Here is a 230,686-nt window from a genome sequence, read left to right as displayed (position 1 = left end):
GCGGGTTTACATCCCTTTACACAACAACAGATTATGCTAGAGCTACAACGGTTAGCTGTGCGTAATGATTTACAAATTATCGTTACATCGCATAGCCCCGTTGTTTTGGAAAGTGTGCCATTAGAAGCGCGTATTTTCTTAGAACGAATCGCTGATAATGTATCGGCAGTGCCTGCTTATAAAAATATTTTTCAAAAAGCCTTTTATGGGCAATCGTTAGAAAAAATGAGTATTTTATGTGAGGATGATATTGCGGAGGCTTTTCTATTAGGTGTACTAGATGAGATTAATCCGCGATTAGGTTTAACCCCTGATGATATTTATGTCGGACGTGATACAGGAAAAGAACTATTTCCCCAACATATAGAAGCAATTGCCAAATTCAAACAATTAGACAGTTTTATTTTTGTCTTAGATGGTGATGCAAAAACATTAGATGCCAAATTACGCGAAACAGGTAGCCGTTTTGGGCACAGTATTACGCCTTTATATTTACCGCAAGAAATTCCTGAAGCGTGGGCATGGCAAATATTAAAGCAACATAGTCCTTATCATGCGCAAGCCTTAGGTATTCAAGAAAAAGACCTGCTTGATTTAATTGAACGGCAAGATAAGTTATTTGATAACGCAACGGATAAGCCCACGAATAAATTAAAAAATAAGTTTTATACTTTTTGTGAATCGCTTAAACGTTCTACAGCAGAAGTAATGCGTCAAATAGCACGATTAGAAGCCCGACAACTGGAGGAAGGCGGAGAGATGCAACTCTTTATAAATGATTTCACTGAGCAATTGCGTCGTTGGCAGGCAAGACAATAAAAGGTCTGAATCAGGATTTTCAGAATTTAAAACCCGCAAACCAAAAAGTCAGGTGAATCACGCTTTTTAATCCTGAAAATCCTGATTCAGACAAAAAAAAGACCTGCTAGGTTTTGAAAACCTAGTAGGTCTCTGTTTTACTTTATAATACTCGCAAAACTGGGATTATTGTTGTGCGGGTGTTTGTGGCGGTAAAGCGGGCATATTGGGCATTGGATGACCTGTTGGCGGCATTCCTTGCATCCCTTGTGGCAGTTGTTGTCCACCTTGGCGCAATTGTTCCATTTGTTTGCGGATATTGCCTTGTATGCTTTGTACCATTTCTTGTTCAGTCATGGTTTTGAAATCTGTGGGTAATGCAAAGGTTTCATCGGTAGTTGGTATGTCAATTTTTATACTCAGAATTTCATGACGCACTTCGCCATCTGTGCCTACGCTTTTCATGGGCATACCCATTGTGCTGGCATCAGGTTCTAATGTCGCCTGTGCTTTTGCACATACATCATTCATGGGAAACATACTCATCATTTTTTTGCGAGATTTTGACATCTCTTGCATGGTTTTTAAGAACACGTCGACATAAGGGATTTTGTAGGCATCTGTAGAAAAATAATCATCTGAACAAGTTTTTCCATTAGCTACAACTTGATAATGCATGGTCTTATAGCCAGCAACGTCGCTACCTGCCTCTTTTTTCACTAATTCAGCGTTAACAGGGGCTTGTTTAGGCATTTCTACGCCTTTAGGGAGGTTAGGTTCTACCGCTTTATCCATTGAGATGGTTACAATGGTTTTTTGTTTAATATCTACGGCATACATTAAACGGGATTTGAAATCAACGAGCATATATTGACTGGGGTTATGTTCGTTATTCATCCGTGCATGTTCGTCGTTGATAATGACTTGTTGAATTTGTCCTTGTGCATTTTTATGTTCAATGACGGTAGCAGACCAAACAGGTAATGCGCTGAGACTACTAAGCCCTAAGAGTAGGCAGGAAATGGATTTTTTCATGTTAAATGTAAATTCCTCATCAGATTGATTGTGAGTTTTATGGGGAGATGAATTAAACGCATCTGTTTTAATTGGTAAACATTACGCGCTAATAAAGAGGGACACAACTTAAGATTTCTTAATCAAATTAATCAATTTATTGAATTGTTTTTAATCTGATTATTTTTTATTAATTGTGCTTTACGTGCTACTTTTTGGATAAAGTAAGCTAACGTCTAAAACACCTTGACAACCCCCTGTTAGGGCTTTATCCACGAGGGTATCGAGGGTAGCATCAGGAAATGTAAAGACATGGCTCATGATTTTAACCAGCATGGGAAAATTTAATCCTGCAACAATTTTTACATGATAGTGATTTAACAGGCTGATAGCGATATTACAAGGGGTTGCACCGAATAAGTCGGTTAAAACCAGTACGCCGTCGCCTTCTTCTAAACTGGCATATATTTCTTCTGCGTAGTAGCAAAAAGCCAGCGGGTCGCTGTTATGATGCACAGGTAATGCTTTAATATTTAAGGGCAATTTATTGGCAAACATTTGTTGCAGGCTATCGATAAGGCTGATACCAATGTCATCATGGGTGATAAGAAAAACGCCAACGCTCATACGTAGTGTGTAAGGTAGTTGTAGGTCATCAATGGCATAAAGACGCGCAAAATCGCGTCTTTATAGTGAATAGTGGTTTTATTCTGTAATGGTAACATCAATCGTTTTTTCGTTACTGATGACCGTTCCATCATTTAAACGGTAGCCAAAACTGATGTTTAACATGCCTGTGGCAACAAATTGTCCTGCATATAGGCTCACATCCAGTAGTTCGCTGTTTAAGGTAACAGCTGGTTTAAACGCGGCTAATTGGCTGTTATCTTGATTCCAAACATGAACATTTACGCCGTTGTCGAGCATGAAATAAACAGGTTGGAATTCAGGCATTTCGGGCACGCTGAAACGGGCATAAATGACAATATCGGCAATTTGTCCGACATGTTCAGGGGCAACTTTAATTTGTCCGTCAACACGCACTTTGTCGCTTAAGTGTTGGCTAACACTGATAACAGGGTCAGCCTCATTAACAGCAATCCCACCGAAAAAGCGGGCATTGCTTGCACCACTGCCTAACTCTGGAAATTTACTGGTAATTTCGGCAGTTTTTTCATCCCACATAAATACGCCAACGTTGGTATTAGCATATAAACGGCTGGATTTGCTGGGGTCTATGGCTAGGCGTTTAACTCCAATTTCTTTATCAGCGGGAAAACCGTCGTTCATGGCTGTCCATGTCATTCCGCCGTCGGTGGTTTTATACACACCTTGTCCTGTGTTGCCTGCCCAAACACTGCGAGAAATCCCTGCATAAAGGGTGTCTGGGGTTTGTGGGTCGGCAACAAGGGTTTGTACAGAATAGTTGTTTAAATCAATGCCTGCTGTGGTTAAATAATGAGAAAACTCAACCCAATTTGCCCCGCCATCTGTGGATTTATATAAATGTCCTTTTCCGCCGAGCATGTCTTCATCTTTGGAGATGTAAAGCGTATCGGTTTGATGTGGGTCAATTAGCCACGTGGCATGTGCCGTTTTATCCCAAATGCGTTGCCATGTTGTCCCGCCATCAGTACTTTTAAATACGCCCCAGACTGCATTGCTACTACTACCGAGTTTGCCACTGGTCACAGGAATTTGTCGCCCGCTCGCGTATAAAACTTGTGGCTTTTTCGGGTCTATGAGCAGACCAAATTTATTAATAACGTCTAAGCCTTGCTGTAAAAGTGTCCATGTTGTGCCTGCATCTGTACTTTTATATAAGCTGGAATTGGCTTTGCTATAAATAATATTGGGGTTACTGGGGTCTATGGCAATAACGGTTTGTGTTAATGTTGCCCATGTTGCGCCACTGTCAGTACTTTTATAAGCCCTACCTAAATCGCTAAGTCCTGAAGAGTGACTGCTACCGTATAAAATGCTGGGGGTTTGTGGGTTGAGGGCGAAAACAAAAACGGGTTGGCGATTAAAGCGTACTGTTTCCCATGTTTTTCCGCTATCGTCGCTTTTATAAATATCGACATAGAGTTGGGCAGGATTTTGGGGATTAATCAGTAAATTAGAAAATTCATCGATGGTGCTGACATCGCGGTTGATGGGAAGGGCTTGCCATTCGGTTGCGAAAGCATTAACCGCAGTGCAGAAACTGCAAGAGACAACTATTTGTAAAATAAATTTAGCAAGTTTGCTGTTTTTCAACATAATTTAATATCCTTGTCATTATTATTACTGCATGGCGATGGTGGTAAGCAGGGCAATGCTGGATGCTATGATAGGTCATCCAGCTTGTTAAGGAAAAGTGTAATATTCAGGTAGTTTTAGAACCTGTGAGGGTTTGCACACAAGACAACGCGGTTGTGCATGGGCAAAACAAGTGAAATTGTGGAGAAATTCTTATTTTTTCACATATTGTGTATAGAGTTTTTTCGCTTCTTTCTGTCCGTCAGTAATTTGCTGTTTAGACAGTTTTTCCATGACTTCATTACGCGCTTTTGCGGCATCTTGTCGACCACTGGTCGCAGCGAGTGAAAACCAGATGTAAGATTGTTGAAAATCTTGTGTCACGCCATAGCCATAATAGTACATCGTACCGAGTTTAAAAAACGCATCACTATTGCCTTGCTCTGCTGCTTTTTTATACCATTCAGCGGCTTGTTTAAAGTCTTGAACCGCGCCACTGCCTTCATAAAAGCGATTACCTTTTTCGTATTCTGACGCGCCATTAATCGACGGTGCTTGTATGGCACTGCTGGCTTCTTCCGCAGAAACAATACTGGCTTTATCACTATTATTATTGCCTAAGCCTTGGATAATACTTTGCGCGATATTGCGGGCTTTCTGACTACCTTGCCCTGATAAATCGGTAATAATAACAACGCGCAACATGCCATAACGTCCAAGACAACTGACTAGGGCTTTAAATTGATAATCAGCCGTTTTGCGATAAGCGGCTAAGATTTCCCCGTTGCTATTGGCATTAACCCGTTGAAAACCATCTTTAACTAAGACATTTTGACCGACAGAAACACATTTAGCGGTGTCAAACGTAAGACCTTCACGATTTTCATAGGCAATATAAGGCGGTTGAGGATTTTCTTTAGACTCAGTTGCTTGTGCATATAAGGATAAGCAACACATTGCCAATGGTAAATATTTAAGGCTGTTCAGTAACATAGTTAATCCCTCAAATCTGGTGACACTTATGATAAGCTAAACAAACAAAATATTGTTTGTGCGGTTGGTGCAAAAAGAGGCACATGGGTTAAGATTACGCTGACACTGTGCCAGCGATTAAAAAACACTTTGCAAAAAGATTCAAGCACTTTGAAAGTGATTTAACAATTAGCCACTCAGTTTTATAACGGACTTTTTTTAGTCAATCCATTAATACTACAACGTTTTAAACACGCACGATATTTTCAACGCAACGAGTTCTATATCAATCATTTTGGGTGAATTCATATGCTTCATTTATTGGGTATTCGTCATCATGGCGCGGGGTCTGCGCGGAGTTTATTAGCCGCTTTAGGAGAAATAAAACCCACTGCAATCGTTATTGAAGCCCCCAGCGATGGTGAAACAGCGTTGCCGTTAGTCACTGATAAAGAAATGTCTCCGCCTGTTGCCTTGTTATTTTACGACATGGATGCATTGGAACATGCCGTATTTTATCCCTTTGCTGAATTTTCCCCCGAATGGCAAGCGATTCAATATGCAATGAAACATGATGTCGAAATCTTTTTCATGGATTTACCGCAAACACATCAAATTGCTATCAATAAAGCCCGTGCTTTAGCACTGCAACAAGCCATTGAAAAAGCACAAGCAGAAGCGACCAGCTTAGAAAAAACAGAAGAAACATCTACAGACACAAGCACAGTAGAAACACAGGAAACACCGCCCGCCGATATTTCTAACGACACACCCAATACAGAAGACACTCACGTTAAAACCCCGCTTAATTATTTAGACCCGTTAGACCTACTCGCCGAAGCAGCAGGCTTTAAAGATGGCGAACGCTGGTGGGAATACATGGTCGAACAACGTTCAGACGTTGGCAGTTTAGCCTTATTTAAAGGCATTGAAGAAGCAATGACTGCCTTACGCGAGACCATAGGCAATGCCTTATATGGCGATAATGAAGAACGTCAACAGCACGAAGTTTTGCGTGAAGCATGGATGCGTAAAACTTTACGCCAAGTTAAAAAAGCAGGACATGAACAAATTGCCGTCGTTTGCGGTGCGTGGCATGTCCCCGCTTTAGCGCAAGAAGTTCCCGCAAAAACCGATGATGCCGTTTTAAAAGGTTTACCAAAAGCCAAAGTACAAGCCACATGGGTCCCTTGGAGCTATGAACGCTTAACTTATGCAAGCGGATACGGCGCAGGCATTCATGCCCCAGGTTGGTATCAACATTTGTGGGAATCGCACACCAAGCCCGAACAACGCGCCCACCACATCAGCACCCGCTGGCTTGCAAAAGTTGCTAAACACTTACGCAATCAGGTAGGCATAGATGCACCGACATCTAATGTTATCGATGCCATTCGCTTGGCAGAATCGCTCGCTGCCTTGCGAGAAAAACCTGTTCCTGATTTAGAAGAGTTAAACGATGCCGTTTTAGCCAGTTTATGCTTTGGCAGTGAAACCCCACTCACCGTGATTTATGACGGTTTAATGATTAATAACCGTTTGGGAAAAGTCCCCAGCACCGCGCCAACAGTGCCTTTACGCCAAGATTTAACGCGCTTACAAAAAAAATTACGTTTGGAAGAATCGCCTGATAACAAAGAATTAAAACTAGATTTACGCAAAGACACTGATTTAACCAAATCACAACTGTTTCACCGTTTACGTTTACTCGATATTCCGTGGGGAAAATTCCTGTCCGCAGGGTCAAGCAAAGGCACATTTGCTGAAGAATGGCGATTACAATGGCAACCCGAATTTTCCATTCGCATTATTGAAGCCAGCATTTGGGGCGGGACAGTGCTTGAAGCGAGCACGCGCTTTGTTTGTGACAAACTGGAAAAAGCCGACGATTTAGCCGTTATCAGTCAACTACTCGATAACGTTTTAAAAGCGGAATTACCGAAAGCGATTCAAGTCGCAATGCGCTGTTTAGAAGCAAAAACCGCATTAGCGCATGATGTGACTCAATTGATGGAAGCCTTACCCGCCTTAATTGAAGTGCTACGTTATGGTTCTGTACGCCGTTTTAAAACCGACTCTATTGAACATGTCGTAACAACTTTAACCACAAGGGTTTGCATCGGCTTGCCTAATGCTTGCAGTACTTTAGACGACGATGCAGCACGCGCCATGTATCAACACATTGTTAAAATGAACAGTGCCATTAACCTGTTACAAAATGACAATTTAAGCGGTGACTGGCAAGCAACTTTATTAAAACTGGTTCACCAAATTGGCTTACATGGTTTAGTGGGCGGTGGTTGTTGCCGTCTGTTATCCAATGCTCATGTGATAGACAGTGAAAGCGTTGCAACCCTGTTAAGTCTTGCCCTTTCCCCTGCCAATGACCCAAACTATGCCAGCTCATGGCTCAGTGGCTTTTTACAAAATAGTGGCGCAATTCTACTGCACGACGACGCATTATTTCAGCTCTTAGACCAATGGTTAAGCCAACTTACCGCTGACACCTTTATACACCTGCTCCCCTTATTACGACGGACATTTAGCAATTTTGCCCACAGCGAACGGGTACGCATTGGTGAGCGTGCCGCACAAGGAGCGCAATCTGTCAGTCTGACACAGATGATAACGACCCAATTAGCTGATAATAACGTTGATAATATTAAAAATGTTCTACCGTTATTAGCAAAAATGTTAGGACTAAACTATCCGACTGTTACCGAAGGATAATTTGTGATGAATTCCCATGAACTTTTAACCTTTTTACTGGTTTCCGTTCTACTGTTTGGTTCTACTGCCTATATGATGGGACAAGCCGTTGCAGGACAATGGCAATCCCACTATTTATTAATTGGATACAGTCTATTACTCACGCTTTTTGAACGCTTTATATTATTTGCCCTCTTTAAACAAGACTTACTATCGATAACAGGCTATTTACTAGATTTTCTACTTATTTACGCTTTTTCACGCTTAGGCTACCGTTTAACCCAAGTGCATAAAATGGTGACACAATACCCTTGGTTATATGAAAAAGTTACTCCGTTTAACTGGCGGGAAAAATCCCCCGTATAAGTTTCTGTCCTATTAATTATGAATAAAATTCGTATTGCAACCCGTAAAAGTCCCTTAGCATTATGGCAAGCCTACCATGTCCGCGACACCCTACAAGGCATTTACCCACAATTAAGCCTTGAAATCGTCGAAATGACGACAAAAGGCGACAAAATACTCGATGCACCGCTCGCTAAAATTGGCGGTAAAGGCTTATTTGTTAAAGAATTAGAACAAGGGTTGTTAGAAAACAGTGTTGATATTGCCGTCCACTCCATGAAAGATGTACCGATAGAATTTCCTGACGGCTTACATTTACCCGTTATCATGCGACGTGAAGACCCTTTCGACGCATTTGTTTCCAACACTTACGCCCATTTTTCAGACTTACCACAAGGCGCGATTGTTGGCACTTCTAGCTTACGTCGTCAATGCCAACTGCTCGCCCTGCGCCCTGATTTACAAATTCGTACGCTACGGGGCAATGTCGGAACTCGCTTAAGTAAATTAGATAATGGCGAATATCAAGCCATTGTTTTAGCTGTCAGTGGGTTAAAACGTTTAGGCTTAGAAAATCGGATTCGTTATGCATTTAACGCAGATGAATTACTCCCCGCGATTGGACAAGGTGCATTAGGGATTGAATGCCGTGCGGATGATGTGGAAACTAATCAATTAATTGCGGTATTGAATGACCCAGAAACCCATCAACGGGTGATTGCGGAGCGGATGATTAACACCCGTTTAGGCGGGAGTTGCCAAGTACCGATTGGCGGTTTTGCCGAAATTATCGGGGATGAAATGAGCGTGCGTGGCTTAGTCGCAGATGTTGCAGGTCAGCAAATACTCCGTGCGCAAGCTATTGGAGATATTGATAAAGCCAGCTTATTGGGTGAGTTGGTTGCGCAACAGTTATTAACCCAAGGGGCAAAACAATTGTTGCAGGCGTTGACAGAGACTTAAAGCTTAAAGAAAGGACTGGCAGTCCTCACAGGACTGCCAGTCCTCTGCATTGTTTTATAGTACGTTTACTATATTACGGCATATCCGCCACTCGTGTATTGCCTAAACTATCGGCAACATTGGGTAAACTCCAAACTAACGTATGTAATTTTAACAAAGTGCTACGGCTGGTTAATAACTTACGCTTTTCATCCAAACTTAAACTGTGGATGCCATCCTCTAACAACTTATAAATAATCCCTTGTAGTTCATGTTGATAACGTTTTGCTATTTCATACGGTTGCATCTCTGGCAATAGTGCAGTGTGTAGTGCGTTGACATAAGGGTCGACTAAGACTTGCACAAAACGACTGGGGTAATTGGTTTCAAGGGGGTCGGGTAAATGTTCATTGACTTGCAGACGTTGTACGACATATGGCGGGTTGGTTTCTTCTGGGGTTAAAAATAAGCCATAACGACGGGCTAAACGTCCTAAAGAAACATGACTTAGTAACATCGACAGTGGAATTGAGAGCACTAAACCCGCTAAAACAGGGGTAAACCACCAGAAAAATGCTTCCACGTAATGATAAGAGACCCAACCCGCTATAAAACCAATCACAGTATGGCTTGCATGGGCAGACAGTGCTTCTAAAAAGTTGGTGTGATGGTCATCGCGTTTTTGTGTCATCCATGAAATATTACTGCGCAATAAAATCGCCAGCACAAAACGCGATTGAAATAACATCATAATCGGTGCAAGTAAGGTCGAGAAAAAGGTTTCAATCACGACACTGAGGCTAAGTTTTAATAAACCGCCATAGTGTCTTAACATTCCCTTGCGTGTCGCAATAATCACTAAACTTAATATCTTTGGTAAAAATAGAAAGGTTAAGGTAAACGCCAAAACGGTCGCCATTTCTACCGTGTAAGAAACAGGCCAAACGGGAAATAAGGTGTCGCCAAAAAAATAGACAGGTTCAGTTTGCGCACGGAAATAGGCATCGATACCTGTCACGATTAAAAACAGTAACCACAAAGGCGAGGCGAGATAAGACATAATCCCCATTAACAAGTGTAAACGGTTAATTGGGTGCAAGCCTTTGGCAAATAAAATGCGGGTATGTTGCAAATTGCCCTGACACCAACGACGGTCACGCTTGGCGTAATCAATTAAAGTCGGGGGAATTTCTTCATAACTGCCACCAATATCATACGCTAGCCAGACATCCCAGCCCGCACGGCGTAACATGGCAGCTTCGATAAAATCGTGGCTAAAAATATCCCCGCCAAAAGGTTCTTTACCAGGTAAGCGTGGCAAACCGCAGTGATCCATAAAGGCTTTAACCCGCAAAATAGAATTATGTCCCCAATAATTCCCTTCATTTAATTGCCAAAAATTTAAACCCGCCGTAAAAATGGGATTATAGACATTACTGGCAAATTGCTGAATTCGCGCAAATAAGGATTCTTTATTAATCGGCAGGGGAGATACTTGTAATAAAGCAACGTGTTGATTTTTTTCCATCAACCGCACCATTTTTACCAGCGTTTCGCCTGACATGATGCTATCTGCATCCAGAATAATCATAAACAGGTAATGTGCGCCCCAACGTTGGCAAAAGTCTTTAATATTCCCAACCTTACGCTCGCTGTTTTTCTCCCGATTGCGGTAGTAAACGTTGATTTTTCCTTGCATGGCTTGTTGCAATAACTGCCAGCGCATTTCTTCTTCAATCCAAATATCAGGATCGCGGGTATCGCTGATGATGAAAATATCAAAACAGCTATGTTTCCCTGTACTAATCAATGATTCACAAATCGACGTTAACCCTGCAAAAACCCGACGCGGGTCTTCATTATAAATCGGCATAATAATCGCCGTTTTACTGCTGGGCGGAATGGCATCATCAGCGGGTAAACTGGCGGAAATCGCAAAGCGGTCACGACGAAACAGGCAGATAATAAAACCGAAAAACGCTGTCCAAAATGAAAAGCAAATCCATGTAAACAAAATTGAGTATAAAATCAACATGGTTAATTCTAAAACGGTAATCCCATCTTTTTGAAAAACCATGGTTAATAAACCTAACGCAAATAAGGTGGTAATCCCTACCAGCGAAAAGAGCAAAAAGCGGCGGAATCCTTCGGATTGTGTAACCGCTTCAAAAGTGTTCATAACGTAGCCTCGTCGACGAAAGGTAAAGTTGTTTTTAGGGAGACATTCCAGTAAAACTGGCTATTTTAGTCTGCTCAATTCTGCATGAATAGAGAGGAATCTTGCGATGCAACAATTTTTCTATTTGCAAAAAATGTGTTGAGTAAACTAGTCAGGGAACGTATTTTTAATTTTTCATGAAAACAATGGCAAGTTAGATATCTCTATCATGCGTCATCGCTATTTCATATTTCATTGGCATACTGATAACGACAGGTTGTTTTCTTTTGTTAAGAATGACAGGTGATTACAACAAATCGTGCATTTTAATTTGCTGGATAAAGATGCCCATCCAAAGGTGAAACGCTCGCAAGCCCCTGTCTGTCTGATTTTTACGCAAGATGGTTTTCGAGTTTCTTGATAACAATAACTTTTTTAGCTATCTCATTTCTATGATGCAATCAGGTTTACAAGAATTTTGGCGCGTGACCAGTTTAATCATTGTCATGCTTATCATAGGGTTTATTTTTGACCACCCTTTATTTTTTTTAGTGATTGCTTGTTTACTGTATTTAAACTGGCATTTATATAATTTATTTCGCTTAATTAACTGGTTTCGTGAAAAGCGTAAAACGCCGTTACCTGATGCGTTTGGTTTATGGGGCGAAACTTTTTACCAGTTTTATCGGTTACAACAGCGTAATCGTAAGCGTAAGCGTAAATTGACAACCATGTTAAAACGCATCCGTCGTTCTATCGCAGCAATGCCTGATGCGGCGGTGATTTTGCACGGTAATAATTTTGAAATTGAATGGTTTAATAAAATGGCTCAGGTTTTATTAGGCTTGCAAGCCCCGCAAGACCGTGAGCAACCGATTACAAATCTGATTCGTTATCCCAGTTTTGCGCAGTTTTTAAAAACAGGGAATAAAGAGGATTCTATTGTCTTAACCGCACCGAATGACCCAACGTTAATATTACGAGTTAATATAGTGCCTTATGCGGGTAATCGGCATTTACTCATTGCCCGCGATATTACCCGTATTCAACGTTTAGAGCAGATGCGTCGTGATTTTATTGCGAATGTTTCTCATGAGTTGCGAACCCCATTAACGGTGATTGCAGGATTTTTAGAAACGATTAATGACCCTGACGACCCTTGTGCGCAGCAGTGGCAACGCCCTTTATTGTTGATGACGCAACAAACCGCACGGATGCGGAATATTGTCGATGATTTATTGTTACTTTCCCGTTTAGAGTCGGAAGTGCATTTAAATACGGTAGAAAAGGTTGATGTGATTGAAATGTTGCATGATATTTGTGAGGAGGCGCAAATTTTAAGCGGTGAATATCGTCATCACATTATGTTAGAAACGGATAAAACAGCGGTGTTGTACGGTCATACGGAAGAAATTCGTAGTGCGTTTTCTAATTTAATTTTTAATGCCATTCGTTATACCCCTGAAGAGGGTAACATCGATGTGGCATGGTATCGGGATGAGCAAGGGGTACATTTAAGGGTGACTGATACGGGAGAGGGTATCCCGCCTGAACATATTCCGCGTTTAACCGAGCGTTTTTATCGGGTTGATATTGCTCGCTCGCGCAATCGGGGCGGTACAGGCTTAGGGCTTGCGATTGTGAAACATGTGTTAAATCGGCATAAAGGGCAGTTACGGATAGAAAGTATTGTCGGTAAGGGCAGTACGTTTTGGTGTGATTTTCCGCTTGATGCGAATAAAGCGCAGTATGAGAAGTTGCAGGGGATAGATGATAATGAGTAACTTTACCAGAGTTCTGCGATATTTATAAAATAAAACAGAGACCTGCTAGATTTTCAAAACCTAGCAGGTCTTTTTTTGTCTGAATCAGAATTTTCAGAATTAGCAGAATTAAAAAGCGTTATTCGTATTAATTTTTTGTTTGAGGGTTTTAAATCCTGATTCAGACAAGCTGTTGTCTTTTTAAAAGAAACTCGCCGAATTCAGGTTATTTTTTACACTTCACAGGCTGATTGTTTGCATTCTGGTAGGTTTAAAGATTGACTAAAGTAGTCGTGTAAAAAGGTATCAAAAGGTGCTTGTGGGCTGTTTTCTAGCTGGCTTTGTTCTTCTAATGATTGTTGTGCTAATGTTTGGAAAAATTGTTGTTGTGCTGTACTCAAGATTGTCGTTTTATAGTATTCCGCGTGTTGCAGTGAATAGCGTTTTGCAAATTCGTGGAAACTTTCTCGATATTGACGCATTTCAGCTAAAACTCGCGCTGAAGGTGTGCGTTCTGGGTCTTTTACCATCTCTTGATAGGTGGCTAGGATAGGGCTGTAAATCGCCTGTGTTTCTTGGCGGTCTAGTATCTCTGCAATTGCTTGCATTTGTTCTAATATTTCCTCCATCCAATCCCGCAGTAATATATTTTCTTCACCGCGTCGTAGTTGCAGTTGTGGGTCTCGCCCGCGATGTGTGACTGCCATGATGTTTAAGTCTATGGTTTGTTTTTCACAAGCATCGATTTTAGGACTGTCTTGTAAGAGGCAGTAGATCATTAATAGGTGTGAGAAATATAACTGTTCTTGTGTGATGCCTAGTGGTTCGAATGGATTAATATCAATGGAGCGGAGTTCAATATAGCTGACACCGCGATGTTTTAATGCATGAGTTGGTTTTTCTAAGAAGGCAGGCGGCTGTTTAGGTCTCACTGTGCTGTAGTATTCGTTTTCGATTTGTAGGATGTTGCTGTTGAGTTGGCGGTATTCGCCATCGACGAATATGCCAATATTGGCGTATTCAGGGCAGGGGGTTTCTATTGCCCGCGTCAGGCTACAAATATAGTTGTCTAAGTTGTCGTAACTTACCTTTACGCCTGTTTTGCCTTCTTTGCGGTTTTGGTAGCCGATGTCGCTCATGCGTAGTGAGGTTGCATAGGGTTTGTAGTAGGTACAGCTATCAAATTCGGGCAGTGTGGTTTTACGTCCAGAGAGGAAAGATTTACAGACAGCGGGCGACGCGCCAAAGAGAAAGGGAATTATCCAGCCGTAGCGTTGTAAATTACGAATCACTGCAAAATAGTAGTCATCTTGTAGTGTGCGGAGGCTGTGCTGCTTGCCTTCTAATTCGTGTAAAAATGTCCAAATGTCAGGCGTAAATGAGTAGTTAAAGTGAATGCCTGCAATAACTTGCATGACTCGCCCGTAGCGGTAGCCTAGTCCATTGCGGTAGATGGTTTTCATCTTCCCTGCGTTGGAATTGCCGTATTGGGCTATTGGAATACTTGGTTCACCAGCAACGACGCAGGGCATACTGTTTGCCCATAAAATTTCTTGTTGTAGTTGTTGATAGACAAAGCGTTGAGTCGATTCTAAAAATTTGAGTGGTGCTTGTAGGTCGTTGCTGGGCGGGGTAATAAATTCGAGTAAGGCTTCAGAATAATCCGTTGTAATATGGGGGTTGGTTAATGCTGAGCCTAAGACGCGCGGATGCGGGGTTTGTGCAATCCGACCATCAAATGCAACACGTAAACTCTCTTTTTCTAAACCGATGGTACTTTGCTTAAGGAGTTGTGCTTGTTGATGGCTATGGAAAGCGGTTAAACGGTTTTCTAGGAGTGCGTACACGGTTTTTCTTCGGCTTGGTGTGGGAAGTGAATTAGCAATGTAATGTCAGTGGGTGAATTATTCAATTTGTTATCTACCGATAACTATTCAGGTTCATTATTTTATAACCTAGTTTTAATGAGTTAGTTTTCTTTTTTTGCATGACAGTGACGGATCAAGGCGATTTTTAACGTATTAGTTGGAATAGCTATGCCGTTATAATGTTTATTTTATTGGTCATCGCTTAGGGATGGAAGCGATAAATTTGTTTTATAATAACAAGTTATAAAGGTAGCTATTATGAGTCAAACGAATCAGAATGCCAATAATTTACGTTGGCACGTAGCAAGTGTGACCCGACAACGACGTGCCGAGTTAAATCATCATAAAAGTACAGTGTTGTGGTTTACGGGCTTATCAGGTGCGGGTAAATCAACGTTAGCCCATGCAGTAGAAGAACAGCTTTATCAGCGGGGGTATCATACTTTTGTGTTGGATGGGGATAATGTTCGGCATGGGTTGTGTGGTGATTTGGGATTTTCTGCGGAAGATCGGGTGGAAAATATTCGGCGGGTGGGGGAGGTCACAAAGTTATTTGTTGAAGCGGGTGTGATTGTTTTGACTGCATTTATTTCGCCGTTTCGTGCTGACCGTGATCGGGTGCGTTATTTATTGAAAGATGATTTTATCGAGATTTTTTGTGACTGTCCTATCAATGTGTGTGAAGAGCGGGATGTAAAAGGCTTGTACCGACGGGCAAGATCGGGTGAGATTAAGGAGTTTACGGGGATTTCTTCGCCTTATGAAATGCCTGAACAGCCTGAGTTAACGATTAATACGGCAATAAATTCGTTAGATGATTGTGTTGAACAAGTTTTACATTTTTTAAAACAACGAGCTATCTATAAATAGCTCTGTATCAGTTAGTTAATTTTTCTGCAAAATTCAGTTATGCTGTTTTTATTTACTTTACCTTTCTTCATCTCATTTGGTTTTTATTTATGAAACCTAAAATAACTCATGTAGTCATATTGCTGGGCTTGCTTCAGCTAACAGCTTGTAATGACAGTACATCATCAAATTCTAGTTCTAACGGTGGCACAGTTTCAGGTTATACCGTTACAGGACAAATCAGTGTGAGTGCTAACACGGCAACGGATAGTGATGTCAATGATGTAAATGCATCTACGTCTGTTTCTAATAATAGTGTGCAGACTGCGCAGAGTATTCCTAACCCTGTTATTTTGGGGGGTTATGTTAATGTCGCGGGTGCAGGTAATGCAGGACGTAGCAAAACCAACGGCGATACGATTGACACCTATCAAGTTGATTTACGGACAGGACAAATCGTTAATTTATTTATCGCTGAACCTAATGTTGCGGTCAATGATTTGGATTTATATCTGTTAGATGTTAATGGACAAGTATTTGATGCCTCTTTAGGCGAAGGCACAAAAACTGAAACGTTGACCGTACGAGCAAATGGTCGTTATTACATTCAAGTTGTTGCCAATGCAGGCGCGTCTAGTTATCTGCTGAATATTAGCCAGAATTTGAATACTATCGTTTCTGCTAGTGAAGAGGCTAATGCCTTAGTGTTGAGTGATAACTTCGAAGCGGGCAACGCCATTGTGCAGTTAAATGAAGAATATGGCTTGCAAGCACAAAGTAATTTACACAGTTTAGGGGCATACACGGAAAGTACAGATATGAGCCGTCGGATGTTATTCAATTTTGATACGGATAGTTTAACGGCACAATCAACAGACAGCGGGATGACATTCGCCAGTGATGAACTGCGCGATAAATACGCAACTTTAATGCGAATTAAAGCGTTACGCCGTCAACCCAATATCAGTGAAGCCTCTCCTAACTACTATTTGCAAAGTTTTCGCTTACCAAGCGACACTTATTATAAATTGCAATGGCATTACGACATGATTAACACCGCGCAAGCGTGGGATATTACAACAGGGAGTAGTAGCGTACTTGTTGCCGTGATTGATACAGGTGTGCTCGTTAATCACCCTGAGTTAAAAGGTAAAATCACACAAGGCTACGATTTTATTAAAGACCGCACGGTTGCAGGCGATGGTGATGGCATTGATTCAAATCCTAATGATGTTGGTGACAGCATTACAGGCGGGAGCAGTTTTCATGGTAGCCATGTAGCAGGCACGATTGCCGCTGATACCAATAATTCTACTGGTGTTTCTGGGGTCGGTTGGCAAACCCGCATTATGCCCTTACGGGTCTTAGGTCGTGGTGGGGTTGGGACAGAATACGATGCAGAACAAGCGGTTCGTTATGCCGCTGGCTTATCTAATGATTCTGGCACTGTTCCGACAAAACGCGCCGATATTATGAATTTAAGCCTTGGGGGTCGGCGGATTTCTTCAGGCTTTCAACAAGCCGTAACTGCCGCAAGAAATGCGGGTGTGATTGTCGTTGCCGCTGCGGGTAACGAATCAACCAGTACCCCCAGCTATCCCGCTGCATTAACGGGCGTTATCTCCGTTAGCGCGGTAGATATTAACAAACGCCTAGCCTCTTACTCTAATTATGGTTCTAGCATTGATATTGCTGCCCCTGGGGGAGATAACACTTCCGACGTGGATGGGGACGGCAATCCCGACATGATTTTAAGCACCGTTGGTGATGACCGCTCAGGCAGTAGCAATATTCAATACTCCTACGGCTATTCTAGCGGTACATCTATGGCATCTCCTCACGTATCAGGTGTTATTGCCTTGATGAAAGCAGTTTATCCCAACATGACTCCGCAAATTTTGGATGGTCTGATTACGTCGGGCAAACTCACTGATGACTTAGGCGCGACAGGACGAGATGATAACTACGGATATGGATTAATTAATGCACAAAAAGCGGTGTCTGCGGCATTAGCAGCGGCTAATAACTCCACAACAGATGTTACTGCCGAATTGATTGCAACCCCGCGTTCACTCAATTTTGGAACTAATGAATCCAGCACGACACTGACCTTAAGTAATGGCGGTACACGAAGCCTAAGCGTTTCCAGTATCAGCAATGATTCAGGCGGATTCCTCACCGTTACCCGTTCTAGCGTCAACAACAGCGGTTTAGGTGATTACACCGTAACGGTCAACCGTTCAGGACTTTCCGCAGGTACTTACTCTGCCACCATTACCATACGGAGCAGTTCAAATACGCTCAGTATCCCTGTCATTATGCAAGTTGCAGGACAAACCAGTAGTAGCAGTGGTAATGCAGGACATCACTATGTCTTATTAATCAATCCTGACACCTTAACGACCGTGAAAGAAGACCGTGTTACCGCTTCAAATGGGGTTTATAGCTACCGCTTTACAGGAGTACAAGCAGGGACTTATATCGTCATTGCGGGGACAGATTCTGATAATGATGGTTACATCTGCGAATCAGGAGAAGCCTGCGGTGGATATCTCACGCGAACTAATCCTACTGAACTGAATATAACAGGCAACCGTAGTCAGCTCAATTTCTCCACAGGCTTTAATGTGCAATACAACATTATCGCCGCGAGCTTAAGCAATGTGACGGATGAAGTTGATATTGATAACAATATTGATACCGCTACTCAAGGCTATGCCCGCTTAAAAGACTATCGCGAAGTCTCAGAATAAACGGTTTATGTAACCGTTCAATCATCACAAAAAAAAGGACTGACCGCTATCAAGCGTTCAGTCCTTCCTTTTATAGTAAACGCACTATAAAACGACATGAAGGACTGGCAGTCCTCACAGGACTGCCAGTCCTAGATTTAAATCACTTTATGGTACGGTTACTATATTAAAAACCCACTAGGAGGAGAACACATGGGCTATCGATTATCAAAAATCTATACTCGCACAGGTGACACAGGCGAAACAGGTTTAGGCGATGGCAGTCGAGTTGAAAAAGATTCAAACTGGATAGAAGCTTACGGCACTGTTGACGAACTCAATAGCCTCATCGGTATGTTGCTAGCGCATGAACTTCCTGCCAATATCCATGACTGTTTAATGACGATTCAACATGATTTATTCGACTTAGGCGGTGAACTCTGTATGCCTAACTATCAAATTATCACCCCTGACTATATCACTCGCCTAGAAAACACCCTCGACACGTTCAATGCCGACTTGCCCCCGCTTAAAAATTTCATTCTTCCGAGTGGCAACATGGCAACAGCAACATGTCATCTTGCTCGTACCGTTTGCCGTCGCGCAGAACGCCGTGTTGTCAGCCTAATGCGCACTGTTAGCATTAATCCCGAAGGCTTAAAATACCTTAACCGCTTATCTGATTTACTCTTTGTCCTTGCTCGAGTGCTTGCTCGTTTAAACGGAGAGGAAGAAGTGCTATGGCAAAAAAACTATGGAAAGGTAAACGTGTAATTTAACCTGAGTTTGGCGGGATTTATAAAACAAAACAAAGACCTGCTAGGTTTTCAAAACCTAGCAGGTCTGTCGGAACACGCGAAAAGGATTCATCAGACAAGATTAAAACATTGTCTGAATCAGAATTTTCAGAATTAAAAAGACAAGAAAATTAAAAGAATAAAAAATTATGTTTTTAATTGTTTTTAATTCTGCTAATTCTGAAAATTCTGATTCAGACAAAAAAAGACCTGCTAAGTTTTTTAAAAACTAGCAGGTCTTTTCTTTAATTATCTGACTAACGCTTGTTTCCTCATTAGGGTTATCCCCACTAATAAGATGATAGCCATTCATTCACAAGAGGATAAACCAATGCGTTCTATTTTATATAGTGTTTTCACCAGTTTACTGCTGAGTAATGCAGTTCAAGCCGTTGATGATAAAACATTACCAGCGTTAAAGCTCCCAACAGGATTTAAAATCACAACTTATGCCCATGTTCCCGAAGCGCGTTCTTTAGCCGTGGATAGTCAAACAGGCGTGGTCTATGTCAGCTCGCGTAACGGTGACACAATACATGCGCTGATTGATAAAAATCATGATGCAACAGCAGAAATAATTATTCCTATTATCAGTAAGTTAAACTCACCAAATGGCATCGCGCTACATCCTCAAACTGGCGATTTATATATTGCAGAACAACACCAAATCCGCCGTATTCCTGCCGCACAATTAGCCCCATTAGCCAAAGGAGAAAAGCCAACGATTCAATCAAGCGTGATTTTTAACGAATTACCCAATAAACGTTGGCACGGTTGGCGATATATTAAATTTAGTCCAGCAGGTCAGTTATACGTTGCTGTGGGCGCACCTTGCAATATTTGCGATGTTCAAGGCTTTGAAGGCACGATTATGCGTTTAAATGCGGATGGCTCAAACGCGGAAATTTTTGCGCGGGGCATACGTAACTCTGTTGGATTTGATTTTCATCCTGTCAACAATACCCTGTATTTTACTGATAACGGCGCGGATAACTTAGGCGATGATATTCCCCCGTGTGAATTAAACCGTGCGTCTGAAACTGGGTTACATTTTGGTTTCCCCTACGTCTGGGGAAAAAATAACACACCCTATCCTAATGCAGAAAAACGCACACTCCCCGCGCAACCAGTCGCACCCTTAGTTGAATTCCCCGCTCATTCTGCGCCGTTGGGTATTCACTTTATACAGGGACAACACTATCCGAAAGACTATCAACACAGTGCATTAATTGCTTTGCATGGGTCATGGAATCGTAATCCCAATGACCCCGCAGGCTATAAAGTTGTGCGTGTTACATTCAATGAACAAGGTGAACCGCTTGTAACAACAGACTTTATAACAGGTTGGTTGGATGCAGATAAAAAAGCATGGGGCAGACCTGTCGATATTGCACAATTAGCTGATGACTCGATACTTATTTCTGATGACCGTGCCGACATGGTGTATCGCTTAGTTTATGTTGGGCAATAAATAACCTGAGTTCGGCGAATTTCTTTTAAAAAGACAACAGCTTGTCTGAATCAGAATTCACAGAATTTTCAGAATTAACAGAATTTAAAACCCTTAAACCAAAAAATTAAGGTGAATCATGCTTTTTAATCCTGCTAATCCTGATTCAGACAAATACTTGTCTTTTTAAAAAATCTCGCTGAACTCAGGTTAGTAAAAAATTTTAACGTTATTTTTTTTAAAAATAATCAATAATCAAACAGGTGAACTATGCAAAAACCATTAACAGGCGTGCGTATTTTAGATTTAACTCGATTATTACCGGGCCCTATGTGCACCTTACATTTAGCAGATATGGGCGCAGATGTGATTAAAATCGAAGATACGGGAGAAGGGGATTATGCCCGCTGGATGGGCGTGGAAAAGCCAAAAAACTCAGGTTATTTTTTAGCCGTCAACCGTAATAAACGGGGAATTACGCTGAATTTACGCGAAGCACAAGGGCGCGATATTTTCCTCCAATTGGCAAAAACCGCTGATGTCATTATTGAAAGTTTTCGCCCGCAAGTTATGGATAAATTAGGCATTGGCTATGCCGATATTCAAGCGATTAACCCACGTATTGTGTACTGTGCCATCACAGGCTATGGACAAACAGGCCCTTATCGGGACAAAGCAGGACATGATTTAAACTATTGTGGATACAGTGGCGTTGCTGAACAAATTGGGTTAGCAGGCGAAGCCCCCGCCATGTCTAACTTTCAAATTGCCGATTTAGCAGGCGGCACATTAAGCGCGGCAATGGGTATTTTAGCGGCTTTATACGCGGTACAAAAAACAGGAAAGGGCACTTATATCGATGTTTCTATGACTGATTGCACATTAACGCACGCTGTCGCAGCCTTATCGACCTATGTGCGTGAGGGTAAAACTAGCCCACGTGGTGAGGATATGCTCACAGGACGTTTACCCAACTATCGAATTTATGAGACTGCCGATAAGCGTTATATGGCAATGGGTGCATTAGAACCTAAATTTTGGCAAGCCTTTTGTCGAGCGATTGAGCGCGAAGACTGGTTAAATTTAGCATGGGCAACAGGACAAGTCGCACAGCGGTTACAACAAGATTTAACCCAGTTATTTGCATCACAACCACAACAATATTGGGTAGAAAAATTTGCAACGGTTGATTGTGGCGTAACCCCTATTTTAAGTTTTGAAGAAAGTCTGGCAGACCCACAAATTCAAGCAAGGGGTTTATTCATCAGTGCCGAACATCCCACGCAAGGCACGGTGCAACAATTTGCTTTTCCGCTAAAATTCAGTGAATACCGTTTCAGCATAGACCGTCATGCACCAATGCAAGGAGAGCATAATCAGGAAGTTTTAAGCACCTTAGGTTATAGCGAAATGGATATCGACGCATTACGCGCAAAAGGGATTATTTAAGCGTATTTATTAAAAAGTCATTCATGGGATAAACGCCAAAATTGGGGGGATTATGCGGTGCTATTTACGTCTATTTATCTATTTTCTGAGCATTTTTTCACTGGCTAGTTTTGCCCATGCAGAAACATCAACACCACCAACTACCCAAGTTTGGCAATTAACTATTCATGGCGCAATCACGCCTGCAACGGCTGATTATGTAGTGCAAGCTATTCAAAAAGCACAAACTGCCACGGTTGAATTGATTGTTTTAACCATCGACACGCCGGGGGGATTAGATTTAGCCATGCGCGAAATTGTGCAAGCGATTCTTGCCTCTCGTGTTCCTATTGCAAGTTATGTTCACCCTTCAGGTGCGCGGGCTGCCAGCGCAGGCACTTATATTTTATACGCCAGCCACATTGCCGCGATGTCGCCCGCAACCAATTTAGGCGCGGCAACGCCTGTACAAATAGGACAAGCCGATAATGAAAACCAACGTCGAACAATTATCGATGCCACCGCTAACCCCAACACCACCAGCCCATCGGCTAAATCAAATGCTGATACGCTACGCGATAAGCAAGTAAATGATGCAGAAGCCTATTTACAATCATTAGCAACATTACGCGGACGCAATGCTGTTTGGGCGGGAAAGGCTGTGCGCGAATCGGCGAGTTTATCCGCTGATGACGCACTCAAAGAAAATGTTATCGATATCATTGCTAAAGATGTTAATGAGTTACTTGCTCAACTAAATGGGCGTGAGATTAAACTACCGCAACAAAACAAACGGCTACAAACCGCACAAACGACTATCACGCAGATTGAAGCTGATTGGCGCAATCGCTTATTAAGCATCATTACTGACCCTAATATTGCCTATTTGCTCATGCTCTTAGGTATTTACGGCATGTTTTTTGAGCTTTCTAATCCAGGCAGTATTTTACCAGGCGTTTTGGGCGGGGTTGCCCTCTTACTGGCTTTATTCGCGTTTCAAGTCTTACCGATTAATTATGCAGGTGTTGGCTTAATTCTGTTAGGCATTGCCTTTATCGTTGCTGAAGCCTTTTTTCCCAGCTTTATTTTAGGCTTAGGCGGTATTATTGCCTTTGTGATTGGTTCAATCATGTTGATGGACAGTGACACGCCCCATTTTACGATTTCTCCCGTTTTAATTGGCAGTTTAGCTATTACGACCACCATCTTTTTTATATGGATTGTCAAAATCAGTTTATGGATTCGAACACAACCCATTGTAAATGGAAAAGAAGCGATGCTCGGTTTAGAAGGGGAATGTACAGATAGCCATGGCAATCAGTTAAAAATCTTTGTTCACGGTGAATTATGGAATGCGCAAGCAACACAGCCGATAAAAGTGGGGCAACGTGTCCGTGTTATTGCAGGAAAAGGCTTAGTTTTAACCGTTGAGCCTATCACAGAATAAGTGGCTTCAACCTGCTGATAGTACTAAATAACCTGAGTTCGGCGAGATTTTTTAAAAAGACAACAGCTTGTCTGAATCAGAATTAACAGGATTTAAAACCCTTAAACCAAGAAATTAATGCGAATCACGTTTTTTAATTCTGCTAATTCTGTGAATTCTGATTCAGACAAATGCTTGTCTTTTTAAAAGAAACTCACCGAACTCAGGTTATTTATGCGGGTGAACATACTCCCAAATTTTGCCAACCCATGATTTTTCTGTCCAAGCAGATTTTAAGCCCTTACCCAGTAAAAAAGGACCATAACGTTTATCATCTTGCAAAATGTGATGGGTCAACCAGTGACGGAGAAAATGTAAGACTTCAATACTTACTGTTCCCTCGCCTTTTGTAACACGTTTTTGTAAATCAACAACTTGTTTAGTCAACTCTTCATGATGTTTCTTATGAATTTCATAATCAGGATAATCAAAAATCCGCATTAAACTTTCTTCAACAGCAAAGTGAATAACCGTATATTGCGCTAACTCGTCTAAAACCCGTTTAATTTCGGCTTGGTCTGTCCGTTTTACAATAGATTCATACATCCGATTGACGAGACCGACTAAAATTTTATGTTGCTCGTCAATTTCTTGAACACCAACACTAAGTTCATCTGTCCACTCTACCAATGGTTTCATTATTATTCTCCCGCCTTAGTCAGTCATAAAAAAATGAGGAAACTACCTACTAAGTCATTTAAGAAGGTAGTTTCCTGAACTTTCTAGCAGTTATTATGCCAGTGAAAAACGTTAGAATAATACGGGAATTATCTGCTTAGGGTTGGATGGCAAATGTTTGGATAGCCGTAAAATTGACAGTTTCCGTTTTTGGCGGTCTTTCACCTGTCACAGTGATATAACTGCCTGTTGCCGTGTCTGAACTAAAGGTTAAACGCAACGTTTTCGATGCTTCTTTGATAGAAACCCCTGTAAAACTGGCTTCACGTAATGTTCCTGCAAAAATATCATTGCTGATTGTCGCATTCGTTGGGTCAATAAGAATATCAACAACCAGAACAAGCGGGGTATTATTCGAATTTAAGGTAGTGTAAGCGAGATAATGCCCTAAACTGGTTTCCCAAACACCATCATAGGCATTGCCTTCGTAGGAAAGGATTAAATCAGCGGTGATTGTTATCGCTTGACCATCAGAGCCAGTCAGTAAGCCAGAAAGTTGATTTTCTGCGTCATTAACGGTTGCAACAACCGCATTTTCGCTGGTTAAACTGTTGAGTGTTAATTGTTGACTATCTAATAAACCTAAGTAGGTAGTTGTTCTGGATAAATCGGTATCAATTTGTACAGCAATGACCTGATTTTTAGTATCCTGCATCAGTAGCCAGTAATGGCTATTATTATCTAGCCAAATACCATTAACACTTGCAAAACTAACACCTTGCCAGAAAAGCAGGCAGAATAATATTACTGTCTTAATAAGTCGTAAATACATGATTTATTACTCCATAAACTGAGTTTTAAGGGAAATGTACTAACTTATACGTAGTAATATTAAAAACCCGTTGTACTTAAAAAAATCTTTTGTATTTACTCAAAACTGGAATTTAGGACTTACGCATTAACAAAATTAGGCAGTTAAAAATCAAAAAGTTAAAATTTTTATTTTGATATAAACCATGCAGATTTTTATCTCGTAACTCATTGAGTTTACGTTTTTTTAGTTTATTAATGTATAAATCCTAATATCATGTTCTACCTGCACTCTTGATAACACTATATAATACCCCGCAGTTTGACGAGGCACTTTATAGACAGGAACGGTATGATGTCATCCATGAATATTGAACAAGCTCGCTTTAATATGATTGAACAACAAATTCGCCCTTGGGATGTGTTAGACCCGCGTGTACTCAACGCGATGACACAAACGCCCCGCGAGTTTTTTGTTCCTGAAACTTATCAGCAATTAGCATTTGCCGATATTTCTATCCCTTTAGCAAACGGTCAAGAGATGCTACCGCCAAAAGTTCAAGGGCGTGTCGCACAATCTCTGTTATTAGATGAAAATGACACCGTGCTAGAAGTTGGTACAGGCAATGGCTATCTCACTGCCTTATTAGCAAAATTAGCAGATAAGGTTGAAAGCGTTGATATTTATGAAGAGTTTACTAAACTCGCGGCGAGTAAATTGCAACAATTAGGCATTCACAATGTCATATTGGAAACAGGGGATGCCGCAAATGGTTGGAAACAAGAAAAACGCTATGATGCCATTGTCTTAACAGGTTCTGTTCCTGTTTTAAAACCTTACTGGCAAGAGCAATTAAAAATTGGCGGACGTTTATTCGTGATTGTGGGCGAATCGCCTATCATGCAAGCGCGTGTCGTAACCCGTTTAAGCGATAAAGAATGGGCGACTGATTATGTCTTTGAAACTGATGTCCCCGCCTTAGTTAATGCGCCCCAACCTAGCCGTTTTGTGCTTTAACCACCACTTTTTCTTCTTTTAGCAAGGCAACAGGCATTTTTCGCTGTTGCCTGTTTTACACGATAATGCGCCAACTTAGTCCCCAACAATTAAAAGAGTATTTAGCACAACAAGTTGCTGAACAACAACCTCAGCCTTTACTGTTAGATGTCCGTGAACCGTGGGAATATAAAATTTGTCATTTGGAAAATGCCGTTTTAATGCCCATGAATTCGCTACCCAATCAGATTAATACCCTTGATAAAGAGCAAGAAATTGTCGTGATTTGTCATCATGGGATGCGAAGTCAACAAGTAGGTTGGTTTTTAGAACGGGTGGGATTTAAAAACGTGATTAATCTCACGGGGGGAGTTGCCGCTTGGGCACAAGAGGTTGACCAGCAAATGCCGACTTATTAAATAAATAGGCGGAAGTATTTTCTCGCTTCCACCATGTTTTGCGCGGAAGCCAGTGGCACGATGATTGCGTCACAAAATCTAAAACTAAAATAATAATAACTCATTATCCTACTATTAGAGTGAGACAAATTGCTGTGTAATGCACTAACTTAATAATGCTACTACCTTATTTTGTCTTCTATTAGTACAAACCTACTAAAGGAGTCATTGCGATGCAAAAAACTTGGGTAAAAATAATTTTATTCTTGTTATTTTGTTTTCCTTCTCTAACCATTGCTGAATCCCCTTCTCCTTATGCGGGTAAAAAGATTCTCCATGTTGCCTCTTATCATGAGGGGTTTGAATGGACAGATGGGATTAATCGCGGGATTGAAACTGGGCTAAAAGATAAGGGAATCGAGTATAAAGTATTCTACATGGATACGAAGCGAAACCCGACAGAAGCGTGGAAACAAGCCGCCACCGAAAAAGCTAAAGCCTTTTTAGAAGAGTTCAAGCCCGACGTGGTTATTACTTCTGATGATGATGCGGCTAAGTATTTAATCGTGCCAAATTATAAGGATGTTGATTTACCTATTGTATTTTGTGGAATCAATTGGGATGCATCTCCTTATGGATTCCCTGATAAAAATATCACTGGCATGTTAGAGGTAGAACTCATCCCTGCTATCATTGGACATCTGAAACAACACGCAAAGGGCGAGCGAATCGGAACGTTGACTATAGAAGGACTGACAGAACGAAAAATTGTGCAGAAGTACATGGATATTCTAAATATTCCTATCACGCAGTCTTATTTCGCAAAGACGTTTGATGAATGGAAAGACAGTTTTTTAAAGCTACAATCTGAAGTAGATATGCTCATTGTGCTGAATTATGTGGGCATCGCAGATTGGGATACACAAGCCGCAATCAAATTTGTAGAAGAAAATACTCGCATTCCCGCAGGCGCAAGTTTTCCTTGGTTAGTGCCGCTTACCTTACTAGGCATTACTAATATCCCCGAAGAGCAAGGGCTATGGTCTGCACAGACCGCATTAAAAATTCTTGATGGCACGAAACCCGCCGATATTCCTATTGCGCAAAATAAAGACGGTAAATTATTTATTAATATGCGTGTTGCGGACAAACTTGGCGTACAGTTTAATCGCTCACTGCTAAAAATGGCGGAAATCATCCGTTAGTCTTTTAGTCTTTTCTTTTTTCCCCTGATAACCAACCCTCCCCTATAACTTCCTAAAATTAAACCTTTTGGGAAGTTATCTTATTTTTCTGGCGGCTAGACATTCTCATGAAAATTCAACACAAAATTAATCTATTCATGTTTATCATCTTGATGCTACTGAGTGCTTCTATTGTAGCGGTTGGTTATATGGTTATTAGTTCAATTGTTTACAATTTGAGTCGTGAAATATTTACTCAACGAGTACAGCATGTGAAAAAAGAACTACAAGAAACTTATGATATTCTTAATAGTTCTGGCGTATCCAGTATTGAGGGGTATGTACAGATAGCTCAGCAAGAATTTTTAGACAAGGTGAGTACCTATAAACAAGGCGAAACAGGTTATTTTTACATTTTGGATAAAGCCACTAACATCGTTTTGCACCCACATTTCCAAAGAGGCAGCACATTTGAATTACCCATTGCCAATACAATGCTACAACAAAAGGAAGGGGAAGCTGAATATATTTACCAAGAAGAAAAGTTTTACTGTGTATTTACCTATTTTCCAGAATGGGATTGGTTAATTGTATTGAAAATCTCAGAACGAGAAATGTTTGCAGAACGAAAAAGATATTTAATTTTTGTGGTTACAGCGAGCATTATCATTACGCTTATTGCCCTCTTATTATTACACTTTTATACACGGGCTATTAGTCAAAGAATCATGATGACTTTAACCTGTTTAAAACAAATCGAACAAGGCAATATGAAGGCTCGAATCACCGCCATTCATGATGATGAAATAGGAATGATTCAAGCAAGCATTAATTCTATGGTTGAAATGCTTGCCGCAAACGAAAAGTTAAAAGCTGAAAATGTACGCATGAGTGCCGAGTTAAGTGTCGCCCATCAGCTACAACAAATGTTGTTACCAAAAGAAGGGGAATTAACAGGTATAAATGAGCTAGAAATTTCTGGATTTATGCACCCAGCTGAAGAGACAGGCGGAGATTATTACGATGTCTTAGAACATGATGGACATATCATCGTGGGTATTGGAGACGTAACAGGGCATGGCTTAGAAAGCAGTGTTGTGATGATTATGGTACAAACCGCAGTACGAACCTTATTGACTAGCGGTATTACTGATACAGAAGTGTTTTTACGTATTTTAAATCGCACGATACACGACAATATCAAGCGGATGAATTCTGATAAAAACCTTACGTTCCTTTTGCTAGATTATCAACAAAATGGGCTGTTTAAATTCAGTGGACAACATGAAGAAATACTTTTTATACGCGATGGCGGACAAATAGAACGATTTGACACCATTGATTTAGGCTTTCCGATTGGCATTGAAACGGATATCAACTCCTTTATTTCACACATAAAAGTAGAGTTACAACAAGGGGAGGGTGTTGTACTTTATACAGATGGCATTACTGAAGCGCGAAACAAGTCGAAGCAACAATATAGCGTAGAACGTTTGTGTGCTATTATCAGTGCTCATTGGCATCAATCTGCATCCGCTATTACACAAGCAGTCATCAATGACTTAAAAAATCACACTGGCGACTGTAAACTGTCTGATGACATTACGCTTGTTGTTCTGAAAAAAAACTAATTTTTGATGCTTTATTAACCAAGGTAGTTATAAAACAACCTTTCATCTAAGTCTTGTCATATATTGACTTTTAGGGATATTTTGACGAAGCGTCATTTTTTATTTATGCTAATTAAAGTCTGCATAAGTACTGTTTACGTTTTACAAGATTTAATGAAGGCATAAAATTATGTTGATATCCCATTGATTGCCCTGTAAATGCAAGCATCTTATGACAAGCTATTCAAGAATATTCGCAATTATTAATATGGAGTGTCGACAATGATGTATAAACGACTCAGTTACTTACTGCTCACCAGTTGTTTAATTGTCCCCTCTGCACAGGCAGAGACTTTATTAGATTTATATACCCTCGCCAAAGAAAACGACGCGCAACTAAAAATTTCTGAATCTGACCGTTTGATTGCTTTAGAAGCCAAGCCACAAGCAAATGCCAGTTTATTGCCACAAGTGACTTTAGGCGCAGATGTGACAGAATCATGGAATACAGAAAACTGGATGAGTGGCAGTGATACAGAAAACACCTCCGCAGGCTATTCCGTATCACTCAGTTATCCCCTTTATCGTCGTGATAGACAAATTTTATTAGAACAAGCAGATACAGGGGTTAAAGTAGCTGAAGCAACCTATGCCAGCCAACAACAAGCGTTAATTCAACGCCTTGCTTCTGCTTATTTTAACATTTTGAATGCTGAAGATAATTTACGTTTTACCCGTGGTGCGCGTGAAGCATTCCGCCGTCAATTAGACCAAACTCAACAACGCTTTGATGTCGGTTTAATTGCGATTACAGACGTGAAAGAAGCCCAATCTGGTTTTGACCAAGCCGTTGCGGACGAAATCACTGCTCAAAATACAGTCGACCAGTCTTACGAAACATTGCGCGAAATCACAGGGAGTTATCATAAACTCTTAGCGACACTTAAATCTGACACGCCATTATTACCGCCAGACCCCCAAGATATTGATGCGTGGACAAAAACCGCTTTAGAACAAAATCCCCAAATCATCGCCCAACTGGCAGCGATTGAAAACGCTCGCCAAGAAGTTGAACGGCAACGCGCAGGCAATTTGCCCACCGTTGATTTAACCGCACGACATGGCTACAGCGATATTATTCGTGGTGATGAGTCCAATTTCAGCATGAGCACCAGCAACTCTGTTGGCGTTTCACTCAGTTATTCCCTTTACGAAGGTGGTGCGATTCGCTCCAAAATTCGTGAGGCACAACAACGCTATGTCCAAGAACTTGACCGTTTAGAACAAACCCGCCGCTCTATTCAAAATCAAACCCATACGAATTATCTTAATGTTTTATCAGGCATTAGTCGCGTTAAAGCTAGCCGTCAAGCGGTAGAATCCGCATTAACTGCGTTAGAAGCCATCGAAACAGGATTTGATGTAGGAACACGGACCTCTGTTGACGTTCTCAATGCACGCCGTGATTTATTAGACGCACAACGTAATTATTCACAAGCCCGTTATCAATATGTTTTAAGCACTGTAACCTTAAAACAATCTGCGGGTTTACTGCGCTTAGAAGACCTCGTTGCCATTAATGAATGGCTCACGGTTCCCGCAAAAACAGAACAGCCTGTTGCTACGGAAAAAACCGACGAAAAAACGGGTAAAGAAACCAGTAAGAAATCAGCTAAAAAGTAACTAAATTATTGAGAGACGCGCTATTGTGTCTCTCAATTCCCTCCTAAAATCCGTCTTTTAATTTTTCGCGCTTTTCTCCCCCAAGCCCGTTAAACACCTGCTAAAATACCCCGTTTCATCTTTTAGTTTGATTGGAAATCAGGTGTTATGAACGCTGCTGCACTCCCTACTTCGCAACCAATTTATTTAGGGGTCAATATTGACCACGTTGCTACCCTACGCCAAGCACGGGGCACGATTTACCCCGACCCAATTCAAGCCGCTTTAATTGCAGAACAAGCTGGCGCGGATTTTATCACTCTCCATCTACGTGAAGACCGTCGTCATATTAAAGAACGCGATGTTTTAATTCTTAAAGAAGTCACGACGACCCATATCAATTTAGAAATGGCAATCACCGCAGATATGCTCGCTTTTGCTGAACAAATTCGCCCGAAAGATGTCTGCTTAGTACCTGAAAAACGTAGCGAACTGACAACAGAGGGAGGCTTAGATGTTTGCGGGCAAAAACAAATTGTTGCAGAAGCCTGTCAACGATTGCAGAAAGCAGGTAGCAAAGTATCTTTATTTATAGACCCTGATTTAGCCCAAATTGAAGCAGCGGCAACCGTCGGCGCACCCGTGATTGAATTACATACAGGCACTTATGCTGATGCATTCACCACCGAACAACGCATGAACGAATTAAAACGGATTCAAGTTGCAACAGAACACGCGGTTAAATTAGGCTTACAAGTCAATGCGGGGCATGGATTGCATTATCACAATGTACAAACCATTGCCGCAATTCCCGATTTAAGAGAACTCAATATTGGACATGCCATTGTTGCCCGCGCCTTATTTTCAGGGCTTGCCGAAGCGGTACGCGAAATGAAACGCTTAATGGTAGAAGCTCGTAACCGTTGTTAAGTAAACTCATTTCTGATTCTGTTTTACCCAAAAGAGACACGCCCATGCACACCGCCCAAGAATGGTTAGAAAAAATCCGTGCGTTACCATTAACAAGCCCACTCAAAATTATGAATGTCTGTGGCGGACATGAGCGTGCTATCACGACCGCAGGCATTCGCGGGGCATTACCGCCCCAAATAGAATTAATTCCCGGACCAGGTTGTCCTGTCTGCATCTGTCCTGAAGAAGATATTTATGCCGCCATCCAGCTCGCGCTACAAGACAAAGTCATTCTGCTCGCCTTTGGCGATATGTTGCGCGTTCCAGTCAATGTCAGCAAACAAGAAGCGCGGTCTTTAGAACAAGCCAAAGCCCTAGGCGGTGATATTCGTCCCATTGCCTCCCCCATGGAAGCCCTACAGATTGCGGAACAAAATCCTAAACAAGCAGTTATTTTTTTCGTCGCGGGTTTTGAAACAACCATTGCCCCCGTTGCGGCACTACTGGCGCAAGGCGTTCCCGATAATCTCTATTTTCTACTGTCTGGGCGTTTGACTTATCCCGCAGTTGCCATGCTACTAGAAACAGGACAAGCCACGTTTCAAGCTCTCGTCGCACCAGGACATGTTGCAACAGTGATGGGGGCGAATGAATGGACGTTTGTTGTCACTGAACATCAACTCCCTTGTGCGGTGGCAGGCTTTACACCTGAAAGTTTGCTCGCAGGTTTTTACTCAACGATACGCCAATATTTAGATAAAAATTACTTCTTAGACAACTGTTATCCGCAATTAGTTACCGCACAAGGCAATACGACAGCAAAAATCTATCTAAATGAAAAATTAAATATTATTGATGCAAATTGGCGCGGAATCGGCATTATTCCCCGCTCAGGCTTCGCGCTGAAAGAATCAACACATGATGCCCGTTATCATTTTCCTGACTATGCGAGTGAATCCCGTCGACGCGCGGGAGAAATGCCCGCAGGCTGTGATTGTGCGAGCGTTGTTTTAGGAAAAATTTATCCGAATCAATGCCGTTTATACAGCACTGCTTGCACGCCAAGAAACCCGATAGGACCCTGTATGGTTTCAGATGAAGGAGCTTGTCGCATTTGGTGGTCTGGCGGGGTACGCACACATTAGCTTTTTTAATCAAAACATTGCTTTACCAAAACAACCCTGTTAGGTCTTAAGACTTAACAGTTTTTTGTTTTTTAAATGGTAGTGCCAAAGAAGTATAGTAACCGTACCATAAAGTGATTTAAATCTAGGACTGGCAGTCCTCCATGTCGTTTTATAATACGTTTGCTATAGAACCCATTTGAAATATTTAAAAAGAAGCGAGCCATTTAATTAACCTGAGTTCGCGAGTTTCTGTTAAAAAAACAATAGCTTGTCTGAATCAGAATTTTCAGAATTAAAAAGACAAGAAAATTAAAAGAATAAAAAATTATGTTTTTAATTCTGCTAATTCTGTGAATTCTGATTCAGACAAAAAAAGACCTGCTAGGTTTTCAAAACCTAGCAGGTCTCTGTTTTATTTTATAAAACTCGCAAAATTCAACTTAAGTTATAACCAACTACCAATTAATAAAAATGCTGCCCAGTAAGCAGGATGTTGTGAAGCAACTTGCTTTAAAAGCTGAACTTGGGCGTATTGTAAGGCTTTTGCACGAGAGAGATGCCCTTGTTGTAATTGTTGGTAGAACGTCACCATTAAATCCGCCGTTGCGCGGTCGTCCACAAACCATAAACTGGCTAACGCGCTTCTTGCCCCCGCTTTAATCGCAATCCCTGCTAACCCTAAAGCAGCACGGTCATCACCAACAGCCGTTTGACAAGCACTTAATGTCAATAATTCAACGGGTTCTTTGCGCCATTGACTTAAACGCATGAGTTGTTCTAAACGGTCTATTGTCAATTTTCCGTCGAAGGTGAGTAAGAAGGTTTTTTGAGGGTCAGCATCAAATTGACCATGTGAGGCTATGTGTATGACAGAATAAGGGGTTGTTTTTAGTTTATCGCTGAGTGAACCCAGCAAGAAAGAATCATCTTGTAACACTTGGTCAGTGCTGAGTGTTTGTCTTAACTTACTAATTTCTTCGGGAACATTGGGCAGGGGAGAAAAGTCTTGTACGCCTTTGGATAAGCCGTTTAATAATACGTTGGGACTTTGCCAATTAATTTGTTTGGGGTCTGTGAGGTTAATCCCTGGAGTTGTCGCAAGGGCGTAACGTTCAATTAAGAATTGTTTGCCATCAAATAGTGGCGCAAGCGGGATGGTGCGTAAAATGCCATCAGGGACAACGACAATGGTATCAATCGAGTTTGCTTGTAAATCTGCTTCTAGTGGACGAATCAGCCAATCATAAAGTTGTTGCGCTTGAATAAAAAAACGGCGATTAGTCCGCGAAACTAAATTGTTTCGAAAATCGTTTACTTCTTGGGTTAAACGTATTTCATTAATATTAACAACGGTTTGTTTTAAGTCGTTAGGTAGTGTGATAAGCAGGACAAGACGTTCAGGTAAAATAATGGGGTATAAAATCGCGGTGTGAGAAATGAGCGGTTTATTGCTAGTAATATCAGTTTGTTGTGCGTTAATGACGCAGTCGTCTTGAAAATAATCTTGTAATTCAGCTGCTTTTAAACGTTCCACAGTGTCGCGGGCATGGGTTAAATAGTTTTTGTGTGCGTTAGTATCGGTTGTACTTTCCGCTTTTTTCAGCAGTAAATCGGCGAGTTCAAAATAGATTTGTCGAACACTTTGGCGGGCTGCCTCGCTGGGGGTACGGTATCCATTATTTAATACGGCACGAATAGGCTGAACGGTTTCAATCGCTTGTTGATAAATCACAATCGCTTCTTCCGTTTGCCCTTGTTCCCTGAATAAACGGGCTTTTTGCCATTGCCAATAATAGAGTAAATCGGGCGCGCTTTGTTTTTGGGCGAGAAAAATGGCGCGATTAAATAATTGTTCAGCTTCGGAATAGCGGGCTTCTTTGGCGTAGAGTTCGCCGAGATAGCCCTGTGCATAGGCTGCGATACGATTATTATTTAATTTTTGCGCAAGGCTTAAGGCTTCTGTGTAATGTTGATAAGCGGGTAATAAATCACCATTGGATTGTGCAAGTTGCCCTAGTGTAATGAAATTGAATGCTTTATCGTAATTATTGGGGAGTTTATTGTTAATCTGGATAGCTTTTTCAAAAAGAACTTTGGCATCATTTTTGTTTTTTTGTTCAATATACAGTTGAATTTGATTATTTAATATATTGATAAGCAATAGATTATCACCACTCCGTTCTGCAAAAACGGCACTTTCTTGATAGGTTTCTAAAGCTCGCGCATATTCTTGCTGTAGGGCTAATACATTGCCTGCATTGTTTAATAATTGAGCAAGGAGTGCGGGATTGTTTAAAGGTCTTGCTAATTTAAGGCTTTCATTCACTAACTCGCTTGCTTGTGATGTTTCATGATTTGCGAGTAATAACATTCCTAATTGATTTAAAACAAGGGCATAACGTTCAGCATCATTACGTTGTCTTGCTAAATCAAATACTTTTTGTAATGTTGCTTGCGCAGACTGATAAAGTCCTAGTGCTTGATAAGCATAGTTTAATTGTAACGCGGTATCGATAGCGGTTAAAGAATCGTCTTTATCACGTAATAAAGCAGATAAGGCTAACTCCCATTGTTGTACAGCCTCTTCAAACTGACCTGTTTGATAGGCTTGTTGACCATTTTTTAACCAGTCCTCAACAACGGCATAACCATTTGTCCAAATGCCTACCGTCAAGCATATAACCCATAGCAATCGATACATGATTTATCCTTTTGAAGCGTATTTGCTATTAACCTAAAACAGGGTAAAAATTCGGTTTTCTTAACTATTTACCGCGTAAATAAACATCGTCATTAAAACTGCCTATCCATTGTGGACGAAAAACGACTAATAACGTCACTAACGCCCCATTAATAAAGGCTTCAGGAAATAACATAACAATGATAAATAAAGGTTGTTCACCTAATTCAGCCATCGTATAAGTTTGGCTGAGTAATAAAATACTTAAGCCTGCTAGGCGACTCAATAACATCGATAACGCGCCACCAGCAAAAGCACAGATATAAATGTAGATAAAAAAATGTTTAGGAAATAAATAGTAAGCGACCCAATACACGGCATAAGTGACTAAAGCAGGAATCACACCATTACAAAGGACATTCAGCGAAAAACTCCCCCATTCCGCTTGTCCCATTAAGGTCACGCCTATCTGTGCAATGCTGGTACAAATAACGGCAAATTGCCAACCAAACATTAACGTAACGGTTGTGACTAATAAGATATGAAACTCCATACCCGATGTAATTCCAGCCCGCATTAACCAAAGCATCCAGACAATTAAACAAGTTCCAAAAAAAACATGGATATCCTTGTTATCCCACAAATGCCACCACGCCGCTTGCCAACAAGCACGGACTAAAATAAGCCCAAACAGAATATGTCCTAACCATAACCATTCTACGGCAGTTAAATCTACAGAAAAACTCATTTTTTCAAATCCTTAACCACGATTACACAACCAGTTTTTAAAAGTAAATTCGCTAATCATCACATCATACAACTCAGATTAATGAAAACAAGGCATTTATTTTTATTCACGAATCAGATAACTACTTTACGCCCCCAACGCCCCCACTACAAAAATAGCGCGAGACAACAAACAATCAATAACCTTCCCCTTTTCACTCATTCACGCATCAGTTATCCTACCCCATTTCTTTGTTTTAGCTTACGGAATCGTGAAATTAACCATGCACCCACAATACAGCCCAGACAACATTGAAGCCGAAGTAAAAGCCCGTTGGGAAACCGAACAAGTTTTTAAAACGATTGAAAAACCCAATCAAGAAAAATTCTACTGCCTCTCAATGTTCCCCTACCCCAGCGGACGGCTACACATGGGGCATGTGCGCAATTACACCATTGGTGACGTTATCAGCCGCTACCAACGCATGTTAGGCAAAAATGTGTTACAACCCATGGGCTGGGACGCATTCGGCTTACCCGCTGAAAATGCCGCGATACAAAACAAAGTCCCCCCCGCCAAATGGACACGCGAAAATATCGCCTACATGAAAAAACAATTGCAAAGTCTAGGCTTTGCCTACGATTGGGACAGAGAAATTGCCACGTGCAACCCCGAATATTATCGCTGGGAACAATGGTTCTTTACTCAATTGTATAAAAAAGGACTGGTTTACAAAAAAACGTCTCCCGTTAATTGGGACCCCGTAGATAACACCGTATTAGCCAATGAACAGGTTATCGACGGACGCGGTTGGCGGTCTGGCGCGCTGGTTGAACGGCGCGAAATCCAACAATGGTTTTTAAAAATCACCGACTACGCCCAAGAACTACTCGACGGCTTAGACGAACTCGCCGAAAAATGGCCCGAAGCCGTGCGCATCATGCAACGCAACTGGATAGGACGCTCCGAAGGCGTAGAAATTCACTTTAGCGTTGCACAAGACACCCTCACTGTTTACACCACCCGCCCCGATACCCTACTCGGAGCGACCTACGTCGCCATCGCCGCAGAACATCCGCTTGCGCAAAAAGCCGCCGAAAACAACCCAACTTTAAAAGCCTTTCTCCACGACTGCGCCCAAACCCAAACTGCCGAAGCCGCCTTAGAAACCATGGAAAAATTAGGCATGGATACAGGCTTACGCGCAACCCACCCCATCACAGGGCAAACAATTCCCGTCTGGGTTGCCAACTTTGTTCTTATGGGCTACGGCACTGGCGCGGTTATGTCCGTCCCTGCACACGACCAACGCGACTACGAATTTGCCCAAAAATACAAGCTACCGATTACACAAGTCATTCAAGCCACTGATGGCAGTCCTATGCCTGACAACATGGCAATGACAGAAAAAGGAATCCTCACCAACTCAGGCGAGTTTACAGGCTTAAGCTCCGAACAAGCCTTTATTAAAATTGCTGAATGGCTAGAAGCCCGCCAACTCGGACAACGGCGCGTCAACTACCGCCTGCGCGACTGGGGCGTATCCCGCCAACGCTACTGGGGCTGTCCCATTCCCATGATAGAATGCCCCCACTGCGGCACAGTCCCCGTACCAGAAACCGACTTACCCGTATTACTCCCTGAAAATGTAGAAGTGACAGGCGCAGGCTCACCCCTGAAAAAAGACCCTAACTTTTACCAAGTCAAATGTCCCACCTGTGGCGCAGATGCTCAACGCGAAACAGATACCTTCGACACCTTCATGGAATCCTCATGGTATTACGCCCGCTACGCCTCTTCTGACTGCAAAACCAGCATGTTAGACCAACGCGCTAACTACTGGCTACCCGTTGACCAATACATCGGCGGTATCGAACATGCCATTCTGCACTTGCTTTACTCTCGATTCTTTCAACGCCTCATGCGTGATTTAGGACTGGTCAAAAATGCCGAACCCTTTAGCCGTCTGCTCACACAAGGCATGGTCATTGCCGAAACCTTCTACCGCGAAGGCGAAGACGGCAAAAAACACTGGATAAACCCCGCCGATGTTGACCTACAACTCGACGACAAAGCCCGCCCCTTAAGCGCGGTTTTAAAAACCGATGGGCTACCCGTGATTATTGGCAACACCGAAAAAATGTCCAAATCCAAAAATAACGGCGTTGACCCCCAAGCCATGATAGAACGCTACGGCGCGGATACGGTGCGCTTATTCATCATGTTTGCCTCCCCGCCAGAACAATCCCTCGAATGGTCAGACGCAGGCGTAGAAGGCTCGCACCGCTTCCTAAAACGTCTCTGGAAACAAGTCAGCGACCACGTCGAAAAACAACCCATTCCCACCCTAGATACCGCTCAATTAAGCGAAGCAGAGCGTACACTACGCCGTCACGTTCATGAAACTATTGCTAAAGTCAGCGACGACATTGGACGACGTTACACCTTCAACACCGCCATTGCTGCCTGCATGGAATTATTAAACCACTTAAGCCGCGCTACGGACACCTCACAAACCCGTGCGATTATTCAAGAAGGTTTAGAATCCGTCGTTATCATGCTCTCGCCAATAGTCCCCTTCATCACCCAAAAACTCTGGGAAGGCTTAGGACATCATGATTTACTAGTTAATGTGCCATGGGTAAAGACTGACGAAAGCGCGTTAGTTCGCACAGAAGTTGAGATAGTCGTACAAGTCAACGGCAAACTGCGGAGTAAACTGACCATTTCCGCCAATGCTGACCAGAAAACCGTTGAAAACTTAGTCTTAAACGACGCAAATGTCATCCGCTTTATGGAAGGAAAAGAAGCGAAAAAAGTGGTTTATATTCCGCAGAAATTGGTGAATGTAGTCGTGGGATAATTTAAGTTTTACAATTTAAACAAAAAGTTAAATTGTATAACCTGAGTTCGGCGAGTTTTATAAAAACAGAGACCTGCTAGGTTTTTTAAAACCTAGCAGGTCTTTTTTTGTCTGAATCAGAATTCACAGAATTATCGTAAACGTACCATAAAGTAATTTAAATTTAGGACTGGCAGTCCTTCGTACCGTTTTATAGTTCGTTTACTCTAATCGCTCAATTTCTTCGCGTGTTAAGCCCGTCGCAACCATAATAAGCTCAAGAGGAGCATTGCTTTGCTTCAGTGCGATTGCGACTTTTATTCTTTCTTGTGCAATTTTCATTCTTTCTTGTTCAATCCCTTGTTTAACACCTTGTTCAATCCCTTTTTTGACACCTTGTTCAATCCCTTGCTCGATCCCTTTTTTGACCCCTTGTTCAATCCCAATCTCAATGCCTTTTTCCAGACCTATCTCAATTCCTTCCTGTTTAGCGGTATCAAGCACATTGATGAAATCGCGGTAGTATTTCAAACTCAATTCATACGCATGGCGGTCTTCATAACTCATATTCGCTAATTTCGCTAACGCAAAAGCGTCTTCGATAATATCGCCTTGAAATTCTCTCGGCATATCGTCAAACGTTACTAATTCACGCAGGAAATATAACCACCATTCTAAATGGTTCGCTAATTCGGATTCTTGCTTTTTGAATTTCGCCATTTCTATGTAAATGAAGTTCAATTTCTTAAACATCACTTCTTTGCTGTAAATATCGGTAATTTGTCCGAAATGTAAGTAACGCTCATCGGGAAAGCTGGCTAAGGAGAAGTCTAAAATCCCAATGAAATAAATCGGGGTTAATTCAAAGTCCCATTTGCCTTTTTTGGCTTGGTCTTGAATTAAGAAACTGGCGTAGTAAGTGGCGCGGTCTTGAAAGTGTTCTTGTTTTGCACGTTGTAATTCAACAATGAATTCCTGATTTTTTTCATCCCGACAATAAATATCAAAGATGGCACGTCGGTCTTCTTCTAACATGCCGAGCTTTTCGATATTTTTAAATTCTAAGCTGACAATTTTGTGTTTTATCGGTAATAAATCATTGAGAAAGCTGATGAGTAGGGGTTTACTTTCTTCACTGCCGAAGATTTTTTTTAAAGCCAAAATCGGTGAAGGGGTTGATGAATGTGCCTAGGGATTTGTCGGTCATGTTGATGTTTCCTCATGCTTGGAAAGATATAGTAAACGTATCATAAAATTATTTAAATTTAGGATTGGCAGTCTTCCGCATCGTTTTATAGTGCGTTTGCTATAGCAGGATTAAAAAGCGTGATTCGCATTAATTTCTTGGTTTAAGGGGTTTAAATCCTGCCAATCCTGATTCAGACAAATGCTTGTCTTTTTTAAAAGAAATTCGCCGAACTCAGGCTAAATAAGCAGAAAGCTGATTGATAAAATCCGCGCTGGGTTTATCGCGGAAAATCCCATAATTTGCGCCTGTGCTTGGGTTCATGCCACGGAGAAAAAGATAGTACACGCCCCCAATATGTTGTTCATAGTTGTAATTAGGCAGGCGGTTTTGTAAATATCGATGTAAGGCAACGAGGTAAATAATGTATTGTAAATAATAGGCTTCGCTTTCCATCGCTTGTGCTAATTTGCTGTGATGGTAGGCATCTGTTTTTGTACCTAACAAATTAGATTTATAGTCAATTAAATAGAATTTCCCTGATGTTTGGAAAATCATATCAATCGAGCCTTTCATAAATCCCTGTTGTGGCGCAAATGTTAAATTTTCTACAGAATCCCGAAAAATTGCAGGGAAAGTTTGCCCTTGTTCCTCAAATAGTCTGCGCAATCCTTCGATAGTGAATTGTTTAACGGGGTAGTAAAATTCGAGTTCGTTTAGGCGTTGTTCCCGCTGAATATTTGCCAGAATTAAGTCAGGTTGTTGCACTTCTAAAGGCGTGTGTAATATGTCTAATAACCAGTATTGAACGAATTCCGTATATTTCCCCGCATCAAAACCATATAGCACTAATAATCTATTGATTTCTTCTGGATTAATGTCTGTAAAATCGATGTTTTCTAATAAGTGGTGTAAAAATCGCCCTGCTTTCGCGCCACGCGGGAAGGTAAAAACATTGTTAGCGTCGCGTTGATTAACTCTGATGTCTATGTTTTTGTCGCTGATAGCGTCGTCATAGTCGGGGCGTTCGGTGTCACCTTTACTTTTTAATAGTCCTGAATAGCTGGACACGCGCCAATCATCATGACAGTTACCTGTAAAATAACGTGCAGTTAATTCCTTTTTATCGGTAATCGTGCGTTGAAAAGGGTTGACCGTTTCTGTTTTAAGTTCATTAAGTTGTATTGCTTGCGGTGCTTGTTTAGCCAGTTGTTCTAGGGGTTGGCGTAGGTTTAAATCAAAAGGTTCTTTGAGCCAGCTATTATTTTCCGATTTATCTGATTTATCTGATATTTTTATTTGTTGTGTGATGTCGTCATAGAGTAAATGTGCTAATGGTGAGGTGTCTGCGTCATTAATCGCGCCCCAGATTAAATAGCAGCGATAGGCAGCACGGGTAACAGCAACATAAAATAAACGTAGGTTTTCCGCCATTTCTTCGCGGGTTGCATAGAGGCGATTATTTTCTTGTTCGGTTGAACCTAAATCTAAAATGCGTTGGCTTAGGTCATTTGGGGCATGGAATAGAATTTGTGAGGATTTTTTGTTAAATATTTTTCCATCCCAAATATAAGGGCAGAAAATAATAGGATATTCAAGCCCTTTACTTTTATGAATAGTGATGATTTTAATCAACTGCTCATCACTTTCTAGGCGTAATTGTTGTTCTTCGTTACTCTTTTCCTCTTCGGCTAATTCGCGTTGTTTAGTGAGCCAGTTACAGAGTCCTGTTAATCCTAGCTTTTCTTGCATAACCGCTTTTTGCAGAATTTCGGCAAGGTGTAAAACGTTGGTTAAACGGCGTTCACCGTCGGCATGGCTTAATAAGCGTTCGGGCACTTTTTCCATCACTAAGAAATGGCGAAACATTTGGATAAAGCCTTGTGTTTGCCATGCTAAATGGTAAGAAAATAGGGTTTTTAAGCGTTTTTGCCATTGGCGTTCATCGTTGAGCAGGATGTAAAGTGCATCGCCTGTGAAGCCGAGTAAATCCGTTGTTAAGGCGGCTTTTATCAAGGTTTCGCGGGTAGGTTCAGCAATAGCGAGTAAAAGGCGTTCAATTTGCAGGGCTTCGGGGGATTTAAAAACGCTTTCTTGACTATAAAGGACGCTTTGTAGTCCTAGCTGGCTGAATTTTTTTTGTATTTCTTGGGCTTGTCCGTTAGTGCGCACAAGTATAGCGATATCGCTGGCTTCTATGGGACGGTCGCCAATGCGGGCTTTTCCTGCAAGGGATTGGTTGAGTAAGTCGATAATTTCTGCGCCGACTGCGTTGGGTATGTAGTTATTTGCCCATTCTTTCGTTAATACCTTTGGGCTGTCATTGTCTTTTTTAGAACCGCTCTTTTTTTTGCTTTCTGGTTTTTGGGAAGGCGTTTCGATGTCTGTATTTTCTGCATTGTCTGCGGGTTTTGGGTAGGTAAACCAGATGTGTAGCGGTGCGGTTTCTTGTTCGTTAATCAGTAAAGGTTTATCGGCAAGTTTTGGGGAGGCATCTACGGCAGAAAAGCCTATTTTTTCAAAAATAAATGGGTTGGGTCTTTGGATAAAAAGGCTATTGATAGCGGTGACAAGTGGCGCAGTTGACCGCCAATTGGTTTGTAGGGTGTAGCGGTTTTTGACTTGTTGCGCGGCTTCGATATAGGCAAAGATGTCCGCTCCACGAAAGCCGTAAATGGCTTGTTTGGGGTCGCCGATGAGAAACAGAATGCTGTTTGTATCATCGTTGTATATGCGGTTGAATATGCTGTATTGCGTGGGGTCGGTGTCTTGAAATTCGTCGATAAGTGCGGCGGGAAATTGGTGGCGAATGCGTGTAGCGAGGTTTTCGCCTGTGTCGGTTGCTAGGGTTTTGGCAAGGTTGGTGAGGAGGTCATCAAAGGATTGAACGTTTTTTAGGCGTTTTTTCTTGTTGAGTTTGGTTTCTACAACGGTGAATAGTTTGGTTTTTAGCGTGAGTAGATAATCATTATATTGTTGGCTCAGTTGTTGGTGGGCTAGTTGGAGGTTTTCCGCGTTGTTGAAAAATTCGTGTTGGGGGGTTGTGCCGTTCTTGTTTGTTCCTTTTTTTAAAGCATCAGGAGTAAATTTCTCAAATTTTTCAGGTAGATTTAAGTTAAGTTTGTCATAGCAGAAAAAGCCTGATAGTGCTTCACACCATGTTGGAATATTCTCCCTTTTGTATTGAGAATTACTCAGTGAATTATTATTGACTAATAAATCTTGAATTTCAGCTTGATTTTTTTCCCAACAACTTTTTGCAACATGAAAGGCTTTTAAATAGCTTTCTTCTGCTTTGTCTAAATCTATAACCGCATTTAATTCAGGAATGACTTTTAAATGGGGTTGTCCAATGTGTTTCCCATTGTCGATGGTTTTTAGTAAGTCCTTTGGCTCTTTCAGCTTTTTAGCTTGTAAATAGCTAATAAATAGAGGTTTTGCGATATAAAAATGTTGTCGCCAAAAGTCTTCGACGATTTCTTGAATTAATAGGCGTTGGTCGGTGAGTAATTCTGTGTCGAATAACATGCCACTTTCAAACGCATTATCGCGGAGAATTTGCCGACAAAAGCCGTGAATGGTAAATATTGCTGCTTCGTCGAATCCGCGTAGGGCGTGGCGTAAGCGTTCGCTGGCTTCGCCTAAATTGGCTTGGCAAGTGATGAGTAAGCTATCGGTGATTTCATTCGCTTCTATTGGTTCTCCCGCTTGTTTTTTTTGGAAAATATTGAGGGTATCGCGGATGCGTTTGCGAATGCGGTCACGGAGTTCTTTAGTTGCGGCTTCGGTAAAGGTAACGACGAGTATTTGATTAATCGCTAATTTTTTTTCTAGCAGTAACCGTAAAAATAGGATGGTTATGGTGTGGGTTTTCCCCGTGCCTGCACTGGCTTCGATTAAGTTTGTGGCAGTTAGTGGAACGGTTAACGGGTCTAATTTTAGATGGGTGTGAGACATGGGGAATCCGCTTTGTTTCAATAAACTTTATGTTTCATCTGCTTCGGAAAGTCTGTTCATTCTATCAACATCCAGCGAGTCTATACTGTTGCGAATGTGAAAGAAGAAGACTCCGAATAAAATCGCCGCAATCAGTACGTCAAAGGCAATTCCTAATTCGACGACCATTGGCATTCCATAAGTAGCAACCAGTGCAGCAAAAAATAGTCCGTTTTCTAATGCCATAAAACCAACAACTTGGCTAACAATTTGGCGACGGGAAATAATGAGGAGCATAGAGAGTAAGACGATTGCAAGACTAACGGCAATGGTATTGCGGGTGACTTTAGCGGCTAATTGTTCAATGGGGAGGACGACGTAGTAGCTAAAAATCACCAGCGCAACGCCACCCAGTAAGATAAGTGAGGGATACGCTAGTTTTTCTGCTTCGTAATGTAAATCTAGTTTTAAGGTGTGATAACGTAATAACCAAGGAATAAAAAGCACTTTAAGCGCAAAGGTTAGAACGGCAGAAATATATAAATGATGTTGTCCTGATACTATCGCCACCATCATCGCGGTTGCAGATAATAGTGCACCTTGCCATGCGAAGATGTTGATTAAGTTTAAAATACGGGTTTGTCCCAGCAGGGCAAATGCGGTATAAAGAACAAGCGAGGATAAAACAAGAATAGCTTGTTCATAGTGTGAAAGTGCGGTTAAATCCATATCAATCACCTTCAAAAGTCGAGTTATAAGAAGAGCGTATAATTTTACCACTTCTTTCATTAAAACATCTCATAAAAACAGGATAATAGAGTGTGTCCATGACCTCTTCTTTTTTTTCGTCTCGTGTCTTTTTTCTTTTGCTATTTGTTACAGGCTGTTGCTTTAGCCGTTTTAGTGATGCAGACACAGACACCCCGCCCCCGCGTCCCCCTAGTCATAAAGTCGTTGTGAATATAACAGGGGTTAGCGATACGTTATTGAATAACATTAAGGCATTTTTGAGTATAGAACAGCAGAAAGAACATCCGAATTTAAATCCTAATCGTATTCGCCGTTTACATAAATCTGCATCTGAGGAAATTCAGAAGTCTTTGCAACCATTTGGCTATTATCGCGTCACGGTGGATGCTGAATTAACCGAGCCTGCCCAAGGGGAAACGGTTTGGCAAGCTCGCTATGTCATTACGTTGGGCGCGCCGTTGTTAATTGATAAAGTAGATATTAAAGTGCTGGGCGATGGTGAAAAAGATGAGGCTTATCAAGATTTACTCCGCAAACTGCCCTTAGTTCGCAATGCGGTTTTAGACCATGCAGTTTATGAGAAATTTAAAAAGTCTTTATTTAATCTGACAGATGAGCGTGGCTATTTTGACGCACAGTGGCAACGCACAGAAATTCGTGTTGATGAAAAGGCTTATACCGCTGAGATTTATCTCTGGTTAGAAACAGGAAAACGTTATCGATTTGGTGAAATTGCTTTTAAACAATCGGTATTTTCCGACGAATTTATGCAACAGTTTTTAACATTTCAATCAGGGGATTATTTTTTAAACGCGCAATTATTAGAGATGAGCGCGAAATTGGCGGAAAGTGATTATTTTGCCAGTGTGCGTGTGGATGCGTTACGCGATAAACGAGACGCAACACAAGGCATTGTTCCAATAGAAATTGGGTTAGAAATGAATTCCCGCAATCGTTTACGCTCACGCTTAGGCTATGGAACAGATACGGGCATACGTCTCAGTGAAGAGTGGGAAAGGCGTTATGTAAATCGACGCGGACATCGTTTATTAGTTGATGGGATTTATACGCAAGAGCGGTCGAAATATATTGGCGATGTCAGTTATATCATTCCATTTAGCCAAGTAAAAACCAAAGATTTAAAATTCAGTTTCCGTTATGAAGGTGAGGATATTGATGAAAATAATCTTGCATTGGGCTTAGGGTTTGGCGATTCGGCAACGGCTCGTGGTTCAACTCGGCGCGAAATGTTTTCATTCGGTGTGATGAAACAAGAAAGCCGTGATTGGATATTGCCTGTTGATGAAGTGATTGGCTTAACCTATTTTACGGAAAAATATAATTTATTAAGTTTATTAACCGCACCAGAAGAAGCCTATTTAATCGATTATCTCATTGAAACTGGAGATATTACTACTGATGAGTTGGAAGTATTAAATGCGAATTTTAAAGTATTGATGCCCTCGATACAGTGGACATATACAGAGGCTGATAACCGTCGCTACACCACACGCGGGCAACAAGTGAGTTTAAAACTTTCTGGGGCAATTGATGGATTTGGCTCTAATTTATCGTTTGCACAAGCGCATGTACATGGCATGTTTATTCGCCCCTTATTGAGTAAAGGACGGGTTTTATTACGTGGGGATGTAGCCTATACCCAAGCAAAAACGGTAGAACTATTGGATTCTGGCATTACGGGCAATGTCCTTCCTAAATCGTTACAGTTTTTAACAGGGGGCGATAGAACGGTACGCGGTTATGCTTATGAAACGATTTTGCAAGAAAATTCGACCATTGCGGGAAAACATTTAGTGATTGCAAGTGCAGAGTATGAATATAAATTTTTGCAAGATTGGAGTGTTGCAGTTTTCTATGATGCGGGTAATGCGTTTAATAATTACAATGGCTTAAAATTGCGTCAAGGGGCAGGCGCGGGGATTCGCTGGTATTCACCCGTTGGCTTAGTTCGCTTTGATGTTGCAACGCCTGTTGCTCAAGAAGACAGTTCTATTAAAATTCATTTGGTAATTGGACCTGATTTTTAGGCGTGGAGAAAGCAAGGGAGGCTTAATCAAGGTGAGCAAAATCAGAATTAAATATTTTGGGGCTATTAAAGAAGGGTATCGTGATAATGAGGGATGGCTCGATATCAAAAAAGTGACTGTTTTTATAGGGTCTCAAGGGACAGGAAAAAGTACGATTGCAAAACTGATTTCAACGTTTACTTGGATTGAAAAAGCATTAGTTCGAGGTGATTATCAGAAAAAATGGTTTGAGCGTAAGAACCGTTTTAAAAATCAGATTCTCACTTATCATCGTTTAGAAAACTACTTTTTACCCAATAGCGATGATAAAGTTATGATTGAATATCAAGGAGATGCTTATACCATTATTTATCAAAAAGACGCGCTAACTATCAAGGAGAATGCGAGAACAAGCTATCATTTACCACAACTGATTTATATTCCTGCGGAAAGAAACTTTTTAACCTATGTCAAAACGTTAAGAGAGTTAAAGCTATCATCAGACTCGTTGCAAGAATTTCTTGCTGAATTTGAAAATGCTAAAGAGGCAATGCGCGGTAGTGTAGCACTGCCAATTAATAATGTAAGCATTGAATATGATAGGTTAAATAGTATTCTGAGTCTTAAAGGAGAGGCATACAAAGTAAAATTAACAGATGCCTCAAGCGGTTTTCAGTCTTTTGTACCTTTATTTTTAGTTTCTAACTATCTCGCTCACTCTATTAAAAAAGAAAATGAAAAAAATAAAGCCGCTTCTATGAGCGATGAAGAAATAAAACGTTTTAGAAAAGGGGTAGAAGAAATTTGGCGTAATGAGTCTTTAAGCGATGAACAAAGACGAGTCGCTTTATCTGTTTTATCTGCAAAGTTTAATAAGACCGCTTTTATTAATATTGTTGAAGAACCTGAACAAAACTTATTTCCTGCCTCTCAATGGCAAGCCCTAAAAAACTTATTAGCGTTAAATAATATGGCAGTAGGCAATAAGTTAATTATGACTACGCATAGCCCTTATATGATTAATTTCTTAACTATTGCTATTCAGGGCGCGTATTTACAACAGAAAATACACGAAGCTAATAAAAATGCAGTCTTATTGCCTAAGTTGAATAAGGTGATTCCTGAAGAGTCTTTAATAGATTTGAAAGATATTGCTATTTATCAAATAGACGCTGAACAAGGTGATATTACACAACTCTCTACTATTGAAGGAATTCCTTCCGATAGAAATTATTTAAACGACTTTATTAGAGAGGGCAACCAACTATTTGATGTGTTATTGGCTCTCGAAGAGGAAATTTAAAAAATGGACTTTTTTAATCCTCAATGTCAGGAATCACTAAACAACGCTCAATTTGGTCTTTGTGATGCTCAAGAGGGGGGAAAGGCGTATATCAATATCAGCAACCCAGAAAGCTGGATAGCAACAGTCCACAATGAAAAGTGTAAACAACTTATTTTTATAGCTGTTGATAAATGCGTGATACAAGATACAGAAGAGCAAGGGCGGGGGCGTTGTGATGGAATATTAATTTCTAATGAACATGAACATGAACATGAACATTTATATTTTATAGAACTCAAAGACCAAGTAAAAGAATGGATAAGCGATGCAATTGACCAATTAGAATCTACGATTCTTTTTTTTCAAAATAGACACTCCAATCTCTTTAAGACCTTCCAGCATAAAAAAGCATTTGCCTGTAACAAAAAACGTCCTCGCTTTCAAGAAATTGATAACGAACGTAATTTACGTTTTTTCAGAACATATGGCGTTCGTCTTGATGTTCAAGCAAAAATTTTAATAATTTAAACGTCTTTTATTTTATCAATGTTTTTTCTTTGGGTTATGCACAAATGCTACTGAATCCTCTAATTACGCTAATCACCGACTTCGGCACACAAGATGGCTATGTTGGTGCGATGAAAGGCTACTTATTGCAAGCCTGCCCAAGCGTTCGGCTGGTTGATATTAGTCATGAGATTGAACCGCAAAATATTCAACAAGCAGCATGGTGTTTAGTGCGGAGTGCGCCCTTATTTCCGCCTGATACGATTCATATTATTGTGGTTGACCCTAGCGTTGGTTCTAGTCGTCCGCCCATACTTTTAAAAACTTTAACTCAATGGTTTATCGCACCCGATAACGGCATTTTCAGCGAGTTAGTAAAACGTTATCCGCCTGAGTTGATTTATCAATTGCATCGTAAAACAGCATGGTGGCAAGCACATCAAAGTTTTGACGGATTAGCCCTGTTTTCACCTGCAGCAGCTTGTTTAGCAAATGGAATTCCGTTAGATAAATTGGGGATTAAAACCCATGCGATTACGGCATTAGCAGGTAGCAAACCGCAACATGCTCCGCATCAATTAATCGGTAAAATTATTTTATTTGACCGTTTTGGCAATGCGTTAACCAATATCAGTGCGGATGATTTGGTTAACTTACCAACGAAAGCACGCCAAGTCAGTTGTCAGAATTATCTATTTCCGCTGTGTAGTCATTATGCAGAAGGGCAAGATTCAGGGTTACTCGCCCTGATTAACAGTGATGGTATGTTAGAATTATCTGTTTACTGTCAATCTGCACAACAACAGTGCAATCTCCAAGTTGGCAATTCTGTCATCGTTCAATTTTAATTTAATAACAAAAGGTTATCTAAATGACGGCTCATCCCCCAGAAGAAAGAGAAAATGTTTTTATCAGTTTGTTAATTAATATTGTGATTCCGTCAGTTATTCTAATGAAATTTACCAGTGATGCTTATCTGGGGTCAGTTTATGGTTTATTGGTCGCGTTGGCGTTTCCGTTGGTTTATGGATTGTGGGATTTAATTAAGCATAGAAAATTCAATATTGTTTCTATTTTGGGGTTAGTGAGTATTTTATTAACTGGGGGAATCGGGTTATTGGAATTAGACCCGAAATGGGTGGCAATTAAAGAGGCTAGTATCCCTTTAATCATTGGGTTACTGGTTTTAATCTCATTAAAAACGCCTTATCCTTTGGTGAAAACCTTTATTTATAATGAAAAAATTATTAACGTGGATAAGGTGGAACAAGCATTACAGCAACAAGGCACAGTGGCGTTGTTTGAAAAACGCTTAACCTACTCTACCTATTTGATTGCTTGTTCTTTCTTGCTCTCTGCTATTTTAAATTATGGATTGGCAAAAGTGATTGTGACAAGTCCGGCAGGGACGGTGGCATTTAATGAAGAGTTGGGCAAGATGATGGCGTTAAGTTATCCCGTCATTGCGATTCCTTCTATGGTAGTTTTAATGTTTGCTCTGTGGTTTTTAGTCAGTGGAATTAGAAAGCTAACCCAATTACCTTGGGAAGAGATTTTTCAAGTGAAATAGTTATTTTTATAAGTATTTTAGGTTTTTTATCATAAAAAGCCGCTTTAAAGTCGTTTTTTGTGAGGGTGTATCATGTTATTATTACACTTTTCGTATCACCACCCTCTAAATTTTGCACTATTTTGTAGTTGTATTATTTAGTATTCACCAAAAACAGAGGAGTTAAAAATGCGTTTAATCCTGTTGGGCCCTCCTGGTGCAGGTAAAGGCACGCAAGCCAACTATATTAAAGAAAAATATGGGATTCCCCAAATTTCAACGGGCGATATGTTACGTGCGGCGGTTAAAGCAGGCACGCCATTAGGATTAGCAGCAAAGAAAATCATGGATGAAGGTGGATTGGTTTCTGATGAGATTATCATCGGTTTAGTGAAAGACCGTTTAAAAGAAGCTGATTGTGCCAATGGCTTTTTATTCGACGGTTTTCCGCGCACCATTCCCCAAGCCGATGCGATGAAAGCGGCGGGTGTTGAATTAGATTATGTGGTTGAAATTGCGGTTGATGACGAAGAAATTGTAAAACGCATGAGTGGTCGTAGAGTACATCTTAATTCAGGGCGTACTTACCACGTCATTTTTAACCCACCAAAAGTGGCTGGTAAAGATGATGTGACGGGTGAGGATTTAATTCAACGGGATGATGATAAAGAAGAAACTGTGAGAAAACGGTTAGAAGTTTATCATTCTCAAACCAAGCCTTTAGTCAGCTATTATTCTCAATGGGCAAATGCAGGCGGTACAAACGCGCCTCAGTATGTCTGTATTGCTGGTGTAGGTAAAGTTGAAGAAATTCGTGACGCGATTTTTGCGGCGATGAAGTAAAACGTCAAATAATGATGGGATAGGGGCGACAAACTTGCCCCTATCTAGCCTTTATTCATTTCCCTTTCTCAATTGGGCTGGCAACAACAGTGTAAAACTTGTTCCTTTGCCCGCTTCGCTTTCCAGTAAAATACTGCCCCCCATCATTTCCGTAAATCGTTTTGTGATTGCAAGCCCTAAGCCTGTGCCACCATATTTACGGGTTGTGGACGCATCCGCTTGGGTAAACGGTTGAAATAGCTTTTGTTGTTGTTCTGGCGTGATACCGATACCTGTGTCTGAAACTGCGAAGACAAACCATGCTTCGTGGGCATCTTGTTGGCGCGTAACTTTTAAATGAATAATCCCTTTTTCGGTAAATTTTGCCGCATTACTGAGTAAATTTAATAACATTTGTTTCAGTTTGGTTTGGTCGGATTTCATTTCCCCAAGTTGTTCCGTAAATTCGTATTGAAAAGTATTTTTATTCTTTTCAATTAACGGGCTTGCTGTACTGACCACATCATTGAGTAATTTACGTAAATCGAAGGTTTCTATATAGACCTCCATATGTCCTGCTTCGATTTTTGACATGTCCAAAATATCGTTAATCAATCCTAATAAATGTTTACCTGAGGATTGAATTCTGTCTAAATCTTGAACACAGGAGTCATAACCTGAATCAGTTGCTTCCTCTAATAAAATTTCGCTATATCCAATAATTGCATTGAGAGGGGTACGTAATTCATGGCTCATATTGGCAACAAAACGGCTTTTAGCAACATTGGCGGCTTCTGCGGCGGCTTGGGCTTCTTCTGCTAATTCCTTTGCCCGCAATAGTTGTTGATTTGCAATAAATAATTCTGATACATGCCGACGTTCTTGCAAAATAAAGTGACGGTACGACTTGATGCGACTGATTAATAATGGGGCATCTATCGGTTTGGTTAAGTAATCCGCCGCACCTAGATCAAAGCCTTTTTGTTTAAATGTTTCTGACTTATAAGCTGCGGTTAAAAACACAATGGGAATGTGTCTTGTATGTTTACGTGCACGAATTAGTTCAGCTGTTTCAAAGCCGTCCATTTCAGGCATTTGGACATCAAGAATAATTAAATCAACCTTTTCTTTTAGCAACACCCGTAATGCTTCTAAACCTGAGTCTGCCTCCAAAATCTGCACAGAGGGAATATATTCGCCGATTAAGTTGCGCAGTGTGAACAGGTTGTTTTTGTTATCATCAACGATGAGAATATTGAGAGACTCAGGGGTTGACACAACCTCTCTCCTTATTATTTGTGCTGCAAGTCCCATAATTCACCCGCTTTCCGTAATTAAGCCTGCACCTATTATTTTTGTAAATAACGCTCATTACTACTTGAATAATATAAAATATTGCGATTGCACAATTTTTATATTATAACTATTTGTATTTAAGAATCTTTATATATCGTACCATTATAAAGTATAGCGTTTTATTTTGGGAAATTAAGCTATCCAAAATACTTGGCGTTGAAATGTAATATAATGAATTTATTCAAAAAACAAGCTAAACGATGATTTATCACTTTCACCTTACAAATAAAGTCAATGTTATGGTAAACAATGACCGAATTCTCTATTGATTGTAAAAAAAGCAAGATTTATTCCGTATTCTTTGAATTTTAAAAATTGAGAAAATAATGTCTAATATATTAATTCGCAGAGCAATACCTGCTGATGCAGAACAATTATGGAAAATTCTGCACGCAGTTATCCAAACAGGAGAAACTTATAGTTTTGCCCCTGAGACGGATAAAAAGACTTTACTGGATTATTGGCTATCGTCTCATGTCTGGACGTATGTTGCTTTAATAGAGAATGAAATCGTTGGGACTTATTTGATTAAGGAAAATCACGCAGGACAGGGCGCACATGTGGCAAATGCTTCTTTTATGGTCGCACCAACGCGACAAGGTTTTGGAATTGGCAAGGCTTTAGGGATGCACGCACTGGCAGAAGCAAAATCGTTGGGGTTTTTAGCCATGCAATTCAATTTGGTTGTCAGTACCAATACTCAAGCAGTTGCTTTATGGAAACGCTTGAATTTTAATATTGTTGGGCAATTACCTCAGGTTTTTAAACATCCTAAATTGGGATTTGTTGATGCATTTGTGATGCATCGTTTTTTGTAGAAATTAGCGAGAATTTTCAAAATTTATTTTTTCGCTTTACAATCAACGTTTATTCCATGTATTGGAGTGCCTATCATGTCATCTACTTATATTCGTCCCCCTGCTGTTGCTGGTATGTTTTATCCCGCAAATCCTGCTGAATTGCAACAGATGGTCAAACAGTTTTTACAAGTTGCAACACCACCCTCGGCTATTCAACCAAAAGCCCTGATTGTCCCTCATGCGGGTTATCTCTATTCTGGTGCAATTGCAGCAACGGCTTATGCTTATTGGTTGTCCTTAGCAAGGACGATTAAGCGTGTTGTGTTATTAGGTCCTTCGCATCGTTATCCTTTACGTGGTTTAGCATTGAGCACAGCACAAGCTTATGCAAGTCCATTAGGCAATGTGTTATTAGATCATCAAACAGATGAGACCTTATTAAAGTTACCCTTTGTGCACGCAATAGATCAGGCTCATCAATCTGAGCATAGTTTAGAAGTCCATTTGCCATTTTTACAACAGTTATTTCAGCAGTTTACATTGATACCGCTTGTTGTAGGCGATGCAAGTCCGCAACAAGTGGGGCAAGTATTAGAATTGCTTTGGGGGGGCGAGGAAACTGTGATTGTGATTAGCTCGGATTTAAGTCATTACCATCCGTATGCAACGGCGCAGGCAATGGATGCACGCACATCTCAGGCAATTGAACAATTAAATTTTAACGCACTCCATTATGAAGATGCGTGTGGACGAAATCCGATAGCGGGGTTATTGTGCGTTGCAAAACAACGTCATTTAACCATTACTACCGTTGATTTACGTAATTCTGGTGATACTGCAGGTTCTCATGACAAGGTGGTTGGCTATGGCGCATACATCCTTCACTGAATCGCAACAACAAACATTATTGAGCATTGCCCGTGAGGCGATTCAACAGCATTTAAAAACGGGTAAAACTTTCATCATAGACCCTAAAGGCTTTGATGAAGCCTTACAAGTGATTCGTGCGCCGTTCGTCACATTGACCATTAATAGACAATTACGTGGTTGTATCGGGACATTAATTGCTTTACAGCCATTAGTGCATGATGTCGCCCATTATGCCCAAGCTGCCGCTTTTCACGACCCCCGTTTTCCACCTGTTACCCTAGCAGAATTACCACAGTTAGATATTCATCTTTCTATCTTAAATCCCGCAGAACCCCTTTTATTTACGGATGAAATGGATTTGCTTCGCCAATTGCGTCCACAAGTGGATGGTCTGATTTTTGAAGCTCAGGGACATAAAGCCACTTTTTTACCGTCAGTTTGGGAGAGTTTACCCACTGCCCGCGACTTTCTACGTCATTTGAAACAAAAAGCGGGTTTTTCAGCGGACTATTGGTCTCCGAGTGTGAAAATACAACGCTATACGGTAGAATCCATCGGCTAACCTAACGACTTAGCTTGTTTTATTCATAATTTAATGATAATGAAGACTTTCCCGCCTTTAATTCGCCTACCTGTTTTACTTCATGACTCCTGCATGGTCGCATTAGCATGGACATTAGCCCTCATCCTCCGCTACGACTTTCCCCTGCCTGATGAAACTGAAGCGGTTTTTTTACAGGTTTTACCGATTGTTGTAACATTACAAAGTCTTACCCTGTGGTATTTTGGGGTTTATAAAGGTATTTGGCAGTTTTCTAGTTTGCCCGATTTACTGACTATTTTACGCGCTGTCACCGTTGGGACTATTTTAGTAATTCTTGCCCTTGTTTTATTCAATCGTTTAGAAGGGATTCCGCGCCTTGCCCTATTTTTCTATCCGATTATGCTTATCATCTTATTAGGACTACCGCGATTACTAACACGCCTTTGGTACGAACATTCTTTTCTGTTTCTATTTCCTGCTAAACAGCTCAATGGTAAACCCATAGAACCACAACGTTTATTAGTGTTAGGTGCAGGTACATCAGGGGAAATGCTGGTGCGCGATATGCGTCGCTCTCATACCTGTGGCTATATTCCTGTGGGTTTTTTAGATGACCGTCAACGCTTGCATGGTGGACGAGTGCAAGGACTGCCTGTTTTAGGCGGTATAGAAGATGTTTGTGAATTGGTAAAAAGCTATAGCATTGATATCATTGTTATTGCAATGCCCTCTGCAACAGATAGCCAAATGCAGCGCGTGGTTGAACACTGTGAGCGAGCGGGCGTACCCTTTCGCACACTGCCAAAAATTCAAGAATTAAATAATCAAAGCGTTAATTTGAATAATCTTCGTGAAGTTTCTATCGATGATTTACTAGGGCGGGAAAAGGTACAATTAGATTGGCAACTCATTCAATCGGGTATTGCGGATAAAGTTGTGATGGTCAGCGGTGGCGGTGGTTCTATTGGTGCAGAACTGTGTCGGCAAATTGCCCGATTAAAGCCACAAGCCCTTGTGATTTTTGAACAATGTGAATTTAATTTATACAAAATTGATTTACAACTGCGTCATGAATTCCCGCAATTAACCCTACATATTTGTCTGGGGGATATTGTTGATAAAGTTGCCGTACAAGATGCTTTTCAACGTTATCAACCACAAGTCGTTTTTCATGCAGCGGCGTATAAACATGTCCCCATGTTACAATGTCAAACCCGCGCCGCTATTCGCAATAACCTATTGGGTACTAAGCAACTGGCTGAAATGGCAGTTAAATACCATTGTCCCATTTTCGTCTTGATTTCTACGGATAAAGCAGTCAACCCCACTAATATCATGGGCGCGACCAAACGGGCTGCCGAAATTTTCTGCCAAGGACTTAACGCTTGTTCAAATACCCATTTTATCACGGTGCGTTTTGGCAATGTTTTAGGCTCTGCGGGTAGCGTTGTTCCCTTGTTTAAAGCCCAAATTGCGAAAGGCGGGCCTGTGACCGTGACACATCCCGATATTAGTCGTTATTTCATGACGATACCTGAAGCCTGTCAACTCATTCTACAAGCAGGGACAATGGGAAAAGGTGGCGAGATTTTTGTACTGGACATGGGAAAACCTATTAAAATCAGCTATCTTGCGGAGCAAATGATACGCTTATCAGGACATCGTCCCAATCATGATATTCCTATCATTTATACAGGATTGCGTGCAGGCGAAAAACTCCACGAAGAACTGTTTTATGCAGAGGAAAAATTGAACCCGACACCACATCCAAAAATCCTACTTGCGGCACAACGCCCCATTGAATGGATACAACTACAAGACGCGCTTATTGAGTTGCAGACCGCCTGCGAACAAGCAAACGACACACAATTACAATACATCCTCAATACAATCGTACCTGAACTGCAATTACACCCCACTCATGCCCCATAAAAAACACAGACAACCACTTATCAGCCGATTACAACCATCACAATAACTATTTGGCTTTTTAATTCATGGGTTACGCTATAAATAACGCATTTAAATCACTGAGAAAAACCAGAATTACCTTATATAACTTAAAGGAGTAATAAAATATGCGGATTAGCATCTTTGGGTCTGGCTACGTAGGATTAGTGACAGGTGCTTGTTTAGCTGAAGTCGGTAATCATGTTATTTGCGTAGATGTTGATACCAATAAAGTTGCACTGCTGAATCAAGGACATGTCCCTATCCATGAACCCGGTTTAGATACCTTAATTAGCAACAATATGGCTGAAGGACGTTTAAAATTTACAACAGATGCAATTAATGCCATTGATTTCGGTGAAATTATCTTTATTGCAGTTGGCACGCCACCTGATGAAGATGGCTCTGCTGACCTCCGCTATGTTCTTGCTGTTGCAAAAAGTATTGGTCAAAACCTCACAGACTATAAAGTCATTATCGATAAATCCACTGTTCCTGTTGGTACAGCCGATAAAGTCCGTGCGATGGTACAAGCTGAACTCGATAAACGTGGCGTACAACAACGCTTTGATGTGATTTCTAATCCTGAATTCCTCAAAGAAGGAGCTGCCATTGGCGATTTTATGCGTCCTGACCGCATCATCATCGGCACAGACAATCCTGATGTTGAAGAACTGATGCAAGAACTCTATGCCCCGTTTAATCGCAACCATGACCGCTTATTAATCATGGATATTCGCTCCGCAGAACTGACTAAATACGCCGCTAACGCCATGCTTGCGACTAAAATCAGCTTTATGAACGAAATGGCAAATCTAGCCGAAAAAGTCGGCGCGGATATTGAACAAGTTCGCTTAGGGATTGGTTCAGACCCTCGCATTGGTTTTGGATTTATTTACGCAGGCTGTGGCTATGGTGGCTCATGCTTCCCAAAAGACGTTAAAGCCTTAGAAAAAACCTTCCGCGAATTTGGTATGCAAGCCCAAATCTTAACCGCCGTTAGCAATGTTAATGCGCAACAGCAACAAGTCATGTTCCGCAAAATACACAGCCACTTTAAAGGGGATTTACGTGGTAAACGCTTTGCCTTATGGGGACTTGCGTTTAAACCTAATACCGATGACATGCGCGAAGCACCCAGCCGTCCGCTGATGGAAGCCCTTTGGCAAGCTGGTGCAAGTGTACAAGCCTACGACCCCAAAGCGATGACAGAAACCCAACGAATTTATGGAGATAGACCAGATTTAACTTTCTGCGATAATCCAGAAGCCGCCTTACAAGATGCAGATGCCTTGCTGGTCGTGACTGAATGGCAAGTTTTCCGTAGCCCTGATTTCAAATTGATAGAAAGTAAACTCAAACAACCCGTTATTTTCGACGGTCGCAATCTCTATAATCACAACCGCTTAAAGAAAGCAGGCTTTAAATACTACGCTATTGGGCGCGGGGAACAGAGTTAACACTAGCCGATAAGAAATCCATTAATCTTATAACTGATTGATGGGTCTTATTAATATCGCTATCTTATCTTTTTTCAAAAAAACAGTTTTCGCTTCCCAGATTACAATCTCGTAACGCCAGAAATTCTTAAAACTAAATATGATAGACTGAGATATAGCGATAAGCTGAATCATCTCTACCCATAGGAAAAATTTATGAAGCGTTGGTTTTTACAATTATTGACAATTAGTGTACTGAGCTTAAGTTTCGGCGTTTCTGCTGTATATGCAGAAGAAGACTTATACAAAGACAGTTACACCCTCATCAATCCACCGCAACCGACAACAACTGCGGATAAAGTAGAAGTAACTGAATTATTCTGGTACGGCTGCCCTCATTGCTTTTCATTTGAACCCCATATCAATGCATGGCTCTCTAAAAAAGCAGATTATATTGAGTATGTCCGTGTTCCTGCTGTGTTTAATAACAATTGGGCATTACATGCGAAAGCGTACTACACGGCTGAAGCCTTAAATGTTGTCGACAAGTTACATACTGCATTATTCAACGCCATTCATTTACAAAAGAAACGTTTAGCGGATGAAGCTTCTATTATGGAAGTCTTTAAAGAAAATGGCGTGAGCGAAGAAGACTTTAAGAAGACTTTTAATGCTTTCGTTGTAGATAGCAGAATGCGACGTGCAAATGTGTTAAGTGTTGGCTATGGCGCAACAGGCGTGCCTGCGGTTATTGTGAATGGTAAATATTTATTATCCAGTGATAAAACAGGTGGCTATGATAATTTATTAAAAATCGTAGATTATCTGGCTGAAAAGGAATATAAAGCCATGAAACAAAATGCCCCTGCAACAACCCCTGTGGAAGAGCCGAAACCCACAGAATCAGCACCAGCAACCGCAGAGCCTGCAAAACCTGCTGATGCAAAATAATTGGTTATTTGTTGTAAAAATTTGCGTTTTGCAAAGGTTAAGCAAAGACCTGCTGGGTTAAAAGCTAGCAGGTCTTTTTATTTTTAAATTAACCTGAGTTCGGCGAGTTTCTTTTAAAAAGACAACAGCTTGTCTGAATCAGAATTAACAGAATTTTCAGAATTAACAGAATTTAAAACCCTTAAACCAAAAAATTAAGGTGAATCACGCTTTTTAATTCTGCTAATTCTGAAAATTCTGTGAATTCTGATTCAGACAAAAAAAGACCTGCTAGGTTTTTAAAACCTAGCAGGTCTCTGTTTTATTTTATAAAACTCGCCGAACTCAGTTTTTTTAAGCTCATTCTTTCGCCGTCGCAAAAACTCGGCTACTTGAAAAATCCTCAGGTTGCAACGTTACTAAATCCTTTTTAGTCAGTTGCTTGCCACTGCTGGCAAATAAACGATTGGCTTGGCGTAAACGGGCACGGTCTAATGCATTGCGGACACTGCGTGCATTGGCAAAATGTGGTTGTAACATACGCAGTTTGACATATTCCGCAAAGACTTGTTCGGCTTCAGGGCTAAATGCATACTGTTGTTGTGTCAGCATTAATTTAGCAATTTGTACTAACTCATCCACACTGTAATCAGGGAAATCAATATGATGGGCAATCCGCGAAGACATACCGGGGTTGCTATGAAAAAATTGTTCCATACGGTCTTTATAGCCTGCGAGTACAACGACTAAATCATCACGTTGATTTTCCATAATTTGCAGTAAAATCTCGATAGTTTCCTGCCCATAATCACGCTCATTTTCTGGGCGATAGAGATAATAGGCTTCATCGATAAATAAAACGCCCCCCATGGCTTTTTTCAATACTTCCTTAGTTTTCGGGGCTGTGTGTCCGATATATTGCCCGACTAAATCATCACGAGTGACAGCGACAAGATGCCCTTTACGCACATATCCTAAACGGTGCAGAATTTCGGCAATTCGCATGGCAACCGTGGTTTTGCCTGTCCCTGGATTACCTGTAAAGGACATGTGCAGACTTGGCGATTCTGATTGTAAATTTAAACTGCGTCGTACACGGTCAACTAATAATAATGAAGCCGTTTCACGAATACGGGTTTTAACAGGTTTTAAGCCAATTAATTCACGGTCTAGTTTATCTAACACTTCCTGTACGTGTGCATCACGAAATGCGGCTTGTAAATCGACTGGGGTATCATCAGGATAAACCGAAGTAGGTTCTGTCATAGTACTGCATCCTCGCATAAGTAGATAAAGCATAAATCGTGAATACATTTGTAAAATTTTTTATATAAAACAGTGAATAAACTAATATTTATTGGCTGTTTGCATTCACGATAGCACAATATTTTTTTAACCCTTAAGTCAGTTCATCACCCGTTTTACCTCGAACAGCCCAATGAGCGGGTGGGATTTCTATTAGGATGATTTCTAAATCTTGCTGAGAAATACCAACATCTGTCGCTATTCTTTCCATCAATTGATAAAGTAAGCGTTTTTTGGTCTCTGCTGTGCGTCCTGTAAAAAATTGGATTTCAATCACGGTGTAACGTTCAGATTTATCCTCGGGATACAGAAAGTTTTCAGCCGTTAAGGGAATGAAACGATGAAATCGTTTTTCAGCCGCAATTTGGAGCACCTCAACCATACAGCGATGAACGGTTGTCGATAAAATGTTTCGGTATTGTGGCAGGATAGTTGCGCCGCCATAAATGGTTACTTGAGCCATATGTGTGAATTCCCTGATAAAAAGTAAAACAATAGACTTGCGTTTTACGTGTATATCTTAACGGTTTATAATTCATTAAAAATATAAATTATAAACATTATAATGATATTTTTATTTTATAAATTATATCTATTTGGATAGCTTTCTAAATAAACAAAAGTGTGTAAAAAAATAGTCAACTATTCACGAATTCTGCACATTCTATGCATCCTTTCTACTTAGAAATCTGGCAAGATTAACTCATACTATACTGCCTATATCAATTTGATTATATACAATATATTACAAAGCAATACGTTTTCAGTCGGACTGTGCTCACTTATAAAAAGATATGAATATTTCTAACGGAATACAAACCTATGGCGTTTTGTTGACGCTGAAATATGCGGAGGCTGTAGAGTCTTTATCGATTATTCAGGTCAGCCAGAATGTGATTGAACATTTAGGCTTTACTGCAAATGAGCTTTTAAATCAGCCATTAAGTAAATGTATTCCTTTAGTCCAATTAGCCCCTTTAAAAGATTTTTTAAAAAACCCTTCACAATTAATAAACTATAATCCGTTTACGTGGGTTTTATCCGTCAAAGGGCAAACCCAACGTTTTAACGGAATTTTTTATTACAACCAGCAAGGTATGTTATTACTTTGTTTAGAACCTGTTTTAGCGCAAGCAAATCCTGATTTTTGGTATATTCATCAAGCACAAGCCATTATTGCACGCTTACAACCGATACAGCGTACTGAAACTTATTACATGAATTTAGTCAATGAGTTTCAAGCCTTTACAGGCTATGATCGAGTTTTACTCTATAGCTACAACCCATTGATGGGCGAGCAAATTTTAGCAGAAGCCAATAACAGTGCTTATATCACACATCCGCATCAGTATCCTTATCGAGAAATTCAGCCCGCGATTCATTTGGCGTGTCATAAACATCGCTTATGGTTTTTAAACGATATTCATCAATCAATTAGCTATTTAACCCCGTCACAACTGATGACAGGTGAGTTAGTTGATATGCATATGATTCCGCTTAATCCCCAATTACCGATTAGTTTACGTCATATACAAAATAACAAAGTGCGTGCTGTTTTCCTTTTAGCCCTCATCATTGATGACAAGCTTTGGGGATTTATTGTCGCACAACATAATAGCCCCTACCGTTTACCTTATGCGCAACGGGTTGCCTGTGAAGTGCTTGGACAAGCTATCTCTACACATCTGCATTATCTACAGCAGACGATAGACAGTCGCTTATATTCATCGAGCGATTTAACCCCAGCCACGCCTAATTTTATGCAGGCATTAAATGAATGTCGTGAGCATTATCACACGGTATTAAATGCACTGGAGGAAGGTTTAATTATTCATGACCATCAAGGAGATATTATTGAAATTAATCAACGTGCTTGCCAAATTTTAGATATGTCACTGGCAGAAATTAAAGCGAGTTATAACACAACGCAACTGCGTTTTTTCCATGAAGATGGCTCGCCTTATCCATATCAAGATTATCCGCCTTTATATGCGCTACATACGGATAAACCGCTACAACGTCTCGTTTTAGGGGTAACACATCAAGATAATGAAAATATCAAATGGCTATTAATTAATACACAACTGCTATACCGTGCGGGGAGTCACAATCCTTATGCACTTTTTGCTTCTTTTACAGACATCAGCGAGCATAAACGCACAGAAGAAGCCCTGCGTAAAAGTGAAGCCCGTTTATTAAAAACACAACAATTAGCCCGTTTAGGTTATTGGGAATTACAACTCAATAGTAAGCTAATTGAAGCCTCACGCGATTTTTTCCAACTCTTTAATTTACCTTACAGTACCACCCCCATTACCGTACAAACCTTTTTAGCCACTATTCACCCCGCTGATAGAGGTTATTTACAAGCGTACATTGAACGCACTATCTGGCAAGACGAAGCCTATATTTTAGAATTTCGAGTATTTCATCACGACAATGAGTTGCACTATTTACAAACCTATCTACATCCAATTTATGATAAACAAGGAAAAATAATTGCAATTCAAGGAGCAACCCAAGATATAACCTTGCATAAAGAAGCAGAGGAGCGACTTAAAAAAGCCATTGATGACGCAGAACGCGCAAAATCAGAAGCAGAACAAGCTAATTATGCAAAAGGTGCATTTCTTGCCAATATGAGTCATGAAATTCGTACCCCTATTAATGGCGTGCTAGGCATGGTCGAGCTTTTACGCTCAACCCCCTTAAATGAACAACAACACCATTATTTAGAGCGCGTACACACATCAGGAGAAACGCTATTAACCGTTATCAACGACATTTTAGATTTCTCAAAAATTGAAGCAGGAAAACTAGCCCTAGAAAATATTGATTTTAATTTTCATGAACTCATTGCAGACACCGCCGAATTTTTTAACTTATCTATTCAAAGTAAAGGCTTAAAATTTAATAAAGCCTTCCCGCCAGCCTTTCCAACCCTATTAAAAGGTGATCCCATCCGCCTACGCCAAATTCTAAATAATTTACTCAGCAACGCGATTAAATTTACTGAAACAGGAGAAATTAGTTTAAAAATAACCGTGTTAGAAGATAAAGAACGGCATATCCTTTTACATCTTGAAGTCATAGATACAGGCATCGGCATCAGTACCGATGTCGGCAACCGCCTATTTAAACCCTTTTCACAAGCAGATAGCACCACAACGCGCAAATATGGCGGAACAGGCTTAGGATTAGCGATTACTCGCCGTTTGCTACAAATGATGAACAGCGAAATCAGCTTAACCAGTAAAGTCGGTCAAGGTAGTACAGTCTGGTTTAATCTGCGTTTTGAAAAATCTACCCTCATTACCCCCGCACGCATACTCCCCTTGCCGCCGATAGTCCTAAATACAAACGTGGTACAAACACCCGTAACCCGCGTGTTATTAGCAGAAGATAACGAAATTAATCAAGAAGTCGCAAGTAGTTTTCTCGCAAAATTAGGCTGTCAAACCTATGTTGTGGAAAATGGAAAAGAAGCCTTAGATTTCCTCGCTAAAAACCCCATCGACATCGTTTTTATGGACTGCTACATGCCGATTATGGACGGATTTACCGCGACAGAACAACGACGTGCCGCAGAACAATCCCAACAAAAACCACATTTACCCATTATTGCTTTAACCGCTAACGCAATGCTGGGCGATAAAGAACGCTGCTTATCCGCTGGCATGGATGATTACATTAGTAAACCATTCAATATGCAACACCTGCGCAATGCACTACAACGTTGGCTACCGAATCATTTCAATGGATTAAACATTCCTGCGCCAACGCCAATGACTAGCCCGCTCACCACAACAGAAAGTTTGCTCAATGAAACAGTCATTACCAATTTACGTATTGACATGCAAGAAAGAGGAATCGGATGGCTTATCGATATTTATTTAAATGATGCGCCACACTCTTTAAAACACTTAAAAGATGCTGTAGCAGAAGTTGATATAGAAAAAATAAAAAGCTACGCCCATAAGTTTAAAGGCTCTAATAAAACCATTGGCGCACAAAAAGCCGCTGATTATTGTTTTTTACTAGAAAAAGCATTGAAAAATTTAGAAGATTTTGCAGAAGTACAACGCTTATTTGCTGAATTAGAACAAATTGTTGAAGCCACTAAGCAAGCATTGATTAAAGAAAAAAACGCGAGTCAGCCAACACATAAATCACCCGTTAATTGACCCAAGAATAATGATAAACCAATTTATTGATTTAAAGAAAAATAATCAGGATTTACAGGATTTATCATGATTTAACGTTCTAATCCTGAAAATCCAGCGAATCCTGAAATGAATAATCTTCACTTAGAAAAATTTAATCAGCACAACTCCAAGGATTAATAAAACTGCGCCGATAATACGCCCTGTTGATAATTCCGTTTCAGCAAAGCCGACTAAGCCGTAAGAATCTAAAATTAAAGAAGCAAACATTTGCCCCGCAACAGTTAATGCAATTAAGGTCGCTGCCCCTAATTTATGTGCAACCATCACCGCAATTAAGACATAAAACGCCCCTAATAACCCGCCAATCCATACCCAATAAGGCATTGTTTTAATCACTGCAAAGTTATTAAATGCCTGACGAGTCAAGAAATAATAAGCTAATAAAGCTAACGTACCGATTGCAAATGAAATCAGTGCCGCTAAGGCTGGGCTTGCTAAGTGGCGCGATAACGTTGCATTGACACCTGCTTGTAACGGTAACACCATGCCACCAATTAACGTCAAAATCATTAAAAACCAATTCATAAAAAACCTCATTGCCGTTTGAAATAAAGCCCTACTGATATAGTAAACGTACTACAAAGTGATTTAAGTTTAGGACTGGCAGTCCTGTGAGGACTGCCAGTCCTTCGCATCGTTTTATAGTGCGTTTACTATAACTAGAGTATGACCTCTTACACAGAGTAAAGTAGGTTGCATTATTTTTCACGAAATGAAACACAATTGCACATAAAAAAAGACCGACCAACCTGAGTTTTACGAGTTTTTTAAAAAAAAAGACAAGCATTTGTCTGAATCAGGATTTTCAGAATTAACAGGATTTAAAACCCTCAAACCAAAAATTTAAAGTGAATCACGCTTTTTAATTCTGCTAATTCTGAAAATTCTGTGAATTCTGATTCAGACAAAAAAAGACCTACTAGGTTTTGAAAACCTAGTAGGTCTGTCGGAACACGCGAAAAGGGTTGACCAGACAAGATTAAAACATTGTCTGAATCAGGATTTTCAGAATTAACAGGATTTAAAACCCTCAAACCAAAAATTTAAAGTGAATCACGCTTTTTAATTCTGCTAATTCTGTGAATTCTGATTCAGACAAGCTGTCAAGCTGTTGTCTTTTTAAAAGAAACTCGCCGAAATCAGGTTAATATTATTGACTTAGCAAACACTGCTGTAACGTGTTCGCTAAGTTTTCTAGTAGCACAAAATACAGATTTTCATTCGCGGCTAAACTTGCGCCCTCTGGGTCTAACACGCCCTGCTTTACGTTTGTACCTTTTATTAAGGTATTGACTAATTTAGGTTCAAATTGCGGTTCACTAAAAACACAACGTACTTGCCCTGTTTGCAAACGTGTCCGTAACTCATGCAAGCGTTTAGCACTCGGTGGATTTTCTGGTGACAGCGTAATAGAACCAACCCCATTTAATTGATAGCGACGCTCAAAATATTGATAAGCATCATGAAAAACAATATATGGCGTTGTTTTTATAGAAGTTAATTGCGTTTTTAAACGCTCGTCTAACGCGGTTAATTGTTGAATTAACCGTTCAGCATTGGCTTGATATAACGCAGTTTGTGCAGGATTTAATTGGCTTAATGCATGAGCAATGGCTTTAACCATGACAATCGCATTTTGAGGGTCTAACCAAAGATGTCCATCGGTTTGTACTTCATCATGTTCCGCATGTTCATGTGTTTCATGTCCTTCATGCGCATCATGTTCCTCGTGCTCATCATGAGTTTCTTCAGCATGATGCACATGTTTTTCCCAAATTCCACCAGAACGGATCGGTAATAGCGTCAACTCAGGCACATCACTTAATTGCAAAATGGTGACATTTTCTATGGTTGATAATGGTTTGACTAAAAAACTTTCAACAACAGGACTAACCCAAATGATTAATTTTGCTTGATGCAACTCACTGACTTGAGAAGGTTTTAACATGTAAGTATGTGGAGATTCTCCCCCTTGTAGCAATAAGCTGGGTTTACTGTCTTCTCCAGCCATTAACTGCAAGACCAATGCATAAATTGGTTTTATTGTGACAACCACGTCACTACCTGCTTGTACCACTGTAGAGAATAAACTAATTAAAATAATAAATAGTATTTTTTTCAAAATATTAACCTCAAAAATGTAATAATATAACATTTTCAGAATAACATAAATAATTCTTGGATGACATCCATTCATCAAAACAACGAATCATATGATTTAATTCTTAAAATGATAAATCTATTTTTTATTTTGAGACTTTCCTGTTATTATCCTTTAACTTAGCCTGACAAATATTGTTTTGCGTGCTATTTTAATATTAAATCCTCGTTTTAAAGTTTTTTGTGTTTTAAGGAGACCTCATGTCTAAACTGTTTTTTTCTCGCCTGCTTGCAGGCATTTTTTTATGCTTGTCGTTTAATGCCGTTTTTGCGACTGAGACAAGTGTCACAATGACCGATGCTGTTGGCACTTCAACCACGGCGGGTGAACCGACACAAATTATTGTCTTCAAAGGGGCAAAGCAAACTGTTCCTATTGGTGTTAAGTCTTTACCCATTATTTTCAAAGTCCTTGATGAGCATGGTATGCCTGTCACAGGAGTGACAGTTAATTTCGCATTACAACGTAATGGTAGCCCCGTTGCTGGTACTGGCTTAAGCAAAACCAGCACAGTAACTGACATTGTTGGTCAAGCAGTTACCCATGTACAAGCGACAACTGTTACAGGGAATTACACCGTTACGGCAATTTTACCCAGTAACTTAAGTTTACTAACCAGTACAACCCTGAAAATTGTGACAACATTACCAAGCTTAGGGAATGGCGGTGGTGTTGGTGCTGATGGAAAACCCAGCAATACAGGTAGCTTGTTTGGAGGCGGTATCTCCATCAATGATGGTGAGTTTGTGAAAAAAGGTGCTCAAAAATTAGACGATAAATGTTTAATTCAAGGGGTTATCACAACCGATACCAATGATATTGGCAAGCAAGTTGATTTCATTGTTGTTGCTGCTTATGTCATTCCTGAATTAAATTTCAGCACTTTCTTTATGTTAGATGAAGAAAAAGGCATTTTAAGCTGGGATTTAGACATCACCAAACTGTCTGCCTTCCAATCTAATCAAACCTTAGAAGACAAGCAAATCATTAATATTTATGAAGGTTTTTTTGTTGCGTCTGGTCAATTGTTAGTATTCTACGGTTATCGTTTACCCAATGGCAAAGTTGTCTTTAACGCAGAACAAGTTATCGACATCACCATTACTGAATAAGCGATTTAAGTACGCCTAAAACCCTAAGCATGGTAGTGTGTGCTTAGGGTTTTTTTATGGCAAAAATGACAACATGAAAAATTTGGCTAGTGTGGTGATACATTAATGACAACTCCCTCAGTGTTAGTGCTTGGTATTGGCAATCTGCTCTGGGCAGATGAAGGTTTTGGCGTGCGGACAGTTGATTTTTTTTATCGACATTACCAATTTCCGCCCCATGTGCAGTTAATGGATGGGGGTACACAAGGTTTATACTTATTAAGTTATATCCAAGCCGTGACGCATTTACTTATTTTTGATGCGGTTGATTACGGATTGCCCGCAGGCACAATAAAGGAAGTTTTAAATGATGAAGTGCCCCGTTTTATGGGCGCGAAAAAGATGAGTTTGCATCAAACAGGATTCCAAGAAGTATTAGCCGCTGCACAATTAACCAATAAATACCCGCAAGAAGTTGTTTTATTAGGCGTACAACCCTTACAACTTGAAGATTATGGCGGTAGTTTAACCCCGCTCATTAAAGCACAAATCCCAACGGTGATTGAACGCGCGATTTATCATTTACAACGTTGGGGTGTTACCGTTGACCCTCGTCATCCACCACTGACTAATCAAGCGGGTTTAAGCGAAGGGGCTTTAGCCATTGAACGCTATGAAGCTGAACGTCCAACTGAAGCAGTTGCCTGTCGGATAGGCGATGCCCGCATTTTAAATCAACACTTTAATGATGAGCATGAATAATCTGCAAATTTTACTCATTGAAGATGAACATTTTTTTGCAAAAGCAGTGAGTAAACGCTTAGAGAAAGAAGGATTCGCTTGTTATATCGCAACAACATTACAGGTTGCACAGCAATATTTATACAACAATACAGTGGATTTAATTCTGCTAGACATGCGTTTACCCGATGGCTCAGGCTTAGATTTTTTGCGGACATTGCGAGAAAGTGGGCAGCCTGCAACTGAAACCGCTGTTGTTGTCTTAACCGCATTCGGCGAACTTGAAGATGCTGTCAGTGCCATGAAATTACACGCGCTAGACTTTCTAAAAAAACCCATCGATTTAGATACATTAGTCAACACTATTCAGCAACTTATCAATAAAGAACAGCTAAAACAAAAGATTCAATACCAACCAACGCCTCATAGTGATGTCGTGCAACTATTGGGAAATAGTCCACTTTTACATAAAGTCCGACAACAAATTACTCGCATGGGTGCAATAGTTTCCCAAGCAGAATATGAACCGCCTCATGTATTAATTTTAGGTGAAACAGGAACAGGGAAAGATGTCTGCGCCCATCTGTTACATCACACTAGCCAACGTGCGAATCGTCCCTTTATTCAAGTAGATTGCGCAGCCTTGCCCGCTGAATTAATCGAAGCGGAATTATTCGGTCATGAAAAAGGGGCTTATACCCATGCCCACACCACCCGCAAAGGCTTAATCGAAACGGCTGAAAATGGAACAGTTTTTTTAGATGAAGTCGGCGAATTACCTTTAGAGTTACAAACTAAATTACTCGCCGTATTAGGGCGGCGCATGGTGCGACGGATTGGCAGTACACAAGAACGCCGTACAGAAGCATGGTTTATTGCAGCCACCCATCGTCCGCTTGCACGTTGGGTTGAAGAGGGAAAGTTCCGTGCAGATTTATACTACCGTCTCAATACATTAACCATAGAATTACCCGCATTACGTCATTGTGGACAAGATAGCCTTGTTCTTGCCCAATATTTTGCCCAACAAGCGGCGCAACGTTATGGGCTACCCGTTCCAATTTTTTCCCCCACTGTATGCGAACAAATTTTACAAACAGAATGGCGGGGCAATGTACGTGAATTACGTCATACGATTGAACGCGCAGTTTTACTCAGTGATACAGATATTTTAGATTTAAGCCATGCCTTGCCTAATCAAACAAGTGAAGTTATTCCTTTGTCAATCAATGCAAACTCCCCAGACATCGCAGAACCGTTATTACCCTCAACAACCAATGCGCTTAATTTAGAACAAGCCGAGCGTTTATTAATTGAACAAGCCCTGACAAAAACGGCAGGCAATGTTTCCCAAGCAGCACGTTTACTGGGTATCACCCGCATGGCATTACGCTACCGCTTACAAAAACATGGCTTAAAAGCTCAAGATAATGATGAGTTAGCAACAGATACGGATTAAGCATTGATGTATCGCTTAATTTTTGAGATGGAACACGCGAAAAGGGTTGACCAGACAAGATTAAAACTTGTCTGAATCAGGATTTTCAGGATTAACAGGATTTAAATCCCTCAAACCGAAAAACTAATGTGAATAACGCTTTTTAATTCTGCTAATCCTGAAAATTCTGATTCAGACAAAAGCGTTATTGTTTAGCACTACCCTAGAATTTAGTAACGTTTAAAAAAACACCTTTTATTCCCTTACCATGCCAACATTGGCACTTCAAACATATTTAAATAAGCGGTGACATGTTGATAGCCAGCTTCTGCTAAATAATCTTTACAACTTGGGTTTACTGTACCTATAAATGGATTCGAATTGGGTAAGGCTTCATAAACCGTTTTTGCTTTCTTTTGCGCTTCGTGAACGCGGAGTTTAAAGGCTTCTAAGGCAACCTCTTCGAGTAACGTCATTTTGTACGTAGGACTGTATAAACTGGGATATTGAGATAATTCTGTGTAAGCATGAGGAACAATGTCTAAAGTGTTGTAAATACGGTCATAATTATCGCCTAATTGTTGTTTAAAGTATGCTGTCAGTCCTTTGTCTCCAATGGTTAAGCCTGCAAAAGAAACGCAAGAGATTTGCGCAACTTTACCGATATCCCAACGGGGCATATTGGGGTAAATCTCATTGTCATGCGGTAAGCAAACATTGCCCTGTGATTGTTTAAACCATAACGCAAGCGCGGGCGAAATAGCCGCGCCTAAACTGTGTCCTGTAAATCCTATTTGAATATTGCCGTAGCGCGTAAGACTAGCAAGAAAGTCGACTAAGGTTAGCCCTGCACCTGCAAGCGGTTTATACGCGGCGGGGGTTTGCTCGGGACTGGGTGGTGCAGTGTTTAAAACGATTTTTAGCGCGTTAGTAGTTGCTTGATTAATAAGTGGTTGTGGATTTACTGCTTGTGGTGTTATCCAAGGATGTAATGCAACCTCAAAATCTTCGGTTATCCATTCCCAAAGATTATCCCCAACTGTGCCACGTGTTGCGACAATGTATTGTGTTGGCTTTGAAATAGATTGCACAACAAAGGTAAGATTTGCTTGTTTTTTCTTACGCGGATTGTTATTTGCGCTATATAAGGCAGGACCCCAAACAATGCGCCAGTCATTATTTAAACTGGGAACGGTTGGCAGTTTGTCATTAATGAGTTGCACAATTTTAAAAACTGTCGTGTTATCAACGGGAATTTTTTCGCCTTGATAGGTTAAAAATGCCATGCTCGCAAAGGTTAATTCTCTTTGAGTGGGGGTAAACATGCTTATCCTCTCTTAATGCGGGGGTAAAAGAAAAATAATCAGTTATAAAATGGCTGACAGTGCTAAACAAGTTGAGTTTTAAATGCGTAAAATCTAATTGTCTGATGCAAATAAATCTTTTAGTCTTGCTAATCCTGATTCAAACAATATTGTATTGCTATCTCTAACCTGAGTTCGGCGATATTTATAAGATAAAACATAGACCTGCTAGGTTTTAAAAAACCTAGCAGGTCTTTTTTTGTCTGAATCAGAATTTTCAGAATTAGCAGAATTAAAAAGCGTCATCCACCTGACTTTTTGGTTTGAGGGTTTTAAATCCTGTTAATCCTGATTCAGACAAATGTTTGTCTTTTTAACAAATCTCGCCGTACTCGGGTTATCTCTATAAAAAATCAGGTGGTTAAAGCCTATCGCTTTTTCCACCTGATGACTATGCGGGTTTTCCCTTGTTATGGCTTATTTATTAACGTTCATAGCCTAAATTCGGAGCTAACCATTTTTCAGCAATTTCAAGACTCATCCCTTTGCGTTCTGCATAATTAGCGACTTGGTCACGTTCAATTTTACCCACGCCAAAATATCGTGCGTCGGGATGGGAAAAATACCAGCCAGACACTGCCGCAGTCGGATACATCGCAAAACTTTCTGTTAATTGTAAGCCAATATTTTCAGTGGGTTGTAGTAACTCCCATAACGTGGCTTTTTCCGTGTGGTCAGGACAGGCAGGATAACCAGGGGCGGGACGAATGCCTTGATAACTCTCTTTAATTAAGGCTTCATTGCTCAAGTTTTCATCAGGCACGTAGCCCCAGTATTGTTTGCGAACTTGTTCGTGTAACTGTTCAGCAAAGGCTTCGGCGAGACGGTCAGCGAGGGCTTTGAGCAAAATACTGCTGTAATCATCATGAGCCGCTTCAAAGCGTTTAATATGTTCATCAATGCCAATGCCCGCCGTAACGGCAAACACGCCAAGATAATCCGCAACGCCTGTCGATTGGGGGGCGATATAATCGGCAAGACATAAATTAGGACGGTCTGCCGTTTTCGCCATTTGTTGGCGGAGGTGATGTAAAACAGCTTTTACTTCGCTACGTTGCTCGTCTTGATATAGTTCGATATCGTCATCATTGACGCTATTGGCAGGGAAAAAGCCAAGCACTGCGCGAGCAGTTAGCCATTTTTCTGCAATTAATTGGTCAAGCATGGCTTGCGCATCAGCATAAAGTTTACGTGCTTCTTCCCCAACAATAGCATCCTCAAAAATCGCGGGGTAATGTCCAGCCAGTTCCCATGCACGGAAAAAAGGAGTCCAATCAATGCGTTCACGTAAAGTGCTTAAAGCATAATCGTCAAACACCCGCACGCCTAAAAATTGCGGTTTTGGCGGTTGATAATTTGCCCAATCGCCTTGCCATTTATTCGCCCGCGCATCGACAATACTGGCTTTTTGGCGTTGATTTTGCTGACTAGCACGTTGTTCGCGGATATTGGCATATTCTACACGTAACTTGTTAATATAACCCGTTTTTAAATCTGCCGAGAGTAAACTTTGTGCAACCCCAACCGCCCGCGAAGCGTCAGGCACATAGACGACAGGATGCGAATAAGACGGCTCAATTTTCACCGCTGTATGCACTTTTGACGTGGTCGCGCCTCCAATCATTAGAGGAATATCAAATCCTTGGCGTTGCATCTCTTTGGCAACATGCACCATTTCATCCAATGACGGGGTAATTAATCCCGATAAGCCGATAATGTCGCATTGCTCATCGCGGGCGGTTTGTAGAATTTTTTCAGCGGCAACCATTACCCCTAAGTCGACGACTTCAAAATTATTACATTGCAAGACTACGCCAACGATATTTTTACCAATATCATGCACATCACCCTTTACAGTCGCCATTAAAATCTTGCCGTTATTGCCCATTTTATCGCCTGCGGCTTTTTCGGCTTCAATATAAGGCATTAAATACGCAACAGCTTTTTTCATCACCCGCGCTGATTTCACCACTTGCGGTAAAAACATTTTGCCCGCGCCGAATAAATCACCGACGACATTCATGCCATTCATTAAAGGTTCTTCAATCACTTGCAAGGGTCTAGCGTACTGTTGTCGTGCTTCTTCCGTGTCAACTTCAATAAAGTCGGTAATCCCTTTGACTAACGCATGTTCTAACCGTTTGCCGACGGGTAAACTACGCCACGCTAAATCTTGTTGATTTTCCTGCGTACTTGCGCCGCCTTTATATTTTTCCGCGACTTCTAATAAGCGTTCAGTTGAATCAGCACGGCGATTTAACACCACATCCTCAACCCGCTCGCGCAACTCGCTGGGCAAATCTTCATAAATAGCTAATTGTCCCGCGTTGACAATCCCCATCGACAAGCCCGCTTTGATCGCGTGATACAAGAAAACAGAATGTATTGCTTCACGGACAGGATTATTGCCACGGAAAGAGAAAGAAACGTTAGAAACCCCGCCAGAAATTAAAGCATGTGGTAAGGTCTTTTTAATAATTTCAGTTGCTTGAATAAAGTCCACAGCATAATTATTATGTTCTTCAATCCCTGTTGCGACCGCGAAAATATTCGGGTCAAAAATAATATCTTCCGCAGGAAATCCAACGACTTTGGTTAGTAACTCATAAGAACGGCTACAAATTTCAACTTTACGCGCAAAAGTATCCGCTTGTCCTACTTCATCAAACGCCATCACCACAACCGCCGCGCCATAACGGCGGACTAATTTGGCTTGTTCGATAAATTTCGCTTCGCCCTCTTTCATACTAATAGAGTTGACAATGCCCTTGCCTTGAATACATTTCAAACCCGCTTCTAATACTTCCCATTTAGACGAGTCCACCATAATCGGCACGCGGGCAATATCAGGTTCTGAAGCTAGTAAATTCAGAAACTTAATCATCACCGCTTTAGAATCTAACAAGCCTTCATCCATATTAATGTCGATGACTTGCGCCCCATTTTCTACTTGCTGGCGAGCAACTTCTAACGCAGCCTCATAATTTTCTTCTTTAATCATCCGCTTAAATTGCGCCGAGCCTGTCACATTAGTGCGTTCGCCGACGTTGACGAATAAAGATTCAGCCGTGATATTAAATGGTTCTAAACCTGAAAGACGGCAAGCGGGCGGAATATCTGGCACAACACGGGGCGGATAGTGGCGTAAAGTTTCATAAATCGCTTTAATATGCGGGGGCGTAGTGCCACAGCAACCACCGATAATGTTTAAAAAGCCACTTTTTGCCCAGTCTTCAATCTCTTTCGCCATGACTTCGGGCAATTCGTCATATTCACCAAATTCATTGGGCAAGCCTGCATTGGGGTGAGCTGAGACATAAGTGTCTGCAATACGGGATAATTCTTCGACATATTGGCGTAACTGTTTCGCCCCTAACGCGCAGTTTAAGCCAATAGAAATGGGTTGCGCGTGACGTAAAGAATTCCAAAAAGCTTCTGTGACTTGTCCCGATAAAGTCCGTCCTGATGCGTCAGTAATCGTGCCTGAAATCATCACGGGCAAACGGATATTTTTTTCATCAAAATATTTTTCGACGGAAAAAATCGCCGCTTTTGCATTTAAGGTGTCGAAAATAGTTTCTATCAACAGAATATCCGCACCACCATTGACTAAACCGTCGATAGCTTCGTAATAATTCTCGACCAACTCATCAAACAGCACATTGCGATAAGCGGGGTCATTGACATCGGGCGAAATCGACGCGGTGCGACTGGTTGGCCCTAAAACGCCAGAAACAAAACGCGGTTTATCAGGATTTTGGGCGGTGATTTCGTCAGCGACTTCGCGGGCAAGTGCGGCGGCGGCATGATTTAATTCGTACACCAAATTTTCCATGTCATAATCCGCCATGGAAATACGGGTGCTATTAAATGTATTGGTTTCCAGAATATCCGCACCAGCTTCTAAATATTGGCGGTGAATTTCTCGGATAATTTGCGGTTGGGTTAAAACCAATAAATCATTATTACCTTTGACATCTGTGTGCCATGTCGCAAAGCGCGTTCCGCGATAATCGGCTTCTTGCAATTTATAGCGTTGAATCATCGTTCCCATTGCACCATCTAGGAATAAAAGACGTTGCTTTAAGAGGGATTGGAAAAGCTGTGCGCGTTCTGTACTAAACATTGTGACGAATCTCTGTCGAGCTTAAAGGGATTATTGAGAATTAAGATATTAAGAATAGAAAAGTTGGATATAGGGACTTTTTTTAAAAATTAAAACTATCCTCAACCAGTTGAATTTCTTCCGTTGTTAAGCCATAGAGGGCATAAACCAATTGGTCTATGGCTTTATCGGTTTGTTCAATTTCTTGCTTGAGTATTAAAGCCTGTTGTTTTTGTTGATTAAAATAATCCATCCAGTCGGATTTTTGGGCTAAGGAAAGTTTAACATTGGCTTTGGTGAGTTCTGTTAGAAAATCAGTAAAATCTAGGGTGTACCAGTTTTCTAAAGACTTACTGATTTTTGCAAGACGAAATTCCGTATTAATAAGTAATATGGTTTTACTGACTGTTTGATGTAATTGTTCTACTTTGATTAGCATCATATCAGCATATTCAACGAAAATAGATTGTTGTGATAATGGAATTTGTATAATAGGAATTTCTCTCAATTCAGCTAATGTTGTTTGCCGAAAATCATCTTTTACTGCAATAGATGAACTATTCAAATACAAGTAAGATATTAATTTACTTGCTAATATACATAAAAGGTATTTAGTATAAAAGTTCGTATTTTTTAAAATAAAAGGATTAACATCTTTTTTAAAGATAATCTGTTGATTTACATAACTAACAAGTAAGCGGTTTTGTCGACTAATAATTCTTCGAATTAAAATTTTTTCAATATTATTATAATATTGAAATAAACTACTATTATTATCTAAATGTGTATATGACATTTGTGTAATAATCAACTTATATCGGTTGATAATACCAGACTCTAAAAAGGGGATATTGTTATTCGCTGTTTTTACAGGAGATAAGTCATAACAACTTTTTGATAGACCCTGTGTTGATTGTGTAATACTGCCCAGTTTTACGTAATTTTGATTAGTCTTGATTTTATTCAAAAGATAGTAATTTTTAATATTTAGAATAATTTTATAATTTGTTGATGCTAAAAGTGTAGTTTCAACTAATTGATAATTAATTAAGTCTAAATGAGAAATTTTTTCTTGTTTGTTAAAACAAAAAACTTTGTATGATGAGGAAATATTTTTTGAAAATAGGTAAATACCAGTATCAACGTAAGCATCAGGAAAGACATCAAAAGGTAAATTGACTAGGACTAGTAATCCATATTGAGTCAGTAAATTTTTTCTAAAAGCGTTGTAGTTTTCTCCTGTTTGCCATGTGACAGAAGAGATATAAGACAAATACCCATTTTGATTAAGTAAACTCAATCCTTTTATAGTAAAAACTGTAGATAAATCAAACTTTCTTTCTAAATAAGGAAACTTAATTTTTAAATATTGTTTCGTTGTTTCTGGTATGGACTCAATAGGGATATACGGTGGATTACCCACCACCACGTCAAATCCACCTGCTTGCATAATCTCGGCAAATTTTATGTGCCACGAAAAAGCATGATGACCTGCCACTGTAACATCATCAATTAAACTATTCCCACATTTGATATTGTTGTCTAAATAGGTCAGCTTTTCTTGTTTATTCGCGGTTTTTAGCCATAATGACAATTTAGTAATTTCTACAGATTCATTATTAATATCTACGCCGTAGAGATTATTTGCCAATATATGCGTGTCCCAACGGAATAAATGCGCTTGCCCACCGTGTAACGTGGTTAAACGTTCATTAATGGTCTGTCCTTCTTGATATAAATAATCAAAAACTTCACTTAAAAACGCGCCTGAGCCACAAGCAGGGTCTAAAACTTTAATTTGTGAGAGTATCGTTTTATAACGTTTCCAGACTTCAATATGTTTTTCAATTTTCTTATTATATTCAACTCTTCCACTGTTTAAACGAATAGATTCATAATCTTGCTCTGTTAAAATGGGGAGTTCATTAAATCCTAGTTCAGCTTTACGTTCTGCTAACCAGCCACCAACAGCTTGCTCAACGATAAAGCGGGTGATGTAAGCAGGGGTATAAAAAATGCCGTCTTGTTTGCGTTTGGAGACTTTTTCGGTAGCGTGTTCGCCACGTACTGCTTTTTGTAGGACTTCAATATCGGTAATTGATTGTTCAAAAATATGCCCTAAAACCGTAACACTGACTTCGCTGGCAAAATCGTATTCGCCGAGTGCTTTAAAGTCTTGACAAAGTTCATCATTAACAGTTAGTTCGTCTAACAAGCAGTCCGTTTGAAATAATCCACCATTATAGGCAGGAATTGCAAGTTTTTCATGTCCTTCATGAATAGCACGAAATAAGCCAATAAAGCTGTGCCATATGGGTTGTGGATTAAAAATATTTTGTGTTTCACAGACTTTAGCAAGAATACGATTGGGTAATAATCCTTTATCTTCTGCAAAGGCAATAAATAAAATACGGTCTAAAATTTTTTGAGTGAGATGAATTAGTTCTGATGCGGAAATGCTAGGGTTATCTTTTGCTAATGTTTTTAAGAGTTTTTCACGCAGTTTGGTGTAATCTGCATAAAGTTGGTTGGTAATTTCTTTTTCTGTTTGTTCACTTTGGCGCAGAATATCGGCGGTAGCTCCTGAAAGCAGTTGTTTTGCATTAAGTAGCAGTTGTAAACGGGCATATTCAAGCGGTTCAGTAAGACGGCTTAAATCCCATGTTTCATAAACTCTTCGCCCATATCCGACGGCATATAAACGTAATTCTACATAATTGGATACAAGAACCCATTGCGCACCTGTTGCATCCATCGCATATTCCCATGCTTGTTGTACAGGGCTTTTATGTCGACCTGCCATGATGGCATCTAAGTCTCGAGTTTTCGCGCCTTTTAGTTCAAAAGGGGCAATAATTTTGTCTTGCCCATCTGTAAAATGACCAAGGGCAATATCGACGTTACCGCTAGCAATCGGTTTATTTTTCCATAAAGTTCTATCTTCACCAAAGTCTTTATAATCTAATATATTAATCAGTATTGATTGAATAAAATGGCTATCTAAAGAAGTTTCATTTTGACTATAGATTTGTCGATTTAAAATGCTGTCGCGCCATTTTGTCAAAATCTCAAGATGAGCGGGGGGAATTTCTGTCGCATGGAGAATTTTTTTTAATAACCGACTATTAATAAAAGGCATTTTTCTAGTCTCTTTGAGCATCAATGACGATTGGATATTTTAACAAGCTACCTCCTGTATTCCCATAAAAGTTTTTATAGAAGACTTGGCAAATTTAAAAAAGCTGGCTATTATTCAACTTCGTTTGTTCATTTTCTGAATTCATCTATTCCCCATGATTATCACCACAGCCGACAAGTTTTGTCTGAATGCTCTTCTTGAGCAGGTGGTGTTACGTCTGTCTTCTCTGCTGGTTCTGCCCGCTTTGCTGTTACTGCCCTAAGTCAGGGCGCATACATCACTCTCGCCCGTTTCGCGGGGCAAATTGAATACGCGATAATTTCCATTTTTTTGTGTTATTAACCTTAATATTTTCACTGTTTATTATTTACTTTTACTTTTTTGAATTTTTGGGAGCAGAACCATGAATCAAGATAAACTCATTATTTTCGATACCACGTTGCGCGATGGTGAACAAAGCCCAGGCGCGTCTATGACGAAAGAGGAAAAAGTTCGGATTGCAAAAGCCTTAGAAAAATTGCGCGTCGATGTGATCGAAGCGGGCTTTGCGATGGCAAGCGTGGGCGATTTTGAAGCCGTGCGTGCCGTTGCGCAGGTGGTGAAAGATTCTACTGTGTGTAGTTTAGCCCGTGCTTTAGATGCGGATATTGACCGCGCCGCAGAGGCGTTAAAAGGGGCTGTTTCTCCTCGAATTCATACCTTTATTTCTACATCGCCGTTACATATGGCGCATAAACTTCAGATGCCACCTGAAAAGGTGTTAGAGCAAGCGATTAGAGCCGTTAAACGGGCACGTCAATATACGGATAATGTGGAGTTTTCACCCGAGGATGCGGCACGGTCAGAAATTGATTTTCTTTGTCGGGTTGTCGAAGCCGCTATCGATGCAGGGGCAACGACGATTAATCTTCCTGATACCGTGGGTTATAAAATTCCGCATTTGTTTGGGCAGTTAATTCGTACTGTGCGGGAACGTGTGCCAAATTCGGATAAGGCGATTTTTTCGGTGCATTGTCATAATGATTTAGGCTTAGCCGTGGCGAATTCGCTTTCTGCGGTCATAAATGGGGCACGTCAAGTTGAGTGTACTATCAACGGGTTAGGTGAGAGGGCAGGCAATGCGGCTTTAGAAGAGGTCGTCATGGCGGTGCGGACTCGTCATGATATTTTCCCGTGTCATACGAATATTGATACAACACAAATTCTTAATTGTTCTCGCTTAGTTTCTAATATTACTGGGTTTCCTGTTCAGCCGAATAAGGCAATTGTTGGCGCGAATGCGTTTGCGCATGAATCGGGTATTCATCAGGATGGGGTGTTAAAAAACCGTGAAACGTATGAAATCATGCGGGCGGAGGATGTGGGTTGGACAACTAACCGTATGGTTTTAGGCAAACATTCAGGACGGAATGCGTTTAAAACGCATTTGAAGCAGCTTAATATTGAGTTTAAGACTGAGGAAGAATTAAACGCAGCCTTTACTCGTTTTAAAGAACTTGCGGATAAGAAACACGAGATTTATGACGAAGATTTGCAGGCGTTGATGACGGATGCATTTTCTAGCGAGAATGAGCGGATTAAGTTAGTAACCATGCGGGTTGTCTCTGAAATGGGGGAAATGCCTCAAGCTCAAATTACGTTGAATATTGCAGGGGAAGAGGTGACTAGCGAGGCAAAAGGGAGTGGTCCTGTCGATGCAACGTTCAAGGCTATCGAGCAGTTAGCAAATAGCCAAGTTAAATTATTGGTTTATTCCGTGAGTAATGTGACGAATGGCACGGATGCACAGGGCGAGGTCAGCGTGCGTTTAGAAAAAGAGGGACGCATTGTTAATGGGCAGGGCGCGGATACAGATATTTTAATCGCGTCTGCAAAGGCTTATATTAATGCGTTAAATCGGATACTTGCACCAACTGACCGACAACATCCACAAGTTAGTGCCTCTATTATTTAACGCATTTCGCGGTTACAGTAGGTCATATTCCTTTATTAAGACCTGACAGTCAGTAGAAAACTGTCAGGTCTTTTTCCTTTATTTACAATAATTTCAAAAAAATAAATTTCTCGTTAAAAATCTAGTTTTTTCTTTAAATTTTCCGTTATTATCTGATATTTTTTTATTCAAGGAAGCCGATGAAAAGCGATTCTTTTCCTTATCCTTTACAGCGTATAGGCATTATTGGTGGCGGGCAATTGGGCAAGATGACTGCGCAAGTTGCAAAACGCATGGGCTTTTATGTCACTGTGTTAGACCGTTCTGCTAATTGTCCTTCGGCACATGTTGCGGATGCCCTGATTGTGGGGGACTTATATGATGGTGAAAAACTGCGGGCAATTGCTGAAGTCAGTGACGTGCTGACCTATGAAATTGAGCATATAGATACTGCAACGTTAAAAGCCTTATTTGCTGAGGGGAAAAAAATCTATCCCGCGCCACGTGTTCTCGAAATTATTCAAGATAAACTCAAGCAAAAACAGGTATTGGATCAAGCGGGTGTGCCAGTTCCACGTTATCAACAAGTTGATAATTTGAACAACGAGTATTTGCAACAAGTGACTTTTCCCATTGTGCAAAAAGCCCGTACAGGGGGATATGATGGCAAAGGGGTTGCGATTTTAAAAAGCATGGCAGATGTCGATAAAATTCTGCCTGTGCCTTCTATGGTTGAGGAATATATCCCCTTTAGTAAAGAAATTGCGGTTATGGTTGCACGCAATCGTCAGCATGAAGTAGTTTGTTATCCTGTGGTTGAGATGGTTTTTGATGAGCGGACAAATATTTGTGATATTGTCGCAGTGCCTGCGCGTATAGACCCCGCAATGAGTGAACGTGCCCAACAAATAGCGATTAAAGCTATTGAGGCCTTAGATGGAGTTGGTGTGTTTGGGGTGGAAATGTTTTTGACGAATAACGATGAAATTCTCGTGAATGAAATCGCGCCTCGTCCCCATAATTCAGGGCATTACACGATAGAGGCGAGTGTCACCAGCCAATTTGAACAGTTGGTGAGAATTATCTGCAATTTACCCTTAGGTGCTAGTAAATTGCTTAGTCCTGCGGCGATGTGGAATTTATTAGGCGAAGAAGGATATCAGGGAACACCTGTTATTGAAGGCTTAGGCAGTGCCTTAAGTGTTCAGGGTTTGTCCTTCCATTTATATGGAAAAGATACAACGCAACCCTTCCGAAAAATGGGACATGTCACGATTATTGATGACAGCGTAGCCGCAGCATTGGATAAAGTGGAACAAGTTAAAACCATGCTGAAAATCAAAGCCTAAGGAGGATAATATCATGCAACAGCCCTTAGTTGGCATTATCATGGGTAGCGATTCTGACTTGCCTGTGATGCAAGAAGCGGCAAAAATCCTAGATGAATTTGCAATTGCTTATGAAATCACGATTGTGTCTGCACATCGTACACCGCAACGCATGTTTGATTATGCACAAACCGCAGAACAGCGTGGCTTAGAGGTGGTTATTGCGGGCGCGGGTGGGGCGGCGCATTTACCAGGAATGGTTGCTGCAATTACAGCATTACCCGTTATTGGTGTGCCTGTAAAAACCAGTAGTTTACAGGGCTTAGATTCACTTTTATCTATCGTACAAATGCCTGCGGGTGTGCCTGTTGCAAGCGTTGCGATTAATAACGCGAAAAATGCGGGGTTATTGGCAGCACAGATTTTAGGGGTTAAGTTGCCTGCTGTGCGTCAGCAGGTAAATGCTTATAAAAAAGCGTTGGAACAGATGGTATTAGAGAAGGCGACGAAGTTGGAGACGGAGGGATTGCCGTCAACATTATAAACGCTATGAAAAAAAGCCCCTACATTGATTCGATATGTAGGGGCTTTTTTTATTGATTAATTGACCTGAGTATTACGATATAGTGAACGCACTATAAAACGATGCGGAAGACTACCAGTCCTAAATTTAAATAACCTGAGTTCGGCGAGTTTCTTTAAAAAAAGACAAGAGCTTGTCTGAATCAGAATTTTCAGAATTAAAAAGACAAGAAAATTAAAAGAATAAAAAATTATGTTTTTAATTGTTTTTAATTCTGCTAATTCTGTGAATTCTGATTCAGACAAAAAAAGACCTGCTAGGTTTTTAAAATCTAGCTGGTCTCTGTTTTGTTTTATAAAACTCGCTGAACTCAAGTTAAATAATTTTATGATACGTTTACTATATCTTTCCAAGCATGAGGAAACATCAACATGACCGACAAATCCCTAGGCACATTCATCAACCCCTTCACCGATTTTGGCTTTAAAAAAATCTTCGGCAGTGAAGAAAGTAAACCCCTACTCATCAGCTTTCTCAATGATTTATTACCGATAAAACACAAAATTGTCAGCTTAGAATTTAAAAATATCGAAAAGCTCGGCATGTTAGAAGAAGACCGACGTGCCATCTTTGATATTTATTGTCGGGATGAAAAAAATCAGGAATTCATTGTTGAATTACAACGTGCAAAACAAGAACACTTTCAAGACCGCGCCACTTACTACGCCAGTTTCTTAATTCAAGACCAAGCCAAAAAAGGCAAATGGGACTTTGAATTAACCCCGATTTATTTCATTGGGATTTTAGACTTCTCCTTAGCCAGCTTTCCCGATGAGCGTTACTTACATTTCGGACAAATTACCGATATTTACAGCAAAGAAGTGATGTTTAAGAAATTGAACTTCATTTACATAGAAATGGCGAAATTCAAAAAGCAAGAATCCGAATTAGCGAACCATTTAGAATGGTGGTTATATTTCCTGCGTGAATTAGTAACGTTTGACGATATGCCGAGAGAATTTCAAGGCGATATTATCGAAGACGCTTTTGCGTTAGCGAAATTAGCGAATATGAGTTATGAAGACCGCCATGCGTATGAATTGAGTTTGAAATACTACCGCGATTTCATCAATGTGCTTGATACCGCTAAACAGGAAGGAATTGAGATAGGTCTGGAAAAAGGCATTGAGATTGGGATTGAACAAGGGATTGAACAAGAAAGAATAAAAGTCGCAATCGCATTGAAGAAAAGCAATGCTCCTCTTGAGCTTATTATGGTTGCGACGGGACTAACGCGCGAAGAAATTGAACGATTATAGTAAACGCACTATAAAGCGATGCGGAGGACTGCCTGTCCTAAATTTAAATAACCTGAGTTCGGCGAGTTTCTTTAAAAAAAGACAAGAGCTTGTCTGAATCAGAATTTTCAGAATTAAAAAGACAAGAAAATTAAAAGAATAAAAAATTATGTTTTTAATTGTTTTTAATTGTTTTTAATTCTGCTAATTCTGAAAATTCTGATTCAGACAAAAAAAGACCAGCTAGGTTTTTAAAATCTAGCTGGTCTTTGTTTTACTTACTGCAAAATGATTGTTGTAAACGACAATCAGGATTGCGTTCTTTACAGTCTTGCATTGCCCGTTCTTCCGCCTCTTGTTGCGTGTCATTCCAAGCCCAGCCGAAAATCGTCGCATCAACGGACGCTTTAACCAGTGCGATACAGGCATTATTAACTGGCGATAATACCTGACAATCTTTCTTTTCTGTCAATCCATTACAGCGATTTAAAGCTTCTTGTTCAGCCTCTGCCTGAGTAGCGCGTTGTGCAGAAAAACCATGCATTCCGCTCGTTGTAGAATAAGCTAATGCCCCATAAGCATTGGGTTTAACAACGTGTTCATCAGGGGAAGCAGGCTCTGCAATAGGTTCGCTCATTGCTGTTTCTTCTGTTGTATTTTCCCCATTAGGATTAGGAACATTCATCAAATTACCCGCATTCATTAAGGGTAAATTTAATACTTCTTGTGGAATACGCACATCTGTCACTTGCCAATAAATCATATTAACCCGTGAAAAAATAACAGAAATTGGTGTTCCTTGTGCATCCACGGTGACTAAAAAAGTAGAAAAATTTTCATAACTTAATTTGGCTTTTTCCTCAGATGAACGAATCATCTGGGCTTCGTCACTCCCCATATTTTCTGTGAGTATTTTCGCTAAGGTTTCTGGGGTAATTGACTGGTCTATCACTGATTCAATCAGTGGTTTAGCCATTTCTAGGGGAGAGCCTGCGGGATTGCCTGCATCTGTTGGTGGCGCGGGCATTGTTTGCAGACTTTTTTCAATCAGGCTTGCAACTTGCGCTTTTAAATTGGTTCTTAAGGTCGGATAGTCAATATAACTATTTAATACATCTGCATTTTTTGCCTCGTAAGCTTTTTTCATTTGCCAGACACTTATATAAGGTGTGGCAAAGAGCGTGCCTCCAAGTAACAATAAAAAAATAAAAAAGAGGCTGATAAAAACTATTTTTTTCTTGCCTGTTGTTTGAGAAACTTCTTCGGCATGACTAAAAATATCACTTTCTACAGGTTTTGGTTTTATTTTTAATGGAACTTTTTTAGGAATTGGCGACGGTGTCGTGTCTGCTGTTGATGGACTACTAACGGTAGGTGTTGGGTTGGCTGTTGTTTCGACAGTAGGGGAGGGAATTGTTTGAATGTAACAAATTGCGCCCGCTTTTTGGAATGCTGTTTGATACCGTTTTGCGGTTATTTCGTCCGCATCTTTCAATATGGTAACGGGTTTACCTGAGAACAACAGTGCTATTTTTTCGGGAGATTGTTTAGTGATTTGAGCAAGTTGTGTTTTAACCTGTTCGATGTCTTTTTCTTGTTGTATTTCACCACGAAAAACAACCCTATAGCGAGGTTCGGTCATGAGTTTATATCTCTACTTCGGTGAATTGATAAAGGCGTTTAATTATCTAGGAGATAATGAGACAACTCAAGATAGCGAGATTGTTATGCGAGTAACAGACGGATTAACAGCTTAAATTATGTAATGACGTGCCCTGAGCGGGAGTCGAACCCGCGACCACTCCCTTAGGAGGGGAGTGCTCTATCCACTGAGCTACCAAGGCATAAAGAAAGCGGTGGAGATAGAACTGCAGGTAATGAATGAGTTATGGGGAATTCTATGTGGTGGAGTTGAGGAGGATCGAACTCCCGACCTTCGCATTGCGAACGCGACGCTCTCCCAGCTGAGCTACAACCCCAAATAAGGTAGGACGTGCATTTTATAGATTTATTCTCAGTGGTGCAAGTCTTTTCTCTGTTACAACATAGGGATTTTTTAGAGTAATGTTGTTTTTAATTTATTAATTATTAATGGCTTACTGGGATTGGTAAGCCATTGCTTTATCTTACGACACAGCAGTGACGGGTTGTAAAACATGTGTTTGTTGCTTTTTTAAACGTAGGAGTAAACCGACACCAATGCCCATAATAATGGCTGTAATGATTAATGCACCGTGATAATTACCTGTTGTTTCAGCGATATAACCAGCCATTACAGGGGCTGTAATTTGAGCAACACCATAGCTAAGGGTTAAACGTGCCATTGCTTTGGCAGGATTTTCAGGGAAATATTGCCCAATTAATGAAAGTGTTAGGCTAACAATCCCAACAAATGTACCGCCGTATAAAATCGCACTGGCTAAATTCAGGATGACATTGTCACTCACAACAGGGAGGATAAAAGATATAATTTCTAATCCATAGGCTAAAACAAGCGCGCCAACTTTGCCCAGCGGTCGGGCAACTTTATCCCAGAGAAAACTAGAGGGAACAGCAGCCAGTCCAACAATGACCCAAACCATCCCACCGTGTCCCGTTAAAATAGGTAATTTTTCTAAAATAGCGACAATAAACGTTGCACTAATCACGTAGCCAAAGCCACCGCAAAAATAGGCTAAAATGAGTAAAATCAACCATTGTCGTGCAATAGGACGTTGTTCATAACTTATATTATCTATGTCTAATGGTTTAGGAGCTGGCATCCAAAACCATGCAGGAATAAAAAAGATTAGCCCAAATATACCCAGAAAAATCCATTGTTTATCCCATGTGACATCATGAGTCATGATAGCAATGGCTAATCCTGAGACGATAATACCTAATCCTAAGCCCATAAAATGTACGCCTAAATCGGGTCTATACCGTTCTCGAATCAGCCAATTCAGGACTAAGCCTGAGGCAAGGAGTAAGCCTGCAGTGCTGGAAATACCCGCAATAAAACGTAAACTTGCCCATAAGACTAAGTTATCCGTTAGCCCCATTGCGAGGGTTGTGATAACCGCAATAATCAGCCCAAAACGATAGAGCAGAAATTTACGGCTTAATGCTTTCATCGTCGCCGCAATCAATGCCCCCATCATATAGCCTGCATAGTTAAACGTTGCTAACCAACCAGCGGCTAAATCAGATAATCCCGCCTCATCGTGCATAATGGGCAACATCGGCGTATAAGCAAAACGGGCAAGACCAACCGTTAAGATTAAGGCGCAGATACCCGCTGTAATCACTTTGAAACGCTCAACATAACGTGCAGAAATAGAAATGCCTAACATGGTACGACACACTCTTAAAAGACGATAAAGATACAAAGAGAGTTTACTCGCCTTATATCTGCAATTCTTTCTATATAATGACAAGTTATATTGATGAAACGACAATAGAGAAAAACAGATGATAATCAACCATCGAGATTGGATAACCGTTGATGTGCCTGAAATGCACTGTTTACCAAAAGCGATTTATTTACGTTCTCAACAGTTAGCCACAAAACATGTTTTTCCGTTGCATATCCACCCTTGGCATCAATTTGTCTATGCGACCTCTGGCAGTTTAGTTGTTACTGTTAATCATTCATGGTATGTCATTACACCAGAACAAGCGATTTGGTTGCCTGCTGGAGTTTGGCATGCAACAGGGGCATTAAGCGATACGGCTTTTCGTAATTTATACGTGGCAGATACACCGCAGTTAAACATGCCAACAAGTTGCACGGTTTTTTCTGTTTCTGCATTTTTTCGCGCCCTGATTATCGAATTAGAAGATGCACAAACTCGAAAAGACAGTGAAACGTATATCGACAAACTCAATGAGTTGATTAGTGAGCAATTAAAACGTTTATCTAAACAAGATTTTTATTTACCTTGGCCACATAGCCCGATTTTATGCACGATTTGTGAATCGCTCTATGCAGACCCCGCAGATACGCGCAGTGTGGAGGCGTGGGGGCAGTTACTTGGTGCATCATCACGGACATTAACACGCCGTTTTGAAAAAGAGGTAGGGATGAGTTTGCGCGATTGGCGGTATCGATTACGCCTTTTTCGAGCTGTAGAATGGCTATGTGCGGGGCGTAGCATCACAAATATTGCGTTTGCCTTGGGGTACGCCTCAACCTCTGCATTTACTTATATGTTTCGTCAAGAAATGGGGTGTACACCTTCTGCATGGTTAAACCGTTAAAAATATAGTTTTTTTTATTAGACAGGCATTACCTCATGAACGGTATTTTCTACTTTTGGCAAATTAGCAGGAATAAATAAAGTAAAGGTACTGCCTTTGCCGTATTCACTAACAACGTTTACATCGCCACCTAATAAACGGGCAAAATGTCTTGTTAAAGCAAGCCCTAAGCCTGTTCCTCCATAACGACGTGTGCTAGAACTATCAACTTGTGTAAAGGCATTAAACAACTTAGCGACTTGTTCATGAGTCATACCGATACCAGTATCAATCACACGGAAAGTGAGCCAAATTTCTTCGCTATGGTCGATAATACGCTTCACTTCTAAGGTAATTTGCCCTTGTTGTGTAAATTTAGCGGCATTACTTAATAAATTTAAAACACATTGGCGCAATTTAACGAGATCAGTCTGCATCTCACCCAACAAATTAAGATAGTTCACCACAAAATTATTTTTATTATGTGCCATTAATGGCTCAACCATCGTACAAATTTCATGCAACATATCACTGACATCAAAGCGGTCAGTGTGCAATTCCATTTTACCCGCTTCAATTTTTGAAATATCTAATACATCATTAATAATTGTCAGTAAATGTTCACCAGAACTTAAAATACTTTGTGCATATTCTAAAATATTCTCTTCCGCGTTTTCTTCCGCCTCCATTTGTAAAATTTCGGCATAACCAATAATGGCATTTAATGGCGTGCGCAATTCATGACTCATATTGGCTAAAAATTCACTTTTTGCTTGTGTTGCCGCCTCAGCCGTATTTTTAGCGGCTTGTAAAATAACAATTTGTTTTGCAAGGGTTTGGTCACGCTCTTTTATCGATTTTACCATTAAGCGGAAACTATCCCCTAAACTGGCTAATTCTTGCACATGACTGGATTGTGCAATAGATAAGGCTTCGTGATATTGCCCTTGTGCGACAAAATTTGCTCTTTCCACTAATAATGATAATGGTTTGATAATTTGGCGACGATGATGATGCTGTACTAGCAGAAAAATTAATAAATTAACTACAAAAATTAACATGGCAATAAATAAAGTCATAATTAAAGGGCGTGCCCCTAAAAATAGGGTTTGTGTCGTAACAACAACCCAGCCATTTTCCATCGGCATAACACTGCCCATCATCCATGTATTATCTTGTTCAAAAACTTGAAATCCTGAATTTCCTGCCCGTCCTTGTTTGACTAATGACCAGTTGCCAAAATTGAGGCGTTCTTCTACCCATTGACGATTAGGATGCGCAAGTAAAGTGCCTTGTCTATCAACAATAAAGGAAACAACCTGATTATCTAATTGAAATTGTTCTAAAGTATTCTGCAATAAATTAACGTCTAGCTCACCGACAAAAATGCCACGTAACTTATTATTTAACATCACGGGTATTGCAATGGTAATTGCTGTTTTTCCATTTATTAGTGAAATAAAAGGGTTAGAAAAATAGGTTTTATCAGAAGTTTTAGCATGTTGATAATAAGGTGTATTGACAAAATCAAGCCCTAACATTTTAGCGTTTGCTGCTGTAGATTCTGCTTGCACATAACCATTTGCATCTAATAAATATAAGCTGGAAAATCGCGGATATGTGGTGCGAATTTGCGTTAAAATTCGCATTTGATAAGAAATCGTTGACGCGGTTAGTTCGTAGGCAAACCCCCGCAAAACAGCTTCCGCCTCGGATAAATAATGTGTGCTCTGTACAGCTAATGCATTAACTAATAAGGCTTGTCTTTCAACAATCCCTTTTTGAATAAAATGTACACTTACGAAAAGAATCGCAATGCCCACTAATAATATTTGTATGGCAAAAATCATCAACATTCTTGAAAACAAACGTTGTAAGGAATGAAGTTTCGCGACGGGCATGGGCTTATATCTCGTTTTATGGGTGAGCCATTACTTTATCTAAAATTTCTAATTTTCCATCGTGAATATTCGCGATGTAAAGATGGCGAATTACATCACCATATTTATCGATTGATATATTATCCTGTAATAGTGGAAAGTCTTTAATATTTAATAAAGCGGTTTGTAATCCATTCGCTTGTCCACCAGTACGGCGTAAGCCTTCAATCAAAACTAACATGGCTTCATAAGCATAAATTGAACCAAAACTAGAGCTACGCTGAAATCTGGTATAAAATTCATTGTTAAACTTAAGAAATGCAGGGGAATTATCATGCGGATTATAATAAAGTGAGAGCTTTAAATTCTCTGTTGAACGTCCTCCTTTTTTTAATAAATCGCCTGTATCTACCCAACCTGATGCAAAAAAGTTTGCCTGTATTTTTTGTTGATTAATATATTGTAATAACAAAGCAGTATCTATAGCAGAAGATAGAAGAAATACCGTATCCGCTTGTGCTAAGGTATTGAGAGAAATATTACTACTAATCAGTTTTATTAAATCCGTTTGACCCGATGTGAAAAAAATAGGCTCTTGTGTATTTCCACCTAATTCTCTAAAAGTTGTTTGTATTGCCTCCCAGACAGCTTTGGTATAGAGGTGATTATGTAGATCAATAATGGCAATCACATTGCGTCCGCCCATTTTTTGATAGGCATAACGCGCCATCGCAATGCCTTCATCGTGGCTATTAGACATTAAACGAATCAAGTTATCTTTTTGATAAGCTAGATAATAACTAGAGGCTGTTGGACTAACTTGTATAATATGATGTGCGGTTGTGCAGGTTAATAACGCCGTTGTTGTTGTGCTGGTCGCAGTGCCAAAGATACTGACAACTTGCTGAGTCGCCAAATCAGCACAAGCAGTGCGTGCTTTGTCAGAATTACCTTGATCATCACGCATTAATAACCGTATAGGACGACCATTAATCCCGCCCGCTGCATTGGTTTGTTCAACCGCCAATAATGCGCCATCACGAATTTCCACACCTAAATCAGAGTGCAATCCTGTTAGTTCTGCGATGAAACCAATAGGAATGCTGTTATCAGCAGATTGACAACTGGCTAGATAAATAATATTACTGATGAGTAGCAAATAAGGCATTATTTTTTTATTAATTAAATTCAATTGCATGCAATATTTCTCTTAAGCATATTTTTTAGATAGATTTAGCTAACATAACACATCATTTTGAATGCATGGGAGCGTGATTACTTGATGATGCTTGTCATTTAATGACTAATGAGGATTTAATCACTCTGTAAAGGTGTTTAAATTATCCCGCTACTATAGATTTTTTTGTAAAACATAATGTTAGTATAGATTAACAAGACGGGGAGTATCACAGAGATTGACAATTTTGTGGATTTTATTTTGTTTGTTGAAAATGAATAAAATAATATAAGTTAATGTAATAACACTGTAACGACTTTATCAAAATAATGCTTATGCACTGAAAACTAATATGGCTATTAATTGATTTTACTTGTTTTATACCATAGAAAATTAGTTTTTTTTGCAATGCTTGGCTTATTTCTTGAATGTTTTTCATTACCATTTTTTCAAGTTACAATACGCCGATCATTGCGATTGTTAATTGTAGGCTGGGGCGACCACCTTTTTTAACCTCATATAACCTCGTGAATGAGCTATAGACTTGGTAAACTCCGATGAACACGAATACCCAAACTCCAACCGCTACCCCTAAGTTAAGCATTGTTTTTTTAAACTATAATCGCTTATCTGAAACTCGCTATACGCTTGCTATTCTGCAAAGACTCTTAGAAACCCGACAAGACATTGAAGTCATCGCCGTCGATAATGCTTCTACGGATGGAACGCCCGAGTTTTTAAAAAGCCAAGAAAATTGGATACGTGCCGTATTTATGAATACCAATACAGGCATTGCAGGCTATAACGAGGGATTTAAATTAGCACGTGGTGAATACCTTCTTGTTTTAGATGATGATTCACACCCGCTGGATAATGAAACGTTAGACCGTTTAATTCAATGTTTAGATACGCGCAAGGATGTTGGCGTAGTTGCCTGTAGAATTGAGGATTTAGAAGGAAAGCCAGCACGGACTTGGCATTTACCTGCGAATGATGAACCTGGTAGCTCTATGGCATTTGTCGGCTGTGGCTTTGCTATCCGTCGTCAGTTATTTGAATCTATTGGCTGGTATCCCAGTGAATTCTTCTTATATCAGAATGAAATCGAGGTTGCCATTCAAGTGATGCGGGCAGGTTATCGCATTCATTATGACCCTAATTGTCGAGTTGTTCACCGTCAAGCCGTTGTTAATCGAACAAATTGGCGGCGGGTGTTTTATCCAACCCGTAATACCATCTGGTTAATTCGCCGTTATTACCCATTTCCTATCGCCGCTTATTTAATCGCTTCCCGTCTTTTTATGGGACTTTTCCGTGCTTTACAGTCGTGGGAAATGCGTTCCTATTATCGAGCGGTGAAAGAGGCATTTGCAATGCCGATTCAATTACAACGCTTACCCGCCCCTGTTTATAAACAATTAACGACATTCCGTCGTCAAAACAGTGTATTTCATCAACTACTTGGACGTTTATGAGTATCAATAAGGATTCAGTCAACGCTCCCCGTGTTTTAGTGATTATCGTCACGTGGAATAAACAGCAGTATGTTTTAGATTTATTAGCCTCTTTAGCGCAACAAAATTATCCGACAGCTTTTATTGATGTCGTTGTCGTCGATAACGCTAGCCAAGATAATACTGTCGCTGAAGTTCGCGCCCAGTATCCGCAAGTGCATGTGATTTGTAATCCTGAAAATATTGGCGGAACAGGTGGATTTAATACGGGTTTAGCTTGGGCATATGAACAAGCTGAGGGTAAATATGATTATCTTTGGTTATTAGATAATGATGTCTTAGTACATCAAAATGCGCTGGTCGAATTGGTTAATCTCTTAGACAGTCATGCCGATATTACTGTCGCAGGCTCAACGATGATGCAGTTAGATTACCCTTGGCGTATCAATGAAATGGGCGCATTCGTTGATTTTGGCAGTGGTCAATTAAAACTCAATCGACATTTAGAAGAAGTGCGTGCATGGCAAGGGCAAGATGTACAAGTTTTATTGCAACAAGATAATGATTTAAGTAAACGTTTAGTCCACTGTCATCCGTATATGGATGTGGATTATGTTGCGGCAGCCTCTTTACTCATTCGCGCACCGATTGCGAAACAGGCAGGCTTATGGCGTGACTACTTTATCCACTTTGATGATGTGGAATGGTGTTTACGCTTAGGCGAAATGGGACATCGTGTCGTTGTCTCTGCTAAGTCCCTTATTTGGCACTTGTCCGCTGCGGCAAAAGTACCAACATGGGTTTTATACTACGATAATCGTAATGTCTTAGATATGCTCAAAGTCCACGGCGCAAGTCCTGCGGTTATTCAGCGCATGATACGCTACAGCTTGAAAAAAGCCGTTTATTATCACCTGTTAGGGAAGCCTGATTTAGCCCAATTGCATTATGATGCAGTTGACGATTTTCAAGCCAATCGTTTCGGCAAAAAAGCGATACAGTTAAACGTTAGCCAATACAAGCCAAATAAGCACCTCGCCCAAATTCTCAGCGATACGACGATTAAACGAGTGCTTGTTTCCTTTGCCGTAAGTTTACAAGCAACAGATACACAAGAAATTTTTGTAACTATCCTCAAGCAACGCCCTGATTTAAGCATCACGTTCATGCCCTTATTAGATGGAACTGCCATTTATCAACTACCGCGTTCCAACTTTACCGCCCCAATTCCCCGCTTTTTCCTCAAACGCTGGCTATTCTATTGGCGATTACGAGGACACTATGATTTAGTGATTCAATCAGATTATCAGCGAGTTATCGGTTTATCATGGATTAAAGCAAAAATTCTCTTTATTAATGATGAAGGATTAGCCTTATCTCCTCCGCCTGCCTTTGCAAATGTTTGGCAAGCGGGCTTACGTTGGTTAAAATCATCCTTCTAAATCATCTTAAATGATGCGGTGAGGCAAACCCTCACCGACCTTTCTAGCGGTTTCTCTCTCTATTCATCCTACCCATGTGATACATCCTTATGATAGGCACTATAGGCATAAAAGACTTAGAAATTCTATGTATTATCGGCATTTATCCTGCCGAGCGTGAGCATGAGCAACCTTTACTGTTGAGCTTAGAAGCTGAATATCCTTTTAAAGCCGCTGCACAAACAGAAGATATTCAACAAACCATAGACTATGCCGTTATTGCGCAACAACTCACCGATTTAGCTATTGAGGGAAAATTTCAATTAATTGAAACACTCGCAGAACGGTCAGCCCAATATCTTTTAAAAACTTATCCACAAATTCAGCGAATTATCTTAGAAATTAAAAAGCCGAAAGCCATTCCAAGCGCGGCTTATCCTTATGTCCGTATTGAACGTTTTCACCACTCTTATTAATTTAAGACGGCTGTCTTTATGTTTAATTGCCTGACCTTAATTTCCTTGATTTCAAACACGAGCCTTTAAATGCGCTTTAAAACCCTTGATGAGTGGCTAGATTGGCAAACAGCATTACATCCCCGTCAAATCGAATTGGGGCTACATCGCTGTAAAATGGTCGCCGAACGCTTAAAAGTCCTAACCCCAAATTTTACCGTGATTACCGTTGGAGGTACGAATGGTAAAGGCTCTAGTGTTATGATGTTAGACGCTTTTTTACAAGCGGGAGGCTATCGAACAGGGCGTTATATGTCCCCGCATTTACTCCGCTATAATGAACGTATCTGTATCAATGGGTTAGAGGTTAGTGATACCGTATTATGCGATGCTTTTAACGCAATCGAAGATGTCCGCAAAGATATTTCTTTAACCTTCTTTGAATTTTCTACGCTCGCCGCTTTATATGTATTTCAACAAGCAGGCTTAGATGTCGTTATTTTAGAAGTCGGTTTAGGCGGACGGTTAGACGCGGTTAATATCATCGATTCTGATGTTGCCCTTGTAACGGCTATCGATATCGACCATGTGGATTGGTTAGGCTCAGACCGCGAAAGTATTGGCTTTGAAAAAGCAGGAATTTTTCGCGCAAATCGCCCTGCTGTCTGTAGCGACCCCAATCCGCCACAGCGTTTAATCGACTACGCGCAACAATTACAAACGCCACTTTATCGATTAAATCACGATTATCACTATCAAAAAACAACAGAACAAACATGGTATTGGCAATATAAAGCTATTAATTACCCTTTACCCATGCCTGCGTTAAAAGGGGATTTTCAACTACAAAATGCGGCGGGTGTATTGATGGTGCTGACTTTATTACAAGCACGTCATCCCCTAGGACTCGCACAGTATCAGCAAGGTTTAGCAACTGTTAGAAATGCGGGACGGTTTCAAGTCATCCATACGCAAGGTGAATGCACGCGCATTTTAGACGTTGCCCACAATTTACAAGCGGCTCAAGTTTTAAAACAACTACTCCAACACTATCCTGCACAAGGCAAACGCTATGCCGTTGTCAGTATTTTAAAAGATAAGGATATTGAAGGGATTATGCGCTGTATGTTGTCAGAAGTGGACGAATGGCATATTGCGCCTTTACACGCACCCCGTGCAACGCCCATAGAAGAGTTACAAGCACATTTACAAGCTATCGGCGCAACTCATATTCATTGTTATCAAACTATTAGCGATGCTTATCAAACGACTTTGCAACAAGCAAGCGCATTAGACCGCGTTATTGTTTTTGGTTCATTTTATACGGTTGCCGAAGCATTGACGATTGAGCAAAATAGGGAGTCCTTTCAAGGTAAATAGAGGAGAAAATATGAGTCTATTTGATAAAGGTGATTATCGTACTGTACCAAGTGAATTTAGAATATTAGGTATTGCTGCGCTAGATGAATTATCTAAATTTCAAGAGCATTTTGGTATTTATGATACAGACACTACTATTAACAATATTAGAAACGCTATTGTTGCTAACTATTTAGGTTTTGACTTATTAAACTTTAGCAAACATGGGTTTGATGCAAAGAAAAGTACAGAAGAACAGTATTTAGAAATAAAACAATGCTCTGTTTCTAGTGGTAGTTGGGGGGGAACATGGAACGATACAACAGAGGAAAAAGCGCGTATATTTAGCGATTTACGATTATTTACTGCAGTTGCTGTTTGGAAAGGAGCAAGTGATTTACAATTTATAATATATGGACAACATAACGGACTAGGCGAACATTTACACCAACTAGTTGTTAATCGTCCAGAAGGTAGTCGCTCAACACAATCCATTACAATACAAAAGCTAATAATTGATTTTGGATTTAAAGTTGTTTGCCCACCTGATAAAACACCTGCAGATACTTGTAAAATTTTAGTTAATTACAAAAGAAGTTTATTAAATCATGTTCAACCTGAACGAATCAAAACCCTACGAGATATTTAACCAATCTTGCTATGGTTTAACCCCTTTATCTGACAATAGTATTGACGCTTTAATTACAGACCCGCCTTATGGCATTTCTTACCAAAATCATGCATGGGATAAAGCCTTGCCTGATAAACAAATTTGGGCAGATTCCCTCAGGGTCTTAAAACATGGGGCTTTTGGATTAGTTTTTTCTTCAGTCCGTTTAATGCACCGTTTAATGGTAGATTTAGAGGACAGCGGTTTTTTGATTAAAGACGTTTTATTTTGGGTTTATCTCAATGGTATGCCTAAAAGCCGTGATATTGGGCTGGAAATTGATAAGGCGTTAGCAGTAGAAAGTGCGGTTGTTGGTCAATACGATTATGTACAAGGCTATAAAAAAGGCGGGGCAGATAATTATTATACGGAGACTAAAAAATTAAAATATGAGCCATGTTCAGAACTAGGTATTAAATATAAAGGGGCTGGACTAGGCATTAAGCCTGCTTATGAACCTGTTATATTAATTCAAAAACCGTTAGAAAAAGGCTTAACCGTTGCGCAAAACGTGATTAAATACGGTACAGGGGCGTTGAATTTAGAACAAACCCGCATCCCTTACGCAAAGGGAGAAAGTAAGGTAGGACATAATCCACATCCTAACGGACGAGTGAGTGCTAATATTTTGCGAGTTGATGAATTAGAAGATGGGTATGATAAATTTTTTGTTATTCCAAAAGTTAGACAATCGGCAGAAAAGTTTAACCATCATCCTACCTTAAAACCTGTTGAACTGATGCATCACCTTGTTAAATTAGTGAGCTTTGAAAAACAACAGATTTTAGACCCTTTTATGGGAAGTGGTAGCACAGGCATTGCAAGTATTCAGTTAAAACGGCAATTTGTGGGATTTGAATTAGAAGCGGATTATTTTGCGATTTGCCAAAAACGATTGGATTTACTAACCTGAGTTCGGCAAGTTTCTTTTAAAAAGACAACAGTTTGTCTGAATCAGAATTCACAGAATTTTCAGAATTAGCAGAATTAAAAAGCGTGATTCACCTGACTTTTTGGTTTAAGGGTTTTAAATTCTGTTAATTCTGTTAATTCTGTTAATTCTGAAAGTCCTGATTCAGACAATGTTTTAATCTTGTCTAGTCAACCCTTTTCGCGTGTTCCTACAGACCAGCTAGGTTTTGAAAACCTAGCTGGTCTTTTTTTGTCTGAATCAGAATTCACAGAATTAGCAGAATTAAAAACATAATTTTTTATTCTTTTAATTTTCTTGTCTTTTTAATTCTGAAAATTCTGATTCAGACAATCTTTTAATCCTGAAAATCCTGATTCAGACAAACTGTTGTCTTTTTAAAAGAAACTCGCCGAACTCAGGTTACACTACTCTTTTTTCTTCGTTTTATGTAAGAAAAACAAAGCTAATGCAAGCGCGAGAATCGATAAAGCGATATAAGTCATTTCAAGGGCTGTACTAAATTGCATTCCAAAAACCATTTGAAAATATTTAACAATTAACGCCATGATAATGACTTGCGCTACTTTATCTTTTAATCCATCCAGTGAATAGATTTGTAAAATCCCTGAAACTTCACTGTTTTCCGCAGGCTCTATGCGCGAAATAAATAATTCATATAGCCCAAAACTAAACAGCATTAATACCACGGCAATTAAGAATAAATCTAATGCACCAATGATTTGCGTCACAGCAATGATATGAATGTCCTTGCTATGGTCATTACCAATATAGTAACTCCATACGCCCGCAATCACGTTATAAGTATCGATACTACCGACAATAAATAAAGTAAATGATGCAAATAGGCTGGCTATAACCGCAAATAATACTAATAAGCGTGTTTGCCATAAAAAAGCTTCAAACACTTTTTCGAGAATCCCCCGTCGACGGGGTGGGCGTGGTGCGGGAGAGGTTTCAATCTCATCGTTAAAATCATCAGTTGCCATCAGCTGTGCTTCCTTGTGTGAGCTTGTGTTTATGATATGCCCAGTACATAAAAAGAATACCGAGTAATATCATAGGAATCGTCAACAGTTGTCCCATTGTCAACCAACCAAAAGCCAGATAACCCAGATGTGCATCAGGCATCCGTACAAATTCGACAAGAAAGCGAAATACGCCATAACCGATGAGAAATAAACCAGAAACAGCCATTGTCGGGCGGGGTTTTCGTGAGTATAACCACAGAATAATAAACAGGGTTACACCTTCTAACGCAGCCTGATAGAGTTGGGAAGGATACAAACCCATGCCATTTAAGACCGCCTCTTGTAAGTTTTGCGGTAATCGTGCAATGACATTTTCTTGCGTGATTTGCATCCCCCACATAGATTGGGTGGGATGTCCCCACAGTTCGCCGTTGATAAAATTGCCTAAACGACCTGCCGCTAATCCCGGTGGAACAAGGGGCGCGATAAAATCGGTCATTTGGAAAAAGGTACGGTTATGCTTTCGTGCGAAGATTGCCATCGCAATCAAAACGCCAATTAGCCCGCCATGAAAAGACATCCCACCACGCCAAACTTCTAAGATGCTTAGTGGGTTTTGTAGATAGCTGGGAAAACCGTAAAAGAGGATGTAGCCTAAACGTCCCCCAACGACAACCCCTAAAGCAGCATAAAAGACTAAATCACTCAATTGTTCAGGCGTTACAGGTGAATCAGGACGTTTAGCGCGTCCGAGTCCAAGCCACCAAGCGATAAGCAATCCAATCAGGTACATTAAACCGTACCAATGGATTGGGAATGGCCCAATTTGAACAAGTACAGGGTCTATTGTGGGATAAGTCAGCATAACGAGCCTTAACAGTGGTGATAGAAAATGTGCATTTTAGCTTATCTCTGTTTAAGTTCGTTACTCTACTTACACTAACCTAGCTTTAAAAATTGTTAACGACAAACCCCCCCTTGTAAATTGTATTGTTTAGGGGGAAATAAGTTTTGTGTAGAAAGTGGTTGAATATTCTCAATCGGTGAAGCAAAAATATTTCCTAACATCTCTTTTGATAAAACAGTCTCGTATTTACCCGTTATATGCACAATTTGCACTTCTAATAATTCTTCTAGTGACAAACGGGTAAGATACTTATTATCAGCAAGTTCATAAGCATAACTACATAATAGTAAGAGCGTATGTATAAAAAAAATTGAAGAAATACTGAGTTTCATCGCACATTACCTTTTATCATGACTCACAAATCGTATCGTGACAAATTGTGAAAAAAGAGACAATCCAGTAAATACCTTAGTAGTTAGATAAAATGCATTATTGAAAGTAACTAATAGTCTGTTAATTATGTTTATTTTAAATATAAATTTTTTAGTTTTTCACATAACGAATGGTACTTGTTAATATGTTCATTCATACTTATCCAATGAACATTTAAACCACTAATTTTTTCAGGTTAATAAGGGATTTATTATTAATGAATTATCACCATAGCTACCATGCAGGCAATTTTGCAGATGTGTTTAAACACATTACATTAATCGCCTTATTGCAACATTTACAACAAAAAACAACGCCATTTTGTTACTTAGAAACCCATGCAGGCATCGGCGGCTATGATTTAAATTCGATAGAAGCCCAAAAAACCTTAGAACATCATAATGGGATTACGCGCTTATCTTCGCTGACTTTTACACAACCCCTTTTACAAACATATCAGCAACTGATTAAAAGCTATAACGAAGAAACGCCTGATATTCGCTACTATCTCGGCTCGCCTTTGATTGCTTACCATTTTTTACGTGAGCAGGATAAAGCGGTTTTAGCCGAATTACAGGAAGACTCAGCGACTGCCTTAAAACAATTATTTAGACATGACAAGCGGGTTGCTGTTCATCACATGGATGGCTATCAAGTGCTAAAAGCCTTTTTGCCACCAAAAGAAAAACGTGGTTTAGTCCTTATCGACCCGCCGTTTGAATCGCCTGATGAATTTGAACAACTGATAAAACAATTAAAGGTTGCTCACAAACGTTGGGCAACTGGAATTTATGCAATTTGGTATCCGATTAAACGTTACACCGACACGTTACCGTTCTATCGCCAATTACAAGCGTTAAACATTCCTAAAATTTTGGCGACAGAGTTTTGTATTTACCCAGATGATAACGACTTACGCTTAAATGGTTGTGGCTTAATCATTATCAATCCACCGTGGCAATTAGACGAAAAATTAAAAACGATACTGCCTATCCTCTGTGACAGTTTGTCGCAAGATAAACATCGTCGTTATAAAGTGGAATGGTTAAGCCATGAATAAATAGCCTAAGACTATTAAGCAAACACGTTTTTCAGTAAAATCGCGGTTTTTTTAAAGTTTGACCAAAAGGTAAAAGACGGCATGGAATTAAATGCAACTTATACACAACTCGCGGATATGCAAGCACGTTTAGACGCATTACGGGGGTATCTTTGACTACGAGATTAAACACGAGCGTTTAATCGAAGTTTGTCGTGAATTAGAACAGCCCGAAATTTGGAACGACCCTGAAAAATCTCAGGCGTTAGGGCGTGAGCGTGTCGCACTAGAAAATGTTGTACACACGATAGACCAACTCACTGAATCGATAACCGATAATAAAGAGCTGTTAGAACTTGCCGAAGCGGAAGAAGATATACAAACCGTTACAGCGGTACAAAATGATATTGGCTCGATTGAAAGCCAACTTGCCAAATTAGAATTTAATCGCATGTTTTCAGGCGAAATGGATGCCCATAACGCCTTTTTAGATATTCAATCAGGCTCTGGTGGTACAGAGGCGCAAGACTGGGCGGAAATGCTGTTGCGCATGTATTTACGTTGGGCAGAAAAACGCGGTTTTAAAGCCGAATTAATGGAATGTTCTGCGGGCGAAGTTGCTGGAATTAAAAGCGCGACGATTGAAATTATTGGCGAATATGCCTATGGCTGGCTACGTACAGAAACAGGGGTGCATCGTTTGGTGAGAAAATCGCCATTTGATTCAGGCAATCGTCGCCATACCTCTTTTGCGGCGGTTTTTGTTTCCCCTGAAATTGATGACGACATCGACATCGATATTAATCCCGCCGATTTACGTATCGATGTTTATCGGGCGAGTGGTGCAGGTGGACAACACGTAAACCGCACGGAATCCGCCGTGCGTATTACCCATTTACCCACGAATACTGTTGTACAGTGTCAAAATAACCGTTCACAGCATCAGAATAAAGATACGGCAATGAAGCAGTTAAAAGCGAAATTGTACGAATTAGAGATGCAAAAAAAGCGGTCAACTCAGCAAGCCTTAGAAGACAGCAAAGCGGATATTGGCTGGGGTAGTCAAATTCGTTCTTATGTCTTAGACCAATCACGGATTAAAGATTTACGGACTAATGTAGAAATGGCGAACACACAAGCCGTTTTAGATGGCGACTTAGATAAATTTATCGAAGCCAGTTTAAAAAGCGGATTATAAGCGTAACAGTGGTTTAATCCTGTGAATTCTGTTTATCCTGAACATGCTGATTCAGACAAAAAAAGACCTACTAACCTGAGTTCGGCGAGTTTTATAAAATAAAACAGAGACCTGCTAGGTTTTGAAAACCTAGCAGGTCTATTGGAACACGCGAAAAGGTTTGACGGACTGGCAGAGATTATTCTCTTGTTTTTCATCAAGATTAACCAGACAAGATTACAACATTGTCTGAATCAGGATTTTCAGAATTAACAGAATTAGCGGAATTTAAAACCCTTAAACCAAAAAGTAAGATGAATCATGCTTTTTAATTCTGCTAATTCTGAAAATTTTGTGAATTCTGATTCAGACAAGCTGTTGTTTCTTTAACAGAAACTCGCCGAACTCAGGTTACTAGGTTTTCAAAACCTAGTAGGTCTGTCGGAACGTGCGAAAAGAATTCACCAGAGAAGATTAAAAGATTGTCTGAATCAGGATTTTCAGAATTAACAGAATTAACAGAATTTAAAACCCTAAAGCCAAAAATTTAAGGTGAATAACGCTTTTTAATTCTGCTAATTCTGAAAATTCTGTGAATTCTGATTCAGACAAGCTGTTGTCTTTTTAAAAGAAACTCGCCGAACTCAGGTTAGCAGGTCTTGATGCTATTTGGATTAATTTTGAAAATCCTGATTCAAACAAGCGATTGTCTTTAAATCGCAATTTGCATATTGCACCGCAATTAATGCATTTAAAGCCTGTTGACGGTCTTCTTTAGAAAGTGTCGCTAAAGTTTGAACGGCTTGATAAAAAGCGGCTAAATCGCCTTGTTTTTCTGCCAGCAAGGCATTGAAAGCAGGGATATAATCTTGATAAGTAAGGATAGATGCAATTTTTGCATTATTCATGGGTTCGCTAAACCAAAAATCATACCCCTTATAACCATTCCATTGACCTTGTTTAAGCTGTTGATAGTCTAAAAGCATTTTTTTAAAAACAGCAGCTTTTTGTTGTGCTTTATCAATCGGAGAAAGTGGCAGTTGATAAACATGATTTAAAGCGTTTCTAGTTTTTTGAATCAATTGCATAAAATCATCACGTTGTTGCCGATAACGTTGATATTCTGCCCATTCAGTCGCTGTGCCATGTTCTGCTAACCAACGTTCTACGCCAATCGCTTCAACCGTCATGGCAAAACTTTCGTTAAACGCGGTGTCGTTAGGAATATAAAGCAGTTGATGGGATAACTCATGAAAAATCATGGCGGCTAAACGGGTTCTTGACCACGATAACATCGTGTTTAATAAAGGGTCTGTAAACCAGCCTAAGGTAGAATAGGCAGGAATACCCGCAACATAAACATCATAACCTGCTGTTTGTAAAGCTTGAGCCACTTGTTTTGCGTCTGCTTCTGCGAAGTAACCGCGATAACTCACACAACCAACAATTAAAAAACACCATTCTTTTGGTTTAAGAGAAAAATCTGGCGCAGCAAACACATTCCAAACCACATAAGGGCGTTGTAAATCGGCATAAAAGGTATAACTCAAATTATCGGGTAACTGTAAGCGATGACTGGCATAAGTACGAATTTGTAAAACATCTGCCAATTGCTGTTTTAAGCGCGGGGGTGTATCTGTTTGAACAATTAATTCATCAATGGGTTGCATCCGTTGCCAAATATCAAGCTGCCCTTGTACCGCTTGCCCGTAATAATGCAGGCTACTACAAGCGGTTAAGTAAGATAATGAGAGTAATATCAGTATAATAATAATCTGTTTCTTGTGCGTCATTGCTCTATGCTCAATAAACTATTTATTTTTTAAGAAAATATAGATAACGCTTTAAGATATTTTCAAGAAAAATACCCATCAACTTTGTTTTTGACTATTTCGCTTACAATAAGCCAAAATAATCGGCATTCATATTATTTATTTTTTTAGTAAAAAGGAGCATTTCATGAGAATTACGCAACTTTTAGCAGAATGGGAAGCACAAGCATCAGATGCCGTCACGCTGAAGGAATATCTGTTGCGTTTACCGTTATATGATGCGGCGCGAGTCTCTGCATTAGTAGAAATGTTTCCCGGTAGAACAGAACAGCAGATTATCACTGAGTTATTAACGGTCGCATTAGATGAGTTAGGCGAGGCAATGCCGTATATTCAAGGCACTAAAGTTATTGGTGAGGATGAATGTGGCGACCCGATTTATGAAGATGTGGGATTAACGCCTCGTTATGGCGCGTTAACCCAAAAGTATTTAGCCTCGTATTCAAAAGAGTTAAAAGGCAACTCTTAAGCGTATTTATACAACCGTTTAGAGCGGTTTTGCACGCTTTCTCATTGTGGGCAACAAATCTTGTTGCCCTTTTCTTTCTTATACTGTTTTTATAACTGATTTATTGATGTTATCTCATGATTACCTTACGCAATTTATCCCTACAACGTGGGACCAAGCTTTTACTCAATAATGTTGATTTAACGCTGTTTCGTGGGCAAAAAGTTGGCATTGTAGGGTCAAATGGTTGTGGAAAATCCAGTTTATTTAGTTTATTACTGGGAGAGTTACACGCTGACCAAGGCGATATTGATTTACCCCCCGTCCTAAGCATTGCGCATGTTGCCCAAGAAACACCCGCCCTTACAGTTTCTGCGATTGAATATGTGTTAGCAGGCGATGCCGAATTAAAAAGTATCGAGCAGGCTTTAGTGATTGCACAACAAAATCACGACGGAATGCATGAAGCTGAATTACATGCCCGCTTTGATGCAATCGGCGGTTATACCGCCCGTTCTCGAGCAGGACAATTATTAAGCGGTTTAGGATTCGCACCTAATGATGAGGAAAAAGCAGTTAAAGATTTTTCAGGCGGTTGGCGAATGCGCTTGAATTTAGCAAGGGCGTTAATGTGTCGTTCCGATTTGCTGTTATTAGACGAACCGACAAACCATTTAGATTTAGATGCAGTATTTTGGTTTGAACAATGGTTAAAACGCTATGAAGGCACTTTATTATTAATTTCACATGACCGTGATTTTTTGGATAATGTTATTGATACTATTGCGCATTTCTATCAACAACAAATAACCCTTTATACGGGGAATTATGAATCTTTCGAGCGTCAACGAGCCGAAAAATTAGCATTACAACAAGCGGCTTATCAGAAGCAACAACGAGAAATTTCGCATATTCAATCTTTTGTCGCGCGTTTTCGCTATAAAGCCAGTAAAGCCAAACAAGCACAAAGCCGTCTCAAGGCATTAGAGCGGATGGAAGTGATTAGTGCTGCCCATATCGATTCCCCGTTTAATTTTGAGTTTTTACCGCCCCCGCAAATGCCACATACCTTGGTTAATTTAGATAAAATTAATATAGGTTATGGTGAGCAAACCATTCTCACGCAAGTGATTTTACGCATCGCCCCAGGTTCGCGTATCGGTTTACTGGGCCCAAATGGGGCGGGGAAATCGACGTTTATTAAATTACTTGCGGGTGAATTATCACCACTGACAGGACAAATGAGCCAAGGAGAAGGGCTACGCATTGGCTATTTTGCACAGCATCAATTAGAGCAATTACAGCCCCATGCTTCTCCTTTGCAACATATTCAGCAATTAGACCCTTTCGTCTCTGAACAGGTCATTCGTAACTTTCTGGGCGGATTTAATTTCATTGGCGATATGGCAGTCGCGCCGATTGCCCCGTTTTCAGGGGGGGAAAAAGCCCGTTTAGCTTTAGCCGTTTTAGTCTGGCAAAAACCTAACCTGTTGTTATTAGACGAACCAACAAACCATTTAGATTTAGATATGCGTGATGCGTTAAGTATGGCATTACAAGAATATACAGGCGCATTGGTGATTGTTTCCCATGACAGACACTTAATCCGTAGCACAACGGACGATTTAGTGCTGGTCGCCCAAGGGTGTGTTAAACCTTTTGAGGGCGATTTAGACGATTATCGTCAATGGCTGTTAGAACACCGTGCCAATGAACGCAGTCAACAGCGTGAGGTTAAAACGCCCAGTGATAACGCGCAACAACGGGCAGAGAAGAAACGTTTAGAAGCGCAACAACGGGAACAGCGTCGTCCTTTACAAAATAAATTGAAGCAAATCGAGAAACAATTAGATAAATTAACGGTGGAGAAAACCACGGTTGAAACGTTGCTAGCCGATCCTGCAATTTATGACGACAAGCAGAAAGTACAAACTTATATCCGTCAACAAGCAATGTTGACAACACAATTACAGCAAGTTGAGGAGGAATGGCTTACATTAACGGAGATGTTGGACAATTTAGAAAGTTGAGAATAAATATAAGATTTTAATCAATGCTATTTATTCACATGACAATGTATTTTTCTTTTTTCGTGAAAAATAAGTAAGTTTATGATAGAAATTAATTTTTTATTAAAACATTCATAAGCTCATTGATTCAAAATTTTTATCGAACCCATGTATAAAGAGAATATAAGAACATGATGATTAAAAAAATAATTCGGTGGACAACAGGCATTATTTTAAGTGGTTTACTGGTTGCCTGTAGTGAAGATAACACACCGACCCCATTGCGAATTGGGACAAATTTCTGGGCGGGTTATGAACCCCTTTATTTAGCACGCAGTTTAAACTATTTAGATGATAATAAGGTTCGTTTGGTCGAAAACTCATCAACTTCGCAAAGTCTCCGTAATTTTTTAGATAAACATATAGAAGGAGCTGCATTAACCTTAGACGAAGTGTTAGCACTCCAACAAACAAATACTGATGCTTGTATTGTCCTTGTAATGGATATTTCAGAGGGTGCTGATGCAATATTAGGTAAACCCAGTTTACAGAATTTACAAGGTTTAAAAGGGGCACGTATTGGGGTAGAAAATACAGCCGTTGGCGCTTATACCCTTGCCCGTGCGTTAGAATTCGCCAAGCTCAATGTCACCGATGTCACTATTGTTTCACTAGAAGCAGATAAACACGAATTTAGCTATTTATCTAATCAAGTAGATGCGGTTGTGACTTTTGAACCGATACGTAGCCATTTACTTGCCGCACATGCGATTCAACTATTTGATAGTAGTCAGATTTCAGGAGAAATTGTAGATGTTCTTATTATGCAAAAAAGCTACTTAGATAAGTATCCACAACAAATTAAATATGTCGTTGATAATTGGTTTAATGCATTAGATTACTTTAAACAACATAATGAAGATGCTATTACTCACATGGCACCCCGTATGAAATTACCCGTTGCGGATGTCATGCCTATGTACAAAGGACTTACTCTGCCTGACCGCCAAAAAAATCGCCAATTACTCAGCAAAACCGCGAATAACCCCGAGCCATTACGCCAAACTTTACGCCAACTTAATACCATCATGTTGGCGCAAAAACTCATTAAAAAATCCGTAGATGTTGACCAAATCTGCATTTATAACCACGCATTATAAATAAGCTAACTGTCGGGGGTTATAATGCAATTCTTACATTCACTTAATTTTAAAATTATCTTTCTTATCCTTGCCTTAGTTTGTGGGCAAAATGCCTATCTTTTCTATCAAAGCCTACATCAAGCCGATATACGCATTGAACAAGCCATTGCAGATAATTTGCGTTTTCGTTTAGAACATTTAAACGAAAGCCTTTCCTATTTAATTCAAAAAAATGACTTCTTACGTATGCAAGAAGAAGTCGTTGGCATGGGGTCAGACCCAACCGTAAAAGTTGCTATGTTATTGGATGAAAATGATATTATTTTAGCCTCTTTACGTCGTGGGGATTTAGATAACGAGTTATACACTGCCTTAAAACAATATACGGAGGACATTTGGCAATCTAAACAACTTGAACAAGATATGAAACTTGTCCGTACAGAAACCCAACGCACTATTATCGGTTTTAGTGAAGATAATAATGGCGTTTATGGCATTTACCCTATTGCTTTAGGGCGACACGTTGACAGCATTCGTCCAGACCGCATTGGCTTACTTGTCTTATGGCAAGACCTCACAATGCCTAAAACAGACATGCGAAATGAATTATTCGAACAAACCTATAGTGCTGTGATTGCCATCTTACTGAGTGCAAGTATTATTCTTATCATGTTAACAATCTGGGTTATCCGCCCTATTAACCAGATGAATATGGCAGCACAACACTTAAGTACGCGCAACTGGGAATATAGCCATCAACTACCATTACAACGGACAGATGAAATAGGTCATCTTGCTCAAGCCTTTGCACGCATGAGTACCCAGCTCAAACAACTATTTAACCAATTAGAAGCCAAAGTCTCAGAGCGAACAGCTCAATTAGAAGCGGCAAATCAAGAAATAACTAAATTAAACAAAAAGTTGCAAGCAGAAAATATGCGTATGGGGGCTGAGTTGGAAGTAACCCGTAAATTACAACAGATGGTTTTACCTCATCCGCAAGAATTAGAGAAAATTGATGACTTAGATATTGCCTGTTTTATGGAACCTGCTAACGAAGTCGGCGGTGACTATTACGATGTCTTGCAGTATAACGGGCACGTTAAAATCGGTATTGGTGATGTCACAGGGCACGGCTTAGAAAGTGGCGTATTAATGCTAATGGTACAAACAGCAGTTCGTACCTTACTCCTAAATAATGTCACAGACCCTAAAGTTTTCATGAATTTACTAAATCGTGCGTTATACGAAAATATTCAACGCATGAAATCGGATAAAAATTTAACTTTATCCATTCTTGATTACTCTCAAGGAAAATTTTCCCTCTCAGGGCAACATGAAGAAGTGTTACACGTACAACGTAACGGCACGATTCAACGAATTGACACCTTTAATTTAGGGTTTCTAGTTGGTTTAACGGAAGACATCAGTAACTTTGTGGACAATATGGAAGTAGAGCTACAAACAGGTGAAGGCATTGTCTTATATACAGATGGTATTACAGAAGCCCGTAATGCTACAGGTAAACTGTACAGTATCGAACGTTTATGCCAAATTATTAAAACTCATTGGCAAGGCAGTGCAGAAGCGGTGAAAGATGCCGTAATTACAGATGTTCGGGAACACATTGGCAACGCGAAAGTCTTGGATGATGTCACATTACTGGTGATTAAACAAAAAGTGTGTCCTAACGCTAAATCATCAGTACCGATTAGTTTACAAAATCTTCAAGTATAGCTAACGGCTGCGAAAATCTACCAAAAAACGATGGCTTTTTGCCTGTTATAGTAAACGCACTATAAAACGGTACGAAGGACTGCCAGTCCTAAATTTAAATTACTTTATGGTACGGTTACTATATCTTATAGACTCGATGTTGTTTAATGTTGCTGAAAAAACTCATCAACCCTATAATTAACCGGGATTAAAACAGGATAAATATAGAGTAATTAATTATGTCTCCTTCAGCACAACTTATCGAACAATTAGATAAAGCCGCCTATATTCGCGCAAAACGTCAACGCATGGGCTTGAGTCAACAAGCATTTGCCACTTTATTAGACATGAAAGAAAACGGGGAGCGCACAGTACGCGGTTGGGAAAATGGGGAACATGTACCAACCCCTGCTAAATTTAATAAAATCTTGGCATTACCTGAACACGCTCCTTTTCGACATTCGCAAAACAGCCCTACCAATTTTCGCTTTATTGATTTATTTGCGGGAATCGGTGGCATTCGCTTACCGTTTCAAGAGTTAGGCGGTAAATGCGTTTTTAGTTCTGAGTGGGACAAATTTGCGCAAGTCACCTATGCCGCGAATTATGGTGAAGTTCCCGCTGGCGACATCACTCAAATTCCAGCCAAGAATATTGCTGACCATGATGTCTTATTAGCAGGTTTTCCGTGCCAAGCTTTTTCTCAAGCGGGTCTGAGACAAGGTTTTTATGATACCCGTGGCACAATGTTTTTTGAAATTCAACGGATTTTAGCGGAAAAACGTCCTAAAGCATTTTTATTAGAAAATGTAAAACAGTTACGCGGTCATGATAAAGGGCGAACCCTTGCGACTATTTTGGCAATTTTACGCGGTGAGCATCAAGGTTTAATTCCTGATGACGTGCCAATGAGTGAAGAAGCACGTGATGCATTGGGACAACCGCTTAATTATTGGGTTGATTTTCAAGTGTTGCGTGCCGCTGATTTTGGAGTTCCGCAAAATCGAGAACGTATTTTTATTATCGGTTTTGATCGAGATTATTTTGGACAACAAGTTAATTTTTCAAAATTATTAAAATGGCCCACGCCCAGCAAAACACCTACCCGCTTAGGCGATATTTTAGAGGATTTGAGCCAATTACCTGCTAGTGAAGACTATTTCACAATTTCTGATAAAATTTGGCAAGGGCATCAACGGCGTAGAGTGCAACATGCAAACAAAGGTAATGGGTTTGGTTATACCTTGTTTGATGAAAATAGTCCTTATACAAATACTATCAGTGCACGCTACTACAAAGATGGTTCGGAAATTTTGATTAATCAAAGCAAATTAGGACGTAATCCAAGGCTTTTAACGCCACGAGAATGTGCGCGTTTACAAGGATTTCCTGAAGAATTTGTCGTCGATGCTGTGTCACGACGACAAATTTATCAACAAATCGGCAATTCTGTTTGCGTTGTAGTGATTCGTGCGGTTGCTCAAGCCCTCATCAATGCGATGCAACAAGCTGAACAACAAAAAGCAGGTTTAGCTGCTTAATTATAACGGCGGACAATTAAACTTTCCCAAAAAGAATTCGTTGCGCGCCATTGTGAATAATTGCGTGAATTACCTTCATACATTCCACTGTCAAAAAAAACTGTACCTGCTTGTACCAATTGCAACCAGTTTTCAAAACTTAAAGGCGCGCCGAAAGCGATTTGATAATAAACGCCAGTTTCGTCGCGCTCACATTTAAACCAACCCTTTTGCTTAAATTTATCTTCTACTTTTTTACGCAGTGATTCGCGCTCCCAACGCGCTAAAATCAAATGGTTCACTTGCATTGCAGAGGGAATAAATGCTGTTTTATTCTCACGTTGATCTTTTTCAAAGTCGTAAATAATCACTATATTTTGTTGTTCGTCAATTGATAGTGTTACGCCAAAACGATTAGTTTGATTAATTTTCGGAATAGGTTCGCCTGACCATTAACAACGACCTCCTTTTGCTTCATTGGGTTTACCAAACGTTTTGATAAAGTCGCTACGTGAAAAATGATAATTTGGATCTTTAAAAATGTAGTAGTTGGCAGACCAATCCCCAAAAGTGGTTTTGCTTGTGGTCGCATTTTTCATTTCAAAGCCCAATAAATCAGGCTCGGTCTTACGATTAGCAGGGACTCCCATTTGTTGTTCTAACCAATGCCCCTCACGTCCATCATGATGACTGTTTGCTTGGGATATGTTAGGTTTCTTACCTTTAACATTTTCTCGAAATAACGCAACAATTTGTAATTCTTCCGCAGTTACTGGAAAATTAGGATGTTGACACATTTTGTTTTACCTCTATAGTAAACGCACTATAAAGCGATGTGGAGGACTGCCAGTCCTAAATTTAACCTGAGTTCGGCGATATTTTTTAAAAAGACAAGCATTTGTCTGAATCAGAATTAACAAGATTTAAAACCTTTAAACCAAGAAATTAATGTGAATCGCGCTTTTTAATTCTGCTAATTCTGAAAATTCTGTGAATTCTGATTCAGACAAAAAAAGACCTGCTAGGTTTTCTTAAATTTAAACCACTTTATGATACGTTTACTATACTTAAACTCTCCGATTATCTGATACGATGACATAAAAAAACGCGCTGAGTAAAACCCAGCGCGTTTTCTATCTCAACTGATAAAAACTCTCAGCGATTATAAGCTGTAGTACATATCAAATTCGACAGGGTGAGTGGTCATCCGTAAACGGGTGACTTCTTGCATCTTCAGCGCGATGTAAGCATCGATCACATCATTTGTGAACACACCACCCGCTAATAAGAAGTTGCGGTCTGCATCTAAGTTTTCTAATGCCATATCTAATGCATGACAAACCTTAGGAATGGTTTTTTCCTCTTCTGGGGGTAAGTCATACAAATCTTTATCCATAGCATCACCAGGATGAATCTTGTTTTGAATCCCGTCGAGACCCGCCATTAACATGGCAGCAAATGCTAAATAAGGGTTAGCAGTAGAATCAGGGAAACGAACTTCGATACGGCGAGCTTTCGGGCTGAATACGAAAGGAATACGGATAGAAGCAGAACGGTTGCGGGCAGAGTATGCCAACATCACAGGGGCTTCAAAACCAGGTACTAAGCGTTTATAGCTGTTGGTGCTGGCGTTGGTGAACGCATTTAAGGCTTTCGCGTGTTTGATGATGCCACCGATGTAATATAAAGCGGTGTCAGATAAACCTGCGTATTTATCGCCTGCGAATAAGTTCACGCCATCTTTGCTTAAAGATTGGTGAACGTGCATCCCGCTACCATTGTCACCAACTAAAGGTTTAGGCATGAAAGTCGCGGTTTTGCCGTAATTATGGGCAACATTCAGAATAACATATTTCAGAATTTGCACTTCGTCGGCTTTTTTCACGAGGGTGTTAGCACCCACACCGATTTCACATTGACCAGCCGTTGCGACTTCGTGGTGATGAACTTCTACGTTTAAGCCCATTTCTTCTAAGGCTAAACACATGGTTGCACGGATGTCGTTGAAAGAGTCAACGGGAGGAACGGGGAAATAACCCCCTTTAACAGTAGGACGGTGACCAAAGTTACCATCGCTGTAAGCTTTTTCAGAGTTCCAGCCAGCTTCTTGGGAGTCGATTTGATAAGAACAACCGCTAATATCAGCTTTCCAACGAATGTCGTCGAAAATGAAGAATTCATTTTCAGGACCAAATAAAGCAGTGTCAGCAATACCAGTGGATTTTAAGTAGGCTTCAGCACGTTTGCCTAAAGAACGAGGATCGCGCTCATAACCTTGCATGGTTGCAGGTTCAACGATGTCGCAACGTAAATTCAGCATGACTTCTTCAGAAAACGGATCAATAACTGCTGTTGAGTCATCAGGCATGAGAATCATGTCAGACTCGTTGATGCCTTTCCAGCCAGAAATAGAAGAGCCGTCGAACATTTTACCGTCAACGAAGACATCTTCTTTAATGGCGTGATAGGGAACAGAAACGTGTTGTTCCTTACCTTTGGTATCTGTAAAACGAAAGTCTACAAACTTAACATTATGTTCCTTAATTAAACTTAAGGTTTTTTCACCTGCCATAGTGGACTCCTGACAATAAGGTATTAAATAAGTCTTACGTTTTTATAACGTATTGATTGCAGAAATTAAGCAATTATTAATCGCGTTTAAGACTGCACGATTTTATAGAAAGTCTAAGTGTACTCTTTCGCTCAAAATTTTACACTAATGATTGAAGCACAAAAAGATAAAAACCTAAGTCTCATAAAAAAGAACTTAAAAAAAGTAGGGTTAAGAAAGGCTCTGCAATTTTATGCAGTCACAAGGAAGAGGAGGAATGACGGCTAGAAAAGGCTTATTCTTTTAACGCTTGATACGTAATAAGTCTTAACTAGCTAATAAACAAAAACTATAGATTTTAACGAAAACGGTTAACGGTTACTGCTATAAAACCATGTCCATCATTAATTCAAACTCGGTGGAAGCCTCATTAATATTGACCGTATAAACCCCTGCATTAAGACCTTGTAAATTCAATGGAATAATTTGCTCAATGGTTTGTGGTTGTTCTACACAGTGTGAATTTGTTTGTGGTGCAGACAGCAGGGTTAAATTAAACGTGCTGTTTTGTCGGTCTTCAGAAATATCACCAACGGTTAAACAGCTATTAGGAACAGTTACTTGTGCGACCACATTAATTTGTAATGGATAGGTTTCTAAAATAGAAATATCTACTTTTTGAATCTGAATATTCTGCTGTACCCGTTGGCTTAAGTTGGGGGTTGTTGCTTGAGCAATGGATTTAGTCGTTACAGGTATGTCCGCATTTTGTTTATCACCACTGGGCGGAGCGCAAGTGGTTAAAAAAGAAATAGGGATGAGCAATAACATCACAACGAGGGGATAAGGCATGTGCGGACTCCTAACCAGCAACACTTGTAAAAATTTAAAAGTATAACGTTTTTACGCTTGTCTCTCTTGAATAAAGTCGCGCATTTTATCATGAATACTCAAGCCCACTTGTAAAGCAATGTCTAATAATTTTCCGTATTCACTGGTGTCTTTATTCACTTGTAGCGCATGTAATGTGGTCAAATCACAATGAAATTCTTCAGGATTAAAAGTTGGATTTTCGCGGAGGATTTTTTCTGTGTTCAATGCCCGAATGAGTTCGGTATGAATAATTTTTAAAGCCGCTAAAATTTGTTCTCGATCATTCAAGTCAACAGGATTGCCGACAGATTGAAGTTTATCTAAAACGAGGATGTTATGCAGGGTTTTATTAAAATTATCAACTTCCTGTAATAACGCAAATAGATGTTTATAATGCTTTTTCCGATGTTGTTGGCGGTAAAACATTAATACGCCCGTCCCAAGCAAGACCAGTAAAACCAGCGCAAACGCCCATAATCCTGTCTGTTGTTCCGTTACAGTGAAGAGGCTGATAACTGCCAAAATTAAAGCAATTGTTGAGCCTAACATAAATATGTTTAACTCTAAGTTTTTTCTTAGAAAGTGTAAATATTGGATGCCTGTTAAAGTCTGTAGGGTCTCGTTATCTAAGTAAAGAGTTTGTACTTCTAGCGGTGCGGAAAGTGCTAAGGGTGAAGGTTTACCTGTCCCTGCTTGGCTAAATAGATGGCGAAAAAATCCCAATGCAAAGAAAATCATTAAACTGATTGCACTGAAAAATAAAACGAACTCTAAGAAAACACGCCAAAACATGAAATTTTCCTCTATTCGTTGTAGTAACACATCTCCGCACCTTGCAATTGATGGTGTGGTGGATGAGCAAAGCCTGAAAGGGTATAAACGCCAAATAAGATAATGAGTACGCCCACCCCACGCCGTATTGCAATGTGTTTTGTGATGCGATTGAGCCACACAGCCGTCGCTCCCATCGTTAAGAGCATGGGTAATGTGCCTAAGCCAAAGAATAGCATTAATAAACTACCATCTATCGCATTGCCTGTGGCGAGGGCTAACATCAATGCAGTGTAAACTAATCCGCAAGGTAACCAACCCCAAATAATGCCCAATCCTAAGGCTTGCACGGGATTTTTAACAGGTAAAAAGTAGCGGCTAATGGGTTGAATTTTTCGCCATAATGTCGCACCTAACTTTTCAAATTTCGTTAAAACTTGCCACCAACCGCCCAAGTATAACCCCAGTAATATCATAAAAATACCTGATATAACCATGCCAACTAAATGGGGTTGGGGTAATTGTTCAGTAAATTGCCCGCCTAAAAAACCAGCAATCCCTCCCGCAAAGGCATAACTGCCTAAACGTCCTAAATTATAAGTGAGCAAGTAAGGCATTAAACGCATAGGAGATTGATGCGTAGTTGCAGGCAACCCCATCGTCAACGCACCCACAATACCCCCACACATACCAACACAGTGAATAGAGCCTAATAATCCCGTTAAAAAAGCAGAAAGGCTGTAAAGTTCTAACATCATCATTATAAAGTCATCAAATGTTTAACCCATTTATTGCGGGTCAACATTAAAAGAAAGGGAAACAGGTTGACCATTACGTAAAACTTTCACCGCAATTTGGTTGGCTGAGGCTAATTGTTGCATCAGGCTTAACCCTGTTAGGGGGGAATCTAAAACCGTGCCATTTATTTCGGTCAAAATATCATCTGTTTGTAACCCAAATTTTTCAAACACGCTGGCATCGCTACTTGGCTTTAAACGCACGCCGATAAATTGCCCATTATCATAAGCAGGGATAGCTTTTGCTAAACGCATCAATGCGGCAGGATTGGTTTTTAATTGCTGTTGATAATTACCTAATAATTTTTCAGGCGTTAATGTATTTGTGCTGTTATTATCAGCTGTTACGCCTGTTGAATTGCTATCAACCGATATAGGTAGCGGTGGCGGGGAAATGGAATTAGATAAATTATTGGTCTGATTGACAGGCGCGAGTAACTTATTATCAGCAGTGCTATTGATTAAACGCAAGGTTTCATAACGTCCATTACGCATTAAAATAACATATTTCGCATGGACTTGATGCAATGTAACACCCGCTGGCAAGGTCTGACCTACCTTATAATGCAAGGTTTTCCCCCCTTTATCAGGTGTTGCTATCATCGCATAGGATAAATCAGGGTTTTCACTATTAAAATAAACACCATACAATTTTAAATTTAAAGGAGTATCAGGCGGTGTACCCGTCATTGTGGGGGCTACCGTTGTGGCGGAAAGTCCAAATAAACCCGTAATGGCTTCTGCTGTTAACTCAGTTGGTTTCGTCGCTACGGGTGATTGCGCTGAACTTTTCGGTAAGCCTTTAGGAATCATAGTTGTTGGCTCATCCAACCAAGATAAGGCTAATTTAACCACTAAATAGCCAATAACTGCCGATAAAAGAATATTAACCACAATCGCCAACTGTGGGGAAAATACCCGTGTTACCCCAGACAAAGCCGTTTTTGTCATACAAACAACCTTAACCTACTAAGAAAATTTAAGCCGTTTTGCTTCATAATCGATTCGCAACAAAAAGCCTAACATCACACAATTCACAATCATACTCGACCCGCCATAACTCATTAACGGCAAAGTCAGCCCTTTTGTGGGTAATAAACCCAGATTAACACCCATGCTAATACTAGTCTGTATTCCAAAACAAAGCCCAATTCCATAAGCAATATAAGCCGCGTAATGCATTCCATGTCTTTCTGCATTCAAGGCAATTGTAAAAGCTCGATAAACCAGAAAAATAAATAAACCAATAACGAGTAATACCCCAAACAAGCCAAATTCTTCCGCCAAAATTGCAAATAAAAAGTCGGTATGTGCTTCAGGTAAATACGTTAATTTCTGCACGCTTAAACCTAAACCAACGCCAAAAAACTCCCCCCGACCAATTGCAATTAATGCTTGTACTAATTGGAAACCTTTATCGAACGGGTCAGCCCAAGGGTTCATAAAGCTGGTTAAACGCTGAATCCGATATGGTGCAATAATCATTAATAAAATTAACGCAAATGAAACAATCACTATCCATGAAACAAATTGACGTAAAGGTACGCCCGCTAAAAATAGCATTCCTAAAACTGTTCCAAATAATACCACTGTTGCCCCATAATCAGGCTCAAGCAATAGCAAGCCAGTAATAACACTGACAATTGCCATCGGCTTCATAAATCCGCTTAAAGACTCTTGCACCTCATGACTGCGCCGAATCAAATAGCCTGAGACAAATAAAATCATAAATAACTTCATCGGCTCAGAGGGTTGAACACTTATAAACCCTAAATTAAACCAACGCATACTGCCATTGACTTCATGCCCTATACCAGGAATAACCACTAATAACAACATAAACATACCGATAAACAAAAACGGTACGCTAACAGTTTGCCACCAACGCAAAGGAATCTGCATGGCTAACACTGTAAAGACCAACGCAACAATGATATACGCCACTTGTCGCCAAAAATAATATAAAGGGTCATTAAATTGCGTGGTTGCAATCGTTACCGAAGTTGAAGCAACCATTAACAAACCAAAAAGTAATAACGCAAGACTGCTTAAAATCAGGGGATTATCGTAAATCGTTAAAGAAGGAGGTTGAAGCCGTGCCATAATCAGGAGGGTTTAATCATGTCTAAAAACAACCCATACTAATAAGTTACTGTATAATACGCAAGTATTTATAATAGTTGTTGATTTTAAATATTTTAAAAGCGATATCCCAAATAATCTTGATTCAGAGACTAAAAGACCTACTAGGTTTTCAAAACCTAGTAGGTCTGTTGGAACAGGCGAAAAGTTCTGACTAGACAAGATTAAAAACATTGTCTGAATCAGAATTCACAGAATTTTCAGAATTAACAGAATTTAAACCCTTAAACCAAAAAATTAATGTGAATCATGCTTTTTAATCCTGCTAATTCTGAAAATTCTGTGAATTCTGATTCAGACAAAAAAAGACCTACAAGGTTTTCAAAACCTAGTAGGTCTATTTCAATACACATCAAAATCAAGCGAGGACTGCCCGTCCTGTATTGAGCGTTACCTTATGCGCCCGCCCGTTGTTCTAAAATTTCCACGGCGGGCAGTTTTTTCCCTTCTAAGAATTCCAGAAAAGCCCCGCCCCCTGTGGAAATATAAGAAATTTTATCCGCAATGCCATATTTATCAATCGCGGCTAACGTATCGCCACCACCCGCAAGAGAAAACGCAGGACTATCGGCAATTGCTTGCGCTAAGGCTTTTGTGCCTGCACCAAATTGGTCGAATTCAAACACCCCAACAGGGCCATTCCACACAATCGTCCCCGCTTTTTTCAATAATTCGGCAAATTGGGCGGAAGTCTCAGGGCCAATATCGAAAATCATATCGTCGTCAGCGATTTCACCAACTTTCTTTAACATTGCGGTCGCACTTTCACTGAATTCTTTGCCAACAACAACATCGACAGGGCAAGGAATATCGCCACCTTTGGCTTTAGCTGCGGCGGTTAAACGTTTAGCTTCATCAACTAAATCGGCTTCAAATAAAGATTTGCCAATAATATTGCCTTGTGCCGCAATGAAAGTATTCGCAATGCCACCGCCAACAATCAATTGGTCAACAATGCCTGATAAAGAATCTAAAACCGTGAGTTTGGTAGAAACTTTAGAACCGCCAACGATGGCAATTAAAGGGCGAGCAGGATTTTTTAAGGCTTTGCCCAAGGCTTCTAATTCATCCGCCAGCAAAATGCCTGCACAAGCAACGGGTGCATATTTCGCTACGCCATGCGTAGAGGCTTCGGCACGGTGAGCAGTTCCAAAGGCATCCATCACGTAAATATCACATAATGCCGCCATTTTTTTCGATAACTCGTCATTATTTTTCTTCTCGCCTTTGTTAAAGCGCACATTTTCGAATAAAACGGCTTCACCTTCTGCAACACTAAATTGTCCGTCTAACCAATCCTTAATTAAGCGCACAGGTTGACCCAGCAAAGTGCCTAAATGGTCGGCAACAGGTTGCATAGAAAATTCTTCGTTATAAATGCCTTCTTCAGGACGACCCAAATGCGACATTAACATGACTTTCGCGCCTGCTTGGAGCGCGTGTTTAATATTGGGTAATGCTGCTTGAATACGCGCATCACTGCTGACTTTGCCATTTTTAACAGGTACGTTGAAATCTTCCCGAATTAACACCCGTTTCCCTGTTAAATTTAACTCGGTCATTTTTAAAATGGACATACCAAACTCCTCAAAGGTTGTTACTTAACGTCACTTTTTTATAGGTCTCACTCACGCTGAGAACTGGTAATCTTTAAAGGACTGCCAGTCCTAAAACAGGCTGATTCACTACTCAATATCGCGTAATAATTCGTTTAAGCCGACTTTTCCGCGCGTTTTTTCGTCCACTTGTTTCACAATCACCGCGCAATATAAGCTGTATTTGCCATCAGCAGAGGGTAAATTGCCAGAAACTACGACGGAATAGGGGGGCACATAGCCGTAGGTAATTTCGCCCGTTACGCGGTGGTAAATCTTAGTACTTTGACCAATGAACACGCCCATAGAAATAACTGAGCCTTCACCAATCACCACACCCTCGACAACTTCGGAGCGTGCACCAATAAAGCAGTTATCTTCGATAATGGTCGGTGAGGCTTGCAACGGTTCTAATACGCCACCAATGCCGACACCGCCTGATAAATGCACATTTTTGCCGATTTGGGCGCAAGAACCGACGGTTGCCCATGTATCAACCATTGTGCCACTGTCCACATAAGCACCGATATTGACGTAGGAAGGCATTAAGACGACATTAGGCGCGATATAAGCCCCACGCCGTGCGGTGGCTGGGGGAACAATGCGCACGCCTTGCTCACGGAATTCTTTGGTATTGCAATCAGCATATTTAGAGCGAACTTTATCGTAATAGTTAGTGAAACCGCCTTTAATAAAGTCGTTATCAGAAATGCGGAACGAAAGCAGAACGGCTTTTTTTAACCATTCATTAACGACCCATTTTCCTTGTTTTTTTTCTGCAACTCGTAAAACGCCACGGTCTAACAGGTCGATACTTTCTTGAATGGCTTCCTCAATCGCGGGGCTAACATGGCGGGGGCTTAATTCGGCACGATTTTCAAAGGCTTCTTCAATCACTTTTTGTAAATCATTCATGCACTGTTTACTCCTTAATGGTCTTTAAAGGTTTTTAAAACGTTTCTAAAAAGTGGCGGATACGCTGTGCCGCTTCTTGACAGTCGTTCACATCAGGCACTAAGGCGATACGAACTCGATTTTTTCCTGGATTGATACCGTCCACAGTGCGCGATAAATAGCTCCCTGCTAAAACCGTCAGTCGTTGGGTTGCAAAGAGTTGCTTAACAAATTCAGTATCATCCATCGGCACTTGTTGCCATAAATAAAAGCTGGCGGGCGGGATTTCTATTGGGATAACGGGAGAAAGAATGTCATGCATCAAGGCAAATTTTTCGCGGTATAAATCGCGGTTTGCTTTAACATGACTTTGCTCTGCCCACGCGACAATACTGGCGGTTTGTACGGCTAAAGGCATCGCACAGCCGTGATAAGTTCGATACAGTAAAAATTGTTGTAAAACGCGGGCATCTCCAGCAACGAAGCCTGAGCGCAATCCGGGTGCGTTAGAGCGTTTAGACAGGCTATGAAAAATCACACAGTTTTTAAAGTCAGTACGTCCCATTTCGGCGCAAACGGCGAGTAAACTGCTCGGTGGGTTCGCTTCATCGGCGTATAACTCCATGTAGCATTCATCAGCCGCAATAATAAAGCCATATTCATCTGATTTTTCAATAAGTTTTTTTAATGTTGCTTTATCTAATAATGTACCACTGGGATTATTAGGAGAGCAGATATAAATCAGTTGGCAATTTGCCCATGTTTCGGCGGGAACTGCGTCGAAATCGGGTTGAAAATGGGTTTCGGCTAAACAGGGTAAATAGTGTGGGGTCGCGCCTGCGAGTATGGCAGCCCCTTCATAAATTTGATAAAACGGATTAGGCATTAATACCAAAGGATTTTTTGCGTTGCGGTCAATCACGCATTGGGCAAAAGCAAACAGGGCTTCGCGTGTGCCGTTGACAGGTAAAACATGTTGTTCGGGGTCAATTTCAACGCGACTGAGTTCAGGAAAACGTTCTATTAACCAGTGGGCAATTTGTTGACGTAGGGCTAACACGCCTTTTGTCGTTGGATATTTGCCTAAATCACTGATTAAGGCTTTTTGCATCGCTTCGACAATAAATGCTGGGGTTGGGTGTTGGGGTTCGCCGATGGATAAATTAATTTCGCGCAATTGTGACGGTGCTTGTACCCCTGCTTTTAATTTAGCTAATTTTTCAAAGGGGTAAGATTGTAAACGGCTTAAGTCAGGATTCATGGTGGTGAACGATAAGCGAAACAGTGGAAAAAGAGGAATAAGTATAAAGGAAGCTAAAAGCTTGGGGGTAATTTTTCAGGGCAATTGAAAAAGGGGTTGTGTTAAACAAGTCAGGTTTTAAACGACTAAAATCTTATTTTAGTATGAAACGATTTTTAGTCCGATAATTGAGCCGATTAACGTTGTTAGGAAAAGGAGTCGCAAAAAAGTTACTGGTTCTTTAAATATAAAAATACCAACTAAAACCGTCCCAACTGCGCCTATGCCTGTCCATACAGCATAAGCTGTTCCAATGGGTAAAGTTTGTGTCGCTTTGATTAAAAGCCCCATACTGAAACAAATCGCAATCAGAAAACCGATATACCATAAATACATTTCGTTTCCTGTTGTTTCTTTCGCTTTCCCTAAACAAAAAGTAAATGTTACTTCAAAAAGTCCTGCTATCGTTAAAATTATCCAATTCATTTTATTTGTTTCATTGTCTGACACATGGAGTAAACGTACCAAAAAGCGATTTAAATTTAGGACTGGCAGTCCTTCGCATCGTTTTATAGTGCGTTTACTATAGAGTAAATGTAACCTGAGTTCGGCGAGTTTCTTTTAAAAAGACAACAGCTTGTCTGGTCAACTCTTTTCGCCTGTTCCGACAGACCTACTAGGTTTTGAAAACCTAGTAGGTCTTTTTTTGTCTGAATCAGAATTCACAGAATTTTCAGAATTAGCAGAATTAAAAAGCGTCTTTCACCTTAATTTTTTGGTTTAAGGGTTTTAAATCCTGTTAATCCTGAAAATCCTGATTCAGACAATCTTTTAATCTTGTCGATTAAAGTAAGGTCAAACAGACCTACTAGGTTTTGAAAACCTAGTAGGTCGTTGCTTTTGTTAGGGGAACGCGCTTAATAAGCCCGTTTAATAATGTAATGTGCTAATTCGCGTAATGGGTCGGCGCGTTGGTCGAAAGTTTGTAGGGCTTGCACGGCTTGCTCAATCAGTTCAATCGCCATTTGTTTTGAGGCTTGTAGCCCGATAATGCTGGGGTAGGTCGGTTTGTTTAAAGCGGTATCCGCGCCTTGTTTCTTGCCTAATGTTTCTGTGGGGGCTTCTACGTCTAAAATATCATCTTGGATTTGGAAGGCAAGACCGATACATTTTGCGTAACGGTCTAATTGTTCAAATGTTTCCTCTGAAAAATTGGGTGATGCTAACGCACCTAATTTGACACTGGCACGAATTAACGCACCTGTTTTATGAATGTGCATGTTTTCTAATTCAGCCGCATTCAGATTTTTTCCAACAGCTTCCATATCAATCATTTGTCCGCCAACCATCCCGCGAGAACTACTTGCAAGACTTAGGGCTTCAACCATGGCAAGACGTTGCGCAGGGCTTAATTGTTGTGTGGGGTCATGCGTTAATAAATAAAAAGCGTGTGCCTGTAGCGCGTCACCTGCCAAAATCGCCGTTGCTTCATCAAAAGCTTTATGACAAGTGGGTTTCCCGCGCCGTAAATCATCATCATCCATTGCGGGTAAATCATCATGAACTAATGAGTAAGCATGAATACACTCAACCGCACAAGCAGGAATATCTAAAACATCAGGCGCGACATTTAAAGCCTGTCCTGTCAAATAAACTAATAACGGACGAACCCGCTTACCGCCATTCAATACTGCGTAGTGCATCGCCTCATGTAAACGGACGGGCAAAATATGGGGGGCGGGTAAATGTTGGGTTAATGCCTGATTAATTCGTTGCTGGTATAAAGACATGAATTCTTGTAAGGTCATGTGGTTACTCTATGATTTTGTGGTAAGGTCAAAAAGATATATAAGACTATCCTCTGTTCTGCGATATTTAAAAGCTAAAACAGAGAGTTATTGTTTTTTCAGGTGTAAAATAGCTGAGGCTATAGTAAACGTATCATAAAAAGATTTAAATTTAGGACTGGCAGTCCTCCAAATCGTTTTATAGTACGTTTACTCTAATCGCTCAATTTCTTCGCGTGTTAATCCCGTCGCAACCATAATGAGTTCAAGAGGGGCATTGTTTTTCTTCAATGCAATTGCGACTTTCATTCTTTCTTGTTCGACGCCTTGTTCAATCCCTTGTTCGATTCCTTGTTTAACACCTTGTTCAATCCCAATCTCAATACCCTTCTCCATCCCTATCTCAATCCCTTCCTGTTTAGCGGTATCAAGCACATTGATGAAATCGCGGTAGTATTTCAAACTTAATTCATACGCATGACGGTCTTCATAACTCATATTCGCTAATTTCGCTAACGCAAAAGCGTCTTCGATAATATCCCCTTGAAATTCTCTCGGCATATCGTCAAATGTCACTAATTCACGCAGAAAATATAACCACCATTCTAAATGGTTCGCTAATTCAGATTCTTGTTTTTTGAATTTCGCCATTTCTATGTAAATGAAGTTCAATTTCTTAAACATCACTTCTTTGCTGTAAATATCGGTTATTTGTCCGAAATGTAAGTAATGGTCATCGGGAAAACTGGCTAAAGAGAAGTCTAAAATGCCAATGAAATAAATCGGGGTTAATTCAAAATCCCATTTGCCTTTTTTGGCTTGGTCTTGAATTAAGAAGCTGGCGTAATAGGTAGCGCGGTCTTGAAAGTGTTCTTGTTTCGCACGTTGTAATTCAACAATGAATTCCTGATTTTTTTTCATCCCGACAATAAATATCAAAGATGGCGCGTCGGTCTTCTTCTAACATGCCGAGCTTTTCGATATTTTTAAATTCTAAGCTGACAATTTTGTGTTTTATCGGTAATAAATCATTGAGGAAGCTGATGAGTAGGGGTTTACTTTCTTCACTGCCGAAGATTTTTTTTAAAGCCAAAATCGGTGAAGGGGTTGATGAATGTGCCTAGGGATTTGTCGGTCATGTTGATGTTTCCTCATGCTTGGGAAGATATAGTAAACGTATCATAAAATTATTTAAATTTAGGACTGGCAGTCTTTCGCATCGTTTTATAGTGCGTTTGCTATATTTTTATTGGGTAACTTGTTTTCTTCATTCTTGTTTTTCATCAGGACTCACTAGATAAGATTTAGGCAAGTTGTTATTTTTAAAAAATTCGTAGAGCTAAGGTCAGGTTAAGACGGCTAATGCAAGGCGTGATACTGAATATGTACACGAGTTGACACGATGCTGGGATTAAGCCCGTTTATTCGATGCTGGTTTTAAATCGCTAATTAACTCACCCGCTTGTAAAACTAAGGTACGACATCCCATTCGTTTAATCAGCCCTAGCGCGTGAGACGCAATTAAAACAGTAACCCCGACTTGATTGAATTGTGTGAATAAATCCATCACTTCTTCCGCAAGTGCGGGGTCTAAATTTCCTGTTGGCTCATCCGCTAATAAAATAGATGGTTTATGCACGACCGCCCGCGCAATACCAACGCGCTGTTGTTGTCCCCCTGATAAGGTAATGGGGTAGCTTTTTTCACAGTTTAATAAACCAACTTTATCTAACGCAGCCCGCACACGGCGACGAATTTCTTGATGGCGAAAACCGCCAATTACTAACGGTAACGCGACATTATCAAAAACCGTGCGGTCAAATAATAAACGATGTTCTTGAAAAGTCATGCCAATATCACGACGTAAGTAAGGAATTCGATTATCGGCTAAACGCCCTAAATGTTGCCCATTGACAATAATTTGTCCGCCCGTGCTCCGCTCAATCAGGGCAATTAAGCGTAATAAAGTGCTTTTACCTGCACCAGAATGTCCCGTTAAAAAAGTCATTTCTCCCTTATCTAAATGAAAACTAACTTTTTTTAAGGCTTCATAACCTGTTGCGTAACGTTTATGGACTTCAGAAAATGTAATCATGACAAGGACGGTAGCACGAAATAGAGGGCTAACAGTATAGCGTTTAACAATGAAAATGGGATAATTAGCTGATATTCTGCCTTGTTACTTTCTCATCTATCCTTTAAGTTAGATGCGGAAAACATCTTAAGATTAAGCAAGGCGTGTATTTTTTATGTTTCAATAGAAGTCATCACAAGATTTCTTTCAACAAGTAAGGATAACCATGAGATATTTAAGTTTTTTATTTTTTTTAGCGTTTGTGGCGTTTGTGGGGCTGCCTTATTACACGGTCTATAAATTAGACAATGCATTAATTGCGAATAGTCCAGCCGATTTAGGTAATATGCTCGATTTAGAATCTATCAAAAAGGTTTATCAACAAACCGCGACTAAATCATTAGGCATTGAAGGGCTTGCCAACAAATCCCTTGATACAGGTAGCCCTTTAGGCAATTTAGTTGTTGAACAATTAAAACAGTTAGGGCAAAACGCACTGCAAGAAACCGTAGATGTCAATTGGGTACGTACTCGTTTATTAGAAGCTACTGAACAAAAGAAACTCATGGATACCATGACGTTTGGTTTTTTTGAATCTCCTACCCGCTTTGTGGTGCGTGTGCGCGAATTAGGCAATAACCCCACCTTTGTTGTCATGACCTTACAAGATTGGACATGGCGCGTTACCGCTTTATATTTCTAATTGCCTAGAAATATCCATAAAAAAGCCCTCGTTACCTGAAAGCGATAACGAGGGCTTTTTAACTTTAGCGACTAATAATGGTTAATGATTACTTGCTTGCGTAATGTTAGTAATCGCTTTTTGACGATGCTCAGGATACAAACTGTAAGCCCCAAAACGCATTTGATGCGCCCGTCCTAACTTTTCCGCATAAAAATCAACGCCCCATTGCTGAGTTAATTCTTTACCGTCCCAATGATAGAGCTTGACATATTGCTCATCATCCGCGCCTTTTTTATCCCAATTCGCTAATAAAGAACTGCTAAAGTAAATCCGTTTACCATCCCAGCTAGAAGATACCATATTGATTTGCTTACCGATAACCTTCTCATAAATTTGCTTAGGATGGCGAGGGTCGCTGATATCAAAAGCACGGGCTTTACCATCCATAAAGGTATCAACCCACAATGTTTTATCATCTGAACTGATAGAAATATCTACGGGTAAAGGTACTTTGCTAGGGTCGCCAATATCCGCCACTGCCTCTGCTTTCCACTGACGTGTTGCTTCATCCTCATAAATCAGCCAAATTTTTGAGGTTAATGCCGTTGTGGTGTAGGCATAATAATTCTGCGCTCCCCACGCAAAACGAATTTCTAACGGTGCGCCCGGTACATCTAAAACCTGTTTTGGTTGGCGTGTATGAGAATCCCAAACAACAACCGTATTCCCAAAACGTTTCATCGCCTCTTGGTCATTTAACATTTTGCCAAAGTCCATCATGTAATTTGACCAGCCCGTAAATGAAGAGGTTAAGGTCACATTACGGCTGATTAATGACCGTAAATCATAATTGTACCCATCCGCATACTGCCCTGTTTTTTGTGCATTACGCAGATTTTCATCGGTTGGCATCCAATGTGTAGCGATGAACTCACCCTCATTGCTATATTCTGCAAACCCTGTGCGTCCGCCGTGGTCTTTATTATTCGATAAAGCGGTGATTAACATCCGTCCCGGATAGGCATAAAACGTATGAGGTCCAACTAATCCATCTGTTTTTTCTACAAAGTTATCAATTACTTTATGCAAACGTGGTTTTGCGGGGTCAGTATGTACATCAAAAATAAAAATTTTGCTGGTATCCAAGCCACCAGCCCATAAATATTGACGGTCATCTGTAAAATCAGAATGATGTGCTTCGTTACGCCCACCCACAGATAAAGTATGAATAACCTTTCCATAATTCGCCGATTTGGGATTGACATCAATCGTCACTAATTTATCTTGTTCATCCCCCATACCGACAACGCCTAATGTCCAGACATAGACAAAATCTTCTTGTCCGACAATTTTCGCCATATAAGGGGATAAACAGGTTTCATCTGCTTGTACTGTCATCGGCATTAGTAATGCAGTGACGCTTAAACTAAGCGCGGTTAATGTATTAAAAACCGTTTTGCGCGTTAAATGAGAAAATGTTGTCATAAATTGATAGCTCCTTTAGGGGTTAGTATCAGCAATTAACATTACCCGTCATCATAAAAACGGGTACGTTATCGTGATTTTTATAAGAAATATAATAATTTTTTCTTTATTTGCTCAAGAGAGGCGTTATAAGTATAAGTTGAACAATTAAGACTTTTGATTTAAATAAGGGGCAAGTAGATGACAGATTTCTTCAACTTGAAAATTAGCTGCTAGATTACGGATTTTTTCGATAAAACTCATTGCATGAGGGTCGCGATTATCGATTAATTCTAGTTGTTTATTAATGCCAGTAATATCTCCCATCATTGCTAAATCATAAAGAATATCAAGCTGTACAGTTGGTAAGCAGGGAATTAAAATTTCATGTTCACTTTCAGTCGGCATATCCCCTGCGGCTTTAGTTGTGTGACAAGCATAAACCCATTGAATGTTTAATAATTGCTGAATAATTGCGAGTAGTTCATCTTGTTGAATAGGTTTAGTAATAAATGCATCGCATCCCGCTTTTAAACTTTCCTGACGATGTTGTGCAAAAACACTTGAAGAGGTTGCGATAATTGGCACGTTTTCAAGATTGGTAAAAGAGCGGAGATGATGTGTAAATTCAAACCCATCCATTAACGGCATGATTAAATCAGTGAGGATTAAATTAGGTGGCGTTTGTAATGCTTGTGCAAGCCCTTCTTGTCCATTGTTTGCTTCGGTAAGTTTAAACCCTAAAGGAATTAATAGATTACGTAGAATAGCTCGATTCTTTTCTTTATCGTCAATAATTAAAATGGTACGGGGATTACCTTCATAGGCAACAATGGTTTCTTGTATTTCAGTATGGTCTTTTTTAAAATCGGTCGCTTCAGGTAACACAATGGCAAACCAGAAAATACTTCCTTGTCCTATAGTGCTTTCTAAGTGAATCTGACCGCCCATTCTTTCAACAAGACGTTTCGTAATTGATAATCCTAATCCTGTGCCTGCCGTTTTTCGGGTTACTTCCCCTAATTGTTGGAAAGGAATAAAAATGTTTTCTATATCATGGGGATGAATACCAACGCCAGTATCTTCAATTTGAAAACGGATTTTGTCTTCATAGTAGCCAACCTTAAAGGTGACACCGCCTCGCTCTGTAAATTTTGTCGCATTGCTCAATAAATTGATGAGAATTTGACGTAATCGAATGGCATCACCATGAACGCCAACAGGTAAATGGGTCACAGGTTCATATAAAAAGCTGATGCCTTTTTCTTTCGCACGGATTTGGAATAAATGGACTAGCTCTTGTAAAAATTCATGTAAGTTGAAATCAAGGGGAAATAAATCGAGTTGATTCGCTTCTATTTTAGAAAGGTCTAAAATGTCATTAATCAGTGTGAGTAAGTATTCACCGCTGCTGTGGATAATGTGAATGCCATCAATTTGATGCGAGGTTAAATTTTTATCTCTTTGTAAAATTTGGGTGTAGCCTAAAATACCATTAAGTGGGGTACGCAATTCATGGCTCATATTGGCAAGGAATGTACTCTTGGCTCGGTTAGCTGCTTCTGCGGCATGGCGGGCTTTTTCTGCAGATTCTTTTGCCTCTAATAAGGCAGTTTCTATGGTATAACGATGTTGAATTTCATCGATGAGTTGTTTATTGATGCTAGTTAAGCGAGTTACCATAGAAATAATGCCTTGTAAAATCATCCCAATTTCATCATGGGTGACTTTAGGTGGTGAATTGGTTAAGTCACCACATTCAATTGCTTTTAAGTATTGTAAAATGGCTTGTATGTTCTGAGTTGTTCCTCGTGTAGAAAGGTACGATAATAACAATACGCCTGCAAAAATAAGAAAACTCATTATAATGACAAAGTTTAAATAAAACGCACGATCTTTAAATAGTTCTGTCTCCGCAATACTGATGACAATAATCCAATCCCAAGCAGGAAAATCTTGAAAAACACTATAATAAATTTTGTCTTGGATGCGACTATGTATAACTCCTCTTTTTTCTTGAATAAGCTGTTTTGCATAATTAGTATTAAAAATACTTCCTTGCTCAAAATTAGGATGTAAAACAACTTTTCCACTCGAATTGATAATATAAAAGTAGCCTGTTTCATTAAGTTTAAAATATTGATAGCGTTTTAAAATTTCTATCTGTGCTTGCGTGGTTGCTTCAGCATTATTCGTAAGCCCATTTTTTTTAAGTGTGTTATACGCTGATATAATATCTTGTTGTATAATGAAAAGTTCTTTTTCAATTAATTTTTCATTGAGTTCGTAAATAATTTTATTAATGATGATGTAACCCATTAAAATAATGGGAACACCTAATAATGCAAGCATGGTAAACATGAAGACAACTATTTTATTTTGAGTTTTCACTGATTATCTCTAAATTTTTGAGGTTGTACTGTGAATGATGTGAATTAAGATACTTAAATTAGTTGAGATTATGGTTAAAAAAATCATTTGTAAACTGCCTGTATCAAGCATAAATAAAATAATGACGTAACAAAATACAGGATAATTAGGTGTTGCTTGTTGCAATGAACTTTTTAAGTTGTCCATCTTTTATATTGATATGCTGGACATGAATTTAAAGCTACCGCGATAGAGATGTTAAGAATTAACAAGGTTATCGCTTTTATTGATTTGTGCAATTAGTAGCGCATAATCACTGAATTAATACCCTTAAGATAAAAATATGCTGCATTGTAGATGTTTCTCATATACTGAATCATATAATTTTCTTAAAAAAATGATATGGGTATTAACCATCAAGTGTAAAGTAGAAAGCACGGATAGTGCGAATTCAATAAAAATAGTTATCAGCACTGTGTCTTTTTAAACAAGTGTTTAAATATTACCCGTTAAAAATATTCCCGCATCACGTATGGCAAAGCCGTTAGCTGTCATCAACCTTTGTTAGTATTAACCATTGTCGTGATTAGGGAAAACTAAGCAGTTTGATGGAGGTTTATTAAACGATGTCCCAATTCTTTGGCGATTTTACTGATTTGGAGGAGCATGCCGAGTATCTCGTCATTGGCTTTTCCCCAACATCAATTCCGTTAAAACAACGGTGGCGGAATAATGGGCTGTCAGCGGATTTTATTGCGGATTATTTGCAAACTTTTTTTGTGGGTAATCCTGAAAAACGTGAAGCGAATAATGGCAGCTATATTCCTGCTAAGAGTAAGAATGCAGTGAAATATATCGCAAATGAGTTATTAGAAAATGCGATGAAGTTTAACGATGAAACAGCGAGTTTTCCGACTAAAATCGCCTTTCATCTTTTCAGAGATCGATTAATTTTCCAAGTGGTTAATAGTATCAATCCTGATAATGTTGAACAATTTCAGGCATTCATCACCAGAATACTGAACGAAGACCCACAAGAATTATATATTCAGCAAATGGAGGCTAATGCGAGTTCTGAAGGAAGCAAAGGACATTCAGGTTTAGGATTCTTAAGCATGATTTGCGACTATTCCGCTACGTTGAGTTGGAAATTCGATACAATAGAGGAAAATCCACCCATCGCTATTGTGACAACCCGAGTTTCTCTTGATGTATCTTAAACCTTGTTATTGTTATTAATAGAATGGATTTCTTAAAAAGAACTATCGTAGAGTAAAAAGTTATGCAAATAAAAACCGATGATTATGATATTACGTTTGATGCAACAACTCATGTGATTATCTGTAAAGGTTCGTTGTTGTTGAGTGGCAGTGACGAGTATGCACCTTTGTTGGAGTTGATGAACCAAGCCGCCGAGCAACCCATTGAGGAATTAACACTTGATGTACGAGGGTTAGAGTTTTTAAATAGTTCTGGCATTAATACGATGACCAAATTTGTGATTAATGTTAGAAATAAAAAGAACTTACAGCTAGCGGTGATTGGTTACGAGCAAGTACCTTGGCAAGTGAGGTTATTAAAAAATCTGCAACGTTTAATGCCGACGTTGACCTTACAACTTGAATAGTCTTTATCCTGTCACCCACGTCATTTACTTTACAATTTTATCGCGTTAGATAAATTGCCGTCGTAGTATTCACATACGCATACTGATTTTAGTCATTGTCTGATGATTCAGTTTTTCAAGGCTAACGAGATGCAGAATAAAACCAAAGCAACTTTACTCTTAGAATTGAGGGAACTACATCAGCGTTTACGCGAGTTAGAGGCAGAAAAGGATGACTTGCAAATTTCCCTTGAAGCGAGCACTGAACATGGTGATTTAATTGAGTATGAATTATTAAATCGCCTTGCCAAATTCCGTCAGCAATTTGCTGTTTTAGAACAGGAAAAAAAAGATTTAGAACTGTCTTTGCAAACAGTGACAGAAACAACAGATTTGTTTCAAACGGAGTTATTAGAAGCGCGTAACGTGTTAGAGAGTGAAGTAAGACGTAGGACAAAAGAACTTGCAGAAAATAATTTAAAGTTGCAGGCAGAAATTTGTGAGCGTGAACATGCAGAAGCACAATTAAAATTAGCGGCTAGTGTCTTCCAAGCAAGCCGCGAAGGGATTGTTATCACGGATGCAAATTGCCATATTATTCTTGCAAATCAAGCCTTTACTAAATTAACAGGTTATACCGAGGTCGAATGTTTGGGAAAAAATCCCAGTATTTTAAAATCAGGGCTACATGAAGAACTGTTTTATCAGAATATGTGGGAGGCAATCAATACGCTAGGGCATTGGAGCGGCGAAATTTGGAATCGTCGCAAAAATATTGATGTGTTTGCCTGTTGGTTAAGTATCAGTGCGGTTAAAAATGAGCAACAAAAAATAACGCATTATATTGGTATTCTGACAGATAACACGCATCAACGTCTTTCTGAACAGCGTATTTATCAGTTATCCCATTATGATGCACTGACAACGCTCCCCAATCGTGCCTTATTTCAAGACCGACTCCGCCTTGCGATTAAACGGGCGCAACGGGAAAAATACCGACTCGCCCTATTATTCATTGATTTAGATAATTTTAAAGATGTAAATACGGCATTCAGTCACCCAACAGGCGATCAACTTTTGCAAAATGTCGCCCATCGTCTGCTGAATTGTGTGAATGAAGATACTGATTCAGTTGCCCGCTTAGGCGGGGATGAATTTGTCGTGTTACTGGACGGGTTGAGAAATGAACAGACGATTTTGCAATCAGCGGCAGACATGGCAGATAGATTGTTGCGTCATCTGCAACGTTCTTTTTTATTAGAAGGATTTGAAATTTTTATCAGTGCAACAATCGGTATTAGTCTTTATCCTGAAGATGGTGACGATATTGACGAGTTACTCAAACACGCTGATAACGCCATGTTTGAAGCAAAACAGCAAGGGCGTAATAACTATTTGTTTTACAGCAAACCGATGAATGTGGAAGCACGTAAACGTTTAACAATGCAAAATGGGCTACGACGTGCTTTAGAAAATAATGAGTTTTATCTCTGTTATCAACCACAACTTGAGCTTAAAAATCAGCGTATTATTGGTGCAGAGGCTCTCATTCGTTGGCAACATCCGCAATTAGGGCTTATTTCTCCTAATGATTTTATTCCCTTAGCAGAATCAACTGGTTTAATTATTCCCATTGGGGAATGGGCGTTGCGGACTGCTTGCCTACAAAATAAGCTTTGGCAAGATCAGGGATTACCTGCGATTCGGTTAGCTGTCAATTTATCGGTGCGCCAATTTCACCATCAAGGTTTATTAAATAGTATCAATGCGGCTTTACAACAAAGTCATTTAGACCCGCGCTGGTTAGAATTAGAAATTACTGAAACCTTAGCAATGACCAGTGCTGAGAAAACATTGAAGAAAATTCAGGCATTACAAGATTTAGGCATTTCTATGGCAATTGATGATTTTGGGACGGGTTACTCTTCACTCAATTATTTAAAACAATTTTCCTTAGATATTTTAAAAATTGATAAATCTTTCATTAATGATATTCATACTAGTAGCGGTAATATTTTAATCTCTACCATCATCAATATGGCGCACAGCCTAGAAATGCGAGTTGTTGCGGAGGGGGTGGAAACTTCTGCACAATTAGACGCACTCACCCAGCTTGCCTGTGAATATGTGCAAGGATTTATTTTCTATAGACCTTTGTTAAAAGAAGACATGCAGCAGCTTCTGATAGAAGAGCAGGCAAAATTGGTATTGTCAAAATAAACCATGTGAGAAATCATTTTGTCGTCACTCACAGAGGATAATTGAACATATCCTGTTTGCTCATCAGTCAGTGGTTATTTTTTGTCAAAAGAAACAGAATTACAGCATTAATACTTAATATGCTCAATGGTTTAGCCTATATTCAGGTGAGGTATCAATATGGGAACTTCATCAACAGACCCCAAGACGATAAAAACTGACAGTGATTCGGTTGATGCACTCCGTGCAATGGTTAAACAGTTGCAAAAAGAAAATAGTGACTTATCTATTTCTTTAGAAACCAGTACACAGTTAGCTGATTTATTTGCACAACAATTGTTGAATCGCTCAACAGAATTGGAACAGCGTAATTTAGAAGTTGCTGCATTTGCTCGTACCGTTGCCCATGACTTAAAAAACCCTTTAGGGGGAATCATGAGTGTTATCAGCATACTTCAAGCGGAATGCAAAGTTGGACAGCCTATGAGTATAGATTTTGCTAATCGGTTACAGTGGTTAGATCAAGGGGCAAAACAGCTTCATAACATTATTCAAGACTTATTATTGCTGGCAGGTGTTTCGCAGAAGGGACAAGTAGAAATTTATCCGTTGGATATGCACAGCATTGTGCAACAGGTCATTCATGAACGCCTCGCGCATTTGTTAGAGGAATATCAAGGAACGATAGAAATTCCCGAGCAATTAGCATTCGCTAATGGTTACGCGCCTTGGGTTGAAGGGATTTGGGCAAACTATTTAAGTAATGGCTTAAAATATGGGGGTCGTCCACCTCATTTAGTGTTGGGGTCAAATCCGTTAAAAACGGGACAAATTCGCTTTTGGGTTAAAGATAACGGCAACGGTATTCCTCTCGAATTACAATCACAATTATTCACCCCATTTACACGCTTACCAACCCGTAATTGGGTAGAAGGTACAGGACTGGGGCTGTCTATTGTGCAACAGATTGTTAAAAAATTGGGCGGAACGGTTGGCGTAGAAAGCGGTGTTAGTGAAGGGAGCTTATTTTATTTCACCTTGCCCGCCGTTGTCTTAAGTTAGGTTATATCAACCAAAACTTGAATAATTTGTATCCGCTTTAAAAGTGTTTTACCCTTAAATAACAAATGACTTATGTTATCTTGTTTAATTCATCAAGAATGACTCCATTAATAGTGATGCATTACTTATGTACTCATTATCAAAGAGGAAAAGACAAACGGTGAAGTTAAATGGCTGTAAAAATTTGTTAATTAAGTGTTTTACTATCTTTTAACAAAGAGAACTTATACTCACTTATAAAAGAAATTACAATTAGCCATCCAAGTATTGCCATTTCACCCCCCTTTATAATCTGCGCGTAACTCCTACATAATGATGTCATCTGAAAATGAATTAATCCTTGCGTTACGTCAAGAAATTACGGAACTTCGTCAACAAGTCACGAAGTTAGCACAGGAAAAATTAGACTTAGAAATTTCGTTAGAAACTACAACAGATCATGCGGACGTATTTGAACGTCAATTATTAGATGTCCGCAATTCACTGGAAACTCAAGTGACAGAAAGGACGCACGAACTCGCCGAAAATAACGCCCGTTTACAACGGGAGGTTCAAGAACGTAAACGTATCGAAGCGGTGCAACGTAATAGCCTTTTGTTTTTACAAACGCTATTAAATAGCATCTCTAACCCTATTTTTTTTAAAAATATAGAAGGCATGTATTTAGGGTGCAATCGTGCTTTTGAACAATGTCTCGGATTATCTGAAGCGCAAATCGTTGGACATACTGCGATAGATTTATATTCACCTGAAATTGCTGAAGAGTTTCAACAAAAAGAAGTTGAATTATTTGCTCATGACGAAGGTAAGCTCTCATACGAAACGGTGATTCATTTCGCTGATGGAGAGGCTCACAATGTTTTGCTCAATCAAACCACTTTCCGCAGCACCGATGGCGTTGTTGCAGGTTTAGTCGGCATTATCATTGATATCACGGCACATAAACGGGCTGAAGAAGCCTTACGCATTGCAAAAGAAGCAGCCGAAGAAGCGAATAAAGCCAAAAGTGCCTTTTTAGCGAACATGAGTCATGAGTTGCGTACCCCTTTAAATGCCATTATCGGCTATAGCGAAATTTTACAAGAAGACATGCCTGATTTAGGGTGTGAGGAATTAGTCCCCGACGTACAAAAAATTTATGCGGCAGGCAAACATTTATTAGGACTCATTAATGACGTTTTAGATATTTCTAAAATTGAAGCGGGCAAAATGGATGTTTACACAGAAACATTTGATTTAACGCTAGTTATTTCTGAAGTTGTCTCTACCATTGAACCATTAATACAAAATAAATCGAACCGTTTAAACTTAATTTGCGACAGTGCCGAACAACTCGGCGATATGCACGCGGACTTAACCAAAGTTCGGCAAATGTTATTTAATCTGCTCAGTAATGCCGCAAAATTTACCGAAAATGGGCTGATAACCCTCAATGTTCATCGGCAAAGTGAAGAAAATAAAGATTGGATTTTATTCATCGTCAAAGACCAAGGCATCGGCATGACGGCGGAGCAAATCAGCAAATTATTCCAACCGTTTACACAAGCAGACTCATCTACAACCCGTAAATACGGGGGGACAGGTTTAGGCTTAACCATTACAAAACGCTTCGCCGAAATGATGGGCGGTGATATTCATGTCGACAGCGAATATGGCATAGGTAGCACTTTTACCATCAGATTGCCCGCTTACGTTGTCAAAGATGCCAGCCGTGTATTAGCGGGTGAGGCAACAAACGAGAATGAAGACGGTACTAAAGGCGACACGATTCTTGTTATCGATGATGACTCCGTCGTGCGCGAATTATTACAAAATTATTTATGTAAATCAGGCTATCAAGTCGTCACTGCTAGTTCAGGAGAACAAGGGCTAAAACTCGCAAGAGAGCTTAAACCCCATGCAATCACGTTAGATGTCATGATGCCTGGCATGGATGGCTGGATGGTATTAACAGCTATTAAAAAAGATGCAGAACTCATTAATATCCCCGTTATCATCATTTCGCTGATTGAAGACAAAAGCATTGGTTATGCGCTCGGCGCGAATGAATATTTAACCAAACCAATTAATCGTGATGAACTCAGTCATGTACTGCGTAAATATTTAGATAAGGATAAAGGCTCTCAACACATCATGCTGGTTGAAGATGACCCCGTCACCCGTGAAATGATTAGCACTGTTTTGAAAAAGAACGGATGGGACATTCAAACCGCAGAAAATGGACGGATTGCCCTTGAATATTTACCCTTCAAACAACCTGATTTAATCATTACTGATTTAATGATGCCTGAAATGGATGGTTTTGAATTCGTCGCTAAACTGCGCGAAAATCCTGCATGGCGTGCAATTCCTGTCGTTGTACTCACCGCAAAAGACATTACGCAAGAAGACCGTCTTCTACTCAATCATCGAGTGGAAAGAATTTTTCAAAAAAGCAATTATCAAATCGAAGAATTACTGAATGAACTCAGTGACTGTTTAGTCCGTTTAGATACTAAACGGAATTAGCCACTGCCTAACTTGTTACCTTAGACCTCAGGATTTACATGGCACAGTATATTTACACCATGAACCGCGTCGGGAAAGTCGTCCCCCCCAAACGCGAAATTTTAAAAGATATTTCTCTCTCCTTCTTCCCTGGTGCAAAAATCGGCATTTTGGGACTCAACGGCGCAGGTAAATCAACATTACTGCGCATCATGGCAGGGGAAGATAAAGACTATATTGGCGAAGCCCGCCCACAAACGGGTATCCGTATTGGCTACTTATCACAAGAACCCCGCCTAAATCTTGAAAAAGATGTGCGTGGCAATGTCGAAGAAGGGGTCAGCGAAGTGAAAGCCCTGCTGACCCGCTTTGATGAAGTCAGCATGAAATTTGCCGAACCGATGAGCGATGAAGCCATGAACGCCTTGCTAGAAGAACAAGGACGCTTACAAGATGCTATCGACGCAGTCAACGGCTGGGAAATGGAACGTACTCTTGAGATTGCCGCCGATGCCCTTCGTCTGCCTGCATGGGATGCTGATGTATCCAAATTATCAGGCGGTGAAAAACGTCGCGTTGCCTTATGCCGTCTGCTCCTCTCTGCACCTGACATGCTCTTATTAGACGAACCGACTAACCACTTAGATGCTGAATCTATCGCATGGTTAGAACGCTTTTTACAAGATTACAAAGGCACGGTTATCGCCATTACCCATGACCGCTACTTCTTAGACAACGTTGCAGGCTGGATTTTAGAACTTGATCGTGGGCACGGTATTCCATGGGAAGGCAACTATTCTTCATGGTTAGACCAAAAAGAAAAACGCCTAGCCATTGAAGAAAAACAAGAATCTGCCAGACAAAAAGCGATTAAACAAGAATTAGAATGGGTACGTAGCAACCCGAAAGGACGACACGCTAAGAGTAAAGCCCGTTTAGCCCGTTTTGATGACCTCATGAATCAAGACGTACAACAACGAAACGCAACCCAAGAAATTTACATTCCGCCCGGCCCGCGTTTAGGCGATTTAGTCATTGAAGCCAACAATTTAACAAAACGCTTCGGTGAGCGCGTACTGGTAGAAAATTTAAGTTTTAACCTGCCTAAAGGTGGCATTGTCGGCATTATCGGTGCAAACGGTGCTGGGAAAACAACCCTTTTCCGCATGTTAGTGGGACAAGAAAAACCCGATGCGGGCGAATTGCGGGTAGGCTCTACGGTACAACTCGCCTATGTCGACCAAAGTCGTGATGAATTGGAAGGCAATAAAACTGTATGGGAATTTGTCTCCGATGGCTTAGACAATATCATTGTGGGTAAATATGAAACTCCCTCCCGTGCCTACGTTGGACGCTTTAACTTCAAAGGCACAGACCAACAAAAATTTATTAAAGACTTATCAGGCGGAGAACGTAACCGTATCCACCTTGCCAAGCTCTTAAAAAGTGGTGGCAATGTCCTACTACTGGACGAACCCACCAATGATTTAGACATAGAAACCCTCCGCGCACTAGAAGACGCGCTCCTCAACTTTGCAGGATGTGCGGTTGTTATCTCCCATGACCGCTGGTTCTTAGACCGCATTGCAACGCATATTCTCGCCTTTGAGGGCGATAGCCAAGTCGTTTGGTTTGAAGGTAACTATGCGGATTATGAAGAAGATAAACACCGCCGTTTAGGCACAGATGCTGATACACCGCATCGGATTAAATACAAAAAACTCACGGGTTAATCTCGCTAGTGATGGCAGTGTTATCAATCTGCTTGTAACACTGCCATCATCCGTACCTAACAATGTGTTGAATTACGCCCATTCATTAATATTCGAGCATGATGACATTGCACAACGACGCTGTTTATTTTGTGCCCCTTCAATAATCAATATCACACTCAAACTTATTCGCGCCTGTTACTATGCAAGTTCACTACCTCGTTAATATTCCTGCGCCACAAACTCACATTGTTCAAGTCACCCTAAAAGCCCAGCGTCAACCTGAACAACAACGCCTACAATTTTTTCTGCCTGCATGGAGCCCTGGTTCTTATTTAGTTCGAGAATATGCACGCCATATCCGTAGTTTATCCGCCCGCACATCAGCACTACTCCCTTTATTTTGCCAACAAATCAGCAAAGACACATGGGAAATAGACTGGACAAAAAGCAGTATAGAAACACAAAATAGCCTTGATTTTCAAATTGATTATGAAGTGTACTGTCATGAGCTAACGGTACGCACAGCACATATTGATAACACTCATGCCTTTTTACATGCACCCGCTTACTTATTGGGCATCAAAAACGTTGCATTAATCAACCCAATTATTTACTTACAATTCCCCAATGAGTGGCAAAGCATCACCACAGGACTAGAAGCCCTATCAAAATATCCATATTGCTACATCGCCAGCGATTACGACCAGCTACTCGATTGCCCCATTGAAATTGGCAATCAAACAACAGACACCTTCTATGTCAACAATAAAGCGCACCATATTGGCTTTTACGGCGATATTTACCCGCACCCCTACTCATTACGCCAAGATATGCAGACATTGGTCGAAACCATCAGCCAAACCATGCAATCTATGCCTTACAACCACTATGCCTTTATCGTCCATTTTGCCCCACGTTTATATGGTGGTTTAGAACATAGCAACTCTAGTACTTTACAATTTGACGGACGTAAATTAGGCAATCGTAAAGAATACATCCGCTGGTTAGGATTAGTCGCGCATGAATATTTTCATACATGGAATATCAAACGCATCCGCCCCGCAGATTTCGCCCAATTAGATTATGCCCAAGAAAATTACACCCGCATGTTATGGCTTGCGGAAGGATTGACCAGCTTTGTCGATGACTTATTTGTTTATCGTGCGGGATTATGTAGTTTAGAAGAATACCTAGAACGTATTTGTGAAGATTTAAACCGTTACTACACTATTCAAGGACGTTATTTTCACTCATTAGAAGACAGCTCATTCAATGCATGGATAAAGCTCTATCGTCCTGATGAAAACACCGCAAATAGTTCTATTAGCTACTATCTAAAAGGCGGTTTAATATTCGCGCTGTTAAATATTCAACTCAGCCAGTTTGGCAAACACATTGATGATTTTTTGCACCTACTTTGGCAAGACTATCAAACCAACCCACAAGCAGGCATAACGACAGAACAAGTGCTCGCCATGATTACCAGCTTGAGCAATGCAGAAGTCAGCACAGAATTTTATCGCTTTATCAGTACAACAGAAGAAATTGATTTCGCCAGTTTTTACCAACAAATCGGCGTGCAATTTATATGGAAAAGCAGCGGAAAAGCATGGCTAGGGGCAGAATTTGAATATCGTGGCGAACGTGTGTTGATTAAAACAGTCCATTTAAACAGCCCTGCTTACGCATCGGGGCTAAATGCTGGCGATGAAATACTGGCGATTAATCGCCAACGAATCACCGTTGATGATATGCAGAAACTAGAAATACTCTTATCAGAACAAACCTACGATTTTTTAATTGCTCGTACAGAACAAATTTTAGAACTTCCCATCATGACGGGTAAAGCCCCTGAAACACTGGATAAACTCGCCGTGATTGACGCAGAAAAAGCACGCAGTGTTTTATGGGGGCAAACAAGCCATTAAGTTGAATCATCTAAATTAACCTGAGTTAGGCGAGATTTATAAAATAAAACAGAGACCTGCTATAGTAAACGTACCATAAAGTAATTTAACCTGAGTTCGGCGAGTTTCTTTTAAAAAGACAACAGTTTGTCTGAATCAGGATTTTCAGGATTAAAAGATTGTCTGAATCAGAATTTTCAGAATTAAAAAGACAAGAAAATTAAAAGAATAAAAAATTATGTTTTTAATTGTTTTTAATTGTTTTTAATTCTGCTAATTCTGAAAATTCTGTGAATTCTGATTCAGACAAAAAAAGACCTGCTAGGTTTTCAAAACCTAGCAGGTCTATTGGAACACGCGAAAAGGTTTGACCTTACTTTAACCAGCAAGATTAAAACATTGTCTGAATCAGGATTTTCAGGATTAAAAGATTGTCTGAATCAGAATTTTCAGAATTAACAGAATTTTCAGAATTAAAAAGACAAAAAAATTAAAAGAATAAAAAATTATGTTTTTAATTGTTTTTAATTGTTTTTAATTCTGCTAATTCTGAAAATTCTGTGAATTCTGATTCAGACAAAAAAAGACCTGCTAGGTTTTCAAAACCTAGCAGGTCTATCGGAACACGCGAAAAGGTTTGACCTTACTTTAACCAGCAAGATTAAAACATTGTCTGAATCAGGATTTTCAGGATTAACAGGATTTAAAACCCTCAAACCAACCAAAAAGTCAGGTGAATCACGCTTTTTAATCCTGCTAATTCTGAAAATTCTGTGAATCCTGATTCAGACAAATGCTTGTCTTTTTAAAAATCTCGCAGAACCCAGCGTATTATTACGCTGTCATTGCTTGCGGATGTAGGTGGATATGCATCCAACGATTAGAACGATAGCGATAAAGCATAAAACCAGCGAGCACTATCATATAAACAAATGCGCCTAACCAAATCCCAACTAACGGTGGCTGAATAAACGTAGATAAGCTAATAGCAGCAGGAAATAAAATAGCGACAATACATAACACCAGCAAAATACTAGGAATAAATGTATCTCCCGCTCCGCTTAAAGCGGTTCTGGTAATAATTCCAAGACAATCAAAAAGTTGATAAATTGCCATTACTTTAAACATTGCCGCTGCTTCTGCAATGACTGCCGCGTCATCCGTGAATAAACGCGCAATATCTGCACCAAAAAACCATAATGGAATCCCTAATAATCCCATATAGCTACAGCCTATCCATAAAATTTTATACGTGGTCAATCGTGCAAGCACTGGACGATTTTCACCTAAAAAACGCCCCATATAAGAGGCTGCGGCAATGCCTAAGGCTAAACCTGGTAAAAATAACACAAGGGTAAATTGCATACCGATATTATTTGCGGCTAAAGCGGTTTCTCCAACCCGCCCTGCAATTACGCTTAAACCAACCCACGCAATTAACTCAACAAAATCGCCTAAACCTTGTGGAATACCAATCCGTAAAATTTGCTTAATCAGTTGAAAATCAACTTTTTGCCAAATAGACAAGCAAAAACGGCGACACATTGGCGAATTGAATAAAGTAACAGACATAATTAACACTGCAATCGCTTGTGATAAAACAGTTGCATAAGCACTGCCCGCAACACCTAATGCAGGTAAGCCAAATTTACCAAAAATTAGCGCGTAATCTAAAACAACATTAATCGCAAGGGTAATTAATGAAATACGCATAGGAAATGCAGAATTACCCAATGCTTGATAAAACGAAGCATATAAAATAAATAACAAAGTAAATGCCGTTTCCCACACTAAAATCGATAAATACGTATCAGCATAAGCCGCCACAACATCAGATAGTTGTGCTAATTCACTAAAGAAAGGAAATAACTGCACGTATAATAATAAGAGCGGCAAGCCTAAAATGGCTAATAACTGATAATGGAATAAAACATGACCAATTTTTGTAAAATCACCCGCACCATATAAACGGGCAATAAATGCAATAGAACTCCGCATCAAGCCAACCATCAACACCCAGCCAATTAAAAAAATACCCGATGCAAAAGGGACTGCCGCCAACTGAGCCGTACCTAACCATCCCATAAACACGGTATCAGTTAGTGTCATTAACGCATTTGTCATCAAGCCTAAAATTAATGGCAACGCAAAACGCAAAATTTCCCCAATACTGGGCGGATTAATACCTGTATTCCCTACGTCAACAGACTGCATACACTCACTCATAAAATAAAACAATATGTTTAATAATAAATAACTATCTGAAAAAATCAGAATAACCAAACAAAACAGATTAAAATAACATATCTAATTTTCAAAATATTCTAATTTATAGTGAGCCTCCCTATGTCACAACGTCATATCTTATTGACACTGATTTGCGGCGTTTTAATCGTTGCCATCAGTATGGGAATTCGCCAAGCTTTTGGTATTTTCTTACGTCCAATTACCCTAGATTTAAACATCAGCCGTGAAGCAGTCGGGTTTGCGCTGGCATTACAAAACTTACTATGGGGCGCAGTACAACCCTTTGTCGGTTATTTTGCAGATAGATACGGCAGTATGCGTATTATGATAATGAGCGGATTACTATATAGTTTGGGGCTATTACTCACCCCATTTAGTCAAAACGCCTTTACCTTAGATTTAACCCTAGGCATTTTAGTGGGATTGGGTTTAAGCGGTGTGACATTTGCGGTTGTTTTGGGCGCTGTTGGCAGAAATGCAGACCCAGCATGGCGCAGTCTCATCTTAGGTATTGTCACTGCTGGCGGTTCACTGGGCATGTTTATTTTTGTGCCTATTGGGCAAGCCTTACTCTCACAACTAGAATGGGAAAACACCTTCTTTTTACTGGCTTTATTTGCCTTATTGATGCCGTTATTAGCATTCGGTTTTATTAACGACAAACCACAACAAACAATAGTAACAACAACAACAGGTGTTTCCTTAATCAAGGCATTACAAGAAGCACAATTTCATCGTGGTTTTTGGTTATTAAACCTCGGATTTTTCGTGTGTGGCTTTCATGTTGCTTTTATTGCAGTACACCTACCTAGCTATTTAACAGACAGAGGATTAAGTCCCGTTACGGGCGCACATGCACTTGCGCTGATTGGCTTTTTTAATATTCTTGGCTCTTATACTTTTGGCTGGTTAGGAGGACGGTATCGACAAAAATATATACTCAGTTGGTTATATTTAATCCGTGCGATTATCATTGCCCTCTTTCTCTATTTACCTTTAACCTACTATTCTGCATTGACTTTTTCAGCCGCTATTGGTTTTCTTTGGTTAGGTACTGTACCGCTAACAAGTGGCTTAGTCGCGCGAATTTTTGGCACACAATATTTTGCGATGTTATTTGGAATCGTCTTTTTTAGTCACCAAGTAGGCAGTTTTCTGGGAGCATGGCTAGGCGGTTATGTCTTTGAGCTAACACATTCATATGACATGATATGGCTATTTTCTATTGTACTTGCGGTTATTTCTGCCATTTTTCACTTACCTATCATGGATAAACCCTTAACAAGATTACAATCCTTAAGCAATGCATAACACCACCTTCATCGCTGAATAAAATACACATAAAAACTCACACACGTTTTTAACCCATTAAACAAGCATGTATCTTGCATATTTGTTTAATGGGTTATCGATAAATTAAAAATAAAAACGTATATTTTTCATGATATTAATAATAGCGCGTGGTGGTGATTAATATGGTCATAATGGGAGAACCATTTGTGTTTAAAAATCTCAAATTAAAGAGCAAACTCTTGCTTTCTTTCTTTATTGTGACGTGTATATCAACCATTTCAACAACGATTGTTTCAATCTACTACTTTACCGATAAAATAGAAGTAGAAGCACTTGAAAATATGAAGAAAAATATGCGCGTTGCCTATCTTATCTATCAAAATAAAGTTGCTGAAATTGAAGAGATGACACACACACTTGCAGCGGACAGAAGTTTGCAAGTTCTGGTAAACTTCTCCATAAAAAATAAGATTAATCAATATATTGGTGACACGCTTAAAAATAAACAGCTTTCTCAAATTATCATCGTTGACCCTGAAAAAAAGCTGATTGCACAAACCACACATCAGAACTACTTAGCACTAGAAAAAGAACATAATTTTGAAAAAAATGCCCTAGTAGATTATGTACTTAGCCAACATAAAACCATTGCAGCAACAGAGTTAGTCGAAGTTGATAATTTACAAAAATTTATTGCTATTTCTGTCGCAAGTCCTTTATTTAAAAGTGAAGTTGTCCGTAGTGCTAATGCCGATATAGCAAGCAAAAACCAACCTGAAATTGTTGGTATTATTCTCACACGCTATGTTTTAAATCAAAATACCAGAGTTGTCAGCGATATAGAAAACTTATTAGAACTGACTGCCGCCATTTATTACAACGCGGAAGCGATTAGCTTTACGACGGCTCATTTAGAAAACAAACCACAAATCAAAGCCGAAAGTTATTTTAAAGCTCTCCGTATTCGCCAAAATGTGCAAGATATGGATGTCCGTTATGGCGGTCAATTGGCTGAATATAAAACGATTAACGATATTAATAACAACCCCATTGCTTTATTAGGGGTCAGTGTTTCCGCCGATAAATATGTAGAAACAACAAAACAAGCCGTGATTAATCTTGTCGTTCTCATGCTGTTATGCATTATCGTTGCCTCTATTTTTGGCTATCTGCTTGCCCGTAGCATTCTAATTCCCATCTATAAATTATTGAATGGAGTCGAGCGTGTCACCTCGGGTGATTTATCCTATGAAATTATCATGGACTTAAAAGATGAATTCGGCATTCTTGCCCATTCATTTAACAGCATGTCACGTCAGCTACAAGAATTATTTAATACCCTAGAACAACGTGTACAAGATGCAACCCGTAAATTGCAAAACACACTTGCTCACATGACAGCTATTATCGACAACATGGCAGATGGGTTATTAGTTACTGATAAAGAAGGGAAAATAATTCGTTATAACCCTGCCTTTTTAGCAATGTTTCCTGAAAGACGCGATATGCTCGGCAAGGACTGCCAAGAGATTTTTAACGATGCGGAAGCCGCTGAATTAGCCAAAAAAGTTATGAATAGTATCGGTGAAGTCTATGGCGCGGAAATTCGTCTTGTTGATAACCGTATCGGGCAAGCAGTAGCAACTGCCATTATTCAAAAAGATACACTCTCTGATACCAGCGAATATGTTGGCTCTAAATACATCGGCTCAGTTATCCTCATCCGCGATATTACAAAGGAAAAAGAAGCCGACCGTGTTTTAAAAAACACCGTGGAAACATTAACCCGTGTTGGGACGGCTTTATCAGGAGAAAATAGCTTAGTTAAACTCTTAGAACTCTTTGTCTCTGAAGCGCGTAGTGTGACAAATGCAGACGGTGGCACGCTCTACATCTTAGAGGATGAACAACTGAATTTTGAAATCATTCAAAATAAATCCTTAAATCTCTTTTTAGGCGGAGCTTATGCGCAACCAATTCATCTACCCGCAATTAATATTCAAGAACAAAAATACGTCGCTTATAGTGCACGTACCCAACAGATATTAACCAGCAAAGCCGATTTTAAAGAAGATTTTGACCCAGAACGAGATAAAGATATTTATAACTTATTTAAAGGATATGTTATTCAAGAATTATTGGTTGTACCATTACTGGATCGGATGCAAAACGCAGTTGGAGTATTACAACTGATTAACCCAATAGACCCTAAAACAGGTGACTCTATTCCCTTTGCAAATAACCAGATAGAAATAGTTTTCTCGCTTGCTTCACAAGCAGCGGTTGCTATTGAAAATGTGCGCAATTACGAAAAAATTGAACAGAAAAATATCGCGTTTAAACGCTTCGTTCCAACTGAATTCTTATTACGCTTAGGAAAAAAAGAGATTGAAGATGTTGTGCTAGGCGATGCCTCACAAGAAAATATGTCCGTTCTCTTTTCTGATATTCGTTCATTTACGACATTATCAGAAACCATGACACCTGAAGATAATTTCCATTTCTTAAATGACTATTTAGACTTTATTGGCCCTAATATTACGGAGAATGGCGGTTTTATCGACAAATATATCGGTGATGCCATTATGGCGTTATTTTCTGGTAGTCATGTTGGGGTTGCAGATGATGCCGTACTGGCGGCGGTTGGCATGTTAAACCGTTTACAGGAATACAATGCATATCGTCAAAACAATGGCGAAAAACCGCTGTCGATTGGGGTTGGAATCCACACAGGTGCATTAATTCTCGGCACGATTGGTTTTGAAAGTCGGATGGAAAGCACGGTAATTGGCGACACTGTTAATCTTGCATCACGTATGGAAGGCTTAACCAAGCAATATGGTATTACTATCGGCATTACTTCACCAACTTATCAGCAGTTACAAAATCCTGAACGTTTCTTGATTCGTGAAATTGACACCGTACAAGTTAAGGGAAAGGAAGAAGCAATTACCGTTTATGAAGTTTTTGACGTTGACCCGCAGCCCTTGCGTGATATGAAAGTTACTTATTTAAATAAATATATGCAAGCCTTAGAGTGCTATAAACGTTATCAATGGCAAGAAGCCTTAGAACAATTTTTAGAACTGAAAACGGTGTTGCAAGGTGATAAAGTGATAAATATTTATATCGAACGTTGTCAACACTTTATTACAACCCCCCCCAATGAATCATGGCGTGGTGTCACACGCTTAGATGAAAAATAAGCGTTCATTGTTGGCTAGAAACCATTTAAAAGACCTGAATCATTTTAATCCTGATTCAGGTTTTTTTATTTTAACGCGAGTTCTGCGAGATTTTTTGAAAAGACAACAGCTTGTCTGATGAATCCCGATGAAAAATAAGAGAATAATCTCTGCCAATCCTTCAAACCTTTTCGCGTGTTCCGACAGACCTGCTAGGTTTTGAAAACCTAGCAGGTCTCTGTTTTTTTTATAAAACTCGCTAAACTCAGGTTAAATCACTTTTAAGTTCTCTCAATACTTTCGCTACAACAACATCAACCCCAACGGTAACGATTCGCCAAAGACTTTTTGTGCATCGCTTACCTCTAATTCTTTCACAGTTTCGACTAAGGCTATCCAACTTAAAGGGGCTTTATTCTCGTTTAAAGTCTTTATCACCGTTTGGCGTAACGTGAGGTTAATATCGCGTTCTCTATCGCCACTCATTCGCGCTAATAAAGTCGTTGCTAAACCCGCTAATGGGTGCGTTTTCCAATTAAATTGCATTAAAGCGATTAACCATTTTTCCACCACAGCGACAGGAACAACATAATGCACACTGCCATAACTTGGGACTCGTGCGCCAATTCGTCCTAATGCCCAAAATGCATTATCGGATTCCTCGCTCTGTTGTAAACGGGTTAATAAATAGTCGCCAACACTGATTTTATCCGCAGGGTCTAATTGTTCTAAACTGGCAATTAAACGGATAACTTCTTCATAACCTTTCTTTTTTAAATCAGCAATGTGTTGTTTATACAAGCGTTTTTGTACTGTTGCAAAATAGGGTTTTAACGATTGGTAAAGCTGTTGTTGTGTCTCAGGGGCTAGACCGCCCGCGACTCGTCGCCATATCGTCCACCATTCTGCCCAATTTTGGGCGTTTTCTTTATATTGAATCCCTTGCGGGTAAATTGCCCACAGTTGTTGAATGCGCCAGTCATCTAAGGGATAGCCTAAACCAGGGCGTAGGCAAAAGCCTGTTAAATTTAGCCATAAACGTTCGTGGTCGGCAGAGCGACGGCGACGGCTTAAGGCGGTTGTCAACCAAACATCGGCTTGTTGTCGCAATAAAGCGGTTTCCCATTGTTCCCGTTGCCCTAAGACTTTTTCTAACTCATTCCGTAAGTTTTTAACCGATTGTTGTACGGTGGCTTTATCGCGTGTACCGTAAAAGGTTTCTATCCATGCGATGGCTTCCGTAAAGCGTGGATGAACCGCATTTGATAAAACGGTATTGGCTTGTCCGCGCAGTTGAAATTCTAATTGCCATTGTTGTGCAGGATTATCTAACGCACGACATTGTAAGGCGATTGTGCCGACTTCACTGAGTACAGCGGATAACGCAACAGGAATGCTAGTTTTTGCCTGCTGGGTATCCATCGCCACAATAAGGGGCGGTAAGACGCTGAAAATTTCAGGATTTAGTGTGGTTAATTCCCCTGTTTGATAAAGGGTATCGTGTGTTGTGGCGTAAAGATGGAATTGCACAGGTTGCCCAATGTTGAGCGCGAAACGGTGTTCGGTTAAGGCGATTTCTGCCCCTTCTTCTGTGCCTTTGGGTAAGATGCAAACCCCTTGCGGTTGCGCGGAATCCGTTTCTAAGGCTAAAAAATAACTGCGTGCAGAGCCACCGCCGATTTTTAGTTGTTCGCCACGTCGTGCGAGTGCGTAAGCTACCGCGCCATAAGCAACGGCTAAATCTGGGTGTGGATTGTCTAATAATTGTGGTGTTTGCCCACGCCATTGTGCCAAAATATCGATTAAACGTTGTTGTATCAAGCCACTATGAAACACGCCACCATTGCACAATAAGGTATCAGGAAAGGCGGGAGTAGCATCTGTTATGCCTAATGCTTCACGGGCGGTGGGGGTGTGTTGTGCGAGAAAATGGGCGATATGGCGAGTAATCGCAGGGTCTTGGGCATAGGGTAAGCCAAATTCGACCAAGCCTGTGCGGCGTTTTTGTGGAAAAGTCTCCGCACTGACTGATGGAAAAAAGCCTTCTAGTAAGTTGTGGCGAACTTCTTCACGGCTAAAACTGGTAGTTTTTGCTTGTGCAATCAGGCGAGAGCCTGAGCCTAATAGGGTGACATTGCTATTTTCGGGCGCATTTTCCCCTAATAGTTGTTCTTTTGCCTTGCGGGTTTGTAGCATTAATTGGGCAAGGCTGGCACTGCTTAGGGCTTCCCCTGTGGGGGTTAAACGACTTTCTGCGAGATGGGCAAGGGTTAAATCCATATTGTCCCCACCTAGCATGAGGTGTTCACCGACACCGATACGGGTTAATTGTGGTTGTCCCTGTGTATCTGTATGAATTTTAATTAAGGTTAAATCGGTTGTGCCTCCGCCAACATCGCAGACGAGCAATAAACGGCTATCTTTTAGCGCAGTTTTTAAATTTTGCTGATGTCGATATAACCAGTCGTAACAGGCAGCTTGGGGTTCTTCTAATAAATGGACGGCGTTTAAACCTGCAAGTTGGGCAGCAGTGACGGTTAAACGTCGCGCACTTTCATCAAATGAAGCGGGAACAGTGAGGATAATTTCTTGTGTTTCTAATAAGTTTTGTGGAAATTGTTGATTCCACGCATGGCGGATATAACCTAAATAGCTGGCACTGGCATGAAGGGGGGAAATTTTCGCCACGCCTTCCACGCCTCCCCATGGCAAAATTGGTGCGGTGCGGTCAACGTGCGGATGTGATAACCAGCTTTTTGCACTATGAATGAAACGCCCTTGAGATTTTGCACCGAGTTGTTGGGCAAATTCGCCAAAAATGGCGGGGGGATTATCTGCTGTTATCGCTAAATTACCGCTACCCAGTTGTAAAACATCCGCAGAAAATTCCCCATCTGTGGGATGGTAACGCACGGAGGGTAATAAAGGACGTGATGCAATTTCGCCCGCACTGACTAATTGTGCAATGTTAAAAAGCTGAATTTTTTGATTGGGTTGCTGTGTATCGTGGTAGGCAACAACGGTGTGCGTTGTGCCTAAGTCGATACCGACGAGATAACGGGACATAGGCGTTTTTTTAGGGAAATTGAAAAAGCGTTATTGATAGAACCTATTTGAAGCCTAAGATAAAAGGTAAAACAGGCTTTGTACCTGTTAAAGCAAGATGGGTAGTAGAACGTTCTAATGCTTGGGTTGAGCGATGTAAGTCCTTAGTTAAGAACTTTGAACGGACTCTTGAGAATGCTAATGCTAAAACTGTGTTTTATCAGACTTATGATTAAACGACCCGCTTCTTTTTAAACATTTCAAATCGGTTCTATAGTAAACGTATCATAAGGTGATTTAAATTTAGGACTGCCAGTCCTTCGCATCGTCTTATAGTGCGTTTACTATATATATGTTAAGACATATATATATTTCATTGGGCACGAAAAAACCCGAATTAACGGGCATCATTTTTAAACCAACTTGTCACTTCCACTGCCACTTTAGGTCACGTCCATGTAAAAAACTCAAAGACCGTGGCGGATTGATTTCAAAACCAAAAAAACCACGATTTTTTGCCTACATAGTGCCTACACGCCAGAGAGAAAAATAATCAGGTATCATGTAAGTATTGGTGCCGACAAGAGGAATCGAACCTCCGACCTACTGATTACGAATCAGTTGCTCTACCAACTGAGCTATGTCGGCTGACTAACAACATTTCAGGAACGCGAATTCTATAACAAAGTAGTCTTTATTCGCAAGATGATGTCGAAATGGATTAAAATTTTTCGTTATCAAGGGAATATCTGTTTTACTTTTTGATATTCGCATGTAGCTATTTATTATTTAAAGTTTTTTATTCGGTAATTTTAATATGAGTTCTGTTTTACCTCCTTATTATCTTGTGACTCCTGAGCCAATAGAAAAACATTCTTTTTTAGCGAGTTTAACAAGAGTTTTAGCAAGTGGGGGGATACGCTTGGTACAATTTCGAGCAACGCAGTTATCTATTGCAGACTATGCAGATTTGGCAAGTGAGGTATTGCGCTGTTGTCGAGCCGTAGAAGCGATGTGTGTTTTAAATACTGACCCCGCGTTAGCATTGCGTTTAGGTAGCGATGGGGTGCATTTAAATAGTCATCGTTTGCAGGCACAAGCCCAGCCGTTAATGGGATTTCGTTGGGTGTCTGCATCGTGTCATGGTTTAGCCGATTTACAGCAGGCAACACGAATTAAAGCGGATTTTGTGTTATTAAGTCCTGTTTTAGCGACTGCATCGCATCCTGATAGTGTGCCATTAGGATGGGCGCAGTTTAATGCATTGGTGCAGCGGGCAACTTGTCCTGTGTATGCATTGGGTGGTTTGCAGAAAGCTGATTTAACAGTTGCGCAACAGGCTGGGGCTGTGGGTATTGCGGCGATTCGTGGGTTGTGGTTGGGATGATTATTAGGGTAATCAATTGAGTACTGAAAAAACACAGGTTAGTTATCTTGAGGTAACAGATAACCATGCAGGGCAGCGGATTGATAATTTTTTGTTCACGCAGTTGAAGGGTGTGCCGAAAAGTCATGTTTATCGAATTTTACGTAGTGGCGAGGTGCGTGTTAATAAAGGGCGGATTAAGCCTGATTATCGTTTGCAGGCGGGCGATGTTGTACGTTTACCGCCTGTGCAGACAGCGACACGTACAGCGGTTACACCACATCAGCAGGTTTTAGAGACGTTGCAAGCGTCTATTTTGTATGAAGATGCAAAGTTGTTGGTGATTAATAAACCGTCTGGTTTGGCGGTGCATGGAGGTAGCGGGGTTCAGTATGGCGTGATTGAGGGCTTACGGGCTTTGTATCCTGATGCGAATTTTTTGGAGTTGGTGCATCGTTTAGACCGTGAAACATCTGGGTGTTTGATGGTTGCGAAGAAGGCAAGCGTTTTGCGTCAGTTACATGCATTTTTGCGTGAGGCGGATATGAATAAGCAGTATATCGCCTTAGTTCGGGGGAAATGGTCAGCACGGACGAAACAGGTTAATGCACCATTGCGTAAAAATGTATTGCAGTCAGGTGAGCGGGTAGTGCGTGTTCATGTTGAGGGCAAGCCGTCATTGAGTGAGTTTCGGGTTGTGGAGTGTTTTGAGAAAGCGACGTTAGTACAAGTGCATCCTGTGACAGGGCGAACTCATCAAATTCGTGTTCATGCAAGCCATGAAGGTCATCCCATTGCGGGAGATGAGAAGTATGGGGATGAGGATTTTAATCGGGCGTTACGTCAACAAGGGCTTAATCGATTGTTTTTACATGCGGCTGAGTTGACCATTCAGTTACCTGAGCAGAAGCCATTGACGGTTAAAGCCCCCTTACCTGAGCCATTAGTCGCGGTGTTAGCACAGTTAAGACAGTAGGCTTAAATTTTGAAAACCTAGTAGGTCTGTCGGAACAGGTGAAAAGGGTTGACCAGAGAAGATTAAAACATTGTCTGAATCAGAATTTTCAGAATTAAAAAGACAAGAAAATTAAAAGAATAAAAAATTATGTTTTTAATTGTTTTTAATTGTTTTTAATTCTGCTAATTCTGAAAACTCTGTGAATTCTGATTCAGACAAAAAAAAGACCTGCTAGGTTTTGAAAACCTAGCAGGTCTGTCGGAACAGGCGAAAAGGGTTGACCAGAGAAGATTAAAACATTGTCTGAATCAGAATTTTCAGAATTAAAAAGACAAGAAAATTAAAAGGATAAAAAATTATATTTTTAATTGTTTTTAATTCTGCTAATTCTGAAAATTCTGTGAATTCTGATTCAGACAAAAAAAGACCTGCTAGGTTTTGAAAACCTAGTAGGTCTGTCGGAACAGGTGAAAAGGGTTGACCAGAGAAGATTAAAACATTGTCTGAATCAGAATTTTCAGAATTAAAAAGACAAGAAAATTAAAAGAATAAAAAATTATGTTTTTAATTGTTTTTAATTCTGCTAATTCTGAAAATTCTGTGAATTCTGATTCAGACAAAAAAAAGACCTGACAAAAGTCTTAAAATAGAGCTAATTAATTAGTTAAATTTTATAGGTTATTTATGATGCCGAATGTTTATCGTCAGCATTTATTAGCGTTTTATCGCGCGGCACTTTTGGCAGTGAATGGGCGAAATCAGACTGCAAATTTTTTGCGTCAGCATGTCATGGAAACGCCTTGTGCTTTAATTGCGATTGGTAAAGCTGCGTCAGAAATGGCGTTAGGGGCTTATGAGGTGTTGGGGGCGCAGATTACTTGTGGATTGGTAATCAGTAAGTATGGTTATATCAATCAGGCAGAATTACAGGCATTTGGGGCGGTGTGTCTTGAATCCGCACACCCTGTTCCAAATGTGGATAGTTTGCGAGCAGGTGAGGAATTATTGCAGTTTATTCATGCCTTACCGCCTAAATATCCCGTTTTGTGTCTTGTCTCGGGTGGGGCTTCTTCTTTGGTTGAAGTACCCATTGCAAGCGTTAATTTAGAGACTTTACAAGCAGTGAATCAGTGGTTATTAGCCAGTGGTTTGAATATTCAGGCAATGAATAGTGTGCGCAAGAATCTATCGCAGATAAAAGGCGGACGTTTAGCACATTATTTGGTGGGACATCCCGTGATGAATTTATTAATTTCGGATGTGCCTCAAGACGATTTGCAAGTTATTGGCTCAGGATTATTAGTGCCTTCTAATCATGAGCATATTCCTTCTCATTTGCCTGATTGGATTAATGCGTTATTGCGCGGAACAGAGCCAACTTGTCCGCTGAATTGTTATGCAAATATTCAACATTTTTTAATTGCAAGTCCGTCTATTGCGCGTCATGCCATTATAAAAGCGGCGCAGGCACGGGGTTATACGCCTTATATTCAAAGTGAATTTATTCAAGGAGATGCAATTAAAGCAGGAGAGAAAATTGCCAATTTTCTGCTTGATGCAACACAGGGGGTTTACATTTGGTCGAGTGAGACAACGGTACAGTTACCTGCTGTAGTTGGGGAAGGCGGGCGTTGTCAAATGCTTGCCTTATCTGCTGCACGAGTGTTATTGGGACAATTTGGTATTTATCTGCTGGCTGCGGGTACTGATGGTGAAGATGGTAATAATAAAGTGGCGGGTGCATTAGTGGATAGTGGAACGGTTGCGCGGGGGGAAATTTTGGGTTTAGATTGTGTACAGCATTTGCAGAAAGCCAATGCAGGACAGTTCTTAGAACAGACAAATGATTTAATCTATACAGGTGCAACAGGGACTAATGTCATGGATGTCCTGATTGGTCTTGTTACTGAATGAGTCGGTGGATAAAACGACGTTTATTGAGTTATCTAAATCGTGTGTGAGAACGATTTCACCTATTGTTTAAGCACATCTATCATTGTTAAGATGACTCGTTCCTATTAAAACAATCCTGTGTTTTTGATAAAAATCAAAATAGATTATGAATACAGATATCAATTCCAAAAGTTCCTTGTTAATTATTGACGATTTTTTAGATAACATTAAATTGTTGCTAAGTTTTTTAACAGATGCGGGCTTTAAAGTATTAATTGCGCGGGATGGTGAACAAGGTATTAAAACGGCTCAATATGCAAAGCCTGATTTAATTTTATTAGATATTATGATGCCTGGTTTAAATGGGTTTGAAACCTGTCAACAATTAAAGCAAGCTGAAGAAACTAAAAATATTCCTATTATTTTTATGACTGCATTAACTGACTTAAATGAAAAAATTAAAGGATTTGAACTAGGGGCTGCGGATTATATTACGAAACCTTTCCAACATGCCGAACTTTTAGCCCGCATCAATACCCATCTCAGCGTTATTCGTCTTCAGCAACAATTAGAAAAACGTAATTTAGAAGCCGAAGCCTTCGCGCGTACCGTTGCCCACGATTTAAAAGCCCCCTTAGCGGGTGTTCTCGGTTTAATTGATGTTTTAAAAGAAAAATTTCAAGAAAGTAATGTTGTTGATGCGGATGATATTGAAAATATTCATTTAATTGAGCAATCTGCTAAACAAATGAATGAAATTATCTTAGCTTTGTTAATGCTAGCAGGTGTTTCTAGTAATCAAGAAGTGATTTGTTTACCGCTGGATATGAGCGGAATCCTACAAAGTGTATTACATCGGGTGGAGTATATTCGTAAAGAATATCAAGGAATTATTGAATATCCAAAAGAGTTTCCATTAGCAATGGGTTACGCGCCGTGGATAGAAGAAGTCTGGGCAAATTATTTAATTAATGGCTTAAAATACAGTGGTCGTCCGCCACATCTGATTATTACCGCCAATATTCAAAATAACTACGTTAAGTTTTCAGTCAAAGACAACGGGCAAGGTCTCAGTCTGGAAGACCAAAAAAAATTATTTATTCCCTTTGCACGTCTATCTAATGGCGACCATACAGGGCATGGCTTAGGATTATCTATCGTGCAACAAATCATTTCTAAATTAAATGGTAATGTCGGTATTGAAAGCCAAATCGGTGATGGCTGTCTCTTCTACTTTACCTTGCCACTATTCAGTGAAACCATTCATTAACAATATTTTTTACTAAAATCCATGCACCTTTATCCCTTAATTCGTCCCTTACTATTCCAACTCGCACCAGAAACCGCCCATCATTTCACCCTCTCTACCCTGCAACGCCTCCATCATCTAAAACTCAACCGCCTCATTTTCTCAACTCCCCCAACAAAACCGCGCCAAGTGATGGGCTTAACTTTTCCCAACCCCGTTGGATTAGCAGCGGGATTAGATAAAAATGGCGAATATATTGATGGACTTGCCAGTTTAGGCTTTGGCTTTATCGAAATCGGCACGATTACCCCACGCCCACAAGCAGGCAATCCACAACCGCGCTTATTTCGCTTACCACCTGCTCGCGCACTGATTAATCGCTTAGGATTTAATAATGCTGGTGTTGATGCCTTACTCACTCATGTTGCTCGTGCGCAATATCGCGGTATTCTTGGGATTAATATCGGAAAAAATGCAACGACTCCTATAGAAAATGCGGTTGATGACTACCTTTATTGTTTGCACAAAGTTTATGCACATGCGAGCTATATTACGGTCAACATCTCTTCCCCAAATACCGCTAATTTGCGTCAACTTCAACATGGTGACGAACTTGACCGCTTACTCAATGCATTAAAACAAGCACAATGCGAATTAGCCAATAGTCAGCATAAATACGTCCCTTTAGTTGTCAAAATCGCGCCTGATTTAAATACAGAAGAACTACAAGCCATTGCCGAAAAACTACTAAAACATCAAATTGATGGCGTGATTGCAACCAATACCACCCTAGACCGTCAAGCCGTAACAGGCTTAAAACACGCAATAGAAACAGGGGGCTTGAGTGGGCAACCGCTCACACAACGCGCAACAGCCGTCGTTGCAGAATTACACCGTTTACTACAAGATAAAATCCCAATTATTGCCGCAGGTGGCATTATGTCTGCCGAAGATGCACAAGCAAAATTACAAGCAGGTGCACAACTGGTACAACTGTACACAGGATTGATTTATGAAGGGGCAGGCTTAGTACAAGAAGTTATCTCTGCGTGTTAAAACAGAAATAAGGCGAGTATCTATCCCTCAAAAAATGAGGGATAATAAAAAAATAGCTGAATAAACAGAGAAATATTTTATATAATTCCTATAAATCATGTCTTTTATCTCTGTCATAAAAAAATGCTAAAATAACCACTCTTTCATCACAATAAGGATTTAGACTCCTTGACTGATATACCGCTCAGTGTATTGTTCGGCACGCTAGCTTTACTAATTCTATTCTCTGCCTTTTTCTCAGGTTCAGAGACCAGCATGATGGCGATTAATCGCTATCGGTTACGCCATTTAGCAGCGAAAAATCATCGTGGTGCGCAACGTGTGCAAACCCTACTAGAACGTCCTGACCGCCTTATTGGGGTTATTCTACTGGGAAATAACTTTGTCAATACTTTCGCCTCCTCCATTGCCACCGTGATTGCCATTGAATTAATGGGAGAAGCAGGTATTCCAATTGCTGCCTCTGTCTTAACCATTATTATCCTTATCTTTGGCGAAGTGACCCCTAAAACCCTCGCAGCGACTTATCCTGAACGGATTGCTTTTCCTACCTCTCTCCTGATAAAACCCTTACTCACATTACTCTATCCGCTCGTATGGGCAACCAACATGATTGGTAACGCCATACTCGCTTTTTTTGGCTTCCCAACCACAGATAAAAACAACTATCGCCTAAGTCGTGAAGAACTACGCACAGTTGTCCACGAAGCAGAAGGCATTATTCCAAAACGCCATCAACAAATGCTTTTAAGCATTCTCGATTTAGAAAAAGCCAGCGTAGAAGATATTATGGTACCTCGTCATGAAATCGTTGGCATCGATTTAGACGACCCCATCGACGTACTCATAGAACAATTAAGCAATATTCAACATACCCACTTACCGCTATATCGAGAAAGCATTGACAATGTTTTCGGTGTTGTACATATCCGCACCGTCGTCAGACTTTTTAGAAATAAAGAATTAACTAAAGAAAGTTTAGAAAAAATTGCCCGCGATGTTTACTTTATCCCTGATGGCACTCCCTTAAATACCCAACTGTTAAACTTCCAACATCACCGTCAACAAGTCGGTTTAGTTGTCAATGAATATGGTGATATTCAAGGACTTGTCACAATAGATGACATCCTAGAAGAAATTGTCGGCGAATTTAATACTAACCCTGCTGCTTATAGCCTAAGCCCCTCTGTCCATCCCCAAGATGACGGCAGTTATCTGGTTGATGGCAGTACCAGCATTCGCGAATTAAATCGTGCGTTACAATGGCATTTACCCACAACAGGCGCGAAAACCTTAAATGGTCTTATTCTCGATTATCTCGAAATTTTCCCCGAACCAGGTACTAGTTTACGCCTAGAAGGACATGCAATAGAAGTTGTACAAGTTACGAACAACGTTATTAAAACGGTAAAAGTTTATCCATTACTGCACACAACCACAAAACATCCAACCCCTTAAATAAAAGATACGTGTCCCTGTTTGCCAATAAACTGAATACTTGCGAAATTTAAAATTCATGTTAAGGTATTATATTAACCAAGTACAGTTTTAATTAGAACTATCATGAAAAACAATGACACGACACAACCCCCTTACACCAGTAAAATGGCAGCAAGCGAGCGATTTTTAGACGTAATGCGCGAGCTTGTTTTTACCTACCAAGCAATTAACAGTTGTGCAGCGAAACATATTGCCGAATTTGATTTAACCCCTGCACAATTTGATATTATTGCCACTTTAGGCAACACAGAAGGCATGACTTTTAAAGAATTAGGGGAAAAAACGCTGATTACAAAAGGCACGTTAACGGGTGTTGTCGACCGCTTAGAACAAAAAGGATTAGTCAAACGGGTTGCAGGAACAACCGACCGCCGTACCTTATATGCCATCTTAACCCCCGAAGGCGTGACAGTTTTCGAAAAAGTATTTCCTGCACATATCGCTTATTTAAAACAATTTTTCGAAAAACAAAGCCTCCCTGAACAAAAAGTGCTGATTCAACATTTAAGACAACTGAGAACCTTTTTTAATTAGTTGAATTGACTTTGAGTTTTGAAAAATAGCCTTAATTGCCTGAAACAGGATTTACAAGATTCATCCGCACTGGGTTTTTATGTGAGGGTTTTAAATCCTGAAAATCCTGATTCAGACAAGTTCATACCGCTTTCTCACTTTTCTTTTATCTTTTCTAAAGCTCGACGTGCTTCCTGTTTTTCCCAATCATCCGTGAGCCTTTTCAATTGTTCTGTGTAATATTGCACAGGGTCAGTCAACGTTTTATCGTCAGTGTGATAATTCCCTGTTGTGACATTAAGCGCGAAAGTAGCAAATTTTTCTTGAAATAACGGTGTATTATAAGGCAACCAACGGTCAGTATTAATCAATAACGTATTTGCATTTTCCCAACGTTCTAAATCAATACTACCCGGATAAGGATTAATGCTATAACGCGCTTCTACCGTTTGCCCCTCAATCGGTTCTACCAATAATGGCGCGAGCAGAAAAACATCAATGGCGGGGTGTCCTTCCCCTGAAGACGCAACGGCTAACCATTCCCCTGTAGGCGAAATTTTAAAATCACTCACCCCATAAAAAGAAGCAGGCACAGTTAACGTGCGGGTGTAGGCTTGTGGACTGAAAAGAAACCAATGCGATTCTTGTTCGGTTCGAATCACACAAAGCTGTTGACAATTTTCTTCATCCATAAAAGATTGGCAAGAAAGGCTTGTCAGTGCTGGTGGCACTGTAACGGGTAAACAATCTGCTTGTACTTGTTGATTGAGAAAAAGGCATAAACAAAAAGCCAATTGTGATATAAGAGGTTTCATTTTTTTCCCCTCAATGTTTGTATGATGAAATTTCCTGCACAGAAAATTTTATTAATCGCCACGCGCCAAATTGGCGATGTATTACTAATTACCCCCTTATTGCGTTCCTTGCGCCGTGCTTACCCTGATGCACAAATTGATGTCCTTGTGTTTAAGGGCAAAGAGGGAATTTTAAAAGGGAATCCTGATTATCAACACTTATTAACAATTGCAGAGCGTCCCCACTGGCGCGAGCATCTCGCCTTACTTGCACGACTTTTCCGCCGTTATGATTTAGCTGTCTCAACCTTAGCAGGAGATAGACCCGTTTTTTACAGTTGGCTGGCAGCACCTCAGCGGGTTTCGATTGTTCCTCCTTTAGATAAAAAATCAGCATGGAAACGTTGGATATTGCAAGGCTGGACAGAATTGGATGATGAAAATACGCACACAGTCACGCAAAATTTACGCCTTGCCGATGTATTAGCCATTCCACGTTATTCAGCCGTTGTCGCCCCCAGTTTACCGACTGATATTGCTCAATTATCCACTTGTTTACCTTTTGCATGGCAAAAAACACCTTACGCTGTTTTGCACCTACTGCCGATGTGGCGTTATAAACGCTGGACATTGGCAGGTTGGGCGAATATTGCCCATTATTTACATCAGCGAGGATTAAAAATTATTTTGACGGGCGGGGGTGGGGAAACAGAATTAAAGTATTTAAGCGAAGCTATGCAAAAAATGCCTGATTCTGTTGTTAATCTAGCAGGACAATTACAATTTTCTGAAGTAGCGACTTTATTAAATCATGCAAAAATTTATATCGGTCCTGATACTGCAGTCACTCATTTAGCGGCGGCGGTGGGTGTGCCAACAGTAGCATTATATGGCCCGACTAACCCTGTTAAATGGTCGCCATATCCCTCAGATTATCAAGCAGATAGTCCTCCATTTTTAAAGCAAGGGTCGCAACGTTGCGGGAATGTATTTTTAATTCAAGGTGCGGGGGATTGTGTGCCTTGTCATCAAGAAGGCTGTGACCGTCATCGAGACAGTGATAGCCGTTGTTTACAAACCTTAGAACCTGCAACCGTGATTCAGGCGATTGTTACGTTTTTAACTTGAGTTCTGCGAGTTTTATAAAAAAACAAAGACCTGCTAGATTTTTAAACCCTAGCAGGTTTTTTGTCTGAATCAGAATTCACAGAATTTTCAGAATTAGCAGAATTAAAAAGCATGATTCACCTTAATTTTTTGGTTTAAGGATTTTAAATTCTGTGAATTCTGATTCAGATAAGCTGTTGTCTTTTTAAAAGAAACTCGCTGAACTCAGGTAACGCTAGTTCGGCGAGTGGCGAAAACCTTTTAGAATTTTTCAACTAAAAAACGTATGGTGGAATAGCGAAGCGTATTCCACCATACGATTTATAATCTGTTTTTGCTCAGTTTTTGCAGAATTTCAAGGTGGAATACGCTTCGCTATTCCACCCTACAACATTTAACCGCCTTTCTTTTCTACCTTTGCCCATGTATCGCGCAAGGTGACAGTGCGATTAAGCACTAATTGCGTGGGTTTACTATCGTATTCGTCCACACAGAAATAGCCTAATCGTTCAAATTGATAATGGTCTTCAGGCTTTGCCGTCGCTAAATCAGGTTCAACTCGACTATTGGTTAGAATCACCATCGACTCGGGGTTTAAATGGTCTTTATAGTCTCCGCCTGCGCCGTCTGGGTCTGCAACGTTAAATAAGCGGTCATATAAGCGTATTTCAACAGGAAGCGATTGGGTGGCAGATAACCAGTGAATTGTGCCTTTGACTTTGCGGTTGCTTTGGGGCATACCGTGGCGGGTTTCTGGGTCATAGGTGCAGTGAACTGCCAGCACTTCGCCCGTAGTAGGGTCTTTATCAACGCTTACACATTTGACAATATAACCATAGCGCAGACGGACTTCGCCATTGGGTTGCAAACGGAAATAGCCTTTCGGCGGATTTTCCATAAAATCTTCTTGTTCAATGATAAGCTCGCGGGTAAATGGAATTTTACGTGTACCTAACGCGGGTTTTTCTGCTAACCATGGGGCTTCCATGTATTCGACTTGTCCTTCAGGATAGTTATCAATGATGAGTTTTAAGGGACGTTGTACGCAGAAAGCGCGGGGAGCGGTATTGTTGAGGTCTTCGCGCACGCAGGTTTCTAATAATGCCATGTCGATACAGGTATCGGATTTGGTTACGCCAATCCGTTCGCAGAAATCACGAATGGCGGCAGGGGTATAACCACGACGACGTAAACCGCTGATAGTGGGTAAACGGGGGTCGCTCCAGCCATTGACGTAGTTATTCATCACTAATTCATTGAGTTTGCGCTTACTCATGACGGTGTAATTGAGTGATAAACGGGCAAATTCAATTTGTTGTGGGTGGCAAGGGGTTTGTAATTCGTCTAAAACCCAGTCGTATAAGGGGCGGTGGTCTTCGAATTCTAAGGTGCAAATTGAGTGGGTAATGCCTTCTAACATGTCGGAAAGGCAATGGGTATAGTCATACATGGGATAAATACACCATTTGTCGCCTGTCATGTGGTGGGACATTTTTTTGATGCGATAAATGACGGGGTCGCGCATGTTGATATTGGGCGATTGCATGTTGATTTTCGCCCGTAGCACTTGCTGACCTTCTTCAAATTCGCCACAGCGCATTTTTTCGAACAGGGCTAAGTTTTCTTCAATAGAGCGGTTACGATAGGGGCTGTCTTTGCCAACTTCGGTGAGTGTGCCACGATAGGCGCGGATTTCTTCAGGGCTTAGGCTACAAACATAGGCTTTACCCAGTTTAATCAGTTGTACTGCGTAGTCGTAAAGTTGGTCGAAGTAATCGGAGGAGTGGCGCAAGTTGCCTTCACCCCAATCAAAGCCTAACCAATGTACATCACGTTTAATGCTTTCGACATATTCCATTTCTTCTTTGCTGGGATTGGTATCGTCGAAACGCATGTAGCAAATGCCGTTGTATTCTAAGGCTAATCCAAAATTGAGGCAGATGGATTTTGCATGTCCAATATGTAGGTAGCCATTGGGTTCGGGCGGAAAGCGGGTTGCAACTTTTCCATTGTGTTTATTTGTCCGAATGTCTTCATTGATGATATGACGAATAAAATTCGGCGCGGGTTTCTTTTCTATATTATCGACGCTATCTGTGTTTGCGGTGTTGGGTGTCATTGTGGCTGCTTCAGTCATATCGTAACCTTAAAAAAATACAAAATAATATTGTTGTTAATCGTATTGTAGGGGTTTTGCGCGTTATCAGGCAATCTACAAGCATTGGGGTCTATTTGGCAAGGCTTGTTGTATCATTTGTTATTAATATGGGTATTAAAACTTAGACATAAATAAGGTTGGTGCTGAATGGTTTATCAGCTTTTTTGCGGGGGGGTATAGCGTTTGTTTGCGAACACGTAAGCAGGTCAACTACGTGTGAATCAATTTATTGATGTGTTAATGCAAAATTTCCTACCAATATTTGCAACTATTTTAAGGTGTTATATACGTTTGCGCATTTCAATGGGATAATCTGGCCATTTTGCGCGTAATGCGTCTAAACGTATTTTTGCTTGTGCGATGGTTGCATAGCAAAATCCTTTGCCTGCTTCACGCCATCCACCGCCACCTTCTTCTGCCCATTCGGTAGGTTTATTCTGATTAAACAATAAACAAATGATGTAACCTGTTTCCGCACCTTTATTTTCTTGAGTTTCGGGTAATTCTAAAGTGAATGCACTATCATCAAAGACAAAGGGGTCAGACGTTTTTTTTTGCGCCAAGGGTCTTGGCATTTCTGCTAAAGCAACTTGGTTGATAGTCTCAAGGTCGTGTTCTAAACGTTCTACATCTTTGCCTATTTTTTCATGTGTTGCGGTTGCTGATTGCGTCACTGTAAGCGGTTCATTTTCAGAAAGGGAGTTTTCTAAACGGGTAATTTCTTCTAAATCACGCAATTCAAACTCTTGACGTGATTGTTCTTCTTCAAGCTTTTTAAGACGTTCTTCTAGTTCGATTTCCGTTTTCGTCTTCATCATTCTTTTCCTTTTAGAATTGATAGTGTGCACAGTTGTCCAATCTTGTTGTGCTGTGTTCATATCATTCAAACTATTAACCTTAATATGACAAGTATATTGCAGTTGCTACAAAATCTATCATCAAGCAAATTATAAGCCATTTTATGGGGTTGGTTAGCTCCCATAGAGACTTTAAATAATTTATAAGTCAGTCAGTTACAACGATAGATTCGATAGTGTGTAAAAAACAGTTGCCCACTTGTGTTTGAAAAATATAGGGGCTGGGATGTTTATTCTAAAGAAGAATAGCGTAGGAAATGACCGTTAGCGTTTGTTAACGGGACAAAGTAGGGATGCTGTCTCTACCGATAGCGGAAAGAGGTAGATTTTTTTTAAACTGGATTTCTAACAGACGTAATTCTTTCTCTTGGCGGATTTGTTCATCTTCCAATTTTTGCAGACGTTCGACTAGTATGTGTTCCACGTTAATTGACTCGTAAAGTAGTAATTTGCACTTAAGGTATTTGATAGTTTTTGATTTTTTTTATAATTAAAACAATTCAGAAATGTACGGGATTATCCCTACAAGGTATGAGTTTACTAGATTTTTTTTAGGGGAGCGACACTTATTAATAACTTTAATATATTACATTAACAGGTGTTCAAGTTAAGCGAAAAGCATCTTTTAGCCAGAGAATGTCGGGGGCTGTATTTGTTGCAGAATGACTGAGTATCACGGCATCAAAACGGCAGGTAGGGAGTTGAACAAAGCGTTGTTGTTGCAGGTAATGTTGTGCAGTGCTTGCAATACGTTGTTGTTTTTGTGCAGTAATACTGCTAATGCCACCGCCATATTGTTGGTGTTGACGGTAACGCACTTCAACAAAGACTAGTATGTTGCCATCGCGCAAAATGAGGTCAATTTCTCCCCATTTGCAACGATAGTTTTGTGTTAATGGGGTGAGTCCCCGTTGTATCAGGTATTGTTGCGCGAGTTCTTCCGCCCAGCGTCCTTTAGATAAACGGGGAATAAGGTTCATTGTAGGTTGTATCCACTTTGTAAATTGGTGGGTATGCCATTGACAAAACGCGCCCAGACTAATTGGCGACGTACAGAACTTGTAGCGTCTAAAGATAAAAGCCCTGTTTGTCCTTGCCATTGACGATAGGGTTGGTTTGCAAGGGCTTGTACTTGTTGAGTCAATTGGTAAGCATCAATCCCAAAAGCATATAAGCGTTTAAATTGCGCGGTTTTATCATTCATGCTGTTGCCTAACATGGTTTGTAGTTGTTGGGCTTGGGCATCGGGTGCAATAATCCAAGGCATATCGCCAAAAATCACGCCGTTGAGGTCTTTATCCACTTGTGGATTGGGTGCGCCTGTATAGACATGTGAGGTGCTGTAAATAGGTAAACGAGTGGCAGCGTAGTAGTCAAAGTAAGGGCGTAATTGGCGCAGTTGTTGGGAAAATCCTGCCATAAAGACCATGTTAACCGTGGGATTTGTGGCGATACGTTTAACAGGTGCACTGAAATCATTTTTATAGGCTTCAATGGTTGCAATTTGCCCGCCTCGTTTTTGCCATTCCATCCGAAAGGCATTCAGCACCCGCCCGCCCCATTCTGTTTCAGGGTATAAAACGGCTGCCGCACGATACCCATCTGCCCATGCGCGACTGGCGACATTGCTGGCTTCGTCTTCAGGAGAAAGTCCAAATTGATAGAAATTAGCCGTATTAACAGGTACATCAATATAGTTAAGGGCAAGGGTTGGCACAGGTAGGCGAGATTGACTTGTCGCCAGTGTTTTAACGGCTTCTTTTTCTAAAGGACCAATGATAAAACTGACATCACCTTTTGCAGTGACTTGTTGATATACCTGTAATACATTGCTTGCATTAGTATCATAGACATTAATGCGGGGTTGTTGCCCTGTTGTGTTGTATAGCATGGCAAAAATCCCATCACGAATCGCTTCTGCTTGGGGTTTAAAATTGCCCGTTAGCGGTAATAATAATGCAATTTGTTGTCCTGAAAAGTTGTTATTTTGCGTTGTGTTGGACTGATTCCCCGCAACACTGTTGCTACCACCACGTAAGAGAGTTGCCACAATATAACGGTTTGCGGGATGATTGGGGTAGCTATTCCGCCACGTGTTAATGCTTTGTGCAAGTTGATTGCTGGGGGTGGTTTGTGTAATTTGGGATAAACTCACCCAACCTGAGAATATATCCCCTTGAATTAATGATAGTTTCCCTAACTCTTGTGGGGAAATCATGGATAAGGTACGCCAAATATTTTGTTGATTATTCCGCCCTTCAAACGGGTCTTTTTCTAATAAATCATCAACCTGTACTAACATTCTAACCGCTTCTATCCGATTACCTTGCGTCGCTAAAATTTCTGCTTGTAATTGATAGTATTGCGCCCGCACGTTACTGGGGAGAGCATCAGGGGTAATATGGCTTAAACGGTTATTCACTTCATCTAACCGATTTTCTGCTAATGCAACCCGTGCATAGGCAAGTTCGATTTGCATTTGCAGGGTTGTTGTTATGGGATTAACTTGTGTGAGTTCAGTTTTTGCCTGCTCTAACAATCCCCCATTAATTAAGGTATTGACGGCTAATAATTGATAAGTCTGTCGCTGTGGTTCTTTAACGCTACTGGCAAGGCGTAAATATTCACGGGCAGCCCCTGTATAATTCCCTTGTGTCTCTAGCCGTTTTGCCGCTTGAGTCGGGTCTATAATGGTAGGCTTGGTTGCATTGGTATTTTTTTCAGGAAATAGGGCAATATTTTGACAACCTGCAAGGGTTATCAAGACGCTTAAGACGAGAATGAGTCGACGAATGTACATAGGATGGAATCTTGAATCGTTGAAAGAATGTTGTTTGATGGGGTGATAAGCTATGCCGCTATTGCGGTCAATATATCCTCGGTTAGTTATTTACTATTTAATTATTCACGGTAAATCTTTTTTATCATAACGTATCTGAAGGAGAGATTCAGTGTTAAATACAACAGGGGTATTATATGTTGTTGCTACCCCTATCGGAAATTTGGCAGATTTTACCCTGCGTGCCCAACAAGTGTTAGAAAAAGTGCAGGTTATTGCCGCTGAAGATACCCGTCATTCTCGCCACTTGCTCACTCATTTTGGCATTAATACGCCATTACAAGCCTTACATGAACATAATGAAAAGCAAGCAACTGCGCAATTAATCAGTCGTTTACAAGCAGGTGAGTCCGTTGCATTAATCAGTGATGCAGGTACGCCCTTAATTAGTGACCCTGGACGGTATTTAATTGAAATTGCTCATACACAACATATTCAAGTCGTCCCCATACCTGGGGCAAGCGCATTAATCAGTGCTTTATCTGTCGCTGGTTTAAGTGCTGACCAATTTATTTTTGCAGGATTTTTACCCGCAAAATCAACAGCTCGTCAACAGGTTTTGCAATCTTTATCCGCAGAGACTAAAACCTTGGTGTTTTATGAAGCACCGCACCGCATTGTTGATTCTGTCACCGACATGTTGCACTGCTTTGGAACTGAACGTATCGGTATCCTTTGCAAAGAACTCACCAAATTATTTGAAACGGTACAGCGTGATTCATTAGCCAATCTATTGCTATGGCTAAATGAGGAAGTGGAACGGCAAAAAGGTGAATTTGTGATTGTAATACAAGGTGCACAACCACTGGATACACAAGCACTTAATCCAGAGGCTGAGCGAGTTATGCGTTTATTATTAACCGAGTTACCCTTAAAACAAGCAGCTAAATTAGCCAGTGATATTACAGGGGTCAGCAAAAATAAATTATATGATTGGGGATTAACCCAGCGTGATTAACCCCATTAATTTATGGTTATAAAACAGGTAGTTGACTGGGTTTAGAGAGATATTGTGTCGGTTGTTGTTGAGGGGAAAAAATCCGAATTTCCTGTTTATCCGCATCAACAGGCACATCTAAAGAAGCGAGCAACTTATCATAAAAACGTCGGACATTGTTGACAAAATAAACTGGCTCACTCCCACGCGCATAACCATGACGAGTCCGTCGATACCATTTTGGATCACTTAACAGCGGTAACATTTTTTTGACTTCTACCCAACGATAAGGGTCTAAACCCTGTTGACGAGCGAGTTGTTGGGCATCATACAAATGCCCCAAGCCCACATTGTAAGCGGCTAATGTAAAAAATGTTTTATCAGGTTCTGGAATATTCTCATTCAGTTTATCGCGTAACATTAAAAAATAACGAGCAGCCCCATCAATGCTTTGTATAGAATCCTCGCGGTCTTGAATATTCAGCTCTAACGCAGTTGCATGGGTCAACATCATAATGCCACGCACGCCCGTATAAGAAACTGCATCAGGATTCCAATGTGATTCTTGATACCCCATAGCGGCTAATAATCGCCAATCTAAGTTATACAATAAGCCAACTTGCTCAAAATGCTTACGATAAAATGGCAATCGCTCCTGTACATGACGATAGAATGTGCGGGTATCGACATAATCAAATTCAGCAAAATCAATATGCCCATAATAACGGTCAATTAAGCGATCTAATTCTCCAGAAGTGCGTAATTGGTTTAAAAAACGCATCGCTTCAACATACAAACTATCATCGCCTATCGTTCGCGGAAATGCCCACGCGACTAGCTCATCATCAGCAACTTCAAAACTCACTTGCAATTCAGGGAAAAAACGTTGCATTTGCATAATTTCATTGGTATGCAACAACGCGAATTTAATTTCCTCAGTATTGATTTTCTCCAAGACTTCCATTGGCGATAAATCAACGGTTTGCCATGTTAATTGTGGGTATTCTTGTTGTAAGCGTTTACATAAATCTACTTGACTAGAACCATTGATTAAAACTAATGGTGTGGTTTCATTTAAATCTGCCAAACTACGCGGAATATTCGGCATTGACTTACGATAAACCAATTGATGTGTGGTTTTTTGATAGGCGGGACTAAAACGGACTAATTCGCGTCGTTCTCGATTCACGGTTAATCCAGCGGCGGCGAAATGCACTTGTTGTTTAACAACCATCGGTAAAATATCCGCATAGTGCGTCGCCACAATCAGTTTTAAATTGACCCCTAATTGTGATGCAAAGCGTTGTGTTAATTCATATTCTAAGCCCAGTGCTTCCCCTTCTAAACCGATATAATACGTTGTTGGTCCCGCACGAGTCACAACAACTAACTCGCCTTGTGCTTTAATGGTTTCTAGTAACGTTTGCTCAGGCGAACAAAAAGTAACTACAAACCCCATTAAAATGATTGTCAATATTTTCATAACCATAACTCATAGATTCCAAAACATCCTTGTTATCTATGCAAAAGTTGAATTTTTGACACTCTAAAACAGGGCTTTTGTAAAAGCAATCTGGAAGAATCAGGATATTAGCAATATGCTAACCGCTTGCAGAACTAAATAGGGATTTAAATTTATTGATTCAATGAGTTAAACAATCTGCATAAATCGTGCTAATTTTCTCGGCAACCGATTCTATGGTGAATAAGTCGTTAAAACGTTGATAAGCCTGTCTTACAAATTGTTCGCGTTCATGAGGATTCGCAATCAGATGTTGTAAACCCGCGACTAAAGCAGGAACGCTATTCGGCTCAACTAACTGCCCTGTTTTTCCATCCTCCACAACCCACATCACGCCCGCGCCTTGAATTCGACTTGCAACAATAGGCTTGCCGTAATACATCGCTTCTAATAACACCATACCAAAGGCTTCCGTGCGTTCTAAAGACGATAAACAATAAATATCGCTCGTGGTAAATAAGCCCGCCAATTGCTGTGCATCACACCGCCCCAACAATGTGACACGCGCCTGTAAATCTAATGTCTTAATTAACGCTTGCAAACGTGGTTTTAACTCACCCTCACCCACAATACACAACTGCGCATCCGCTAAATTTTGCATCGCCCGAATCAGAATTTCATAGCCTTTATAATAAGTTAAACGTCCAACACTGAATAAACGGATTTTTCCTGCTTGCCATTGCTGATTTGCCCATGCAAGGGCGACATCGTCTGCTTTTGGTAAACGTTGTGACGCAATACCCAAGGGCACAATATGACATTTATCTTGCCACGGCGTTAAAGCAGGACTTGCTTTTAAGTAGGGCGGAGAAGTCACGATAATCGCTTGTGCTTGCTTTAAAAATCGTTGTTCAAAAGGACGATAAACTTGATAAGCCGTTTTTAACAATGGATGAAAATGAGAAATCACATCCGAATGCCAATGCACCACCCAAGGGCAATGCCGTGCACGTTTTGAGAACAACGCCCAAAAAGCGGAAGTATTCGGCAAATGAAAATGCAAAATATTAGGCTGATAGCGTTGAATCACCTTATCAAGCCAAACAGGAAATTGCGGACTAATTGGCGCGTATAGCAAGCGACCATAACAAGGGGCGCGGTAGAGTAATTGATTATCAGGGCGTTGCTCGGCTTGAACCGCAGAGAAAAAACGTTGCCAGTGTGGATGATGGTCATGAACTAACGCGGCAACGGTTTCACCCTGTCGCGTTTGTGCAGGCATTAAATCCGCCATGAAGTTTTCAATACCGCCATGAAAGGGGGGGAAATATTTGCCAATATGGAGAATTCGCGCCATAGCCTGAGAGAAAACGGGGAAAATGAGTAAATACCCTAGCATTTTAATGTAATTTTTACTACATAGACCCCTACAAAGCGCGTTTTTGCCCCATTTGTGTCGAGAGTTATTTCTTTTAATTATTTGTTTATACTAATTTATTCTGTATGGCATACCCCTTGCTAAATAAGAAAAAAACTTAAAAAAACAGCATCAGCATTTTGCAAGGGTGTCGATGATGACAAACAAGAAAACGGTTGTAATTGATGATACGACATTACGCGACGGTGAACAGTCTGCGGGTGTTGCCTTCTCGCTAGCAGAAAAACTAGCGATTGCGCAAGATTTAGACGCACTTGGCGTGCCTGAGTTAGAAATTGGTATTCCTGCAATGGGTGCAGAAGAATGTGAAAGCATTCGCGCTGTTGCAGATTTGGGGTTAAATGCGCGGTTATTGGTGTGGAGTCGGATGAATCAAGCCGATTTAGAAGCCTGTCGGCATTTAGGCGTGAATATGGTGGATTTATCTATTGCGATTTCTGACCAACAAATCGAGAAAAAGTTGCGTCGTAGTCGTGAATGGGTATTGCAAACCATCCGCGAATATACCCAACGCGCATTAGACATGGGCTTAGAAGTTGGCATCGGCGGTGAAGATGCATCCCGCGCAGATACCAGCTTTTTACTACAAGTTGCAGAAACTGCCCAATCTGCGGGTGCGCGTCGGATTCGTTTTGCGGATACCGTCGGCATTATGGAACCTTTCGGCGTGTTAGACCGTATTCGCCAACTGCGTGCACATGTTGATATTGAAATTGAAATGCACGCTCATGATGATTTAGGGTTAGCAACTGCTAATACATTAGCCGCAGTTTTAGGCGGTGCAACTCATGTTAATACAACGGTCAACGGCTTAGGCGAGCGGGCGGGCAATGCCGCACTAGAAGAAGTCGTTTTAGGATTAAAACGCTTATACGGCTATCAAATTGATATCGATATGCCCCGTTTTACCACAGTTTCCCAACGAGTCGCGCAAGCCTCAGGTCGTCCTTTAGCATGGCAAAAAAGCCTTGTTGGGCCGGGTGTTTTTACCCACGAAGCGGGCATTCATGTCGATGGTTTATTAAAAGACCCCTTGAATTATCAAGGTATAGACCCTGCGGAAATTGGCAGACAACATGAATTAGTCTTAGGGAAACATTCAGGTACACAAGCCGTGATTGAAATTTATCAACGCTTGGGTTTTTTCCTAAATGCAGAACAAGCGCACTTAATTCTGGCGCAAATTCGTTCTTATGTTACAACCACAAAGCAACAGCCTAGTTCCCATTATTTAGAATCCCTATATCGTTGCTTGCAGAATCAAACAACGAGTAGTAACGTCATCACACACTAAAATTGTCTTGATTCTATCGTTGATTAATAAACAAGGGCTGTGTGTGGCACATAGTCAAGGAATATGAACATGCCAGACCATGCTAAAAAGGGGAATGAATTTATGGTGCTTTATACAAAATCTGCTCCGACTGAAACGGAAGAAACAACCACCGTTACAATGACGGAAGACAGCAAACCCTTAGGATTTTTTGCACAATTACGCGAAGATGTCGCCTGTGTGTTTGACCGTGACCCCGCAGCACGGACAACTTTTGAAGTATTAACCACCTATCCCGGTGTACATGCGATTATTTTTCATCGCATTTCCCATTCCTTATGGCATAAAAACTGGCGTTATACGGCGCGTTTTCTTGCCTTCCTCAGTCGGATGTTTACCAATATCGACATTCATCCTGGTGCAAAAATTGGCAGACGGTTTTTTATCGACCATGGCATTGGGGTGGTTATCGGAGAAACAGCCGTTGTCGGCAACGATGTGACGCTTTATCACGGTGTTACCCTCGGCGGTACTTCTTGGAATAAAGGTCGTCGTCATCCGCAACTTGGCAATAATGTGCTTGTTGGGGCTGGGGCAAAAGTATTAGGGGCTATCAGCATTGGGGACAATGTACGAATTGGGGCGAATTCAGTTGTTGTGAAAAATACGCCCGCAAATTGTAGCGTTGTTGGCATTCCTGGGCGGATTGTTAAAGACAAAACCAAATCCTGTGATAAACCCTCACACGGGATTGATTTAGACCATCACTTAATTCCCGACCCTATCGGGCGCGCAATGAGTTGCATGTTAGAACGCATCGCCGAATTAGAAAAACAAGTGAATGGTGGCAAATCTCTAAAAGTTGCCAAAAGCAGTGAAGACCCCTGTCCCGCCTGTGAAGCCTTAGATGTCTGTGTGTGTGAAATCGATAACAAGAAAGATAAACAAGATAAAACCGCTGCGTGTAAGGATAAATCCGCCACCTGTTGATACCGTATAAAGATGGCAGGGTTTACACAACGAAACGTAAGCCCCGCCATTAAAAATAGACAATACCAATAAATGAACACACAAAGGGGACAACATGGATTTACTAGCCTTTGAGGCGCAAGAACTTTACTTTGATGAGCCTGTTAATGAAACCGTACAAGCTTTATTAGATAAAGCGGCTCAAAACTATGGAGAAGGCACGGCAGAACTGCCCTTATTACAAGCCTATTTATTTGAGCCTGAAAACTTAAGCGTCTTAGTCGCCCTCTATCGCTTCTTTTACTACCAACACCGGTTACAAGAAACCTTAGTGATAGCACAACGAGCGATGAAATTAATCGGCATACGCTTAAATTTTCCCGCAGATTGGCGAGCATTAACCCCCGCCAGTATTACGCCAGACATGTCGATTACCTTTGTACGCTTCTATCTATTCGCCTTAAAAGGTGCGGCTTATGTCAATTTACGGCTAGGCAATTTAGAAGAAGGCGGGGACATGTTAAATAAAATCCTAGAGCTAGACCCTGAAGACCGTTTAGGGGCAAAAGTTTTAAAAAATGTATTGGATACAGCGACACGCTTTAGAGTCGTGAAGTAAAACAAGATAGAAACTGATTATTGAAAAGAAAAAACCGTTTTAGCGTTAAATCATAAACTCGCTCTTTATACAACTGATAGTGTTTGTTAAGCCTTTGTGGAGTATGAAAAATGTGTTCTGCCTTATTAGATGAATTAAGTGAACTCAGTATCGATGAGTTTTTCGCAGCGACAGGGGAATCACACAACCCAACCGCCGATATTTACTTACTCGCAATGCAAGGCATAGGCTATTTAACCCCCACAAACACAAACCCAGAAACAAGCAACGACGAAACCATGCGTTTAGTCGTTTCCCATTAAAACGCTATTCGTTTTACATCAAACAAGGCGACAAAAGCCCCCTGATGTACAACAATCATGAGAAGGCAGGTATAAACCTGCCCATAAACCTGACTAAGCAAAAAAACCTTACAATAGAAGGAGTTTTAACCATGACGACTGACTTTGATGATGATTTAGAAGAACTCAGTTCCGCAGAAGACTTTTTAGAATATTTCAAGATTGAATACGACGCGAAAACAGTGCATGTCAATCGCCTCCACATTCTGCAACGGTTTCACGACTACTTAAAACAAGCACAAGACTCCATTCCTGAAGACAACGAAGTAGCGAAACGTGAAATTTATCACCGCCTCTTAACCCGTGCTTATCAAGATTTCGTCGAATCCGACGCGCTGACTGAAAAAGTCTTTAAAGTCTTCCATATGCACGAACCCCAACAAACATTCGTCCCATTAAACGACGTTTTTAAATAACCTTATCAAAACGCATGGGAATTTATCCCATGCCAGATTTATGGTTTTACCTGATGAGGTTTGCGCATGCTTCCTAAATATGATTATGGCGACCGTGTTCGCGTTATCCGCAACGTCCGCGACGATGGCACTTTTCCTGGTAAAGCGATAGGTGATTTTCTAGTCCGTCGGGGCAGTATCGGCTACGTGCAAAATGTCGGTTCTTTCCTACAAGACGAAATTATCTATTCTGTTCACTTTCTTGAAGAAAATCTCGTTGTTGGCTGTCGTGAAGAAGAATTAATTAGCGGGGATGACCCTTGGGTTCCCAGCAAATTCGAATTTCGTGACAAAGTCATCACCCTGATAACCCTTTCCGCAAAAGGTGAAGTTATCGCCGAAAAAGGCACAGAAGGGCAAGTCCTAAAAATCATCCGCGATAGACCCGAAGGCGTGATGTATCACATCCATTTCGGCGACGGTCGGCTGTTTATGATTCCCGAAGATGCCCTAGAATTTGCCCCGAAAAAAGAACGGGAAATGAAATATAGCCATGATGAAGCAGAAGAAAACGAATAGTTTTCACTGTCCTATCAGTGTGAAAAGGTGAATACGTTTCACACTGATACATCTGAATATTGATTTAATTAAGAATAATAAAATAAATTCAAGTTGTTAGGAGTATAGCTGATAATGAGTGCCATCATTCAAGATAATAACTTTTCTCGTGTTCCGACTGAATTAGCTTATTTAAGCTTACGGAGCGCGCTCAATCGTTATCAAAAACCCACCGCAGAACTCGATGCACATGAATTAAAAGTTATCCTCGACGAAGCTCATCGCCAATACCAATTAGAAAACTTGATACTAAATGCACCAGAAGCCCAAGGCGTAGTCGTTCCTGAACAACGCCAACAAGCCGCCCTGCAAGAAGTACAAGCCCGTTATGACGATGAACAAACATTTCACGACGACATCGCCCGCAACGGGATGAATATTGAAAATTTTCAACAAGCCTTACAACGTGAATTATATATTGAAGCCATCTTAGAGCGTGTTGGCGCAAATGCCCCCGCTGTTGAAGAACACGAACTCAAGGCTTACTACCACACAAACCCCGACAAATTCAACGCACCCGAAATGCGCACCGTGCGTCATATACTGATTACCGTAAACCCCGACTACCCTGAAAATACCTACGAAGCAGCACGGGAACGCCTACTAAACCTAGCAACCCGTTTACGCCGTGACTTAAAACGCTTTGAAAAACTTGCCCACAAATACTCCGAATGCCCCTCTGCACTACAAGGCGGGTTAATCGGCAAAGTGCTAAAAGGACAACTATTCCCCAGCTTAGACGCAACCCTCTTTACCATGAGAGAAAATCAACTCAGCGGTATCGTCGAGTCTGAAATGGGTTTTCATTTACTCTACTGCGAAAAAATACACCCTGCTGGCAATATCCCCTTAGTTGAAGCTCGTCCAAAAATCTTAGAATTGTTACAAAACCGCCGTCGGCAAATTTATCAAAAGAATTGGATTAAACAACTGCAACAGCAAGCGGCAAACTTGGAGAACGTATGATGACAACAACCCCTATTGCACACTGTTCTTTTTGTGGCATTGAAAAAACACCCACGACACCACTGATTGCAGGCGCAGAAGGCTATATTTGTGAAGCCTGTGTCCGTTTAGCCAATCAGGTTGTCACCAGTTGGGGACATAAACGTTCTTTAGCCGATTTACATGGACCATTACCCACCCCCGCCGCGATTAAAACCCGCCTAGATGAATACGTTATCGGGCAAGACTCTGCAAAAGAAATCCTCTCCGTTGCCGTTTACAACCACTATAAACGCTTAAAACACGAAAGCGAACAAGCCAATATCAGCGATAAAAACGACACCATCGATATTGAAAAATCCAATATTCTGCTGTTAGGACCATCAGGCACAGGCAAAACCCTGATTGCCAGCACCCTCGCTAAAATTGTCGGTGTCCCCTTCGCCGTTGCTGATGCGACCACGCTAACCCAAGCGGGCTATGTTGGTGATGACGTAGAAACCATTTTAACCCGATTACTCGATGTCGCTGAGGGCAACGTTAAACGCGCAGAATGGGGCATTGTCTATTTAGACGAAGTCGACAAACTCGCTCGCGCCTCCGAAAGTGCTACCGTTGTCCGTGATGTATCAGGGGAAGGCGTACAACAAGCCTTATTAAAACTGATTGAAGGCACACAAGTAAAAGTCCCACAAAAAGGACGGCGACGCGAAAACAACGAAGATGTGATAATGGACACCCGCAATATTCTCTTTATCGCAGGCGGTGCATTCGCGGGCTTAGAAGAATATGTGGCTAAACGGGTTAAACCTACCCATCAAGATATTGGTTTCCATGCTCAAATTGAAACCGAGCAAAAATTATCAACCAATCGACTCCTTGCTGAAATTCAACCCGCTGACCTCAAACGTTTTGGCATGATTCCCGAATTTATCGGACGTTTACCCATCATTGCTGTGTTAGAAGATTTAGACGAAGCTGCCTTAGTCCGCATATTAACCGAACCACGCAATGCATTGACTAAACAATATAAAAAGCTCTTTACTTACGAAAATGTCACCCTAGAATTTACCCCCGCTGCTTTAACCGCACTCGCTAAAAAAGCCCTAGCCCGAGGCACAGGGGCGCGAGGTTTACGCAGTATTATGGAACACGTTTTGCGCCGTTGTATGTTTGAACTGCCTTCCCGTAAAGAAGTCTTACGTTGTATCGTTGATGAAGATGCCGTCAATGGCACAGGGGAAATTAATATTATTGAAGAAGAAGCGGAAAAAGAAGCCGTTCGCGTCGGGCGTTAATTTAAATAATTTTGTTTTAGTACGCATCAATAGAACAGAGACCTGCTAGGTTTTGAAAACCTAGCAGGTCTGTTGGAACACGCGAAAAGGGTTGACGGACTGGCAGAGATTATTCTCTTGTTTTTCATCAAAATTCACCAGACAAGATTACAACATTGTCTGAATCAGGATTTTCAGAATTAACAGAATTAGCGGAATTTAAAACCCTTAAACCAAAAAGTAAGATGAATCATGCTTTTTAATTCTGCTAATTCTGAAAATTTTGTGAATTCTGATTCAGACAAGCCGTTGTTTCTTTAACAGAAACTCGCCGAACTCAGGTTAAATTTAAATCACTTTATGGTACGGTTACTATATCCCTTATAAACCCAGACTTTCCGTGACATTATTTAATACCCAATCTATTTGAGTATCTGTATTTAACGCACTGAAATCTACACCATCAAACCAACGGTCATAATGGACATAAAAGTCTAACGTTGCCGTGCGTTGTGTATTTGAAAGCACTAAGGGCGTGCTAAAACGTAACGATTGCGGGCGCGGGGTTTTGGCAATATCTAATTTGAAAGGAATCGCTTCTGTTGCACCTACTGGCAAATATTCCCCTTCGATATATAACACTCGATTTAATAAATTGAGCGTTTGCGGTAAGTGTTGCGTGTCTTCATCCGCTTTCATTAAATCAATTTGCATACCGCAATAGCTCGCAGGGGCGGGATAAATTTCTCCTAAAATTATGTTTTGCCCGTCTGCATCTAACAAATTGATGGCATTAGGTGTGCCTAATTGTGTTGGCGTTGTTTGCGCATGGGCTTGTGCATTGGGAATTAAAAGATTTAATAACGGATTCCACCAAGTTGCAAAGTCGATACTGTTACAATCAGTTTTAATGCTGACACTCCAAATCACTAAATAAGCTGTTTTTAACGTAATTTTTACGCCTTCATGGTTATAAAACGTTTTTGCTCCTGCGGGTGCGCTGAGTCTTTCACCCGTCGCGCTCAGGCTTTGGCGTGGGCTTGCGTTAAAAGTCACCGTGATGCCATCGGTTAAATCGCCTTCACTACTGCCACCACCACCGCCACAGGCAGAAAAGAGTAGGACAGACAGCATTAAACTGATAAAAAATAGGCGTTTAACCAATTGACTTGCGCTAAAAAAATTAAAAGTCATAAACAATCCCCGCTTGCCAGATACTGCGCTCGGTTTGTTCCCCATTTAATTGTTTAATCATGGGAATTTGTACGCCAAGGTTTAAAATTACGTCTTCTGTTATGGTGTACATCACTTTAGGCGAAAAAAACGCGATAAATCCGCCTGAATCAGGGTCATCAATATCGGAAAATTGGTTTTTCGCACTCCAACGGGCATCTATGCCTGCTTGTAACGCAACGGCATGATTCAACGCATATTGACCTGCAAACGTCAGGACTAAAGCCTCTCCTGCTTGAAAATCTTCAAATCCTTCAAACGCATAATGCAATACAACGCTGCTATAAAAGAAATAAGGAAAGGCATAATAGCCATACCATCCGCCCAGTTGTGGCACAACTGCCCCTGTTCCTGTTTGCACATCAATATCTAATGAACGCCCTGCATTGTCGGTTTGTTCGGGTGCAGTCGGTAAACGAATGCCCGCGATTAAACCCCACAAATGACGGTGCATATCTGTTGTTTCAGGCGTTAAAGTGAATTTTGTACTGAGTTCTATATCGCCAATGGCTTGGCTATCCTGCGTTGCTAAGTTAGCGTATTCCAAGTTTTTATCGACAAAAGGCAAACGAATGGCGAGATTTAAACGGTCATTCCATGCGTAACTTAACCCAATGGTTAAACGTCGTTCGGTCAATTCTGTTTGATTAAAACCTGCAATGCCAATGCGTTCTTGACGTTGTAAATAGTCAGCGGATAAGCGCAAGCGTCCCGTATAAGTCTTTTCTGTCCCCATCAGGCTTAATGTTGGGTCGCCTGCCATACAGGTTGAACAGGCTAATACAGGCGCAGGCAACAGGCTGTAACTACTGCTTATGAAATAGGAAAGGAGTAGAAAAAGTGTGTTTTTTCTAATAATTAGGGACATTGGCTATTCCTCGGCACATTGCCAAACGGGTCGCTAAAACGCTCATCGCAAATGAATGTCCAATCAGTTAGGCTTTTTAAATAATTGATTAAATCCTCTTTTTCACTGGCAGAAAGGACAAAACCAACTAATAAATCGCTACGATAAGGATTTAACGCGCCATCACCCGCATATTCGCCTGATTCAATCTTGCGCCCTCCGCGTGCGTAGTGGTCTATGACCTCCGATAAATTGGCAATAGAACCGTCGTGCATATATGGCGCGGTTAGCTCAATATTGCGCAGTGTTGGAGCACGAAACCGTCCCATGTCTTCAGGTTTAAAGGTAATTTCCCATAAACCCCGCCCATTTTCAGGATATGCCCCTGTTCCTCCAATGTTATATAACCCATTGTTATGAAATTCTAATTCAGTGAAAACGCTTTGCTCATGATTCGTCGATTGGGTGAAATTAAAACCACCATGACAGTGGAAACACTCTAAACGCTCTGAAAAAAATAATTCCATGCCTCGCTTTGCCGAATCTGATAAGGCAGTCGTTTGATTTTGATAAATTTGTTTATCATAAGGAGAATTGCCAGAAATTAAGATACTGACAAAACTAGCAAGGGCTTTGGCAACATTACCTGTTGTAAATGGGTTCGCTTCCGTGGGAAAAGCAGCCACAAATTTGCTTTTATAAATAGGTTCTTGTGCGAAACGCGCTAAAATTTCCGCTTCTTTATCGCTCCAGCCTAATTCGACGGGAAATTCAGCAAACATCGGTACAAGTGCTTGTTGATGCAAGGTAGTTAATAAAGGATTTGCCCAATTAAACGCAGAGTTATAAACAACATTGGTTAAACTCATGCTATTGCGGGGATGAGCTTCTCCCATTGCGCCCACATTGGTTTTTTTCCCATCGGTAAAGGCTTTATTTTGCTCGTGACAACTTGCACAACTGATTGTTTCGTTAATTGATAAACGGCGGTCATAAAATAAATACCGTCCTAAATCGACTTTTGCGTCACTCATCGGATTATCAGCTGGCACTTTGGGTGTGGGAAAACCCGTCGGTAATTGCCATGTAAAGCTGACAACAGGTGTGGTGCTGGGCGTTTCCGCTTCACTATTGACGGTGTCGCCTCCTCCACCTCCACCGCAAGCGGTCAGTGTTAAAAGTATCCATAACAACAGCGTGATTCGTTTTAACATCGTTAATCCTACTTCACGCTAAAAAAGGTTTGTGTTTCTTTTGGATAAGTAATGGCTGGGTTTGCCCCATCGTTATAAATAAAATCCAATCCTAATAAAGGGAAGATTGCCTGACATTCGGGGTCATTGTTGCCAGACATACAGCCCGCTGCGGTGTTTGGTGTGTTATAAGCCACATTACTTTGACGTAAGACATGCCCAATATCGGCAACAATCGTATGTTTATTTAACACATAGTTATCTAAACAAATTTGAGGCGTGTTAGCATAAGTGCAGGGAGCATCAGGTTGTTTTCCTTGCTTATTTACATCAGAGCAACCTGTACTGCCCAAATGCAAATGAAAGTTAGTTTTTAAGCCTTCAGGGTCGCCAATCCCGTCGACGCGAATAAATTTCCTGCCTGTTGTCCATGACCACAACATGCCCGTGACATTCAACGGGGAAGGAATACTGGCAGGGTCTGAATGATTTTCATCAAATGCCAATCCTACTTTTAAACAAATCCCTTGCTGATAATTACTAATTTTTTCTCCAGCGGGCAATGTGGCGACGATTTTAGTATTTATGTCGGCTGTCCCATTGACACAACCATTCTCAAAGTCTAATAACGCTACATCCTTATATTGCCATTTCCCATCCTGCACTAATTCTAAATTTATCAATGTTCCATCATTCCGCTTTGCTTGTACCGCAGACACATAAAAGCGAAAATCATTGATTTTATAAGCATCAGTGACCGCATTACCAACGCCTGTATAAGTTGTGCCACAGGTAAATGTCTTCGCATTGACTTCCGCAGAAAAGGGAATTTCTACCGCTGTTGCTGTCGTATTAGTGTTCTCGGTTGTGCTGTTATCATCATCTCCATTACAGGCGGTTAAAAACAAAGGCAAACATAAAGGTAAATACAACAGATATGGCATAAGACGCATAAAAATCTCCTTCAAGTAATCAATAAATTGAGCGAAGGCTTAACGCATGACTTATGCCAGAAAATTAATTATTTAATATCAATCTATTGGGTTATTTTAACTTTTAAAAGTGTGTGATTTAACACAATTTTGCGGGATTTAACAGAGCGGTTACGTTAAACGGCTTATTGATAGAATTCAGCATTGAGGACATGACACAAAAAAATTTCCTTCACGGTGTAATTTAATAACAATCGTGTAGAATGCTGTTGACTCTTTTCTCACAATCACGCGAGGAATTGCAATGGCTGATATTTATGTAGAAGAAAGATTAAAAAAGTTGGAGTCGCATCTTTTAGAAGAAAACGACGTATTAAGCGACATCGTGCAGATTTTTCGTGAGTTAGATAATGTCGGTTATGAGTTAGGCATTCTTAACGAAACCGAATCTTATGCAAATCATGTTTCTTGGTGGCCGATGATTTCCATCCTTGGCACTTTCTCGGCAGGCAAATCCTCGTTTATCAATGCTTATGTTGGGCATACGCTACAGCGCACGGGTAATCATGCGGTCGATGATAAATTCACGGTGTTATGTTTCAGTGGTGAAAATACATCGACAACCTTACCTGGTATTGCTTTAGATGCAGACCCCCGTTTTCCGTTTTATCAAATCAGTAAAGAAATTCAAGATGTACTCGCTCAAGATGGGCGACGCATTGATGCTTATTTACAGTTAAAAACCTGCCCCAGTGAGAAAGTACGCGGTAAAATTCTTATCGATTCCCCCGGTTTTGACGCAGACAGTCAACGGACATCTACTTTAAAAATTACCAAGCATATTATTAATTTATCAGATTTAGTGCTGGTGTTTTTTGATGCACGTCACCCCGAACCCGGTGCGATGCAAGACACTTTAAAACATTTAGTCACAGATACGATTAGCCGTCCCGATTCCAATAAATTCCTCTACGTGTTAAATCAAATTGATGTCACTGCCCGTGAAGATAATCCTGAAGAAGTGGTGGCAGCATGGCAACGTGCACTTGCTCAATCAGGGCTAACCGCAGGACGGTTTTATCGGATTTATAATCCTGAAGCAGCCATTCCAATTGAAAACCCAACCGTACGCGCACGCTTTGAAAGTAAACGCGACGAAGATATGGCAGAAATTAATAACCGTATGGAACAAGTCGGTATTGAGCGGACTTATCGCATTATCAGCATGTTAGAACAAACTGCGAAAGATATTGAACATACGATTGTCCCGCAACTGCGCCATTGGATAAAAGATTGGCGTTCAAAAACGATGCGGATTGATTTTGCGATTGTAGTCGCTTTCGCGTTGTTATTAACCGTGATTTATGGCACAACACAGCCCGATTTAAGTTTATTGCAAAACTTAGGCAGTTGGGGATGGACGGCAGTGATTAGCGTGTTGCTGATACTGTTTATAACCCTGCATATAAAAGTCAGCGGTTGGATAGCACGGAAAACCGTGCAAAAAATTGAGGCAAGTATGCCTGATAACCGCATTCGTGAGGCATTGTTAAAAGGGTTTGCAAAAAATATTTGTCATATCCGTATTACAAATGAGCCTTACCATTGGGGGCTGAGTTTGCAAAAGAAACTTGCTAAAGTTCTAGGAGCAACAAATAGTTATGTGCAAAAACTGAATGACCGTTTTACCAATCCATCAGGACGCAACAAAGCATAATTTGGTTTCGTCTCACCTCATCACATCAATGCAAGCGAACTGCTTGTATTGATGTTGTTTCTTTATTAGATTTTATTTAACTGTTTTGTAATGAATTTCTATCATCAAGCTCAATATACCCTTAGTGCTCATAACCTCTCCCAATTGCCTAGCGATACGGGGCGAGAAGTTGCCTTTGCGGGGCGTTCTAATGCGGGTAAATCCAGTGCAATCAATGCCATTACCCAACAAAAAGCCTTAGCCCGTACCAGTAAAACACCGGGAAGGACACAACAAATTATGTTTTTTCAACTGGATGAAAAACGCCGTTTAGTGGATTTACCGGGTTATGGATATGCGAAGGTTTCCATTACGATTAAACAACATTGGCAGAATACGCTAGAACGTTATTTGCAAACGCGAGGCAGTTTAAATGGCTTGATTTTATTAATGGATATTCGCCATCCATTGACAGACTTTGATAAAAATATGTTGCTTTGGTGTCAACATTCGGCAATGCCTGTGCATATTTTATTGACGAAAGCGGATAAATTAAGTTTTGGTGCAGCAAAATCGTCGCTATTACAAGTTAAAAATCAGCTTTCTGCGTTTAAAACCGATTCAACAGACATTAGCGTACAATTATTTTCTGCGCATAAAGCAACGGGAGTAGATGAAGCTCGAGCCGTACTTGACCTGTGGTTAGCCGTCGGTGAGCCGTTGGAGTCTTTATAAAAATCTAATATTAAGAATAAGCTGAGTTCGGCGAGTTTCTTTTAAAAAGACAACAGCTTGTCTGAATCAGAATTTTCAGAATTGAAAAGACAAGAAAATTAAAAGAATAAAAAATTATGTTTTTAATTGTTTTTAATTCTGCTAATTCTGAAAATTCTGTGAATTCTGATTCCGACAACTTGTTGTCTTTTTAAAAGAAACTCGCAGAACTCAGGTTGAATCTAGGACTGGCAGTCCTCCATGTCGTTTTATAATACGTTTACTATAGATAATTTTTAACAAAGACCTGTTAGGTTTTCCAAGCCTAATAGGTCTTTTTTTTACCCTAATCTATATATATCTGCTAAAGCGAATATATAATAACCCACCTCTTTTTCTTTATAGCTAACGGTGAATAAGCGATGAGCGCACAGTGTGAAATCGTGGTTAAACAAGCAAGTGGCGACCCATTGGGATTTTTTGGGCGTTATTTAACGCTATGGATTGCGTTATGTATTGGCGCGGGTATTTTGTTAGGAAATGTTTTCCCCGCTTTATTTACCCTGATTAGTCAAGTTGAAGTCAGTCATATCAATTTAGTGGTCGCCGTGCTGATATGGGGGATGATTTACCCCATGATGGTGAGCGTTGATTTTAGTGCGTTAAAACACATCGGCGAACGCCCAAAAGGTTTAATCATTACCTCTGTTACCAATTGGCTAATTAAACCGTTTACGATGGCATTATTAGGCATGTTATTTTTTAATCTACTTTTTAAACAGTGGGTTAATCCAGAAGATGCAAAGGCTTATATTGCAGGGATGATTTTGTTAGGCTCTGCACCTTGTACCGCAATGGTGTTTGTTTGGAGTCAATTAACCCGTGGTGATGCAACTTATACGCTGGTGCAAGTTTCTTTAAATGATTTAATCATGGTGTTTGCTTACGCACCGATTGTCGCGTTTTTATTAGGGATTAGTGATGTTATTGTCCCTTGGGAAACATTATTGCTATCAGTGGTTTTATACATTGTTATTCCGTTGGTTGCAGGTTATTTAACCCGTGTGCAATTGTTAAAACAACATAATGGCAATGAACAAGCTGTGAATCAGTTCACTGAGCATTTAAAACCCTTAACGATTATTGGCTTATTATTAACGGTCATTTTATTATTTGGTTTTCAAGGACAAACCATTTTAGAAAAACCGTTAATTATTCTATTAATTGCGATTCCGTTGACGATTCAAAGTTTAGGCGTTGCGGGGATTGCCTATTATTGGGCTTGGTGGTGGCGTGTGCCGTTAACTATTACTGCACCAGTGGCATTAATTGGCTCGTCTAACTTTTTTGAATTGGCGGTTGCGGTAGCAATTAGTTTATTTGGTTTACAGTCTGGTGCTGCCTTAGCAACGGTGGTGGGCGTGTTGGTTGAAGTGCCTGTGATGTTGTTCATTGTGTATTTAGTGAATAAAAACGCGGCAACTTATGCACGGAGTATTGCACAATGAATACTGAGCGTACTTATCAAGTGTTATTCGTGTGTATTCATAATAGTGCGCGGAGTCAGATGGCGGAGGCGTGGTTTAATCAATTTGCGCCCGCCCCTTATCGGGCGGAAAGTGCAGGTTTAGAAGCAGGTTCTTTAAATCCTTGGGTTGTGCAGGCAATGCAGGAGGTTGATATCGATTTACGGCAGAAAGGCACGCAAACGGTGGACACGGTGATAAAGTCAGGTAAAACTTTTGATTACGTTATCACGGTTTGTGATGAAACCAGCGCAGAACGTTGTCCTGTTTTTCCTGCACGGACAACGAAACGATTGCATTGGAGTTTTCCTGACCCTTCACGTTTTGTAGGGACAGATGCGGAAAAATTGGCGCAGGTGCGCGTTGTCAGAGAGACGATTAAAACGCAAATACTGGCTTTTATTCAGCAGTTGGTGCAACTTGACCTGTAGAAAAGACTGCTAGTCCTTGAAGGGCTGGCAGTCCTGAAATAATCATTTCATTCTACTTTTGTGGCAAGTCTTTGTTGTCGCTGGATTTGCCACAATGCTAATTGTCCAAATAGATAAATCCCTAAGTAGTCTGCGAGTAAATCGCCAAAGTCAAAATGGCGGTTAGGGAAATAATATTGTGAAATTTCCTCTAATGTTACGAAGGTAAAGACTAATAAGCTACCTTTTAGAATGTGTATATTGCCCCAGTGAAATTGCGCACCATGCAGTCCTAAATTAATGATCCATGCTAAAACCCCCATGAGGAAAAAATGCCCAACTTTATCGCCGTAGGGAATGGCGTGAACTTGGCGCAGAATATTATCGTAATAGCCTTGGTCAGCAACAAAAATTAAGCCAAGAATGAAGACGCTATAAAGAATAGCGATGCTTTTTATTTTCATGCTTGTGCCTCTTCATCAAGCGGTGTCCAAAATGCCGCGCGAATAATGCCACTTAATGCCATAACATTCAGTAAGCCCCAAAAGCTATTTAATACTAATCCGCCCATTGAGTGCGGGGAGTGTGGTTGAAAGAAATAAAACCACGCATAGAGGAGGCTAGCAATAGTTAGGACAATTAATAGACATTGTGACCAAACCAGATGAAGGAAATTTCCCGTTTGTCGGTCTTTGGGGGTTACGGGAAACGCAATTTTTCTACCGCGTAACACTGTCCATAATGCTTTTAAATTGAAGGAGTAAAAGGAGAGGTAAGAGGTTTTACTCTGCCAGTTATTTGTTCCCCACGTTCCCACCATAAAGGCTAATTCCATGCTGATAATGAAGGGTAAGAAGTGCAGAATAAACGAGTCAGAAAAGGCTTGTATGGGTTTGACGGCGGTAAATAGGTAAATAATGGGGGCAAGTAAAAAAATCAGATTCCAAATCCCGCCTAGATAGGACCAGATGGTTTGCCCATACATTAAACGTTGCGCCCAACTTAGCCCATTTGCTTTAGTAAATAGTTTATTTTTAAATAAAATATCTTTGGCAATATCCAGTGTACCTCCCGCATATTTAAACCGTTGCACAACCCAGCTTTGTAAGTCTTGGGGGGAAAGCATTTTCGATTCAACAGCAGGATGTAAAACCGATTTCCATTTTGCCCGTTGTTCACTGCCATCAGGTGCGGTACGGCGGATGGAATGTAAAACGATGGAAGTAAAAATATCTTCAGAAACATGGAATTTAAAGAGTTTATCTTCAAATTGGGTTTCGTGAATCAGTTGATGCCGTAGTTGTTTAACAATCAGCGGGTCTATACCGTGAGTTTCACCCGTTAGGGCTTGGATGGCAGAAAGATGTGTTTCTAAAGATTGGCTGACGCTGTCCGCATAGCCAATTAATTGCGCTTCACGCACGGCTTCGCGACGATAAATCGAGCCAGCACCACAGCAAAAAGAGGCATTTGCCCAATTACGTCGTCGCAAAATAATGTCATAGAAAATTTTCGGGTCGTTGACAAAGGGGTCATACCCGATGTGAACTGTTCCGACGATTTTTTCTACCGTATGACCAATTGATTCACCGAATTTTCCTAAATAACGGCTGAGATAGTTAGGTAGTGTTTGCCCTTCTGGAATATCAAAAAACCATTGTGGCGTTTGTACCCATGCAACTTGGGGGTCTGTGAAATATCCTAAGGTGTGTTCTAAAAAGCTGGGGAAGGGGCGCGTGTCCGCATCGCAAATAATAAAGAAGTCTCCGCCCGTCATATCCATTGCGTTGGCTAAATTTCCCGCTTTAAAACCAATATTATTATTGCGAGTAATGTAGTAAACCTCTTCCTCTTCCGCAACTTGTCGCATTGTTGCTCGTCTGCCGTCATCTAATATATAGATTTTTAAAATAACTGGATGTGGATAGACAATTTTTTTTGCATCTTGAATACTTAAGCGGACTAATTCGGGGTTTTCGCTGTAGGTTGCGATAAAGACATCGACATGAATCGGACGGTCTGGACATGTGGGGTCTAGGGTTAAATCAGTGCATTCACGGATACTTTTAGGGGGGGCTTTTGTAGGAGTATCACGGATTTGCCAGAGATTAATAATATATAGAATCAAGCCAATATATGCCATGGTTTCAGCAATCAGTAAGGGCAGGGAAAACCAAAGCGCGTCGTAGTTAAGCGAGTACATCCATCGCCAATGTAAATACCATAAGCCTAATATTGCTGTAATGACGGCTAAAAATTGCCATAGCAGTTCTTGGGTGAGGGAGTAAGGCAGGGGAGGCGGTGGGGTGCGCGTTTCGTATTTTTTAAAATAGGTGTCCATATCATCTGTCTATTGGAAAGATTATTGATGAAAAATATCATTAATCTGTATTTTTGATAAAACTTTTTGGTAATGCTAACTTGAGTTCGGCGAGTTTCTTTTAAAAAGACAACAGCTTGTCTGAATCAGGATTAGCAGGATTAAAAAGCGTGATTCACCTGACTTTTTGGTTTGTTTGAGGGTTTTAAATCCTGTTAATCCTGATTCAGACAAGATTTTAATCTTGTCTGGTGAATCCTGATGAAAAATAAGAGAATAATCTCTGCCAGTCCCTCAAATTTTTTCGCATGTTCCGACAAACCTGCTAGATTTTTAAAACCTAGCAAGTCTATGTTTTTTTTATAAATCCCGCAAAACTCAGGTCATTAGGGAGTTCTTCATGCCGAGTGGATTTATCATGACTCATCAGGTTGTAAATGTTTTTTCATCCAAAGCGTATGTTTATAGCCTGTTGAATAATAAACAACTTCATCCATGATTTGCTTAATAATGGCTAATCCAAATCCCCCTTCAGGCAAATTTTCTATGTCGTTGGGGTCTATAACGGGTAGGGTAGCCTCATTTAATAAGCAAGATTGTAAACCTAAGCCGTTATCGGTGACAGATAAGAGAAGTGATTGTCGTGTGAGGGTAATTTCTACCGTAATCCATTGTACGGTAGAGTAGGAATAACTATGCTCGATTACATTATTGAGCCATTCGACAATAGCAATTTGTAGTGCATCAGTCAGTTCTGTGGATAAAGGCGTTAAACTGCAAATACCTTTCACAGATGTTCCAATTAATGCAACATTTTCTAATTGGCTTTGGATTTGTAAGCACAGTTGTGGCATGAAAATTTTATGAAACGTTTTCGAGAGCGTCTGCAATCGTGGGGTACATAGAAAATATTTTATCCATGCGTGTCAATTTAAATAAAGAGACGACAGCACCTTGTACACCACATAAAATTAATTCGCCTTCACCTTGTAGTAACTTTAAGGTTGAGACAATTGCCCCTAAACCACTGCTATCTAAAAAATCTGTTTGGCTTAGGTCTAAAATAATATTCTTTTGTCCACTGTTAATCAGGGCTTTCATCTCGTCTTTAAAGTAGGGGGCGAGAGAGGCATCTAAGCGTTTTTCTAAAACACTAACAACTAGAAATCTACCTTTTTGTTCTGTTTTTAACATTGCCGTTAAATCTCTTGTGAGTTTATATTTTTAATAATAACTATCCATTGTTTCTTTTATTCATGTTTTTTATGATATTCAATAGCTAGCAGTGTCATATCATCTTCAAATTGTCCACTCCCTTGCCAGTCAAATAATTCACTACATAAAGTTTGTAAAGTCTGCTCTAAAGCTTGGTCGGCGGTATTTTGTAATAGACTAAGCAAGCGTTGTTCTGTATAGCTTTGTTGTACGGCATTTAAACATTCTGTAATCCCGTCAGAGTAAATAAATAAACGGTCGCCTTCGGTCAGTTGTAAATGTAAGCGTTCGTATTCTGCAAGCGGAAACATGGCAACAGGAAAGCCACTCCCGCCACAAAATTGCGCTTGATGTTGTTTCGTGCGTAACAGGATGGGGCAAGGATGTCCTGCTTGTGTAAATTCTACAACGCCCGTCGCTTTATGTAGATAGCCATAAACCATTGTAAAATATAAATCCCCTGTATCCGAAAAGCGTTGATTAAGACTTGTAACGACTTGTTCTGGGGGAACAGGCTGGTCAATGCCTTGTTCATCTTTATAACTCAGAAAGTTAGTTTGTCCCCCTTTATTGGTGATATATTGGTGTAAGGTAAACGAGAGTAATGCCGAGCGCACGCCGTGTCCTGCAACATCTAAATGATAAAATGCAAGATAGTCATCCGTGAGTTCAAAATAATTAAATATATCGCCTGCAATAAAATGACTCGGATAGAAAATCCAATCAAAAAGAATCTCGTCTCTTTTACCTTTTGCAGGAAGCAAATTTTTTTGCATGACTGAGGCTAATACTAAGTCTTGTCGTATTTGCTCGTAAGTATGGAAAAGTTTTTGATTTCTTTCCGCTAACGTTTGTTCTAAGCCAAGAATTCGAAACGCCATTTGTAGGCGAATTCGTAATTTATTGGGGTCTATTGGCTTAAAGAGAAAATCATCTGCGCCCGCATTAAGCCCTTGTACTAAAGAACTTTCTCGCTCATCCTTTCCTGTTAAAACAATCACATAAACATAATGTGATAATTCTGTTTGCCGAATGAGTTGGCAGAGTTGCAAACCGTCTATTTTAGGCATAATCCAATCTGTTAAGACCAGATTAATATCAGGATGTTCATGAAAAATGGTTAGGGCTTCTTGCCCATCAGTTGCAATGAGAATTTCATCGCAATAGCTTTTTAACCAATGTTGTAATACTAAGCGCATGGAACTACAGTCTTCCACCAGTAGCAATTTAGTCTTTGTATATGTCATTATCGCCTACTCAATGCGTTACCATGCTAAAGACCACGATAAGCTAAAACTACCATCTTCAAAACCTGCGGCATCTTGTTGTTCTCGCCAAGGGTAACGACTCCCCGCGTAATTGCTATATTGTAATGTGAAATCACCCAGCAATTTTTGGGGAAAAGTTAAACTATAAGTGTAATCAGGATCCCAAGGTTGTTGTTGTTCAGGTTCGGGATACCAAAATAAATTCAAATTTAATGCCCATTCTTGAATGATGGGATAGCGACAACCCAATACAACTGATTTTTTATGATTTAAGCGTTTTCCTTCGGTAGCTTCAATGTAGCGAGGGGTTAGATTGAAACTGAGCTGGCAATTAACGGTTTTTTCTGTCTCTATTAATAAGGGTTCAGCAATGACCTGTGCTAAGGGGAATTTCCAACCTAAACGATAAGTTCCCTCTAAATAATGTGTATGTTCTTCTCCTAAGGCTCGGTCAGGATGAAAACGATTTCCTCCATAATTTTCATAAGTTAAGCTTAATGTATAAGGATGCCAATCGTCATAACCAAAGCTGTACGTAAAATCAGGATTCCACGGAGCTTGTAAATTTTTATCTAAATACAGCAAAGTATTAAAATTGATAAACCAATAACTTAAAGGAACATAACGTATAAAAACTGGCATGGTGACGCTATAACGGTTATTTTCCCCTTGAGAGGCAACGCCTTGAACATAATGTTTTGCTGGTTTAGATTTTTTTAACGGAATATCTAACCCTATAGACCCTGAAAAACCATCTAGCAAGTTTACCCATTCTGACTCATGTTTTGCTTTCAATAATTCATCAAAAGGCAAGGCAAACGAACTGAGCAACCCATTTACAATTTCATCTGTGCTATCAGTTTGTTGTGGTGTAACCGCAATTGCTTGATTTCCCCAAAGTATAAGATTCAGACTAAAGCCTAAGCGGATAACTGATTGTAATCCCATCACGTTGTAACGCATGGCTAACCTGTTTAGAAACAATTCGTTTTTATTCGTTGTTATAATCTTGGTGCATCAATTTTTTCTAATAAGTCCAATAAAACATTATCTACGTCTAAGCCTTCAATTTCTAATTCAGGGGCAAGATTGATGCGATGTCGTAAAACGGCTAAAGCGATACTTTTTACATCATCAGGAATCACAAAATGCCGTCCTGCTAAAATAGCATTTGCACGCGCAGCGCGTATTAAGGAAATTCCACCGCGTGGACCAGCCCCCACACTAATTCCAGGGTAAACCCGTGTTTCTCGCACAATTTTATTGATATATGTATAGATTCGCTCATCTAATTTAACGGTTGCGGTCAATTTTTGCAGAGATAGAATGGTTTCCGCTTTGATAAGCGTCGCAACTCGACTGACATCTAAACGTTCTCCGACTTTAGCCATTGTGACCTGTTTTAATAAAGCAACTTCTTCCTCTTCTGTCGGATAGTTAAGGCGAATTTTAAGTAAAAAACGGTCTAATTGTGCTTCAGGTAAGGGATAAGTCCCTTCTTGTTCAATTGGATTTTGTGTTGCTAAGGTCATGAAGGGTAAGGGAACAGGAAAGGCTTTTCCCTCTATTGTGACTTGCAACTCTTGCATCACTTCTAATAAAGCCGCTTGGGTTTTTGCAGGAGCGCGATTTATTTCATCTGCCAGCAATAAATGCGTAAAAATTGCCCCTTTACGAATTTTAAATTCTTCGGTTTTTAAATCATACAAAGCATGTCCTGTTACATCGCTCGGCATTAAATCAGGGGTAAACTGAATGCGGGCAAATTTACCTGCAAAGGTTTTCGCTAAGGCTTGCACTAAAAGTGTTTTCCCCAAGCCAGGAACGCCTTCTAATAAAACATGTCCCCCTGCTAATAAAGCCACCATCACTTGAGCAACCACATCTTGCTGTCCTACAACCGCGTGACTAATTTCAGTTCGAATTTTACCAACAACTTCAATTGCTCGTTTGATTCCAACCACTGACGAGGTAGGCGTATTTTCAAGCGTAGCGGGTTCACTCATAAAGCTTTCCTTATTTTGCTGAGGGTTTGAATGGCAAGTGTAAAATCAGCCGTACTGTCTAATGCATCGGTTTGTAAAGCAAGGGTAATATCCGCAGGCGAAACAACGGCTATTTTAGCTAATTTTGCATAAAGTTGTGCCGTATCTCTATGTAACCAATCAGGATGAATTTGCTCTATGCGTTGCAACACTGCTTGACGAGTTTGTTGTAACAAAATATCGCTTTGCTGATGTCGCCATAAATAATAGGCACTGGCTTCTATATGCTCTAATAAGCGTCGACGTGCGAGACTGGGTTCAGGAAAGCAACGCCCAAAACGGCGGCTCGCTATCCATAGCCATAAGAATAAACAAACCCCGCTACTAACCAGTATCATCCATGCATATTTAAGCAATGCCTCCCATAAAGCAGGGGGAGAGCCTAAAATTTCAAAAAAATACAGCTTGGTTGTAGCACGTGGAAAGTTGAGCAATCGCCAGAAGAATGCCGCATGATCACCTTGCCCAATCTGACTATTGCCTATTAAGGTTAAGTTCGTTATCACGGCAATATAACCGTTACCATACTGATGCAACAAGGTGTGATCCCCATGAGGAGATTCCAACCGTAAGCGCGGTGTTTTTATGGTTTTCAAATGATAACGAGTATCTACAAGAACAGAATATTGCGTGTCTTTAAAAGTCAGCGCAACAGATTCAAATATTTTTTGTTTTTTCTTCACAGCGTTTTCTAAAAATTCTGTTTGAACCGCCTCTAATAACGATTTATATGACTCTGCCATATCGGTATTTCCTACAGGAAGAATTAAATATCCGCCTGATTTAACCCATTGTAATAAAAAATCAATATCCGCTTTTGGCACATCAAATACGCGAGGATGGACTAACACAACATCATTTTTTTGCAACTGTGTTTTCAGAACATGACTTGAATTCACGACTTCGACAGTTACCTGTTGATTACGTAGAAATCGTTGTACTGCTAATAAATTATTATGTTTAGCTTCGCCACTATATCCTGTATAAACAATGGTTGTAACATACTCATAGTTTTGAAAAAACCAAATAACAATCGCCATTACCAATAAAATACTGGCTATCGCAATAGAAGAAGGACGTAACCATTTTTTCACTCAAAAGCCCCTCTGGCATTTTTTTACTTAAGGGCTTGATAACTTAAGCACTTGGCTTGTTGTAAACTTTGCCCCAGTAGAATCAATCACATCAGCTGTTAATGTACCATCCGCTCCCTGTGTCTGCACATAAAAACGAAAACTAGGGTCTTCACTGATAGAAATATCGGTTTCTGCTGACATAATCAATTTATCATTAAAATGCACTTGAACTTGTTTAATAAACCGTGCAGGCACATATAAACGGCTGATTTGGTCTAATTGCAACCCAGAATTATTTGGATGACTAATCATTAACTGCGCTAACAAAGGCTGTTTACTATCCCCATCCGTTGCAATTTTTAAACGCATTTTACCTAAACGCGCCTCAGCCGCCGCCGAATCCTTCCCTACAGGCGCAGAACAACCCCCACTGGCTTTAATATAACGTGCACTCATTAACAACTGCCCATCGTTTAGCTGCGCAATTGCACGAATAGGCGTATAAGCATTAATCCGCACCCGTGTTGCAATATCCGCTAACCCACTATCAGGCGTTAAACTAAAGGTTGCTGCCAACGGTACGGGATTATTATCGATAAATAAATAAATACGTTGAATATATTGCGACGGATTTTGCGGGATACCTGCCTTAATCGTAATGGGCACTATCGCCGCATCTTCCGCACGATAAGGGGTTTCTAACTGAATTAACGTCTGATTGGTTTCAATCGCTTGCTGATGAAACAAACTAACACGCGCTGCATCCCATACAGGGGTTTCTAACAACGCTGCTGATGTTACTGAGGGACTAGCGGAGGAACTAGCCGTTGTTGCGGGTATTTCCGTTGCGGTGACTGCCAGATTCCAAGCAAGACAAACGCAGAAAAGACAAGCCAATACTCCCCTCTCTTTTTTCACACACCACATATTGCCTCCTTTAGGCATTCAAGCGAACAGATTATAATTAACAATTAGTTATAAATATAATAATTCATCCAGCAAACAAATAGCCCAACAACAACCGCAATAAACGGGATAATTAACTTGAATAGTCACACTAAATGCTTGCATTATGACACTGTAAAGCATAGCTGTTAAAATTCGGGTGCATTTTAAAACGTAACAATATATACAGATATACTTAATTAACGCTGTCATCATGTCATTTAAAGGAGGAACTCATGAAAGTTGGTGTATTACTATCAGGATGTGGGGTTTATGATGGCTCTGAAATTCATGAAGCAACATTAAGCCTACTCGCATTAGACCATTTAGGCGTAGAAGTACAATGCATTGCCCCTGATATAGAACAACACCATGTTATCAACCACCTGACAGGGGCAGAAATCCCAGAAAAACGTAATGTATTAATTGAATCCGCCCGTATTGCACGTGGCAAAATTCAAGCCCTAAACACCGTGAACAGCGACGATTTAGACGCATTACTACTGGCGGGAGGATTTGGCGCGGCAAAAAATTTAAGCACATGGGCATTTGCAGGCGCAGACAGTGACATTTTACCCGATGTCAAACACCTCATTTTAACAATGGTACACGCCAAAAAACCCATTGCGGCACTCTGTATTGCCCCTACCGTCTTAGCAAAAGCCCTACAAGGTAGCGATATTCACCCGCAACTCACCGTTGGCACAACAACCGCCCCCTCGCCTTACGACATCACCGCAATCAATGCAGGTTTAAACAGTATTGGCGCACAAACAATCATGACGACAGTCGATGGCATTGTGATTGATAAAACCAATAAAATCATTACATCACCCTGCTATATGATGGAAGCCTCCATTGCTCAGGTTTTTGTGGGCATTGAAAAGACGTGCACAGCATTAATCGATTTAGTCCGCGAATCCACCACACCATAACTAATGGATTTTTCCTTTATGCTAACGCGGGAAAAAATTATGCGTTTATTAACACTGCTCTTAATCACCCTGTTCGCCAGCCTGTCACAAGCGTGGGCAGATACAGAAACCACAACAAATGGAAACCCTGTAGAACAACAGATTATCCAACTAGAACAACGCTTAACAGAACTCACAACGCATTTAGAACAACTCAATCAAATCGTCAACAGTCAAATAATGGAAGAACTGCAACAACTTCGCGTTGACGTTGAAACCCTCAAAAATCAGCCATTGGAAAAATCCGCAGAAAAACCCCAACCCGCGACAGAAAAAGAAGCAACCGTTTTAATATTAAAAGGATGGTCGTATCGTCCTGAAAAAATTAAATTTAACAATTACTACGCCATTGATGTAGAACTCACCAATCACGCAGGCAAAGACATTTTAGAATTTGATGCCCGTTTAAACTTTCGCGATACCTTAGGAGGCTACTTATACAGTATCAACCTCTCCAGAAATTTAAATATCCCCGCAGGAGCAACCCGTATCGACCAAGGCTCTCGTGAAAATAACCGCTTAATTGGTGAAGAACATCAAATGCGCAAGATTCAATCACAAGACATCGTCGTGCAACTGGTTGTACGGCGGATTGTATTTGCAGATGGCAGTATTCAGCGTTTTTAACAACGTGTAAAACCCTTACAATTCTGCTGTTATGATAGAAATTCAAACAACATTTCAGCAGAAATTTTTTTAACCAAAATACCGAATATTAAACCTCTCTATCAGCACGACTATTAATAAACGTCTGCAAAGAACGCAGGTCATATAACGTAATTTGCCCTTTTTCTACAGACAACCACCCATTATCCTGCCAATAACGCAACTGCTTGGTTAAATCCATCCGCGTTGTGCCTAAACGTTGCGCTAACTCCTCCTGAGAAATCGACGGCAAACGAATCCCCCCCTCAATCTTTTCCCCTTCACGCGACACCAACAACAAATGCTTTGCCAAACGGCGCGACGTATCCAAAAAGGTCAAATCCTCAATATACTCATTACTCTGCCTAATTCGCGCACACAACAAACGAATCATCTGCAACGCTAAAATTGGTTCTTGCTGTAACAACAACGTAAAATCCCGATGCCGAATCATCAATAACTGACTATCCTCTAAAGCCACTGCATCCGCCGTGCGCGGGCTTCCATCTAACAAAGCGATTTCCCCAAACACATCGCTTTTTTCCATTATTTTTAAAATTAACTCCTGCCCCTCAATAGACCGATTACTAATCCGAATTCGTCCCGCTAACACCCCATAAAGCGCGTCGCCCGCCTCATCCTTTAAAAACAACACCTCACCCGCTTTTAAATGACGAATACTACTAATCGACAAAATACGCTCAACCAACTTCTTACTTAACTGACGAAACAACGCATGTTCTTTTAACATCAACTCTTGAATCGCTAACATAATAAATTCACACTATTTATTATAAAAACACTATCATACCCCTCTTTAAATGCTCATGTAACACCTAAAGAGAGGAAAACAACCTATTTTTGTTGCAAATAAAGCGCGGCTTGTTTCGCAAAATACGTCAAAATCCCATCTGCGCCTGCCCGCTTACACGCAATTAAAGACTCCAACATCACCGCCTGCTCATCCAACCAACCATTTTGCGCCGCCGCTTTCAACATCGCATATTCGCCACTGACCTGATAAACAAATGTCGGTACGCGCAACTCCGTTTTTACCCGATATACAATATCTAAATACGGCATCCCTGGTTTAACCATCACCATATCCGCGCCCTCCTGCAAATCGAGGGCAACCTCGCGCAACGCCTCATCACTATTAGCCACATCCATTTGATAAGTATGCTTATTACCCTTACCCAACGCCCCCGCAGACCCCACCGCATCGCGGAAAGGTCCATAAAAACTCGACGCATACTTCGCTGAATACGCCATGATGCGCGTATGTTTAAACTCCGCCGCCTCTAACGCATAACGAATTTCACCAATGCGACCATCCATCATATCCGACGGCGCGACCACATCCGCCCCTGCCTCCGCATGAGATAACGCTTGCTGAATCAAAACGCTAGTTGTCTCATCATTCAACACATACCCACTATCATCAATCAAACCATCCTGACCATGCGTTGTATAAGGGTCTAACGCCACATCCGTGATAATACCCAACTGTGGAAACGCTTGTTTTAAACGTCTCACTGCCCGCTGTACCAACCCATCCGCATTATAAGCCTCAGCCGCATTTAACGATTTTTTCTCAGGCGTAATCACAGGAAACAAAGCGATAGCAGGAATCTTTAACTGAACTAACTGTTCAGCCTCTTTTAACAACTCATCGATACTTAAACGGTACTGATTCGGCATAGAAGGAATAGCAACCCGTTGTTGCTGACCTTCCATGATAAATAAAGGGTAAATTAAATCGTCAGTCGTCAACTGATGTTCCCGCATTAAACGGCGCGAGAATTCATCACGACGCATCCGACGCATCCGCAAAGCAGGAAAAGGGGCGTTATTAATTGGCATCATGAAAATAAAGAAATGTGAATAAAAAAATTGAGTGTCACTGAATTATAGGCAACTTTGTAGAACGGATAAGTTTTACAAAATTGTTCTAAAAAACGCTTAAGTTCATCAAATTTCCATACCGATAAACCTTAGAAATCGTTACAATCATCTAATAAATCAAAATATCAATGTGACTTATATGAGTCTGCATTGTAACAACTAACAGATGACATTATGCAAACATCGGAAAAGATTGGATTGGAAATGGGAAGTGCCAGACTTAAAAAGATAGCTGTATATTTTCTTTTTAAAAATTTATTGATATTAAAGAGTATTTAATTATGATTGATAAAGTTACCACAACAAATATGCCTGTAAGCAATGAGGTGAGCTTTGGTGATAATTCTATCAACGATGTAAAAGGTAATGTGACGATTCCGCAGGCGGGGAGAGATGTTCATATTACTATCAATAATGGCGTAGCAGAATCAAAACCAATATTAAAAGACCGTTCAAACGATAACCCTTCAATTTTTGAAAATAAATCATTTTCTTATAACCCTAAAACTCCCCTCAGTAATTTAGAAACATGGGCAAAATCTCGTTACCGCCAGCAGTTAAGTTTGCAAGCGAATGTCCTGCGGTTTATCAAAAACTATGTTTCTCAAGCTAACGACCCTAAGCCCTTTGTTGGGCGCGAACTGGCTTTACAGTCTCTTAATGACTGGTTAGCCGATAACACCCACCCGTTTTTATTGCTGACGGGAGAAGCAGGGCGTGGGAAATCCGCGTTAATGTTGCACTGGTTAGCCCAGCAAATAAATACGGGTGAATACACTGTTATCTTTGTGCCGATTAGCATTCGGTTTGCGACGAATGATGAATTAACAGGGTTACAGCTCTTTTTTTCGGCGTTGTGTGATGTTTTTAGCGAATTAAAAGAAGCCTTACCGCAAAAACTAGAGGTGGGAGATTATCGCGAGCTTATTTTTAAAGGGTTTGAACTTATTGAAAATAATAGCCAGCAATATTTAATAGTGATTGATGGGATTGATGAAGCAGTTAATCATTGGTTTACTGCGGAAAATTGCCCGATTCCTGCTTATTTTCCTGCTAATTTACATCTTTTAATTTCTGCACGTTATAAACCCAATGAAAAAAATGGCTTGTCATGGTTAAAAGATTTAAATCAATCTGTTGACGAACACTTGTTATTGTCTTTGTCAACGTTAGAAAAAAACGCGCTGGCGACAGCAATTATTCAACTTGGGCGACCGCTAGACCAACTTGCCGAGCGTCAACAGTTTGTCGACGCGCTGTTTCGTTTAACCGATGAAGGCGACCCGCTGTTATTAACCTTATGGCTGGGGCAAATTTGGGCAAATCGTGAAGAGATTCCGCATTATTCCATTGAGCAATTAAAAAAATTAACGCCAAGTTTTGCGGGTTTTTATGAACAATGGCAAAAAGAACAGCAAACCCTATGGAAAAAGCAAAATTTAACCATTCATCCTGATGATTTTCAGCAGATTTTAACTTTATTCGCTGTTGCCTACGCACCGTTAAAACTGGCGGAGTTGTGGGAAATTCAAGAAAACATTAAGTCACAAAACTTATGGGACTATCAAACTCTACGCGCTATTTTAGAGTCTGCGCATCGTCTTGTGATTGGCAATGCAGAACAAGGCTATACACTTTTGCATCCACGTTTAGCAGATTATTTTCTCGCAAAATCAAAAAATAACCCATCATCATTCCGCAAAACGCAACAGGCTTTTCTTCAGTGGGGACAAAAAATTGTTAATGCGTTAAATCAAGGCGAGTTAAAACCTGATGAATGTCCGCAGTATCTTTTACAGCATTATCTCGCCCACCTTGAAACCACACCGCCACTCATTGACCAACGCGACCATTTAGAAAATTATTATTTCCCCTTGTTACAAAAAAATTGGGCGACTGCATGGGAAAGTTACGAAGGCTCATGGCATGGCTATTTAAACAATTTAAAAATCATACTATCTACCTTTCAGCGTTATAACGCGACGCAATTAAACAAGGCTTATTTAGCCACAGAAATCCGCTGTATTTTACTCTCCGCCACAATCCACACACTCAATAATAATCTTCCTGTTGAATTAGTGATTGAATTAGCTAAAAAAGGAGAGTGGTCTTTTAGAAGGGCGGGACAAATTGCCTTGCAATACACTGAGCCAATGGAACAAATAAACTGTTTAATAAGTTTAGCTGAATCGACTTTGGACAAAGCAGAGAAAGAACAATTTTGCCAACAGGCTTTAAATATAGCAACGAAAATAGAGGATGAAGATGATAGATATTATGCTCATAGTTACGTTTTAAGTAAGACAGCATTTTTACGGCAAGGAGAAAACAAACAACGTGCTTTGTCTGAGGCACAAGATATTGCGCTAAGAATTAAAAGGGTAGAAGTTCGTTGTTATGCCTTCATAACTTTAGCTATGCAACTAGAAGGGGAAGAAAAAGAACAAACTTTACTCCAAGTCATACAATTAGCAAAAAAAATTCAAGATGAGGAGGATGATAGTAGTGTTTTACATCATATCGAGACACAGTTACGAGGAAAAGAAAGGCAAGATAAAGCAACTATACATCCACAAGATGCCTTACAAATGGCACGAAGAATTAAAGATGAAAAGTCTCGTAGTGAAACTTTAAATTCAATTGCAACACAATTGCAAGGAAAAGAAAAACAACAGGTTTTATCTCAATCGCTACAAATAGCACGATCAATTGAAGATGAAAAGTCTCGTAGTGAAGTTCTAAGCACCATCACCAAGCAATTACAAGGGGAAACACAACTCTTATCCGAAGCCCTGCAAGCGGCTCAGGCGATTCAAGATGAAGAATATCGTAGCGACGCCTGTCCTGTCGCAGCGCAGTTGCAGGGGGAAGAAAAACAACAAATCTCTCAATTCTCTCAATTTAGACGCTCTTGTAGCCTAGCAGCTAAGGCGATTCAAGATAAATACTCTCGTAGCCTAGCCTTAAGTGCTGTCGCAGAACAGTTGCAGGGGGAAGAAAAACAAAAAGTCTTATCCCTAGCCCTAGCCCTAGTCCTATCCACCATTAAGTTTAACCCGTCTGGTTACCATGCCTTAAGTGCTATCGTAAAGCAGTTGCAAGGGAAAAAAGAAAAACAACAACCCTTATTCCTAGCTCTACGAGCGATGATTAAAAATATAAGTGGATTTTCTTCTTACCATCATACTTTAAGTGTGGCTGTTGCTATGCAATTGGAGGGAGGAACAAAAATCTTATCTCAAGCTCTACAAGAGGCTTGGATGATTCAAGATGAAGAATCTTGTAGCAAAATCTTAAGGGCTTTCGCTTCCCAAGCCCTACAAGATGCTTGGATGATTCAAGATGAAGAATTAAGTGTCATCGCCATGCAATTGCAGGACGATGAAAAACAAAAAATTTTATCCACGGCACGGCAAGCAGTGGAAGTGATTCAACAATATGAATGGTTTGATCATAAAATCTACAAGGTTGTCGCCACACAATTACATGGGGAAGCAAAACAACAAGCCTTATCTCGAGTCCTGCAAGAGGCTGGGACAATTCAAAATGAAGAATATCGTAGCCAAGTCTTAACCCAAATCATCCCCCATCTTAAAAACTTGCCTAATTTACAACAAGATTGCCTAGAATTAGTTTTAGGCTTATCTGATAAAAACAGAATTACACTGAGTGCTAAACTCATGTGCCAAAAGCCCGTTTTATTGACTTATTCACTTTGGCTAGATTGGATAAACCGCGCCCCTAAAAAACGGGCTGACCTTTTAGCGTGCATCCCCGACCTTGCTCAAGCCGCCGTACAATTCACAGGTAACCCTCAACAAGCGGTAGAGATTGCCCAAGCGGTGATAGATGTCGGTGAATGGTGGAAATAAACGGCGATTAAGACCCGTGCCATACTTACCTGTTTTTACAGTGGAAACGGTGGAATACGGCTTGCGCCTATTCCACCCTACTAAATCAAGCAGACATTTCCCGTTATAATAAACGCTTCATTCATCGCGTTTATAACCAGCTATCATGTCTCGTTTATCCCCTTTGCATCCCACGCTTACTGTTAAAACAAATCAACGCCAAGATTGGAGTGGTTTACATGGTAGTAGTCTTGGTTTAGCGATTAGCCAAATTGCAACGACTCAGCCACGCCCGTTTATTGTCATCACACCTGACACGCTCACGATGCAACGGCTGGTTGAAGAAATTCAATTTTACGCGCCCGAACATTTGCGTTTGTTGAGCTTTCCCGATTGGGAAACTTTGCCGTATGACTTATTTTCGCCCCATCAAGATATTGTTTCAGAACGTTTATTAACCCTTTATCAATTACCTGATATTGAGCAAGGCGTACTGGTTTTACCCATTACCACCTTGTTACACCGTTTACCGCCTAAAACGTATGTCCGCGCTAACAGTTTTTTATTAAAACAAGGGCAACAGCTTAATCAGGAAAAACTCCGCATTCAGTTAGAACAAAGTGGCTATCATTATGTCTCGCAAGTGGTAGAGCATGGGGAGTTTACGGTACGCGGTGGTTTGTGCGATTTCTTCCCCATGGGTAGTGATGAGCCTTATCGCGTTGAATTTTTTGGCGATGATATCGAAACCATTCGCACGTTTGACCCTGAAACCCAACGGACACAACACCAATTAAGCGAAGTCCGGTTATTACCTGCGCGAGAATTTCCGCTTGATGATGAAGCAATTACCCGTTTTCGTACTCAGTGGCGTACCCAATTCGGTGGCGACCCGACCCGTTGCCCTGTGTATAAAGACATCAGTAGTCATATAGCTCCCGCAGGGATTGAATATTATTTACCGTTGTTTTTTGAATCCGTTCATACGTTATTTGATTATTTACCCGCACAAAGCATTATTGTGACTTTGGACGGGATTCTCGACACCATTCAGCAATTTTGGGCTGATGCACAAGGACGTTATGAACAATTGCGTCACGATGTTGAACGCCCACAACTCGCCCCTACCCATTTATTTTTGCAACTGAATGAAGCCTTTGCGCAAATTAAAGCCTATCCGCATATTCATATTAATGCGAATGAGCAAAGCAAAGGCGTGCAGTTTGCGACGCAAGCCCCGCCCAGTTTACCGATTGATGCCCGTGCACTTGACCCGTTAAGCGCGTTAAAAAGCTTTCTACAAAGTTTTACGGGTAAAGTTTTAATGACGGCTGAAACCACAGGGCGACGCGAATCGATGTTAGAACTCTGTCGCCGTTATGCGGTAAAACCTCATTTTGTCGATAATTGGCAAGCCTTTTTAAACAGTTCGCACCCGCTGAATTTAACCATCGCGCCTTTAACGCAAGGGCTAGTTTTAACTGAAGAAGCACCCGCCATTGCAGTGATTAGCGAAACGCAATTATTCGGCGAACGGGTTGCACAGCGTCGGTTACGGAAAAAATCCAGCGCACAACGTGATACGGATGCGATTGTTCGCAATTTAACCGAGTTAACGCTAGGTGCGCCCGTCGTGCATGAGCAATATGGCGTAGGACGTTATCAAGGCTTAGAAACCTTAGACATCGGCGGAATGCCTGCCGAATTTCTGCATTTAGAATATGACAAACAAGAAAAGCTGTATGTGCCTGTTGCACAATTGCATTTAATCAGCCGTTTTACAGGCACAGACCCTGAACACGCGCCCCTGCACCGTTTAGGCTCTGGGCAATGGGAAAAAGCCCGCCGTAAAGCGGCGCAACAAGTCCGTGATGTCGCCGCCGAATTACTGGATATTTACGCCCAACGCGCTACTCGCACAGGACATGCTTGTAAGGAAGATTTAGCTGCTTATCAAGCCTTTGCTGATGGTTTCCCTTTTGAAGAAACGCCAGACCAACAAGAAGCTATCGACGCGGTTTTAGCCGATATGTACGCACCCAAAGCCATGGATAGGCTGGTGTGTGGCGATGTGGGATTTGGTAAAACGGAAGTCGCCATGCGAGCGGCTTTTATTGCCGTGCAAGATGGGCAACAAGTCGCGGTGTTAGTCCCCACCACTTTACTTGCCCAACAACATTATCAAAATTTTCAAGACCGTTTTGCCGATTGGGCAGTACGTGTCGAACAACTTTCCCGCTTTCGGAGCAAAAAACAACAAGACGAAACCTTGCAAGCGGTCGCAGAAGGGCAAGTCGACATCGTCATTGGTACGCATAAGTTGCTACAGGATAATATTCAATTCAAACGCTTAGGCTTAGTGATTATCGATGAAGAACACCGTTTCGGCGTGCGACAAAAAGAAAAATTCAAAGCCTTACGCGCTGAGGTTGATGTTCTCACCTTGACAGCTACCCCGATTCCGCGCTCGTTAAACATGGCATTGTCCAATTTACGCGACCTTTCCATTATCGCTACCCCGCCATCTCGTCGCTTAACGATTAAAACCTTTGTGAAAGAATGGCACGCTCCAACGCTGATTGAAGCCATACAGCGCGAACTCCGACGCGGGGGACAAGTGTATTTTTTACATAATGATATTGATACGATTGAAAAAATGGCGAGTGATATTGCCGAACTTGTCCCCGAAGCCCATATTCAAGTTGCCCATGGCAAAATGCGCGAGCGTGAACTAGAACGGGTCATGCAAGATTTTTATCACCGTCGTTTTAATGTCCTTGTTTGTACAACGATTATTGAAACAGGTATCGACGTACCCACGGCGAACACGATTATTATTAACCGTGCAGATAAGTTAGGACTGGCGCAACTCTATCAACTGCGTGGACGGGTAGGACGCTCGCATCATCGCGCTTATGCGTATCTGATTGCACCGCCTAAAAAAGCCATGACACCCGACGCGGTTAAACGCTTAGATGCAATCAGCGCGTTAGAAGAATTAGGCATGGGCTTTACCCTCGCCACACATGACTTAGAAATTCGGGGCGCAGGCGAACTGTTAGGCGACGAACAAAGCGGACACATTCAAGAAATCGGCTACAGCCTTTATACCGAATTATTAGAACGTGCCGTTGAAGCCTTGAAAGCAGGCAAACAACCTGAATTAGAACGCCCCTTACATACAGGGATGGAAATCAATTTACACGCACCCGCCCTGATTCCGAGCGACTACCTGCCCGATATTCACACCCGCTTAATTATGTACAAACGCATTGCCAACGCGCCCAGTGTGGAAGCCTTAGACGAAATTCAAGTTGAAATGATAGACCGCTTCGGCTTACTGCCCGACCCCGCAAAGGCTTTGATACAAATCACGGAATTAAAACTGAAAGCCACGCCGTTAGGCATTCGTAAAATTGATGTTGGTACAGAAGGTGGCTATTTACAATTTATTGAAAATCCACCGATAGACCCCATGCAAGTGATTAAACTGGTACAGAAAAATGCCAAACAATATCGAATTGATGGACAAGACAAACTCCGCCTACTGTGGTCTAGCCCTGATTTTCTCAGCCGTTGGACATTGTTAGATAAATTATTAGGACAATTAGCGACGGGATGATTAACCTGAGTTCGGCGAGATTCTTTTAAAAAGACAAGCGTTTGTCTGAATCAGAATTCACAGGATTTTCAGGATTAGCAGAATTTAAAATCCTTAAACCAAAAAATTAAGGTGAATCATGCTTTTTAATTCTGTTAATCCTGAAAATCCTGATTCAGACAATGTTTTAATCTTGTCTGGTGAATCACGATGAAAAACAAGAGAATAATCTCTGCCAGTCCTTCAACTCTTTTCGCACGTTCCGACAGACCTGCTAGGTTTTAAAAACCTAGCAGGTCTCTGTTTTATTTTATAAAACTCGCCGAACTCAGGTTACCCAAAGTAATAACTAAGCAAAAGCTGTGCCTTTTTGTTATTTAATTGATTTCATTTTAAATTTAATGAAAAATGTCTGTATTCTATCGCACATTGTACGACTCGTTATATATTTTTGTATATAACGCTACATAAAATAAATCATCAAACCATCTGCGAGATAGGGCACTTGTAGAAAAAAACAAACGGTATAGAAAGTGATACGGTAATAAGGTGTATAAACAAATAATTATACACCTTATTGAGAGAGGTTAGACTGAAAAGGAGGAATACAGAGAAAAATTTAAAATCGCAAAATTACTCAGTTTTCTGAGAAGATGCATCAGGATTCACTTTGCAAGTAGAAAGCCCCAGCGGGATGTAAGCAGGGCAAATGCCAATAAATGCCGTTGCAATAGGAATAATACCGATTAAACCGAACCAGCTTTGAAAAAAGAAGCCTGCGACTAATATCGCAATCCCTGCAATAATTCTAATGATTTTATCAACCGACCCAATATTTGCTTGCATTGTCATAACTCCTAAATTGTGGTGATTTACATGAGGGTAAAACCAGACCTTAATATTAGCATTTTATAATATTCAATTAGTCAAAATTCAATGCGGTATTTAAACAGAAAAAGAAACCTATTTTGATGACGAATTATCTGCTTGATAGTTAAATTAATTTAATAAAGTCAATCGATAAACTAAGTGGCTGTTTTTTTAACTGTATCAACTAATTAGTTTTATATTGAAAAAATAATGTTTTTGGCGTGATACGCTTATTCCACTACAATAAGAGCCATTAGCAGTATCGTTGTTTTAGTAAATCTTAATTTTGGAGTGTGATTGTGGAAAAACAAATGATAAAACAACAAGGTTTTACCTTGATTGAAATCCTGATTGTGATGGCAATCATTGGGTTACTGGCTGGATTGGTCGGACCAAAAATTTTCGGCGGTTTTGAACAAGCAAAATGTAATCAAGCTAAAGCGCAGTTAAAAAATATTGAAGTTGCGTTAGACCAACATCGTTTAGATACAGGTAAATATCCGCGTGGTTTAGATGGTTTACTAACAAATACCGTGAGTAGCAACCGTTGGAGTGGGCCTTATTTAAAACAACAAGCAGTCCCTACCGACCCATGGGAACATCAGTATCAGTATAAAACGCCTGGTACGAAAGGCGGGGATTACGACTTATATTCGCTTGGCGGGGATGGGGTAGAAGGCGGTCAAGGTTGCCCTAACGAGGATATTACAAACTGGAAATCTGCTTCATAAGTGGATTGTCTCAACGTCATTACCCTAAACGTATTGTGTAATGACGTTTTCCCCTTCTGTTTTTCTGCTTATCTGTGATTATCCTATCTACTAGGCAACTGTCTATATGCCATCCTTTTGGTGAGATGCCTATACTGCACATTCTCCTGCTGTTGATACTGAACTGTTAGCTATGATGCTCCGTCAATACCTCTCTGCTTTTTTTGCAAAACGTACTGTTCGAATTCTGTTCATTCTCTTGATACTGCTAGCGATAGGGATAACATGGCAGACCAGACAAGAGATACAACCCTTTCCCCCTACGCTCTCTTTAGCGAATACCGATGTACGTAAAGTGCAATTACTGGATAAAAACGGCATTCCATTAATTATCACTTATCAAAATGATTGGAATTTACACAATATAGTCCCTTTACATAAAATCCCAAAAACCTTACAACAAATTTTTATCCTTTCAGAAGATAAACGCTTTTACGAACATCATGGCGTAGATTGGTCAGCCCGCTGGCACGCTATTGCACAAAATATAAAATCATTCCGCATTGTTCGTGGGGCAAGTACCATGACTGAGCAAGTTGTACGCATGTTACACCCCCGCCCCCGCACCTTCTGGTCTCGCTGGGTAGAAAGCTTTGAAGCCGCTCATTTAGAAGAACAATACAGCAAAGCCGATATTTTAGAATTCTATTTAAATCAAATTCCCTATGCGAGCCAACGTCGTGGCGTTGTCCAAGCGGCTCGCCACTATTTTGACCGTGATTTAGATACTCTTAACTTAAAAGAAATGATGGCGTTATCCGTTCTTGTTCGCTCTCCCAGTCGCCTAGATTTACGGCGTGGAACAACAGAAATTGAACGCCCGCTTAAAGTATTAGCACAACGACTATTAGAACAAGGTGTTATCAATGAAACAGAATATCAAACTGCCTTAAATACTCCCTTAGAACTACGCGAACCACCGCTACCCGTTCAAGCTGCGCATTTCGTCCAATATGTTTACACCAGCCAAGCCGTCGACAAATTACAAACACGTGGACATCTCTACACCACTATCGATGCGAAAGTGCAAACAGCCGTCCAAGCGATTTTAGACCAACGCTTAAGCGACCTACAAAAACAAAAAGTCAGCAATGGCGCAGTTTTAATCATTGATAATCAGGATGCGAGCGTTGTTGCATGGGTCAATAGTGGCATATCCTCTCCCAATATTCCTGTTAGCTTTATTGATACTGTCACGACTCCACGTCAACCTGGTTCAACGTTGAAACCCCTTCTCTACGCTATGGCACTTGCCAAAGGCTGGACAGCCGCCACCTTAATCGACGACTCCCCGCTTGCCGAATCTGTCGGGACAGGCTTGCATAATTATCGCAACTACAGCCGTAGCCACTACGGACAACTCCGCCTCCGCGACGCGCTTGGAAACTCCCTAAATATTCCTGCCATCCGAACCATTCAGTTTGTTGGCGCAACCCAATTTCTGAGACAACTGCAAGAACTGGGTATGCAAAGCCTAACAGCAACCGCCGACTTTTATGGTGATGGGTTAGCACTTGGCAACGGCGCAGTTACGCTCTACGAACTCGTGCAAGCCTATACCACCTTAGCTAATAATGGCGTTTTTCGCCCCTTACATGTACTTCGTAACCAAGATACAGGGATACAAAGGGCGATTTTTACCCCCGAAGTGAGCCAAATTATTGGCAATATTCTTTCAGACTCAGATGCTCGCCGTTTAGAATTTGGACGGGGCGCGCTTCTCCGTTTTCCTGTACAAACAGCGGTAAAAACAGGAACATCAACAGATTACCGCGATGCGTGGGCAGTCGGCTTTAATTACCGTTACACTGTCGGGGTATGGTTTGGCAACCTCACAGAAGAACCCATGAGCGAAGTTTCAGGCTCTACAGGCCCAGCCCTTGCCTTGCGAGCCGTTTTTGCTGAATTAAACCGTTACACCGAAACCCAACCGCTCCCCCTCAGTCCTCGCTTAGTAAAAATGGACATCTGCCGCGAATCAGGTTTACAAGCAAGTGGCAATTGCCCCAGCCGTACAGAATGGTTTGTTGCAGGGACAGAACCAAATCAAGCACTACCGCAATTGCTCAATATGGCGATGGTAGAAAGTATTCGTTTACAACAACCCAATGACGGGTTGCAACTGGCATTAGACCCAAGAATTCCTGATGATAAAGAAGCCTTTGCTTTCGCACTGGCAAACCCACTACCAAATGCAGGCACACAAATCGATTGGCTAGTGAATGGTCAAATTATTGGCACAACCCCCGCCACAAATCCCCGCTTTCTCTGGCAAGTTCAACGCGGTACACACATTGCCCAAGCAAGATTATGGACAGAAACAAGCGAGCAGCCATTAGAAACCCCTGCGGTGATGTTTTATGTCAAATAACAGGATTAGCAGGATTTAAAACCCTTAAACCAAAAAGTCAGGTGAATGACGCTTTTTAATCCTGCTAATTCTGAAAATCCTGTGAATTCTGATTCAGACAAGCTGTTGTCTTTTTAAAAGAAACTCGCCGAACTCAGGTTAATATAAAATACGGGCAATATCAACGTGATAACGATATTTTTATCAAACTCAGTGTTGCCATAGGTAAAAAATATGACACAGAAATATATTTATCGTGCAATGGATGAACAAGGGCGGATTACAAATGGATTAATTGAAGCTAACAATATTAATGATTTAGAACATCGTTTAGCACAGATGGGATTAGACCTGATTCACTATCGCTTAAAACAATCGCACAGTCGTTATTCCCGACATAAAGTCAACCGTCAAGATTTAATCACCTTCTGTTTTTATATGGAACATTTAAACCGTGCAGGCGTGCCATTATTAGAAGGTCTCGTCGATTTACGAGATAGTTTGCCACAATCTTATATGCGGGAAGTATTGAGTGGATTAGTAGAAAGTATTCAAGGGGGGCAAACGTTATCAGGGGCAATGAGAGCCTTTCCCAATGTTTTTGATACTATTTTTATCAGCTTAATTATTGCAGGGGAAGAAAGCGGAAAATTATCGGATGTATTTAAACATTTAACCCAAACATTAAAATGGAATGATGAACTGATTGCGAAAACCAAAAAATTATTAATGTATCCTACCTTTGTCGCAACGATTGTGATTGGGGTTTTTTTCTTCCTGATGACCTATCTTGTGCCACAACTTATTGAATTTATAAAAAATATGGCGATGGGTTATCAATTACCTTGGCATACTCGATTATTAATTCTAGTTTCTGATTTTTTAATTAACTTTTGGTATCTGGTTTTATGCTTACCCATTGCTTTAATCATTCTTGTCCGTTTTTTAGTTCATCGTTATCGTGCCGCACGTTTTAAGCTAGACCGTTTTAAATTAACGGTTTGGTTGATTGGCCCAATTATAGAAAAAATCATTTTGGCACGCTTTGCTAACTTTTTTGCATTACTCTACAGCGCAGGCATTACGGTGTTAGATGGGTTACAAATCACCAAAGGTTTAGCAGGGAATGTTGTGATTGAATCCGCAATTCAACAAGTATATGACCACATTGCCGAAGGAGTTAGTATTAGCGAGAGTTTTGAGCGAGTGCATCTATTTCCGCCGTTAGTTTTACGAATGGTTAAAGTCGGTGAAAGTACGGGTGAGTTGGATACTGCATTGGAAAATATCAGTTATTTTTATAATCGTGAAATTAATGAGTCTATCGAAAAAATTCAAACCTTAATCGAACCCATTATGACGATTATTCTTGGGGCTTTGCTGGGTTGGGTTATGTTATCCGTGTTAGGCCCTATTTATGACATGATTACCCAGTTTAAATTTAGATAATGATGACTATAAAACGTATTCTCTATCTTTCTGATTATGAATTGATTGCTTATCAACTAAAGCCTCAATCCTTATCAGAGCTTGGGCGGTTTAATCTCAGTGATGCTACGATTCAAGCAAGCATAGAACATGCTTTTATTGACTATCTGATTACTGACCCAAAAACGCCGATTCATTTTTTTGTTGATAGCACACAAGAAGAATATAAATCAGATACTATCCCGCATGTGATGGGACGCGATAAAAAATTATTATTACAACGACGACGCGAACGTTTTTTTGAAAAAGCCCTTTATACCTATACGATGATACAAGGACGTGAATCGACTGGTCGTCGTGATGATTTTGCTTTATTTACTGCATTAAATAATGAAACTTTATTACAGCCTTGGTTAGATTTAATCAATACGCATAAAATCCCCTTAGCGGGCATTTATTCCCTACCGCTACTCAGTCAATGCTTACTTAAATATTTACCGAGAGCAAATCATATTCTTATCTCTGGTTATACCTCGCGGATTAGCTCAAATATCGCAGCAGGATTGCGACAAAGTTTTTTCTCAAATAATACATTTAAATTTAGTCGGTTAATTCCATTACATGCTGTGACACCTGAAGAACAGGCGCAAACTTTAGTCAATCAGATGTTAAGAACACATCAATATTTACAAAGTGTTAAATTATTACCCTTCGACACCCCTTTATTAGTTTTATTACTCTGCCCAACAGCTTTAGTCGATTTAGTTGAGCAGTTACTTAACCGCGAAGACCTTTCCGAATTAGACGTATATGTAACGGATATTCATGATTTTGCAGAACGCACAGGCTTAAGTGTGAATACAACAGAACCACTGTATTTACATCATTTAGTGCTTTATCAATTGCATTCCCAACCATTACGCAATCATTACGCACAACAACAGGAAACCCGCGATTTTTTCTATCGCTCGCTTGCTCGGCGGATTTATCAAGCAACAGCCCTGATTTTTGCGGGGGCGATAGGCATTAGTTTGTATTATTTACAGCAATCATTAGACATTCAGGCGGAAATATCGCAAACCACAGGGCAATTGGTAAAATTTCAGCAAGAAATACGGCAGTTGCACGCGAGCAAGGCACAATTGCCTTTAGATATTTTACAAATTCAAAATGTGATACAAATAGGACACTATCTTCATGGTCAACATGTTCCCTCTTTACGTCCGCTGTTAACGCATATTAGCCAAATTTGGAGTAGATACCCTGAGTTTAAATTAGCAAAATTAGAATGGCGTGTGAGTACACGTCATGATGATTTTTTTGTGCCTGCCCTCACTGATTATGAAATCAGCCCCACAGCTACGCAGGATAGTCGCGCCTTATCAAAGATGAAAACAACGCCATCAGTCGCAGAGCCATTAATTGAAGGCGTGCGTTTATATGGCAGAATTCGAATTAACAATCAGCGCGAACTAGCGATTAATTTATTAAAACTCAATGAATTAATTAATAGCTTCACTGATAAACGCAAAGCTATTGAATGGGAAGTTAATCTGCTCAATAAACCGAATGCTGATACCTTAGGACGCGATACGACGTTTACCATTCAAATCGATTTAAAACATCCTGACTATTCTCCAGTCGTTGATGAAAATAAAAACGATATAAATAAATAAGTTGTTCACCTATTTAACTTGCTAGTTATAACCGCTGGTAGTAAGTCACTCATTAAGTTGCAATTAAGTCTTACGCTTTATAGTGCATAACGTTCATTCGTTTTGTGGTAAAAGAAAATGCACGTTCAGACTATGCAAGCTGTTCGAGTTTGGGATATTCCAACCCGTTTATTTCACTGGTTATTAGTGCTTAGTTTTGCCCTCGCGTGGTTTACACATGAGGATGACCGCTATTTACACATTCATCTATTTGCAGGCTACGTTTTTTTTAGCCTATTACTGTTTCGACTCTGCTGGGGATTTATTGGCTCTTATTACGCCCGTTTCAGCGAGTTTACCTATTCCTTGCCCCATGTTTTCCGCTATTTAAGCACATTATTCACCTCAGAACGTCAACATTATTTAGGACATAATCCCATTGGTGGCTGGGCTGTTTTTCTCCTGCTTTGCCTGTCGTTAGGCGTAAGCGCGACAGGTTTTTTAACCCAATGGGCAGAAGAACAACATGGTTTATTCGCGGGTTGGTTTAGTTTTGCAACGGGCGATTTAGCCCATACAGGGCATGAACTGCTTGCAGAAGCGTTGCTTATCCTTGTTGGTGTTCATGTGTTGGGCGTGATTGGCGAAAGCTGGCTACAGGGTGAAAATCTGATTCGTTCCCTATTTTCAGGGAAAAAACAGGCATCAATAGCCATAAAAACCCCTGTTATTCCGACACATCCTTATATCGCGGGGTTTATGTTGGCGGGGCTGGTTGGCGCGAGTTTATGGTATTTTTGGGGCTATTTTCAGCAAACTGCTGATAATCCTTATATTCCGATTAAAAATGAGACATTGCCACGTCATGCGTTATGGGAAGAGGAATGTGGGGCTTGTCATCTGGCTTATTCTCCCGTGTTACTACCCGCGCGTTCATGGCAGTTATTACTCAGTCAAACACAAGCACATTTTCAAGAAGATTTAGCCTTAGACGCTGATACGCTCAAGCAATTACAACTTTTTGCCCAAGCCAATGCCGCAGACCAACATCTGAGCGAAGCTGCTTGGCATATCGATACATCCACCCCGCAGACAGACACCCCGCAACGTATTACTGAGACGGTGTACTGGCGCGAAAAACACGCTGTTATCCCTCAAACATATTGGCAATCCGCCCTTGTGAAATATCAAGGTAATTGTGCTGCTTGTCACTTAGATGCAGAACAAGGCAGTTTTGAAGATAGCGCGATGTCCTATCCCGCGTTGCCTTAATTCCCTTTTTTACACTCGTTATCATCCCCTTTATTTTTATAGCAATTTTATTTATATCAGGAGAATGTCATGCGTTATTGGCTTATTTCGCTTTGTATGGTTGCAAGTTGTTCCGCACAGGCAACAGAAGCAGTCGAGCAGTTATTAAAAGAATATCAGCAAGCGGGCGCGAGTCATTTCAGCGTTGAAGCGGGGAAAACCGTTTGGGAACAAACGAGTGTCGACGCTCAATCGGGCAAAACACGGCAATGTGCGAGTTGTCACACCGCAGATTTACGGGCGCAAGGTAAGCATCAAGAGACTGGCAAAGTCATTGAGCCGTTAGCTCCGTCGGTTAATTCTGCTCGTTTAAGCAATGTGAAGGATATTCAAAAGTGGTTATTGCGTAATTGCAAATGGACATTTGGACGTGAATGCACGCCACAAGAGAAAGGCGATGTATTGCGTTATATCCAAACACAATAATTTTTTCTCACGGTTATTTCGCGCCTGCTTTCTGTCTATCACGTGTTTAAACAGGGCGATTGTCTGAAGCAGGATTCACAGGATTTTCAGGGTTAGCAGGATTAAAAAGATGCCTTCGTATTGGGTTTTTATTTGCGGGTTTTAAATCCTGTTAATTCTGAAAATCCTGATTCAGATAATTAATATCAATTTGTTATTAATAAGGTACTTAATATGTCAATTTTTAAAGAAATACGTATTTTTTTCTTCTGCTTCACACTGAGCACTGTTTTTAATATGCCTGTTTGGGCGGATGAAGATAAGGAGGATGCACGCCTCAGTAGTACGCTCTATGCACAAACCGCATTAAATAACGATTATGTAAAGGAATGTGGTAGTTGTCATTTTGCCTACCCACCCGCTTTATTACCTGCTCGTTCATGGACTGCCATCATGGGCAGTTTAGATAAACATTTCGGGGAAAATGCTGAGTTATTGCCTGAACAACAGGCGGCAATCAGTGCATATTTAACTGAACAAGCAGCCGATAAAACAGCCAGTCGCTTAGGCAGTGGGTTTTTAAAATCCTTGCCAGCCAGTGCAGCCCCGTTACGTATTACGGAAACGCCTTATTTTAAACGGAAACATGATGAAATCCCTGCAAAAATGGTGGTCGATAATCCTGAGGTAAAATCATTTAGCCGTTGTAATGTCTGTCATCAGACTGCGGATAAAGGCATTTTTAATGAGGATAATGTCGATATTCCTAATTATGGTCGTTGGGAAGATGATTAGAGGGGGTTAAAAATTTAAGGGTTTCTTAAGCATTTTTTAAGAAATACGCTTTATGCTCATATTCCTAAAAGCGTATATAACGATTGTTAAAAAAGGACTTACCGCATTAATCTGAATAGGTTCTTGCGTAAGTCCTTTTTTATCGCTTGTGTTGGTTTAATTTCCACCTTAAAGCCCATCAATAAGCATCTACATGACACAGCATCCTGTTGCTATGAATACAGCATTACACCATCGGCTTTATGGCACACCACGTGAATTTATCATTCAAGAATTTTTTACCAATACGGTACATTTTTCAATTGCCAATATTTTTTTAGAATTTTTAATCGATGGCAAAGCGTATTTTCATGAAATGGCTTTGTATATATTAATATTTGCTTGTATAACACAGTCTTACTATCTGGGGCTTCAACGTTATAAAGGGCAACCTCACCCTTTTCTGGGTAACTTAATCGTACCAACGCTTTACACCTTAGCAGAACTGAGCCAAAACGAATTATTTTTCTTTGATAAACCGAATCATATCGCCATGTGGGGATTTGCGATGGCTATTGGACTGTTGCAAAGTTTACGCGCCTATAGCTCACCTGCATTTGAACGTTACTTAATGATTTTAGAAAGTGTATTGCGGGTTAATATTATTTTAACCATGTATTGGATATATGGCATATTAACTGACCAGAATGATTATGATTTATCTAGCTTTTTCACGGAAGGCAGCCATACTTTTTTAGCCTTAACGACAACCCTTATCGGCATTATTTTGGGCGTTGCTCAATACAATGCAGAATCCTTTCTCCGCTTGCTTCGCACAACCAGCGAACAACTACGCCGTTATTCCGAATGGTTTTTAGGACAAGATATGTTAGCGGTCGCGGTGATAGACCCTAATCAACTCAGTCTCACCCGCAAAGAACGCACCCTATTATTTATGGATATTCGCGGGTTTACCCGTTGGAGTGAAAGCCATCCCCCTGAAATAGTGGTTGATATGTTGAATCAATATTGCGCAACTGCTGAAAAAATTTGGATAAATACCACCGTTATTAAAGTCAAACTCACAGGCGATGAAATCATGATGGTTTTTCCTGACCCACAAACTGCTCTAACAGTTGCGCAACAGTTGAAAACACAGATTGCAACATTGCTTGCACCTTATCAATTAGGGGTAGGCATTGGCTTACACACAGGGCCATTAGTCGAAGGCTTATTAGGGGGAAATACCCTGAAAGCCTATGATGTGATTGGCGATACAGTCAACACCACAAAACGGATTTGTGACCACGCCCAACGTGATGAATTATTAATTTCTCAAATTCTGTTTAACAAATTGTTACAAAAACCACTTGTGCAAACACAACGCACAATCAACATGAAGGGTAAAGCCGAGCCTTTACCTGTCATTAGCCTTTAATTTCTCAAGGAGTTCATCATCATGCGCTTACTCGTCGTCGAAGATAATTTATTAATTGGAGATGGTTTAAAAATTGGATTAAGTCAGGAGGGCTACGCCGTCAATTGGGTAAAAACAGCGGAGGATGCAGAGCATACGTTACAGGCTGAACAATATGATGGATTGATTTTAGATTTAGCCTTACCTAAAAAAGATGGTTTAAGTTTATTAAAACAATTACGTCTTGCAGATAATACGCTACCTGTTTTAGTGTTGACCGCACGGGATACTGTTCATGATAGAGTACAAGGATTGGATGCAGGTGCTGATGATTATCTGGTTAAACCCTTTAGTTTTACTGAATTATTAGCTCGATTACGGGCTTTATTACGGCGTGCCAATGGACGCGCAACCCCTAAATTATGGCATGGCGATTTATGCCTAGACCCTGCCGCGCATCATGTCACACTGACCGATGAGCCAGTGAGTTTATCGCCGAAAGAATTCGCCATTTTAAAAATATTACTTGAAAATAAAGGAAAAGTTCTTTCTCGCGCCCGTTTAGAAGATAGCTTATACGGTTGGAATGAATTTGTAGAAAGTAATGCCGTAGAAGTTTATATTCATCATTTACGTAAAAAATTGGGAAAAGATTTGATCCAAAACGTGCGAGGGGTTGGATATATGATTAACGCGACTCCATGAAAACTTATTCACTGCGTAGATATTTATTGCTGTTTCTTGCTAGCACTTTTCTGGCGTGCTGGGGTGTTATCGTGATTTGGGTTGAGCAAGAGGCTGCCCATGAAATTGAAGAGGTTCAGGATGCAACCCTTGCACAAACAGCACGGACGCTGTTAAGTCTTATTCGTCATCATGAAGATATTAAAAATTTTGCCCTGCAAGATGTCTCTGTTAAGCGTAAAAATCGCAATGGTCATCGTTATGAGGCAAATGTTGCTTTTATTGTTTATTTTGCGGATGGTAAAAAATTTCGCTCTGCTTCCGCGCCTGACTTTGCCCCTCCGCTGCCTATCCGTGCGACCGATTTATGTTTTCAACCACCTAAAGACAATGCAGACCATTGTGATGAGGATGACAAAGAAGATGATGATGATGAAGAGGATGACTATGGTTATTCTGATGAGCACATTAACGACCAAACATGGCGCGTTTTCAATCTCTACGATACAAAAAGTCAATTAGTGGTACAAACAGGCGAAAGCTATGCTGTGCGCGATGAATTGTTAAATGACATTTTATATTCTGTCCTCAGTCCATTTTTATTTTCCCTGCCTGTTTTTGGTTTAATGGTTTGGTTTAGCGTGGGCAAGAGTTTAAAGCCGTTGCGTCAAGTGCAAACGGAAATCATGCAACGTGATTCTACGCAATTACATCCGATTAAATTAAAAGCTATTCCCTTAGAAATTAAACCCTTGCTCGACGCGCTCAACCATTTTTTAAATCGGCTTAACTATGCGTTTGAAAATGAACGCCGTTTTACAGCAGATGCCGCACATGAATTGCGAACCCCATTAGCAGGGGTAAAAACACAGATTGAAGTAGCGCAACGAGCTAAAGATGAGACTCAACGCAATCAAGCCTTTCAGCAAGCCTTGCTGGGTATGGATAGAGCTTCACATCTGGTCACACAGTTATTGAATTTAGCACGCATTGATGCACAAACTAGTTTAGAAACAAAACCGCTTGATTTAGTCTCACTCGCTATCGATGTGATTGGTGAACAAATGCCTGCCGCACAGGAAAAAAATATCGACTTGGGCTTAGATGGCGGTGAACAGCCTGTTTTTATCATGGGTAATATCGATGCGTTATATTTACTGCTTCGTAATTTGGTTGATAATGCCATTCGTTATACGCCACCGTTGGGGGTTGTGACTGTTGCGATTCAGGTAAATCCGCAAGAAATCGTACTGGCTGTGATAGATAACGGTATCGGAATTCCTGAAGCAGAACGCGAACAAATGTTTGAACGCTTTAAACGGGGGCGACATGCAGATACGAAGGGTAGTGGATTAGGATTATCCATTGTGAAACGCATCGCTGAATTACATCAAGCAACATTGACGTTAAGTACAGGGATGAATCAGGAAGGCTTAAAAATTTCTCTTGGATTTCCACTAAAGCGTACCTAATTGACCAAAATTCTGCGAGATTCTTTTAAAAAGACAAGCATTTGTCTGAACCAGAATTAACAGAGTTTAAACCCCTTAAACCAAGAAATTATAGTAAACGCACTATAAAACGATGCGAAGGACTGCCAGTCCTAGATTTAAATCACTTTATGGTACGGTTACTATAATGCGAATCACGTTTTTTAATTCTGCTAATTCTGAAAATTCTGTGAATTCTGATTCAGACAAAAAAAGACCTGCTAGGTTTTCAAAACCTAGCAGGTCTCTGTTTTATTTTATAAATATCGCCGAACTCGGGTTACAGAAGTCTATCAAGCCTCTGATTTAGCTTTTTGCTCGCAGAACTTGGGTCAAAATACTGTAAAAATGACAAGTGCGTTATGTCATGTGAAATATTTGGAACTCTATCGAGCAACGGTTTACTATAAATCACTTATGTTGCAAAGGAAGAGAGAGGAAATAATGACATTAAGCCATGCATTACAAGCACTCATTGCCGTTTCTAGTCGTGAAATTATTAAATTCACCACGCAAACAGGACGCTTACTGTCTGCGCTTGTCCGTCCTACCCTCTGGCTTGTTGTTTTTGCAGCGGGTTTTCAAAATGTGTTTGGTGTGTCCATCATTCCCCCTTATGAAACTTATATTGAATATCAAGTGTATGCCGTACCAGGTTTGCTGGGAATGACTTTGTTATTCAATGGGATGCAGTCATCTTTATCGATGGTATATGACAAAGAGATGGGGATGATGCGTTTATTGTTGACGGCACCGTTACCACGTTGGTATCTCTTATTTTGTAAACTTTGTGCAGGCACCTTATTGTCGGTGTTACAAGTTTATGCTTTTTTAATGATCACATGGTTGTATAAGGTTGATATTCCGCTAATAGGTTGGCTTTATGCATTAATTCCTATCATATTAAGCGGTATGATGCTGGGTGCATTAGGATTGCTATTATCTGTACATATCAAGCAGTTAGAGAACTTTGCGGGAACAATGAATTTTGTGATTTTCCCCATGTTTTTTATTTCTTCTGCCTTGTATCCTTTGTGGAAATTGGAGGAGTCAGGCGCAAAATGGATACATTGGCTTGCAAGCTATAATCCGTTTACCCATGCAGTAGAATTTATTCGCTTTGCCTTATATGGTCACTTCAACATGGTTTCTTGCTTAGTGGTTGTCGGTACATTTTTGCTCTTTTTCATACTGGCAGTTGTTGGTTATGACCCTCAACGTGGCATTTTACGTAAAGCAGGTCGTCCCGCAACGGCAATACCGTAACGTCAATATATGTATTTATCGACTTTTTCCATCGTTGCTCGTTGCCCACAAACGCACATGTTAGGTATTGCCATGTGTACGGCAATTCCTGCCATTGGTGGGCTTGCACTACATTTACAGGCGCAAGTCGGCGCGATTGCAACACAGGCAAAATTAAATCCTTATCTAGGAAAATTGGGGCTTGCTCAATTAGCAACAGGGTTAAAAGCAGACGCTGTTTTGCAACAATTACGTCTATACGACCCTGCATTTGAAACACGTCAAATTAGTATTGTTGATGCACAAGGCAACACGGCTGTGCATACGGGGCAAGCCTGTTTTACATGGTGTGGACATCGTCAAGGTGAGGGGTATGTCATTGCCGCAAATATGATGCAAGATGTACAGACGGTGGAGGCAATGGAAACAGCTTTTCTTAAGGCAGACGATTTGCCCTTTGCAGAACGTTTATTAATGGCATTGATTGCAGGAGATAAAACTGGCGGTGATTATCGCGGACGACAATCGGCTTGTTTACAACTTGTACAGAAAGAGGCTTATCCTTATTTAGATATCCGTGTCGATGAGCATCAAACCCCTGTTGCTGAACTAGCGCGAATATATCAAGTCTGTCAACAACAATTGTTACCTTTAATGCCGCTGTTGCCCACTCAAGATAATCCCGCAGGCTGTATGCCACCCGCAGAACATCCTTATTTTACGCTGATGAGAAAGCCCGTTATTGAGCGCGGGAAATAGAAAAAAGTAAGGTGGGAAAAGATTGACATAGCTTCCCAAATTTTTTGCAATCTGAGAAGCTAACTCGAGACTTAAACGAGATGATTATTCACGACTTTATTGTAGTCTTCAACATCGCCCCAGACAAAGCGCATGGCATCTTCTAACCGTGTATGATTTGTACTAGCAGAGCCAACAGTCACACACCATTCATCATTTTCTGGCATGAATTGCACTGAAAAAGATTTGCCTGTTCTTTGTAAATAAGTTGCTAATTGTTGATCGAGTTGCATGATAACGTCCCCTTTGTTTTAACCCTAGTGAAACTCCAACAGTCCATCCTTGTCTTTATTTATAGTGTTATTAGTTTTTGACAAACTGATTATAAGCAGGATATGTGACAAATAAATGACAGGTTATTTTTTCAATAAACCATTGATAATTTGGCATACACTATACCGTGTTATTATGCTTATTTACCTGTCTGAACGCCCAAAAATAGGCATATATTGCGCCAATATCCATTATATTTGTGAGGTATTTTTTAACATGAATCAAAAATTCACGGCATTATGGGTAACAGAAAATTCTGATAAAACCGTCACTCGCCAAGTGCTTGAGCGTTCAATTGATGAACTTCCTACTGGCGATGTGCTTATCAAAGTGGTTTATTCTTCGCTCAACTATAAGGATGCACTTTCTGCAACAGGACATAAGGGAGTCACACGCAAATATCCACACACCCCAGGCATTGACGCAGCAGGTACAGTTGCCGCGACGACTGATAATCGCTTTCAAGTAGGCGAGTCGGTACTTGTGACGGGTTACGATTTAGGGATGAATACCGCAGGTGGTTTTGCAGAATATATTCGTGTGCCTGCCAATTGGGTTGTAAAACTCCCGCAAGGCTTAACCCTACAAGAAAGCATGATTTATGGGACAGCAGGATTTACCGCAGCGTTATCAGTCCATAAATTACAACACGCAGGACTGACACCTGAAAAAGGTGAGGTATTGGTCACAGGCGCAACAGGTGGGGTGGGCAGTGTTGGGGTCGCTTTATTAGCAAAATTGGGGTATCACGTTGTTGCGGGAACAGGCAAGGCTAGTTCACATGACTTTCTAAAACAACTGGGAGCAACAACCATTATTCCCCGTGAAGAACTGGTCGAAATCAGTAACCGTCCCTTATCAAAAGGACGTTGGGCAGGAGTCCTCGATACGGTTGGCGGTGATATTCTGACAACGGCATTAAAATCCACTAAATACATGGGATATGTCTCTTGTTGTGGGCTTGTTGCCTCGCCTGATTTAAACACGAATGTTTACCCTTTTATCTTACGAGGGGTAGATTTGTTAGGCGTGGACTCTGTGGAATGTCCCATGTCGATTCGTCTGCCACTCTGGCAACGCATGGCGAGCGATTGGAAAATTGATTTAACCCAACTGATGACAGATGAATGTGACCTTGCAACGTTAAATAATCAATACATTGATAAAATTCTGCAAGGACAAGCACTCGGACGAGTTGTTGTGAAGTTATAGCAAGTTAAAAGTTATGCGGGTAGGTTAAATGGGTTATTGACCTACCTATTGTTGCATGTCTTAACTGATATATACGACCTGTAAATAATGAATCACGCCTATAGCTGTTTTATAAGCGGTTGGGTAATGTATAAAAATGTAACGACCCACAGGCATAAAAACGCTACTACTATGTATTATCTACATTAAAAACCTGTCAAAAAACTCGCCTCCTGCATTATTACACCGACTTAATAAACTATTCACGATTCCCCCCAAAATTCCCGTAATAAGTTCCACGTTATACAACGATTCATAACTATCAACGTGTGTCATTGTAAAACAGAGAAAAACAGGGATGATTATTGAGATAAAGGAGTTATTTTGAACGTTGTTCATTTTTTTTATAACCGCTTACCTATATTCATTTTTACTCTCTTCAGTCTGTGGCAACTGCCCGCATCTGCTGATAATGGTTTGCGTTGTTTAGTAGAAGCCTATCCACAATTTTTATCCCCAGAGACAGACATCAATGGAAATGAGTTGCTTTGGCTAGATGGCACACGGATGATTTATGACGATGGAAAGCAATATACTGATTTTGAAGAACTATTAAATAATGGAGACTTAAAAGAACAGTTATCAATCCCTTATTCTTTAGCTCCCTTAACACAAGCCCCTGCTTTTAACGAAGATGCTGGACGCATTCGCCATATTGATTTTTTTAAAAAAATGTACGGCAGTACAGAAGCACAAGTCCGTAAGCAATTGAAAAAAGTCTCATGGCTACCCAGTAAAACCAGCATTCTATTTTCAAGCGTCAATGGTGCAGATGAAGCCCTTGCCGAAGTCGGTAAACGCATTGCCCAACAACCTGATTTAATTGCTTATGTTAGTAACCCTGTTGGCTCTTTCAACTGGCGTACCATTCAAGGCACGAGCCGTTTAAGCAACCATAGTTTCGGCACTGCGGTTGATTTTCAGTTACCCAAAAACTTATATAAATACTGGTTATGGGGTGGTTGCAAACCCAATAAACCTTGTACTTACCCAACACAGGTATTACAAGATACGAAATTGCAACGTATTGTTACTATTTTTGAAGAGTTTGGCTTTATTTGGGGTGGAAAATGGTATCACTTCGACACCATGCACTTTGAATATCGTCCCGAACTTATCCATTGTTCTACAAATCATTAGGAGTTTTCATGCGTCGTTATTTACTCATTGCCGCATTATCTTTTGCAGGAATGAACAGTGCTTATTCTGCTGAATTTTTATGCAGTTACACAGCAAGAATCAGCGCGCAAGACAAAATGAGTAGTAAAGGTGATTCTTTAGTCAGTGGTGGCAAAATCACCCCAGCCATTGCAGCCGCTGTTATTCGTCAAGACCGCGCCAACTATCACGAGTTTAAAAAACGCGATGCGGAAGACGAGACAGATTGCGTATTTGATGACAAACAAAAGCGGGCGTTATTAGAAAAACGCCTATCGCAAGGGACTGCCTCTAGCAACTCTTTAAAAGAAATCGTCTTAGGCACACCGCTGATTAAAGTGGATGTTTATGACGAATATGTCGATGTTTCTATCATAGAGGATCAAGAACCCGAAGGCGAACACGACACTAATAAGTCTAATATCAACTAAAAAAATCGTTGCAACAGTGGCGTGGCACGGTTACAACGATACTTGATGGCGTTATGTATTTGATGTATAACGCCTTTTTTATGGCTCACTGACTTATAAAAACGAATCTTGAATAATATTTTTATACCAATTTTCTGTATATAACGCCTCAAGCTGTTTATCACTATCAGGCTTACTCACCCCAGCCGATGCTTTAATCTCCGCGACTTTCTTTTCTGCGTCTAATTCATAAACTGATGTTACAGAAATCGCATACTCAGGATTAACAAGGCTATAGCAGATATTCAACCAGTTTGGTTTTGGCGGAGTTATGTCATTCAATAAAGCAATGACTGCTGCCGCGCAAAACTTCGCTTGTGAATTCGCCGAAGAGCCTGATTTTGGCATTGCCCCCGCAATACTTGCATCACCGATAACATGAATAAAAGGATGTTTTTTCGATTCCCATGTTTGATGGTCAACGGGACTCCAACCTGTTTCATTCACTAAACCCGCTGTTTGCGCAATAATCCCTGCTTGTTGAGGCGGAATCACATTAATCACATCGCCTTTATGCTTCTCACCGAATTCGCTGATGATAGTTTTATTCTTCGCGTCAACCTCTACGATTTTCCCATCTTTAGACGCAGGCACCCACTCGATTAAACTCTTTGCCGTCCCATAACCATATAAATCAGTCCATGCTTTCTCAAACAATCCTTGTTTAGAGAAATTATCTTTTGCATCAAATAGTACTAATTTAGATTTAGGCTTGTGGGTTTTCAAATAATGCGCAATCAAACTCGCCCGTTCATAAGGACCGGGGGGACAGCGGAATGGATTAGCAGGACAAACCATAAAGACTCTACCGCCATCAGGTAAGGCTTCCAATTGCTTGCGTAACAGCGTTGTTTGCGCTCCCGCTTTCCACGCATGGGGCAATAACTCTGCGGCAGCTTCATCATATCCCGTTAACGCATTCCATTTAATAGAAATACCTGCCGCGACAATTAAACGGTCATACGCGAATTTTTCCCCCTGCTTGGTTTTTACATATTTCGCAGTTGGTTCAATGTCGACAACCGTGTCTTGAACTAAATTAACCCCATATTTACGCTGTAATGCACCTCTATCCCATGTGATAGTTGGAAGCTCACGAAAACCACCAATCACCCAATTACTTGCGGGACAAGTGACATATTGCGGACTTTCATCAATTAAAGTCACGTTTAAACTAGGGTCAAACTTCCGCAAATATTTAGCAGCCGTTGCTCCTGCAAACCCCCCACCGACAACCACCACTTTTTTCCCACTTTGCGCACTGTGCTTATTATCTGCACTGGCACAACTGGCAATTGCCAAACCAGCAACACTGGTAGAGAGAGACGCTAAAAACGTTCTACGATTCATAGTCATGAGCATTCCCCTACTTTAAACCAGCATAATAATTGGCAATTGCTTTAATTTCCTCATCCGTAAAGCCTTTTGCCACACGATTCATAATCGTACCCAGTTGTTTATCCGTTTTATAATTCAATAAAATTTGTTCTAAATAAGCCACAGGCTTACCTTTCAAACTAGGCACAGTGCCCGCACTTTCGCCCGCTTCACCGTGACAAACATTACACGTATTTGCCTGAATCTCTACATGAGTGGGAACGACCGCCAATAAGAGAGGACTTAATAAACATAAGCCCACACTGAACAAGATTTGTTGACCAATGGACATAAATAAAATGCTCCATAATGCAAATGAAGCCTTTATTAGATAAAAACAACTCAGTGTTTACCAAGAATATTTAGTTATTCTGCTATGCCATAAGATGGCAATGAAAAAAGGGAGCGGTAAAAATAGGTATAAATGCTCAAATTTATACCATATTTATCACATTGCTTTTAAGAAGGGCTTTGTAATAGCATGATATATTCCATCGTTTTTTTCAGGTATTTAGAATGCTGAAAAACTGTCTTCTTTCATTATTATTAGCCAGCAGTGTCATCATTTTTAACGTCTATTTTTTAAAAGGCAGTAGCATTACAGATAGATTTGCATTAATTGGAGAAATCGCAGGGTTTGAAGTTGTTGATACGCCTTATTTAACCAATGAATTGATTGACGAATGGGTCGATACTTGGATATGGGGACAAACAGCCCCTAGTCATTACCGTATTTTAGGCAAACTCCTTGTTTTACCGACCTATGTTTTAGGAAAAAGCTATTTTTCACATTATTCCATCGCATTTTATAACGCTTTTTTATGTTGGTCATTTATAAGTTTATTTCTAACATTTTTCTTTTTTTATCAATTTGTTCGACAATTATTTCATGAATTTGAACCCAATGAACAATTTGCGCAAATTTCAAGTATTTTTCTTGCCCTTTGCCCTCCGATACTATGCGCCTTTAAATTTCCTGTACATGGGAGTCCTAACGACTTTTTAGGATATGCACTCATTCTTATTGCATTGATAAGTCTGCAATATAAAAATATTTTTTACTTCAGTATTATTATGTTTATTAGTATTTTTTGTAGAGAAACTAACTTTATTATTGTTTTTCTATTTTTATTCTTTTATACCGCGATTAATTTCAAAAAACGCTTATTGATAACGGCATTACTAGCAATGGCTTTACTCACTTATCGCTTAATCTGGTATAGTCACTATAACCCATTAGAAGGGGCACAGCTTAATATTAAGTATCTATATGAAAGCTTAATATTTTTTCTGCTTGTTTTTACCATTTTTTGGATAACGGGCGTTCTTGGTTATCTTCGCTTAAGAAAACAGCCGTATTTAAATGATGTTTTATCTGCGCTGGTTAAAGCATTTCCTTATCTTGTTGTAATTACAACAACGATTGTATTAGCCCTTGCACGGATGCGGGAAATTCGAATTGAATTTATCCTCTTTTTTATGATACTTCCTTTTTCTATTTTCTATCTATATGAAATAAAAGATAATATTTTGTATCTAAAGAATAAATATTATCTTTTATATCTATTATTGTTAAGTGTTGTAATTTTTAAACTAAGAGTATCTTTAATGCCGTTGCGTTTAGAGGAACATGATAACTACCTATTAATTTTTAATAATTGGTATGGTGGTCTTGGTGGTGGATGGGTCAATATTTCCTTGATTTACCTGTTTTTTTTCCTTGTTTTTTTCCCGTTATGTTTTTTACCAAAAAAAACGGCTAACAAGACACATGATATCAATTCTCCAGCCTCTACTAAAGCGACACGATAAAAGATTATGCTACGGTTAATTAAGCGTTTTTGGTTGATTGGGTTCATAATATGCGCATTAATTTTTATTATCCGCTATTTATGGATAGAAACACATAAATTCACATTCCCACTCACGTTTAACACAGCATTATTTTGGTTTACGCTATTACTGCAAATCTTATTTTTATCAATCACTGCAAGTGTTTGGCAATACATCGTTTTTACCATTGGTAAAGCAAATATTACCTTTAATCAATCTTTCATCCAACAAACATTGCTAACAATGGGTAAATACTTACCAGGTAAAGTTTGGGGCATGATTGCGCGTGGTTCACAACTCAAAGCAGTGGGATTAAATTGGCAACAAGTGGTTAATTTAACGTTGCAAGAACAATTGACACTTGTACATGCTGGTGGGGTTGTGAGTGCTTGTTTTTTAGCTATTTTATATAATCAACTCATTTGGTGGGGATTAGCGGTTATTGCATTTATCAGCATTTTTTTAGGCAAACAAGTGTTAATACTTGCTTTTTACCTCTATCAACAGTTAGGACAGCTTTTTTTAAAGAAACACCCTATTTCTTTGGAAAATTTGCAATTGCCCAGTCATTATGAATATTTGATGATGGTTAGTGGTTTTATGTTAGCTTGGCTCGTCTTAGGCTTGTTATACAGTGGCGTTTACTTTACGTTTACCTTACAAACGTTACCAATATTACCCAGTATTGCATGGATAACCCTTGCGAATACAATTGGGGTAACATTAGGATTTTTTGCCCTGTTTGCGCCTGCGGGTATTGGTGTACGTGAATCAATTACAACGATGTTTTTATTAAACATAATGCCATTAGAACAAGCAGTGATGAGTAGTCTTTTATTTCGGTTTTGGACGGTGGGAGCAGAATTACTCACTGGATTAATATTATTATTTTGGTTAGGTAAAAAGCCTTTTAACCATTGATTGGATTGATAGAAAATACCATGCTAATTTTTTTTAAACGCTTAATGAATAAATTGTTTGTTTCTTCTTCTCGTGACTATTGGGAAACTCGCTATCAATTAGGGGGAAATTCTGGAACAGGCTCTTATGGACGATTATCTGAATTTAAGGCACGAGTGTTAAATCAGTTTGTGATTGATAAACAAATTCAGTCTGTTATTGAGTTTGGATGTGGTGATGGTCATCAATTATCGCTGGCACATTATCCCCGTTATATCGGTTTAGATGTTTCCATCACCGCGTTAAAAGCCTGCATTGCGCAATATAAGCAGGATAAGACAAAAAGTTTTTTCTTATACCACGCTGATTGTTTTGCAGATAAACAAGGCATTTTCCAGTGTGATTTAGCCTTATCTTTAGATGTTATTTATCATCTTATTGAAGATGAAGTCTTTCATACTTACATGACGCATTTATTTGCAACAGCACAGCGTTTTGTTATCGTTTATGCCAGTAATACCGATGACAACCCCGCCTATCAGTTAAAACATGTTAAACATCGTCAATTTTCAAACTGGGTCGAAAAAAATTGTCCGCAATGGCAATTATTGCAACACATTCCGAATGAATATCCATTAGAGAATCAAATAAATAATAAAGAACATTCTCCCTCAGACTTTTTCATTTATCAAAAACAAATATAAGCAATGACACTATGAACGCGCCTTCCTCTCTGAAAGTGTTGGTATTAGCTTCTACGTTTCCACGTTGGCAGGGGGATAAAGAACCACCGTTTGTCTATGAATTAAGCCGTCGCTTGGTACAACATCCTCACATTGCTAATGTGCATGTGCTCGCCCCTCACGCACAGGGAGCTGCACTGACAGAAGAATGGGAAGGGTTAAAAATTACACGCTTTCGATATTTTTTTGAAAAGTGGCAAACATTGGCTTATGCAGGTGGTATCTTAGCGAATTTAAAGCAAAATCGTTGGCGATATGCACTTGTACCTTTTTTTATGTTAGGGGAAGCCATTGCCTTATGGCGGTTATTACGTCGTGAGTCTTTTGATGTGATTCATGCGCATTGGTTAATTCCACAAGGTTTAATTGCATTACTCGTTTGTAAGTTACTACCTCGCCCTGTTCCTAAAATCTTATGTACGTCACACGGTGGAGATTTATTTGCGTTACGTGGTAAAGGCTTAACACAGTTAAAAACCTATGTTTTAAAAAATGTGTCTGCTATGACGGTTGTTAGTGAGGCAATGTTTCAAGAAGCCTTACGTTTAGGGGCAGATGCGCAAAAAATGTATGTTATTCCGATGGGGGTGGATGTACAAACGCAGTTTATTCCAAACGCAACTTGCACACGTCATGCAGATAGCCTGTTGTTTGTCGGACGATTGGTAGAAAAAAAGGGCATTCATTATTTACTGCAAGCCATGCCGACCGTATTAGCCCGTTATCCTCATGTGCAACTGCGTATCATCGGCACAGGTACAGAGGCAAAAGCCTTACAAGATTTAGCACAACAGTTGCAAATCGTTCCACATGTACAATTTATCGGTGCAGTCGAGAATAAAAATTTACCTCAACTTTATCAGTCACATGCAATTGTAATTTTTCCATCCATTATTGCTAATGATGGAGATAGAGAAGGATTTGGCTTGGTATTGGTAGAGGCGTTAGGGTGTGAATGTGCCGTGATTGCAACAGATTTGCCCGCGATGCAAGATATTTTGCAAGACCAACAAACCGCTTTAATTGTGCCTCAACGTGATGTATCTGCATTAGCTGAGGCATTATGTACCTTATTGGCAAATCCTGCTAAAGCGCGTCAATTGGGTGAACAAGGACGACAATTTGTCGTTGCCCGTTATGATTGGCAAATTATTGCGCAACGTTATGGACAGTTATTGGTCGAGATGGGTTAGACGCAATATTATCGTTCTTGTTGTTAATCCTGAAAATCCTGATTCAGACAAGGTTTTTAATTTTGTCTAGTCAGAACTTTTCGCACGTTCCGACAGACCTGCTAGGTTTTGAAAACCTAGCAGGTCTTTTTTTGTCTGAATCAGAATTCACAGAATTTTCAGAATTAGCAGAATTAAAAACAATTAAAAACATAATTTTTTATTCTTTTAATTTTCTTGTCTTTTTAATTCTGAAAATTCTGATTCAGACAAGCTCTTGTCTTTTTAAAAGAATCTCGCCGTACTCGCGTTATTATAAAACGACATGGAGGACTGCCAGTCCTAGATTTAAATCACTTTATGGTACGGTTACTATATAAAACTCGTAGAACTCAGGTTAAAATTAACGCTGTGCTAATTGTGTTCCCGGTGGGGCGTACTTAGCAAAATAACCGCGAATACCCTGCAAAATCGCTTGTGCTAATTGGCGTTGATAAACTGGGTCGTTTAATTTGCGCTCTTCTTCCAGATTAGAAATAAATGCCGTTTCGACTAAAACAGATGGAATATCGGGGGAACGTAAGACTAAAAAGCCTGCACGTTGTACTTTAGATAAATGGGTTTTATTCACTTGACGTAGTCCGTTTAAAATTTGTTCGGCCGCGTGTGCGCTGGCTTCTAATGTGCCTGTTTGAGATAAATCCAGTAAAACAGAGGCTAATAAATCATCTTTATCATTTAAGCTCACCCCGCCTAATAAATCTGCCGCGTTTTCCTTTTCTGCTAACCATAATGCCGCTTCACTGCTCGCGCCACGTTGTGACAACATGTAAACCGATGAGCCTCGTACATTGCCATTTCCTTCCGCTACGGCATCTGCATGAATAGATATGAATAAATCAGCTTGATGTTGACGTGCAAGGTCTATACGTTCACGTAACTT

At 40.3% G+C, this 230,686-nt stretch carries 179 protein-coding genes, 3 tRNA genes and 3 pseudogenes (2 of these 185 cut by a window edge); 107 read left to right on the top strand and 78 right to left on the bottom strand.

The features are described 5' to 3' along the window. Nucleotides 1-819 carry the 3' portion of an AAA family ATPase gene (locus BEGALDRAFT_RS03445; RefSeq protein ID WP_002683675.1) on the top strand. Its footprint begins 738 nt before the window's first position, so only the last 819 of its 1,557 coding nucleotides appear in the window; the start codon falls outside the window, past its left edge; it ends in the stop codon at nucleotides 817-819. 165 nt (nucleotides 820-984) lie between these two features. Here the strand turns inward: BEGALDRAFT_RS03445 and BEGALDRAFT_RS03440 are convergent, their stop codons facing one another. The 4 genes from BEGALDRAFT_RS03440 to BEGALDRAFT_RS17805 all read right to left on the bottom strand — a co-directional run bounded on the left by BEGALDRAFT_RS03440 (nucleotide 985) and on the right by BEGALDRAFT_RS17805 (nucleotide 5,046). Next, nucleotides 985-1,833: a hypothetical protein gene (locus tag BEGALDRAFT_RS03440; protein WP_002683663.1), complete on the bottom strand. Its 849-nt coding sequence runs from the start codon at nucleotides 1,831-1,833 to the stop codon at nucleotides 985-987. Between the two features lie 180 nt (nucleotides 1,834-2,013). Further along, nucleotides 2,014-2,439 carry a PTS sugar transporter subunit IIA gene (locus BEGALDRAFT_RS03435; RefSeq protein WP_002683662.1) on the bottom strand — a complete coding sequence of 142 codons (426 nt, stop codon included), beginning with the start codon at nucleotides 2,437-2,439 and terminating at the stop codon, nucleotides 2,014-2,016. 78 nt (nucleotides 2,440-2,517) lie between these two features. Then, nucleotides 2,518-4,074 carry a WD40/YVTN/BNR-like repeat-containing protein gene (locus BEGALDRAFT_RS03430; RefSeq protein ID WP_002683661.1) on the bottom strand — a complete coding sequence of 519 codons (1,557 nt, stop codon included), beginning with the start codon at nucleotides 4,072-4,074 and terminating at the stop codon, nucleotides 2,518-2,520. A 192-nt stretch (nucleotides 4,075-4,266) separates the two neighbouring features. Then, nucleotides 4,267-5,046, bottom strand: coding sequence for a tetratricopeptide repeat protein (locus BEGALDRAFT_RS17805; protein WP_002683660.1), 780 nt, complete (start codon nucleotides 5,044-5,046; stop codon nucleotides 4,267-4,269). A gap of 288 nt (nucleotides 5,047-5,334) precedes the next feature. On the opposite strand from BEGALDRAFT_RS17805, the gene BEGALDRAFT_RS03420 reads away from it, so the two are divergent. From BEGALDRAFT_RS03420 to hemC, 3 genes are read left to right on the top strand one after another with little or no spacing between them, the layout of a single operon-like run. After that, entirely contained in the window at nucleotides 5,335-7,755 is a 2,421-nt protein-coding gene (locus tag BEGALDRAFT_RS03420) for a DUF5682 family protein (protein ID WP_002683658.1), read from the top strand. Between the two features lie 6 nt (nucleotides 7,756-7,761). Further along, nucleotides 7,762-8,100, top strand: a complete 339-nt coding sequence (locus tag BEGALDRAFT_RS03415) for a DUF6867 family protein (protein WP_002683656.1) — start codon at nucleotides 7,762-7,764, stop codon at nucleotides 8,098-8,100. Nucleotides 8,101-8,118: 18 nt separating this feature from the next. Further along, nucleotides 8,119-9,042, top strand: a complete 924-nt coding sequence (gene hemC, locus BEGALDRAFT_RS03410; RefSeq protein WP_002683654.1) for a hydroxymethylbilane synthase — start codon at nucleotides 8,119-8,121, stop codon at nucleotides 9,040-9,042. 73 nt (nucleotides 9,043-9,115) lie between these two features. On the opposite strand, the gene mdoH is transcribed toward hemC, so the two are convergent. After that, nucleotides 9,116-11,200, bottom strand: coding sequence for a glucans biosynthesis glucosyltransferase MdoH (mdoH, locus tag BEGALDRAFT_RS03405; protein WP_002683653.1), 2,085 nt, complete (start codon nucleotides 11,198-11,200; stop codon nucleotides 9,116-9,118). Between the two features lie 431 nt (nucleotides 11,201-11,631). Between mdoH and phoR the strand changes: the two genes are divergently transcribed. After that, complete coding sequence (phoR, locus tag BEGALDRAFT_RS03400; protein WP_002683651.1) at nucleotides 11,632-12,963, top strand: phosphate regulon sensor histidine kinase PhoR; 1,332 nt, start codon at nucleotides 11,632-11,634, stop codon at nucleotides 12,961-12,963. Between the two features lie 212 nt (nucleotides 12,964-13,175). Here phoR and gshA read toward each other — a convergent pair whose 3' ends face one another. Continuing rightward, a complete protein-coding gene (gene gshA, locus BEGALDRAFT_RS03395) occupies nucleotides 13,176-14,789 on the bottom strand; it encodes a glutamate--cysteine ligase (RefSeq protein WP_002683649.1) in 1,614 nt (537 codons plus the stop codon). A gap of 279 nt (nucleotides 14,790-15,068) precedes the next feature. Here gshA and cysC point away from each other — a divergent pair, with 279 nt between their 5' ends. From cysC to BEGALDRAFT_RS03365, 6 genes are all read left to right on the top strand, one after another. Beyond that, nucleotides 15,069-15,680 (top strand): adenylyl-sulfate kinase, encoded by a 612-nt coding sequence (gene cysC / locus BEGALDRAFT_RS03390; RefSeq protein ID WP_002683647.1) that lies wholly within the window; start codon nucleotides 15,069-15,071, stop codon nucleotides 15,678-15,680. Between the two features lie 89 nt (nucleotides 15,681-15,769). Further along, nucleotides 15,770-18,412 carry a S8 family serine peptidase gene (locus BEGALDRAFT_RS03385; protein ID WP_002683645.1) on the top strand — a complete coding sequence of 881 codons (2,643 nt, stop codon included), beginning with the start codon at nucleotides 15,770-15,772 and terminating at the stop codon, nucleotides 18,410-18,412. A 192-nt stretch (nucleotides 18,413-18,604) separates the two neighbouring features. Beyond that, on the top strand, nucleotides 18,605-19,165 hold the full coding sequence (locus tag BEGALDRAFT_RS03380; protein ID WP_002683643.1) for a cob(I)yrinic acid a,c-diamide adenosyltransferase: 561 nt from the start codon (nucleotides 18,605-18,607) through the stop codon (nucleotides 19,163-19,165). A 354-nt stretch (nucleotides 19,166-19,519) separates the two neighbouring features. After that, a complete protein-coding gene (locus tag BEGALDRAFT_RS03375; RefSeq protein WP_002683639.1) occupies nucleotides 19,520-20,659 on the top strand; it encodes a PQQ-dependent sugar dehydrogenase in 1,140 nt (379 codons plus the stop codon). Between the two features lie 249 nt (nucleotides 20,660-20,908). Next, nucleotides 20,909-22,087, top strand: a complete 1,179-nt coding sequence (locus BEGALDRAFT_RS03370) for a CaiB/BaiF CoA transferase family protein (RefSeq protein ID WP_002683638.1) — start codon at nucleotides 20,909-20,911, stop codon at nucleotides 22,085-22,087. A 52-nt stretch (nucleotides 22,088-22,139) separates the two neighbouring features. Beyond that, entirely contained in the window at nucleotides 22,140-23,513 is a 1,374-nt protein-coding gene (locus tag BEGALDRAFT_RS03365; RefSeq protein WP_002683637.1) for an NfeD family protein, read from the top strand. 207 nt (nucleotides 23,514-23,720) lie between these two features. On the opposite strand, the gene BEGALDRAFT_RS03360 is transcribed toward BEGALDRAFT_RS03365, so the two are convergent. Together BEGALDRAFT_RS03360 and BEGALDRAFT_RS03355 are read right to left on the bottom strand one after the other, a co-directional pair. Next, a complete protein-coding gene (locus BEGALDRAFT_RS03360; protein WP_002683635.1) occupies nucleotides 23,721-24,191 on the bottom strand; it encodes a bacteriohemerythrin in 471 nt (156 codons plus the stop codon). A gap of 136 nt (nucleotides 24,192-24,327) precedes the next feature. After that, nucleotides 24,328-25,002 (bottom strand): hypothetical protein, encoded by a 675-nt coding sequence (locus BEGALDRAFT_RS03355; RefSeq protein ID WP_002683634.1) that lies wholly within the window; start codon nucleotides 25,000-25,002, stop codon nucleotides 24,328-24,330. 330 nt (nucleotides 25,003-25,332) lie between these two features. On the opposite strand from BEGALDRAFT_RS03355, the gene BEGALDRAFT_RS03350 reads away from it, so the two are divergent. From BEGALDRAFT_RS03350 to hypD, 7 genes are all read left to right on the top strand, one after another. Beyond that, nucleotides 25,333-25,998, top strand: coding sequence for a protein-L-isoaspartate O-methyltransferase family protein (locus tag BEGALDRAFT_RS03350; protein ID WP_002683632.1), 666 nt, complete (start codon nucleotides 25,333-25,335; stop codon nucleotides 25,996-25,998). Nucleotides 25,999-26,063: 65 nt separating this feature from the next. Further along, nucleotides 26,064-26,396: a rhodanese-like domain-containing protein gene (locus tag BEGALDRAFT_RS03345; protein WP_002683630.1), complete on the top strand. Its 333-nt coding sequence runs from the start codon at nucleotides 26,064-26,066 to the stop codon at nucleotides 26,394-26,396. 212 nt (nucleotides 26,397-26,608) lie between these two features. Beyond that, nucleotides 26,609-27,580: an ABC transporter substrate-binding protein gene (locus tag BEGALDRAFT_RS03340; protein WP_002683628.1), complete on the top strand. Its 972-nt coding sequence runs from the start codon at nucleotides 26,609-26,611 to the stop codon at nucleotides 27,578-27,580. Between the two features lie 107 nt (nucleotides 27,581-27,687). Next, on the top strand, nucleotides 27,688-29,190 hold the full coding sequence (locus BEGALDRAFT_RS17800) for a SpoIIE family protein phosphatase (RefSeq protein ID WP_002683626.1): 1,503 nt from the start codon (nucleotides 27,688-27,690) through the stop codon (nucleotides 29,188-29,190). A gap of 261 nt (nucleotides 29,191-29,451) precedes the next feature. Beyond that, complete coding sequence (locus BEGALDRAFT_RS03330; RefSeq protein ID WP_002683625.1) at nucleotides 29,452-30,852, top strand: TolC family outer membrane protein; 1,401 nt, start codon at nucleotides 29,452-29,454, stop codon at nucleotides 30,850-30,852. 147 nt (nucleotides 30,853-30,999) lie between these two features. Further along, nucleotides 31,000-31,761, top strand: coding sequence for a pyridoxine 5'-phosphate synthase (pdxJ, locus tag BEGALDRAFT_RS03325; protein WP_002683624.1), 762 nt, complete (start codon nucleotides 31,000-31,002; stop codon nucleotides 31,759-31,761). A 44-nt stretch (nucleotides 31,762-31,805) separates the two neighbouring features. Then, nucleotides 31,806-32,888 carry a hydrogenase formation protein HypD gene (hypD, locus tag BEGALDRAFT_RS03320; protein WP_002683622.1) on the top strand — a complete coding sequence of 361 codons (1,083 nt, stop codon included), beginning with the start codon at nucleotides 31,806-31,808 and terminating at the stop codon, nucleotides 32,886-32,888. A 427-nt stretch (nucleotides 32,889-33,315) separates the two neighbouring features. Here hypD and BEGALDRAFT_RS03315 read toward each other — a convergent pair whose 3' ends face one another. Together BEGALDRAFT_RS03315 and BEGALDRAFT_RS03310 are read right to left on the bottom strand one after the other, a co-directional pair. After that, on the bottom strand, nucleotides 33,316-35,571 hold the full coding sequence (locus BEGALDRAFT_RS03315) for a CHAT domain-containing protein (protein ID WP_002683620.1): 2,256 nt from the start codon (nucleotides 35,569-35,571) through the stop codon (nucleotides 33,316-33,318). A 64-nt stretch (nucleotides 35,572-35,635) separates the two neighbouring features. After that, nucleotides 35,636-36,298 (bottom strand): energy-coupling factor ABC transporter permease, encoded by a 663-nt coding sequence (locus BEGALDRAFT_RS03310; protein ID WP_002683617.1) that lies wholly within the window; start codon nucleotides 36,296-36,298, stop codon nucleotides 35,636-35,638. A 262-nt stretch (nucleotides 36,299-36,560) separates the two neighbouring features. Here BEGALDRAFT_RS03310 and leuS point away from each other — a divergent pair, with 262 nt between their 5' ends. After that, nucleotides 36,561-39,140 (top strand): leucine--tRNA ligase, encoded by a 2,580-nt coding sequence (gene leuS, locus BEGALDRAFT_RS03305; RefSeq protein ID WP_002683616.1) that lies wholly within the window; start codon nucleotides 36,561-36,563, stop codon nucleotides 39,138-39,140. A 201-nt stretch (nucleotides 39,141-39,341) separates the two neighbouring features. Here the strand turns inward: leuS and BEGALDRAFT_RS03300 are convergent. The 3 genes and pseudogenes from BEGALDRAFT_RS03300 to BEGALDRAFT_RS03290 all read right to left on the bottom strand — a co-directional run bounded on the left by BEGALDRAFT_RS03300 (nucleotide 39,342) and on the right by BEGALDRAFT_RS03290 (nucleotide 44,970). Continuing rightward, nucleotides 39,342-40,326: pseudogene (locus BEGALDRAFT_RS03300) on the bottom strand (Rpn family recombination-promoting nuclease/putative transposase). A gap of 213 nt (nucleotides 40,327-40,539) precedes the next feature. Then, nucleotides 40,540-44,262: an exodeoxyribonuclease V subunit beta gene (recB, locus tag BEGALDRAFT_RS03295; RefSeq protein WP_002683614.1), complete on the bottom strand. Its 3,723-nt coding sequence runs from the start codon at nucleotides 44,260-44,262 to the stop codon at nucleotides 40,540-40,542. Nucleotides 44,263-44,289: 27 nt separating this feature from the next. Further along, complete coding sequence (locus tag BEGALDRAFT_RS03290) at nucleotides 44,290-44,970, bottom strand: formate hydrogenlyase (protein ID WP_040294859.1); 681 nt, start codon at nucleotides 44,968-44,970, stop codon at nucleotides 44,290-44,292. Between the two features lie 98 nt (nucleotides 44,971-45,068). Between BEGALDRAFT_RS03290 and BEGALDRAFT_RS03285 the strand changes: the two genes are divergently transcribed. The 6 genes from BEGALDRAFT_RS03285 to adk all read left to right on the top strand — a co-directional run bounded on the left by BEGALDRAFT_RS03285 (nucleotide 45,069) and on the right by adk (nucleotide 51,202). Then, the gene (locus tag BEGALDRAFT_RS03285; protein ID WP_002683611.1) at nucleotides 45,069-47,039 is read left to right on the top strand and encodes an autotransporter assembly complex protein TamA; all 1,971 of its coding nucleotides are present in this window, start codon (nucleotides 45,069-45,071) and stop codon (nucleotides 47,037-47,039) included. Nucleotides 47,040-47,070: 31 nt separating this feature from the next. Further along, nucleotides 47,071-48,321, top strand: coding sequence for an ATP-binding protein (locus BEGALDRAFT_RS03280; RefSeq protein ID WP_002683605.1), 1,251 nt, complete (start codon nucleotides 47,071-47,073; stop codon nucleotides 48,319-48,321). Between the two features lie 3 nt (nucleotides 48,322-48,324). Then, nucleotides 48,325-48,831, top strand: a complete 507-nt coding sequence (locus BEGALDRAFT_RS03275) for a hypothetical protein (RefSeq protein WP_002683603.1) — start codon at nucleotides 48,325-48,327, stop codon at nucleotides 48,829-48,831. A 44-nt stretch (nucleotides 48,832-48,875) separates the two neighbouring features. Further along, on the top strand, nucleotides 48,876-49,658 hold the full coding sequence (locus tag BEGALDRAFT_RS03270) for an SAM hydrolase/SAM-dependent halogenase family protein (RefSeq protein WP_002683600.1): 783 nt from the start codon (nucleotides 48,876-48,878) through the stop codon (nucleotides 49,656-49,658). Between the two features lie 23 nt (nucleotides 49,659-49,681). Next, a complete protein-coding gene (locus tag BEGALDRAFT_RS03265) occupies nucleotides 49,682-50,380 on the top strand; it encodes a VC0807 family protein (protein ID WP_002683599.1) in 699 nt (232 codons plus the stop codon). Between the two features lie 168 nt (nucleotides 50,381-50,548). Next, complete coding sequence (gene adk, locus BEGALDRAFT_RS03260; protein ID WP_002683598.1) at nucleotides 50,549-51,202, top strand: adenylate kinase; 654 nt, start codon at nucleotides 50,549-50,551, stop codon at nucleotides 51,200-51,202. A 51-nt stretch (nucleotides 51,203-51,253) separates the two neighbouring features. Here adk and BEGALDRAFT_RS03255 read toward each other — a convergent pair whose 3' ends face one another. Then, nucleotides 51,254-52,459: an ATP-binding response regulator gene (locus BEGALDRAFT_RS03255; RefSeq protein WP_002683597.1), complete on the bottom strand. Its 1,206-nt coding sequence runs from the start codon at nucleotides 52,457-52,459 to the stop codon at nucleotides 51,254-51,256. 404 nt (nucleotides 52,460-52,863) lie between these two features. Here BEGALDRAFT_RS03255 and BEGALDRAFT_RS03250 point away from each other — a divergent pair, with 404 nt between their 5' ends. From BEGALDRAFT_RS03250 to BEGALDRAFT_RS03225, 6 genes are all read left to right on the top strand, one after another. Further along, nucleotides 52,864-53,355: a GNAT family N-acetyltransferase gene (locus BEGALDRAFT_RS03250; protein WP_002683595.1), complete on the top strand. Its 492-nt coding sequence runs from the start codon at nucleotides 52,864-52,866 to the stop codon at nucleotides 53,353-53,355. Between the two features lie 75 nt (nucleotides 53,356-53,430). Continuing rightward, entirely contained in the window at nucleotides 53,431-54,225 is a 795-nt protein-coding gene (gene amrB / locus BEGALDRAFT_RS03245) for an AmmeMemoRadiSam system protein B (RefSeq protein WP_002683593.1), read from the top strand. After that, complete coding sequence (gene amrA / locus BEGALDRAFT_RS03240; protein WP_002683591.1) at nucleotides 54,203-54,769, top strand: AmmeMemoRadiSam system protein A; 567 nt, start codon at nucleotides 54,203-54,205, stop codon at nucleotides 54,767-54,769. Before amrB ends, amrA begins: the two co-directional genes overlap by 23 nt. Before the next feature lie 33 nt (nucleotides 54,770-54,802). Further along, complete coding sequence (locus BEGALDRAFT_RS03235; protein WP_050978398.1) at nucleotides 54,803-56,683, top strand: polysaccharide biosynthesis protein; 1,881 nt, start codon at nucleotides 54,803-54,805, stop codon at nucleotides 56,681-56,683. A gap of 146 nt (nucleotides 56,684-56,829) precedes the next feature. Continuing rightward, nucleotides 56,830-58,161 carry a UDP-glucose dehydrogenase family protein gene (locus BEGALDRAFT_RS03230; protein WP_002683588.1) on the top strand — a complete coding sequence of 444 codons (1,332 nt, stop codon included), beginning with the start codon at nucleotides 56,830-56,832 and terminating at the stop codon, nucleotides 58,159-58,161. Nucleotides 58,162-58,356: 195 nt separating this feature from the next. Beyond that, nucleotides 58,357-59,091 carry a thiol:disulfide interchange protein DsbA/DsbL gene (locus tag BEGALDRAFT_RS03225; RefSeq protein WP_002683583.1) on the top strand — a complete coding sequence of 245 codons (735 nt, stop codon included), beginning with the start codon at nucleotides 58,357-58,359 and terminating at the stop codon, nucleotides 59,089-59,091. Between the two features lie 339 nt (nucleotides 59,092-59,430). Here the strand turns inward: BEGALDRAFT_RS03225 and cbbX are convergent, their stop codons facing one another. Next, a complete protein-coding gene (cbbX, locus tag BEGALDRAFT_RS03220) occupies nucleotides 59,431-60,336 on the bottom strand; it encodes a CbbX protein (RefSeq protein WP_002683581.1) in 906 nt (301 codons plus the stop codon). Between the two features lie 133 nt (nucleotides 60,337-60,469). Then, complete coding sequence (locus BEGALDRAFT_RS03215; protein WP_002683580.1) at nucleotides 60,470-60,838, bottom strand: tautomerase family protein; 369 nt, start codon at nucleotides 60,836-60,838, stop codon at nucleotides 60,470-60,472. A 331-nt stretch (nucleotides 60,839-61,169) separates the two neighbouring features. Between BEGALDRAFT_RS03215 and BEGALDRAFT_RS17795 the strand changes: the two genes are divergently transcribed. Further along, nucleotides 61,170-64,559 carry an ATP-binding protein gene (locus BEGALDRAFT_RS17795; protein WP_002683579.1) on the top strand — a complete coding sequence of 1,130 codons (3,390 nt, stop codon included), beginning with the start codon at nucleotides 61,170-61,172 and terminating at the stop codon, nucleotides 64,557-64,559. Between the two features lie 123 nt (nucleotides 64,560-64,682). Here the strand turns inward: BEGALDRAFT_RS17795 and BEGALDRAFT_RS03205 are convergent, their stop codons facing one another. Together BEGALDRAFT_RS03205 and BEGALDRAFT_RS03200 are read right to left on the bottom strand one after the other, a co-directional pair. Beyond that, nucleotides 64,683-65,126 carry a DMT family transporter gene (locus BEGALDRAFT_RS03205; RefSeq protein WP_002683578.1) on the bottom strand — a complete coding sequence of 148 codons (444 nt, stop codon included), beginning with the start codon at nucleotides 65,124-65,126 and terminating at the stop codon, nucleotides 64,683-64,685. 625 nt (nucleotides 65,127-65,751) lie between these two features. After that, nucleotides 65,752-66,723 (bottom strand): zinc ABC transporter substrate-binding protein, encoded by a 972-nt coding sequence (locus tag BEGALDRAFT_RS03200; protein WP_157237540.1) that lies wholly within the window; start codon nucleotides 66,721-66,723, stop codon nucleotides 65,752-65,754. Nucleotides 66,724-66,962: 239 nt separating this feature from the next. Here BEGALDRAFT_RS03200 and BEGALDRAFT_RS03195 point away from each other — a divergent pair, with 239 nt between their 5' ends. The 3 genes from BEGALDRAFT_RS03195 (at nucleotide 66,963) to BEGALDRAFT_RS03185 (ending at nucleotide 70,053) form a co-directional block, all read left to right on the top strand. After that, a complete protein-coding gene (locus BEGALDRAFT_RS03195) occupies nucleotides 66,963-67,874 on the top strand; it encodes an Ig-like domain-containing protein (RefSeq protein ID WP_002683576.1) in 912 nt (303 codons plus the stop codon). Nucleotides 67,875-67,979: 105 nt separating this feature from the next. Beyond that, complete coding sequence (locus tag BEGALDRAFT_RS03190) at nucleotides 67,980-68,615, top strand: HyaD/HybD family hydrogenase maturation endopeptidase (protein WP_002683575.1); 636 nt, start codon at nucleotides 67,980-67,982, stop codon at nucleotides 68,613-68,615. Further along, nucleotides 68,608-70,053 (top strand): sigma-54-dependent transcriptional regulator, encoded by a 1,446-nt coding sequence (locus BEGALDRAFT_RS03185; protein ID WP_002683574.1) that lies wholly within the window; start codon nucleotides 68,608-68,610, stop codon nucleotides 70,051-70,053. The genes BEGALDRAFT_RS03190 and BEGALDRAFT_RS03185 overlap by 8 nt, the downstream gene beginning before the upstream one ends. A gap of 242 nt (nucleotides 70,054-70,295) precedes the next feature. Here the strand turns inward: BEGALDRAFT_RS03185 and BEGALDRAFT_RS03180 are convergent, their stop codons facing one another. From BEGALDRAFT_RS03180 to BEGALDRAFT_RS17790, 3 genes are all read right to left on the bottom strand, one after another. Beyond that, entirely contained in the window at nucleotides 70,296-71,357 is a 1,062-nt protein-coding gene (locus BEGALDRAFT_RS03180) for a lipase class 3 (RefSeq protein WP_002683572.1), read from the bottom strand. A gap of 463 nt (nucleotides 71,358-71,820) precedes the next feature. Next, nucleotides 71,821-75,522, bottom strand: coding sequence for a methionine synthase (metH, locus tag BEGALDRAFT_RS03175; protein WP_002683570.1), 3,702 nt, complete (start codon nucleotides 75,520-75,522; stop codon nucleotides 71,821-71,823). 82 nt (nucleotides 75,523-75,604) lie between these two features. Next, complete coding sequence (locus tag BEGALDRAFT_RS17790; RefSeq protein WP_002683569.1) at nucleotides 75,605-78,640, bottom strand: Eco57I restriction-modification methylase domain-containing protein; 3,036 nt, start codon at nucleotides 78,638-78,640, stop codon at nucleotides 75,605-75,607. Between the two features lie 403 nt (nucleotides 78,641-79,043). On the opposite strand from BEGALDRAFT_RS17790, the gene BEGALDRAFT_RS03165 reads away from it, so the two are divergent. The 4 genes from BEGALDRAFT_RS03165 (at nucleotide 79,044) to BEGALDRAFT_RS03150 (ending at nucleotide 83,743) form a co-directional block, all read left to right on the top strand. Beyond that, nucleotides 79,044-80,594 carry a 2-isopropylmalate synthase gene (locus BEGALDRAFT_RS03165; RefSeq protein ID WP_002683568.1) on the top strand — a complete coding sequence of 517 codons (1,551 nt, stop codon included), beginning with the start codon at nucleotides 79,044-79,046 and terminating at the stop codon, nucleotides 80,592-80,594. Between the two features lie 179 nt (nucleotides 80,595-80,773). Next, nucleotides 80,774-81,922, top strand: coding sequence for a 5-(carboxyamino)imidazole ribonucleotide synthase (locus tag BEGALDRAFT_RS03160; protein ID WP_002683567.1), 1,149 nt, complete (start codon nucleotides 80,774-80,776; stop codon nucleotides 81,920-81,922). Between the two features lie 13 nt (nucleotides 81,923-81,935). Further along, nucleotides 81,936-82,445, top strand: coding sequence for a 5-(carboxyamino)imidazole ribonucleotide mutase (gene purE, locus BEGALDRAFT_RS03155; protein ID WP_002683566.1), 510 nt, complete (start codon nucleotides 81,936-81,938; stop codon nucleotides 82,443-82,445). Between the two features lie 410 nt (nucleotides 82,446-82,855). Beyond that, nucleotides 82,856-83,743, top strand: a complete 888-nt coding sequence (locus BEGALDRAFT_RS03150) for an Rpn family recombination-promoting nuclease/putative transposase (RefSeq protein ID WP_002683565.1) — start codon at nucleotides 82,856-82,858, stop codon at nucleotides 83,741-83,743. 253 nt (nucleotides 83,744-83,996) lie between these two features. Here the strand turns inward: BEGALDRAFT_RS03150 and BEGALDRAFT_RS03145 are convergent, their stop codons facing one another. The 4 genes from BEGALDRAFT_RS03145 to BEGALDRAFT_RS03130 all read right to left on the bottom strand — a co-directional run bounded on the left by BEGALDRAFT_RS03145 (nucleotide 83,997) and on the right by BEGALDRAFT_RS03130 (nucleotide 87,054). Beyond that, entirely contained in the window at nucleotides 83,997-85,364 is a 1,368-nt protein-coding gene (locus tag BEGALDRAFT_RS03145; RefSeq protein WP_002683564.1) for a DUF4189 domain-containing protein, read from the bottom strand. Nucleotides 85,365-85,493: 129 nt separating this feature from the next. Then, nucleotides 85,494-85,566, bottom strand: a tRNA-Arg gene (locus BEGALDRAFT_RS03140). 59 nt (nucleotides 85,567-85,625) lie between these two features. Next, nucleotides 85,626-85,701 (bottom strand) — tRNA-Ala (locus BEGALDRAFT_RS03135). Nucleotides 85,702-85,848: 147 nt separating this feature from the next. Next, a complete protein-coding gene (locus BEGALDRAFT_RS03130) occupies nucleotides 85,849-87,054 on the bottom strand; it encodes a YbfB/YjiJ family MFS transporter (RefSeq protein WP_002683563.1) in 1,206 nt (401 codons plus the stop codon). A gap of 118 nt (nucleotides 87,055-87,172) precedes the next feature. Here BEGALDRAFT_RS03130 and BEGALDRAFT_RS03125 point away from each other — a divergent pair, with 118 nt between their 5' ends. Next, nucleotides 87,173-87,961, top strand: a complete 789-nt coding sequence (locus BEGALDRAFT_RS03125; protein WP_002683562.1) for an AraC family transcriptional regulator — start codon at nucleotides 87,173-87,175, stop codon at nucleotides 87,959-87,961. A gap of 17 nt (nucleotides 87,962-87,978) precedes the next feature. Here the strand turns inward: BEGALDRAFT_RS03125 and BEGALDRAFT_RS17785 are convergent, their stop codons facing one another. Then, nucleotides 87,979-89,841 carry a sensor histidine kinase gene (locus BEGALDRAFT_RS17785; RefSeq protein ID WP_002683560.1) on the bottom strand — a complete coding sequence of 621 codons (1,863 nt, stop codon included), beginning with the start codon at nucleotides 89,839-89,841 and terminating at the stop codon, nucleotides 87,979-87,981. A 16-nt stretch (nucleotides 89,842-89,857) separates the two neighbouring features. Beyond that, a complete protein-coding gene (locus tag BEGALDRAFT_RS03115; protein ID WP_002683559.1) occupies nucleotides 89,858-91,018 on the bottom strand; it encodes an ABC transporter substrate-binding protein in 1,161 nt (386 codons plus the stop codon). Between the two features lie 536 nt (nucleotides 91,019-91,554). Here BEGALDRAFT_RS03115 and BEGALDRAFT_RS03110 point away from each other — a divergent pair. The 6 genes from BEGALDRAFT_RS03110 (at nucleotide 91,555) to BEGALDRAFT_RS03085 (ending at nucleotide 97,269) form a co-directional block, all read left to right on the top strand. Then, complete coding sequence (locus tag BEGALDRAFT_RS03110) at nucleotides 91,555-92,472, top strand: glycosyltransferase family 2 protein (RefSeq protein WP_002683558.1); 918 nt, start codon at nucleotides 91,555-91,557, stop codon at nucleotides 92,470-92,472. Further along, complete coding sequence (locus tag BEGALDRAFT_RS03105) at nucleotides 92,469-93,893, top strand: glycosyltransferase family 2 protein (RefSeq protein WP_002683557.1); 1,425 nt, start codon at nucleotides 92,469-92,471, stop codon at nucleotides 93,891-93,893. Before BEGALDRAFT_RS03110 ends, BEGALDRAFT_RS03105 begins: the two co-directional genes overlap by 4 nt. Nucleotides 93,894-93,982: 89 nt before the next feature. After that, entirely contained in the window at nucleotides 93,983-94,348 is a 366-nt protein-coding gene (gene folB / locus BEGALDRAFT_RS03100; RefSeq protein ID WP_002683556.1) for a dihydroneopterin aldolase, read from the top strand. Nucleotides 94,349-94,417: 69 nt separating this feature from the next. Further along, the gene (folC, locus tag BEGALDRAFT_RS03095) at nucleotides 94,418-95,707 is read left to right on the top strand and encodes a bifunctional tetrahydrofolate synthase/dihydrofolate synthase (RefSeq protein ID WP_002683554.1); all 1,290 of its coding nucleotides are present in this window, start codon (nucleotides 94,418-94,420) and stop codon (nucleotides 95,705-95,707) included. A gap of 10 nt (nucleotides 95,708-95,717) precedes the next feature. After that, nucleotides 95,718-96,335: a hypothetical protein gene (locus tag BEGALDRAFT_RS03090; RefSeq protein ID WP_002683552.1), complete on the top strand. Its 618-nt coding sequence runs from the start codon at nucleotides 95,718-95,720 to the stop codon at nucleotides 96,333-96,335. Then, on the top strand, nucleotides 96,295-97,269 hold the full coding sequence (locus BEGALDRAFT_RS03085; protein ID WP_002683550.1) for a DNA-methyltransferase: 975 nt from the start codon (nucleotides 96,295-96,297) through the stop codon (nucleotides 97,267-97,269). The genes BEGALDRAFT_RS03090 and BEGALDRAFT_RS03085 overlap by 41 nt, the downstream gene beginning before the upstream one ends. Nucleotides 97,270-97,694: 425 nt before the next feature. On the opposite strand, the gene BEGALDRAFT_RS03080 is transcribed toward BEGALDRAFT_RS03085, so the two are convergent. From BEGALDRAFT_RS03080 to BEGALDRAFT_RS03070, 3 genes are all read right to left on the bottom strand, one after another. Then, nucleotides 97,695-98,276, bottom strand: a complete 582-nt coding sequence (locus BEGALDRAFT_RS03080) for a YqhA family protein (protein WP_002683549.1) — start codon at nucleotides 98,274-98,276, stop codon at nucleotides 97,695-97,697. Beyond that, nucleotides 98,266-99,123 (bottom strand): prolipoprotein diacylglyceryl transferase, encoded by an 858-nt coding sequence (gene lgt, locus BEGALDRAFT_RS03075; protein WP_002683546.1) that lies wholly within the window; start codon nucleotides 99,121-99,123, stop codon nucleotides 98,266-98,268. The genes BEGALDRAFT_RS03080 and lgt overlap by 11 nt, the downstream gene beginning before the upstream one ends. 95 nt (nucleotides 99,124-99,218) lie before the next feature. Next, a complete protein-coding gene (locus tag BEGALDRAFT_RS03070) occupies nucleotides 99,219-99,497 on the bottom strand; it encodes a hypothetical protein (protein ID WP_002683544.1) in 279 nt (92 codons plus the stop codon). A 257-nt stretch (nucleotides 99,498-99,754) separates the two neighbouring features. Here BEGALDRAFT_RS03070 and BEGALDRAFT_RS03065 point away from each other — a divergent pair, with 257 nt between their 5' ends. Then, on the top strand, nucleotides 99,755-100,597 hold the full coding sequence (locus tag BEGALDRAFT_RS03065; protein ID WP_002683542.1) for a 23S rRNA (adenine(2030)-N(6))-methyltransferase RlmJ: 843 nt from the start codon (nucleotides 99,755-99,757) through the stop codon (nucleotides 100,595-100,597). Nucleotides 100,598-100,678: 81 nt separating this feature from the next. Further along, nucleotides 100,679-101,774, top strand: a protein-coding gene (prfB, locus tag BEGALDRAFT_RS03060; RefSeq protein WP_002683541.1) for a peptide chain release factor 2 whose coding sequence is annotated in 2 segments (ribosomal slippage) — nucleotides 100,679-100,750 and nucleotides 100,752-101,774 — 1,095 coding nt in all. Because the reading frame shifts where the segments join, the coding sequence is not laid out codon by codon here. 653 nt (nucleotides 101,775-102,427) lie between these two features. On the opposite strand, the gene BEGALDRAFT_RS03055 is transcribed toward prfB, so the two are convergent. Beyond that, complete coding sequence (locus BEGALDRAFT_RS03055; protein ID WP_002683540.1) at nucleotides 102,428-103,546, bottom strand: aminopeptidase; 1,119 nt, start codon at nucleotides 103,544-103,546, stop codon at nucleotides 102,428-102,430. Nucleotides 103,547-103,712: 166 nt separating this feature from the next. On the opposite strand from BEGALDRAFT_RS03055, the gene BEGALDRAFT_RS03050 reads away from it, so the two are divergent. The 5 genes from BEGALDRAFT_RS03050 (at nucleotide 103,713) to dcm (ending at nucleotide 110,441) form a co-directional block, all read left to right on the top strand. After that, a complete protein-coding gene (locus BEGALDRAFT_RS03050) occupies nucleotides 103,713-104,054 on the top strand; it encodes a hypothetical protein (RefSeq protein ID WP_002683539.1) in 342 nt (113 codons plus the stop codon). Between the two features lie 116 nt (nucleotides 104,055-104,170). After that, the gene (locus BEGALDRAFT_RS03045; protein WP_002683538.1) at nucleotides 104,171-106,063 is read left to right on the top strand and encodes an ATP-binding cassette domain-containing protein; all 1,893 of its coding nucleotides are present in this window, start codon (nucleotides 104,171-104,173) and stop codon (nucleotides 106,061-106,063) included. 170 nt (nucleotides 106,064-106,233) lie between these two features. Beyond that, a complete protein-coding gene (locus tag BEGALDRAFT_RS03040) occupies nucleotides 106,234-107,202 on the top strand; it encodes an ABC transporter substrate-binding protein (RefSeq protein WP_002683536.1) in 969 nt (322 codons plus the stop codon). 24 nt (nucleotides 107,203-107,226) lie between these two features. Next, nucleotides 107,227-108,921, top strand: coding sequence for a SpoIIE family protein phosphatase (locus BEGALDRAFT_RS19045; protein ID WP_002683534.1), 1,695 nt, complete (start codon nucleotides 107,227-107,229; stop codon nucleotides 108,919-108,921). A 218-nt stretch (nucleotides 108,922-109,139) separates the two neighbouring features. Beyond that, the gene (gene dcm, locus BEGALDRAFT_RS03030; RefSeq protein WP_002683532.1) at nucleotides 109,140-110,441 is read left to right on the top strand and encodes a DNA (cytosine-5-)-methyltransferase; all 1,302 of its coding nucleotides are present in this window, start codon (nucleotides 109,140-109,142) and stop codon (nucleotides 110,439-110,441) included. Here dcm and BEGALDRAFT_RS19480 read toward each other — a convergent pair. The 14 genes and pseudogenes from BEGALDRAFT_RS19480 to ftsE form a co-directional block, all read right to left on the bottom strand. Beyond that, a pseudogene (locus BEGALDRAFT_RS19480) lies at nucleotides 110,438-111,217 on the bottom strand (LlaMI family restriction endonuclease). The gene dcm and the pseudogene BEGALDRAFT_RS19480 overlap by 4 nt on opposite strands. A gap of 365 nt (nucleotides 111,218-111,582) precedes the next feature. After that, nucleotides 111,583-112,992: a glutamate--ammonia ligase gene (gene glnA / locus BEGALDRAFT_RS03020; protein WP_002683530.1), complete on the bottom strand. Its 1,410-nt coding sequence runs from the start codon at nucleotides 112,990-112,992 to the stop codon at nucleotides 111,583-111,585. A 363-nt stretch (nucleotides 112,993-113,355) separates the two neighbouring features. Further along, nucleotides 113,356-113,823 carry a hypothetical protein gene (locus BEGALDRAFT_RS03015; RefSeq protein WP_002683528.1) on the bottom strand — a complete coding sequence of 156 codons (468 nt, stop codon included), beginning with the start codon at nucleotides 113,821-113,823 and terminating at the stop codon, nucleotides 113,356-113,358. Nucleotides 113,824-113,874: 51 nt separating this feature from the next. Next, nucleotides 113,875-114,636, bottom strand: coding sequence for a hypothetical protein (locus tag BEGALDRAFT_RS17780; RefSeq protein WP_002683525.1), 762 nt, complete (start codon nucleotides 114,634-114,636; stop codon nucleotides 113,875-113,877). An 11-nt stretch (nucleotides 114,637-114,647) separates the two neighbouring features. After that, nucleotides 114,648-115,376, bottom strand: coding sequence for a sulfite exporter TauE/SafE family protein (locus BEGALDRAFT_RS03005; protein WP_002683523.1), 729 nt, complete (start codon nucleotides 115,374-115,376; stop codon nucleotides 114,648-114,650). Between the two features lie 27 nt (nucleotides 115,377-115,403). Continuing rightward, the gene (locus BEGALDRAFT_RS03000; RefSeq protein ID WP_002683521.1) at nucleotides 115,404-116,363 is read right to left on the bottom strand and encodes a type II secretion system protein N; all 960 of its coding nucleotides are present in this window, start codon (nucleotides 116,361-116,363) and stop codon (nucleotides 115,404-115,406) included. A gap of 18 nt (nucleotides 116,364-116,381) precedes the next feature. Then, a complete protein-coding gene (gene ftsW / locus BEGALDRAFT_RS02995; protein ID WP_002683519.1) occupies nucleotides 116,382-117,515 on the bottom strand; it encodes a putative lipid II flippase FtsW in 1,134 nt (377 codons plus the stop codon). 434 nt (nucleotides 117,516-117,949) lie between these two features. Next, entirely contained in the window at nucleotides 117,950-119,131 is a 1,182-nt protein-coding gene (locus tag BEGALDRAFT_RS02990; protein WP_002683517.1) for a phosphoglycerate kinase, read from the bottom strand. Nucleotides 119,132-119,239: 108 nt separating this feature from the next. Next, complete coding sequence (dapD, locus tag BEGALDRAFT_RS02985; RefSeq protein ID WP_002683516.1) at nucleotides 119,240-120,064, bottom strand: 2,3,4,5-tetrahydropyridine-2,6-dicarboxylate N-succinyltransferase; 825 nt, start codon at nucleotides 120,062-120,064, stop codon at nucleotides 119,240-119,242. Nucleotides 120,065-120,098: 34 nt separating this feature from the next. After that, complete coding sequence (dapC, locus tag BEGALDRAFT_RS02980; RefSeq protein ID WP_002683515.1) at nucleotides 120,099-121,304, bottom strand: succinyldiaminopimelate transaminase; 1,206 nt, start codon at nucleotides 121,302-121,304, stop codon at nucleotides 120,099-120,101. Nucleotides 121,305-121,442: 138 nt separating this feature from the next. Beyond that, nucleotides 121,443-121,769 (bottom strand): DMT family transporter, encoded by a 327-nt coding sequence (locus BEGALDRAFT_RS02975; protein WP_002683514.1) that lies wholly within the window; start codon nucleotides 121,767-121,769, stop codon nucleotides 121,443-121,445. A gap of 431 nt (nucleotides 121,770-122,200) precedes the next feature. Then, nucleotides 122,201-123,091, bottom strand: a complete 891-nt coding sequence (gene ispA / locus BEGALDRAFT_RS02970) for a (2E,6E)-farnesyl diphosphate synthase (protein ID WP_002683513.1) — start codon at nucleotides 123,089-123,091, stop codon at nucleotides 122,201-122,203. Between the two features lie 189 nt (nucleotides 123,092-123,280). Continuing rightward, nucleotides 123,281-124,209 (bottom strand): annotated as a pseudogene (locus BEGALDRAFT_RS02965) (Rpn family recombination-promoting nuclease/putative transposase). A 272-nt stretch (nucleotides 124,210-124,481) separates the two neighbouring features. Continuing rightward, on the bottom strand, nucleotides 124,482-125,165 hold the full coding sequence (gene ftsE / locus BEGALDRAFT_RS02960) for a cell division ATP-binding protein FtsE (protein WP_002683512.1): 684 nt from the start codon (nucleotides 125,163-125,165) through the stop codon (nucleotides 124,482-124,484). 205 nt (nucleotides 125,166-125,370) lie between these two features. On the opposite strand from ftsE, the gene BEGALDRAFT_RS02955 reads away from it, so the two are divergent. Then, a complete protein-coding gene (locus BEGALDRAFT_RS02955) occupies nucleotides 125,371-125,847 on the top strand; it encodes a DUF2939 domain-containing protein (RefSeq protein ID WP_002683510.1) in 477 nt (158 codons plus the stop codon). A gap of 81 nt (nucleotides 125,848-125,928) precedes the next feature. On the opposite strand, the gene mtoX is transcribed toward BEGALDRAFT_RS02955, so the two are convergent. Together mtoX and BEGALDRAFT_RS17770 are read right to left on the bottom strand one after the other, a co-directional pair. Continuing rightward, on the bottom strand, nucleotides 125,929-127,314 hold the full coding sequence (mtoX, locus tag BEGALDRAFT_RS02950; RefSeq protein WP_002683509.1) for a methanethiol oxidase: 1,386 nt from the start codon (nucleotides 127,312-127,314) through the stop codon (nucleotides 125,929-125,931). Between the two features lie 147 nt (nucleotides 127,315-127,461). After that, entirely contained in the window at nucleotides 127,462-129,654 is a 2,193-nt protein-coding gene (locus tag BEGALDRAFT_RS17770; protein WP_050978391.1) for an ATP-binding protein, read from the bottom strand. A gap of 635 nt (nucleotides 129,655-130,289) precedes the next feature. On the opposite strand from BEGALDRAFT_RS17770, the gene BEGALDRAFT_RS02940 reads away from it, so the two are divergent. From BEGALDRAFT_RS02940 to BEGALDRAFT_RS02910, 7 genes are all read left to right on the top strand, one after another. Beyond that, nucleotides 130,290-130,883, top strand: a complete 594-nt coding sequence (locus BEGALDRAFT_RS02940; protein ID WP_002683506.1) for a DUF6272 family protein — start codon at nucleotides 130,290-130,292, stop codon at nucleotides 130,881-130,883. Between the two features lie 62 nt (nucleotides 130,884-130,945). Then, nucleotides 130,946-131,290: a slr1659 superfamily regulator gene (locus tag BEGALDRAFT_RS02935; RefSeq protein WP_002683505.1), complete on the top strand. Its 345-nt coding sequence runs from the start codon at nucleotides 130,946-130,948 to the stop codon at nucleotides 131,288-131,290. 129 nt (nucleotides 131,291-131,419) lie between these two features. Continuing rightward, on the top strand, nucleotides 131,420-133,489 hold the full coding sequence (locus BEGALDRAFT_RS02930) for a putative bifunctional diguanylate cyclase/phosphodiesterase (RefSeq protein WP_002683504.1): 2,070 nt from the start codon (nucleotides 131,420-131,422) through the stop codon (nucleotides 133,487-133,489). Nucleotides 133,490-133,648: 159 nt separating this feature from the next. Next, nucleotides 133,649-134,530, top strand: coding sequence for a sensor histidine kinase (locus tag BEGALDRAFT_RS02925; RefSeq protein ID WP_002683503.1), 882 nt, complete (start codon nucleotides 133,649-133,651; stop codon nucleotides 134,528-134,530). Between the two features lie 312 nt (nucleotides 134,531-134,842). Beyond that, nucleotides 134,843-137,038, top strand: a complete 2,196-nt coding sequence (locus BEGALDRAFT_RS02920) for a response regulator (protein ID WP_002683502.1) — start codon at nucleotides 134,843-134,845, stop codon at nucleotides 137,036-137,038. A 38-nt stretch (nucleotides 137,039-137,076) separates the two neighbouring features. Next, nucleotides 137,077-138,750: an energy-dependent translational throttle protein EttA gene (ettA, locus tag BEGALDRAFT_RS02915; protein WP_002683501.1), complete on the top strand. Its 1,674-nt coding sequence runs from the start codon at nucleotides 137,077-137,079 to the stop codon at nucleotides 138,748-138,750. A gap of 182 nt (nucleotides 138,751-138,932) precedes the next feature. Further along, nucleotides 138,933-140,660, top strand: coding sequence for a M61 family metallopeptidase (locus BEGALDRAFT_RS02910; protein ID WP_002683500.1), 1,728 nt, complete (start codon nucleotides 138,933-138,935; stop codon nucleotides 140,658-140,660). Nucleotides 140,661-141,473: 813 nt separating this feature from the next. Here the strand turns inward: BEGALDRAFT_RS02910 and BEGALDRAFT_RS02905 are convergent. Beyond that, a complete protein-coding gene (locus BEGALDRAFT_RS02905) occupies nucleotides 141,474-142,853 on the bottom strand; it encodes an MATE family efflux transporter (protein WP_002683499.1) in 1,380 nt (459 codons plus the stop codon). A gap of 132 nt (nucleotides 142,854-142,985) precedes the next feature. Here BEGALDRAFT_RS02905 and BEGALDRAFT_RS02900 point away from each other — a divergent pair, with 132 nt between their 5' ends. Both BEGALDRAFT_RS02900 and BEGALDRAFT_RS17765 read left to right on the top strand, forming a co-directional pair. After that, entirely contained in the window at nucleotides 142,986-144,197 is a 1,212-nt protein-coding gene (locus BEGALDRAFT_RS02900) for an MFS transporter (RefSeq protein ID WP_002683498.1), read from the top strand. A gap of 188 nt (nucleotides 144,198-144,385) precedes the next feature. Further along, nucleotides 144,386-147,385 (top strand): adenylate/guanylate cyclase domain-containing protein, encoded by a 3,000-nt coding sequence (locus tag BEGALDRAFT_RS17765; RefSeq protein WP_198284602.1) that lies wholly within the window; start codon nucleotides 144,386-144,388, stop codon nucleotides 147,383-147,385. Between the two features lie 282 nt (nucleotides 147,386-147,667). Here BEGALDRAFT_RS17765 and BEGALDRAFT_RS02890 read toward each other — a convergent pair whose 3' ends face one another. Together BEGALDRAFT_RS02890 and BEGALDRAFT_RS02885 are read right to left on the bottom strand one after the other, a co-directional pair. After that, nucleotides 147,668-150,430, bottom strand: a complete 2,763-nt coding sequence (locus BEGALDRAFT_RS02890) for an Hsp70 family protein (RefSeq protein ID WP_002683496.1) — start codon at nucleotides 150,428-150,430, stop codon at nucleotides 147,668-147,670. A gap of 551 nt (nucleotides 150,431-150,981) precedes the next feature. Further along, nucleotides 150,982-151,057, bottom strand: a tRNA-Thr gene (locus tag BEGALDRAFT_RS02885). A gap of 169 nt (nucleotides 151,058-151,226) precedes the next feature. Here BEGALDRAFT_RS02885 and BEGALDRAFT_RS02880 point away from each other — a divergent pair. From BEGALDRAFT_RS02880 to BEGALDRAFT_RS02850, 7 genes are all read left to right on the top strand, one after another. Further along, nucleotides 151,227-151,796: a thiamine phosphate synthase gene (locus BEGALDRAFT_RS02880; protein WP_002683494.1), complete on the top strand. Its 570-nt coding sequence runs from the start codon at nucleotides 151,227-151,229 to the stop codon at nucleotides 151,794-151,796. Between the two features lie 16 nt (nucleotides 151,797-151,812). Continuing rightward, nucleotides 151,813-152,751: a 23S rRNA pseudouridine(955/2504/2580) synthase RluC gene (gene rluC, locus BEGALDRAFT_RS02875; protein ID WP_002683493.1), complete on the top strand. Its 939-nt coding sequence runs from the start codon at nucleotides 151,813-151,815 to the stop codon at nucleotides 152,749-152,751. 666 nt (nucleotides 152,752-153,417) lie between these two features. After that, nucleotides 153,418-154,647 (top strand): glycerate kinase type-2 family protein, encoded by a 1,230-nt coding sequence (locus BEGALDRAFT_RS02870; RefSeq protein WP_002683492.1) that lies wholly within the window; start codon nucleotides 153,418-153,420, stop codon nucleotides 154,645-154,647. Nucleotides 154,648-154,792: 145 nt separating this feature from the next. Continuing rightward, entirely contained in the window at nucleotides 154,793-155,896 is a 1,104-nt protein-coding gene (locus BEGALDRAFT_RS02865) for a sensor histidine kinase (RefSeq protein WP_002683491.1), read from the top strand. A gap of 21 nt (nucleotides 155,897-155,917) precedes the next feature. Further along, nucleotides 155,918-156,931 (top strand): quinone-dependent dihydroorotate dehydrogenase, encoded by a 1,014-nt coding sequence (locus BEGALDRAFT_RS02860; protein WP_002683490.1) that lies wholly within the window; start codon nucleotides 155,918-155,920, stop codon nucleotides 156,929-156,931. Between the two features lie 168 nt (nucleotides 156,932-157,099). Next, nucleotides 157,100-158,389: an HlyC/CorC family transporter gene (locus BEGALDRAFT_RS02855; RefSeq protein WP_002683489.1), complete on the top strand. Its 1,290-nt coding sequence runs from the start codon at nucleotides 157,100-157,102 to the stop codon at nucleotides 158,387-158,389. Between the two features lie 105 nt (nucleotides 158,390-158,494). Next, on the top strand, nucleotides 158,495-158,965 hold the full coding sequence (locus BEGALDRAFT_RS02850; protein ID WP_002683487.1) for a MarR family winged helix-turn-helix transcriptional regulator: 471 nt from the start codon (nucleotides 158,495-158,497) through the stop codon (nucleotides 158,963-158,965). 134 nt (nucleotides 158,966-159,099) lie between these two features. Here BEGALDRAFT_RS02850 and BEGALDRAFT_RS02845 read toward each other — a convergent pair whose 3' ends face one another. Next, the gene (locus BEGALDRAFT_RS02845) at nucleotides 159,100-159,759 is read right to left on the bottom strand and encodes a hypothetical protein (RefSeq protein ID WP_002683485.1); all 660 of its coding nucleotides are present in this window, start codon (nucleotides 159,757-159,759) and stop codon (nucleotides 159,100-159,102) included. 21 nt (nucleotides 159,760-159,780) lie between these two features. Between BEGALDRAFT_RS02845 and BEGALDRAFT_RS02840 the strand changes: the two genes are divergently transcribed. Next, nucleotides 159,781-160,866 (top strand): glycosyltransferase family 9 protein, encoded by a 1,086-nt coding sequence (locus BEGALDRAFT_RS02840; protein WP_002683482.1) that lies wholly within the window; start codon nucleotides 159,781-159,783, stop codon nucleotides 160,864-160,866. 373 nt (nucleotides 160,867-161,239) lie between these two features. On the opposite strand, the gene BEGALDRAFT_RS02835 is transcribed toward BEGALDRAFT_RS02840, so the two are convergent. From BEGALDRAFT_RS02835 to BEGALDRAFT_RS02820, 5 genes are all read right to left on the bottom strand, one after another. Beyond that, entirely contained in the window at nucleotides 161,240-162,982 is a 1,743-nt protein-coding gene (locus tag BEGALDRAFT_RS02835; RefSeq protein WP_002683480.1) for a glutamine--tRNA ligase/YqeY domain fusion protein, read from the bottom strand. 302 nt (nucleotides 162,983-163,284) lie between these two features. Then, complete coding sequence (locus tag BEGALDRAFT_RS02830; protein ID WP_157237539.1) at nucleotides 163,285-163,821, bottom strand: hypothetical protein; 537 nt, start codon at nucleotides 163,819-163,821, stop codon at nucleotides 163,285-163,287. Between the two features lie 313 nt (nucleotides 163,822-164,134). Then, nucleotides 164,135-164,284 (bottom strand): hypothetical protein, encoded by a 150-nt coding sequence (locus tag BEGALDRAFT_RS19105; RefSeq protein ID WP_157237538.1) that lies wholly within the window; start codon nucleotides 164,282-164,284, stop codon nucleotides 164,135-164,137. Nucleotides 164,285-164,462: 178 nt separating this feature from the next. Beyond that, a complete protein-coding gene (locus BEGALDRAFT_RS02825) occupies nucleotides 164,463-164,840 on the bottom strand; it encodes a YraN family protein (protein WP_002683477.1) in 378 nt (125 codons plus the stop codon). Then, nucleotides 164,837-166,660 (bottom strand): penicillin-binding protein activator, encoded by a 1,824-nt coding sequence (locus tag BEGALDRAFT_RS02820; RefSeq protein WP_002683475.1) that lies wholly within the window; start codon nucleotides 166,658-166,660, stop codon nucleotides 164,837-164,839. Before BEGALDRAFT_RS02820 ends, BEGALDRAFT_RS02825 begins: the two co-directional genes overlap by 4 nt. 151 nt (nucleotides 166,661-166,811) lie before the next feature. Between BEGALDRAFT_RS02820 and rsmI the strand changes: the two genes are divergently transcribed. Beyond that, nucleotides 166,812-167,657, top strand: coding sequence for a 16S rRNA (cytidine(1402)-2'-O)-methyltransferase (gene rsmI / locus BEGALDRAFT_RS02815; RefSeq protein ID WP_002683473.1), 846 nt, complete (start codon nucleotides 166,812-166,814; stop codon nucleotides 167,655-167,657). 16 nt (nucleotides 167,658-167,673) lie between these two features. Here rsmI and mltF read toward each other — a convergent pair whose 3' ends face one another. After that, nucleotides 167,674-169,119 (bottom strand): membrane-bound lytic murein transglycosylase MltF, encoded by a 1,446-nt coding sequence (gene mltF / locus BEGALDRAFT_RS02810; protein WP_002683471.1) that lies wholly within the window; start codon nucleotides 169,117-169,119, stop codon nucleotides 167,674-167,676. A 160-nt stretch (nucleotides 169,120-169,279) separates the two neighbouring features. Further along, complete coding sequence (locus BEGALDRAFT_RS02805) at nucleotides 169,280-170,497, bottom strand: glycosyltransferase (RefSeq protein WP_198284598.1); 1,218 nt, start codon at nucleotides 170,495-170,497, stop codon at nucleotides 169,280-169,282. Nucleotides 170,498-170,669: 172 nt separating this feature from the next. On the opposite strand from BEGALDRAFT_RS02805, the gene nifV reads away from it, so the two are divergent. From nifV to clpX, 8 genes are all read left to right on the top strand, one after another. Next, nucleotides 170,670-171,830, top strand: coding sequence for a homocitrate synthase (gene nifV / locus BEGALDRAFT_RS02800; protein WP_002683467.1), 1,161 nt, complete (start codon nucleotides 170,670-170,672; stop codon nucleotides 171,828-171,830). A 69-nt stretch (nucleotides 171,831-171,899) separates the two neighbouring features. After that, nucleotides 171,900-172,799: a serine O-acetyltransferase gene (gene cysE / locus BEGALDRAFT_RS02795; protein ID WP_002683465.1), complete on the top strand. Its 900-nt coding sequence runs from the start codon at nucleotides 171,900-171,902 to the stop codon at nucleotides 172,797-172,799. Nucleotides 172,800-172,893: 94 nt separating this feature from the next. Further along, complete coding sequence (locus BEGALDRAFT_RS02790) at nucleotides 172,894-173,397, top strand: hypothetical protein (RefSeq protein WP_002683464.1); 504 nt, start codon at nucleotides 172,894-172,896, stop codon at nucleotides 173,395-173,397. 110 nt (nucleotides 173,398-173,507) lie between these two features. Continuing rightward, entirely contained in the window at nucleotides 173,508-173,699 is a 192-nt protein-coding gene (locus BEGALDRAFT_RS02785) for a hypothetical protein (RefSeq protein WP_002683463.1), read from the top strand. Between the two features lie 131 nt (nucleotides 173,700-173,830). Continuing rightward, entirely contained in the window at nucleotides 173,831-174,154 is a 324-nt protein-coding gene (gene nifW, locus BEGALDRAFT_RS02780; RefSeq protein ID WP_002683462.1) for a nitrogenase-stabilizing/protective protein NifW, read from the top strand. Nucleotides 174,155-174,220: 66 nt separating this feature from the next. Beyond that, nucleotides 174,221-174,712, top strand: coding sequence for a nitrogen fixation protein NifZ (locus BEGALDRAFT_RS02775; RefSeq protein ID WP_002683460.1), 492 nt, complete (start codon nucleotides 174,221-174,223; stop codon nucleotides 174,710-174,712). Between the two features lie 114 nt (nucleotides 174,713-174,826). Then, nucleotides 174,827-175,717: a nitrogen fixation protein NifM gene (gene nifM, locus BEGALDRAFT_RS02770; RefSeq protein ID WP_002683459.1), complete on the top strand. Its 891-nt coding sequence runs from the start codon at nucleotides 174,827-174,829 to the stop codon at nucleotides 175,715-175,717. Continuing rightward, entirely contained in the window at nucleotides 175,714-176,994 is a 1,281-nt protein-coding gene (clpX, locus tag BEGALDRAFT_RS02765) for an ATP-dependent Clp protease ATP-binding subunit ClpX (RefSeq protein ID WP_002683458.1), read from the top strand. The genes nifM and clpX overlap by 4 nt, the downstream gene beginning before the upstream one ends. 360 nt (nucleotides 176,995-177,354) lie before the next feature. Here clpX and BEGALDRAFT_RS02760 read toward each other — a convergent pair whose 3' ends face one another. From BEGALDRAFT_RS02760 to BEGALDRAFT_RS02745, 4 genes are read right to left on the bottom strand one after another with little or no spacing between them, the layout of a single operon-like run. After that, the gene (locus tag BEGALDRAFT_RS02760; protein WP_002683457.1) at nucleotides 177,355-178,167 is read right to left on the bottom strand and encodes a hypothetical protein; all 813 of its coding nucleotides are present in this window, start codon (nucleotides 178,165-178,167) and stop codon (nucleotides 177,355-177,357) included. Next, nucleotides 178,157-179,074 (bottom strand): hypothetical protein, encoded by a 918-nt coding sequence (locus BEGALDRAFT_RS02755; protein WP_002683456.1) that lies wholly within the window; start codon nucleotides 179,072-179,074, stop codon nucleotides 178,157-178,159. The genes BEGALDRAFT_RS02760 and BEGALDRAFT_RS02755 overlap by 11 nt, the downstream gene beginning before the upstream one ends. Next, the gene (locus BEGALDRAFT_RS02750) at nucleotides 179,065-180,267 is read right to left on the bottom strand and encodes a methanobactin export MATE transporter MbnM (protein ID WP_002683455.1); all 1,203 of its coding nucleotides are present in this window, start codon (nucleotides 180,265-180,267) and stop codon (nucleotides 179,065-179,067) included. Before BEGALDRAFT_RS02750 ends, BEGALDRAFT_RS02755 begins: the two co-directional genes overlap by 10 nt. A gap of 8 nt (nucleotides 180,268-180,275) precedes the next feature. After that, nucleotides 180,276-181,199, bottom strand: coding sequence for an MbnP family copper-binding protein (locus tag BEGALDRAFT_RS02745; protein WP_002683453.1), 924 nt, complete (start codon nucleotides 181,197-181,199; stop codon nucleotides 180,276-180,278). Nucleotides 181,200-181,482: 283 nt separating this feature from the next. Here BEGALDRAFT_RS02745 and BEGALDRAFT_RS02740 point away from each other — a divergent pair, with 283 nt between their 5' ends. From BEGALDRAFT_RS02740 to BEGALDRAFT_RS02725, 4 genes are all read left to right on the top strand, one after another. Next, nucleotides 181,483-182,895, top strand: coding sequence for a dynamin family protein (locus tag BEGALDRAFT_RS02740; RefSeq protein ID WP_002683451.1), 1,413 nt, complete (start codon nucleotides 181,483-181,485; stop codon nucleotides 182,893-182,895). 90 nt (nucleotides 182,896-182,985) lie between these two features. Next, a complete protein-coding gene (yihA, locus tag BEGALDRAFT_RS02735; RefSeq protein WP_002683450.1) occupies nucleotides 182,986-183,609 on the top strand; it encodes a ribosome biogenesis GTP-binding protein YihA/YsxC in 624 nt (207 codons plus the stop codon). Between the two features lie 401 nt (nucleotides 183,610-184,010). Beyond that, entirely contained in the window at nucleotides 184,011-185,096 is a 1,086-nt protein-coding gene (arsB, locus tag BEGALDRAFT_RS02730; protein WP_002683438.1) for an ACR3 family arsenite efflux transporter, read from the top strand. After that, the gene (locus tag BEGALDRAFT_RS02725) at nucleotides 185,093-185,545 is read left to right on the top strand and encodes an arsenate reductase ArsC (RefSeq protein WP_002683436.1); all 453 of its coding nucleotides are present in this window, start codon (nucleotides 185,093-185,095) and stop codon (nucleotides 185,543-185,545) included. The genes arsB and BEGALDRAFT_RS02725 overlap by 4 nt, the downstream gene beginning before the upstream one ends. Before the next feature lie 47 nt (nucleotides 185,546-185,592). On the opposite strand, the gene BEGALDRAFT_RS02720 is transcribed toward BEGALDRAFT_RS02725, so the two are convergent. The 9 genes from BEGALDRAFT_RS02720 to BEGALDRAFT_RS02680 form a co-directional block, all read right to left on the bottom strand. Continuing rightward, nucleotides 185,593-185,988, bottom strand: a complete 396-nt coding sequence (locus tag BEGALDRAFT_RS02720; RefSeq protein ID WP_002683434.1) for a VanZ family protein — start codon at nucleotides 185,986-185,988, stop codon at nucleotides 185,593-185,595. Next, nucleotides 185,985-187,865, bottom strand: a complete 1,881-nt coding sequence (locus BEGALDRAFT_RS02715) for a glycosyltransferase family 2 protein (protein WP_002683432.1) — start codon at nucleotides 187,863-187,865, stop codon at nucleotides 185,985-185,987. The genes BEGALDRAFT_RS02720 and BEGALDRAFT_RS02715 overlap by 4 nt, the downstream gene beginning before the upstream one ends. A gap of 395 nt (nucleotides 187,866-188,260) precedes the next feature. After that, nucleotides 188,261-188,698, bottom strand: a complete 438-nt coding sequence (locus tag BEGALDRAFT_RS02710) for an ATP-binding protein (protein ID WP_002683430.1) — start codon at nucleotides 188,696-188,698, stop codon at nucleotides 188,261-188,263. A 7-nt stretch (nucleotides 188,699-188,705) separates the two neighbouring features. Then, on the bottom strand, nucleotides 188,706-189,038 hold the full coding sequence (locus BEGALDRAFT_RS02705) for an STAS domain-containing protein (protein WP_002683428.1): 333 nt from the start codon (nucleotides 189,036-189,038) through the stop codon (nucleotides 188,706-188,708). Nucleotides 189,039-189,094: 56 nt separating this feature from the next. Further along, a complete protein-coding gene (locus tag BEGALDRAFT_RS02700) occupies nucleotides 189,095-190,306 on the bottom strand; it encodes a PP2C family protein-serine/threonine phosphatase (protein ID WP_002683426.1) in 1,212 nt (403 codons plus the stop codon). A gap of 18 nt (nucleotides 190,307-190,324) precedes the next feature. Continuing rightward, nucleotides 190,325-191,290, bottom strand: coding sequence for a hypothetical protein (locus BEGALDRAFT_RS02695; protein ID WP_002683424.1), 966 nt, complete (start codon nucleotides 191,288-191,290; stop codon nucleotides 190,325-190,327). A 38-nt stretch (nucleotides 191,291-191,328) separates the two neighbouring features. Continuing rightward, nucleotides 191,329-192,333 carry an AAA family ATPase gene (locus BEGALDRAFT_RS02690; protein WP_002683422.1) on the bottom strand — a complete coding sequence of 335 codons (1,005 nt, stop codon included), beginning with the start codon at nucleotides 192,331-192,333 and terminating at the stop codon, nucleotides 191,329-191,331. Next, nucleotides 192,330-193,466 carry a DUF4350 domain-containing protein gene (locus BEGALDRAFT_RS02685; protein WP_002683420.1) on the bottom strand — a complete coding sequence of 379 codons (1,137 nt, stop codon included), beginning with the start codon at nucleotides 193,464-193,466 and terminating at the stop codon, nucleotides 192,330-192,332. Before BEGALDRAFT_RS02685 ends, BEGALDRAFT_RS02690 begins: the two co-directional genes overlap by 4 nt. 27 nt (nucleotides 193,467-193,493) lie before the next feature. Continuing rightward, complete coding sequence (locus BEGALDRAFT_RS02680) at nucleotides 193,494-194,375, bottom strand: quinoprotein dehydrogenase-associated SoxYZ-like carrier (protein WP_002683418.1); 882 nt, start codon at nucleotides 194,373-194,375, stop codon at nucleotides 193,494-193,496. A 254-nt stretch (nucleotides 194,376-194,629) separates the two neighbouring features. Here BEGALDRAFT_RS02680 and elbB point away from each other — a divergent pair, with 254 nt between their 5' ends. After that, nucleotides 194,630-195,328: an isoprenoid biosynthesis glyoxalase ElbB gene (gene elbB / locus BEGALDRAFT_RS02675; protein WP_002683416.1), complete on the top strand. Its 699-nt coding sequence runs from the start codon at nucleotides 194,630-194,632 to the stop codon at nucleotides 195,326-195,328. Between the two features lie 39 nt (nucleotides 195,329-195,367). Beyond that, nucleotides 195,368-195,994 carry a hypothetical protein gene (locus BEGALDRAFT_RS02670; protein ID WP_157237537.1) on the top strand — a complete coding sequence of 209 codons (627 nt, stop codon included), beginning with the start codon at nucleotides 195,368-195,370 and terminating at the stop codon, nucleotides 195,992-195,994. An 88-nt stretch (nucleotides 195,995-196,082) separates the two neighbouring features. Here BEGALDRAFT_RS02670 and BEGALDRAFT_RS02665 read toward each other — a convergent pair whose 3' ends face one another. Both BEGALDRAFT_RS02665 and hemB read right to left on the bottom strand, forming a co-directional pair. Beyond that, nucleotides 196,083-196,784 carry a Crp/Fnr family transcriptional regulator gene (locus BEGALDRAFT_RS02665; RefSeq protein WP_002683412.1) on the bottom strand — a complete coding sequence of 234 codons (702 nt, stop codon included), beginning with the start codon at nucleotides 196,782-196,784 and terminating at the stop codon, nucleotides 196,083-196,085. 83 nt (nucleotides 196,785-196,867) lie between these two features. Continuing rightward, a complete protein-coding gene (hemB, locus tag BEGALDRAFT_RS02660; RefSeq protein ID WP_002683410.1) occupies nucleotides 196,868-197,878 on the bottom strand; it encodes a porphobilinogen synthase in 1,011 nt (336 codons plus the stop codon). Nucleotides 197,879-198,198: 320 nt separating this feature from the next. Between hemB and BEGALDRAFT_RS02655 the strand changes: the two genes are divergently transcribed. Both BEGALDRAFT_RS02655 and mfd read left to right on the top strand, forming a co-directional pair. Further along, the gene (locus BEGALDRAFT_RS02655; protein WP_002683408.1) at nucleotides 198,199-201,789 is read left to right on the top strand and encodes an NACHT domain-containing protein; all 3,591 of its coding nucleotides are present in this window, start codon (nucleotides 198,199-198,201) and stop codon (nucleotides 201,787-201,789) included. Nucleotides 201,790-201,934: 145 nt separating this feature from the next. After that, on the top strand, nucleotides 201,935-205,390 hold the full coding sequence (mfd, locus tag BEGALDRAFT_RS02650; RefSeq protein WP_002683406.1) for a transcription-repair coupling factor: 3,456 nt from the start codon (nucleotides 201,935-201,937) through the stop codon (nucleotides 205,388-205,390). Between the two features lie 612 nt (nucleotides 205,391-206,002). Here the strand turns inward: mfd and BEGALDRAFT_RS02645 are convergent. Continuing rightward, on the bottom strand, nucleotides 206,003-206,215 hold the full coding sequence (locus BEGALDRAFT_RS02645; RefSeq protein WP_002683405.1) for a YgaP family membrane protein: 213 nt from the start codon (nucleotides 206,213-206,215) through the stop codon (nucleotides 206,003-206,005). Nucleotides 206,216-206,550: 335 nt separating this feature from the next. Between BEGALDRAFT_RS02645 and gspG the strand changes: the two genes are divergently transcribed. The 12 genes from gspG to BEGALDRAFT_RS02585 all read left to right on the top strand — a co-directional run bounded on the left by gspG (nucleotide 206,551) and on the right by BEGALDRAFT_RS02585 (nucleotide 220,527). Beyond that, nucleotides 206,551-206,970: a type II secretion system major pseudopilin GspG gene (gspG, locus tag BEGALDRAFT_RS02640; protein ID WP_002683403.1), complete on the top strand. Its 420-nt coding sequence runs from the start codon at nucleotides 206,551-206,553 to the stop codon at nucleotides 206,968-206,970. A 172-nt stretch (nucleotides 206,971-207,142) separates the two neighbouring features. Then, the gene (locus tag BEGALDRAFT_RS02635; protein ID WP_002683401.1) at nucleotides 207,143-209,380 is read left to right on the top strand and encodes a transglycosylase domain-containing protein; all 2,238 of its coding nucleotides are present in this window, start codon (nucleotides 207,143-207,145) and stop codon (nucleotides 209,378-209,380) included. Between the two features lie 213 nt (nucleotides 209,381-209,593). Further along, nucleotides 209,594-210,808 carry a type II secretion system F family protein gene (locus tag BEGALDRAFT_RS02630; RefSeq protein WP_002683399.1) on the top strand — a complete coding sequence of 405 codons (1,215 nt, stop codon included), beginning with the start codon at nucleotides 209,594-209,596 and terminating at the stop codon, nucleotides 210,806-210,808. Further along, entirely contained in the window at nucleotides 210,808-212,463 is a 1,656-nt protein-coding gene (locus tag BEGALDRAFT_RS02625; protein ID WP_002683398.1) for a hypothetical protein, read from the top strand. Before BEGALDRAFT_RS02630 ends, BEGALDRAFT_RS02625 begins: the two co-directional genes overlap by 1 nt. A 117-nt stretch (nucleotides 212,464-212,580) precedes the next feature. Next, entirely contained in the window at nucleotides 212,581-213,714 is a 1,134-nt protein-coding gene (locus BEGALDRAFT_RS17760) for a cytochrome b/b6 domain-containing protein (RefSeq protein WP_081484118.1), read from the top strand. A gap of 69 nt (nucleotides 213,715-213,783) precedes the next feature. Beyond that, nucleotides 213,784-214,179 carry a DUF1924 domain-containing protein gene (locus tag BEGALDRAFT_RS02615; protein ID WP_002683394.1) on the top strand — a complete coding sequence of 132 codons (396 nt, stop codon included), beginning with the start codon at nucleotides 213,784-213,786 and terminating at the stop codon, nucleotides 214,177-214,179. A gap of 213 nt (nucleotides 214,180-214,392) precedes the next feature. Beyond that, entirely contained in the window at nucleotides 214,393-214,953 is a 561-nt protein-coding gene (locus BEGALDRAFT_RS02610; protein WP_002683393.1) for a diheme cytochrome c, read from the top strand. A 193-nt stretch (nucleotides 214,954-215,146) separates the two neighbouring features. After that, nucleotides 215,147-216,370, top strand: a complete 1,224-nt coding sequence (locus BEGALDRAFT_RS02605) for an adenylate/guanylate cyclase domain-containing protein (protein ID WP_002683391.1) — start codon at nucleotides 215,147-215,149, stop codon at nucleotides 216,368-216,370. A gap of 21 nt (nucleotides 216,371-216,391) precedes the next feature. Beyond that, nucleotides 216,392-217,054: a response regulator gene (locus BEGALDRAFT_RS02600; protein WP_002683390.1), complete on the top strand. Its 663-nt coding sequence runs from the start codon at nucleotides 216,392-216,394 to the stop codon at nucleotides 217,052-217,054. Beyond that, complete coding sequence (locus BEGALDRAFT_RS02595) at nucleotides 217,051-218,505, top strand: ATP-binding protein (RefSeq protein ID WP_002683389.1); 1,455 nt, start codon at nucleotides 217,051-217,053, stop codon at nucleotides 218,503-218,505. The genes BEGALDRAFT_RS02600 and BEGALDRAFT_RS02595 overlap by 4 nt, the downstream gene beginning before the upstream one ends. Nucleotides 218,506-218,967: 462 nt before the next feature. Further along, nucleotides 218,968-219,789: an ABC transporter permease gene (locus BEGALDRAFT_RS02590; protein ID WP_002683387.1), complete on the top strand. Its 822-nt coding sequence runs from the start codon at nucleotides 218,968-218,970 to the stop codon at nucleotides 219,787-219,789. A 9-nt stretch (nucleotides 219,790-219,798) separates the two neighbouring features. Then, the gene (locus BEGALDRAFT_RS02585) at nucleotides 219,799-220,527 is read left to right on the top strand and encodes a DUF1028 domain-containing protein (RefSeq protein ID WP_002683386.1); all 729 of its coding nucleotides are present in this window, start codon (nucleotides 219,799-219,801) and stop codon (nucleotides 220,525-220,527) included. Between the two features lie 71 nt (nucleotides 220,528-220,598). On the opposite strand, the gene BEGALDRAFT_RS02580 is transcribed toward BEGALDRAFT_RS02585, so the two are convergent. Beyond that, nucleotides 220,599-220,799, bottom strand: coding sequence for a hypothetical protein (locus BEGALDRAFT_RS02580; protein WP_002683384.1), 201 nt, complete (start codon nucleotides 220,797-220,799; stop codon nucleotides 220,599-220,601). Between the two features lie 256 nt (nucleotides 220,800-221,055). Between BEGALDRAFT_RS02580 and BEGALDRAFT_RS02575 the strand changes: the two genes are divergently transcribed. The 3 genes from BEGALDRAFT_RS02575 to BEGALDRAFT_RS02565 all read left to right on the top strand — a co-directional run bounded on the left by BEGALDRAFT_RS02575 (nucleotide 221,056) and on the right by BEGALDRAFT_RS02565 (nucleotide 223,679). Beyond that, on the top strand, nucleotides 221,056-222,051 hold the full coding sequence (locus BEGALDRAFT_RS02575; protein ID WP_002683382.1) for a YhdH/YhfP family quinone oxidoreductase: 996 nt from the start codon (nucleotides 221,056-221,058) through the stop codon (nucleotides 222,049-222,051). A gap of 363 nt (nucleotides 222,052-222,414) precedes the next feature. Continuing rightward, nucleotides 222,415-223,230, top strand: coding sequence for a M15 family metallopeptidase (locus tag BEGALDRAFT_RS02570; RefSeq protein ID WP_002683379.1), 816 nt, complete (start codon nucleotides 222,415-222,417; stop codon nucleotides 223,228-223,230). A gap of 8 nt (nucleotides 223,231-223,238) precedes the next feature. After that, nucleotides 223,239-223,679 (top strand): hypothetical protein, encoded by a 441-nt coding sequence (locus tag BEGALDRAFT_RS02565; RefSeq protein ID WP_002683373.1) that lies wholly within the window; start codon nucleotides 223,239-223,241, stop codon nucleotides 223,677-223,679. Nucleotides 223,680-223,772: 93 nt separating this feature from the next. On the opposite strand, the gene BEGALDRAFT_RS02560 is transcribed toward BEGALDRAFT_RS02565, so the two are convergent. Then, the gene (locus tag BEGALDRAFT_RS02560) at nucleotides 223,773-225,074 is read right to left on the bottom strand and encodes an NAD(P)/FAD-dependent oxidoreductase (RefSeq protein ID WP_002683366.1); all 1,302 of its coding nucleotides are present in this window, start codon (nucleotides 225,072-225,074) and stop codon (nucleotides 223,773-223,775) included. A gap of 10 nt (nucleotides 225,075-225,084) precedes the next feature. Continuing rightward, nucleotides 225,085-225,387 (bottom strand): c-type cytochrome, encoded by a 303-nt coding sequence (locus tag BEGALDRAFT_RS02555; protein WP_002683362.1) that lies wholly within the window; start codon nucleotides 225,385-225,387, stop codon nucleotides 225,085-225,087. A gap of 224 nt (nucleotides 225,388-225,611) precedes the next feature. Between BEGALDRAFT_RS02555 and BEGALDRAFT_RS02550 the strand changes: the two genes are divergently transcribed. From BEGALDRAFT_RS02550 to BEGALDRAFT_RS02535, 4 genes are read left to right on the top strand one after another with little or no spacing between them, the layout of a single operon-like run. After that, nucleotides 225,612-226,907, top strand: coding sequence for a hypothetical protein (locus BEGALDRAFT_RS02550; protein ID WP_002683360.1), 1,296 nt, complete (start codon nucleotides 225,612-225,614; stop codon nucleotides 226,905-226,907). 6 nt (nucleotides 226,908-226,913) lie between these two features. After that, on the top strand, nucleotides 226,914-227,849 hold the full coding sequence (locus BEGALDRAFT_RS02545; protein ID WP_002683359.1) for a hypothetical protein: 936 nt from the start codon (nucleotides 226,914-226,916) through the stop codon (nucleotides 227,847-227,849). A 20-nt stretch (nucleotides 227,850-227,869) separates the two neighbouring features. After that, nucleotides 227,870-228,532, top strand: coding sequence for a class I SAM-dependent methyltransferase (locus BEGALDRAFT_RS02540; RefSeq protein WP_002683358.1), 663 nt, complete (start codon nucleotides 227,870-227,872; stop codon nucleotides 228,530-228,532). 11 nt (nucleotides 228,533-228,543) lie between these two features. Next, nucleotides 228,544-229,764 (top strand): glycosyltransferase family 4 protein, encoded by a 1,221-nt coding sequence (locus BEGALDRAFT_RS02535; RefSeq protein ID WP_002683357.1) that lies wholly within the window; start codon nucleotides 228,544-228,546, stop codon nucleotides 229,762-229,764. A 382-nt stretch (nucleotides 229,765-230,146) separates the two neighbouring features. Here the strand turns inward: BEGALDRAFT_RS02535 and BEGALDRAFT_RS02530 are convergent, their stop codons facing one another. Continuing rightward, nucleotides 230,147-230,686: the final stretch of an N-acetylmuramoyl-L-alanine amidase gene (locus BEGALDRAFT_RS02530; RefSeq protein ID WP_198284595.1), read on the bottom strand. 828 nt of this gene lie beyond the right edge of the window; only the last 540 of its 1,368 coding nucleotides appear in the window; its start codon lies beyond the right edge, outside the window; its stop codon occupies nucleotides 230,147-230,149.

The sequence above is a fragment of the Beggiatoa alba B18LD genome, from assembly GCF_000245015.1.
Taxonomy (GTDB): domain Bacteria; phylum Pseudomonadota; class Gammaproteobacteria; order Beggiatoales; family Beggiatoaceae; genus Beggiatoa; species Beggiatoa alba.
The sequence above is the reverse complement of the archived record's forward strand: the minus strand, read 5'-3'. Positions and strand labels throughout refer to the sequence as shown.

Excerpts from the sequence above, each read along its gene's own strand:
- pdxJ (WP_002683624.1), top strand. The coding sequence starts at position 31,000 with ATGAACGCTGCTGCACTCCCTACTTCGCAACCAATTTATTTAGGGGTC.
- gspG (WP_002683403.1), top strand. The coding sequence starts at position 206,551 with ATGATAAAACAACAAGGTTTTACCTTGATTGAAATCCTGATTGTGATG.
- BEGALDRAFT_RS03345 (WP_002683630.1), top strand. The coding sequence starts at position 26,064 with ATGCGCCAACTTAGTCCCCAACAATTAAAAGAGTATTTAGCACAACAA.
- BEGALDRAFT_RS17795 (WP_002683579.1), top strand. The coding sequence starts at position 61,170 with ATGAATATTTCTAACGGAATACAAACCTATGGCGTTTTGTTGACGCTG.
- BEGALDRAFT_RS02755 (WP_002683456.1), bottom strand. The coding sequence starts at position 179,074 with ATGTCCCTAATTATTAGAAAAAACACACTTTTTCTACTCCTTTCCTAT.
- elbB (WP_002683416.1), top strand. The coding sequence starts at position 194,630 with ATGAAAGTTGGTGTATTACTATCAGGATGTGGGGTTTATGATGGCTCT.
- BEGALDRAFT_RS03365 (WP_002683637.1), top strand. The coding sequence starts at position 22,140 with ATGCGGTGCTATTTACGTCTATTTATCTATTTTCTGAGCATTTTTTCA.
- BEGALDRAFT_RS03000 (WP_002683521.1), bottom strand. The coding sequence starts at position 116,363 with ATGACAAAAACGGCTTTGTCTGGGGTAACACGGGTATTTTCCCCACAG.
- BEGALDRAFT_RS03045 (WP_002683538.1), top strand. The coding sequence starts at position 104,171 with ATGATTACCTTACGCAATTTATCCCTACAACGTGGGACCAAGCTTTTA.
- BEGALDRAFT_RS03065 (WP_002683542.1), top strand. The coding sequence starts at position 99,755 with ATGAATTATCACCATAGCTACCATGCAGGCAATTTTGCAGATGTGTTT.
- BEGALDRAFT_RS02830 (WP_157237539.1), bottom strand. The coding sequence starts at position 163,821 with ATGATGAAGACGAAAACGGAAATCGAACTAGAAGAACGTCTTAAAAAG.
- leuS (WP_002683616.1), top strand. The coding sequence starts at position 36,561 with ATGCACCCACAATACAGCCCAGACAACATTGAAGCCGAAGTAAAAGCC.
- BEGALDRAFT_RS03145 (WP_002683564.1), bottom strand. The coding sequence starts at position 85,364 with ATGACCGAACCTCGCTATAGGGTTGTTTTTCGTGGTGAAATACAACAA.
- BEGALDRAFT_RS02575 (WP_002683382.1), top strand. The coding sequence starts at position 221,056 with ATGAATCAAAAATTCACGGCATTATGGGTAACAGAAAATTCTGATAAA.
- phoR (WP_002683651.1), top strand. The coding sequence starts at position 11,632 with ATGATGCAATCAGGTTTACAAGAATTTTGGCGCGTGACCAGTTTAATC.
- BEGALDRAFT_RS02555 (WP_002683362.1), bottom strand. The coding sequence starts at position 225,387 with ATGTCCATTGGTCAACAAATCTTGTTCAGTGTGGGCTTATGTTTATTA.
- BEGALDRAFT_RS03310 (WP_002683617.1), bottom strand. The coding sequence starts at position 36,298 with ATGAGTTTTTCTGTAGATTTAACTGCCGTAGAATGGTTATGGTTAGGA.
- BEGALDRAFT_RS02715 (WP_002683432.1), bottom strand. The coding sequence starts at position 187,865 with ATGGACACCTATTTTAAAAAATACGAAACGCGCACCCCACCGCCTCCC.
- cysE (WP_002683465.1), top strand. The coding sequence starts at position 171,900 with ATGCCAGACCATGCTAAAAAGGGGAATGAATTTATGGTGCTTTATACA.
- BEGALDRAFT_RS02535 (WP_002683357.1), top strand. The coding sequence starts at position 228,544 with ATGAACGCGCCTTCCTCTCTGAAAGTGTTGGTATTAGCTTCTACGTTT.
- BEGALDRAFT_RS03040 (WP_002683536.1), top strand. The coding sequence starts at position 106,234 with ATGATGATTAAAAAAATAATTCGGTGGACAACAGGCATTATTTTAAGT.
- BEGALDRAFT_RS03130 (WP_002683563.1), bottom strand. The coding sequence starts at position 87,054 with ATGTTAGGCATTTCTATTTCTGCACGTTATGTTGAGCGTTTCAAAGTG.
- BEGALDRAFT_RS02740 (WP_002683451.1), top strand. The coding sequence starts at position 181,483 with ATGGCTGATATTTATGTAGAAGAAAGATTAAAAAAGTTGGAGTCGCAT.
- BEGALDRAFT_RS03105 (WP_002683557.1), top strand. The coding sequence starts at position 92,469 with ATGAGTATCAATAAGGATTCAGTCAACGCTCCCCGTGTTTTAGTGATT.
- BEGALDRAFT_RS02790 (WP_002683464.1), top strand. The coding sequence starts at position 172,894 with ATGGATTTACTAGCCTTTGAGGCGCAAGAACTTTACTTTGATGAGCCT.
- BEGALDRAFT_RS03285 (WP_002683611.1), top strand. The coding sequence starts at position 45,069 with ATGACCTCTTCTTTTTTTTCGTCTCGTGTCTTTTTTCTTTTGCTATTT.
- BEGALDRAFT_RS02825 (WP_002683477.1), bottom strand. The coding sequence starts at position 164,840 with ATGAACCTTATTCCCCGTTTATCTAAAGGACGCTGGGCGGAAGAACTC.
- BEGALDRAFT_RS03005 (WP_002683523.1), bottom strand. The coding sequence starts at position 115,376 with ATGATGATGTTAGAACTTTACAGCCTTTCTGCTTTTTTAACGGGATTA.
- BEGALDRAFT_RS17770 (WP_050978391.1), bottom strand. The coding sequence starts at position 129,654 with ATGTTTACCATGCTTGCATTATTAGGTGTTCCCATTATTTTAATGGGT.
- BEGALDRAFT_RS03290 (WP_040294859.1), bottom strand. The coding sequence starts at position 44,970 with ATGGATTTAACCGCACTTTCACACTATGAACAAGCTATTCTTGTTTTA.
- BEGALDRAFT_RS02665 (WP_002683412.1), bottom strand. The coding sequence starts at position 196,784 with ATGTTAGCGATTCAAGAGTTGATGTTAAAAGAACATGCGTTGTTTCGT.
- BEGALDRAFT_RS02890 (WP_002683496.1), bottom strand. The coding sequence starts at position 150,430 with ATGTCCCGTTATCTCGTCGGTATCGACTTAGGCACAACGCACACCGTT.
- BEGALDRAFT_RS02595 (WP_002683389.1), top strand. The coding sequence starts at position 217,051 with ATGAAAACTTATTCACTGCGTAGATATTTATTGCTGTTTCTTGCTAGC.
- BEGALDRAFT_RS03360 (WP_002683635.1), bottom strand. The coding sequence starts at position 24,191 with ATGAAACCATTGGTAGAGTGGACAGATGAACTTAGTGTTGGTGTTCAA.
- BEGALDRAFT_RS03270 (WP_002683600.1), top strand. The coding sequence starts at position 48,876 with ATGCTACTGAATCCTCTAATTACGCTAATCACCGACTTCGGCACACAA.
- BEGALDRAFT_RS02625 (WP_002683398.1), top strand. The coding sequence starts at position 210,808 with ATGATGACTATAAAACGTATTCTCTATCTTTCTGATTATGAATTGATT.
- BEGALDRAFT_RS02835 (WP_002683480.1), bottom strand. The coding sequence starts at position 162,982 with ATGACTGAAGCAGCCACAATGACACCCAACACCGCAAACACAGATAGC.
- BEGALDRAFT_RS03370 (WP_002683638.1), top strand. The coding sequence starts at position 20,909 with ATGCAAAAACCATTAACAGGCGTGCGTATTTTAGATTTAACTCGATTA.
- BEGALDRAFT_RS17800 (WP_002683626.1), top strand. The coding sequence starts at position 27,688 with ATGAAAATTCAACACAAAATTAATCTATTCATGTTTATCATCTTGATG.
- BEGALDRAFT_RS17805 (WP_002683660.1), bottom strand. The coding sequence starts at position 5,046 with ATGTTACTGAACAGCCTTAAATATTTACCATTGGCAATGTGTTGCTTA.
- lgt (WP_002683546.1), bottom strand. The coding sequence starts at position 99,123 with ATGCTGACTTATCCCACAATAGACCCTGTACTTGTTCAAATTGGGCCA.
- BEGALDRAFT_RS03330 (WP_002683625.1), top strand. The coding sequence starts at position 29,452 with ATGATGTATAAACGACTCAGTTACTTACTGCTCACCAGTTGTTTAATT.
- BEGALDRAFT_RS02560 (WP_002683366.1), bottom strand. The coding sequence starts at position 225,074 with ATGACTATGAATCGTAGAACGTTTTTAGCGTCTCTCTCTACCAGTGTT.
- nifV (WP_002683467.1), top strand. The coding sequence starts at position 170,670 with ATGATGACAAACAAGAAAACGGTTGTAATTGATGATACGACATTACGC.
- BEGALDRAFT_RS19045 (WP_002683534.1), top strand. The coding sequence starts at position 107,227 with ATGCAATTCTTACATTCACTTAATTTTAAAATTATCTTTCTTATCCTT.
- BEGALDRAFT_RS02850 (WP_002683487.1), top strand. The coding sequence starts at position 158,495 with ATGAAAAACAATGACACGACACAACCCCCTTACACCAGTAAAATGGCA.
- BEGALDRAFT_RS02865 (WP_002683491.1), top strand. The coding sequence starts at position 154,793 with ATGAATACAGATATCAATTCCAAAAGTTCCTTGTTAATTATTGACGAT.
- BEGALDRAFT_RS02590 (WP_002683387.1), top strand. The coding sequence starts at position 218,968 with ATGACATTAAGCCATGCATTACAAGCACTCATTGCCGTTTCTAGTCGT.
- BEGALDRAFT_RS02690 (WP_002683422.1), bottom strand. The coding sequence starts at position 192,333 with ATGAGTGAACCCGCTACGCTTGAAAATACGCCTACCTCGTCAGTGGTT.
- BEGALDRAFT_RS02610 (WP_002683393.1), top strand. The coding sequence starts at position 214,393 with ATGTCAATTTTTAAAGAAATACGTATTTTTTTCTTCTGCTTCACACTG.
- BEGALDRAFT_RS03015 (WP_002683528.1), bottom strand. The coding sequence starts at position 113,823 with ATGCCTTATCCCCTCGTTGTGATGTTATTGCTCATCCCTATTTCTTTT.
- glnA (WP_002683530.1), bottom strand. The coding sequence starts at position 112,992 with ATGGCAGGTGAAAAAACCTTAAGTTTAATTAAGGAACATAATGTTAAG.
- BEGALDRAFT_RS03110 (WP_002683558.1), top strand. The coding sequence starts at position 91,555 with ATGAACACGAATACCCAAACTCCAACCGCTACCCCTAAGTTAAGCATT.
- BEGALDRAFT_RS02605 (WP_002683391.1), top strand. The coding sequence starts at position 215,147 with ATGACACAGCATCCTGTTGCTATGAATACAGCATTACACCATCGGCTT.
- BEGALDRAFT_RS02955 (WP_002683510.1), top strand. The coding sequence starts at position 125,371 with ATGAGATATTTAAGTTTTTTATTTTTTTTAGCGTTTGTGGCGTTTGTG.
- BEGALDRAFT_RS03380 (WP_002683643.1), top strand. The coding sequence starts at position 18,605 with ATGGGCTATCGATTATCAAAAATCTATACTCGCACAGGTGACACAGGC.
- BEGALDRAFT_RS02820 (WP_002683475.1), bottom strand. The coding sequence starts at position 166,660 with ATGTACATTCGTCGACTCATTCTCGTCTTAAGCGTCTTGATAACCCTT.
- BEGALDRAFT_RS03430 (WP_002683661.1), bottom strand. The coding sequence starts at position 4,074 with ATGTTGAAAAACAGCAAACTTGCTAAATTTATTTTACAAATAGTTGTC.
- BEGALDRAFT_RS02840 (WP_002683482.1), top strand. The coding sequence starts at position 159,781 with ATGATGAAATTTCCTGCACAGAAAATTTTATTAATCGCCACGCGCCAA.
- BEGALDRAFT_RS02725 (WP_002683436.1), top strand. The coding sequence starts at position 185,093 with ATGAATACTGAGCGTACTTATCAAGTGTTATTCGTGTGTATTCATAAT.
- nifM (WP_002683459.1), top strand. The coding sequence starts at position 174,827 with ATGAGTGCCATCATTCAAGATAATAACTTTTCTCGTGTTCCGACTGAA.
- BEGALDRAFT_RS03185 (WP_002683574.1), top strand. The coding sequence starts at position 68,608 with ATGAATAATCTGCAAATTTTACTCATTGAAGATGAACATTTTTTTGCA.
- BEGALDRAFT_RS02775 (WP_002683460.1), top strand. The coding sequence starts at position 174,221 with ATGCTTCCTAAATATGATTATGGCGACCGTGTTCGCGTTATCCGCAAC.
- BEGALDRAFT_RS02615 (WP_002683394.1), top strand. The coding sequence starts at position 213,784 with ATGCGTTATTGGCTTATTTCGCTTTGTATGGTTGCAAGTTGTTCCGCA.
- BEGALDRAFT_RS02975 (WP_002683514.1), bottom strand. The coding sequence starts at position 121,769 with ATGAATTGGATAATTTTAACGATAGCAGGACTTTTTGAAGTAACATTT.
- folC (WP_002683554.1), top strand. The coding sequence starts at position 94,418 with ATGCGCTTTAAAACCCTTGATGAGTGGCTAGATTGGCAAACAGCATTA.
- yihA (WP_002683450.1), top strand. The coding sequence starts at position 182,986 with ATGAATTTCTATCATCAAGCTCAATATACCCTTAGTGCTCATAACCTC.
- BEGALDRAFT_RS02880 (WP_002683494.1), top strand. The coding sequence starts at position 151,227 with ATGAGTTCTGTTTTACCTCCTTATTATCTTGTGACTCCTGAGCCAATA.
- BEGALDRAFT_RS02565 (WP_002683373.1), top strand. The coding sequence starts at position 223,239 with ATGCGTCGTTATTTACTCATTGCCGCATTATCTTTTGCAGGAATGAAC.
- BEGALDRAFT_RS03420 (WP_002683658.1), top strand. The coding sequence starts at position 5,335 with ATGCTTCATTTATTGGGTATTCGTCATCATGGCGCGGGGTCTGCGCGG.
- BEGALDRAFT_RS02935 (WP_002683505.1), top strand. The coding sequence starts at position 130,946 with ATGCAAATAAAAACCGATGATTATGATATTACGTTTGATGCAACAACT.
- BEGALDRAFT_RS02845 (WP_002683485.1), bottom strand. The coding sequence starts at position 159,759 with ATGAAACCTCTTATATCACAATTGGCTTTTTGTTTATGCCTTTTTCTC.
- hemC (WP_002683654.1), top strand. The coding sequence starts at position 8,119 with ATGAATAAAATTCGTATTGCAACCCGTAAAAGTCCCTTAGCATTATGG.
- BEGALDRAFT_RS03190 (WP_002683575.1), top strand. The coding sequence starts at position 67,980 with ATGACAACTCCCTCAGTGTTAGTGCTTGGTATTGGCAATCTGCTCTGG.
- BEGALDRAFT_RS02545 (WP_002683359.1), top strand. The coding sequence starts at position 226,914 with ATGCTACGGTTAATTAAGCGTTTTTGGTTGATTGGGTTCATAATATGC.
- BEGALDRAFT_RS02990 (WP_002683517.1), bottom strand. The coding sequence starts at position 119,131 with ATGTCCATTTTAAAAATGACCGAGTTAAATTTAACAGGGAAACGGGTG.
- BEGALDRAFT_RS02745 (WP_002683453.1), bottom strand. The coding sequence starts at position 181,199 with ATGCGTCTTATGCCATATCTGTTGTATTTACCTTTATGTTTGCCTTTG.
- ettA (WP_002683501.1), top strand. The coding sequence starts at position 137,077 with ATGGCACAGTATATTTACACCATGAACCGCGTCGGGAAAGTCGTCCCC.
- metH (WP_002683570.1), bottom strand. The coding sequence starts at position 75,522 with ATGTTTAGTACAGAACGCGCACAGCTTTTCCAATCCCTCTTAAAGCAA.
- recB (WP_002683614.1), bottom strand. The coding sequence starts at position 44,262 with ATGTCTCACACCCATCTAAAATTAGACCCGTTAACCGTTCCACTAACT.
- BEGALDRAFT_RS02860 (WP_002683490.1), top strand. The coding sequence starts at position 155,918 with ATGCACCTTTATCCCTTAATTCGTCCCTTACTATTCCAACTCGCACCA.
- BEGALDRAFT_RS03385 (WP_002683645.1), top strand. The coding sequence starts at position 15,770 with ATGAAACCTAAAATAACTCATGTAGTCATATTGCTGGGCTTGCTTCAG.
- BEGALDRAFT_RS03235 (WP_050978398.1), top strand. The coding sequence starts at position 54,803 with ATGATAATGAAGACTTTCCCGCCTTTAATTCGCCTACCTGTTTTACTT.
- BEGALDRAFT_RS02630 (WP_002683399.1), top strand. The coding sequence starts at position 209,594 with ATGACACAGAAATATATTTATCGTGCAATGGATGAACAAGGGCGGATT.
- BEGALDRAFT_RS02905 (WP_002683499.1), bottom strand. The coding sequence starts at position 142,853 with ATGCAGTCTGTTGACGTAGGGAATACAGGTATTAATCCGCCCAGTATT.
- BEGALDRAFT_RS03350 (WP_002683632.1), top strand. The coding sequence starts at position 25,333 with ATGATGTCATCCATGAATATTGAACAAGCTCGCTTTAATATGATTGAA.
- BEGALDRAFT_RS03195 (WP_002683576.1), top strand. The coding sequence starts at position 66,963 with ATGTCTAAACTGTTTTTTTCTCGCCTGCTTGCAGGCATTTTTTTATGC.
- BEGALDRAFT_RS03275 (WP_002683603.1), top strand. The coding sequence starts at position 48,325 with ATGGACTTTTTTAATCCTCAATGTCAGGAATCACTAAACAACGCTCAA.
- mtoX (WP_002683509.1), bottom strand. The coding sequence starts at position 127,314 with ATGACAACATTTTCTCATTTAACGCGCAAAACGGTTTTTAATACATTA.
- cbbX (WP_002683581.1), bottom strand. The coding sequence starts at position 60,336 with ATGACAGAACCTACTTCGGTTTATCCTGATGATACCCCAGTCGATTTA.
- dcm (WP_002683532.1), top strand. The coding sequence starts at position 109,140 with ATGTCTCCTTCAGCACAACTTATCGAACAATTAGATAAAGCCGCCTAT.
- BEGALDRAFT_RS03250 (WP_002683595.1), top strand. The coding sequence starts at position 52,864 with ATGTCTAATATATTAATTCGCAGAGCAATACCTGCTGATGCAGAACAA.
- BEGALDRAFT_RS03375 (WP_002683639.1), top strand. The coding sequence starts at position 19,520 with ATGCGTTCTATTTTATATAGTGTTTTCACCAGTTTACTGCTGAGTAAT.
- BEGALDRAFT_RS02585 (WP_002683386.1), top strand. The coding sequence starts at position 219,799 with ATGTATTTATCGACTTTTTCCATCGTTGCTCGTTGCCCACAAACGCAC.
- BEGALDRAFT_RS02550 (WP_002683360.1), top strand. The coding sequence starts at position 225,612 with ATGCTGAAAAACTGTCTTCTTTCATTATTATTAGCCAGCAGTGTCATC.
- BEGALDRAFT_RS02655 (WP_002683408.1), top strand. The coding sequence starts at position 198,199 with ATGATTGATAAAGTTACCACAACAAATATGCCTGTAAGCAATGAGGTG.
- dapC (WP_002683515.1), bottom strand. The coding sequence starts at position 121,304 with ATGAATCCTGACTTAAGCCGTTTACAATCTTACCCCTTTGAAAAATTA.
- mltF (WP_002683471.1), bottom strand. The coding sequence starts at position 169,119 with ATGAAAATATTGACAATCATTTTAATGGGGTTTGTAGTTACTTTTTGT.
- BEGALDRAFT_RS03415 (WP_002683656.1), top strand. The coding sequence starts at position 7,762 with ATGAATTCCCATGAACTTTTAACCTTTTTACTGGTTTCCGTTCTACTG.
- BEGALDRAFT_RS03085 (WP_002683550.1), top strand. The coding sequence starts at position 96,295 with ATGTTCAACCTGAACGAATCAAAACCCTACGAGATATTTAACCAATCT.
- adk (WP_002683598.1), top strand. The coding sequence starts at position 50,549 with ATGCGTTTAATCCTGTTGGGCCCTCCTGGTGCAGGTAAAGGCACGCAA.
- BEGALDRAFT_RS03055 (WP_002683540.1), bottom strand. The coding sequence starts at position 103,546 with ATGACGCACAAGAAACAGATTATTATTATACTGATATTACTCTCATTA.
- BEGALDRAFT_RS03265 (WP_002683599.1), top strand. The coding sequence starts at position 49,682 with ATGACGGCTCATCCCCCAGAAGAAAGAGAAAATGTTTTTATCAGTTTG.
- BEGALDRAFT_RS02785 (WP_002683463.1), top strand. The coding sequence starts at position 173,508 with ATGTGTTCTGCCTTATTAGATGAATTAAGTGAACTCAGTATCGATGAG.
- mdoH (WP_002683653.1), bottom strand. The coding sequence starts at position 11,200 with ATGAACACTTTTGAAGCGGTTACACAATCCGAAGGATTCCGCCGCTTT.
- BEGALDRAFT_RS02700 (WP_002683426.1), bottom strand. The coding sequence starts at position 190,306 with ATGACATATACAAAGACTAAATTGCTACTGGTGGAAGACTGTAGTTCC.
- clpX (WP_002683458.1), top strand. The coding sequence starts at position 175,714 with ATGATGACAACAACCCCTATTGCACACTGTTCTTTTTGTGGCATTGAA.
- BEGALDRAFT_RS03150 (WP_002683565.1), top strand. The coding sequence starts at position 82,856 with ATGACCGACAAATCCCTAGGCACATTCATCAACCCCTTCACCGATTTT.
- hypD (WP_002683622.1), top strand. The coding sequence starts at position 31,806 with ATGCACACCGCCCAAGAATGGTTAGAAAAAATCCGTGCGTTACCATTA.
- BEGALDRAFT_RS02940 (WP_002683506.1), top strand. The coding sequence starts at position 130,290 with ATGTCCCAATTCTTTGGCGATTTTACTGATTTGGAGGAGCATGCCGAG.
- cysC (WP_002683647.1), top strand. The coding sequence starts at position 15,069 with ATGAGTCAAACGAATCAGAATGCCAATAATTTACGTTGGCACGTAGCA.
- BEGALDRAFT_RS02925 (WP_002683503.1), top strand. The coding sequence starts at position 133,649 with ATGGGAACTTCATCAACAGACCCCAAGACGATAAAAACTGACAGTGAT.
- BEGALDRAFT_RS03050 (WP_002683539.1), top strand. The coding sequence starts at position 103,713 with ATGAGAATTACGCAACTTTTAGCAGAATGGGAAGCACAAGCATCAGAT.
- BEGALDRAFT_RS03165 (WP_002683568.1), top strand. The coding sequence starts at position 79,044 with ATGAATCAAGATAAACTCATTATTTTCGATACCACGTTGCGCGATGGT.
- BEGALDRAFT_RS02805 (WP_198284598.1), bottom strand. The coding sequence starts at position 170,497 with ATGCTAGGGTATTTACTCATTTTCCCCGTTTTCTCTCAGGCTATGGCG.
- BEGALDRAFT_RS02920 (WP_002683502.1), top strand. The coding sequence starts at position 134,843 with ATGATGTCATCTGAAAATGAATTAATCCTTGCGTTACGTCAAGAAATT.
- BEGALDRAFT_RS03125 (WP_002683562.1), top strand. The coding sequence starts at position 87,173 with ATGATAATCAACCATCGAGATTGGATAACCGTTGATGTGCCTGAAATG.
- BEGALDRAFT_RS02600 (WP_002683390.1), top strand. The coding sequence starts at position 216,392 with ATGCGCTTACTCGTCGTCGAAGATAATTTATTAATTGGAGATGGTTTA.
- BEGALDRAFT_RS03070 (WP_002683544.1), bottom strand. The coding sequence starts at position 99,497 with ATGAAACTCAGTATTTCTTCAATTTTTTTTATACATACGCTCTTACTA.
- BEGALDRAFT_RS02760 (WP_002683457.1), bottom strand. The coding sequence starts at position 178,167 with ATGACTTTTAATTTTTTTAGCGCAAGTCAATTGGTTAAACGCCTATTT.
- BEGALDRAFT_RS02870 (WP_002683492.1), top strand. The coding sequence starts at position 153,418 with ATGATGCCGAATGTTTATCGTCAGCATTTATTAGCGTTTTATCGCGCG.
- BEGALDRAFT_RS03355 (WP_002683634.1), bottom strand. The coding sequence starts at position 25,002 with ATGTATTTACGACTTATTAAGACAGTAATATTATTCTGCCTGCTTTTC.
- BEGALDRAFT_RS17760 (WP_081484118.1), top strand. The coding sequence starts at position 212,581 with ATGCACGTTCAGACTATGCAAGCTGTTCGAGTTTGGGATATTCCAACC.
- arsB (WP_002683438.1), top strand. The coding sequence starts at position 184,011 with ATGAGCGCACAGTGTGAAATCGTGGTTAAACAAGCAAGTGGCGACCCA.
- BEGALDRAFT_RS17785 (WP_002683560.1), bottom strand. The coding sequence starts at position 89,841 with ATGCCCGTCGCGAAACTTCATTCCTTACAACGTTTGTTTTCAAGAATG.
- ispA (WP_002683513.1), bottom strand. The coding sequence starts at position 123,091 with ATGACCTTACAAGAATTCATGTCTTTATACCAGCAACGAATTAATCAG.
- BEGALDRAFT_RS02900 (WP_002683498.1), top strand. The coding sequence starts at position 142,986 with ATGTCACAACGTCATATCTTATTGACACTGATTTGCGGCGTTTTAATC.
- BEGALDRAFT_RS02930 (WP_002683504.1), top strand. The coding sequence starts at position 131,420 with ATGCAGAATAAAACCAAAGCAACTTTACTCTTAGAATTGAGGGAACTA.
- BEGALDRAFT_RS03440 (WP_002683663.1), bottom strand. The coding sequence starts at position 1,833 with ATGAAAAAATCCATTTCCTGCCTACTCTTAGGGCTTAGTAGTCTCAGC.
- BEGALDRAFT_RS03090 (WP_002683552.1), top strand. The coding sequence starts at position 95,718 with ATGAGTCTATTTGATAAAGGTGATTATCGTACTGTACCAAGTGAATTT.
- mfd (WP_002683406.1), top strand. The coding sequence starts at position 201,935 with ATGTCTCGTTTATCCCCTTTGCATCCCACGCTTACTGTTAAAACAAAT.
- BEGALDRAFT_RS02695 (WP_002683424.1), bottom strand. The coding sequence starts at position 191,290 with ATGCGTTACAACGTGATGGGATTACAATCAGTTATCCGCTTAGGCTTT.
- BEGALDRAFT_RS02710 (WP_002683430.1), bottom strand. The coding sequence starts at position 188,698 with ATGCCACAACTGTGCTTACAAATCCAAAGCCAATTAGAAAATGTTGCA.
- BEGALDRAFT_RS03180 (WP_002683572.1), bottom strand. The coding sequence starts at position 71,357 with ATGTTTACCCCCACTCAAAGAGAATTAACCTTTGCGAGCATGGCATTT.
- nifW (WP_002683462.1), top strand. The coding sequence starts at position 173,831 with ATGACGACTGACTTTGATGATGATTTAGAAGAACTCAGTTCCGCAGAA.
- BEGALDRAFT_RS17780 (WP_002683525.1), bottom strand. The coding sequence starts at position 114,636 with ATGTTTTGGCGTGTTTTCTTAGAGTTCGTTTTATTTTTCAGTGCAATC.
- BEGALDRAFT_RS02705 (WP_002683428.1), bottom strand. The coding sequence starts at position 189,038 with ATGTTAAAAACAGAACAAAAAGGTAGATTTCTAGTTGTTAGTGTTTTA.
- dapD (WP_002683516.1), bottom strand. The coding sequence starts at position 120,064 with ATGAATGATTTACAAAAAGTGATTGAAGAAGCCTTTGAAAATCGTGCC.
- BEGALDRAFT_RS02670 (WP_157237537.1), top strand. The coding sequence starts at position 195,368 with ATGCGTTTATTAACACTGCTCTTAATCACCCTGTTCGCCAGCCTGTCA.
- BEGALDRAFT_RS03435 (WP_002683662.1), bottom strand. The coding sequence starts at position 2,439 with ATGAGCGTTGGCGTTTTTCTTATCACCCATGATGACATTGGTATCAGC.
- amrB (WP_002683593.1), top strand. The coding sequence starts at position 53,431 with ATGTCATCTACTTATATTCGTCCCCCTGCTGTTGCTGGTATGTTTTAT.
- folB (WP_002683556.1), top strand. The coding sequence starts at position 93,983 with ATGATAGGCACTATAGGCATAAAAGACTTAGAAATTCTATGTATTATC.
- BEGALDRAFT_RS03315 (WP_002683620.1), bottom strand. The coding sequence starts at position 35,571 with ATGTATCGATTGCTATGGGTTATATGCTTGACGGTAGGCATTTGGACA.
- BEGALDRAFT_RS02680 (WP_002683418.1), bottom strand. The coding sequence starts at position 194,375 with ATGTGGTGTGTGAAAAAAGAGAGGGGAGTATTGGCTTGTCTTTTCTGC.
- BEGALDRAFT_RS03340 (WP_002683628.1), top strand. The coding sequence starts at position 26,609 with ATGCAAAAAACTTGGGTAAAAATAATTTTATTCTTGTTATTTTGTTTT.
- BEGALDRAFT_RS02750 (WP_002683455.1), bottom strand. The coding sequence starts at position 180,267 with ATGTTAAAACGAATCACGCTGTTGTTATGGATACTTTTAACACTGACC.
- amrA (WP_002683591.1), top strand. The coding sequence starts at position 54,203 with ATGGCGCATACATCCTTCACTGAATCGCAACAACAAACATTATTGAGC.
- BEGALDRAFT_RS02540 (WP_002683358.1), top strand. The coding sequence starts at position 227,870 with ATGCTAATTTTTTTTAAACGCTTAATGAATAAATTGTTTGTTTCTTCT.
- hemB (WP_002683410.1), bottom strand. The coding sequence starts at position 197,878 with ATGATGCCAATTAATAACGCCCCTTTTCCTGCTTTGCGGATGCGTCGG.
- BEGALDRAFT_RS02635 (WP_002683401.1), top strand. The coding sequence starts at position 207,143 with ATGATGCTCCGTCAATACCTCTCTGCTTTTTTTGCAAAACGTACTGTT.
- ftsW (WP_002683519.1), bottom strand. The coding sequence starts at position 117,515 with ATGGCACGGCTTCAACCTCCTTCTTTAACGATTTACGATAATCCCCTG.
- BEGALDRAFT_RS03205 (WP_002683578.1), bottom strand. The coding sequence starts at position 65,126 with ATGAATTGGTTTTTAATGATTTTGACGTTAATTGGTGGCATGGTGTTA.
- BEGALDRAFT_RS03230 (WP_002683588.1), top strand. The coding sequence starts at position 56,830 with ATGCGGATTAGCATCTTTGGGTCTGGCTACGTAGGATTAGTGACAGGT.
- BEGALDRAFT_RS02720 (WP_002683434.1), bottom strand. The coding sequence starts at position 185,988 with ATGAAAATAAAAAGCATCGCTATTCTTTATAGCGTCTTCATTCTTGGC.
- purE (WP_002683566.1), top strand. The coding sequence starts at position 81,936 with ATGCAACAGCCCTTAGTTGGCATTATCATGGGTAGCGATTCTGACTTG.
- ftsE (WP_002683512.1), bottom strand. The coding sequence starts at position 125,165 with ATGATTACATTTTCTGAAGTCCATAAACGTTACGCAACAGGTTATGAA.
- BEGALDRAFT_RS17790 (WP_002683569.1), bottom strand. The coding sequence starts at position 78,640 with ATGCCTTTTATTAATAGTCGGTTATTAAAAAAAATTCTCCATGCGACA.
- BEGALDRAFT_RS03225 (WP_002683583.1), top strand. The coding sequence starts at position 58,357 with ATGAAGCGTTGGTTTTTACAATTATTGACAATTAGTGTACTGAGCTTA.
- BEGALDRAFT_RS02645 (WP_002683405.1), bottom strand. The coding sequence starts at position 206,215 with ATGCAAGCAAATATTGGGTCGGTTGATAAAATCATTAGAATTATTGCA.
- BEGALDRAFT_RS02910 (WP_002683500.1), top strand. The coding sequence starts at position 138,933 with ATGCAAGTTCACTACCTCGTTAATATTCCTGCGCCACAAACTCACATT.
- BEGALDRAFT_RS03080 (WP_002683549.1), bottom strand. The coding sequence starts at position 98,276 with ATGGCAACTGATGATTTTAACGATGAGATTGAAACCTCTCCCGCACCA.
- BEGALDRAFT_RS03215 (WP_002683580.1), bottom strand. The coding sequence starts at position 60,838 with ATGGCTCAAGTAACCATTTATGGCGGCGCAACTATCCTGCCACAATAC.
- BEGALDRAFT_RS02580 (WP_002683384.1), bottom strand. The coding sequence starts at position 220,799 with ATGCAACTCGATCAACAATTAGCAACTTATTTACAAAGAACAGGCAAA.
- BEGALDRAFT_RS03115 (WP_002683559.1), bottom strand. The coding sequence starts at position 91,018 with ATGCAATTGAATTTAATTAATAAAAAAATAATGCCTTATTTGCTACTC.
- BEGALDRAFT_RS03160 (WP_002683567.1), top strand. The coding sequence starts at position 80,774 with ATGAAAAGCGATTCTTTTCCTTATCCTTTACAGCGTATAGGCATTATT.